This window comes from Caulobacter sp. HJHS_5 (assembly GCF_056683955.1).
The window spans coordinates 1-220,222 of the sequence record NZ_JBWZNC010000007.1; the positions used below are offsets into that span (position 1 = coordinate 1).

The 220,222-nt window shown below is 68.8% G+C and carries 221 protein-coding genes, 1 pseudogene and 1 riboswitch (1 of these 223 cut by a window edge); of the genes and pseudogenes, 115 read left to right on the top strand and 107 right to left on the bottom strand.

All coding sequences use genetic code 11. The features are described from left to right. Positions 1–142: 142 nt before the first annotated feature. The 6 genes from ACFLIT_RS14080 to ACFLIT_RS14105 all read left to right on the top strand — a co-directional run bounded on the left by ACFLIT_RS14080 (position 143) and on the right by ACFLIT_RS14105 (position 8,635). The gene (locus tag ACFLIT_RS14080) at positions 143–1,507 is read left to right on the top strand and encodes a glycosyltransferase (protein WP_479911883.1); all 1,365 of its coding nucleotides are present in this window, start codon (positions 143–145) and stop codon (positions 1,505–1,507) included. 61 nt (positions 1,508–1,568) lie between these two features. Next, positions 1,569–3,221 carry a capsular polysaccharide export protein, LipB/KpsS family gene (locus tag ACFLIT_RS14085; protein WP_479912223.1) on the top strand — a complete coding sequence of 551 codons (1,653 nt, stop codon included), beginning with the start codon at positions 1,569–1,571 and terminating at the stop codon, positions 3,219–3,221. Beyond that, positions 3,218–4,327: a hypothetical protein gene (locus tag ACFLIT_RS14090; RefSeq protein ID WP_479911884.1), complete on the top strand. Its 1,110-nt coding sequence runs from the start codon at positions 3,218–3,220 to the stop codon at positions 4,325–4,327. The genes ACFLIT_RS14085 and ACFLIT_RS14090 overlap by 4 nt, the downstream gene beginning before the upstream one ends. Next, positions 4,320–5,639 (top strand): hypothetical protein, encoded by a 1,320-nt coding sequence (locus ACFLIT_RS14095; protein WP_479911885.1) that lies wholly within the window; start codon positions 4,320–4,322, stop codon positions 5,637–5,639. Before ACFLIT_RS14090 ends, ACFLIT_RS14095 begins: the two co-directional genes overlap by 8 nt. Continuing rightward, positions 5,629–6,900, top strand: coding sequence for a hypothetical protein (locus ACFLIT_RS14100; protein ID WP_479911886.1), 1,272 nt, complete (start codon positions 5,629–5,631; stop codon positions 6,898–6,900). The genes ACFLIT_RS14095 and ACFLIT_RS14100 overlap by 11 nt, the downstream gene beginning before the upstream one ends. 7 nt (positions 6,901–6,907) lie before the next feature. After that, a complete protein-coding gene (locus ACFLIT_RS14105; RefSeq protein WP_479911887.1) occupies positions 6,908–8,635 on the top strand; it encodes a tetratricopeptide repeat protein in 1,728 nt (575 codons plus the stop codon). A 28-nt stretch (positions 8,636–8,663) separates the two neighbouring features. On the opposite strand, the gene ACFLIT_RS14110 is transcribed toward ACFLIT_RS14105, so the two are convergent. Both ACFLIT_RS14110 and ACFLIT_RS14115 read right to left on the bottom strand, forming a co-directional pair. Then, positions 8,664–9,389 carry a class I SAM-dependent methyltransferase gene (locus tag ACFLIT_RS14110; RefSeq protein WP_479911888.1) on the bottom strand — a complete coding sequence of 242 codons (726 nt, stop codon included), beginning with the start codon at positions 9,387–9,389 and terminating at the stop codon, positions 8,664–8,666. A gap of 72 nt (positions 9,390–9,461) precedes the next feature. Then, positions 9,462–11,204, bottom strand: coding sequence for a hypothetical protein (locus ACFLIT_RS14115; protein ID WP_479911889.1), 1,743 nt, complete (start codon positions 11,202–11,204; stop codon positions 9,462–9,464). A gap of 197 nt (positions 11,205–11,401) precedes the next feature. Between ACFLIT_RS14115 and ACFLIT_RS14120 the strand changes: the two genes are divergently transcribed. From ACFLIT_RS14120 to ACFLIT_RS14205, 18 genes are all read left to right on the top strand, one after another. After that, entirely contained in the window at positions 11,402–13,645 is a 2,244-nt protein-coding gene (locus ACFLIT_RS14120; RefSeq protein WP_479911890.1) for a S8 family serine peptidase, read from the top strand. A 135-nt stretch (positions 13,646–13,780) separates the two neighbouring features. Next, on the top strand, positions 13,781–14,863 hold the full coding sequence (locus tag ACFLIT_RS14125) for an N-acetylneuraminate synthase family protein (protein ID WP_479911891.1): 1,083 nt from the start codon (positions 13,781–13,783) through the stop codon (positions 14,861–14,863). A 13-nt stretch (positions 14,864–14,876) separates the two neighbouring features. Beyond that, complete coding sequence (locus ACFLIT_RS14130; RefSeq protein ID WP_479911892.1) at positions 14,877–15,689, top strand: SDR family oxidoreductase; 813 nt, start codon at positions 14,877–14,879, stop codon at positions 15,687–15,689. Positions 15,690–15,699: 10 nt separating this feature from the next. Next, on the top strand, positions 15,700–17,166 hold the full coding sequence (locus ACFLIT_RS14135) for an aldehyde dehydrogenase family protein (RefSeq protein WP_479911893.1): 1,467 nt from the start codon (positions 15,700–15,702) through the stop codon (positions 17,164–17,166). 5 nt (positions 17,167–17,171) lie between these two features. Then, positions 17,172–18,854, top strand: a complete 1,683-nt coding sequence (locus ACFLIT_RS14140) for a capsular polysaccharide export protein, LipB/KpsS family (protein WP_479911894.1) — start codon at positions 17,172–17,174, stop codon at positions 18,852–18,854. Beyond that, positions 18,851–19,567: an acyltransferase gene (locus ACFLIT_RS14145; protein WP_479911895.1), complete on the top strand. Its 717-nt coding sequence runs from the start codon at positions 18,851–18,853 to the stop codon at positions 19,565–19,567. The genes ACFLIT_RS14140 and ACFLIT_RS14145 overlap by 4 nt, the downstream gene beginning before the upstream one ends. Further along, entirely contained in the window at positions 19,540–20,325 is a 786-nt protein-coding gene (locus ACFLIT_RS14150) for a class I SAM-dependent methyltransferase (protein WP_479911896.1), read from the top strand. The genes ACFLIT_RS14145 and ACFLIT_RS14150 overlap by 28 nt, the downstream gene beginning before the upstream one ends. 1 nt (position 20,326) lies before the next feature. Next, entirely contained in the window at positions 20,327–21,223 is an 897-nt protein-coding gene (locus ACFLIT_RS14155; RefSeq protein WP_479911897.1) for an NAD-dependent epimerase/dehydratase family protein, read from the top strand. After that, a complete protein-coding gene (locus tag ACFLIT_RS14160) occupies positions 21,223–21,930 on the top strand; it encodes a hypothetical protein (RefSeq protein WP_479911898.1) in 708 nt (235 codons plus the stop codon). The genes ACFLIT_RS14155 and ACFLIT_RS14160 overlap by 1 nt, the downstream gene beginning before the upstream one ends. A 131-nt stretch (positions 21,931–22,061) precedes the next feature. Next, a complete protein-coding gene (locus ACFLIT_RS14165; protein ID WP_479911899.1) occupies positions 22,062–22,829 on the top strand; it encodes an acylneuraminate cytidylyltransferase family protein in 768 nt (255 codons plus the stop codon). A 30-nt stretch (positions 22,830–22,859) separates the two neighbouring features. Beyond that, positions 22,860–24,788 (top strand): transketolase C-terminal domain-containing protein, encoded by a 1,929-nt coding sequence (locus ACFLIT_RS14170; RefSeq protein ID WP_479911900.1) that lies wholly within the window; start codon positions 22,860–22,862, stop codon positions 24,786–24,788. A gap of 145 nt (positions 24,789–24,933) precedes the next feature. Then, the gene (locus ACFLIT_RS14175) at positions 24,934–25,749 is read left to right on the top strand and encodes an ABC transporter permease (protein ID WP_479911901.1); all 816 of its coding nucleotides are present in this window, start codon (positions 24,934–24,936) and stop codon (positions 25,747–25,749) included. A 10-nt stretch (positions 25,750–25,759) separates the two neighbouring features. Continuing rightward, positions 25,760–26,488, top strand: coding sequence for an ABC transporter ATP-binding protein (locus ACFLIT_RS14180; RefSeq protein ID WP_479911902.1), 729 nt, complete (start codon positions 25,760–25,762; stop codon positions 26,486–26,488). A 30-nt stretch (positions 26,489–26,518) separates the two neighbouring features. Continuing rightward, on the top strand, positions 26,519–27,355 hold the full coding sequence (locus ACFLIT_RS14185) for a class I SAM-dependent methyltransferase (RefSeq protein WP_479911903.1): 837 nt from the start codon (positions 26,519–26,521) through the stop codon (positions 27,353–27,355). A gap of 9 nt (positions 27,356–27,364) precedes the next feature. After that, the gene (locus tag ACFLIT_RS14190; protein WP_479911904.1) at positions 27,365–29,818 is read left to right on the top strand and encodes a glycoside hydrolase family 99-like domain-containing protein; all 2,454 of its coding nucleotides are present in this window, start codon (positions 27,365–27,367) and stop codon (positions 29,816–29,818) included. Then, on the top strand, positions 29,815–31,044 hold the full coding sequence (locus ACFLIT_RS14195; protein WP_479911905.1) for a glycosyltransferase family 61 protein: 1,230 nt from the start codon (positions 29,815–29,817) through the stop codon (positions 31,042–31,044). The genes ACFLIT_RS14190 and ACFLIT_RS14195 overlap by 4 nt, the downstream gene beginning before the upstream one ends. Next, positions 31,041–34,697, top strand: coding sequence for a rhamnosyltransferase WsaF family glycosyltransferase (locus ACFLIT_RS14200; RefSeq protein WP_479911906.1), 3,657 nt, complete (start codon positions 31,041–31,043; stop codon positions 34,695–34,697). The genes ACFLIT_RS14195 and ACFLIT_RS14200 overlap by 4 nt, the downstream gene beginning before the upstream one ends. Positions 34,698–34,812: 115 nt before the next feature. Beyond that, positions 34,813–35,961, top strand: coding sequence for a glycosyltransferase family 61 protein (locus ACFLIT_RS14205; RefSeq protein ID WP_479911907.1), 1,149 nt, complete (start codon positions 34,813–34,815; stop codon positions 35,959–35,961). Here the strand turns inward: ACFLIT_RS14205 and rfbA are convergent. The 5 genes from rfbA to tkt all read right to left on the bottom strand — a co-directional run bounded on the left by rfbA (position 35,958) and on the right by tkt (position 41,350). Beyond that, complete coding sequence (gene rfbA, locus ACFLIT_RS14210; RefSeq protein ID WP_479911908.1) at positions 35,958–36,827, bottom strand: glucose-1-phosphate thymidylyltransferase RfbA; 870 nt, start codon at positions 36,825–36,827, stop codon at positions 35,958–35,960. The two genes, ACFLIT_RS14205 and rfbA, sit on opposite strands and share 4 nt — an antisense overlap. Next, positions 36,824–37,705, bottom strand: coding sequence for a dTDP-4-dehydrorhamnose reductase (gene rfbD, locus ACFLIT_RS14215; RefSeq protein ID WP_479911909.1), 882 nt, complete (start codon positions 37,703–37,705; stop codon positions 36,824–36,826). Before rfbD ends, rfbA begins: the two co-directional genes overlap by 4 nt. Further along, positions 37,705–38,763 (bottom strand): dTDP-glucose 4,6-dehydratase, encoded by a 1,059-nt coding sequence (rfbB, locus tag ACFLIT_RS14220; RefSeq protein WP_479911910.1) that lies wholly within the window; start codon positions 38,761–38,763, stop codon positions 37,705–37,707. The genes rfbD and rfbB overlap by 1 nt, the downstream gene beginning before the upstream one ends. Positions 38,764–38,825: 62 nt before the next feature. Next, positions 38,826–39,380, bottom strand: coding sequence for a dTDP-4-dehydrorhamnose 3,5-epimerase (rfbC, locus tag ACFLIT_RS14225; protein ID WP_479911911.1), 555 nt, complete (start codon positions 39,378–39,380; stop codon positions 38,826–38,828). After that, positions 39,380–41,350, bottom strand: a complete 1,971-nt coding sequence (tkt, locus tag ACFLIT_RS14230) for a transketolase (protein WP_479911912.1) — start codon at positions 41,348–41,350, stop codon at positions 39,380–39,382. The genes rfbC and tkt overlap by 1 nt, the downstream gene beginning before the upstream one ends. A 139-nt stretch (positions 41,351–41,489) precedes the next feature. Here tkt and ACFLIT_RS14235 point away from each other — a divergent pair, with 139 nt between their 5' ends. Then, complete coding sequence (locus ACFLIT_RS14235) at positions 41,490–42,767, top strand: mannose-1-phosphate guanylyltransferase/mannose-6-phosphate isomerase (RefSeq protein WP_479911913.1); 1,278 nt, start codon at positions 41,490–41,492, stop codon at positions 42,765–42,767. Positions 42,768–42,775: 8 nt separating this feature from the next. Here the strand turns inward: ACFLIT_RS14235 and ACFLIT_RS14240 are convergent, their stop codons facing one another. After that, a complete protein-coding gene (locus tag ACFLIT_RS14240; RefSeq protein WP_479911914.1) occupies positions 42,776–43,957 on the bottom strand; it encodes an AGE family epimerase/isomerase in 1,182 nt (393 codons plus the stop codon). A 92-nt stretch (positions 43,958–44,049) separates the two neighbouring features. On the opposite strand from ACFLIT_RS14240, the gene ACFLIT_RS14245 reads away from it, so the two are divergent. Further along, positions 44,050–44,592, top strand: a complete 543-nt coding sequence (locus tag ACFLIT_RS14245; protein ID WP_479911915.1) for a D-glycero-alpha-D-manno-heptose-1,7-bisphosphate 7-phosphatase — start codon at positions 44,050–44,052, stop codon at positions 44,590–44,592. Positions 44,593–44,601: 9 nt separating this feature from the next. Further along, complete coding sequence (gene fsa / locus ACFLIT_RS14250; RefSeq protein ID WP_479911916.1) at positions 44,602–45,255, top strand: fructose-6-phosphate aldolase; 654 nt, start codon at positions 44,602–44,604, stop codon at positions 45,253–45,255. A gap of 96 nt (positions 45,256–45,351) precedes the next feature. Here the strand turns inward: fsa and ACFLIT_RS14255 are convergent, their stop codons facing one another. Both ACFLIT_RS14255 and purE read right to left on the bottom strand, forming a co-directional pair. Next, positions 45,352–46,428 (bottom strand): 5-(carboxyamino)imidazole ribonucleotide synthase, encoded by a 1,077-nt coding sequence (locus ACFLIT_RS14255; protein WP_479912224.1) that lies wholly within the window; start codon positions 46,426–46,428, stop codon positions 45,352–45,354. Continuing rightward, positions 46,425–46,916 carry a 5-(carboxyamino)imidazole ribonucleotide mutase gene (purE, locus tag ACFLIT_RS14260; protein WP_479912225.1) on the bottom strand — a complete coding sequence of 164 codons (492 nt, stop codon included), beginning with the start codon at positions 46,914–46,916 and terminating at the stop codon, positions 46,425–46,427. The genes ACFLIT_RS14255 and purE overlap by 4 nt, the downstream gene beginning before the upstream one ends. Positions 46,917–47,030: 114 nt before the next feature. On the opposite strand from purE, the gene ACFLIT_RS14265 reads away from it, so the two are divergent. After that, positions 47,031–47,747: a GGDEF domain-containing protein gene (locus ACFLIT_RS14265; RefSeq protein ID WP_479911917.1), complete on the top strand. Its 717-nt coding sequence runs from the start codon at positions 47,031–47,033 to the stop codon at positions 47,745–47,747. On the opposite strand, the gene ACFLIT_RS14270 is transcribed toward ACFLIT_RS14265, so the two are convergent. Genes ACFLIT_RS14270 through ACFLIT_RS14285 form a run of 4 tightly spaced genes read right to left on the bottom strand, consistent with a single transcriptional unit; the run spans position 47,744 to position 49,582 of the window. Then, positions 47,744–48,217: a hypothetical protein gene (locus ACFLIT_RS14270; RefSeq protein WP_479911918.1), complete on the bottom strand. Its 474-nt coding sequence runs from the start codon at positions 48,215–48,217 to the stop codon at positions 47,744–47,746. The two genes, ACFLIT_RS14265 and ACFLIT_RS14270, sit on opposite strands and share 4 nt — an antisense overlap. A 47-nt stretch (positions 48,218–48,264) precedes the next feature. Then, on the bottom strand, positions 48,265–48,495 hold the full coding sequence (locus ACFLIT_RS14275; RefSeq protein ID WP_479911919.1) for a YdcH family protein: 231 nt from the start codon (positions 48,493–48,495) through the stop codon (positions 48,265–48,267). After that, positions 48,492–48,989 (bottom strand): TIGR02444 family protein, encoded by a 498-nt coding sequence (locus ACFLIT_RS14280; RefSeq protein ID WP_479911920.1) that lies wholly within the window; start codon positions 48,987–48,989, stop codon positions 48,492–48,494. Before ACFLIT_RS14280 ends, ACFLIT_RS14275 begins: the two co-directional genes overlap by 4 nt. Beyond that, entirely contained in the window at positions 48,986–49,582 is a 597-nt protein-coding gene (locus ACFLIT_RS14285; protein WP_479911921.1) for a UbiX family flavin prenyltransferase, read from the bottom strand. The genes ACFLIT_RS14280 and ACFLIT_RS14285 overlap by 4 nt, the downstream gene beginning before the upstream one ends. Before the next feature lie 118 nt (positions 49,583–49,700). On the opposite strand from ACFLIT_RS14285, the gene ACFLIT_RS14290 reads away from it, so the two are divergent. Continuing rightward, positions 49,701–49,874, top strand: a complete 174-nt coding sequence (locus ACFLIT_RS14290) for a DUF465 domain-containing protein (RefSeq protein WP_479911922.1) — start codon at positions 49,701–49,703, stop codon at positions 49,872–49,874. Between the two features lie 48 nt (positions 49,875–49,922). Here ACFLIT_RS14290 and ACFLIT_RS14295 read toward each other — a convergent pair whose 3' ends face one another. Together ACFLIT_RS14295 and ACFLIT_RS14300 are read right to left on the bottom strand one after the other, a co-directional pair. Then, the gene (locus ACFLIT_RS14295; protein ID WP_479911923.1) at positions 49,923–50,561 is read right to left on the bottom strand and encodes a DUF1013 domain-containing protein; all 639 of its coding nucleotides are present in this window, start codon (positions 50,559–50,561) and stop codon (positions 49,923–49,925) included. A 131-nt stretch (positions 50,562–50,692) separates the two neighbouring features. Beyond that, positions 50,693–51,412 (bottom strand): DUF72 domain-containing protein, encoded by a 720-nt coding sequence (locus tag ACFLIT_RS14300; protein WP_479911924.1) that lies wholly within the window; start codon positions 51,410–51,412, stop codon positions 50,693–50,695. A 128-nt stretch (positions 51,413–51,540) separates the two neighbouring features. Between ACFLIT_RS14300 and ACFLIT_RS14305 the strand changes: the two genes are divergently transcribed. Next, positions 51,541–52,119 (top strand): beta/gamma crystallin-related protein, encoded by a 579-nt coding sequence (locus ACFLIT_RS14305; RefSeq protein ID WP_479911925.1) that lies wholly within the window; start codon positions 51,541–51,543, stop codon positions 52,117–52,119. On the opposite strand, the gene ACFLIT_RS14310 is transcribed toward ACFLIT_RS14305, so the two are convergent. After that, positions 52,116–53,105: an NAD(P)H-quinone oxidoreductase gene (locus tag ACFLIT_RS14310; protein ID WP_479911926.1), complete on the bottom strand. Its 990-nt coding sequence runs from the start codon at positions 53,103–53,105 to the stop codon at positions 52,116–52,118. The genes ACFLIT_RS14305 and ACFLIT_RS14310 overlap by 4 nt on opposite strands. 75 nt (positions 53,106–53,180) lie before the next feature. Between ACFLIT_RS14310 and ACFLIT_RS14315 the strand changes: the two genes are divergently transcribed. Then, positions 53,181–53,381 (top strand): DUF1192 domain-containing protein, encoded by a 201-nt coding sequence (locus ACFLIT_RS14315; protein ID WP_479911927.1) that lies wholly within the window; start codon positions 53,181–53,183, stop codon positions 53,379–53,381. Positions 53,382–53,506: 125 nt separating this feature from the next. Further along, positions 53,507–54,034, top strand: coding sequence for a protease adaptor protein RcdA (rcdA, locus tag ACFLIT_RS14320; protein WP_479911928.1), 528 nt, complete (start codon positions 53,507–53,509; stop codon positions 54,032–54,034). Positions 54,035–54,037: 3 nt separating this feature from the next. Here rcdA and yihA read toward each other — a convergent pair whose 3' ends face one another. The 10 genes from yihA to ACFLIT_RS14370 form a co-directional block, all read right to left on the bottom strand. Beyond that, complete coding sequence (yihA, locus tag ACFLIT_RS14325) at positions 54,038–54,688, bottom strand: ribosome biogenesis GTP-binding protein YihA/YsxC (protein ID WP_479911929.1); 651 nt, start codon at positions 54,686–54,688, stop codon at positions 54,038–54,040. Then, positions 54,688–56,490, bottom strand: a complete 1,803-nt coding sequence (yidC, locus tag ACFLIT_RS14330; RefSeq protein WP_479911930.1) for a membrane protein insertase YidC — start codon at positions 56,488–56,490, stop codon at positions 54,688–54,690. The genes yihA and yidC overlap by 1 nt, the downstream gene beginning before the upstream one ends. 12 nt (positions 56,491–56,502) lie before the next feature. Continuing rightward, positions 56,503–56,898, bottom strand: coding sequence for a ribonuclease P protein component (gene rnpA, locus ACFLIT_RS14335; RefSeq protein ID WP_479911931.1), 396 nt, complete (start codon positions 56,896–56,898; stop codon positions 56,503–56,505). A gap of 35 nt (positions 56,899–56,933) precedes the next feature. After that, a complete protein-coding gene (rpmH, locus tag ACFLIT_RS14340) occupies positions 56,934–57,068 on the bottom strand; it encodes a 50S ribosomal protein L34 (protein WP_479911932.1) in 135 nt (44 codons plus the stop codon). An 87-nt stretch (positions 57,069–57,155) separates the two neighbouring features. Then, positions 57,156–58,178: an alpha/beta hydrolase gene (locus tag ACFLIT_RS14345; protein WP_479911933.1), complete on the bottom strand. Its 1,023-nt coding sequence runs from the start codon at positions 58,176–58,178 to the stop codon at positions 57,156–57,158. Positions 58,179–58,200: 22 nt separating this feature from the next. Further along, the gene (locus ACFLIT_RS14350) at positions 58,201–58,581 is read right to left on the bottom strand and encodes a hypothetical protein (protein WP_479911934.1); all 381 of its coding nucleotides are present in this window, start codon (positions 58,579–58,581) and stop codon (positions 58,201–58,203) included. A 34-nt stretch (positions 58,582–58,615) separates the two neighbouring features. Next, complete coding sequence (locus ACFLIT_RS14355) at positions 58,616–59,422, bottom strand: DUF72 domain-containing protein (RefSeq protein ID WP_479911935.1); 807 nt, start codon at positions 59,420–59,422, stop codon at positions 58,616–58,618. A 131-nt stretch (positions 59,423–59,553) separates the two neighbouring features. Next, the gene (locus ACFLIT_RS14360) at positions 59,554–60,501 is read right to left on the bottom strand and encodes a ThuA domain-containing protein (RefSeq protein ID WP_479911936.1); all 948 of its coding nucleotides are present in this window, start codon (positions 60,499–60,501) and stop codon (positions 59,554–59,556) included. 94 nt (positions 60,502–60,595) lie between these two features. Next, positions 60,596–62,269, bottom strand: a complete 1,674-nt coding sequence (locus tag ACFLIT_RS14365) for a M28 family metallopeptidase (RefSeq protein ID WP_479911937.1) — start codon at positions 62,267–62,269, stop codon at positions 60,596–60,598. A gap of 46 nt (positions 62,270–62,315) precedes the next feature. Then, positions 62,316–63,293: a threonine ammonia-lyase gene (locus ACFLIT_RS14370; RefSeq protein WP_479911938.1), complete on the bottom strand. Its 978-nt coding sequence runs from the start codon at positions 63,291–63,293 to the stop codon at positions 62,316–62,318. A 118-nt stretch (positions 63,294–63,411) separates the two neighbouring features. Between ACFLIT_RS14370 and ACFLIT_RS14375 the strand changes: the two genes are divergently transcribed. The 3 genes from ACFLIT_RS14375 to ACFLIT_RS14385 all read left to right on the top strand — a co-directional run bounded on the left by ACFLIT_RS14375 (position 63,412) and on the right by ACFLIT_RS14385 (position 66,357). Next, a complete protein-coding gene (locus tag ACFLIT_RS14375; protein ID WP_479911939.1) occupies positions 63,412–64,020 on the top strand; it encodes an acyloxyacyl hydrolase in 609 nt (202 codons plus the stop codon). 171 nt (positions 64,021–64,191) lie between these two features. Further along, complete coding sequence (locus tag ACFLIT_RS14380) at positions 64,192–65,478, top strand: adenylosuccinate synthase (RefSeq protein ID WP_479911940.1); 1,287 nt, start codon at positions 64,192–64,194, stop codon at positions 65,476–65,478. Between the two features lie 78 nt (positions 65,479–65,556). Continuing rightward, entirely contained in the window at positions 65,557–66,357 is an 801-nt protein-coding gene (locus ACFLIT_RS14385) for a response regulator (protein WP_479911941.1), read from the top strand. A 3-nt stretch (positions 66,358–66,360) separates the two neighbouring features. On the opposite strand, the gene ACFLIT_RS14390 is transcribed toward ACFLIT_RS14385, so the two are convergent. The 8 genes from ACFLIT_RS14390 to ACFLIT_RS14425 form a co-directional block, all read right to left on the bottom strand. Continuing rightward, positions 66,361–66,939 carry a DsbA family protein gene (locus tag ACFLIT_RS14390; RefSeq protein ID WP_479912226.1) on the bottom strand — a complete coding sequence of 193 codons (579 nt, stop codon included), beginning with the start codon at positions 66,937–66,939 and terminating at the stop codon, positions 66,361–66,363. 122 nt (positions 66,940–67,061) lie between these two features. Beyond that, positions 67,062–67,307, bottom strand: coding sequence for a hypothetical protein (locus tag ACFLIT_RS14395; RefSeq protein ID WP_479911942.1), 246 nt, complete (start codon positions 67,305–67,307; stop codon positions 67,062–67,064). 62 nt (positions 67,308–67,369) lie between these two features. Further along, positions 67,370–68,500 (bottom strand): hypothetical protein, encoded by a 1,131-nt coding sequence (locus tag ACFLIT_RS14400; RefSeq protein WP_479911943.1) that lies wholly within the window; start codon positions 68,498–68,500, stop codon positions 67,370–67,372. A 76-nt stretch (positions 68,501–68,576) separates the two neighbouring features. After that, a complete protein-coding gene (locus ACFLIT_RS14405) occupies positions 68,577–68,849 on the bottom strand; it encodes an HPr family phosphocarrier protein (protein WP_479911944.1) in 273 nt (90 codons plus the stop codon). A 47-nt stretch (positions 68,850–68,896) separates the two neighbouring features. Then, positions 68,897–69,301, bottom strand: coding sequence for a PTS sugar transporter subunit IIA (locus ACFLIT_RS14410; RefSeq protein ID WP_479911945.1), 405 nt, complete (start codon positions 69,299–69,301; stop codon positions 68,897–68,899). Positions 69,302–69,314: 13 nt separating this feature from the next. After that, positions 69,315–69,809: an HPr kinase/phosphorylase gene (locus tag ACFLIT_RS14415; protein ID WP_479911946.1), complete on the bottom strand. Its 495-nt coding sequence runs from the start codon at positions 69,807–69,809 to the stop codon at positions 69,315–69,317. 8 nt (positions 69,810–69,817) lie between these two features. Then, positions 69,818–71,452, bottom strand: a complete 1,635-nt coding sequence (locus tag ACFLIT_RS14420; protein WP_479911947.1) for an ATP-binding protein — start codon at positions 71,450–71,452, stop codon at positions 69,818–69,820. Beyond that, on the bottom strand, positions 71,421–72,134 hold the full coding sequence (locus ACFLIT_RS14425; protein WP_479911948.1) for a response regulator transcription factor: 714 nt from the start codon (positions 72,132–72,134) through the stop codon (positions 71,421–71,423). Before ACFLIT_RS14425 ends, ACFLIT_RS14420 begins: the two co-directional genes overlap by 32 nt. 197 nt (positions 72,135–72,331) lie before the next feature. On the opposite strand from ACFLIT_RS14425, the gene ACFLIT_RS14430 reads away from it, so the two are divergent. From ACFLIT_RS14430 to ACFLIT_RS14440, 3 genes are read left to right on the top strand one after another with little or no spacing between them, the layout of a single operon-like run. Continuing rightward, positions 72,332–74,047 carry a hypothetical protein gene (locus ACFLIT_RS14430; protein WP_479911949.1) on the top strand — a complete coding sequence of 572 codons (1,716 nt, stop codon included), beginning with the start codon at positions 72,332–72,334 and terminating at the stop codon, positions 74,045–74,047. A gap of 24 nt (positions 74,048–74,071) precedes the next feature. After that, the gene (locus ACFLIT_RS14435; RefSeq protein WP_479911950.1) at positions 74,072–75,277 is read left to right on the top strand and encodes a TIGR03862 family flavoprotein; all 1,206 of its coding nucleotides are present in this window, start codon (positions 74,072–74,074) and stop codon (positions 75,275–75,277) included. Beyond that, positions 75,277–76,410, top strand: a complete 1,134-nt coding sequence (locus tag ACFLIT_RS14440) for a glycosyltransferase family protein (protein ID WP_479911951.1) — start codon at positions 75,277–75,279, stop codon at positions 76,408–76,410. Before ACFLIT_RS14435 ends, ACFLIT_RS14440 begins: the two co-directional genes overlap by 1 nt. Here ACFLIT_RS14440 and ACFLIT_RS14445 read toward each other — a convergent pair. Next, a complete protein-coding gene (locus ACFLIT_RS14445) occupies positions 76,407–77,039 on the bottom strand; it encodes a carbonic anhydrase (protein ID WP_479911952.1) in 633 nt (210 codons plus the stop codon). The two genes, ACFLIT_RS14440 and ACFLIT_RS14445, sit on opposite strands and share 4 nt — an antisense overlap. A 159-nt stretch (positions 77,040–77,198) precedes the next feature. Here ACFLIT_RS14445 and ACFLIT_RS14450 point away from each other — a divergent pair, with 159 nt between their 5' ends. Next, positions 77,199–78,077 (top strand): ABC transporter ATP-binding protein, encoded by an 879-nt coding sequence (locus tag ACFLIT_RS14450; protein WP_479911953.1) that lies wholly within the window; start codon positions 77,199–77,201, stop codon positions 78,075–78,077. Positions 78,078–78,085: 8 nt separating this feature from the next. Then, the gene (locus ACFLIT_RS14455; protein WP_479911954.1) at positions 78,086–81,682 is read left to right on the top strand and encodes an ABC transporter permease/M1 family aminopeptidase; all 3,597 of its coding nucleotides are present in this window, start codon (positions 78,086–78,088) and stop codon (positions 81,680–81,682) included. Here the strand turns inward: ACFLIT_RS14455 and ACFLIT_RS14460 are convergent. Continuing rightward, the gene (locus tag ACFLIT_RS14460; protein WP_479911955.1) at positions 81,679–83,610 is read right to left on the bottom strand and encodes an HWE histidine kinase domain-containing protein; all 1,932 of its coding nucleotides are present in this window, start codon (positions 83,608–83,610) and stop codon (positions 81,679–81,681) included. The genes ACFLIT_RS14455 and ACFLIT_RS14460 overlap by 4 nt on opposite strands. A gap of 162 nt (positions 83,611–83,772) precedes the next feature. Between ACFLIT_RS14460 and ACFLIT_RS14465 the strand changes: the two genes are divergently transcribed. The 4 genes from ACFLIT_RS14465 to ACFLIT_RS14480 all read left to right on the top strand — a co-directional run bounded on the left by ACFLIT_RS14465 (position 83,773) and on the right by ACFLIT_RS14480 (position 85,564). Continuing rightward, positions 83,773–84,147: a hypothetical protein gene (locus tag ACFLIT_RS14465; protein WP_479911956.1), complete on the top strand. Its 375-nt coding sequence runs from the start codon at positions 83,773–83,775 to the stop codon at positions 84,145–84,147. 29 nt (positions 84,148–84,176) lie between these two features. After that, positions 84,177–84,575, top strand: a complete 399-nt coding sequence (locus ACFLIT_RS14470; RefSeq protein ID WP_479911957.1) for a hypothetical protein — start codon at positions 84,177–84,179, stop codon at positions 84,573–84,575. A gap of 104 nt (positions 84,576–84,679) precedes the next feature. Further along, positions 84,680–85,297, top strand: coding sequence for a superoxide dismutase (locus tag ACFLIT_RS14475; RefSeq protein ID WP_479911958.1), 618 nt, complete (start codon positions 84,680–84,682; stop codon positions 85,295–85,297). Between the two features lie 96 nt (positions 85,298–85,393). Then, positions 85,394–85,564: a DUF1328 domain-containing protein gene (locus ACFLIT_RS14480; RefSeq protein WP_479911959.1), complete on the top strand. Its 171-nt coding sequence runs from the start codon at positions 85,394–85,396 to the stop codon at positions 85,562–85,564. A 94-nt stretch (positions 85,565–85,658) separates the two neighbouring features. On the opposite strand, the gene ACFLIT_RS14485 is transcribed toward ACFLIT_RS14480, so the two are convergent. From ACFLIT_RS14485 to ACFLIT_RS14495, 3 genes are read right to left on the bottom strand one after another with little or no spacing between them, the layout of a single operon-like run. Next, the gene (locus ACFLIT_RS14485) at positions 85,659–86,450 is read right to left on the bottom strand and encodes a metallophosphoesterase family protein (protein ID WP_479911960.1); all 792 of its coding nucleotides are present in this window, start codon (positions 86,448–86,450) and stop codon (positions 85,659–85,661) included. Beyond that, positions 86,447–87,418: a diacylglycerol/lipid kinase family protein gene (locus tag ACFLIT_RS14490; RefSeq protein ID WP_479911961.1), complete on the bottom strand. Its 972-nt coding sequence runs from the start codon at positions 87,416–87,418 to the stop codon at positions 86,447–86,449. Before ACFLIT_RS14490 ends, ACFLIT_RS14485 begins: the two co-directional genes overlap by 4 nt. Positions 87,419–87,428: 10 nt before the next feature. After that, a complete protein-coding gene (locus tag ACFLIT_RS14495) occupies positions 87,429–87,728 on the bottom strand; it encodes a hypothetical protein (RefSeq protein WP_479911962.1) in 300 nt (99 codons plus the stop codon). Positions 87,729–87,903: 175 nt separating this feature from the next. Here ACFLIT_RS14495 and ACFLIT_RS14500 point away from each other — a divergent pair, with 175 nt between their 5' ends. The 4 genes from ACFLIT_RS14500 (at position 87,904) to ACFLIT_RS14515 (ending at position 89,628) form a co-directional block, all read left to right on the top strand. After that, positions 87,904–88,236: a glycine zipper domain-containing protein gene (locus tag ACFLIT_RS14500; RefSeq protein ID WP_479912227.1), complete on the top strand. Its 333-nt coding sequence runs from the start codon at positions 87,904–87,906 to the stop codon at positions 88,234–88,236. 106 nt (positions 88,237–88,342) lie between these two features. Continuing rightward, entirely contained in the window at positions 88,343–88,798 is a 456-nt protein-coding gene (locus ACFLIT_RS14505) for an OmpA family protein (RefSeq protein ID WP_479911963.1), read from the top strand. A 380-nt stretch (positions 88,799–89,178) separates the two neighbouring features. Next, on the top strand, positions 89,179–89,373 hold the full coding sequence (locus ACFLIT_RS14510) for a hypothetical protein (protein ID WP_479911964.1): 195 nt from the start codon (positions 89,179–89,181) through the stop codon (positions 89,371–89,373). A 12-nt stretch (positions 89,374–89,385) separates the two neighbouring features. Next, positions 89,386–89,628, top strand: coding sequence for a hypothetical protein (locus ACFLIT_RS14515; RefSeq protein ID WP_479911965.1), 243 nt, complete (start codon positions 89,386–89,388; stop codon positions 89,626–89,628). A gap of 76 nt (positions 89,629–89,704) precedes the next feature. Here ACFLIT_RS14515 and ACFLIT_RS14520 read toward each other — a convergent pair whose 3' ends face one another. Both ACFLIT_RS14520 and phyR read right to left on the bottom strand, forming a co-directional pair. Next, a complete protein-coding gene (locus ACFLIT_RS14520) occupies positions 89,705–89,878 on the bottom strand; it encodes a DUF1328 domain-containing protein (RefSeq protein WP_479911966.1) in 174 nt (57 codons plus the stop codon). 148 nt (positions 89,879–90,026) lie between these two features. Further along, positions 90,027–90,830 carry an anti-anti sigma factor/receiver protein PhyR gene (gene phyR, locus ACFLIT_RS14525; protein ID WP_479911967.1) on the bottom strand — a complete coding sequence of 268 codons (804 nt, stop codon included), beginning with the start codon at positions 90,828–90,830 and terminating at the stop codon, positions 90,027–90,029. Positions 90,831–91,058: 228 nt separating this feature from the next. Here phyR and nepR point away from each other — a divergent pair, with 228 nt between their 5' ends. The 5 genes from nepR (at position 91,059) to ACFLIT_RS14550 (ending at position 94,051) form a co-directional block, all read left to right on the top strand. After that, positions 91,059–91,244 (top strand): anti-sigma T factor NepR, encoded by a 186-nt coding sequence (nepR, locus tag ACFLIT_RS14530; protein WP_479912228.1) that lies wholly within the window; start codon positions 91,059–91,061, stop codon positions 91,242–91,244. A 2-nt stretch (positions 91,245–91,246) separates the two neighbouring features. Further along, entirely contained in the window at positions 91,247–91,852 is a 606-nt protein-coding gene (locus ACFLIT_RS14535) for a sigma-70 family RNA polymerase sigma factor (RefSeq protein WP_479911968.1), read from the top strand. Further along, entirely contained in the window at positions 91,849–93,525 is a 1,677-nt protein-coding gene (locus tag ACFLIT_RS14540) for a sensor histidine kinase (protein ID WP_479911969.1), read from the top strand. Before ACFLIT_RS14535 ends, ACFLIT_RS14540 begins: the two co-directional genes overlap by 4 nt. Before the next feature lie 116 nt (positions 93,526–93,641). Beyond that, entirely contained in the window at positions 93,642–93,776 is a 135-nt protein-coding gene (locus tag ACFLIT_RS14545) for an entericidin A/B family lipoprotein (RefSeq protein ID WP_479911970.1), read from the top strand. A 137-nt stretch (positions 93,777–93,913) separates the two neighbouring features. After that, the gene (locus ACFLIT_RS14550) at positions 93,914–94,051 is read left to right on the top strand and encodes an entericidin A/B family lipoprotein (protein ID WP_479911971.1); all 138 of its coding nucleotides are present in this window, start codon (positions 93,914–93,916) and stop codon (positions 94,049–94,051) included. Positions 94,052–94,093: 42 nt separating this feature from the next. Here the strand turns inward: ACFLIT_RS14550 and ACFLIT_RS14555 are convergent, their stop codons facing one another. Next, on the bottom strand, positions 94,094–94,876 hold the full coding sequence (locus tag ACFLIT_RS14555; RefSeq protein WP_479911972.1) for an AraC family transcriptional regulator: 783 nt from the start codon (positions 94,874–94,876) through the stop codon (positions 94,094–94,096). Between the two features lie 100 nt (positions 94,877–94,976). Between ACFLIT_RS14555 and ACFLIT_RS14560 the strand changes: the two genes are divergently transcribed. Further along, entirely contained in the window at positions 94,977–96,191 is a 1,215-nt protein-coding gene (locus ACFLIT_RS14560) for an MFS transporter (protein ID WP_479911973.1), read from the top strand. On the opposite strand, the gene ACFLIT_RS14565 is transcribed toward ACFLIT_RS14560, so the two are convergent. The 3 genes from ACFLIT_RS14565 to chpT all read right to left on the bottom strand — a co-directional run bounded on the left by ACFLIT_RS14565 (position 96,188) and on the right by chpT (position 98,169). After that, positions 96,188–97,006, bottom strand: coding sequence for a CheR family methyltransferase (locus ACFLIT_RS14565; RefSeq protein WP_479911974.1), 819 nt, complete (start codon positions 97,004–97,006; stop codon positions 96,188–96,190). The two genes, ACFLIT_RS14560 and ACFLIT_RS14565, sit on opposite strands and share 4 nt — an antisense overlap. Further along, entirely contained in the window at positions 97,003–97,389 is a 387-nt protein-coding gene (locus tag ACFLIT_RS14570; protein WP_479911975.1) for a response regulator, read from the bottom strand. Before ACFLIT_RS14570 ends, ACFLIT_RS14565 begins: the two co-directional genes overlap by 4 nt. 90 nt (positions 97,390–97,479) lie before the next feature. Further along, positions 97,480–98,169, bottom strand: coding sequence for a histidine phosphotransferase ChpT (gene chpT / locus ACFLIT_RS14575; RefSeq protein ID WP_479911976.1), 690 nt, complete (start codon positions 98,167–98,169; stop codon positions 97,480–97,482). 66 nt (positions 98,170–98,235) lie between these two features. Between chpT and ACFLIT_RS14580 the strand changes: the two genes are divergently transcribed. Genes ACFLIT_RS14580 through ACFLIT_RS14590 form a run of 3 tightly spaced genes read left to right on the top strand, consistent with a single transcriptional unit; the run spans position 98,236 to position 99,980 of the window. Then, positions 98,236–98,424 carry a DUF3553 domain-containing protein gene (locus tag ACFLIT_RS14580; protein ID WP_479911977.1) on the top strand — a complete coding sequence of 63 codons (189 nt, stop codon included), beginning with the start codon at positions 98,236–98,238 and terminating at the stop codon, positions 98,422–98,424. After that, positions 98,421–99,191, top strand: a complete 771-nt coding sequence (gene cysQ / locus ACFLIT_RS14585; protein WP_479911978.1) for a 3'(2'),5'-bisphosphate nucleotidase CysQ — start codon at positions 98,421–98,423, stop codon at positions 99,189–99,191. Before ACFLIT_RS14580 ends, cysQ begins: the two co-directional genes overlap by 4 nt. A 12-nt stretch (positions 99,192–99,203) precedes the next feature. Continuing rightward, a complete protein-coding gene (locus tag ACFLIT_RS14590; protein ID WP_479911979.1) occupies positions 99,204–99,980 on the top strand; it encodes a hypothetical protein in 777 nt (258 codons plus the stop codon). A 109-nt stretch (positions 99,981–100,089) separates the two neighbouring features. Here the strand turns inward: ACFLIT_RS14590 and dapB are convergent, their stop codons facing one another. Further along, positions 100,090–100,863: a 4-hydroxy-tetrahydrodipicolinate reductase gene (dapB, locus tag ACFLIT_RS14595; RefSeq protein ID WP_479911980.1), complete on the bottom strand. Its 774-nt coding sequence runs from the start codon at positions 100,861–100,863 to the stop codon at positions 100,090–100,092. Between the two features lie 137 nt (positions 100,864–101,000). Here dapB and ACFLIT_RS14600 point away from each other — a divergent pair, with 137 nt between their 5' ends. The 3 genes from ACFLIT_RS14600 to ACFLIT_RS14610 all read left to right on the top strand — a co-directional run bounded on the left by ACFLIT_RS14600 (position 101,001) and on the right by ACFLIT_RS14610 (position 105,691). Continuing rightward, entirely contained in the window at positions 101,001–103,298 is a 2,298-nt protein-coding gene (locus ACFLIT_RS14600) for an NADP-dependent malic enzyme (protein ID WP_479911981.1), read from the top strand. Between the two features lie 62 nt (positions 103,299–103,360). Then, positions 103,361–104,938, top strand: a complete 1,578-nt coding sequence (locus ACFLIT_RS14605; protein WP_479911982.1) for an alkaline phosphatase D family protein — start codon at positions 103,361–103,363, stop codon at positions 104,936–104,938. 93 nt (positions 104,939–105,031) lie between these two features. Further along, positions 105,032–105,691 (top strand): peroxiredoxin, encoded by a 660-nt coding sequence (locus ACFLIT_RS14610; RefSeq protein ID WP_479911983.1) that lies wholly within the window; start codon positions 105,032–105,034, stop codon positions 105,689–105,691. 134 nt (positions 105,692–105,825) lie between these two features. Here the strand turns inward: ACFLIT_RS14610 and ACFLIT_RS14615 are convergent, their stop codons facing one another. Together ACFLIT_RS14615 and katG are read right to left on the bottom strand one after the other, a co-directional pair. Next, positions 105,826–106,233, bottom strand: a complete 408-nt coding sequence (locus ACFLIT_RS14615; RefSeq protein WP_479911984.1) for a RidA family protein — start codon at positions 106,231–106,233, stop codon at positions 105,826–105,828. 71 nt (positions 106,234–106,304) lie between these two features. Beyond that, positions 106,305–108,506, bottom strand: a complete 2,202-nt coding sequence (gene katG / locus ACFLIT_RS14620; protein WP_479911985.1) for a catalase/peroxidase HPI — start codon at positions 108,504–108,506, stop codon at positions 106,305–106,307. A gap of 242 nt (positions 108,507–108,748) precedes the next feature. Between katG and ACFLIT_RS14625 the strand changes: the two genes are divergently transcribed. The 3 genes from ACFLIT_RS14625 to ACFLIT_RS14635 all read left to right on the top strand — a co-directional run bounded on the left by ACFLIT_RS14625 (position 108,749) and on the right by ACFLIT_RS14635 (position 112,295). Continuing rightward, positions 108,749–110,800 carry a TonB-dependent receptor plug domain-containing protein gene (locus ACFLIT_RS14625; protein ID WP_479911986.1) on the top strand — a complete coding sequence of 684 codons (2,052 nt, stop codon included), beginning with the start codon at positions 108,749–108,751 and terminating at the stop codon, positions 110,798–110,800. A gap of 71 nt (positions 110,801–110,871) precedes the next feature. Then, on the top strand, positions 110,872–111,843 hold the full coding sequence (locus tag ACFLIT_RS14630) for an SPFH domain-containing protein (RefSeq protein ID WP_479911987.1): 972 nt from the start codon (positions 110,872–110,874) through the stop codon (positions 111,841–111,843). Next, the gene (locus ACFLIT_RS14635; RefSeq protein ID WP_479911988.1) at positions 111,840–112,295 is read left to right on the top strand and encodes an NfeD family protein; all 456 of its coding nucleotides are present in this window, start codon (positions 111,840–111,842) and stop codon (positions 112,293–112,295) included. The genes ACFLIT_RS14630 and ACFLIT_RS14635 overlap by 4 nt, the downstream gene beginning before the upstream one ends. Before the next feature lie 144 nt (positions 112,296–112,439). On the opposite strand, the gene ACFLIT_RS14640 is transcribed toward ACFLIT_RS14635, so the two are convergent. Next, complete coding sequence (locus ACFLIT_RS14640) at positions 112,440–113,306, bottom strand: dienelactone hydrolase family protein (protein ID WP_479911989.1); 867 nt, start codon at positions 113,304–113,306, stop codon at positions 112,440–112,442. Positions 113,307–113,476: 170 nt separating this feature from the next. Here ACFLIT_RS14640 and ACFLIT_RS14645 point away from each other — a divergent pair, with 170 nt between their 5' ends. From ACFLIT_RS14645 to dmeF, 3 genes are all read left to right on the top strand, one after another. Next, positions 113,477–113,776 (top strand): FeoA family protein, encoded by a 300-nt coding sequence (locus tag ACFLIT_RS14645; RefSeq protein WP_479911990.1) that lies wholly within the window; start codon positions 113,477–113,479, stop codon positions 113,774–113,776. Then, positions 113,773–115,641, top strand: coding sequence for a ferrous iron transporter B (gene feoB, locus ACFLIT_RS14650; protein ID WP_479911991.1), 1,869 nt, complete (start codon positions 113,773–113,775; stop codon positions 115,639–115,641). The genes ACFLIT_RS14645 and feoB overlap by 4 nt, the downstream gene beginning before the upstream one ends. Positions 115,642–115,706: 65 nt before the next feature. Beyond that, entirely contained in the window at positions 115,707–116,657 is a 951-nt protein-coding gene (dmeF, locus tag ACFLIT_RS14655) for a CDF family Co(II)/Ni(II) efflux transporter DmeF (protein ID WP_479911992.1), read from the top strand. A 4-nt stretch (positions 116,658–116,661) separates the two neighbouring features. Here the strand turns inward: dmeF and ACFLIT_RS14660 are convergent, their stop codons facing one another. The 5 genes from ACFLIT_RS14660 to ACFLIT_RS14680 form a co-directional block, all read right to left on the bottom strand. Then, positions 116,662–116,928, bottom strand: coding sequence for a SemiSWEET family sugar transporter (locus tag ACFLIT_RS14660; protein WP_479911993.1), 267 nt, complete (start codon positions 116,926–116,928; stop codon positions 116,662–116,664). After that, positions 116,929–117,405, bottom strand: coding sequence for a response regulator (locus ACFLIT_RS14665; protein ID WP_479911994.1), 477 nt, complete (start codon positions 117,403–117,405; stop codon positions 116,929–116,931). After that, positions 117,402–118,034, bottom strand: coding sequence for a sensor histidine kinase (locus ACFLIT_RS14670; protein ID WP_479911995.1), 633 nt, complete (start codon positions 118,032–118,034; stop codon positions 117,402–117,404). The genes ACFLIT_RS14665 and ACFLIT_RS14670 overlap by 4 nt, the downstream gene beginning before the upstream one ends. A gap of 65 nt (positions 118,035–118,099) precedes the next feature. Further along, a complete protein-coding gene (locus ACFLIT_RS14675) occupies positions 118,100–119,131 on the bottom strand; it encodes a sulfate ABC transporter substrate-binding protein (protein WP_479911996.1) in 1,032 nt (343 codons plus the stop codon). 121 nt (positions 119,132–119,252) lie between these two features. Next, positions 119,253–122,528 (bottom strand): autotransporter family protein, encoded by a 3,276-nt coding sequence (locus ACFLIT_RS14680; RefSeq protein ID WP_479911997.1) that lies wholly within the window; start codon positions 122,526–122,528, stop codon positions 119,253–119,255. Positions 122,529–122,711: 183 nt separating this feature from the next. Here ACFLIT_RS14680 and ACFLIT_RS14685 point away from each other — a divergent pair, with 183 nt between their 5' ends. The 4 genes from ACFLIT_RS14685 (at position 122,712) to purD (ending at position 126,793) form a co-directional block, all read left to right on the top strand. After that, complete coding sequence (locus tag ACFLIT_RS14685) at positions 122,712–123,950, top strand: sensor histidine kinase (protein WP_479911998.1); 1,239 nt, start codon at positions 122,712–122,714, stop codon at positions 123,948–123,950. 116 nt (positions 123,951–124,066) lie between these two features. Then, positions 124,067–124,759 (top strand): phosphate signaling complex protein PhoU, encoded by a 693-nt coding sequence (phoU, locus tag ACFLIT_RS14690; protein WP_479911999.1) that lies wholly within the window; start codon positions 124,067–124,069, stop codon positions 124,757–124,759. A gap of 20 nt (positions 124,760–124,779) precedes the next feature. After that, the gene (gene phoB / locus ACFLIT_RS14695; protein ID WP_479912229.1) at positions 124,780–125,457 is read left to right on the top strand and encodes a phosphate regulon transcriptional regulator PhoB; all 678 of its coding nucleotides are present in this window, start codon (positions 124,780–124,782) and stop codon (positions 125,455–125,457) included. Positions 125,458–125,527: 70 nt separating this feature from the next. Then, on the top strand, positions 125,528–126,793 hold the full coding sequence (purD, locus tag ACFLIT_RS14700; protein WP_479912000.1) for a phosphoribosylamine--glycine ligase: 1,266 nt from the start codon (positions 125,528–125,530) through the stop codon (positions 126,791–126,793). Between the two features lie 145 nt (positions 126,794–126,938). Here the strand turns inward: purD and ACFLIT_RS14705 are convergent, their stop codons facing one another. The 6 genes from ACFLIT_RS14705 to ACFLIT_RS14730 are packed head-to-tail and all read right to left on the bottom strand — an operon-like array spanning position 126,939 to position 134,289. Further along, positions 126,939–128,555, bottom strand: a complete 1,617-nt coding sequence (locus tag ACFLIT_RS14705) for a tannase/feruloyl esterase family alpha/beta hydrolase (protein WP_479912001.1) — start codon at positions 128,553–128,555, stop codon at positions 126,939–126,941. Then, positions 128,555–129,547, bottom strand: coding sequence for a tetraacyldisaccharide 4'-kinase (gene lpxK / locus ACFLIT_RS14710; protein ID WP_479912002.1), 993 nt, complete (start codon positions 129,545–129,547; stop codon positions 128,555–128,557). Before lpxK ends, ACFLIT_RS14705 begins: the two co-directional genes overlap by 1 nt. Then, positions 129,544–130,815 (bottom strand): 3-deoxy-D-manno-octulosonic acid transferase, encoded by a 1,272-nt coding sequence (locus tag ACFLIT_RS14715; protein ID WP_479912003.1) that lies wholly within the window; start codon positions 130,813–130,815, stop codon positions 129,544–129,546. Before ACFLIT_RS14715 ends, lpxK begins: the two co-directional genes overlap by 4 nt. Continuing rightward, positions 130,812–131,780: a cation diffusion facilitator family transporter gene (locus ACFLIT_RS14720; protein WP_479912004.1), complete on the bottom strand. Its 969-nt coding sequence runs from the start codon at positions 131,778–131,780 to the stop codon at positions 130,812–130,814. Before ACFLIT_RS14720 ends, ACFLIT_RS14715 begins: the two co-directional genes overlap by 4 nt. Positions 131,781–131,821: 41 nt before the next feature. Beyond that, positions 131,822–132,523 carry a lysophospholipid acyltransferase family protein gene (locus tag ACFLIT_RS14725; protein WP_479912005.1) on the bottom strand — a complete coding sequence of 234 codons (702 nt, stop codon included), beginning with the start codon at positions 132,521–132,523 and terminating at the stop codon, positions 131,822–131,824. After that, complete coding sequence (locus ACFLIT_RS14730; protein ID WP_479912006.1) at positions 132,520–134,289, bottom strand: ABC transporter ATP-binding protein; 1,770 nt, start codon at positions 134,287–134,289, stop codon at positions 132,520–132,522. Before ACFLIT_RS14730 ends, ACFLIT_RS14725 begins: the two co-directional genes overlap by 4 nt. 114 nt (positions 134,290–134,403) lie before the next feature. Between ACFLIT_RS14730 and ACFLIT_RS14735 the strand changes: the two genes are divergently transcribed. After that, positions 134,404–135,069 carry a fused DSP-PTPase phosphatase/NAD kinase-like protein gene (locus tag ACFLIT_RS14735; protein WP_479912007.1) on the top strand — a complete coding sequence of 222 codons (666 nt, stop codon included), beginning with the start codon at positions 134,404–134,406 and terminating at the stop codon, positions 135,067–135,069. Here the strand turns inward: ACFLIT_RS14735 and ACFLIT_RS14740 are convergent. The 5 genes from ACFLIT_RS14740 to ACFLIT_RS14760 all read right to left on the bottom strand — a co-directional run bounded on the left by ACFLIT_RS14740 (position 134,985) and on the right by ACFLIT_RS14760 (position 138,596). Next, complete coding sequence (locus ACFLIT_RS14740) at positions 134,985–135,662, bottom strand: hypothetical protein (protein WP_479912008.1); 678 nt, start codon at positions 135,660–135,662, stop codon at positions 134,985–134,987. The two genes, ACFLIT_RS14735 and ACFLIT_RS14740, sit on opposite strands and share 85 nt — an antisense overlap. 113 nt (positions 135,663–135,775) lie before the next feature. Next, positions 135,776–136,000 carry a DUF4170 domain-containing protein gene (locus ACFLIT_RS14745; protein WP_479912009.1) on the bottom strand — a complete coding sequence of 75 codons (225 nt, stop codon included), beginning with the start codon at positions 135,998–136,000 and terminating at the stop codon, positions 135,776–135,778. Positions 136,001–136,023: 23 nt separating this feature from the next. Beyond that, entirely contained in the window at positions 136,024–136,800 is a 777-nt protein-coding gene (locus tag ACFLIT_RS14750; protein ID WP_479912010.1) for a 3'(2'),5'-bisphosphate nucleotidase CysQ, read from the bottom strand. After that, positions 136,797–138,128 carry a TldD/PmbA family protein gene (locus tag ACFLIT_RS14755; RefSeq protein WP_479912011.1) on the bottom strand — a complete coding sequence of 444 codons (1,332 nt, stop codon included), beginning with the start codon at positions 138,126–138,128 and terminating at the stop codon, positions 136,797–136,799. The genes ACFLIT_RS14750 and ACFLIT_RS14755 overlap by 4 nt, the downstream gene beginning before the upstream one ends. 66 nt (positions 138,129–138,194) lie before the next feature. Next, positions 138,195–138,596: an MAPEG family protein gene (locus ACFLIT_RS14760; RefSeq protein ID WP_479912012.1), complete on the bottom strand. Its 402-nt coding sequence runs from the start codon at positions 138,594–138,596 to the stop codon at positions 138,195–138,197. 50 nt (positions 138,597–138,646) lie between these two features. Here ACFLIT_RS14760 and ACFLIT_RS14765 point away from each other — a divergent pair, with 50 nt between their 5' ends. Next, on the top strand, positions 138,647–139,753 hold the full coding sequence (locus ACFLIT_RS14765) for a hypothetical protein (protein WP_479912013.1): 1,107 nt from the start codon (positions 138,647–138,649) through the stop codon (positions 139,751–139,753). 24 nt (positions 139,754–139,777) lie between these two features. Here ACFLIT_RS14765 and ACFLIT_RS14770 read toward each other — a convergent pair whose 3' ends face one another. The 3 genes from ACFLIT_RS14770 to ACFLIT_RS14780 form a co-directional block, all read right to left on the bottom strand. Further along, positions 139,778–141,307 carry a UbiD family decarboxylase gene (locus ACFLIT_RS14770; RefSeq protein WP_479912014.1) on the bottom strand — a complete coding sequence of 510 codons (1,530 nt, stop codon included), beginning with the start codon at positions 141,305–141,307 and terminating at the stop codon, positions 139,778–139,780. 67 nt (positions 141,308–141,374) lie between these two features. Then, positions 141,375–142,205, bottom strand: coding sequence for an aldo/keto reductase (locus ACFLIT_RS14775; protein ID WP_479912015.1), 831 nt, complete (start codon positions 142,203–142,205; stop codon positions 141,375–141,377). A gap of 35 nt (positions 142,206–142,240) precedes the next feature. Then, positions 142,241–142,579, bottom strand: coding sequence for an MmcQ/YjbR family DNA-binding protein (locus ACFLIT_RS14780; RefSeq protein WP_479912016.1), 339 nt, complete (start codon positions 142,577–142,579; stop codon positions 142,241–142,243). A 34-nt stretch (positions 142,580–142,613) separates the two neighbouring features. On the opposite strand from ACFLIT_RS14780, the gene ACFLIT_RS14785 reads away from it, so the two are divergent. Further along, the gene (locus tag ACFLIT_RS14785) at positions 142,614–143,465 is read left to right on the top strand and encodes an NAD-dependent epimerase/dehydratase family protein (RefSeq protein WP_479912017.1); all 852 of its coding nucleotides are present in this window, start codon (positions 142,614–142,616) and stop codon (positions 143,463–143,465) included. A gap of 2 nt (positions 143,466–143,467) precedes the next feature. Here ACFLIT_RS14785 and ACFLIT_RS14790 read toward each other — a convergent pair whose 3' ends face one another. Genes ACFLIT_RS14790 through ppk2 form a run of 4 tightly spaced genes read right to left on the bottom strand, consistent with a single transcriptional unit; the run spans position 143,468 to position 146,204 of the window. Further along, positions 143,468–143,806: a VOC family protein gene (locus tag ACFLIT_RS14790; protein WP_479912018.1), complete on the bottom strand. Its 339-nt coding sequence runs from the start codon at positions 143,804–143,806 to the stop codon at positions 143,468–143,470. A 40-nt stretch (positions 143,807–143,846) separates the two neighbouring features. Next, positions 143,847–144,500, bottom strand: a complete 654-nt coding sequence (locus tag ACFLIT_RS14795; protein WP_479912230.1) for a class I SAM-dependent methyltransferase — start codon at positions 144,498–144,500, stop codon at positions 143,847–143,849. Then, positions 144,500–145,447, bottom strand: a complete 948-nt coding sequence (ubiA, locus tag ACFLIT_RS14800; protein WP_479912019.1) for a 4-hydroxybenzoate octaprenyltransferase — start codon at positions 145,445–145,447, stop codon at positions 144,500–144,502. The genes ACFLIT_RS14795 and ubiA overlap by 1 nt, the downstream gene beginning before the upstream one ends. Positions 145,448–145,451: 4 nt before the next feature. After that, on the bottom strand, positions 145,452–146,204 hold the full coding sequence (gene ppk2, locus ACFLIT_RS14805; protein ID WP_479912020.1) for a polyphosphate kinase 2: 753 nt from the start codon (positions 146,202–146,204) through the stop codon (positions 145,452–145,454). Between the two features lie 46 nt (positions 146,205–146,250). Between ppk2 and ACFLIT_RS14810 the strand changes: the two genes are divergently transcribed. Next, positions 146,251–146,973, top strand: a complete 723-nt coding sequence (locus ACFLIT_RS14810; RefSeq protein ID WP_479912021.1) for a 16S rRNA (uracil(1498)-N(3))-methyltransferase — start codon at positions 146,251–146,253, stop codon at positions 146,971–146,973. A gap of 113 nt (positions 146,974–147,086) precedes the next feature. Beyond that, on the top strand, positions 147,087–148,427 hold the full coding sequence (locus ACFLIT_RS14815) for a glutamate--cysteine ligase (protein ID WP_479912022.1): 1,341 nt from the start codon (positions 147,087–147,089) through the stop codon (positions 148,425–148,427). Here ACFLIT_RS14815 and ACFLIT_RS14820 read toward each other — a convergent pair whose 3' ends face one another. Next, complete coding sequence (locus tag ACFLIT_RS14820; protein ID WP_479912023.1) at positions 148,428–148,958, bottom strand: DUF427 domain-containing protein; 531 nt, start codon at positions 148,956–148,958, stop codon at positions 148,428–148,430. A 189-nt stretch (positions 148,959–149,147) separates the two neighbouring features. Here ACFLIT_RS14820 and ACFLIT_RS14825 point away from each other — a divergent pair, with 189 nt between their 5' ends. Further along, complete coding sequence (locus ACFLIT_RS14825; protein WP_479912024.1) at positions 149,148–151,073, top strand: peptide MFS transporter; 1,926 nt, start codon at positions 149,148–149,150, stop codon at positions 151,071–151,073. A gap of 63 nt (positions 151,074–151,136) precedes the next feature. After that, on the top strand, positions 151,137–151,502 hold the full coding sequence (locus ACFLIT_RS14830) for a DUF6491 family protein (protein WP_479912025.1): 366 nt from the start codon (positions 151,137–151,139) through the stop codon (positions 151,500–151,502). 93 nt (positions 151,503–151,595) lie between these two features. Here ACFLIT_RS14830 and ACFLIT_RS14835 read toward each other — a convergent pair whose 3' ends face one another. The 3 genes from ACFLIT_RS14835 to ACFLIT_RS14845 form a co-directional block, all read right to left on the bottom strand. Then, positions 151,596–153,590, bottom strand: a complete 1,995-nt coding sequence (locus ACFLIT_RS14835; RefSeq protein WP_479912026.1) for a TonB-dependent receptor plug domain-containing protein — start codon at positions 153,588–153,590, stop codon at positions 151,596–151,598. Between the two features lie 284 nt (positions 153,591–153,874). Beyond that, positions 153,875–155,305, bottom strand: coding sequence for a metalloprotease TldD (tldD, locus tag ACFLIT_RS14840; protein ID WP_479912027.1), 1,431 nt, complete (start codon positions 155,303–155,305; stop codon positions 153,875–153,877). A gap of 69 nt (positions 155,306–155,374) precedes the next feature. After that, positions 155,375–155,509 carry a hypothetical protein gene (locus ACFLIT_RS14845; protein ID WP_479912028.1) on the bottom strand — a complete coding sequence of 45 codons (135 nt, stop codon included), beginning with the start codon at positions 155,507–155,509 and terminating at the stop codon, positions 155,375–155,377. A gap of 305 nt (positions 155,510–155,814) precedes the next feature. Between ACFLIT_RS14845 and ACFLIT_RS14850 the strand changes: the two genes are divergently transcribed. Next, positions 155,815–158,085, top strand: coding sequence for a TonB-dependent receptor (locus ACFLIT_RS14850; protein ID WP_479912029.1), 2,271 nt, complete (start codon positions 155,815–155,817; stop codon positions 158,083–158,085). Between the two features lie 15 nt (positions 158,086–158,100). Here ACFLIT_RS14850 and ACFLIT_RS14855 read toward each other — a convergent pair whose 3' ends face one another. Then, complete coding sequence (locus ACFLIT_RS14855; RefSeq protein WP_479912030.1) at positions 158,101–158,466, bottom strand: DUF3140 domain-containing protein; 366 nt, start codon at positions 158,464–158,466, stop codon at positions 158,101–158,103. A gap of 186 nt (positions 158,467–158,652) precedes the next feature. Here ACFLIT_RS14855 and coxB point away from each other — a divergent pair, with 186 nt between their 5' ends. The 13 genes from coxB (at position 158,653) to ACFLIT_RS14920 (ending at position 171,862) form a co-directional block, all read left to right on the top strand. Next, positions 158,653–159,555 (top strand): cytochrome c oxidase subunit II, encoded by a 903-nt coding sequence (gene coxB / locus ACFLIT_RS14860; protein ID WP_479912031.1) that lies wholly within the window; start codon positions 158,653–158,655, stop codon positions 159,553–159,555. Positions 159,556–159,573: 18 nt separating this feature from the next. Then, complete coding sequence (gene ctaD, locus ACFLIT_RS14865) at positions 159,574–161,235, top strand: cytochrome c oxidase subunit I (protein WP_479912032.1); 1,662 nt, start codon at positions 159,574–159,576, stop codon at positions 161,233–161,235. 117 nt (positions 161,236–161,352) lie between these two features. After that, complete coding sequence (gene cyoE, locus ACFLIT_RS14870) at positions 161,353–162,360, top strand: heme o synthase (RefSeq protein ID WP_479912231.1); 1,008 nt, start codon at positions 161,353–161,355, stop codon at positions 162,358–162,360. Further along, positions 162,357–162,509, top strand: coding sequence for a hypothetical protein (locus ACFLIT_RS14875; RefSeq protein ID WP_479912033.1), 153 nt, complete (start codon positions 162,357–162,359; stop codon positions 162,507–162,509). Before cyoE ends, ACFLIT_RS14875 begins: the two co-directional genes overlap by 4 nt. Positions 162,510–162,516: 7 nt before the next feature. Then, positions 162,517–163,158 (top strand): cytochrome c oxidase assembly protein, encoded by a 642-nt coding sequence (locus ACFLIT_RS14880; RefSeq protein WP_479912034.1) that lies wholly within the window; start codon positions 162,517–162,519, stop codon positions 163,156–163,158. A gap of 58 nt (positions 163,159–163,216) precedes the next feature. Next, entirely contained in the window at positions 163,217–164,086 is an 870-nt protein-coding gene (locus tag ACFLIT_RS14885; protein ID WP_479912035.1) for a cytochrome c oxidase subunit 3, read from the top strand. A gap of 1 nt (position 164,087) precedes the next feature. Then, the gene (locus tag ACFLIT_RS14890; protein ID WP_479912036.1) at positions 164,088–164,453 is read left to right on the top strand and encodes a DUF983 domain-containing protein; all 366 of its coding nucleotides are present in this window, start codon (positions 164,088–164,090) and stop codon (positions 164,451–164,453) included. Further along, positions 164,440–165,195: an SURF1 family protein gene (locus ACFLIT_RS14895; RefSeq protein ID WP_479912037.1), complete on the top strand. Its 756-nt coding sequence runs from the start codon at positions 164,440–164,442 to the stop codon at positions 165,193–165,195. The genes ACFLIT_RS14890 and ACFLIT_RS14895 overlap by 14 nt, the downstream gene beginning before the upstream one ends. Before the next feature lie 10 nt (positions 165,196–165,205). Continuing rightward, a complete protein-coding gene (gene thrC, locus ACFLIT_RS14900) occupies positions 165,206–166,603 on the top strand; it encodes a threonine synthase (RefSeq protein WP_479912038.1) in 1,398 nt (465 codons plus the stop codon). Next, positions 166,600–167,865, top strand: coding sequence for a M16 family metallopeptidase (locus ACFLIT_RS14905; protein WP_479912039.1), 1,266 nt, complete (start codon positions 166,600–166,602; stop codon positions 167,863–167,865). The genes thrC and ACFLIT_RS14905 overlap by 4 nt, the downstream gene beginning before the upstream one ends. Before the next feature lie 37 nt (positions 167,866–167,902). Continuing rightward, entirely contained in the window at positions 167,903–168,481 is a 579-nt protein-coding gene (locus ACFLIT_RS14910) for a GNAT family N-acetyltransferase (protein WP_479912040.1), read from the top strand. 46 nt (positions 168,482–168,527) lie between these two features. Then, entirely contained in the window at positions 168,528–170,198 is a 1,671-nt protein-coding gene (locus ACFLIT_RS14915) for a putative bifunctional diguanylate cyclase/phosphodiesterase (protein ID WP_479912041.1), read from the top strand. A 92-nt stretch (positions 170,199–170,290) separates the two neighbouring features. Then, positions 170,291–171,862, top strand: a complete 1,572-nt coding sequence (locus ACFLIT_RS14920) for a L,D-transpeptidase family protein (RefSeq protein WP_479912042.1) — start codon at positions 170,291–170,293, stop codon at positions 171,860–171,862. Between the two features lie 3 nt (positions 171,863–171,865). Here the strand turns inward: ACFLIT_RS14920 and ACFLIT_RS14925 are convergent, their stop codons facing one another. The 3 genes from ACFLIT_RS14925 to ACFLIT_RS14935 form a co-directional block, all read right to left on the bottom strand. Beyond that, positions 171,866–173,137 carry an aminotransferase class V-fold PLP-dependent enzyme gene (locus tag ACFLIT_RS14925; protein ID WP_479912043.1) on the bottom strand — a complete coding sequence of 424 codons (1,272 nt, stop codon included), beginning with the start codon at positions 173,135–173,137 and terminating at the stop codon, positions 171,866–171,868. A gap of 9 nt (positions 173,138–173,146) precedes the next feature. Continuing rightward, positions 173,147–175,534, bottom strand: coding sequence for a TonB-dependent receptor plug domain-containing protein (locus tag ACFLIT_RS14930; protein WP_479912044.1), 2,388 nt, complete (start codon positions 175,532–175,534; stop codon positions 173,147–173,149). A gap of 133 nt (positions 175,535–175,667) precedes the next feature. Further along, on the bottom strand, positions 175,668–176,234 hold the full coding sequence (locus ACFLIT_RS14935; RefSeq protein WP_479912045.1) for a YqgE/AlgH family protein: 567 nt from the start codon (positions 176,232–176,234) through the stop codon (positions 175,668–175,670). A gap of 114 nt (positions 176,235–176,348) precedes the next feature. Here ACFLIT_RS14935 and ACFLIT_RS14940 point away from each other — a divergent pair, with 114 nt between their 5' ends. Beyond that, entirely contained in the window at positions 176,349–176,831 is a 483-nt protein-coding gene (locus ACFLIT_RS14940) for a redoxin family protein (RefSeq protein ID WP_479912046.1), read from the top strand. A 78-nt stretch (positions 176,832–176,909) separates the two neighbouring features. Here the strand turns inward: ACFLIT_RS14940 and ACFLIT_RS14945 are convergent, their stop codons facing one another. The 3 genes from ACFLIT_RS14945 to ACFLIT_RS14955 all read right to left on the bottom strand — a co-directional run bounded on the left by ACFLIT_RS14945 (position 176,910) and on the right by ACFLIT_RS14955 (position 180,728). Then, entirely contained in the window at positions 176,910–177,887 is a 978-nt protein-coding gene (locus ACFLIT_RS14945; protein WP_479912047.1) for a ThuA domain-containing protein, read from the bottom strand. Between the two features lie 20 nt (positions 177,888–177,907). Continuing rightward, the gene (locus ACFLIT_RS14950; RefSeq protein ID WP_479912048.1) at positions 177,908–178,852 is read right to left on the bottom strand and encodes a ThuA domain-containing protein; all 945 of its coding nucleotides are present in this window, start codon (positions 178,850–178,852) and stop codon (positions 177,908–177,910) included. 121 nt (positions 178,853–178,973) lie between these two features. After that, on the bottom strand, positions 178,974–180,728 hold the full coding sequence (locus ACFLIT_RS14955; RefSeq protein ID WP_479912049.1) for an acyl-CoA dehydrogenase family protein: 1,755 nt from the start codon (positions 180,726–180,728) through the stop codon (positions 178,974–178,976). 92 nt (positions 180,729–180,820) lie between these two features. Between ACFLIT_RS14955 and ACFLIT_RS14960 the strand changes: the two genes are divergently transcribed. Both ACFLIT_RS14960 and ACFLIT_RS14965 read left to right on the top strand, forming a co-directional pair. Further along, positions 180,821–181,768 carry an L-threonylcarbamoyladenylate synthase gene (locus ACFLIT_RS14960; protein ID WP_479912050.1) on the top strand — a complete coding sequence of 316 codons (948 nt, stop codon included), beginning with the start codon at positions 180,821–180,823 and terminating at the stop codon, positions 181,766–181,768. 84 nt (positions 181,769–181,852) lie between these two features. Continuing rightward, positions 181,853–182,446, top strand: a complete 594-nt coding sequence (locus ACFLIT_RS14965) for a hypothetical protein (RefSeq protein WP_479912051.1) — start codon at positions 181,853–181,855, stop codon at positions 182,444–182,446. A 19-nt stretch (positions 182,447–182,465) separates the two neighbouring features. Here ACFLIT_RS14965 and ACFLIT_RS14970 read toward each other — a convergent pair whose 3' ends face one another. Both ACFLIT_RS14970 and ACFLIT_RS14975 read right to left on the bottom strand, forming a co-directional pair. Continuing rightward, on the bottom strand, positions 182,466–183,401 hold the full coding sequence (locus ACFLIT_RS14970) for a slipin family protein (RefSeq protein WP_479912052.1): 936 nt from the start codon (positions 183,399–183,401) through the stop codon (positions 182,466–182,468). Beyond that, positions 183,398–183,805, bottom strand: coding sequence for a GntR family transcriptional regulator (locus ACFLIT_RS14975; protein WP_479912053.1), 408 nt, complete (start codon positions 183,803–183,805; stop codon positions 183,398–183,400). The genes ACFLIT_RS14970 and ACFLIT_RS14975 overlap by 4 nt, the downstream gene beginning before the upstream one ends. A 65-nt stretch (positions 183,806–183,870) precedes the next feature. Here ACFLIT_RS14975 and ACFLIT_RS14980 point away from each other — a divergent pair, with 65 nt between their 5' ends. The 7 genes from ACFLIT_RS14980 to ACFLIT_RS15010 all read left to right on the top strand — a co-directional run bounded on the left by ACFLIT_RS14980 (position 183,871) and on the right by ACFLIT_RS15010 (position 189,131). Beyond that, a complete protein-coding gene (locus ACFLIT_RS14980; RefSeq protein WP_479912054.1) occupies positions 183,871–185,280 on the top strand; it encodes an FAD-binding oxidoreductase in 1,410 nt (469 codons plus the stop codon). A 23-nt stretch (positions 185,281–185,303) separates the two neighbouring features. Further along, positions 185,304–186,074 carry a peroxide stress protein YaaA gene (yaaA, locus tag ACFLIT_RS14985; protein ID WP_479912055.1) on the top strand — a complete coding sequence of 257 codons (771 nt, stop codon included), beginning with the start codon at positions 185,304–185,306 and terminating at the stop codon, positions 186,072–186,074. 77 nt (positions 186,075–186,151) lie between these two features. Further along, a complete protein-coding gene (locus ACFLIT_RS14990; protein ID WP_479912056.1) occupies positions 186,152–186,949 on the top strand; it encodes a 3-hydroxybutyrate dehydrogenase in 798 nt (265 codons plus the stop codon). Between the two features lie 2 nt (positions 186,950–186,951). Then, positions 186,952–188,004 carry a patatin-like phospholipase family protein gene (locus ACFLIT_RS14995; protein ID WP_479912057.1) on the top strand — a complete coding sequence of 351 codons (1,053 nt, stop codon included), beginning with the start codon at positions 186,952–186,954 and terminating at the stop codon, positions 188,002–188,004. Further along, positions 188,001–188,411: an NUDIX hydrolase gene (locus tag ACFLIT_RS15000; protein WP_479912058.1), complete on the top strand. Its 411-nt coding sequence runs from the start codon at positions 188,001–188,003 to the stop codon at positions 188,409–188,411. The genes ACFLIT_RS14995 and ACFLIT_RS15000 overlap by 4 nt, the downstream gene beginning before the upstream one ends. Before the next feature lie 31 nt (positions 188,412–188,442). Continuing rightward, positions 188,443–188,850: a TIGR02301 family protein gene (locus ACFLIT_RS15005; RefSeq protein WP_479912059.1), complete on the top strand. Its 408-nt coding sequence runs from the start codon at positions 188,443–188,445 to the stop codon at positions 188,848–188,850. Continuing rightward, entirely contained in the window at positions 188,847–189,131 is a 285-nt protein-coding gene (locus ACFLIT_RS15010) for a hypothetical protein (RefSeq protein ID WP_479912060.1), read from the top strand. Before ACFLIT_RS15005 ends, ACFLIT_RS15010 begins: the two co-directional genes overlap by 4 nt. 43 nt (positions 189,132–189,174) lie before the next feature. Here ACFLIT_RS15010 and rnhA read toward each other — a convergent pair. Then, positions 189,175–189,594: pseudogene (gene rnhA, locus ACFLIT_RS15015) on the bottom strand (ribonuclease HI); the annotation flags it as partial. A gap of 8 nt (positions 189,595–189,602) precedes the next feature. Then, positions 189,603–190,547 carry a homoserine kinase gene (gene thrB, locus ACFLIT_RS15020; RefSeq protein ID WP_479912061.1) on the bottom strand — a complete coding sequence of 315 codons (945 nt, stop codon included), beginning with the start codon at positions 190,545–190,547 and terminating at the stop codon, positions 189,603–189,605. 94 nt (positions 190,548–190,641) lie between these two features. On the opposite strand from thrB, the gene ACFLIT_RS15025 reads away from it, so the two are divergent. Then, entirely contained in the window at positions 190,642–190,866 is a 225-nt protein-coding gene (locus ACFLIT_RS15025) for an AbrB/MazE/SpoVT family DNA-binding domain-containing protein (protein ID WP_479912062.1), read from the top strand. A gap of 2 nt (positions 190,867–190,868) precedes the next feature. After that, a complete protein-coding gene (locus ACFLIT_RS15030; RefSeq protein ID WP_479912063.1) occupies positions 190,869–191,252 on the top strand; it encodes a type II toxin-antitoxin system death-on-curing family toxin in 384 nt (127 codons plus the stop codon). Here ACFLIT_RS15030 and ispH read toward each other — a convergent pair. Beyond that, complete coding sequence (gene ispH, locus ACFLIT_RS15035; RefSeq protein WP_479912064.1) at positions 191,249–192,208, bottom strand: 4-hydroxy-3-methylbut-2-enyl diphosphate reductase; 960 nt, start codon at positions 192,206–192,208, stop codon at positions 191,249–191,251. The genes ACFLIT_RS15030 and ispH overlap by 4 nt on opposite strands. A 134-nt stretch (positions 192,209–192,342) precedes the next feature. Here ispH and ACFLIT_RS15040 point away from each other — a divergent pair, with 134 nt between their 5' ends. After that, entirely contained in the window at positions 192,343–193,041 is a 699-nt protein-coding gene (locus ACFLIT_RS15040) for a Tat pathway signal sequence domain protein (RefSeq protein ID WP_479912065.1), read from the top strand. Next, complete coding sequence (gene argS, locus ACFLIT_RS15045) at positions 193,038–194,861, top strand: arginine--tRNA ligase (protein WP_479912066.1); 1,824 nt, start codon at positions 193,038–193,040, stop codon at positions 194,859–194,861. Before ACFLIT_RS15040 ends, argS begins: the two co-directional genes overlap by 4 nt. Here the strand turns inward: argS and ACFLIT_RS15050 are convergent, their stop codons facing one another. Both ACFLIT_RS15050 and ACFLIT_RS15055 read right to left on the bottom strand, forming a co-directional pair. Then, on the bottom strand, positions 194,862–195,869 hold the full coding sequence (locus ACFLIT_RS15050; protein WP_479912067.1) for a hypothetical protein: 1,008 nt from the start codon (positions 195,867–195,869) through the stop codon (positions 194,862–194,864). It lies immediately after the preceding gene. Continuing rightward, the gene (locus tag ACFLIT_RS15055; protein WP_479912068.1) at positions 195,866–196,927 is read right to left on the bottom strand and encodes a hypothetical protein; all 1,062 of its coding nucleotides are present in this window, start codon (positions 196,925–196,927) and stop codon (positions 195,866–195,868) included. The genes ACFLIT_RS15050 and ACFLIT_RS15055 overlap by 4 nt, the downstream gene beginning before the upstream one ends. A 191-nt stretch (positions 196,928–197,118) precedes the next feature. After that, positions 197,119–197,206: riboswitch (glycine riboswitch) on the top strand. Between the two features lie 165 nt (positions 197,207–197,371). Between ACFLIT_RS15055 and gcvT the strand changes: the two genes are divergently transcribed. From gcvT to ACFLIT_RS15080, 5 genes are all read left to right on the top strand, one after another. After that, the gene (gcvT, locus tag ACFLIT_RS15060; RefSeq protein ID WP_479912069.1) at positions 197,372–198,487 is read left to right on the top strand and encodes a glycine cleavage system aminomethyltransferase GcvT; all 1,116 of its coding nucleotides are present in this window, start codon (positions 197,372–197,374) and stop codon (positions 198,485–198,487) included. Positions 198,488–198,501: 14 nt separating this feature from the next. After that, a complete protein-coding gene (gene gcvH / locus ACFLIT_RS15065) occupies positions 198,502–198,867 on the top strand; it encodes a glycine cleavage system protein GcvH (RefSeq protein WP_479912232.1) in 366 nt (121 codons plus the stop codon). A gap of 129 nt (positions 198,868–198,996) precedes the next feature. Further along, positions 198,997–200,352 carry an aminomethyl-transferring glycine dehydrogenase subunit GcvPA gene (gene gcvPA / locus ACFLIT_RS15070; protein WP_479912070.1) on the top strand — a complete coding sequence of 452 codons (1,356 nt, stop codon included), beginning with the start codon at positions 198,997–198,999 and terminating at the stop codon, positions 200,350–200,352. After that, positions 200,349–201,917: an aminomethyl-transferring glycine dehydrogenase subunit GcvPB gene (gene gcvPB / locus ACFLIT_RS15075; protein WP_479912071.1), complete on the top strand. Its 1,569-nt coding sequence runs from the start codon at positions 200,349–200,351 to the stop codon at positions 201,915–201,917. Before gcvPA ends, gcvPB begins: the two co-directional genes overlap by 4 nt. A 119-nt stretch (positions 201,918–202,036) precedes the next feature. Beyond that, positions 202,037–202,474, top strand: coding sequence for a PGPGW domain-containing protein (locus ACFLIT_RS15080; RefSeq protein ID WP_479912072.1), 438 nt, complete (start codon positions 202,037–202,039; stop codon positions 202,472–202,474). A gap of 199 nt (positions 202,475–202,673) precedes the next feature. On the opposite strand, the gene ACFLIT_RS15085 is transcribed toward ACFLIT_RS15080, so the two are convergent. From ACFLIT_RS15085 to ACFLIT_RS15105, 5 genes are all read right to left on the bottom strand, one after another. Further along, the gene (locus ACFLIT_RS15085; RefSeq protein ID WP_479912073.1) at positions 202,674–203,189 is read right to left on the bottom strand and encodes a F0F1 ATP synthase subunit B family protein; all 516 of its coding nucleotides are present in this window, start codon (positions 203,187–203,189) and stop codon (positions 202,674–202,676) included. Next, a complete protein-coding gene (locus ACFLIT_RS15090; protein WP_479912074.1) occupies positions 203,190–203,759 on the bottom strand; it encodes a F0F1 ATP synthase subunit B family protein in 570 nt (189 codons plus the stop codon). A gap of 72 nt (positions 203,760–203,831) precedes the next feature. Continuing rightward, positions 203,832–204,056: a F0F1 ATP synthase subunit C gene (locus tag ACFLIT_RS15095; RefSeq protein ID WP_479912075.1), complete on the bottom strand. Its 225-nt coding sequence runs from the start codon at positions 204,054–204,056 to the stop codon at positions 203,832–203,834. Positions 204,057–204,102: 46 nt separating this feature from the next. Beyond that, positions 204,103–204,894, bottom strand: coding sequence for a F0F1 ATP synthase subunit A (locus ACFLIT_RS15100; RefSeq protein WP_479912076.1), 792 nt, complete (start codon positions 204,892–204,894; stop codon positions 204,103–204,105). Between the two features lie 5 nt (positions 204,895–204,899). After that, entirely contained in the window at positions 204,900–205,256 is a 357-nt protein-coding gene (locus ACFLIT_RS15105; protein WP_479912077.1) for an AtpZ/AtpI family protein, read from the bottom strand. 329 nt (positions 205,257–205,585) lie between these two features. On the opposite strand from ACFLIT_RS15105, the gene ACFLIT_RS15110 reads away from it, so the two are divergent. Continuing rightward, on the top strand, positions 205,586–205,939 hold the full coding sequence (locus ACFLIT_RS15110) for a DUF6481 family protein (protein WP_479912078.1): 354 nt from the start codon (positions 205,586–205,588) through the stop codon (positions 205,937–205,939). A 67-nt stretch (positions 205,940–206,006) separates the two neighbouring features. Here ACFLIT_RS15110 and ACFLIT_RS15115 read toward each other — a convergent pair whose 3' ends face one another. The 4 genes from ACFLIT_RS15115 to ACFLIT_RS15130 form a co-directional block, all read right to left on the bottom strand. Continuing rightward, on the bottom strand, positions 206,007–209,447 hold the full coding sequence (locus ACFLIT_RS15115) for an AAA family ATPase (RefSeq protein WP_479912079.1): 3,441 nt from the start codon (positions 209,445–209,447) through the stop codon (positions 206,007–206,009). A gap of 16 nt (positions 209,448–209,463) precedes the next feature. After that, positions 209,464–210,090: a DsbA family protein gene (locus ACFLIT_RS15120; RefSeq protein WP_479912080.1), complete on the bottom strand. Its 627-nt coding sequence runs from the start codon at positions 210,088–210,090 to the stop codon at positions 209,464–209,466. 113 nt (positions 210,091–210,203) lie between these two features. After that, positions 210,204–210,827 (bottom strand): thioredoxin domain-containing protein, encoded by a 624-nt coding sequence (locus ACFLIT_RS15125; protein ID WP_479912081.1) that lies wholly within the window; start codon positions 210,825–210,827, stop codon positions 210,204–210,206. A gap of 84 nt (positions 210,828–210,911) precedes the next feature. Further along, positions 210,912–211,457 carry a DUF721 domain-containing protein gene (locus tag ACFLIT_RS15130; RefSeq protein WP_479912082.1) on the bottom strand — a complete coding sequence of 182 codons (546 nt, stop codon included), beginning with the start codon at positions 211,455–211,457 and terminating at the stop codon, positions 210,912–210,914. Between the two features lie 21 nt (positions 211,458–211,478). On the opposite strand from ACFLIT_RS15130, the gene mutY reads away from it, so the two are divergent. Beyond that, positions 211,479–212,549: an A/G-specific adenine glycosylase gene (gene mutY / locus ACFLIT_RS15135; RefSeq protein ID WP_479912083.1), complete on the top strand. Its 1,071-nt coding sequence runs from the start codon at positions 211,479–211,481 to the stop codon at positions 212,547–212,549. Between the two features lie 2 nt (positions 212,550–212,551). Here the strand turns inward: mutY and ACFLIT_RS15140 are convergent, their stop codons facing one another. The 6 genes from ACFLIT_RS15140 to ACFLIT_RS15165 all read right to left on the bottom strand — a co-directional run bounded on the left by ACFLIT_RS15140 (position 212,552) and on the right by ACFLIT_RS15165 (position 216,596). Further along, positions 212,552–213,412, bottom strand: coding sequence for a class I SAM-dependent methyltransferase (locus ACFLIT_RS15140; RefSeq protein WP_479912084.1), 861 nt, complete (start codon positions 213,410–213,412; stop codon positions 212,552–212,554). Between the two features lie 85 nt (positions 213,413–213,497). Beyond that, the gene (locus ACFLIT_RS15145; protein WP_479912085.1) at positions 213,498–214,580 is read right to left on the bottom strand and encodes a DNA methyltransferase; all 1,083 of its coding nucleotides are present in this window, start codon (positions 214,578–214,580) and stop codon (positions 213,498–213,500) included. Positions 214,581–214,668: 88 nt separating this feature from the next. After that, entirely contained in the window at positions 214,669–215,328 is a 660-nt protein-coding gene (locus ACFLIT_RS15150; RefSeq protein WP_479912086.1) for a ribonuclease HII, read from the bottom strand. Continuing rightward, positions 215,328–215,918, bottom strand: coding sequence for a DNA-3-methyladenine glycosylase I (locus ACFLIT_RS15155; protein ID WP_479912087.1), 591 nt, complete (start codon positions 215,916–215,918; stop codon positions 215,328–215,330). The genes ACFLIT_RS15150 and ACFLIT_RS15155 overlap by 1 nt, the downstream gene beginning before the upstream one ends. Positions 215,919–215,935: 17 nt before the next feature. Then, positions 215,936–216,145 (bottom strand): helix-turn-helix transcriptional regulator, encoded by a 210-nt coding sequence (locus ACFLIT_RS15160; RefSeq protein WP_479912088.1) that lies wholly within the window; start codon positions 216,143–216,145, stop codon positions 215,936–215,938. Then, complete coding sequence (locus ACFLIT_RS15165) at positions 216,138–216,596, bottom strand: hypothetical protein (RefSeq protein WP_479912089.1); 459 nt, start codon at positions 216,594–216,596, stop codon at positions 216,138–216,140. Before ACFLIT_RS15165 ends, ACFLIT_RS15160 begins: the two co-directional genes overlap by 8 nt. A 165-nt stretch (positions 216,597–216,761) precedes the next feature. Between ACFLIT_RS15165 and ACFLIT_RS15170 the strand changes: the two genes are divergently transcribed. After that, positions 216,762–217,958 (top strand): MFS transporter, encoded by a 1,197-nt coding sequence (locus ACFLIT_RS15170; protein ID WP_479912090.1) that lies wholly within the window; start codon positions 216,762–216,764, stop codon positions 217,956–217,958. Here ACFLIT_RS15170 and ygfZ read toward each other — a convergent pair. Continuing rightward, entirely contained in the window at positions 217,955–218,761 is an 807-nt protein-coding gene (ygfZ, locus tag ACFLIT_RS15175) for a CAF17-like 4Fe-4S cluster assembly/insertion protein YgfZ (protein ID WP_479912091.1), read from the bottom strand. The genes ACFLIT_RS15170 and ygfZ overlap by 4 nt on opposite strands. Positions 218,762–218,821: 60 nt before the next feature. Here ygfZ and ACFLIT_RS15180 point away from each other — a divergent pair, with 60 nt between their 5' ends. Together ACFLIT_RS15180 and ACFLIT_RS15185 are read left to right on the top strand one after the other, a co-directional pair. Beyond that, entirely contained in the window at positions 218,822–219,811 is a 990-nt protein-coding gene (locus tag ACFLIT_RS15180) for a glycosyltransferase family 9 protein (protein WP_479912092.1), read from the top strand. Then, positions 219,804–220,222, top strand: partial view of a dihydroorotase gene (locus ACFLIT_RS15185; RefSeq protein ID WP_479912093.1) — the 5' portion only. The gene runs 916 nt beyond the window's last position; the window shows 419 of its 1,335 coding nt (coding positions 1–419); the start codon lies at positions 219,804–219,806; the stop codon falls past the right edge of the window. Before ACFLIT_RS15180 ends, ACFLIT_RS15185 begins: the two co-directional genes overlap by 8 nt.

A 220,222-nucleotide genomic window follows, 5' to 3' on the forward strand; every position in this document is an offset into this window, starting at 1 on the left:
ACCCGACGCTCTTCCCATCTCGCGCGGGGGGGGCGCGCCCCGGGGGGGGCGTTTCCGCCGCTGCCGCGCCCCGCCCCCCCCCCCCCGGGGGGGGGGGGGGGGGCGGCGCGCCCCCCCCCCCCCCCGCCGCCCTGGAGGCCGCATGAGCGGCGAGACCCCCGCGGCCCGTCCGCTGCAGGTGGTCTGGGCCTACGACCGCGAGCACCTGCACCACCCCTTCATTCTGATGGGGCTGAAGAGCCTGATGGCCGCAGGGCACAATGTAGCGGTGGTCTCGGAGGATCACGATCCCAACGCGCCCTACGCCTGCTATCCGGCGTTCTCGTTCGGTCGCCGCCAGGCCAATTTCTACACTCTGGTGCACCACAAGCGCGGGCTTCTCGAGAAGCAGGCGATTCATCAGGACCAGCAGTATCGCAAGATGAAGCGCAAGCTGTCGGGCAAGGTGATCCTCAGCCAGCTGCCCAAGCGCATCAAGCTTCACCTGACCGGCCAATGGCACAAGGCGCAGTGGGCGCGGATCATGGCCCAGCGCGTGGTGATGAAGGCCTTCGGCCACCTGCGGCAGGACACGGTCGACACCTGGACGGCCTATCTGAACGGCTTTAAATGGCTGATGCGCCTGCCGGCCGACGTGATCGTCGCCAGCCGGCCCGAGGCGGCGGTCTGGGCCTGCCTGGCCGCCAAGCTGCGCGGCAAGCGGTTCGTCTATTTCCCCTTCGAGCTCTATGGCGAGCAGATTGTCAGGGGATCGCCCCTGACCCTGTTCCTCGAACGCCTGATCCTGAAGCGCGGCATTGACGCCATGCTGACGCAGAACGACTGCCGGGCCGAGGTCTATGTGAACGAGCGCGGCGCCCGGGCGCAGCCGCTGATCGTTCACAACTACAAGACCGCCTTTCCCGAGGAGCGCGGCGGCCGGCTGCGCAGCGAGTACGGCATCGGGTCGGACAAGAAGATCGTGCTCTACGAGGGCATGCTGATCGGCGGGCGCTGGCTGGAGGTGCTGGCCCAGGCGATCCACCACCTGCCCGAGGACGTGGTCATGGTGTTCATGGGCCGCCAGAAGATGAAGTGGCTGACCACCGCCGCGAAGGATCTCGAAGGTCCGCTGGCCACGGGCCGGTTCATCATCGCCAAGCCGGCCTCGCACGACGATCTGCCGGACTATGTGGCCGACGCCGACGCCGGCGTGATCATCTACGACGACGCCGTGCGGAATAACTACTTCTGTGAACCCGGAAAGCTGACCGACTACATCTCGGTCGGGGTGCCCGTGGTGGCTCCGAATTTTCCGACCATCGGCCCGGTCGTGCGCGAACGCGACATCGGCCTGTGCTTCGACGGCCATTCGCCGGAGGCGATCGCCGCCACCCTGCGGGCGGTGCTCGGGCGACCGAAAGCGGAGTGGAAGCCGGCGCTTGTGCGCGCTTGCGGCGAGTTGACTTGGGAAAGTCAGGCGCCCAATTTGCTAGCCGCCGTGGCCGGGGGCAACGGCAGGGTCTAGTCATTGTGAGCCTGAAGTCGCGCGGCTCCGCCCGATCCGCGCCGGGAGCCTATTGTTGAGCGTGTTCAAAACCCTGCTGAAGGACGTCCTGGACGCCGCAAAGCGGCTTGGGGGGGGGCGTCCGCCCGCCCGCCCGCTGCGAATCTGCATCGCCACCACCATGGGCGGCTATGACCACGCCAGCGTGCTGGACCGCGTACTGGCCCAGGCCCTGACCGTGCGCGGGGCCGAGGTCGAGCTCCTGCTCTGCGACAAGGCCGTGCCGTCCTGCCAGATGATCAAGATCGGGCCGAAGCGCGCCTTCCCGGAGCAGCTCGTCAACGGCGACCCGCTGCCCTATTGCGACTGGTGCGTCGAACGCGGCCAGCGGGTGATGCAGGAGGCCGGCGTTCCGATCCGCCTGATGGGCGACTACCTGACGCCCGAGGACAAGGAATGGGCGGCCCGTACCTCGGAGACGATCGACGCCGAGGCGATCCCGACCTTCACCATCGACGGCCTGCCGGTGGGCGACCACGCCAAAGCCGGGGCCCTGCGCTATTTTGCGCGCGGCGACCTGGAGGCCGAGGCTCTCGGTGTGCCTGTGCTGCGCCGCTATCTGCAAGGCGGCCTGCTGACCATCCGCTCGATCCGCCGCCTGATCGAGACCCATAAGTACGACATCGTGGTGGTGAACCACGGCATCTACATTCCGCAGGGCATGATCGCCGAGGTCAGCCGCAGGTGCGGCGCGCGGATGGTGACCTACAACCCGGCCTACCGGAAGCACAGTTTCGTGTTCTCGCACAACGAGAGCTATCACTTCACTATGCTCGACGAGCCGACCAAGCACTGGACCGGCCTGCCGATGACCGAGCGCCTGCGTGAGGACGTGCTCGGCTATCTGATGAGCCGCCGCACCGGCGCCAACGACTGGATCTGGTTCCACGACGTGCCCAAGGAGGACGTCGGTCCGGTGCTGACCGAGCTGGGCGCGGATTCCGCTAAGCCTTACGTCCTGGCTCTGACCAGCGTCGTCTGGGACGCCCAGCTGCACTACAAGTCCGTCGCCTTCCCCAACATGATGGACTGGCTGAAGCGCACCATCGCCTATTGGGAGACGCGCAAGGACGATCTGCAGCTGGTGATCCGCATCCACCCGGCGGAGGTGCGCGGGGCGGTGCCGTCGCGCCAGCTCTGCGCCGAGGAGATCGCCAAGGCCTTCCCGGTGCTGCCGAAGAACGTCTTCGTCATCACCCCGGACAACCAGGCCTCGACCTACGCGCTGGGCGACCACGCCAACGCGGCGATCATCTTCAACACCAAGACCGGCGTGGAAATGGCGGCGACCGGCGTGCCGGTGATCGTGGCGGGCGAAGCCTGGGTGCGCGGCAAGGGCTTCGCCACCGACGTCTCCAGCCCCGACGACTACTACCGCATCCTCGACGGCCTGCCGCAGGGCCACTTGGTGACACCGGAGAAGAAGGCCCTGGCCGAGAAGTACGCCTACCACTTCTTCTTCCGCCGCATGATCCCGCTGCCCTTCATCCAGTTGCAGGAGAGCGGCCACTTCAAGTCGACCATCACCGCTAAGGAGGAGCTGGTGCCGGGCCTTTGGCCGGGCCTCGACACCATCTGCGACGGCATTCTCAAGGCCACGCCGTTCATCTATCCCGCCGAAACGCTCGACGATCCCTTCCCCGGCGAGCGGTCCGCCGCCAAGGAAGTCGCATGAACGCGCCCGTAAAACCCGTTCGGCGGGTGCTGCACGTCCTCGGCGACAAGACCTGGAAGCCCGAGTACCGCTTTCTCGGCTCGACCAAGGACATCCTGGGGCGGCGCGACTATTTCGCCGACCGCGGCATCGAGTGCGTGGAGCTGTCGGTCAAGGGCCGCCACGACCACATCTGCCTCGAGAAGCTGCAGCAGATGGACCTGTCGGGGATCGACGCGGTGTTCATGGAGCACCCGCGCTATCCGAACTCCCTGGCCTGGCTGAAGGCCAACCACCCGCATATCGTGCGCATCATTCGCGGCCACAACGCCGAACTGATCCACCAGCTGCACACCGCCTACGCCTATGTGAACTCGGGCCTGGCCGGCTGGCGCTGGCGGCTCAAGCGCACGCGCATGACCCTGAAGAACGTGCGCGACCGGTTCAGCTTCGACCGCCACTGCGCCAAGCACGCCGACTATGTGATGGCCATCGCCGATTGGGAGGCCGCCCACTACTGGCCCAGGATCGCCGACCGGTCGAAGGTGCTGATGGCGCCCTACTTCCTGCCCAAGGACTATGCGGTCGAGGCCGTGCCGGCCGAGGAGAAGGCGCATCGCTGCATCTGCTCGATGTCCGCCGACTGGAGCCCCCTGGCGCACGACGCCGCCAAGGTGCTGGTCCGGCTGGTCGAGGCGGCGCCGGCGGGCGGGCTTGCGCCGTGGGACTTCCTGGTCACCGGCGACATCGGCAAGCACAGCAACGACTACAAGCTCTTGGCCAAGAGCGGCCGGGTGGTCATCGCCGGCAAGCTGGACAGCCCCTTCGAGGTGATGACCCATTCGCGAGTGCTGGCGCACCTGTCGAACCTCGGCATGGGCTTCAAGACCAAGTTGCTCGACTTCGTCACCACCGGCGGCTGGGTGCTGATGCCGCGCAAGCTGTTCATCCGGCAGCCGCCGGAGGTCCAGCCGTTCTGCATCGTCGTCGATCCGCTGACGCCGGAAGGGCTGATCGCCGCCCTCACCAAGGCCGACCAGGCCTGGCCGGACGCCAGCGGGGTGAACGAGGCCCTGCGCCTGCGCGCCTACGCTGGTCTCGACAAGGCGTTCGGGCACCTTGGCTAGGGTTCGGGCCTTGGCGCTGGTCGAGCACGTCGACCGTGAGCTCGACCTGGTCAGCCTCCTGAAGGCTCGACTTGAGGACGAGCACGGCGTCGAGCTGCGGATCGCAAACTTCTACGCCGACGCGCCGCTGCTTCTGTCGGGGCCGGGGCCCGACCTCGTGCTGACGCCGTTCTTCTACTCCACGGAAGACGTGGTAATGCGCGACTATGTCGCCGCCTGGCCGGACGCGCGGTTCGTCAACCTCGCGTGGGAGCAGCTGTTCTATCCGAGCCACGAGGCGATCAAGGCGCCGCGCGACGCCTTCACGCGGGAGCGGGTGCTGCACCTCGCCTGGAGCCGGGCCTTCGTCCACTACCTCCGCGACCGCGGGGTGGCGGAGGACGCCGTCCGCCTGGTCGGCCACGGCCTCTATCGCCTCTACGGCCCGCCTTACCGCGACTATTTCCCGAGCCGCGCGGCCCTGGCCGCCGAGCATGGCCTGGACGCCGCCAAACCCTGGGTGTTTGTGCCCGAGAACTATCGCTGGGCGTTCTTCGGCGACACCAAGCTGCGCAAGCTGGCGCGCCGCGGCCTGACCGAGGCCGACCTCTTCGCCATGCGCGACTATTGCCGCCGCTCCCTGGCCGCGTTGCTGCGCTGGAGCGACGCCCTGGGCGGCCGAGGCGGGGTCGAGGTGGTCTTCCGCCCGCGTCCCGCCACCAGCGTCGCGGAGCTGACGGGCTTCGCGCGCGAGGCCCTTGGCGATGGAGCGGCGGCCTTCAGGTTGATCAAGGCGGGCACGGCGCGCGAGTGGACCCTGGCCGCCGACATCGTGGCCTCGTCCTATTCGACGGTGCTGATCGAGGCGGCCATCGCCGGCAAGGCGATCCTCAAGGTCGACGCCGAGGCGATCCCGGAGGGGCTTCGGTACGACTGGTGCGACCTCGTCCCCAGCGCCGCCGACGAAGCCGCCTTCGTCGCCGCCTGCTCGGCGCGGGACCCGCGAAGCGGCGAGGCGCTGCGCGACTGGGCCGAGGCCCTGTTCTTCCCCGCCGGAGACCCCGTCGACGGGCTGGTTCGCCTGGTCGCCGAGGCCGCCGCCGGCCTGCGGCCCGGCGGCCGGCGCGCGACGCCCCCGCGCCTCCCCCTGCCGCTGCGCCTGCGCGCCCTTGCCAGCGGCCCCGCCGCGCGGCACGCCCTCCTCGCCGCCCGTGACCCGGCCTATTTCTACAACCTGGAGACCCACGAGAAGGACCTCTTCCCGCAGTCCGAGGCGCGCCGTCGCGAACAGGCCTGGCGCAGGCTGCTCAAAGGCGCCGGCCGTGCCCAGTAGGTCGATCTTCCTGCCCGCCTTCGAGCGCGGCCTCGCCGCGCCATTCGTGATCAGCCCCGATCCGACCGCGGAGGCCGAGGCTGCGGCCCTCCTGCCGCGCCTGCTGTCGCCGCCTGCAGACGAGGAGTTCTTCGCGACGCCGCGCGTCATCCAGCGGCTCATTCCGGACCTTACACCGGAAACCGTCCCGGCCTTGCTGCGCGGCCTGCGGCTCATCAGCCGCAAGAAGGCCGACAAGGCCGCCATAGACGCCGTCCTGGCCTTCCTGCAGGGCGGAGGCGTCGGGCAGTTCCCCGCGCTCGACCCGGCGCGTCAGGAGACCCGCCTTTCGCTCGCCCTGGCTCTCGAACGTTTCGGGCGTTTCCATGAGGTTCTCAGGATCGTCGGCCAACTCGCCACCGAGAACCAGCGGGACGGCGCCTACCGCAGCACCCTGGCGCGCCTCGTCAGCGCCGAGACGGTGCGCGCGACGGGATTCACGCTCGCTCCCCCGGGGGGCGGGCCAAAGGTCTTTGACGTCTTTCCGTTCAACAACGAATTCCACCTGCTCGACCTGAAGCTCGCCGAGGAGGCGTCCTTCGTCGACACCTTCGTCCTCGTCGAGGCGACGCGCACGTTCACGGGGGCCTCGAAGCCGCTGCGCTTCGCGGAAAGGGCGCGGGCTTACGCCCATTGGGGCGATTGGCTGCGGCATGTGGTCGTCGATAGCTTCCCCGACTGGATCGAGGGGGCCTGGAGCCGGGAGTTCCACCGGCGGGACCAGGGCCTGCGGGCTCTCACCGGGCGCGTAGCGCCGGCCGACATCGTACTGATCACCTATACGGACGAACTGATCCTGCCTTCGGCGGTCGGAAACCTTGGCGAGGTTCCGGCCAAGCTGCACGGCTGGCTTTCGCGCTACTTCCTGAACTACCGTCAATGTTCCGAGCGGCGGGGGCTGATGTCGGCCTGGCGCGGAGCCCACCTGCCCGTCTACGGGCTCAGCTACGCGCGTAGCGTGCTGCCGTTCTCAAAGCTTGCGGAGCGGCGCCGGCATGTCGCCTGGCATTTCACCAACGTCGCCGAGCCCCACGACCTCGCCGACAAGATGCGCGCCTCCTCGCACGAGGAATACGCCCACTTCGGGGCCGACTATTGTGCGCCGCTGCTAGCGCGCATCCGGTTGGGCGAGCGCGATCCGGATTGGGAACGGATTCCCGTCGAGGCCTTGCCGCCCTATGTGGCCGAGCATCGCGAACGTTTCGCCGACCTGCTGATCTAGCCGCCCGATGCGTAGCACCCATCCCTTCCTTCGCGAGTTCGACGACGCCGAGGCGATCGAGGCCACGGCCGCGCTGGCACCGCCGACGGGGGCGGCGGGGTGGAAGCACGATCTGCGCCTCTCCGAGGCCAGGAGCGCCTGGGCGCTCAGAGACATGCGTCGCCTCGCCGCCGTCTTGCCGCTGCTGGGCGGGCCGGAAGCCCTCGCCCCGACCACTGCGGCGCGCGGCGGGGTCGCCCTGTTCGCCCTGCACAGGTTCGCCGAGGCGCTTCCTTATCTCGAACGTGCCCAGCGTGACGACCCGAGGCCGGACCGGGCTCTGACGCTCGCCCGGGCGCGAGCGGCCGCCGGCCATATCGACGAGGCCCTGGCCGGCCTCGACCAGGTCCCGGAAGGCGACTTCGCCTCGCTTCTGCGCGAGGCCCTGCAGCGGATCGTCACCCTGCGCGGGGCCGGCGACGTCGCCTCCGGGGTCGAGCTCGCCGAACGCCTGTTCGGCCTTGGCCAGTCACAGGCCTGTCTGGAGATCTTGACCGCCACGCTCGCGCGCCCGGGCGCAGGCGATCGCTTGGACGAGATCTGCACCCTGGGGGCCCTGGCCATGGTTCGCGTCGAGCTTGGGGCGTCGCGCACCTTCGTCGCCGCCGCCGCCGAAGCGCTCGGCGCGCCCGAGGGGGCCTTCGTCGCGGCCTCCGCGGCCGGCGGCGGCGGACGCCCCGGCCCCGAGATCGGCTGGCCGGCCGGATTGGTGGCGGCGCGTTCCGCGCGGCTGGAGGGGTACCTGGCTCACGCCGTGGAGATTCTCGACGTCCTGGCGTCGCGCCATCTGAAGAACAGCGCCGTGCGGGATGCCCTCGCCCAGAGCGTGGGCGAGCTGGCCCTGGCGGAACGGCCGGTGGTGTTCGGCCCGCCGCGCGCCGACGGCCGGCCGCGCGTCATCGACATGTTTCCCTTCAGCAGCGAGTTCTCGATGCTGGAGATCAAGCTCAACGAGATGGCGCCCTGGGTTGATCTCTTCGTCGCCGTCGAGGCCCGGTTCACCTATACCGGCCAGCCCAAGCCGCTGCACCTGTCGCAGGCTCTCGCCGAAGGGCGCTTCGCGGCGGTTCGCGACAAGATTCGGGTCATCGTCGTCGAGGGCTGCCCCAATGATGTCGCCTCGCCCTGGACGCGGGAGTTTCATCAGCGCGATGTCGTCTTCCCGCAGGTCGCGTCGCTGGTCGCCCCTGAGGACATCGTCCTGCTCACCGACGCCGACGAGATCGTGCGGGACGACGTCCCTGGCCGGCTGCTGAACGAGGTGACCGGTCTAAGGCTTGAGACTTCCCGCTACTTCCTCAACCTGCGTCCGGTCCGCGGCGACCGACGCCGTGCGCCGCTGGCCGCCGCCGCCTGCCGCGCGCGCGTGCTCGCCCGCCACGGCTGGAGCCACGTGCGCTTCACCCTGGCCCGTCAATCGCGGCTGGCGGGCGCCTTGCCCGACGCCGGCTGGCATTTCAGTTCCATCTCGGATGCGCGCGGCCTGGCGGAGAAGATCCTCACCTACTCGCACCAGGAGCTCGCCAGGCGTGACGAGGCCTTCTTCGAGCGGCGGCTGACGAATCTCAGGTTGGGTGCCATAAGCCAGGACTGGGAGCGGGTCGAGATCGACGACAGCTTCCCGGCCTATGTCCGTTGCCATGTCGAGGAGTTGGCCGAGGTGATCCTGCCCGTGCCGGACAAGCCGGAGCCGTGACTTCGGGGCGCTTCGCCGCCGCCGGATCTCAGGCCGCCTTGCGGAAGGCCAGGAAGATGAAGGTGTAGTCGCGGTCGGTACGCTCCCAACGGACGGCCTTTTCCTGTGTCTCGTAGGAGACGGGCTCGCAGAGCTCCAGCCCCGCCGCGGCGCACATCTCGATGAAGCGGGTCAGTTCGACGGGCTCGATGATCTTCATGTCGCCGGCCTCTTCGCCGTAGGGGAAGATGCCCTTGCAGTCGATGTACTCGCTCCAATAGTCGGTGGAGACCACCAGCAGACCGCCCGGGCGCAGCACCCGGGCCATCTCCGTGGCGAAGGCCTGCAGCGGCACGTTGTGTTCGATCACCGAGACGCAGGTGACCGCCTGGAAGAAATTGTCCGGGTAGTCAGTCTGGGTGAGGTCCTGCTTGGAGACCTTGATGCCGAGGTCGGCGTAGGCCGGCTTCACGGCGCTGCCCTTCAGGTCGCAGGCGTAGAGATTGCGGTAGCCGAGGTGGTGCAGCCAGCGCGGCACGACCACGCGGACGCCGGAGCCCGCGTCGAGCACGGGACCTTCCAGGTCGCCCTGCGAAACCACGTAGGACACGCACTTGAAGGTGTCCCAGTCCTTCTGGGTGTCGTGGTGCCCGGGGACGCCCAGGGCGTGAACGAGGGCGGTCGCCGCGTCGCTCTCCTGGCGACTCTGCAGCGGGCGGCTGTCCTTGAGATGGAACAGGTAGTCGATGACGGCGCGGGCCGTGGTCGGTTCCATGGACAAGAGGCTCCTGGAAAAGGAAAGGGCGCAGCTAACACGGCGGTTGCGCTGCGCCAAGGCGCGGAAAGATCAGAGGATGAGGTCCGACAAGGCTTCGGCGTTGTCGCGGATGAAGGCGGGAAAGCTTTCATCCAGCGGCACGCGCTCCCAGCCCTCATCGTCTTTGCCGCCCCGGATGCTGCTGATCCGCCGCTCGATCACGGCGTCTTTGCGCGACGAGGCATATTTGGCTTCTTGGTGCGCGTAGCTGCGGTACTTGCGGGCGATAGCTGCTGGCTCGGCGACTGAGGTGAAGTGCCAACCGCTGTCCGGGATGAGGGGGGCTTCCTTGCGCAGGCGCGCGAGGACGAAGCGCAGGTAGCTGGCACCGAAAATCCGCAGCAGCCGGGCCCGGCAGACGGCTCCGGTGCGTCCCACCCGCATGCGGTTGTTCACCGTCGGCCGGTAGTTGAAGAAGTAGCGGTAGGTGTTCATCTCCAGCCGCGCCAGATCGCCTTGGAAGCCGTCCAGCGCCTTGCGGTCGATGATTTCGTCGACGTCGGTCAGCAGCACCAGGTCGTCATCGGACCAGTCGTCCCCCAGACCGGCGATGGCGTAGTCCCGCTGATAGAAGTCCCGGGCCCAGGCGTGGTCGACGCCCGCGGGGAAGGTGTCGACCACCACATGCGTCAGCTTGTGGGCGTAGTCGGCGAACTCGGCCTTGCGCGCCTCGAAGGCCAGCGGCTTGGGCAGGCCGGTGAAGGTCTGCCGCGCCTCGACCAGGATGAAACGATCGACCCAGCTCATTTCCTCGAGGTGAGCGCGCAGCAGCACGAACTCGTCGTTGAACGGGAAGAGGTTGACGATTCGCGGCGATCCCCGCCGCTTCGGCGTCAGCGGGACCCGGCGCAGCACCTCGGCCCCGGCGCAGTAGGCGATGGCGTGGCGCAACTCGATCGAGTCGTGGTCGCCGGTCAGGGCGTCGGCCTCGGCCAGGCCGCGGGTGGCGTCGCCGGCCGCCTCGAAGGCCATTGCGTTCCACAGGCGCAGCCGCCAGTCCGAGTGGCTGGGCAGCTCCAGCGGCGTCACCGTTTCCCCCGCCTTCAGACGCGCATTGATCCGCAGGGCGCGGGTCAGGTCCGTCTCCCCGGACCCGGCCTCCCACCGCGCGATCAGGCGGTTCGCCGCCGCTGGCGCGATTTCGAGGGCGCGTTCGATGAAGACGTAGGCCTGGTCCGCCTGGTCACGGGTCGGAGCAGGAGCGCCTTGGCTGAACAGCTCCGCGACCTCACGACCCGCGGACGTGCTGCGCAGCGCCGTGGCGTCGGCCATGGCCGCGGCCGCAATCGACCAATCGGGAGCGGTCGCAAGCAGGGCGGTCAGGCGCTGCAGACGTTTGACCTCGGCCTTGCGTTCGATCGCGGGCGCGAATTCGGGGTCCAGGTCGAGGGCGGCGTTGAACTCGATTTTCGCGGTCTGCAGGTCGCCGTCGGCGGCGAACATCCGGCCTCGGTGATAGAGCGGCCGAGCGGCGTCGCGCTGGGCCACCCCAGGCTGCGAGAGCACGTCGAGCGCTTCGGCCGCGCGGCCGTCGGCGAGCAGGGCCCGCGCCATCAAGAGGCCCCAGTCGCCGGCCAGCACTCCGCGTTCCTGGCGGACGGAGCCCGCGGCCACAACGCGAGGCGTGTCGAAGAACCGCCAGGCCGCGGCGGCTTCAGCCTCGAAGGCGGAAGGATTCTCGTCGAACAGGCGGCGCAGGCGCTTGCGTTCCGGCAGGAAGGCTTCCCAGCGCACGGCGTCGATGGCGTCGAGGTGGCCGGCGGGATCGAACATCGAGACTGGAATCCTTGCAGGCCGGTAAGCTCGCGGAGCGCTTACACAAGACCCCCGCCCTTGTCAGCGCCCGGTTTGCTGACGCGCGTCTCCCGGGGTTCCGATTTTTTAAGCGCCGGATGTTTCCTATGGCTCAGTTCGCCTATTCGGACGCTGCGAACACGGGTATGGCGCAAACAAACAATCAGGGGTTGGGCATGCGTAGCGCGTTCGCGGTCGGGCTGGCCTGCGCCGGTTCGGCACTGGTCTTGGCGGCGTGCGGCGGAGGGGGGGGCAGCAGCAGCGGCCCGGCGAATCCGACTCCGGATCCCCCCGTCCAGCAGCCCACCAATCCCAGCCTGCCGCTGAATCCGCCGCCGACTGCCGGGGCGGAGTACACTCGCAGCTTCGGCCTGGCCGCCATCAACGCCAACGCCGGCTACACCGTCGGCGCCACCGGCAAGGATGTGAAAGTGGCGGTGATCGACACGGGGTTCGATCTCGCCGCGCCGGACATGCAGGGCGCCTACAACGCCGATACGACGGACATCGTCGCCGGCCGCGGTCAGGTGCGCGGCGTCGACCGGCACGGCTCGCAGGTGGCCAGCGTTCTGGCGGCCCGTTTCAACGGCGCCGGCTCCATCGGCGTCGCCTATGAGTCGTCGGTGATCGGCATCCGCGCCGACAGCACCACCGACACCTTCTGTCCCAACAGCTGCGTCTTCAGCACCGAAGGGCTAGCCACGGCCATCGACTACGCCGTGGCCAAGGGCGCGCGGGTGGTGAACCTGTCGATCGGCGCCTACGAGAGCAGCCCGTCGGGCGACGCGGCCCTGCAGGCCGCGCTCATCCGGGCGCTGAACGCGGGCCTCGTCTTCACCATCGCCGCCGGCAACGGCTCGGACAACAACCCCGTTCCGACGGCCGCCTACGCCGCCGACGGCCGCTATCTCGGTTCGGTCCTGGCGGTGGGCGCAATCAACGCCTCCGGCGCGCTGGCCTCGTTCTCGAACCGCGCCGGCTCGGCGGCCCAGGGCTATCTCGTGGCTCCCGGCGAGGGGGTGGCGGCCGACTGCGACGCCAACGGCACCTGCACTACCGTCTCCGGCACTTCTTATGCGGCCCCGCATGTGGCCGGAGCCCTGGCCATGCTGCTGCAGTACTTCCCGAACCTGTCGGGCCGCGACGCGGTGTCGATCCTGCTACAGACGGCGGACGATAAGGGCGACGCCGGAACCGACAGCGTCTTCGGTCGCGGCTCCCTGAACCTGACCCGTGCCTTCCAGCCGATCGGGTCGCGCACCCTGTCGCTGGAAGGGGGCGCGCAGATCGACCTGCCCCCCGCCGATCCGGCTTCGATGCTGGGCGCGGCGTTCGGTGACTCGCTGTCGCGCAGCGGCAGCCTCGAGACCGTCATCCGCGACGACTATCAGCGGCTGTTCCAGGTCAACCTCGCCGACAGCTTCCGGGCCGCCCGCTGGGGCCAGAGCCTCGCGCGGCCCGACCCGATGATCAACGTGACGGAGCAGGCGCTGCCGCTGGCCACGGGGACCACCCTGGCCCTGGCCGCCGAAACGCCGATGTTCCCCGACGAGCAGCGCGAACGCTCGCCGGGCCTCGCTCTATTGCGGCCGGAAGACCCGGCTTCGGTCCGCGCTTCGCTGCAGCTGGGCCGATTCGGCTTCACCGCCTGGCGGGGCTATGGTGACACGGTCGCCCCGACGGGCCTCGCGGGCCGCAACGCCTTCACCAATGTCGCCGCACCGGACCGCATGGTCGGCGCCTCCTGGCGCACGGGCGCCTTCGCCTTTGGGGCCGAGGGCGGCTGGGCCGAGCGACGGATCGCCCAGTCCCTGACGCCCGTCCAGGCCTCTAGCTACGTCTCGGCCAGCGCCGTCTACACGGCGCCCAGCTTCGCTCTGAGCCTTTCCGCCGGGGGGCTCAGCGAGCCGCGCGGCGCCTTCGGCTCCGAACTGGCGCCCTCCTCGCCGCTGTCGCTCGCAGCCTCGACGCGATTCGTCGCCCTCGGGTTCGACCGCCCGCTGGGCGGTCTGTCGCTGCACGGCGAGGCCTCGGTGGGGCATACGGCCGCAGGCGGCCGCCTGGTCAAGACGACGGACCTCACCAGCTTGAGCTGGCGATTCGCCCTCAACGGCGCGTGCGACGTCGCCGGGCTCTGCCGGAGCTTTGCCCTGGAACTCGCCCAGCCGCTGCGGGTGGAAAGCGGCGCCTTCCTGGCGACCCTGGCCGACTCGCCGCTGAACTACGACGACCCGATCAGGTTCAGCCAGCGCCGGATTTCGGCCGCGCCTTCTAGCCGGCAGGTCGATCTGCGGCTGAACCTGCAGCGGGACCTGGCGGCTGGCCAGCTGATGCTGCAGGCGGCGGCGATGTTCAATCCGGGGCACGAGGCGCGGGAAACCGGTTTCGGGGTGATGGCCAGCTGGCGGGTTCGCCGCTGACGGAGCGGGTGTCGGAGGCACCGAGGTCGCGTCTCAGGCGAGACTAGGGTTGCCTGCCGACGGGGCCTCCCTGTAGACGTGCGTCCCGAACGAAAAGGGGCGTCTGGAGCCCCCGTTGTCAGAGGTTCTCCGCAGATGGCCCCCAAGTTTGTCGTCGGCGACAAGATCGTCACCCAAGACTCCGTCGGCTACGTGATCGCCGAGATCGGCCATAACCACCAAGGCAACATGGACACGGCCAAGGCCCTGTTCCGCGCGGCCAAGGAAGCTGGCGCCGACTCGGTGAAGCTGCAAAAGCGCGACAACCGCGCGCTGTTCACCGCCGAGATGTATGACAGCCCCTACAACTCCGAGAACGCCTACGCCCCGACCTATGGGACGCACCGTGAGGCGCTGGAGTTCAACCGCGACCAGTACGCCGAGCTGAAGCGCTACGCCGAAGAGATCGGTATCGTGTTCTTCTCGACCGCCTTCGATCTGCCCTCGGCCGACCTGCTCGAGAGCATCGACATGCCGATGTACAAGATCGCCTCGGGCGACCTGACCAACACTCCGCTGCTGAAGCACGTGGCCAGCTTCGGCAAGCCGATGATCATCTCGACCGGCGGCGGCAAGATGGAAGACGTGCGCGACGCCTACGAGGCGATCATGCCGATCAACCAGAACCTCTGCATCATGCAGTGCACCTCGGGCTATCCGCCGCCCCACGAGCAACTGGACCTGCGGGTGATCGAGACCTTCACCAAGGAGTTCCCGGACATCGTCATCGGCTTCTCGAGCCATGACTCGGGCGTGGCCATGCCGCTGGTCGGCTACATGCTCGGCGCGCGCATCTTCGAAAAGCACTTCACCCTGAACCGCGCCTGGAAGGGCACCGACCAGGCGTTCAGCCTGGAGCCGCAGGGCCTGGCCAAGACCGTCCGCGACCTGCAGCGCACCCACATTGCCCTCGGCGACGGCGTGAAGAAGCAGTACCCGTCGGAAAAGGCGCCGCTGGACAAGATGACCAAGCGCCTGGTCGCCAAGCGCGACCTGCCGGCCGGCCACGTGCTGACCGAAGCCGATATCGACTACATGATCCCGGTCGGCTCGAAGATCACCGAGAACGCCCTGCCGCCGAAGTACGTCTACAGCTTCTACGGCAAGACGCTGACCGAGGCCGTGCCGGCCCAGGAAATCATCGGCTGGGCGCAGATCGGCCAGACCGGCCCGAACTAAGGGGCGCCTCGTCATGGCGACGCCGTTCGATCTCGACGGCCGCGTGGTGGTCGTCACCGGCGGTCTCGGCCAACTCGGCGCCTCGTTCACGCGGGCGCTGCTGGCGGCCGGGGCCAAGGTGGCGGTGCTCGACGTGGCGGACGGGGCCGATCGCCGCGCCGCCCTGTTCGGCGACGCCGGCGAGGATGTTCTGCGGCTCTATCAGGCCGACATCACCAGCCGCGCTTCGCTGGAGGATGTTCTGGCGCACATCACCGCCGACCTCGGCGCGCCCTATGGCCTGGTCAACAACGCCGCCCTCGACTCGCCGCCGGGCGCCCCGGCCGGCGAGAACGGGCCGTTCGAGGACTATCCGGAAGACTCGTTCGACCGGGTGATGAACGTCAACGTCAAGGGCGTGGTGCTGGCCTGCCAGGTGTTCGGCAAGGCGATGGCCGAGGCGGGGCAGGGCTCGATCGTCAACATCGGCTCGATCTACGGCGTCGTCTCGCCCGACCAGGGCCTCTATCAATACCGACGCGACCGGGGCGAGGTGTTCTTCAAGCCGGTGGCCTATTCGGTGTCGAAGTCGGCGCTGATGAACCTGACCCGCTATCTCGCCGTCTACTGGGGGCCCAAGGGCGTGCGCACCAACACCCTGGTGTTCGCCGGGGTGTTCAACAACCAGGAACGCGCCTTCCTCGACCGCTACGAGCCCAAGGTGCCGCTCGGCCGCATGGCCGAACCGGCCGACTACGACGGACCGGTGGTGTTCCTGATGTCCGACGCCTCGCGCTACATGACCGGCTCGGACATGGTGGTGGACGGCGGCTTCACCTCGATGTGAGGAGGCTCCCTTGAGCGCCTATCCCAAGCTTGTCGCCAACCAGATCGCCGGCGCCGAACAGGCCGCCGGCGGCGGCGCGACCGTCGACATTCTCTCGCCGCACGACGGTTCGGTGATCGGCCGGCTGGCGCGCTCGACCGCCGCCGACGTCGATGCCGCTGTCGCCTCGGCCAAGGCCGCGCAAGTCCGCTGGGCGGCGACGCCGGGCGTGGCGCGCGGCCAGATTCTGCACAAGATCGCCAATCTGATCGAGGCCCGCGCCGAGGAACTGGCCGCTCTGGTCGCCCTGGAGGCCGGCAAGCGGCTGGGCGACTCGATGGGCGAAGTCGGCGCCGCCGTGCAATGCGCCCGCTTTTTCGCCGGCGAAGGCCAGCGGTTGTTCGGCCGGACCATGACCTCGGGCACGCCGCACCGCTGGGCCATGACCCTGCGCCGTCCGTGCGGCGTCGCGGTACTGATCGTCGCCGCCAACACCCCGGCTCCGAACTTCGCCTGGAAGGTGTTCCCGGCCCTGATCTGCGGCAACGGCGTGGTCCTGAAGCCAGCGGAGGACACGCCCGCCTCTGCCTGGTGGCTGGCCAGGATCTGCGAGGAGGCCGGCCTGCCGAAGGGCCTGCTGAACGTCGTCCATGGCCTCGGCGCCGAGGTCGGCCCGGCGCTGACGGGCCACGCGGACGTCGACGTCATCTCCTTCACCGGCTCGACCCGCGTCGGCCGGCAGATCGCCGAGAGCGCGGGCAAGGATCTGAAGAAGGTCTCGCTGGAGCTCGGCGGCAAGAACGCCTTCGTGGTCTGCGACGACGCCGACCTCGACAACGCGGTGACCTGGGCCAAGCTGGCCGCATTTTCCAACGCCGGCCAACGCTGCGCCGCGGGCAGCCGTATCCTGGTGTTCGACGCGGTCTACGACGCCTTTGTCGAGAAGTTCGTCGCCTCGTCGAAGGCCCTGAAGGTCGGCGTCGAGGCCGATTGCGACCTGGGGCCCGTGATCAACGCCCGGCAACTGGCCAACATGACCGCCGCGGTCGAACGCGCCGTCGCGGCGGGGGCCAGCGTTCTGCTCGGCGGCGGGCGAGCGACCGATCCGGAGCTGGCGAACGGGTTCTACATGCAGCCGACAATCCTCGAGGGCGCGGGGCCTGACACCGAGCTGTGGAGCGAGGAGCTGTTTGGACCGATCCCGCTGATCCAGCGCGTCGCCGGCTTCGAGGAGGCGCTCGCCCTCGCCAACAGCTCGCCCTACGGCCTGACCTGCGCCATCCATACGCGCAACATCGACCGGGCCCTGACCTTCGTGGCGCGCATGCACACGGGCGTGGCGGTGATCAACGCCGGCACCCATGGCAGCGAGCCGCACATGCCGTTCGGCGGGACCAAGGCGTCGGGCAACGGCACGCGCGAACCGGGCACCGAGGCGCTCGACGTCTATTCCGAGCTGCAGGACGTATACGTGAACGTCCGCCCGGATCAGGTCTGATCCGTATGGCTCTGCTGGACTGGATCGCCGGTCCGAGACTGCCGAAGCCCCTGCCGAAGGGGCCGGTCGACCGGCCCTCGCACTATCCCGACTGGAAGGCCCTGATCGAGGCCAGCCAGCTCTGGCCGCTGCGTCGGCCGGGCCATCGCGGGCGGGTGCTGGTCGCCACCAACGTGGGGGGGCACGCGCCCGCGTCGATGTTCGAAGCGACGATGGCGGCGGCGCTTTCGCTGCGGGACGCCGAGGTCGAGATCGTGCTCTGCGACGGCCTCCTCGCCGGCTGCCTGAAGGCCGAGCTGGTGGGGGGCGTGCAGCCGGACGTGCTGGTCGAGCGCAGGCTGCCGCAGACGCTCTGCCCCGGCTGCCTGAACGACGGGCGGGCGATGTTCGAGCCGCTGGGCCTGAAGGTGCGGTTCCTCTCGGAATTCGTCACCGATCGCGACCGCAGGGCCGCCGCCCGGATCGCCGCCGAGGCGCCGGCGTCCGGCATGGCCGACTTCGAGTACGATGGCCTGAAGGTGGGCGAACAGGCCCGCGCCGGCGCCCTGCGCTATTACACGCGCGGCGACCTCGACGGCGAGCCGCAGGGCGAGACGGTGCTGCGGCGCTATCTCGAAGCGGCGATCCTCAGCGCCATCGCCTATCGCCGGCTGTTCGACGCGCAGCACTATGACGTCGCCGTCTTCCACCATGGCCTCTATGTGCCGCAGGGCGTGGTCGGCGAGGTGTGCCGCGAGAAGGGCGTCCACGTGGTCAACTGGTTCGTGGCCTACCGCGAGGGCTGCTTCATCCTGAGCCACGACGACACCTACCATCACACCCTGATGGACGAGCCGACCGAGGCCTGGGAGACCATGACTTTCGGCGACATCCAGCGCGGCGAGATCGAGACCTACCTGCGCAGCCGCTGGCAGGGCTCGCGCGACTGGATCGGCTTCCACGAGAAGCCCAGCGAGGACGCGCGGGCGTGGCTGACGGGCCTCGGCGTCGATCCCGACAAGCCGCTGATCGGACTCCTGACCAATGTGGTCTGGGACGCCCAGCTGCACTATCCGGCCAACGCCTTCGACAGCCTGATCGACTGGGTGATCGCGACTATCGACGCCTTCGCCGTCCGGCCCGACCTGCAACTGGTCATCCGTATCCATCCGGCCGAAATTCGCGGTACGGCTCCCTCGCGCCAGCCGATGGCCGAGGCGATCTCCGAGCGTCGGCCGAACCTGCCGGCCAACGTCTTCATCATCGGCCCGGCCGACGACGTCTCGACCTATGCGGTGATGGAGCGCTGCGACAGCGCGCTGATCTATGGCACCAAGACCGGCGTCGAACTGACCGCCATGGGCATTCCGGTGGTGGTGGCCGGTGAGGCCTGGATCAAGGGCAAGGGGCTGACCCTCGACGCCTCCAGCCGGGCGGAATACGCCGCGATCCTGGCGAGCCTGCCGTTGAAGCGCCGGTTAGACGCCGCGACGGTGGAGCGGGCGAAGAAATACGCCTACCACTTCTTCTTCCGCCGGATGATGCCGCTGAAGGTCATGCGCCGCGACGCCTCGAACCTGTTCTTCCGCCCCGCCCTCGCCTCGATGGACGATCTGGCCAGGGGCGCAGACGCCGGGCTCGACCGCATCTGCGACGGGGTGCTCGACGCCGCGCCCTTCATCTATCCGGCCGAGGATCTGGGGCTGTGACGCGGCCCTACCTCGATCCGCGCGATCACGCCTTCGCCTCGGGTCCGGCCTTCGAGCGGCCGGAGAGCCGCAAGGCCGCCCAGGCGCTGTTCGACGATCCGCGTGACGGGGACCTCTTGTGGGAGCTGTTCGCCCGCTGGAGCGGCGTGGTCGGCGCGGGTCATCTGCGTCTCGGCCTCGGCGCGCGGCTGATCGCCGAGCCGGGTTCGAAAGTGACCATCGGCGAGCATTGCGTGATACGCGGCGTGATCCGGGTGGAGGCCGACGCGGTCTTCACCCTGGGCTCCCGCTGCTATGTGGGCGACAGCAGCCTGATCAGCGTTGGGCAGGGTGTGGCCATCGGCGACGACGTGCTGATCAGCCACGATGTGAACATCTTCGACAATGACACCCATCCGGCCGACCCAGCCGAGCGGCGCGCCCACTTCGCCGGCATGATCGGCATCGCGCCGCCGCGACCTGTCAGCATTGCCGGCGCGCCGATCCGCATCGGCGCCGGGGCGTGGATCGGCTTCGGGGCGGCCGTGATGAAGGGCGTCGAGATCGGCGCGGAGACCATCGTCGCCGCCAAGGCGGTGGTGACGAGCGACGCGCCCGCTCAGTGCGTCGTGGCCGGGAACCCGGCGCGGGTGGTAAGGGGCGACGACACGGGGTCGCCGGAAGCGAACGCGTCGGGGAGAGGGTTTTGGCGAAAGCCGCGTACAGCGAAATGACCCAGGCGGTCGCGGCCCTGGCCTATCGGCCGGCGGCGGGCGAGACGGCGTTCTATTCCGGCCCGACCATCGGCGCCGGTGCGCTCGGCGCGGCGATGACCGCCGACGACCGGCGGGTAAAGCAGGCCCAGGCGTTGCTGAAGCGCCTGACCCCGGACGACTACAGCCGGTTTCTGGCCAGCTACTACGCCGCGGGCCTGAAGGCGCACGGCCGGGCCTGGGGGTATGCCGACATCGTCACCGTGCTGCTCGGCCTGGCCGACGCCTTGAAGCCGTCGGCCTATCTTGAGATTGGCGTGCGGCGTGGCCGCAGCGTCTGCGCCGTGGCCTCACGAGCGCCGGACTGCGGCCTGGCGCTGTTCGACATGTGGATGCCGGGCTATGCCGGGATGGACAATCCTGGGCCGGCGCTGGTGAAAGCCGAGCTGGCCCGCGTCGGCCATCGCGGGCCGGTCGAGTTCATCGACGGCGACTCGCACGAGACGGTCCCCGCCTACTTCGCCGCACGGCCCGAGGCGGCGTTCGACATCATCACCGTCGACGGCGATCATACCGACGAGGGCGCCGCCCAGGATCTGGCCGACATCCTGCCGCGCCTGAAGATCGGCGGGGCGGTGGTGTTCGACGACGTGTGCCACCCGGCGCATCCTGGCCTGCGCGACGTGTGGAACGACATGGTCGCGCAGGATCGCCGCTTTTCGGCCTGGACCTACGACCAGGTCGGGTTCGGGGTCGGCTTTGCGATCCGGAAGTTTTGAGATGGTCCCGGCGCCGTTCGGTTCGGGCGTAATCTTCGTCACCGGCGCCGGAGGCTTCCTCGGCGGCCACGTGGCGGCGAGCTTCACCGAGGCCGGCTGGACGGTGGCCGGCTTCGAGCGCGGCGAAAGCGAGTTCGGCGATCTGGCCCAGGCGGCCGGCGAGCTCGGGCCGCCCGAGGTGATCTTCCACGCGGCGGGGTCCGGTTCCGTCGGCGCGTCGCTGGCCGATCCGGCGGGCGACTTCGACGCCGGGCTCGGCAGCCTGCGCCAGACCCTGGAGTTCATGCGCCAGCAGGCGCCGGCGGCGCGACTGATCTTTCCGTCGAGCGCGGCGGTCTATGGTGAAGGCCAGGCCGGGCGGATCGCCGAGACGGCGCCGGCGCGGCCGGTGTCGCCCTATGGCCTGCACAAGGCGCTGGCCGAGCAGCTGATCGCCGGCTGGGCCGAGCTCTTCGGCCTCGACGCCGTTTGCGTGCGGTTCTTCTCGATCTATGGGCCGGGTCTGCGCAAGCAGCTGCTGTGGGATATCGCGCGGCGGATCGGAGAGGGCGCCGAGGGCTTGGAGTTGTTCGGCCATGGCGACGAGGCCCGTGATTTTCTGCACGTCGATGACGCCGTCTCCCTCATCGGCCGCATCGCTGGCCGGCCGCGGGGCGAGGTTCCCGCCGTGCTCAACGGCGGTTCCGGCGTGGACCTGAGCGTGCGTGCGGCGGCGACCGCCCTGGCCGAGGCGGCTGGGTTCGAGGGGGCGGTGCGGTTCAACGGTTGCTCGCGCCCCGGCGATCCGCGGAGCTTGGTCGCCGACCCGGCCCTGGCGACGGGGCTCGGCTTCGCCCCCGCCGTCGATTTCGAAACGGGTGTGCGAGGTTTCGTGGCCTGGGCGGCGGCGAAGGTCTGATGAGCGACAGCGACCAGCCGGCGTCCGAGCGACGCGTCGTCGTGGATGATGACGACCTGCGGGTGACCTGGGTCGGCCCCGGCGAGGGCCTGTGTGTCGTGGCCTTCGCGGGTGTCGGTTACGGCATGGGCGGCTTCCAGATCGAGGAGTTCCGCAACTCCCTCGGCCGGCTGGGCATCCCGTTCGCGACCGCCTTCGTCATCGACAAGCACCGCCGCTGGTTTAACGACGGCGTCGCCGCACGCGTCGACGCGGTGCTCAATCCCGTGCTCCGGGAAACCGGCGCCAAGCGGGTGGTGACCGTCGGCAACAGCATGGGGGGCACGGGCGCGCTGATCCTCGCTGGGCGGCTGGAGAACTGTGAACGCGCCCTGGCCTTCGTGCCGCAGTCTTCGGCGCATCCCGAGATCACGCCGTTCGAGAAGCGATATGTGGAGTATCGCTCCGCCATCACCGTCTGGGATGTCGCGGACGCGGCGGCGGAGCTCAGCGACCTGGTGCGCTACGACATCGTCGTCGGCGAGAAGTTCATGGATCGCAAGCATGCGGCCCGCTTCGCCGTTCGCCCCAATGTGACGGTGCACGCCGTCGCCGGCTGCGGCCACAACGTGGCGGCCTATCTGAAGGCCGAGGGCCGGCTCGAGCAGGTGCTCCGGTCCACCCTGATGGGCGAGCCGATCTCGGTCGGATCGCTGCTGCCCCCGTGACGAACGACAAATCAACCAGGGGGTTGGCGCGACGGAATCATCGACCTATGGATACGCCGCGACGCGCCGGCATGTGCTTCGGATGCGATGATCCGGGCCTGCTCGCAGGTTGCGAGGAGACGGCGAACTAGATGCTGCGGCGAGAAGGGCTGAAGGCGGTGGCGCTGATCCCCGCGCGGGCAGGATCGGTGCGCGTGCCGCACAAGAACATCAGGCCGCTCGCCGGCCATCCCCTGATCGCCTACACCATCGCGGCCGCTCGCGCGTCGGGCGTGTTCGACGCCGTCATCGTCTCGACCGACAGCGACGATTACGCGGCCATCGCGCGGCACTACGGCGCCGAGGTTCCGTTCCTGCGCGGGGCCGAGATGGCCAGTTCCACCTCCGCCGACATCGACTGGGTGATGGACGTGCTTGGCCGGCTGAAGGCGGCCGGCCGCGACTACGCCGCCTATTCGATCCTTCGCCCGACCAGTCCGTTCCGCAAGGCCGAGACGATCCGGCGCGCGTGGAAGACCTTCGTCGAGGCCGAGGGGGCCGACAGCCTGCGCGCCGTTGAGCCGGTGGAGCAGCACCCCGGCAAGATGTGGGTGATCCGCGGCGAGCGGATGACGCCGCTGATGCCGCTGACCCCGCCCGAGGCGCCGTGGCACAGCCAGCAGAAGCCGACGCTGCCGGCGGTCTATGTGCAGAACGCCAGCCTGGAGATCGCCTGGACGGCCATGACCCAGGCGACGCGATCGATCGCCGGCCACACTCTGGTCCCGTTCCTGACCGAAGGGGACGAAGGGGTCGACATCAACGGCCCGCAGGACTGGTTCTGGGTCGAACATCTGATGCAGACCGGCGAGGCCAAGCTGCCGCCGGTCGACGTTTCTCCTTATCCGGGCGCCGCCTAGTTCGCGGCGCCATGCTCAAGAAAGTTCGACATGGGTGATCTCGTCGGCGCCGCCGTGGATGGCGAACTCTATTTCATCAAGCGCAGCGAGTTTCAGCGCGTCGCCAAGCTGAACGCCGCCAAGGCCGAGGCCACCGCCCTGTTCGCGGACATGGCGCGGCTGAACGCCCTCTACATGATCGCCACCGCCGGCTCGGGCCACATCGGCTCGTCGTTCTCGTCGATGGATCTGTTCGCGCACCTGCAACTGAACGAGATCGACACCGCCAGGGGCGACAAGTTCTTTTCGTCGAAGGGCCACGACGCCCCCGGCCTTTACGCGGTGATGATGGCCGTCGGCCTGATGGACGAGGAGTTGATCCATCGCCTGCGCCGCCTCGACGGCCTGCCCGGCCACCCGGACGTCGGCACGGAAGGCATCGTCGCCAACACCGGCTCGCTCGGCATGGGTATCGCCAAGGCCAAGGGCATGGCCCTGGCCGCCCGCCAGCGCGGCGAGCGGATCAAGGTCTGCGTGGTCACCGGCGACGGCGAGCTGCAGGAAGGCCAGAACTGGGAGTCGATGATCGGCGCCGCCAACTGGGGCATGGGCGAGGTCACGGTCGTCGTCGACCACAACAAGTTCCAGTCCGACTATTCGGTGGAGCGCACCTCTTCCCTGGGCGACCTCGAAGCCAAGTTCGCCGCCTTCGGCTGGCATGTGGAGCGGATCGACGGACACGACCTGGCGCTGATCGAGGCCACCTTCCGCAAGCTGGACGCCATCACCGACAAGCCCAAGGCGATCATCGCCGACACCATCAAGGGCAAGGGCGTGTCGTTCATGGAAGGCACGTCGATCGACAGCGATGTCGAGATGTACGTCTTCCACTCCGGCGCGCCCCAGGCCGCCGACTACACCCGCGCGGCGCAGGAGCTGCTAGACAAGATCAACCGGCGCGCCGCCTCGCTGGGCGGGACCACCGTCGAGGTTGAAACCGTCAACCGCCCGCCGGCCGCTCCGCCGCCGCCGGGCGCGATCCCGGCCCAGGGGCTGTTCGGCGCCTACGCCGACGCCCTGCTGGCCGCAGCGCAACGCGACCCGACGCTGGTCGCCCTCGACGCCGACCTGATCAAGGATCTGGGCCTGATCCCGTTCTCTCAAGCGTTCCCGGAGCGCTTCTTCGAGTGCGGCATCGCCGAGCAGGACATGGTCTCGATGGCCGGCGGCATGGCGCTGTCGGGACTGACGCCCGTGGTGCACAGCTTCACCTGCTTCCTGGCCACCCGCCCCAACGAGCAGATCTACAACAACGCCACCGAACACACGAAGATCGTCTACGTCGGCGGCCTCTCCGGCGTGCTGCCGGCCGGCCCCGGCCACTCGCACCAGAGCGTGCGCGAGATTTCGGCCATCGGTGGCGTGCCGGGCCTAGCCCTGATGGCCCCGTCCTGTCCGGCCGAGGTCGGGGTGCTGCTCGACTGGTGCCTGCAGGCCCATGACGGCCCATCGTTCCTGCGCATGGCGTCGCTGCCGGCCGAAATCGACTGGACCATTCCCCAAGGCTGGACGCCAACCCCTGGTCAAGGTTTCACGATCTTCGACGGCGGGAACGACGCGGTGCTGATCGGCTCCGGCCCGATCCTGCTGGCCCAGGCGGTGAAGGCCGCCAAGGCGCTGAAGGACGAGGGTGTCGGCCTGAAGGTGGTCAACCTGCCGTTCCTCAACAGCGTTGACGGGGCTTGGTTGAAGGCGACGCTCGCCGGCGCCAAGGCGCTGGTCACCCTGGACGACCACTATGTGGCCGGCGGTCACGGCGAGAAAATCCTGGCCGCGCTGGCCGCGCAACAGATCAGTCTGCCGAACGTTCAGCTCGGCCTCGACGCCGTGCCGCCCTCCGGCCAGCCGGCCGAGGTGATTGCCCGTCTCGGTCTGGACGCCGCCGGAATCGCCGCCGCCGTGCGGCGTATTCTGAGCTGAGCAGCGACGGGGCTTCGACAGATTTGACGATGGATATCGTGGACTTGCCCCCAGTCTCCCCGCTATGGGGGCTGCGCGCCGATACTCGGAAGCGAGTCGTCGGCTGCGGCGGGGGCGTCGTATTGCGCATTGGAGGGCGGCTTTAATGGCGGCGACGACTGCCCAACGTTCCAGCACCGGGTTTGCGGGAGCGATCAACGACCTGATCGACGGCGCTAAGCTCTGGCCGTTGTGGGTCCGGCTAGGTCTATTCGAGACCCAGAACCGCTATAAGCGGACGATCCTGGGGCCGTTCTGGATGGCCGCGACCACCATCGCCATGGGGCTGGCCCTAGCTTTCATCCGCACCGGCTCGAACGGTAGCGGCTTTGGTGCCTTGCTGCCCTACGTGATTGCCGGCGTGGTGGTCTGGGGCCTGGTCGGGGGCGGCCATAACGAAGGGGCCAACACCTTCATCGCAGCGGCCGGGGTCATGCGGTCGACGCCGCTGCCGCTGTCGTTCCACATGTTCCTGCAGCTGTGGCGGATGCTGATCCAGTTCGCCCACGCGGTGGTTGGCTTCTATCTGGTCACTCTGCCGTTCGGGGTGTTCAACATTCCGCATTGGACCCTGCCGATTGGCTTCGTGCTCGATATGTGGGCGATTTTCCCAAGCTTCTACCTGCTCGGTCTGATCTCCGCGCGGTATCGCGACGTGGGCCACGCCGCGACCTTCGCCTTCTCGATCCTGTTCTTCCTGTCGCCGATCTTCTGGCAGGAAGACAACGCCACGGGCCTGCGGGCGCTGTTCGTCCACCACAATCCCTTCGCCCACCTGGTCAACCTGCTGCGCGCCCCGCTGCTGGGCATGGCCCCGACCAACGAGGCGTTGCATTGGGTCGTCGGCTACGGCGCGACCTGCTGGGTGCTGCTGTTCATCTTCCTGCCGATGGTCCGTCGGCGCGTGATCTTCTGGCTCTGAGGTAAGACCGATGGCTTCGGTACGGCTGCAGGGCGTCACGCTCGACTACCACATCTACAATATCCGCTCTCGGTCGCTGAAGAACGCCATGTTCAACATGGCGGTCGGCGGGAAGTTCTTCAAAGGCGAGTCCGACGTCGTCGTGGTCCGCGCCCTGGAAAACATCAGCCTCGACCTGAAGGACGGGGACCGCCTGGGCCTTTACGGCCACAACGGTTCGGGCAAGTCGTCCCTGCTGCGGGTGATCGCCGGCATCTATCCGCCCAGCCGGGGCCTGCGCACCGTCGACGGTCAGGTCTCGTCGATGATCGACATCGGCTGGGGCACCGATCCGGAAGCCTCGGGCATCGAGAACATCCGCCACTTCGCCCTGGCCCGTGGCGTCCATCCGAAGGCGGTGGCCGAGCGCCTGCCGCACATCATCGAGTTCTCGGGGCTCGGCGCTTACATCAATCTGCCAGTGCGGACCTATTCGGCCGGTATGTTCGCGCGGTTGATGTTCTCGGTGGCCACTGAGTTCAACGTCGAGGTGCTGGTGCTCGATGAATGGCTGGGGGCGGGCGACGCCGACTTTGTGGACCGCGCCCAAAAGCGTATGAAGACGATGGTCAACTCGGCCAAGATCGTCTGTTTCGCCACCCACAGCGTCAAACAACTGAAGACCGTGTGCAACGTGATCCTGCACCTCGATAAAGGCAAGCCGATTTATTACGGCCCGGTCGAGGACTGGACGCCCTGACCGGCTCCTTGAAGGGAAGGGGGCACCGCCATGCTGCCTGAGATGTTTCGCCAGTTTTCCGACGAGGCGTGGCTGGCGGTCCTGCGGCAGTCCACCGAGCAGCGCCGCGTGCTCGGCCACCCCTTCCCGCCTTTTCCCTCGCCGGAGTTCCAGGAGAACTTCGTCGGCTCCTCCTACGAGGCCGCCCTGGGCGAGGCGTTCAACTTCCACCAGCTGGTCAAGGGCTACGCCGCCGCGCTGGGCCGCCCGCTGAACCGCAAGACCCAGTTCCTTGACTTCGGTTGTGGCTGGGGCCGGTATATGCGGATGTTCTGGAAGGATTTCTCCGAAGAGAACATGTTCGGCTGCGACGTGAACGAGCGGCTGATGTTCATGAACCGCTGGATGGGCCTGCCCGGGTCGTACGACGGCATCACGAACGGCAAGCCGCTGCCTTACGCCGGCGGCGCGTTCGACTCGATGATCGCCTATTCGGTGTTCACCCATCTGCCGGATCATCTGGGCAGGGCGTGGATCGCGGAGCTGGCGCGGGTCGCCAAGCCGGGCTGCGTCGCCGCCTTCACCTTCTGGCCGGAGCGCTTCCTCGACTACATCGAGCAGGAAGCCCCCAAGGGCTACTCTGACTGGCTGCAGATACTGCATGGGCACAGCGCCGAATTTCCGGCCATGCGGCAAGCCGTGCGTTCCGGCGACGGTATAGCCTATCTCGACAACGGCGGCTTCGAGCTGGCCAAGGCCGAGTACGGCGACACCATCCTGTCGCCCGCCTACGTCGAACGGGTATGGGGCGAGCATTTCGCCGTGCGCGAGATCATCGACGACCCGGGCCGGTTCGTGCAGGGCGTCGTCATCCTGCAGAAGCGCTGAGCGCCGCCGGTGCTGGCGCAGATTCCGAAGCTGGCCTGTGAAGGCGGCGCCGCTTCCGACGGCGATGGCGCCTATCGCTTCGATGCGACCGGCGACGCCCTCGTGTGGCGGCTCGACAGCTTCGAGGCCCATCGTCTGGCCGAACCCGCCCGCGTGGCGGTGGCGGTGAAGGTGATCGGCGACCGGGGCGAGACCCTTGCGCCTCAGGTGCAGTTCGATTTCGGCAGTGGCTTCGAGCCCGCGCTTCTCGCTTTGCCGCACTGGCCAGGCGACTATTTCGCCGCCGAGACCGATATTGACGGCCGCCGCATCCAGGCCCTGCGCCTGACCTTCGCCGACCCGCCGGGGCGCGTCGAGGTCGGGTCGTGGCAGATCGACACCCGACCGGCGGTCGTGCGGGTGAGCCATAGCCTGAAGTTCCGCCTCGTGCAGTTCGCCTGGCGGCTGATTCCCGAGCCGGTACGTCTGCGCTTCCGCCCCCTGGCGCGGCGCTGGGGGCTGCGCCTGCAGGCGCCGAGCGGCACTGCGACTGGCCGCCTCGCCGCGCCCGAGGCCTTCGAGCAGCTCTACGACTTCGAATTCGCCCGTGCCCGCAAGTGGCGCAGCCCCCATTTCGCCGCTCCGGCTCTGACGCCGCCGCGGCGGGGAGTCGAGGCACCGCGGTTACTGGCCTTTCACCTGCCGCAGTTCCACGCCTTCCCCGAGAACGAGGCCTGGTGGGGCAAGGGCTTCACCGAGTGGACCAACGTCGCCAAGGCCGTGCCGCAGTTCGTCGGTCACCAGCAACCGCGCCGACCGGCCGATCTCGGCTACTATGACCTGCGCGTGCCCGAGACCCTGCAGCGCCAAGCGGACCTCGCCCGCGTCGCTGGCGTCGATGGCTTCTGCTTCCACTACTATTGGTTCGGCGGGAGGCGCCTGATGGAGCGGCCGCTCGACCTTTTCGCCTTCGGCCAGGACGCGGATGGGAAGGGCAGGGTCGATTTCCCCTTCGCCCTTTGTTGGGCCAACGAGAACTGGACGCGCCGATGGGACGGCGCCGAGTCCGAGATGTTGATCGCCCAGGAACATTCGCCTGAGGACGATCTGGCGGTCCTGGAGGACCTGGCCCGCTACATGCGGTTGGACCGCTACATCAAGGTCGAGGGCAAGCCGCTGCTGGTGGTTTATCGCCCGACCATCCTGCCCGACGCCGAGGCGACCATGGCGCGCTGGCGCGAGCACGCGGTCAGGATCGGCCTGCCGGGCCTCTATATCCTCGGCGCCAACTCCTTCGGCTTCTCCGACTATGAGAGCTTCGGGCTCGACGGCATCGTCGAGTTCCCGCCCCACACCCTGAACGTCGGCGAGATCACCGAGCAGTTGGTGCGCTACAATCGCGATTTCTCCGGCCGGGTCTACGACTATGTCGAGACCGCCGCGGCGGTGATCGACGACCTGACCGTGCGGCGCGACCCGGCCATCCACCCCGGCGTCATGCCCATGTGGGACAACGAGGCCCGGCGTCCGGGCGCCGGTCACGTCTTCCACAACAACGATCCGACCGTCTATCGAACCTGGCTCACGGCGGCGCTGGAGACCTCGCAGCGGCTTGCGCCGGCCGAACGCCGCGTCGTCTTTGTCAATGCCTGGAACGAGTGGGCCGAGGGCGCCTATCTTGAGCCTGACCAGTGGTTCGGCCACGCCATGATCCAGGCGACCCGCTCGGCGGTCGAGAGCTTGGCGCCGAGGCTGACTGCGGCCGAGGTTCCTCCCGCCGCGGGCGCTCAAGGAGCGCGCGGCGAATCGGTCGCCCTGCTGCACGTCTTCTATCCCGACATGGCCGCCAGCCTGGCCACCAAGCTGGCCGCCGCTGGCTTCGCGCCGCACGACGTCATCGCCACCTTCCCCGATGGCCTTAGCGGCGCGGACCTCGCGACCCTCCGTGCCGCTTTCCCGGCCGCCCGCCTGATCCCGCACGAGAACCGCGGCCGCGATGTCCTGCCCTTCCTGACGGCGCTGGCGACGGCTAGGGCCGAAGGCTACGCGGTGTTCTGCAAACTGCACTCGAAACGCTCGCCGCACTTGGCGGATGGCGCGGCGGCGGGCCAGACCCTGATCGACGCGGTGCTGACCGGCCGGGCCCAGGCCTTTGTGACCGACCCGAAGCTCGGCCTTCTCGCCCCGGCCTCGTCGCGGATGCGGCTCGGCGAGAACGCAGCCATGGTCAACAACGCCGAGACCTTGAAGCGCGTCGCCGACCTGCTCGGCGGTCTGGCCTACGACGACAAGACCAGTTTTCCCGGCGGCAGCATGTTCTGGGGGCGCGTCGCGGCCTTCGAGGGACTGCTGGTCCCGCCGCCGCAGGCCTATGGCTTCGAACCGGAGATGGGCCGTATCGACGGCACGGTGGCGCATGCGATCGAGAGAATTTTCGCCGCCTGTGCCGAGAGCAAGGGCTATAGAACCGTATGGACCTTGTGACGCCCCTCCGCGCCAAGCTTGACCGCCCCGTCGCCAAGCACGTCATCGAAGTGGTCGACGAGAAGCAGGCGCTGGCCGAGGCGCTCAATGTGTTCTGGAAGTCGGCGACCCTTCCGAAGGGCGAGCACGGCCTCTGGTCCCTTCACCGACCGGTCAGTCAGACTCGCGAGAAGGACCTTAAGAAGCGGCTGCGCGGCCATACCGCCGGCGATCCCCTGCCGGACTGGCATGACGGCGCGGGCGGAGCCATGCTGTTCGACACTTATGTGTGCCGTGTCCGCAATGTGATGCATACGCCTGAGTTCGGCGCGGTGATCGATGGCGACGGTCGGCTGTATCGACGCACGGTCGCCGAGGCCCGCTACTTCACACCCACCCTGGGGCAGCTGCCGGGCATGCGGGTCAAGCAGGACCGGCTGATGTTCGATGCGCCGCGCGATCCGCCGCGCCTCGCCGCCGCGACCGTCTTCATACCCTGGGGCGCGAGGTTTAACTACGGCCATTTCGTGCTCGACGCCCTCACGGGCCTCGCGGTGATCGACGACATGGGCGCGTTGGAGAGCCACCCGCCCATCGCCCCCGTGCTGAACGCTTGGCAGCGCGAGCTGCTGTCGCTCTATCTCGGCGACCGGGCTGGTTTGGTCCGCGAACTCGACGCCCCCATCGTTCGCCTCGACGATGTGGTGTTCACCAACTGCATGGATCATTTCCTGCACGCGCCGAACAAGGTGCTGAAGCTGGTGCGCGATCGGATCATCGAGAGCGCCCGCCGGGCCGCGCCCGAGCAGGCGTGGCCTTGGAAAATCTATTTAGCCCGCCACGACCGCAAGCGGGTGATGGTCAACCAAGACAAGCTGATCCGCATGCTGCGCGAGCGCGGCTACGAGATCGTGTTTCCCGAGAAGCTGAGCGTGGCCGAGCAGGTGATGCTGATCTCGCAAGCCAAGGTCATCGTCGGAGCCACCGGCGCCGGCTTCGCCAATGTTTTATTCGCCGCGCCAGATGCGCGCATCTTCGAAATTCAGCCGACCAACTTCACCGGTATCTGGGTGCGCCAGATCTGCGATGTGGTGGGGCTGGAGTGGTTCGGCTATTTCTCGCCCTCGCCGCTCGAAGTTCGAGATTTTTACACCGAGGGCAAGCGGCGCGACGACGTGACCTTCGCCTACCGTCTGCCGCACCACAACTTCATCGAATTCCTCGATCGCAACACCGGCGGACTTTGAACAACAAGGGCATCATCGGCCGCATAGCGGGGAGTCGTCGCCGCCGACGCGACGCGGACCTCCTACGCCGCGAAATCGACGCCGCCCATTATCGCGCCCAACTGGCCGATCCGACGCCGACGGCGGCGGATCTGGCCCGGCACTATCTTGAGAAAGGCTGGCTCGCGGGCGTCGATCCCGCCCCCTGGTTCAACGCCAAGGCCTACGGCCGCGCCTATCCGGACGTCCAAGGCGCGCCGTTCCTGCACTACCTCGCTCACGGCAGGGCCGAAGGGCGCGAGCCGGCGCCGTTCCTCGCCGATCTGGCCGCTTGGTTTGACGCCGAGGACTATCTGGACCGGCATCCGGACGTGGCCCGCACCGGGGCGGACGCCCTGGAGCACTTCGCAGGCATCGGCTGGCGTGAGGGTCGGGATCCGGCGGACTGGTTCTCGATGAGGGCGTGGCGCGAGGCCAACCCCGCCGCACCGCCGGACGTCAACCCCTTCGCCCTGCATCTGCGTGATCGCCTGGAGCGCGGCTATCGCCGCTCGCTCGACTCGCCGGTGTTCGACCGCGCCGGCTGGACAACGCTGCGCGAGCGGGTAGAGGAGAGCGGACTGGTTGACGCCCGCTACTACCTGTCGACCTATCCGGAGCTCGCGGGCCGGGGGCTCGACCCCCTCGAGCACTATCTGGTCGCCGGCGCGGCGGAGCTGCGCAATCCCGGCCCCGGCTTCGATACCGGGTGGTGGGCCGCCCGGCGCGGCGTCGCGCTCGACGAGGCCCTCGCCGACTTCCTCGACCGGCAGCGCGGCGAGACCGGACGCCCGCCCGCGACGGCGGTGTTTACGCCCGGTGTCCCGGCGGGGGACGCGTCCTATGCGGTGTATGTTCATCTCGGCCGTCCCGAACTGGTCGAAAGCCTCGCCGGGCTTCTCGCCGCCTGGCCGACCGATCTGCACCTCTGGGTCGGGACGGGATCGGAGCCGGACGCCGCCTGGCTGCGTCACCGCCTCGCCGAGCGCCTGCCTCGAGCGCGGCTGGAGGTCCGGCCCGCGCCCTGCGTGGACGGCCTCGCCGTTCCGGTCGCCTTCGCCGATCTGGCGGGCCGGGCCGAGGTGGTGCTCTGCGCCCGGCTCGGCGGCCCTCCAGAGTCGCGCCGCGAGCAGTTGCGCCGCCAGGCCGAGCTGGATGCCCTCTTCGCCGACCCCGCCGCCGCGACCCAGGCCGCCGCATGGTTCGCCAGCCATCCCGCTCTGGCTTGGCTATGCCCGGAAACCCACCGCTTGACCCGCTTGGCCGATGCGTGGGCGGCGCCTGGGCGCTTGGAGCCCGTGGGCTGGCTCTATGCCGCCGCATTGCCGGCCCTCGCCGCGGCGGCGGGCGACCCGCCGGGCGTCTTCGAGCTGGAGGCGGCTTCCTGGGCTGTCGAGGACGGCCTGGCGACCGATCTCGCCGCGCGGCTGGCGGCCGTCCGCCTCGGTTGGGCGCCGTTCGTCTGGGCCGAACGGCCGCATGTCGCCCCGCCCCCGCCCCCGCCCCCGCCAGCCTCCCGGCGCGGCCCCTATGGACGTCGGTGGCCCCGGGAAGATCCCGCGATCGCGGCGCGCCGGCCGCAACCCCTGCAGCCCCGCTCAAAGGTCTATGACCCCGCTCGGCTGGATATCGCCTGGATCGTGCCGGATGTCCTGCGCGGCTCCGGCGGCCAGATGTCAATCCTGCGGCTGGTCGAGCAGCTGGCCGCCTTGGGTCATCGCCAAACGCTGTGGATTCAGAACCCGCGCGGTCCCGACCCACTGGTCGCCAAGCGGCGGATGCAGGCCTGGTTCCGGCCGATCCCCGAGGACGTCGCTGTCGTCGCCCTCCCTGACGACACGCGGGCGGTCAGCGCCGACGTGGTCATCGCCACGGAGGCCTGGACGGCCTTTCCGGCTGCCAATGTCGTCAACGCCAAGGCCCGTTTCTACCTGATTCAGGACTATGAGCCGCTGTTCTACGGGGCCGGCGACGCTGCCATCCTGGCCGAACAGTCCTACGGGCTCGGGCTCGACGCCCTGACCGCCGGGGACTGGCTGCTCGGCAAGGCCCGAGGCCACGGTCTATGGGCACGCAAGTGGGACCTGGCCGTCGACGCTGCGGCATATTTCCCGCCGGCCGGCGCTGAGCCGAGCGAGCGCGGGCCGCGAAAGGCCGAACGTCCTGTCCGCATCGCCGTCTACGCCCGCGGTTCGACGCCGCGCCGCGCGGTCGGCCTGGCGTTCGCGGCGCTGACCGAACTGCATCGCCGCGGCGTCGCCTTCCAAGCCGCCCTGTTTGGCGATGAGACGCCGCCGACGGGTTTGGCCTTCCCGCATGTCCATCTTGGCCTGACGACGCCCGAGCAGCTCGGCGACCTCTACCGCGTGTGCGACATCGGACTGGTGTTCTCGGCTACCAACTATTCGCTCGTGCCTCTGGAGATGATGGCCTGCGGCCTGCCGGTGGTCGAACTCGACGGCGAGAGCACGCGGGCGGTGTTCGCGGCCGGGGAGGTCGCCCTGGCCGCCCCGGATGTGCACGCGGTCGCCGACGCCCTGCAGGCCCTGGCCGCCAGCCCCGAGGCCCGCGCCGACCAGGCCGCCCGGGGCAGAGCCTTCGTCCAGGGCCTTTCCTGGGAGCGCAGCGCCCGTCAGCTGGAGGGCGCCCTGCTGGAGCGCCTGGCTGCGACCGGCGCGGCGGCGATCGACACGGCAGCGGTCTGCACGCCGGCGGTCGGTCGTCCGCGTCGCGTTTCGGTGGTGATCCCGACCTACAACGGCGGCCGTTTGTTCGACCGGGTTCTGGCCGCCGCCGCCGCGCAGGACTGCCCGTTCGACTACGACCTCTTGGTAATCGACAGCGGTTCGACTGACCGCACCGCCGAGATGGCCCGCAAGGCGGGCGGGCGCGTGCGGCTGCACACCATCGAAAAGGCCGAGTTCCAGCATGGTCGCACCCGCAACCTCGGTGTCGAGATGACCGATGGTGACATCGTCGCCTTTCTCACCCAGGACGCCTTGCCGGCCGATGGCCGATGGTTGGCGCGGCTGGTCGAAGCCTTCGACGCCTCGCCGCGCACGGCGCTCGCCTTCGGTCGTCACCGCGCATACCCGGCCCACGGTCCTTACGCCGCCCGTGATCTCGACGATCTGTTCGACCACATCCGCGATCTTGGACCGCTGTTCTCCAATCGCCTGGGCCTGCCCTCGTTCGTCTATGCCGGGGGGGAGGACTGGCGCAGGCTGATCGGCTTTCACTCCGACAACAATTCCGCCCTACTGCGCGGGGCGTGGCGGCATCTGCCCTATCCGGAAATCGCGTGGGGCGAAGACCAGGTATTGGGCTGGGAGATGGTTCGCCAGGGCTTCGACAAGGCCTATGTCGACGAGGCGGTGGTCTTTCATTCGCACCAGCGAAAGGCGAGCGAGCAATTGCAGACCGCCGCAGAGGAAGGCTTGCTCTACAAACGCGAATTCGGCCTGGATCTGATCCGGCCGCCGGAGGCGGCCGGCCTACTCGCGGCGATGAAGGCGCAGGACCGGGCTTGGGGCGAGGCGGAAGGCCTGTCGGACGGCGTCGTCGCTATGCGCCTGGACAGCCTGCGCCTCTCCATCGAAGGCCGCCTCAAGGGCGCAGCCATGGCCGGCGACTGAGACCTTGGGGCGGTTGGTGTGGCGGCGCGCGGCTGCGGGTGTAAACATCGGATTTCGAAGTCGATTCGCCTTTTGGCGGATCAGGGGAAGGGGCCGTTCTTGAAGGCGGCGCTGCATGCGTTTTTCTAGAGCCGGCGTCCGCGCCGCCGAGTTGGGGTCACCATCGTCCGATGGACTCCGCCTGCTCGGCGATCTGGGCGATCGGCTGGCGTGGCGGTCCAAGCCGTCCTTTCAGCGCGATTTCGAGTGGCCGGCCGAGACCCCCGACGTGCGGTTATCTCCTCTGGCGCTTTTGAAGGCCGCGCCGCGCGGCCATTTCCTGCGCTATCCGATCGCCGAGGGGCGCGCCTTCCTGAAAGGGGAGGGGCGCAACATCCTGTGGAGCCGCCATGCGCGGGCCATCGCCGCGCCCGGCGGAGGTTTGATCGAGGAGTTCAATCTCGGTGCAGGGTCGGGCGTGCCCTCCGGGCTGCTTGCGATGGACTATGCGATCGACGGCGAGGACTGTGCCGTCGCCGACCGCAAGGTCGCGCGGATCGGCGGGCTTACCGTGCCTTTCGCCCATTTCGGCGGCGAGACCTTCGGCCATGCCGTGCTCGATGGCCTGCTACAGGTCTGGCTCTGGCGCGACGCCTTGACGTCGGGCGAGGCCCGGCTTGGCCTTTGGACCTCGCCGGCTTGGCTGGCCCCGGTGCTCGAGCGCTGCGGCGTGCGCCGCTCCATCGATCTGCCTGGCGAGGTGGTGTTGCTGCGCAGGGCCGGACTGTCGTCGGCGTTGGCCGCCCACGGCGTCTACTTCCCAGCGGCCTACAGCAAGACGTTCTTCGATTGGTTGAAGGGCGTCTACAACGTCGAGCATCCCCCCCAGGGACCGCGGCGGCTGTTCATCCGCCGCACAGGCGGCTTCCCCCGACCGGTGTTGAACGCGGAGGCCCTGGAGGGCCTGGCCATGGCCCGGGGCTTCACCCCTGTCTCGCCGGAGACCCTGAGCTTCGAAGAGCAGGTACGGCTGTTCGCCGGGGCCGACACGGTGATGTCGCCTTGGGGCTCGGGGCTCGCCCTCGCGCCGCTGCTGCAGGGAGCCCGCCGCGTGGTGGAGCTCGTGCCGAGTTCCGTGACTGACGTGTGGTTCGTGCGCCAGGCCATGACGCACGGCCTGGACTACATCCCCATACTGCAGCCTTCCAACGAGGCCGGGGCCTTCGAAGCCGACGTGGACGCCATCGCCACCGTGCTGCGCGCTGCGTTCCCGGCCGCGTCCTAGCCCTCTTCGAGCAGGTCCTGGAGGTAACGCCCGTACTCGGTCTTGGACAGGTCCTGGGCGAGGCGCGCCAGTTGTTCGGCGTCGATCCAGCCTGCGTGGTAGGCGACCTCTTCCGGGCAGGACACCTTCATGCCTTGGCGATGTTCGATGGCGCGGATGAACTCGGAGGCTTCCAGCAGGCTCTCGTGGGTGCCGGTGTCGAGCCAGGCGTAGCCACGGCCGAAGCATTCGACCGACAGACGTCCGCGCTCGAGATAGGTGCGGTTGATGTCGGTGATCTCGATCTCGCCGCGCGGCGAAGGCTCCAGGTGCTTGGCGATGTCGACGACATCCTTGTCGTAGAAGTAGAGGCCGGTGACCGCCCAGTCGGATTTGGGCTGCCGCGGCTTCTCCTCGAGCGAGAGCACGCGCCGGCCGGCGTCGAACTCCACAACCCCATAACGCTGGGGATCGCGGACGCGGTAGGCGAAGACGTGGGCGCCGTCGGCGTGGTCGGCCGCGCCGTGCAGCATCTCGGGCAGCCCTTGGCCGAAGAAGATGTTGTCGCCCAGGATCAGGGCGCTGGTGTCGTTCCCGACGAACTGCTCGCCGACGATAAAGGCGTCGGCGAGGCCGCGCGGCGTCTCCTGCACGGCGTATTCGAAGTTCACGCCCCAGCGCGAGCCGTCGCCCAGCAGACGCTGGAAGATCGGGGTGTCGACCGGCGTCGAGATGATCAGGATGTCGCGGATGCCGGCCATCATCAGGGTGGCGACCGGATAGTAGATCATCGGCTTGTCGTAGACCGGCAGCAGCTGCTTGCAGACGCCGAGCGTGGCCGGATAGAGCCGGGTGCCGGAGCCCCCGGCCAGAACGATACCCTTCATAGTCCGCCGGACTCCTCGATTTCATCCAGGCACTGGGCCAGGCTTTCGCGCCAGGGGCGCGGCCTCCAATTGAGCAACTCCGCCGCGCGGGGACCGTCAAGCCGCGAGTTGGCGGGGCGACGTGCGGGGGTGGGATAGTCGGCAGTCGCGATCCGCTTCAGGGCGGGCCGCTTGCCGAGCCGACGTTGCATCCGCGCGAACACTTCCTCGGCGAGGTCCGCCCAGGTGGCGTCGCCGCCGCCGGCGGTGTGCAGCACGCCGAGCGGCCCGTCGGAGGCCTGCAGGGCGAGAACGGCGGCGAACGCCGCCTCCGCCACTTCCCGCGCCGAGGTGGGACGGCCGAGCTGGTCGTCGACGACCCCGACCTCCTCGCGCGCCTGGCCGACGCGGATCATGGTCTTCACGAAATTCGCGCCGAGCGGACCATAGACCCAGGAGGTCCGCAGGATCGCCCAACGGCCGCCCGCTTCGGCCACGGCCGCTTCCCCGGCAGCCTTGCTGGCGCCGTAGACGCCCAGCGGAGCCAGGGGGTCGGTCTCGACGTAGGGCGTGGGCTTCGTGCCATCGAACACATAGTCGGTCGAGATGTGGACGAAGGGGACGCCGCGCGCGGCGCAGGCGCGAGCCATGCGGCCCGGCGCGTCGCGGTTGAGGGCGAAGGCCGCCCCGGGCTCGCTTTCGGCCTTGTCGACAGCGGTATAGGCGGCCGCGTTGATCACCGCGTCCGGCGCGGTCTCGGCGATGAAGCCCTCGATATCGCCTGACGCCAGGTCGAGGGTTTCGCGTCCAGCCGCGAGCACCCGCCAGCCCGGCGCGTCCATGCGGGCCAGTTCGCCGGCGACCTGACCGGCGCGGCCGAAGACCAGCAGGGTCTTCATCAGGACGCCTTCTTCTCCAGGCCTTGGCGTTCGGCGGCGGCCGCCTTGAGCGGCTCCCACCAGTCGCGGCGCTCGACGTACCACTTCACGGTTTCGGCCAGCCCGGTCTCGAAGACATGCCGCGCCCGCCAGCCGAGTTCGCTCTCCAGCTTGGTCGCGTCGATGGCGTAGCGGTGATCATGGCCCGGACGATCGGCCACGAAGGTGATCAGATTGCGGCGCGGACCGATGCCGGCGCTCGGGGCCACGCGGTCGAGCTCGTCGCAGATCGCCTCGACCACCTGCAGGTTGGTGCGCTCGTTGCGACCGCCGACGTTGTAGGTCTGGCCGGGCCGGCCGGTGGTCAGGATGGTGACCAGGGCGTGGGCGTGGTCGTCGACGAACAGCCAGTCGCGCACGTTCGAGCCGTCGCCGTAGACCGGCAGCGGCCGGCCTTCGAGGGCGTTGATGATCACCAGCGGGATCAGCTTCTCGGGGAAGTGATAAGGCCCGTAGTTATTCGAGCAGTTCGAGATCACCGCCGGCAGGCCATAGGTGCGATTCCAGGCCATCACCAGATGGTCGGAGGCGGCCTTGGAGGCGGAATAGGGCGAGGACGGATCGTAGGGCGTGGTCTCGGTGAACAGGCCGTCGTCATCGAGGCTGCCGTACACCTCGTCGGTGGAGATGTGATGGAAGCGGAAGGCGTCCTTGGCGGCGCCTTCCAGGCTCCGCCAGTGGTGCAGAGCGGCCTGCAGCATCACATAGGTTCCGACCACATTGGTCTGGATGAAGGCGCCCGGGCCGGTGATCGAACGATCGACGTGGCTTTCGGCGGCGAGGTGCATCACCGCGTCGGGCTTCTCGCGCGCGAAAATCTCGGCCACCGCTTCGGCGTCGGCGACATCGGCCTGCACGAAAGCGTAGCGCGGCGAGGCCTCGATCGACGCCAGGGAGGTCAGGGTGCTGGAGTAGGTCAGCTTGTCGAGGTTGATCACCGAGTGGTCGGTGTTCTCGATCAGGTGACGGCAGACCGCGGAGCCAATGAACCCGGCGCCGCCGGTGACGAGGATTTTCAAAACTGGGTTCCCGGAGACTACAACCCCGCGGTTGTTTAGCCGCGTGGTTCGCCCACGCCAACCTAATCCCGGAACGGGGAGGCGAATTCGGCGAGGGTCGGCCAGGTCGCGTCGCGGTCATTGATCACGGGCGTAAGCTCGGCCGGCCAGTCGATCCCCAGCGCCGGGTCGTTCCACAGCAGGCCGCCTTCCGACGCCGGGGCGTAATAGTCGGTGACCTTGTAGAGCACGTCGCAGTCGTCGGTCAGGGTGAGGAAACCGTGGGCGAAGCCCTTTGGCACCAGCAGCTGCCGCCAGTTGGCCGCCGAGAGTTCGGCCGCGACCGCCTGGCCGTAGGTGGGCGAGCCGACGCGGATATCGACCGCCACGTCGAGGATCGCGCCGTTGGCCACGCGCAGAAGCTTGTCCTGCGCATGCGGCGGCGCCTGGAAATGCAGGCCGCGCACCGTGCCCCTTTGGGGTGAGCGCGAATGGTTGTCCTGCACGAAGGCGCTCTCGAACCCCGCCTCGGCCAGGGCCGCGGCGCTGAAGGTCTCCGAGAAGAAGCCGCGCTCGTCGCCATGCTTCTTCGGCTCGATCAGGAGCACGTCGGGGATGGCGAGCGGCGTGATCCGCATCAGGCGAGCCTGGCCTTGGCGGCGGCGACGACGGCTTCGGCGGTGATGCCGAATTCCTTGTAGAGCCGCTCGTAGGGGGCGCTGGCTCCGAAGCCGGGCATGCCGACAAAAGCGCCGTCTTCACCGATGAAGCGCTCCCAGCCGAACTTCACCGCCGCCTCGACGGCGACCCGCACCGTGCCCTTGCCGAGGGTGGCCTCGCGGTAGTCCGTCGGCTGCTGCTCGAACAGCTCCCAGCAGGGGGTGGAGACGACGCGCGTGGCGACGCCTTCGGCCTGCAGCAGGTCGCGCGCGGCGGCGGCGATGCCGACTTCGGTCCCGGACGCGAAGAGCGTCACCTTGGCCTCGCCGTCGGCGGCGAACAGCTCATAGGCGCCGCGGGCGGAGAGGTTGACGGCGGCGTCGGTTCGCACGGCTGGGGTCTTCTGGCGCGACAGGGCCATGACCGAGGGCGTGGTCCGCGCCTGCAAAGCGAGCTTCCAGCACTCGGCGGCCTCGACCGCGTCGGCCGGACGGAAGACCAGGAGGTTCGGCATGGCGCGCAGCGAGGCGACGTGCTCGACCGGCTGGTGGGTCGGGCCGTCCTCGCCGAGACCGATGCTGTCGTGGGTCATCACGTGGATCACGCGGGCGCCCATCAGCGCGCCCAGGCGGATCGCCGCGCGGCTGTAGTCGGCGAAGGCCAGGAAGGTGCCCGAATAGGGGATCACGCCGCCGTGCAGCGCCATGCCGTTCATGGCCGCGGCCATGCCGAACTCGCGAATGCCGTAGTGGACGTAGCGGCCGTCGTAGGTCGGCGTATCGAAGGGGCGCATGCCCTTGACGAAGGTGTTGTTCGAGCCGGTCAGATCCGCCGAGCCGCCGACCATTTCGGGAATGTGCGGAATCAGGCGTTCCAGCGCCGAGCCGGAATGAACGCGCGTGGCGTTGTTCACCTTGGCGGCGGCGGCCTCCGCGATATAGGCGTCGAGGGCGGCGAAGGCGCCTTCCGGCAGGTCGCCGGCCATGGCGGCGCGGAACTCGGCCGAGCGGTCCGAGGAGGCCAGCTTCTCTTCCCACGCCTTGCGGACGCGGGCGCCGCGACGGCCGGCCTTGCGCCAGGCGCGAACCACGTCTTCCGGCGCATCGAACGGGCCGTGGGTCCAGCCCATGGCGCGCCGCGCGTCGGCGATCTCATTGTCGAAGAGGGTATAGCCGTGGCTGTGGGGGTCGCCTTCCTTCGGACCGCCGCCCTTCGAGATCAGCGTCTTGCACGCGATCATCGTCGGCCTGTCCTGCTTGGTCGCCCAGCGCAGGGCGGCGGCGATCTTGCCGTGGTCATGGCCATCGACAACCTTCACCGCCCAGCCGGCCGCCTTGAAGCGAGCCACTTGGTCGCCGGCCTCGGCGATGGTCGCCTCGCCGTCGATGGTGGTGTTGTTGTCGTCGAAGAGGACGGTCAGCTTGTTCAGCTTGAAGCGGCCCGCGAGGCTGATGGCCTCGTGGCTGACGCCTTCCATCAGGCAGCCGTCGCCGGCGATCACCCAGGTACGGTGATCGACGATGTCGTCGCCGAAGCGGGCGGCCAGGTGGCGCTCGGCCATGGCCATGCCGACAGCGGTAGCCAGGCCCTGGCCCAGGGGGCCGGTGGTCGTCTCGACGCCGGGTGTGTGTCCAAACTCAGGGTGACCGGGGGTCTTGGAGCCCCACTGCCGGAAATTCTCGATCTCCTGCATGGTCACGGCCTTGACGCCGGTCAGGTGCAGCAGGGCGTAGATCAGCATCGAGCCGTGGCCGGCCGACAGCACGAAGCGGTCGCGATCGGCCCATTCCGGCCGGGCGGCGTCGAACTTGAGGAACTTGGTCCAGAGAACGGTCGCCACGTCGGCCATGCCCATCGGCATGCCTTGGTGACCGGACCGCGCCTTGTGCACGGCGTCCATGGAAAGCACGCGGACGGCGTCAGCCATCTGGACAGGCGAGGCGGCCATGGTCTCCGATTCCATAAAGTCCTAAAGACGTCGGGCTCGTTGCATGACCCCGCCAGAGGGTCAAGCAAACGGGAGCGATTGCATGGAACAGTGACGCGGCGGCGACGTTGTCGGCCACGGTTCCAGTGTTGGGGATGGCATGGCGATCTATCCGGTGATTCTCTGCGGCGGTTCGGGCACGCGCCTGTGGCCCGCCTCGCGGCCCGATCGTCCCAAGCAGTTTCTCAAGCTCACGGGCGACCGCTCCAGCTTCCAGGAGACCCTGCTGCGCCTCGATTCGGCGGCGGAGGTGAAAGGCGCGGTGGTCGTCACCGGCGCCGGCATGTTGCCGATGGTGCAGGACCAAGCGGCCGAGATCGGCAAGGCGATCACCGTTCTGGTCGAGCCGGAAGCGCGCGATTCCGGCCCGGCGGTCGCCGCCGCCGCCGCCTATGTGCAATCGATCGACCCCGGGGGCGTGGTGCTGATGCTGGCCGCCGACCACCATGTCGCCGGCCTGGACGCCTTTGGCGCGGCGGTGGCGGAAGCCGCCTCGGCCGCCCGCGACGGCTATATCGTCACCTTCGGAGTGCGCCCGTCGGCCCCGGCCATCGGCTACGGCTATATCCGGCCGGGCGAGCGCCTCCGGGGCCAGGTGCGGGCGGTGGAGGCCTTCGTCGAGAAGCCCGACTATGCCACCGCCCAACGCTATGTCGCCGAGGGCTATCTGTGGAACAGTGGTAACTTCGCTTTCCTCGCCTCAACCCTGCTGGGCGAGATGGACGCCTTCGAGCCGGCGATGTCGAACGCGGCGCGCGAGGCGGTGCAGGGGGCCGGCGTCGAGGGCGAAGTCCTCCGCCTGTCGCCCGAAGCCTTCGGCAAGGCGCCGAAGAAGTCGCTCGACTATGCGGTGATGGAGCGGACGCAGAAGGCCGCGGTGGCGCCCGCCACCTTCATCTGGTCCGACCTCGGCGCCTGGGACGCGATCTGGGAAGCTTCCGAGCGCGACGAGGCCGACAACGCCCGCAGCGGCGACGTGCTGCTGACGGACTCGCGGGGCGTGCTGATCCGCTCCGGCGGCCCGTTCGTCGGCGCCTTCGGGGTGTCCGACCTTCTGATCATCGCCGAGCCCGACGCGGTGATGGTGGCGCGTCGCAACGACGCCCAGGCGGTGAAGGCGCTGGTCGACGCCTTGAAGGCGGCCGGCCGGGAGATCGCCACCCAGCATCCGGTCAGCAGCCGGGCCGGCGTGACCCGCCAGGTGTTGGCCAAGGAAGGCGGCGCCGTCGTCGAGCTGTGGAAGTTCGAGGCCGGCGCGACGGCCGAGCTGCCGGCGGGCGAACACCAACTGCTGAGCGGCGGCCTGGAAGGCGGCGCCGCTCCCGTGGGCCTCATTCGCGCCGCCGAGCCGACGACGCTGGTTGTCATTCGCAAGTAGTGGGGGCGTCAAGCCCCCGCCGCCTTGACCGCCCGGTCGAGCACCAGCACCGCGCAGACGATGTGATAGAAGGAGCTGGCCGGGGCGGGCTCCTGCACGAAGGTTCCGTCCGGCTGGTACTTGTCGCGCCAGAGGCCGGGCGCGAGGTCGCTGCTGAAATACTTCATCAGGCCGCGGACGCCGCGGACGGCGCCGCGCCAATCGTCGTCGGCCCCGCTCTCCGTGGCCAACTGGGCGAAGGCCTTGATGCGTTCGGTCTGGGGCCACAGGCGCGCCGAGGCGTCGTGCACGCTCATGTCGTCGAGCAGCTGATTCATCGCCACGCCTCGGGCGGGATCGACGCCTGGCCCTTCGCCGATCTCGATCAGGCGGCGGGCGGCGACGGCCGCGTCCGGCCGTTCGGCGATCCCGGCCCAGCGCAACAGCAGCCAGGCCCATTCGAACTGGTGGCCGGGCTCGACGATGCGGCCCTCGACGCCAGGGGCTGGGTTCCAGTCGCCGTCGAAGAATTCGCGCAGGCCGCCGCTCTTCGGGTCGATGAACTTGGTCAGGGCCAGGCCGGCGATCTCGTCGGCCAGGGCGCGCCATTTGCCGTCGGCGTCGCCGCCGTCGCTCTCCGCCCAGGCCAGGCTGGCTTCGAACATGTGCATGTGCGGGTTGGACTGCAGCGGCAGGGTGCGCGGATCGCTTTCCTCGAAGCCGGCGACCGGGTGGCCGAGCTCGGCCTTCAGACGATCGCGCAGGGCGGCGGCGCGGGTCGCCAGTTCCGGCGGCCGGTCCAGGGCGCCGTAGGCGGTGGCCAGGGCGAACAGGCCGAAGGCCTGGTCGTAAAGGTCGACCTTGTCGTCGAGCGGCGCGCCATCGGCAGCCACCAGGGTGCGGAACAGGCCGTCGGGTCGCGTGTAGTGGTCGAGGTACCAGTCTAGGCCGCTCTGCACGGCCTTGCGCCAGGGCCCCTTCCAGCCGAGCTCGCCAGCGACGGCGTAGGCGAAGACCTGCCGGGGCTGCACGCGGGCTCGGCGTGGCGCTTCGACCGGCGAGCCGTCGACGTCGAGCTTTTCCTGAAAGCCGCCGCGCTGATGATCGTAGCCGACGGTCCACCACAGGGGGTAGGCCTTGGTCAGCAACCAGGTCTTGAGGGCGTCGCGGGCGCGGGCGGCTTCGGCCAGGGCTTCGTTGTCGGTCGTCATGCGTCCCCCGATATTCTGGTTCAGCTTGTCTCGCCGTCCGTCGGCGATCACAAGGGCGAAGCTCCAACGCGCCAAGGCCGAAACGGTTTTAGATGTCCGATCCGCTGCGTCCCGCCGTGCTGTTCGACCGCGACGGCGTTCTGAACATCGACAACGGCTACACCCATAGGGTGGAGGACCTGGCCTGGACGCCGGGCGCCCGGGCGGCGATCAAGCGGTTGAACGACGCCGGCGTGCTGGTGCTGGTGGTCACCAACCAGTCGGGCGTGGCGCGCGGTTATTATGAAGAGGCGGCGGTCGAGGCCTTCCACGCGGCCATGCAAGATCAGCTCGCCGCGATCGGAGCCCGCTTCGACGATGTCTATAGCTGCCCCTACCACTCGACCGGCGTCGTCGAGCGCTACATCCACCCCGATCATCCCGACCGCAAGCCGAATCCCGGCATGCTGCTGCGCGCCATGGCCGAGCATGGGGCCGATCCGGCCCGCACGGTGATGATCGGCGACAAGTCGTCGGACCTCGAGGCGGCTCGTCGCGCCGGTGTCGAAGGCGTGCGCTACCACCACGGAACCGATCTCGACGCCCTTATCGCCAGCCTGCTGCCGAGGCTGGTCTCACCGCCTGCTCAAGGTTAGAAGGCCCACATGCAAATCTTCCTCGACACCACCGACGTCGCCGTCCTGCGGGACTTCCAAGCCACCGGCCTCGTCGATGGCGTGACCACCAACCCATCGCTGATCGCCAAGTCGGGCCGGCCGATCCTCGAAGTGATCGCCGAAATCTGCGACATCTGTCCCGGTCCGATCTCGGCCGAGGTGGCCGCCATGGACGTCGACGGCATGCTGGCCGAGGGCCGAAAACTCGCCGCCATCGCACCCAATGTCGTGGTCAAGCTGCCGCTGACCAAGGCCGGTCTGATCGCCTGCGGCGAGTTCTCCCGCGAGGGCGTGGCCACCAACGTGACCCTCTGCTTCTCGGCCTCGCAGGCCCTGCTCGCCGCCAAGGCCGGCGCCAGCTACATCTCGCCCTTCATCGGCCGTCTGGACGACCATGGCGCCGAGGGCATGGAACTGATCCGCGAGATCCGCGCCATCTACGACAACTACGGCTTCGACACCGAGATCCTGGCCGCCTCGATCCGCACGCCGCAGCACGTGGCCCTGGCCGCCATCGCCGGCGCCGACTGCGCGACCATCCCGCCGTCGACCTTCGACGCGATGTTCAAGCACCCCCTGACCGACAAGGGTCTGGAGGCCTTCATGAAGGACTGGGCGGGTACGGGTCAGTCGATCCTGTAGCGGACTGAACCTCGACCTTCCGAAAGCCGCCGGGGCCGTGCTCCGGCGGCTTTTTCATGCGCGGCCGACCCGAGCATGAAGCCGTCCAGGTCGGGCTTACAGCGGGGTGAGCCGGTTCACATGCCCCATCTTGCGGCCCGGCGCCGCGTGGCGCTTGCCGTAGAGGTGGAGGCGCACGCCCGGCTCGGCGGCGAGGTCGGCCCAGGCGTCGGCTTCGCTGCCGAGCAGATTGGTCATCTCCGTGCGGGCCAAGGCCGTGGTCGGCCCCAGCGGCCAGCCGGCGACGGCGCGGATGTGCTGCTCGAACTGGTCGGTCAGGCAGCCATCCTGCGTCCAATGGCCGGTATTGTGAACGCGTGGGGCGATCTCGTTGACCAACAGGTCGCCGTTTGCGAGCTCGAAGAGTTCGACGGCGAGGACGCCGACGTAGTCGAGGCCTTCGAGGATGCATCCGGCGATGTCCTGTGCCGCTTCCTCGGTCTCGGGCGAGACGGCGGCGGGGGCCAGGGTGCGGCGCAGGACGCCGTTCTCGTGGTGGTTCTCGCCGAGCGGAAAGGCGGCGACGGCGCCGTCGCGGCCACGGGCGGCGACCACAGACAACTCGCGCACGAAGGCGGCGGGCGCCTCCAGGATGCACGGCGCGCCGAGCGCCTCGAAGACGGCGGCGGCCTCCGCCGCGTCACGGATCCAGCGCTGGCCCTTGCCGTCGTAGCCGTCGCGGCGTGTCTTCAGCAGGCAGGGGACGCCGACGCGGGCGACCGCTTCTTCGCATTCGGCCGCCGAGCCGACGGCCTCGAAACCGACGGTGGAGACGCCGACGCTGTTGATGAAGCTCTTCTCCTCGATCCGATCCTGGGCGACCGCCAAGGCCATGGCGCCGGGCGCGACCACCGCGCCGAGTCCGGCCAGCATATCGACCACCCGAGCCGGGACGTTTTCGAACTCGAAGGTGACCACGTCGCTGACCTTGGCCAGGGCGGCCAGGGCGTCGGGATCGTCGTAGGGGGCGACGAAGGTGGTCTTGGCCACCCGGCTGGCCGGGGAGTCCTCGTCGGGCGTGAGCACGGCGACGTCGAGGCCGAGGCGGGCGGCCGCCAGGGCCAGCATGCGGCCGAGCTGGCCGCCGCCGAGGATGCCGATGGTCGAGCCCGGCGGCAGCGGAAAGCTCATCAGTCTTCCACCGTCTCGGCGACGGCGTCGGTCTGTTTGGCGGCGTAGGCCGTCACGCGCTCGGCCAGGGCGTCGTCGCCCAGGGCTAGGATGCGGGCGGCGAGGATGCCGGCGTTCTTGGCGCCGGCCGCGCCCACGGCCAGGGTGGCCACCGGAATGCCGCCGGGCATCTGGACGATGGACAGCAGGCTGTCGAGCCCGTTCTGCAGTTTGGATTCGACCGGCACGCCGAGCACCGGCAGGTCGGTCATGGAGGCGGTCATGCCCGGAAGGTGGGCGGCCCCGCCGGCGCCGGCGATGATCACCTTCACCCCCGCGGCCCTCGCCCCTTTCGCGAAGGCGTACATGCGATCCGGCGTGCGGTGGGCCGAGACCACCTTGGCGTCGTAAGCCACGCCGAGCGCGTCCAGCGCATCGGCGGCGTGCTTCATCGTCGGCCAGTCCGAGCGGCTGCCCATGATGATGGCGACCGGCGGCGTTCCCGTAGGCATGCATATATCCCCAACTCCGGGGCAGGCCCGGAAGGGCGCGGAGTATAGGGACGGGCTTTGCGCCCGCAACCGCGGGCGGGTAGATTCTGGTTAACGGGGATTCGGAGCGTTTCCTTGAAGATCGGCGGGGCTCGCAGCGAAGCATTTTCGGCCATACGCCGGCGCGCCTTGGCGCGCGCCGGCGCCGAGGCCGCATCCCAGACCAAGGCGCCGGACAAGGCGGCCTTCCTCGGGCTCGGCGAGGCGGACCTGACGCCGCCCGTGCGGGCCGCCGTCCAGACCCTGCTGACCGAGGTCGATGACCTGCGCGGCGAGGTCGGGCGCCTGAAGGCGCAGCTTTCCGAGATGGCGGGGCTGGCCGACCGCGACGCCCTGACGCCGCTGCTCAACCGCCGCGCCTTCATGCGCGAACTGCGGCGGGTGCAGACCTTCGCCCGCCGCTACGGCTCGCCGGCCAGCCTCGTCTACTTCGACCTCGACGGCTTCAAGGCGGTGAACGACCGCTACGGCCATGCGGCCGGAGACGCGGCGCTGAAGGAAGTCGCTCGGCGTCTGGTCGACAATGTGCGCGAGTCCGATGTGGTGGCGCGGATCGGCGGCGACGAGTTCGCCGTGCTGCTGGTGCAGGCCGACCTGCCGACCGCCGAGGCCAAGGCGGCCCATCTCGCCGAGGCCATCGAGGGGCGGCCGGTATTCTTCGGCCAGTGGTCGGCGCCGCTGCACGTTTCCTGGGGCGTGCGGCAGATTCCGGACGAGGCCGATCCCGAGGTCGTGCTTTCGGAAACCGACGCGGCGATGTTCGTCCGCAAGCGCGGTCGGGCGGCCGGCTAGCGCCTGGGCTTGCGCCCTTGGCCCAATGCCGCCCCGCCGGCCCCGCCAGCGCAAACGCACACAAGGCTCGTCATCAGGAATTTCTGGCTTTCGTGCAGGAGCACGACGAGCAGGACGATGAGGCCCAGACCAACCGCGACGCTGAGGAGGCCGCAGGCCATCGCGTAGGCCTGCACGGAATAGATTCGTGCTCGCGAAAAGCCGATGTCCACCAATACGAACACCGGCAGACAGATCGCCGATGCGGAGGCGATGACCGCCGGCATTAGCGTCGGGATGGGCGAAAGGTCGCCTATGGCGCGCCCCAGCATGATCGAAAGCAGAATGGCCAACGCCACGGCCAGGGCGCAGCCGACGGCGACGCCGGCCAAGGCCAGCAGATAGGGGGTCAGGAGGCGGCGTGCGCGGCGGCGGGGCTCCGCTGTCGTCAGGAAGATCTGAGGCGGAGAGGCGCGTTGGCCGAACGACATGCCTCGTCGTTACGACGGCGCGGTAAGCAAGCTGTGTTCGGGAACGGTTAAGCGATGATATCGGGCGTCAGCAGGGCCGCGAGGCGCACGATCTCGTCACGCAGCGCCAGCTTCTTCTTCTTCAGCCGGGCGATCTGCAACTGGTCCGAGGTCGGGGTGGCGGCCAGGGCCTCGATGGCCGCGTCGAGGTCGGTATGCTCCTGGCGCAGTTCGGCCAGGCGCGCGGATTGCACCAGTTCGACGGCCAGGCCGTCTGTCGGCGGATCGTGATCGTTCATGAGCTTGCACCCGGGGCGTCCGCCCGAGGGGCGCCCGCGCCGGCAGCATAGACCGGATTCGTAATCGCGGCGTTGAGGGCGGCGACCGATTGGGGCGGCGGCGGGGCGCGCCACAAGGTCGCGGCGTCGGACAGGGTGACGCGGCCCAGGCCCGGCGGCAGGGCCGCGAGGCTTTCCAGCAGCAGGCGCTCGGCGGACAGCTCCAGTTGCTTCAGCTTGTCGCGCAGGGCGGCGCGGCGATCGCTGTCGATACAGGCCCAGTCGGGCTTCAGGTCGCGGCGCGCGGCGCGCAGCGGTGCGGCGACCTTGGCCTCCCAGGCTTCGGCCAGGGCGACGCCGGCGGAAAGGTCGAGCGGGCGGCCCTCCGCCTCCCCCCAGGCGGCCCACAGCAGGTAGCAGACGTTCACGCCGTGCCGGTCCTGCAGGGCGAGGCACGCGGCCTCGACGCCGGGGCGCGGATAGGCGGCCAGGACCCAGGGCCAGAGGTCGGTCAAATGCTGGTTCCGAGGGCTTCGAGATCCTCGCCCCAGCGACGCACAGGACGCCAGGAGAGGCCGAAGAGGTCGAGGGCGCGGCCGACCGACTGGTCGACCATCTCCTCTAGGCTGGAGGGTTGGGCGTAGAAGGCGGGCAGCGGCGGAGCGATCACGGCGCCCATCTCGGCGAGGCGGACCATGGTGCGCAGGTGCCCGAGATGCAGCGGCGTTTCCCGAACCATCAGCACCAGCGGGCGGCGCTCCTTCAGGGCGACATCGGCGGCCCGGGTCAGCAGGGAGGAGGTCACGCCGGTGGCGATCTCGCTCATCGTCCGCACCGAGCATGGAGCGACGATCATGCCGAGCGTGCGGAAGGAGCCGGAGGCCGGCGGGGCGCCGATCTCGCCGACCCGGTGGACGACATCGGCCTTGGCGTTGACGTCGGCGGGCGCGAGGCTGGTTTCCTGCGAAAGGGTCAGCAGGGCGGCCTTGGACAGGATCAGATGGCTCTCGACGCCGAGGTCACGGCAGGCGTCCAGCGCGCGCAGGCCATAGACGATCCCGGAGGCGCCCGAGATTCCGATCACCAGTCTGGGCTTGGCCTCGGCCATGCTCGCCTTTCGCACAAACGGCGCCGGAAATCGGGCGGCCGACTGCAATCATATGTGATCTGACAGCCGCAGCCAGCGGGTGTTCACTTCGCTCGCAGTCGCAAAGGAGACGACCCTCATGGCTATCGAATCCCGTATCCGCGAACTCGGCGCCCGCCACCAGACGCTTGACCGCGCGATCCAGGACGAAGTCGCCCGCCCGGCGGCGGACGATACGAAGCTCAAGGAGCTGAAACTTCGAAAGCTGCGGCTGAAGGAGGAGATCGAGGGCCTCCGAGCACGAATGCACTGAAGGCTCAGGGCCTCCCCCTTCGGGACAAAGGGGGAGGCCTTTTCATTTCTACTCTTCGTCGTCGACGTAACCGGCGGTCGCCTCGGCGACGCCAGCGTCGGAGGCCGGGCGCAGGGTGTCGCCATCCGGCAGGATGCCCTTCTTGGCGTCCGACTTGGCCTTCTTCTCGGCCGCCACCTTCACCAGGGCGTCGAGCTCCAATTGGCTGACGAGGCCCAGCGTCACCGGATCGACCGGCTTGATGTTGGTCTTGTTCCAGTGGGTGCCGTTGCGAACCATTTCGATGGTCGACTTGGTGGTGCCCAGCAGCTTGGAGATCTGGGCGTCGGTCACTTCCGGGTGGTTGCGCACGAACCAGGCGATGGCGTCGGGGCGATCCTGACGGCGCGAGACCGGGGTGTAGCGGGGAGCCTTCTTGGTCGGCTTCAGCAGCTCGGCGTGACGGCTCTTCTGGGCGACCATACGATAGGCCGGGTCGTTGTTGGCCTTGTCCAGTTCCTCGCGGGTCAGCTGGCCGTTGGCGATCGGGTCGGCGCCGCGGATGTCGCGCGCCACTTCGCCGTCGGCGATGCCGCGGATTTCCAGCGGGTGCAGGCCGCAGAAGTCGGCGATCTGCTCGAAGGTGAGCGAGGTGTTGTCCACGAGCCAGACGGCGGTCGCCTTGGGCATCAGGATTTGGTCGGCCATTCTCGTTCTCCGGGGAGGTTCAGGCTTCCGACGCCTGGCTCCAGAAACAGCGGCGCCCGGCCTTTCGGCCGGGCGGGTCATCGTTATCGATATAGGGCGGTTCCCGCCGAAAGGGAACGATTTTGACGCTTCTACGCCGTCAGGGCCGCCAGAAGAGCCTGCGCATCGCGTGGCGCCGCCCCTCCGATATCGTTGTCGAAATAGGCGAAGGCCGATCGCTTGGACGCAGAGATGCGGCCGGCGAGCTGTTCGATTTCCGTGGAGGCGTATCGGCCGCGATAGTCGCCGTCCGGGCCATGGCCGCGCCAGTATACGAAGCTGGCCGGCGTCTCCCACGGCGCGGGCGCGTCGTGATGGTCGCTGATCGCCATGGCCACGTCGTGATCCGCTAGCAGGGCGAGTACCGGCGGCGCGTACCAACTCGGGTGGCGGAACTCGACGACGCAGCGGCGATTCTTCGGCAGCCAGGACAGGAAGCGCCCGAGCCGCTCGTCGTCCCGGTGCAGCATCGGCGGCAATTGGAACAGCGCCGGCCCTTCGACGTCGCCGAGAGGGGCCATGCGGCCGAACACCAGGGCGACGGAATCCTCGCAGTCCTTCAGCTTCTTGTTGTGCGTGATGTAGCGGCTGGCCTTCCATGCGAATAGGAAGCCGGCCGGGGCGGCGTCGCGCCAGCCCGCCACGGCCGCCTCGCTGGGCAGGCGATAGAAACTGCCGTTGATCTCCACTGTGTCGAAGCGCTCGGCGTAGCAGGCGAACCAGCGCTTGGCGGGCAGATGTTGCGGATAGAAGTCGCACCGCCAGTGCTTGTAGACCCAGCCGGAGCAGCCGATGCGAGGGGCCGTGACCATGCGGCCGAAACGCCCCCGTCCGGTCCGGGTTCAGCGACAACCTTCGTTCAGCCGTCCTTCACATTGCAAGGACGAACCTTCGGCATAAGGTTCACCCGCCCTGAAGGCGGGGCAGCTGGGAGGAAGACATGTTTCTGACGATCGGCGCCGCAGCCGCGGCCATGCTGCTTCAAGGCCCCTACTATGGCGGGGGCGTGCAACAACAACCCGGCGGCGACTATCAACGCAGTTGCCGCGACCTGCAGATCAACGGTGGACAGATGACCGCCACCTGCAACGACCGCTCCGGCCGGCCTCGCCGGACCACCATCCCCCTGATCCCTTGCGCGGGCTATCCGATCGGCAACGACAACGGCGTGCTGGTCTGCGGCCGCGTGCGCGGCGACGACCGTCCCGGCGGCGGTCCCGGTGGTCCGGGCGGCCCAGGCGGTCCCGGCGGCCCGGGTTGGGGCGGCGGTCGCTCCTCGATCACCGTCTACGAGGCCGCCGACTATCGGGGCCGTTCGCAGACCTTCAACGGCGAGGTCGCCAACCTGGCGCCGACGCGTTTCAACGATGTCATCAGTTCGTTCCAGGTGCGCGGCCGCTGGCAGCTGTGCTCCGACGCCAATTTCCGGGGCCGTTGCGTGGTCTACGATCGCGACCAGCGGGACCTGGGCCTCGAAAGGTTCAACGACCAGATCTCGTCGATGCGCCCCGCCTACTAGGTGGTCAGCACGACCTTCCCCACCACCGTTCCGGCCTCCAGGGCCGCATGGGCGGCGGCGGCTTCGGCCAGGGGGAAGGCGCGGTCGATGCGGGGCTTGAACAGGCCCTGCTCGATCCAAGGCCAGACGACGCGCCTCACCTCGGCGGTGAGGCGCGCCTTTTCGTCGGCGCTGCGCGGACGCAGGACCGAGCCTGTGATCGTCGCGTGTTTGCGCATCAGGGCCATGACCGGGACGCTGACGGCGTCGCCGCCTTGCGCCGCGATGTAGACGATGCGGCCGCCCGTCTTCAGGGCGGCGAGATTAGCGTCGAAATAGGGCGCGCCCACCATGTCCAGCACCACGTCAACGCCGCCGAAGGCGACGGCCGCGGCGGCGAAGTCGTCGGCCGAGGCGTCGATGGCGAGATCGGCCCCAAGACGACGGGCGGCTTCGGCCTTTTCGACTCCGCGCGCGGTGGCGATCACCCGGGCGCCGGCGGCCTTGGCCATCTGGATCGCCGTCGTCCCGATGCCGGACGTCGCGCCGTGCACCAACAAGGTCTGGCCGGCGGCCAGGCGTCCGCCTTCGAAGACGTTGGCGTAGACGGTGAACACCGTCTCCGGCAGGGCGGCGGCCTCGGCGAAGCTAAGGTCGGCCGGGATGGGCAGGCAGTGGCGAGCATCGACCGCCGCGTACTCGGCGTAGCCGCCGCCGCCCAGCAGTGCGCAGACCCGGTCGCCCACCGCCCATTCGCCGGCGGCGCGGATCACCTCGCCGGCGACCTCCAGCCCGAGCGTCTCCGGAGCGCCGGGCGGCGGTGGATAGACGCCCCTGCGCTGCAGGATGTCCGGCCGGTTCACCCCGGCGGCCTGGACGTGGATCAGAACCTGGCCCTCGGCGGGTGTCGGAACCCGCGTCTGCACGGGCTGCAAGGCTTCGGCCCGACCCTTGCCGCCTTCGATGGCGATGGCGGTCATCGATTCAGGTGTGGAAGGGGTGTGCATGCAATGCCTCGCAGACTTGCGCTGGCTCTGAGCTAGGCGTCAGATGGCCGAAAGGGAAGGGACACGGAGAGCCCCATGTCGGATGAACCGAGCGAGCCGCGGTCGTTCCGGGGCAAGGCCTTGCTCGACGCCTCGCGCGAGGATCTGGAACTCTACGGCGTTGGAGAGTTGGAAGAGCGCATCGCCCTGCTGGAGGGTGAAATCGCTCGGTGCCAGGCGCAGATCGAGCGCAAGCGAGCTGGGAGGGCGGCGGCGGATGCGTTGTTCGGTCGTTAAGCCTACCTTTGTATTAAATTGTCACATCGGTTGACCCGAGGACGTCGCCGGTTGGCACGTGGGTTGCAGCCGAGCGTGGATGCGGGGGTGTTTTTCCCGCGCCCGCGTCAAGCTTGGGGTGTTCGATGAGTGAATTCGCAGCGTCGGCGGCGCCGACTGGCGCCTGGCGTGCCGCGATCGTGCAGGATTTCGCACGCTCGGAGCTGTTCGACCGCACCTTCCAAGAAGGCATGGAGCTGGTGGAGGAGTGCGCCGGCTATCTGGACGGGCCGGGCCGCCAGGATTCCAAGCTGCTGTCGCGCAACGCCGCCCTGGCCTATGCGGCCGAAAGCATGCGCCTGACCACGCGCCTGATGCAGGTGGCCTCCTGGTTGCTGGTGCAGCGCGCGGTGCGCGAGGGGGACATGCAGCCCGCCGCGGCCTGCGATGACCGCTATCGCATCGGCGTCGAGGCCGTCTCGGCCGAGGGGGGCGACCTGACCGAGCTGCCGGGCGGCCTGCTCGAGCTGCTCGATCGCTCGGAACGCCTCTATGAGCGCGTCCGCCACCTCGACAAGCGCATGTACCTGCAGGTGGACGCCGACCCGGAAGCGCCGCACCCGGTGCTGTCCCAGTTCGACCGCCTGAACGCGGCGTTCGGGGCGCGGGCCTAAGCCCTAGATCGCGTCGATGCCGCAGGCGGCGGCGATCTCGGCCCGCAGTTCGGCCAGGCCATCGCCCTTTTCCGACGAGGTGAGCGCCACGCGCGGATAGGCGGCGGGGCGCTTGCGGATGGCTTCGGCGGTCTTGGCCTGCATGGCCTCGGCTTCCGACGGCTTCAGCTTGTCGGCCTTGGTCAGCACGATCTGATAGGAGACGGCGGCGACGTCGAAGGCGTCGAGCGCCTCCTTGTCGACATCCTTCAGGCCATGGCGGGCGTCGATCAGCAGATAGGCCCGCTTCAGGTTGGGCCGGCCGCGCAGGTAGTCGCGGCCGAGGTTCTGGAAGCGCTTGACCTCGCCCTTGCCGGCGCGGGCGAAGCCGTAGCCAGGCAGGTCGACCAGCCGCAGCTTCTCGTCGAGCAGGAAGAAGTTCACCTCGCGGGTGCGGCCCGGCTCGTTGGAGGCGCGAGCCAGATACTTCTGGCCCACGAGGCCGTTGATCAGGCTGGACTTGCCGACGTTGGAGCGGCCGGCGAAGGCCACCTCCGGAAGGTCGCCCGGCGGGAGGCCGTCGATGCTGACCGCGCCCATGATGAACGTCGCCGGCCGGGCGAACAGCACCCGGGCGGTCTCCAGCTCTTCGTCTGAGAAGAGCGGGTCGCTCATCAGGCGGCGGCCTTCTTGCCGGTGAAGCGGGCGATGATGTTGTCGATCGGGTTGTCGACTTTCAGCCGGTGCATGATCACGTACTGCTGCAGGATCGAGAGCACGTTGTTCCAGGTCCAGTAGATGATCAGGCCGACCGCGAAGGGGGCCATGATGAAAGTGAACATGATCGGCATCAGCTGGAAGATGCGCTGCTGCGTGGGATCCGGCGCCGGCGGGTTCATGGCCGTGGTCAGCCACATGCTGAAGCCATAGAGGATCACCCAGGGGCCGAGGTGCAGCGGGCCGTTGAGGAAGCCGCCGAGCAGCGGGATCGAGGCCGGATCGTAAGGGATGGCGCCGAACAGGTTCCAGATCGAGATCGGGTCGCGCGACGACAGGTCCTGAATCCAGCCGAAGAACGGCGCGTGACGCATTTCGATGGTGACGGTCAGCACCTTGTACAGCGAATAGAAGACCGGAATCTGGATCAGCAGCGGCAGGCAGCCCATGAACGGGTTGACCTTCTCGCGCTGATACAGGGCCATGATCTCCTGCTGCTGCTTGGCGGGGTCGTCCTTGTGCTGCTTGCGCAGCTCTTCCATCGGGCCGGAGAGCTTCTTCATCTTCGACATCGACTCGTAGCTCTTGTTCGCGAGCGGGAAGAAGATGACCTTGACCGTCACGGTCAGCAGCAGGATGGCGACGCCAAAGTTGCCGACGTGTTGGAAGAAGAAGTCCAGGAGCAGGAAGATCGGACGAGTGATGAAGAAGAACATGCCCCAGTCGACGGCGTCGTCGAAGCGGTCGACGCCCTGGGTCTTGGCGTAGTCCTTCAGCAGCGGCACGGTCTTGGCGCCGGCGAACAGGCGGGTGGTCTGGCTCACCGTGGCGCCCGGCGCGACGGCCTGGGCCGGGCCGACGAAGTTGGTGTCGTAGACGTCGACGCCGCCGGCCTCGGTGACGCGGAACTGGCCTTTGACCTTCTCGCCGTTGGCGGGGATCAGGGCGGCCAGCCAATACTTGTCGGTGATCCCGATCCAGCCGCCGGTGGAGTCGAAGGTTTTCGGCGTCGCCGCATCCTTCTTCCACTCCTTGTATTTTTCCTGCTGCAGCTTGCCGTCGAAGACGCCGATGGCGCCCTCGTGAACGATCTGGGTCTTGCCCAGGTCGGCCGGGAGGCCCTGGCGCTGGACCGAGGCGTAGGGGGCCAGCGTCACCGGCTGACCACCGGCGTTACGGACCTGGTCGGTGACCGTGAACATGAACTTGTCGTCCACGGCGATGTTGCGCGTGAACACCAGGCCCTGGCCGTTGTCGTAGGTGAGGGTGACCGGGCGGCCCGGGGCCAGGGTCGCGCCCTGGGCCAGGGTCCACACCGTCTGCGGGCCGGGCAGGCCGGGCACGTTGGCGCCGGCCCAGCCGAAATCGGCGAACCAGGCGTGCTCGGCGCCTTCTGGACGCAGCAACTCGACCGGCGGCGACTTGGGGTCGACGGTGATCCGGTAGCGGTTCATGAACAGGTCGTCGATGCGCGCGCCGCGCAGGGAGATCGAGCCGGTCAGGGCGGGCGTGGCCACCGGCACGCGCGGACTGGCGGCGCGGGCCGCCTCGCGGGTGGGCTTCAGCGGAGCCACCGTCGCGCCGGCTACGCCGGGAGCCTGGCCGGGCTGGACCGTGCTGGCGGCCGCCGCCTGCTGGGCGCGCAGTTCGGCCTGCTTGCGCTTGGCCTGGGGCTCAAGCACGAACATCTGGTAGCCGATCAGGATGACCACCGCGCAGATGATGAACACGATCGTGTTGCGGTTGGATTCGTTGTTCATGACAGGGGTCGTCTAACCGGCAGGAGGAACGGCTTCGGAAACGAAGCCAGGGGCCGCGAGATCGGCGGCGAGGCTTATCAGCGTGCTTTTCATATCGTCAAGCAGACGCGCCCAGGGACGAGTGGTCACACCGCCGCGGGCGATGAACACATAGTCGCAGCCGGGGCGGGCATGAAGGGGCGCCATCTGGCGGGCGGCCTCGCGCAGGCGGCGCTTGGCGCGGTTGCGCACCACGGCGCCGCCGATCTTCTTCGTCGCGGTGAAGCCGATGTTGATGGTGGGGTCGCCATCGCGGCGGGCGCGGCCCTGGGCCAGCACGGCCCCACGGGCGCAGGCGTGCGCCTTGGCGGCCGCGAGGAACTGCGGCCTGACGCGCATGCGTTCGATTTTAGGCGTATCCGGCGCCATCGCTGATGATCGGCGCCGGCGGAAAGCGCCGGCCTTTAGGCCGAGAGGCGCTTGCGGCCCTTGGCGCGGCGACGGGCGATGACCTTGGCGCCGTTCTTGGTGGCCATACGGGCGCGCCAACCGTGGCGGCGTGCACGCACGAGACGCGAGGGTTGGAAGGTGCGCTTCACGATCAGGCTCCGAATTCAAAGGACTCGCTCCCCCGAAGCAGGGGCGCGAAATCGAGGCGCGGTGGATAGGGGAGAAGGCTCGGCCTGTCAACGCCTAGTCGGCTCGGCGGCCAGCTCAGCGATCTCACGCACGGCGGCCTCGGCGGCGGGGACGACCCCGGCGAACATCGCGAAGCCATGGGCGAGGTTGTCGTAACAGCGGAAGGTGACGGGAACGCCGGCCTCGATCAGGCGGCGAGCGTAGGTCAACGGCTGATCGCCGGTCGGGTCGAAGCCGGCCTGGACGATTAGGGCGGGGGCCAGGCCCGAGAGGTCCCCGGCGCGCAGGGGCGAGCCGCGCGGGTCGGCGGGATCAGCCTCGGGGCCGAGATACTGGGCGACGAAGGCGGCGACATCGGCCTTCGACAGCGGCCAGGCGTCGGCGTAGGTCGCCAGGGCGGCGCCCTCGCCGCCCATGTCGAGCAGAGGATAGATCAGCAGCTGCCGCGCGGGCTGCGGCTCGCCGGCCGTCTTGAGGGCGAGGCAGGCCGCCGCCGCGAAGCCGCCGCCGAGGGAGTCGCCGCCCACGGCGATGTCGGAGGCCGCGTAGCGATGCAGGTTGTCGCGCGCCCAGCGGACGGCGGCGAGGAAGTCCTCGAAGCCGGCGGGGAAGCGATGCTCCGGCGCCAGACGGTAGTCGACGGAGAGCACCGGCCCGCGCGCGGCGAGCGCCAGGCGGGCGCAGAGGGCGTCGGAGGTCTCCAGGCTACCGGCGACGCCGCCCATGTGGGCGAAGACCAGCAGCGACGCGGCGGGATCGGGCGAGGGCGGCCGATAGAGACGCAAAGGCAGGAGGCCGCCGGGACCTTCGATCTCGAGGGATTCAAGCGTCACCGAGGGTGGGACCGAGGCGGTCGCGACACCTTGCAGCGCGCGTGTGTGGAGGCGCATTTCCTCAAGCGGCATGCCGCTGGTCGGCCGGCTGCGTGAAGCGGCGGCGAGGTACTGCAGGCGCGGGTCGAGGGTGCGGCCGCCGCGCCAGACGGGACGACCGCCGCTGATCGCCCGCAGGATGGGCGTCGGCAGCGACAGCAGGGCCTTCAGGCCGGTCTTGCGCAGGTCGAGGGGCAAAGCGGAGCCAGGATAGCGGGTTCTAGCCGGTGGGACGATTGCAGCCGGCGACGCATTGGCCGAAGCCGCCGGAGCAGTCTTCGTTGGCGTCGCCGGCGGCGAGACAGAAGTAGTAGTTCTGGGCGCAGGCGGTGCGGCAGAGCGGCGGCTCGCGCGTCGGCAGCATCGACATCAGCGGCGTCGGCGCGGCCGGCGGCGGTGGCAGGGGCTGAACGGTGGCGACCCGCGTCGAACGCTCAGCGGTGGTTTCCGTGGGGGGCGGGGCGTCGAGCGCCCGAACGCCGGGCGTCGAAGCGCCAGGCGTTTGCGCGCCGCGCAAGGCGGGGGCGGTCGCGCTGGTCTGGGCGCCGGCGGATCCGGCGATCAGGGCGACGATCAGCGACAGGGCGAGCCAAGGGCGCATGAGCGCAGCCTCGCGCCGGGGCGTTAAGACCGCGTTAACCCTGTTTTTCCACCGCCTGCATGAAGGCCTGGGCGGCGTGCGGCGCGCGAACCTTGCCCTCGTGGATGAAGTAGACGAAGGCGTCGCGCGCCGCCTTTTCGGGCTTGTGGCCGGGGTCGGCCTTCTGCGGGCCATCCGGCTCGCCGCCGGCGGCGAAGGTCTTGAACTGACGTGCGAAGGCGTCGATCTGCGCGGGCGGATAGGCCGTCGGCACATCGTCCGAGCCGGTCTGCAGGCGGGCGTAGACGAAGTCGGCGGTGACGTCGGCGATCTCGGGATACTTCTCGTGCACCGCCCAGCAGACAGCCACGCCATGCTTGCGCAGCAGGGCGGCGAAGGCGGGATCGACGAAGCTGTCGTGACGCACCTCGACCACGTGGCGCATGGCGTGGCCGCCGATGCGCTTGGGCAGAAGGTCCAGGAAGCCGCCGAAGTCGGCCTCGTCGAACTTCTTGGTGTTGGCGAACTGCCAGAGGATCGGCCCGAGCTTCGGCCCCAGCTCCATCAGCCCCTGATCGAGGAACTTGGCGACCGACTCCCCGGCCTCGGCCAGCACGCGGCGATTGGTGGCGAACCGCGAGGCCTTCACCGAGAAGACGAAATCGTCGGGCGTCTCGTCGCGCCACTTCTTCCAGGTGTCCGGTTTGAAGGCGGAGTAGTAGGTGCCGTTGATCTCGATGGTCGGGATCTGCCGGCTCATGTAGGCCAGTTCGTCCTTCTGCTTGACCGTGTCGGGGTAGAACACGCCCCGCCAAGGCTCGAAGGTCCAGCCGCCGCAACCGGCGCGGATGGTTCCGGTCATCTGAGATCTCCGCTCCTGCCGCCTGGCGCGGCCTTCATTGGAACAGCGCTAGCCGAGGATCACGACACTTTCGGTCGCGCCTCGGCGCTGACCGCCGGGCTGAACGCCTGGCGGTCATGACGCTCCGACCCTTAGCCGGCCACCTTGCAGTTGAAGGGCTCGGCGCCCGCAGCCAGCTTGATGCCGGCCAGGATGTGATCCTGCATCTGCTTGTCCGCCCAGGCCGCCTTCGGGTGGCCGAGGCCGGTGTAGACCGCGCGGCCGCCGTCGTAATCGTGGCACCAGACGATCGGATGGTCGCCCATCTTGCCGCCGGCCGGGTTGTAGGTGGTCTCGTCGACGCTGGCGATCACGTGGACCTTCGGGCGCGGGTTGTCGATAAAGCCGTACCACTCGTCGGCGCGGGTGACCTCCGGACCCCAGCCGGCCACCATCGGCGAGCTCTGGTCCTCGATCTTCATCTTGGCCGACTCCCACGAGGTGGTCTTGATGCCCGGCATGGCGGCGGTGCTGTCGGCGTCGGCCGGCGCGTCGGCCAGCTTGCCGGCCACCACCGCCACGTTCGGCGGCAGGTTGGCGAGCGGGCCGCTCATCGGACTGTCGGTATAGATTTTCGCCAGGGTGTGGCCCTTGAAGGCGCCGCCCACCAGGTCGCGATACCAGGGCCAGTCCTTGTTCAGGGAGCCCATGTCGGCCGCGGCGTGGATGCCCATGTAGCCGCCGCCGCCCTTGATGTAGCCTTCCAGCGCCGAACGCTGGGCCGCCTCGGGCAGCACGTCGCCGGTGGTGCTGAGGAAGACGATCGCCTTGTACTTGGCGAGGTTCTCAGGGGTGAAGGCGGCGGGATCGACGGTGTCGTCGACCGTGAAGTTGTTGGCCGCGCCCAGGGCCTTGATGGCCGCGACGCCGTCCACGATCGAGGGGTGCACGAAGCCCTTGGTGGCGTGGAAGACCAGCACCGAGCCGATCGGGGCCGCGGCCTCGGCGGCGGGCTTGGCGGCGTCCTCGGACTTGCCGCACGATGCGACGCCGGCGGCCATCGCAATGGCGGCGAAAGCGCCCAGAGTGGTCAATTTCATGATCGTCTCCTCCTTGAAAGGCCCCTCTGTGAGGGCTCGCTCTAATGAGGCGATGGGAGCGCCATCGCCTCACCGGTGACTGAATTTCGCAGGATTACCGGCGGTCGGCCGCCGACGCGTCGCGGGCGGCCTTGAACTCGCTGCCGTCCTTCCAGCCCGGCCATTCGCGCGAATTGGCGAGCTGCCGACCGAGGTCGTAGCTCATGTCCATGATCTGGATCTCACCGCTGAAATCGAGGTCAGGTCGCCATTCGTCGGACGGCTGGTGGTAGTTGTTGGCGTCGAAGGCGTCTTTCCACCTCTTGCCGGCCTCGACGCCGCCGTTGACGAGGTCCTCGCCGGATTCCAGCGAGATGGCGGGCACGCCGCGCTTGGCGAGCGGGAAGTGGTCCGAGCGGTAGAACAGGCCGGCCTCCGGCCGCGCGTCCGGCGCGAAGCCGAGGTTGTGGCGCTTGCCGGCCTCGATCAGATCGTCCTGCAGGGTCGAGCCCGAGTCGCCCGAGATGCTGAAGTTCTTCATCGGCCCGGCGGCGGCGAACATGTCGAGGTTAAAGGCGGCCACCGTCTTGGACAGCGGATAGAGCGGGTTCGAGGCGTAGTATTCGGTGCCCAGCAGGCCGCGTTCCTCGGCGGTCACCGCCAGGAACAGCAGGGAGCGCTCGGTGCGGGGGGCCGCGGCGAAGGCCCGGCCCATCTCGATGATGGCGGCGATGCCCGAGGCGTTGTCGAGGGCGCCGTTGTAGATCGTGTCGCCCTTGGCGTCGGCGGGGCCGATCCCAAGGTGGTCCCAGTGCCCTGAATAGACCACGAACTCATCGGGGTGCTTCGTGCCCGGCAGCACGCCAGCGATGTTCTTCGAGACGATCTTGGTCGCATCGACGTCATAGGCCGCCGAGAAGCTGACGCCGTTCAGGGCGATGGGCTTGAAAGCCTTGGTGCGGGCCTGAGCCTTGGCGGCCTCGAAGTCGAGCCCCGCCTTCTTGAACAGGTCGACGGTCAGGTCGCGGTGAATCCAGCCCTCGACCGGCGCGTGGCTGGCCTTGGGGTTCTGGCGGATGATGTCGAAGATGTCCTCGGTGTTGGAGCCCTTCACGGTGGCCCAGCCGTAGGCGGCCGGGGCGGTCTCGTGGATGACCAGGAAGCCGACGGCGCCCTGGCGGGCGGCCTCTTCGAACTTGTAGGTCCAGCGGCCGTAGTAGGTCATCGCCTTGCCGCCGAAGTCGCCTTCCCCGCCCTCGAAGTCGGGGTCGTTGACCAGCACCAGGGCGATCTTGCCCTTGAGGTCCGCGCCCTTGAAATCGTCCCAGCCGCGCTCGGGCGCCTTCACGCCGTAGCCGACGAAGACGACGGGCGCATTGGCCACCGAAACGTGGGTCTCGCCGGTGGCGCTGGCGCGCAGGGCGATCTGCTCGCCCTGGATCAGGTTGGTGGTCCGGCCGCTGGCGGTGAAGCTCGACTTCACGGGGCCCTTGAACACGAAGCGGGCCAGGGGGACATCCTGCGTCCAGGCGCGCTGGCCATCGGGTTGCAGGTCGCCACCGGGCTGCAGGCCGGCCGCCTTCATCTGCCCGACGATGTAGTCGACGGTCTTGGTCTCGCCCTCGCTGGCGGGGGCGCGGCCCTGGAAGTCGTCGGAGCCGAGGACCTTCACATGCTCGGAGATGCGCGCGGCGTCGAACTTCGGCGCCTCGGCCTTTTGCGAGTTCGGGGCGCAGCCGGCGAGGGATGCGGCGATCAGGGCGCCGGCGAGCAGGGCGGGTTTCAGCAAGACGGTTATCCAGACGAACTATTTCCCGTCCGGACCGTAGACCCGCTTAAGCGGCGCCCGCAAGGATGCGCGAGAACACCGCCGGATCGACGTTGCCGCCCGATAGCACCACCGCGACGGGGCCGTCTCCCACCGGGATCTTGCCGGCCAGCAGCGCCGCCAGGCCCGCCGCGCCGCCCGGTTCGACGACCAGCTTCAAGGTGTTGAAAGCCGTGCGCACGGCCTCCTCGACCTCGGCGTCGGTGACCACCGCCACGCCAGCGAGACGCTCGCGGATCACGGGCAGAGTGAACTTGCCCAGGGTCGGCGGCTGCAAGGCGTCGCAGATCGAGCGGGCTCCGGGCGCGTTGCCTTGAGGCTCGCCGGTCTGGAGGGTGCGGGCGATGTCGTCGAAGCCCTCCGGCTCCACGCCCCACACCTTGGTCGCCGGGGCCACGCCCTGCACGGCGATGGCGACGCCGCTGACCAGGCCGCCGCCGCCCAGCGGCGTGACCACGGTCGCCGGGATCGCCCCCAGCGCCGCGGCTTGGCGCATCAGTTCCAGCCCCAGCGTGCCCTGGCCGGCCATGACGTCGGGATCGTCGTAAGGCGGCACGGTGACCGCGCCGCGCTCGGCCGAGATGCGACGGGCGATGGCCTCGCGATCCTCGGTGTAGCGGTCGTAGGTGATCACCTCGGCGCCGTAGCCGCGCGTGGCGGCGATCTTGGCGGCCGGGGCGTCGGCGGGCATGACGATCACCGCCGGGGCGCCCAGCATGCGGGCGGCCAGGGCCACCCCTTGGGCGTGATTGCCGGAGGAGAAGGCGACCACGCCGCGAGCCTTTTCCGCGTCGCTCAGTTGCGAGATGCGATTGTAAGCGCCGCGAAACTTGAAGGCGCCAACGCGCTGCAGGGTTTCGGGCTTGATCAGCAGGCGGGCGCCGATGCGCTCGCTCAGCGCCGGGGCCTCGAGCAGGGGGGTCTCGACGGCATGGCCGGCCAGGCGCGCGGCGGCGGCTTCGACATCTGCGAGAGTGACGGTCATGTCCCCAACCTAGAGCTTGGGCGGCTCTTCACCAACCGCGCGGATCACGCCATAGAAAACATTAGGGACTGTTCCGGAATAATCCGATCACACGATTACCTGCTGGGGGCCTTCGGGCATGAAGAAAGCTTTGTTCGCCGCGGTGGCCTTGGCCGCCGTGAGCTTCTCGGGCGCGGCCATGGCCGGCGAAGTGTTCATCGGCGCGATGAAGCACGACGTGACTTTCATCGGTAAAGCCGTGGGCCTGGGCGCCGCCGGCCGCGAGGACGGCGTCGATCTGCACCTGGGCGTGCGCAGCGAGCGCATCGACGCGCTCAGCGCTATCGGCCGGCCGTCGGTCCACGCCTTCGTTTCGATCAACAGCGAAGACACCAGCAACTTCGTCGCCACCGGCTTCAACTGGCCGCTCGATATCGGCGCTCAGGGCGGCTTTTACATCCGGCCCGGCATCGGCCTGGCCTACACCGACGGTGAGACGGGGCTGCCGCCGGTCAACGAGCCGGGCATCAGCCAGGCCGAGATTGACCGTCGCCTGGTGCTCTACAACACCCGCATCGATTTCGGCTCCAAGGTGCTGTTCGAGCCGGAGTTCGCGCTGGGCTACAAGCTGACCGAAACGACCTCGCTCGAGCTGTCCTACACCCACCTGTCGAACGGGCAGATTTTCCACAAGGGCAAGAACCAGGGCCTCGACGACGTCGGCCTGCGGGTGAACGTCAAGTTCTAAGGTTTCTCGAAAACCGGGTTCACGAAACGGCCGCTCTCCGCTAAGGGGGCGGCCGTCTTTTTGCGGCGCCCAGCGGGGCGTGTGCATCCTGCGGCGCCTCGAGGCGCGTTCTGGGGTCGAGTCCTGTCGAAGGGCCCCAGGATCGAACCGGCAGGTGAGGAGGGCTACCCGATGGCCAACGTCACCGTGGTCGGCGCCCAGTGGGGCGACGAGGGCAAGGGCAAGATCGTCGATTGGCTGAGCAACCGCGCCGACGTTGTCGTGCGGTTCCAGGGCGGCCACAACGCCGGCCATACGCTGGTGGTCGGCAACACCGTCTACAAGCTGAGCCTGCTGCCGTCCGGCGTGGTGCAGGGCAAGCGCTCGATCATCGGCAACGGCGTCGTCGTCGATCCCTGGGCGCTGCTGGCCGAGATCGGCCGCATCGAGGCTCAGGGCCTGACTATTGATCCGCAACTGCTGGGCCTCGCCGACAACGCCAGCCTGATCCTGCCGCTGCACCGCGACCTCGACCAGGCGCGCGAGGCCGCCGCCCTGAAGAAGATCGGCACCACCGGCCGCGGCATCGGCCCGGCCTATGAGGACAAGGTCGGTCGCCGGGCGATCCGCGTGGCGGACCTGCTGGACTGGGGCGCCGTCGAGGCGAAGATCGAGCGCCTGCTGGCCCACCATGAGCCGCTGCGTCGCGGCCTAGGCTTGCCGGAGTTCGACGGCGCCGGGCTACTGGCCGAGCTGAAGGAGGTCGCCCCGAAAATCCTGCCCTACGCCGTGCCGGCATGGCGTGAGCTCGACAACGTTTCGAAGGCGGGCAAGCGCATCCTGTTCGAAGGCGCGCAAGGCGCTCTGCTGGACATCGACCACGGCACCTATCCCTACGTGACCTCGTCCAACACCGTCGCCGGCCAGGCCGCCGCCGGCTCGGGCATGGGGCCGCACGGGGCCGGCTATGTGCTGGGCATCGTCAAGGCCTACACCACCCGCGTGGGCGAAGGCCCGTTCCCGACCGAGTTGAACGACGCCGACGGCAAGCGCCTGGGCGAGCGGGGCCATGAGTTCGGCACCGTCACCGGCCGTCCGCGCCGCTGCGGCTGGTTCGACGCGGTGCTGGTGCGCCAGTCGCGGGCGATCAACGGCATCGCCGGCATCGCCCTGACCAAGCTCGACGTGCTCGACGGCTTCAAGACGCTGAAAATCTGCGTCGGCTACCAGGTCGGCGACAGGGTGCTCGACCACTTCCCCGCCGGCCTGCGCGACCAGCAGGCGGCGACGCCGATCTATGAGGAGATGGAAGGTTGGAGCGAAAGCACCGCGGGCGCCCGCAGCTTCCGCGACCTGCCGGCGGCGGCGGTGAAGTATGTGCGACGTATCGAGGAGCTGATCGAGGCGCCGGCGGCCCTGGTGTCGACCAGCCCCGAGCGCGACGACACCATCCTGATGCGCGATCCCTTCCAGGATTGATCGAGCGACGGTCGCTGAGAACGCGATCTTTACCATCCCTGAGCTAGGCATGCCCTCTGACTTCCGGAGGAACGCCTGGTGTTCGCCAACGCACCGCAGCTGCGCGCCAAGATCATTCAGCGCATGCAACGGGTTCTGATCGTGGACAGCCAGACGGCTTCGGCTCGTCTGATGAGCGAGACCCTGCGGGCCGCCGGCCCGATGGAAGTGGTCATGGTTTCGGATATCCAGCGGGGCTTGGCCGCCGCGCGGACGATGGAGCCGCAGGTGATCTTCGTCGAGCACCCGAGCACGGGCGTCGATGGCTATACCTTCACCCGCCAGCTGCGCCGCGGCGACAGCGACGCCCGCAAGGCGCCGGTGATCATGGTCACCGGCGAGGCCACCGCCGCCGCCATCCTGACGGCGCGTGACGCCGGTGTGCACGAGTTCCTGCGCAAGCCCTTCACCATCAAGGACGTCGAGCGCCGCATCGAGGCGGTGCTCCTGCGTCCGCGCGATTGGATCGAAGGCGTCAACTACGTCGGCCCGGACCGTCGCCGCTTCAACTCCGCCGACTACGGCGGTCCGCGCAAGCGCCGGGGCGACGCCCGCCAGAGCGAAGCCGCCAACCAGTTGCAGCAGGCGCTTCAGATCGTGCGCGCAGCGGCCCTAGGCTTCGAGAGCGATCCCAAGCAGGCGCGCCGCGCCATCGACGCCCAGCTTCTGGCCCTGAAGCCCCTGGTCGGCGTTTATCCGGCCATGGCCGCTCCGCTGGTGGCCCTGGAGTGCTGGGAGCTGGAGTGTCCCGAGGACAACGATTTCGCGCGCGATGAGCTGAAGCGTCGCGCCGAGGCGATGATGCCGTTCATGCCGCCGGAGCAGACCCGGGCGGCCTGAAGGCTACTGGGCAGTCTGGATCGCCTTGTCGAACTGGTCCGCCGTCGGCAAGCCTTCGAAGACCTTCTTGCCGTTGATGAAGAAGGTCGGCGTGTTGCCCACGCCATCCTTGGCGGCCTGCTCGCTGCGCGCGTTGAGGGTGATCAAGCTTTGATCATTGGAGACGCAGGAGGTGAATTGCGCTTCGCTCATACCGCTGGCCCTGGCGATCTCCAACAACCCGCCTCGCACATCGCCTGATTGGTAGATCGAGGACTGAGCGCGGAAGATCTGCTCGATGATCGGGAAGTACTTATCCTTGCCCGCGCAGCGGGCCATCAGGAACCCCGCCGCCGCCAGCGACACCTCGTTGCCGCCCCCGACCAACACCTCGCGGAAGACATAGCGCGCCTTGCCGGTGTCGACATACTTGGCCTTGAAGCCCGGGAAGACCTCATTGCTGAACTGGGCGCAGAAGGGGCAGCCGACCGAGGCGTATTCGACGACCGTGATCTTGGCCTTGGGATCGCCCAGGCTCATCTCGCTGTCGGTCGCGGCGGGGGTGATCTTCTGGCAAGCGGCGACGCTCAGGGCGGCGAGCATCGCCAAGGCCGCAATCGATCGGCGCAACACGTTCATGGCCCCCCGAGGCGTTGTCGGGACGACGTTCAGCGCGCCCCGTGTCGCGAGAAACAGAGCACAGGGCCGGCGCTTGTCAATCGGCGTCAGGAATGGGCCAAAGCCGGAAGACGCTCGGGAATCGCGCTGTGAGCTACGGTGGCGGGGGCCGGGCGGCGGCTGCGCGGGGGAGCGGGCGCGTGGCCGTGAGTCCCGGGAAGGCACAGGCTGACGAACGCCGCCCCAACGGCCAGCAGCGGCAGGCCCGCTATCGCCGCGATCCGTATGTCCTTGCGCTGATTGGCATCGATAATGGCCGCGGCGTTCGCCGACAGGGTCTCATATTCGCGCATGTGTCCGCTTCCGGCTCCGCCCGGCCTCAGGATGCAAGTTCCGCGCCTACCCGCAGGCGCTTTTAAGCCGCGTCGGCCGAGACCGTGCCGCCGGCGAGGCCGTTCTCGAACTCAAGGAAGATGTCCATCAACTCTTCGACATTGGCCGCCGGGCTGCGGGGGCCGAAGCGATAGTTCCAGAAGCTGACGATGTGCTGCAGGGCGCCCAGCTCCTCGCCCAGCCGGTTGAACATCCGGGGGGCGTTCAGCAGGAAGTCGCGGAAATCGGTCGGCCGGCCCTTCTTCAGGTTGGTATAGGCCTCGTCGTAGATCATCAGCGTGCGACGAACGCTTTCACAGGTCTTCATGATGTCGGATTTCAGCACGCCGCGACTGCGGATGAAGAACTCCTTGGCGGCGCTATCCATCCGGCCGATCGGCTTGACCACCTGCACTTGCTCACTGACCTTGTAGACGTCCGCCATGAGGCTTTCGAGCGACCACTTATAGTAGAGGAAGCCTTTCCAGCAGAACACGCCCTCATGGTATTGGTGCGGGGCCAGGCGCAGGGTCTCGCGCAGGGCGTCAAGCTGCGAGCCCGAGGTCTCCGACAGGATCTTCGAAGCCAGGATACGCACTGAATTCGGGTTGATCCCCACCATGTCGGCGCCGAGGCTCATGGTCACCAGCGGCGTGATCTCGGTCCGCACGAAGGTTTCCATCCGCTGCAGATCGCTGGGGCTGATCGCGAAGTAGCAGGGCGCCGGGTTGACCTGGTTTCGCCGCAGTTGTTCGCGCAGCAGGAAGGGATCCAGCGACGGCAACTTGTCGAGCAGGCGAAGCGTGGCGATATCCTGGTGATCCGGCGGCAGGGAGAAGACCTGCGTCAACACCTGTTCGAAGCCGATCTGATCGACGAAGACGTACTGGCCGCCGTACTTCAGCTCGGTGTGAGCGATGGGGAGGATGATCTTGGTGGCTAGCCGCCGGGAGCTGACGCCGAACACCTCGGTCTCGTTGCGGCGCAGCCGATGCTTGACGATGATCGCCTTGTTCAGCGAGGCGTTGGCGAACAGGGGCTTTTCCGCCCATTCCGGATCATAGAACTTCGAATTCGGATCGCCCGACTGACGCCAGATCTGCATCAGGTTCAGAATGCGAGCCGTCGACGCCGACTGAGTCAGGTTTTCAAGGCTGCGAACGGAGCGGGTCATGAAGGTCCCCCAAGACCTTCCGACCTAGCCGCGAAGCATTACCATTTACCTTATGGCTTGGACGATCGCCGCGGCCTCAGCGGTCTTCGTCGAAACGCGCCGCCACCAGGGCCGCCAGGGCTTCGACAGCGCCTTCGGCTTCCGGTCCCTTGGCCGAGATCTCAACCTGGCAGCCTGGGCCCGCCGCCAGCATCATCAGGCCCATGATCGAGCGGGCGTCCACCCGCGAGCCGTCCTTGCTGACGGTCACCTCGGCGTCGAAGCCCGAGGCCAGCTTAACGAACTTGGCGGAGGCCCGGGCATGCAGGCCGCGTTCGTTGCAGATGTCGACGGTGCGCGTCGCGCTCATCGTTTCTCCCTGGACGCGCCAAACATGGCCCGGCGGAACGCCCGCGTCTACTTCTCGCCGGCGAGGACGTAGGACGCGACGGAAATGTACTTGCGGCCGGCCTCCTGGGCGTGGGCCACGCAGGCCTGCAGACCCTCGCGGCCGCGCACGCTGGCCAGCTTGATCAGCATGGGCAGGTTGAGGCCCGCGATCACCTCGGCGTGGGTCTGCTCCATGACCGAAATCGCCAGGTTGGACGGGGTGCCGCCGAACATGTCGGTGAGCAGGATGACGCCGTCGCCGACGTTCACCTCTTCGCAGGCGTCGAGGATGTCGCGCCGGCGGCGCTCCATGTCGTCTTCCGGCCCGATGCAGATGGCCTTCACGCCGCGTTGCGGCCCGACCACGTGCTCCATCGCGAACACGAACTCCTCGGCCAGGCGACCGTGCGTCACGATCACAAGTCCGATCATCGCTGATCTTCCACTAGGTCGCCCCCATCCGTGGCGGGGGAGCGCCACGAAAGGCCGCTTGATACGCTCGTTGGGGCCCGGCTCCAAGATGATCTAGCGCGCGACGCATTTTCGCAGGCCCCGTGGGCTCCAATGGCCACATCGAAAGGCAGGGCAGCGCAACCCCGGCGCGAACGACGAACTCCGCCCGCGGCACGCGCTCCACGGCGTCGTGATCGGCGCAGCGGATCACCAGCTCCACCTGGCAGAATGGCAGGGCCGGCTCGGCGACGACGCCCAGGCCGCGCGCCTCGATGAGGCTCGCCAGGGTTCCAGGGGCGCGGCCGAAACAGCGTCCGCCCGAGGCCCAGACGATGACCCGGTCGTCGGCGACAAGGCGGAAACCCTGCTCCAGCGCGCGGAGGGCCAGATCGCTCTTTCCGGCGCCCGAGGGGCCTTCGATCAGGACGCCGCGCCAGCGGCCGTCCCCGCGCACCGCCAGCAGTCCGGCATGGAGGGGTTGGTCCATGACGCGAGTCAGGCCCGCGCCGGCGGCAGGACGACGACGAACCGGGCGCCGAGCACCGCGCCGTCGGCCGCCTGGCGGTTTTCGGCGCGGATCACGCCGTTGTGCGCTTCGATGATCTGGCGGGCGATGGAGAGGCCGAGGCCCGAGTTGCCGCCGAAGGCGCTGCCCTTCGGCCGCGAGGTGTAGAAGCGCTCGAACACCGTCTCGAGATTTTCCGGCGGGATGCCGGGCCCGTCGTCCTCGACAGAGACCACCACCCGCCCGCGCTCGCGCTTGAGGCTGATGCGGACCTCTCCGCCGGGGGCGCTGAACGAGCGCGCGTTGTCGATCAGGTTGCGGAACACCTGGCTGAGCGGCGTCTCACGGCCGATCACCAGCGGCGGTTCAAGGGCGTCGAAGTCGTGGAAGCGCACATGCACGTTCTTCGAGGTCGCGTCGGTTCCGACCTGGGCCTCGTAGAGCGACGCCACGTCGCTGAGCAGACGGTGCAGATTGAGCGGGTGCGGCGCGTCGCGCGACAACTCGGCGTCGAGGCGCGAGGCGTTGGAAATGTCGGTGACCAGGCGGTCCATGCGGCCGACGTCCTGCGTGAGGATATCGAGCAGCCGGCGGCGGGCCTTTTCGTCCTTGACCAGGTCCAGCGTCTCCACCGCCGATCGGATGGAGGTCAACGGGTTCTTGATCTCGTGCGCCACATCGGCGGCGAAGCGCTCGATCGCGTCGATCCGTTCGGACTGGGTGAGGGTCATGTCCTGAAGGGCGCGGGTCAGGTCGCCGATCTCGTCGTCGCGGCGGGCGACGTCCGGCAGGACGATGGCGCGCTCGCCGTGCAGGCGCACGCGGTCGGCGGCCCGGGCCAGTTGCGTCACCGGCCGGGCGATAAGCTGATGCAGCAGGAGGGAGGACAGCGAGGTCACCCCGATGGCGATCAGGATGAACGGCAGCAGCGCGGCCCGCTCCTTGGCGACGATTTCGTCGACATCGCCGGCCTCCAGGGTCAGCACCCCCAGCACCGCTTGAACATGCTGGATCGGCATGGAGACCGAAACCACCCGATCGCCGTTCTCGGCGATGCGCACGCCCGAGACGGCCTCGCCGCGCATGGCCTTGTCGATCTCGGTTCGCAGGGCCGTCCGCGCCTTTTCCACCGCCCGCGGCTTGGCGTCGGCGTCCTGCAGGGTGAGGGCGAAGCGCTCGCCCTGCCGGCGCGCGGGGGGCAGCACCTTCCACTCCACGCGGTCGGCGACGATGTAGCTGTCCGCCAGCAGATTGCCCTCGGCGTCGAACAGGCGCGCCCGCTGCGAGCGGGGAATGAAGAGGAGCTGCAGGAAGTCGCTGGCCTCGGCGGCCTTCAAGGCCGGCAGGGGCTCGCCCACGGTCGCGGTCTGGTCCAGCACCTTGACGATGAACTCGCCCTGGGTGGTCAAACTGTCGATCCGCGCTTCGATCAGGCCCTGCCGGAGCTGGTTCAGCACCAGGGCGCCGACGATCAGGATCGCCAGGCCGAGCAGGTTCAGGAAGAAAATGGCGCGACCCAGCTTGGAGCCCGGCGCCAGCCGGAATCCTCGCAGCGACAGACCCTTCACGCCGCGACGCGGCCGGGCGTTCGGATCAGGATTCGCGATAGCGGTAGCCGACGCCATAGAGGGTTTCGATCGCGTCGAACTCGGGGTCGACCTGCCGGAACTTCTTGCGCATGCGCTTGACGTGGCTGTCGATGGTGCGGTCGTCGACGTAGACCTGATCGTCGTAGGCGGCGTCCATCAGGTTGTCGCGGCTTTTCACGAAGCCGGGCCGCTGGGCCAGCGACTGCAGCAGTAGGAACTCGGTGACGGTGAGACGCACCGGCTTGTTGTCCCAGAGGCAGTCGTGCCGCGCCGGGTCGAGGGTCAGGCGGCCGCGCTTGATGGCCTTGGCGGCCGGGTCCGCGCCGGCCAGGGGCGCGCCCGGCTCCTCGCCGACGACGCCCGCGCGCCGCAGCACCGCCTTCACCCGCTCGATCAGCAGGCGCTGGCTGAACGGCTTGTGCATGTAGTCGTCGGCCCCGAGGTTGAAGCCGAGGATTTCATCGATCTCCTCGTCCTTCGAGGTCAGGATGATGACCGGCACTTCCGAGGTCTGGCGCAGGCGTCGCAGCACCTCCATGCCGTCCATGCGCGGCATCTTCACGTCGAGAATGGCGAGGTCGGGCGGATTGGCCTCCAGCGCCGCGAGGCCGGAGGCGCCGTCGTAGTAGGCCTTGACTTGGTGGCCGTGGCTTTCGAGGGCCAGGGACACGGAAGTGACGATGTTCTCGTCGTCGTCGACCAGGGTGATGTCAGCCATGGGCTTTGTTGCTTAAGCTCCGAGGGATCGACCAAAAGTAGGCGCGGTCGAAGCAAGCTTCAACGCGCAGTTCGCCTCCTTGGACCCCTCATATGGCGAGGAAATGGCGGCGCGGGGCGCGCAGGTCTTCAATGCCGCCTTAAGGGCTTGTCCGCTAGGGGTGGCGACAAGACCCTAAGCCCCCTTTGAAGAGCCGAATGAGCGACCCGGTCCACTACGAAGTCTTCATCCGCCGCGGCAAGGGCGCGCCTTGGGTTCTCGACATGGCGACAGAGGACCGCAGTCGGGCCGTGAGCGTCGCCGAGGAGCTGTTGGAGGAGCAGGGCGTCGCCGCCGTCCGCGTGACCAAGGAGACGATGGATGTCGCCTCCGGCGAGTTCAAAAGCATCACCATCCTGAACAAGGGCGACAAGAGCGAAGGCAAGACGCGCCGCGCGCCTGAAAATCTCGAGCCGCTCTGCGTCTCGCCGCAGGACCTCTACACCGCCCACGCCCGCGACCGGATCGCGCGCCTGCTCGACACCTGGCTCGCCCGCCACAAGGTGACGCCTTTCGAACTGCTGCACCGCGCCGACCTCCTGGAACTGCTCGACGCTTCGGGCACCGACCTGCAGCACGCGATCCAGAAGGTCGCCGTGCCGGAGGCCCAGGCCCGCGGCGTCTCGACCCATGACATCATGCGCACCTTCCAGAGCCTCAGCGAGCGCGGCATCGCGCGGGTGATGAAGGACGAGAAGCGCGGCGCCTTCCCGGACATAGAGAAGGAAGGGTTCGCCGCCGCCGCCGTCCGCGTGGTCGGCGACGCGGAGCGCGCCTATCTGCTCGGCGGCGCCGTCGCCAAGCATATCGCCGAGGCCCGTGACTGGGGCGACAAGGTCAACCGCCTGCTCGACCTGGCCGACCAGGCGCCAGAGGGCCCGCCTTCGGCGCGGGGCGCGGCCCTGTTCGCGATCGAGGGGCCGCTGGCGGAAATCCTCGGCTCTCGCGCCGGCATGGGCGAGGTGCTGGGCGCGGCGATGGATCTCGGCCATTCGCTCGCGGCGATGACCCGTCTGGCGGGCGCCGAACAGGTCGAGGCCCTGCTGACCTTCGATCCCGGCTTGGCCCGCTGCATTCCCGAGCTGCCGGGGCCGGCCGCGCGCCTGGCCAACTGGCTGGACGGGCCGCACTTCGAGCAGGCGCGCGCCGCCATCGCCAAGCGGGTGCTGCGTGAGCTGCATGGACCGCGCCGACTGAACCCGACCGACGCCGACAATGAGATTGAGCTGCTGCGCGCCCTGGCCATGGCCCTGACCGCGGCGGCCGGCCGGATGCTGACCCCGCAGGAAATCCAGGACGCCTTCACGGCGCGCTCGGGAATGCTTGTGGCCGGCGATTTCGTGCTGGCCCTGCTGGGCGAGGGCAAGGCCGCCGCCGACGAAGCCGCCACCCTGATCCGCCTCTGCGAAAACGTGACTGGAGCGGCCAACAAACGGGCCGCCTCGCGCTATCTGGCCGCCCACGTCCAGGCGCTGCGTTTCGAGAAGGAGCTGCGCTTCGGTCCCGAGACGCCGGCGCAGAAGCTGGCCATCCTCGCCCGCCTGCAGCGTGACGTCGGCCGCGCGCGCCTGGTGGACGAAGACGCCAAGCCGATTCAGGCCCGTCTCGGCGAGGTCGGCGGCATGATCGAGAGCGAGAGCAAGCTGGTGTCGCTGCTGGTCAAGGCTCCCGCCCCGGCCGTGCACCGGCTGAGCCTGCTGCTCAAGCTGGCCACCGGCGAATCGGCGCCGTTCGGCCCCGCCGCCGAGCGCGCCCGTGTGGAGGCCATGCGCCTTCTTCGCGCGCCGGAGCTGCGGGAAGAAGTCGCCCGTTCGCCGGAGAAGGCCGTCGAGGTGCGGGAACTGCTGGCCAGCGCCGCCCTGATGGCCGCCTGACCGCCGCGACGCTATAGCGGCCGCGTGCTTCGCTCCGAACCCTTCGACGTCGCCGTGGTCGGCGGCGGCCCGGCCGGCCTGATCGCCGCCGAGACGCTCAGCGCCCGCGGCGCGCGGGTGACGGTCTATGAACGGATGCCGAGCCTCGGCCGCAAGCTGCTGATGGCGGGGCGCGGCGGGCTGAACCTCACCCATTCCGAGCCGCTCGACCGGTTCATGGCGCGCTACGGCGCGGCCGTGCGCATCCCGCCGCTGATCGCGGCCTTTCCACCGAGCGCCCTGGTCGAATGGGCCGAAGGGCTGGGCCATCCCACCTTCGTCGGCACCAGCGGCCGGGTGTTCCCCAGGGCGATGAAAGCCTCGCCGCTGCTGCGGGCGTGGCTGCGGCGTCTCGAGGCGCGGGGCGTCGTTTTCCGCACCCGATCCAGGTGGCGGGGCTGGGACGCATCGGGCGCCCTCAGGTTCGACGGCCTGTCGCCGGTGCGACCCGATGCGACGATCCTGGCGCTGGGCGGCGCCAGCTGGCCGAAACTGGGATCGGATGGGGGCTGGGCGCCGATCCTGGCCGAACGCGGGGTCGAATTGACGCCGTTCAGGCCCGCCAATGTCGGTTTCCAGGTCGCATGGTCGCCGTTGTTCGCCGAACGCTTCGCCGGCGCGCCGCTGAAGCCCCTGGCGCTCAGCTTCGAAAGCAGGACGATACGGGGCGAGGCCGTGGTCAGCGCCTACGGCCTGGAGGGCGGCGCGATCTACGCCCTGGGCGCGGCCCTGCGCGACGCCATCGCGCGCGACGGCCGGGCCGTGCTGAGGCTCGACTTAGCGCCGGACCTGAGCCTCGACAAGCTCGCCGTCCGCCTCGCCCGCTCGCGCGGCGGCCAGTCGACCTCGACCTTCCTGCGCAAGGCTGGCGGCCTGTCGCCGGTCGCCATCGGCCTGCTGCGGGAGGCGTTCGGCGGCGTCCTGCCGGAGGATCTGGTCGGCGCCATCAAGGCCGCGCCGGTCACGCTGACGGCGCCGCGGGGGCTGGAGCGGGCGATCTCCACCGCCGGAGGCGTGGCCTGGTCGGCGGTGGACGAGCAGATGATGCTGAAGGCGGTCCCAAACGTCTTCGTGGCCGGCGAGATGCTGGATTGGGAGGCGCCGACCGGCGGCTACCTGCTGCAGGCCTGCTTCGCTTCGGGCGTGGCGGCGGCGGAGGGCTGCGCGGCCCGGCTGGCGGGAGAGCGGTGATGCGAATTCTCGTCCTGCGCGCGGCGTCTCAGAACAATGTGCTGTCGCGCATGGCCGAGCAGCTGTTCGCCGGCCTCGACCGGCCGGACGTCGAGCGCGATCTCCTCACCCTCGGGGCGCTCGACCGCGCCGCGTGCCTGGCGGCGCTGGAGGCGCGGCTGACCGCGTTCCGCCCCGATCACGTGGTTTCATTCGCCGGCTTCACGGCCGACTTCGCCGCCGAACTCTACGACCGCTTCGGCTGCGGCCTGGTGGGCTGGGATGTCGACCATCCCGCCTATCAGTACGACCGCTTCGTCGCCGGTCCGGCCAAACTGCTGCAGGTCTGCGCCTCGGCTTCGCATGTCGCCTTCCGTCAACGGATCGGCTTCCGCGGCGCCTCGGCCGTGACCCTGCCCGGCGTCGCCGCCGTGGCGACCGATCCGCTTCCCCTCGCGGCGCGGTCCATCGGCGTCTCGCTGGCGATGAGCTGGATCGGCGAGCCGGAGGTCTGGTGGGCGCGGTTCAAGGGCAAGCCGGTGCACGACCTCATCGAGGGCATGGTCGAGCGGGCGCTTGCCGATGACGAGGCCGATCTGCTGCGGGCCTTCGACGCCGTGACCCGCGACCGGGGTTTGAACCTGCCCATCGACCGCAACGTCGCCAGCATCTTCGCCAATGTGGGGCTGTTCGTGCGTCGCTATGACCGGTTGCGGCTGGCCCAGGCGCTGGCCGCCTCGGGCTTGCCCTGCGTGCTGCATGGCGAGGGGTGGGAAGGGCGGCTCGGGACGAGCGGCGGCCTGATCTTCGCCCCCGGCATCGACTTCGCCGACTGCCTCGCCGCCTACGGCCGGGCTCGGGTGGTGCTCAACCTGAACGCCGCCAACGGCGGCAGCGAGCGGGCGGTCACCGCCATGGCGGCCGGGGCGGCGGTGGTCTCCGACTTCAGCCCCCTTCTGGCCGCCAAATTCGGCGGAGGTCGGGGGATCGCCTTCTTCCGCCGGGCCGATCCGTCGTCGATCGTGGAGACCCTGGCGTCGCTCGAAGATCCGGCGACCGCCCAGGCCGTGGCCGACGCCGGCCGGAGCCGCGTGGCGGAGGCGCACACGTGGCGGTCCAAGGCCGAAGCCTTGGTCGGCGCGCTCCGCGCCTAAGCGCCCCGCGCCGTCAGCGCGGCATAGCCTTCCGGCCCGTGGATGGTGACGCCGAGGTCGGTGATCTTGCCGTCGTGCAGGGAGTAGACCCAGCCGTGGACGCTGAGCTGCTGACCGCGCGCCCAGGCGTCCTGCACGAAGATGTCGCCGGCGACATTGCGCACCTGCCGCTCGACGTTCAGCTCGCAGAGGCGGTCGGTGCGCGGCCGTCCGGCGGGCAGGGCCTCCAGTTCGGCGCGGTGAATCTCATAGACCTCGCGGATCGGGTGCAGCCAGTGGTCGACCAGACCGCGCCGCACGCCGTCGACGGAGGCGGAGACGCCGCCGCAACCGTAGTGGCCCACGACCATGACGTGCTTCACCTTCAGCACGTCCACCGCGAACTGCAGCACGGAGAGGTAGTTGGCGTCCTGCGGCGGGGCGAGGTTGGCGACGTTGCGGTGAACGAACAACTCGCCCGGGTCGAGGCCGACGATCTCGTTGGCTGGCACGCGGCTGTCCGAGCAGCCGATCCACAGGTATTCCGGCGACTGCTGCCGCTCGAGGCGGGTGAAGAAATCCGGATCGACGGAGGTCTTGGCCTTCGACCAGGCGGCGTTTTTGGCCTTGAGGTCCTCAAGGGTGGGCATTTGCGAAGCATCCCCTGTAGCTTGCGTGGGGTTCACTAGCCCAATCCACGGGCGGACGAAATCGCGGATGACCGTTGTTTCACTTGCCGCGCTTGCGCGGCGCCTGCCATTGAAGATGGCCGTATTGGGGCGGTCGCGGCGAGGACCTGTCCGGAACCCATGCTGATCATCGAGAACCTGACCCACGTCTACGCCAACGGCGTGCGCGCCCTGGACGAGGTGAGCCTCAAGATTCCGCCGGGGATGTACGGCCTGCTGGGGCCGAACGGGGCGGGCAAGTCGACGCTGATGCGGACGATCGCCACGCTCCAGGCCCCGACCGGCGGCCACATCCGCTTCGACGACATCGACGTGCTGAAGACGCCGGATCTGCTGCGCCGGACGCTCGGCTACCTGCCGCAGGACTTCGGTGTCTATCCGCGGGTCTCCGCCTACGACATGCTCGACCACATGGCCGTGCTGAAGGGCGTGACCGACGCCAAGGACCGCAAGGCGGTGGTCGAGGGCCTGCTGGCTCAGGTCAATCTCTGGAGTGTGCGCAAAAAGGCCCTGGCCGGCTTCTCGGGCGGCATGCGCCAGCGCTTCGGCATCGCCCAGGCCCTGATCGGCGATCCGCGCCTGATCATCGTCGACGAGCCGACCGCCGGGCTCGATCCCGAGGAGCGCAACCGCTTCCTCAACCTGCTGGCCGAGATCGGCGAGAACGTGGTGGTGATCCTTTCGACCCACATCGTCGAGGATGTCTCCGACCTATGCCCGGCCATGGCGATCATCTGCGAGGGCCGCATCGTGCGCGAGGGGGCGCCGCTCGATCTCGTCCAGGGCCTCAAGGGGCGCATCTGGATGAAGACCATCGATAAGGCCGAGCTGGAGGCCGTGAAGACCGAGCGCCAGGTGATCTCCACCCGCCTGTTCGCCGGGCGCACGGTGATCCATGTGCTGGCCGACAGCGATCCGGGCGAGGGTTTCGCGCCCGTCGCCGGCGGGCTGGAGGACGTCTACTTCTCCACCCTCGCCACCTGCCGACGGGCGGCCTGAGTCCGGCGATGTTCGGCAAGGTCGCCGCCTTCGAACTGCGCTACCAGCTCCGCTCCCCGGTGTTCTGGGTGGTGGCCGGCGTCTTCTTCCTGCTGACCTTCGGCTCGGTGGCGTCCGATCAGGTCTCGATCGGCGGCGGCGGAGGGGCGATTCATAAGAACGCCGCCTTCAACATCCTGCAGACGCACCTGATCTTCGGCGTGCTGTACATGTTCGTGACCACGGCCTTCGTGGCCAATGTGGTGGTGCGCGACGACGACACCGGCTTCGCCCCCCTGATCCGCGCCACGCGCATCGGCAAGATCGACTACCTCTACGGCCGCTTCCTCGGCGCCTTCGCCGCCGCCGCCATCTCGTTCCTGGCGGTGCCGCTGGCGATGATGGTCGGCGCGATGGCGCCCTGGCTCGATCCCGAGCGCGTCGGAGCCTTCGCGCCGGCGCACTACCTCTACGCCTATGTGGTGATCGCCCTGCCGGCGCTGCTGGTCACGGCCAGCCTGTTCTTCCTGCTGGCCACGGTCACCCGTTCGATGATGCTGACCTATGTCGGCGTGATCGCCTTCATGGTGCTGTGGATCGTCGCCAGCATCGTCTCGGCCAAGCCCGAGCTGGAGAAGATCGCCGCCTACCTCGAACCGTTCGGCAGCGGCGCGCTCGACCTGGCCATGCGCTACTGGACCGCGACGGAGCGCAACAACGCCCTGCCGCCGTTGACGGGCGCTCTCCTGTGGAACCGCCTCCTGGCGCTGGGCCTCTCGGCCGCCTTCCTCGCCGCCGCCGGGTTCACGTTCCGCTTCAGCGCCGCCGCCCAATCGGGCAAGGCGCGGCGCAAGGCCAAGGCGATGGCCGCCGCGCCGATCGAGGTCGGGCCGCCGGCCACCGCCAACCCGCACGCCGCCGCGCCGCGCTTCGATCGCCGGGCGGCCGTCGCCCAGTTCGTCGCCCGCACCCGCCTCGACATGGCGCAGGTGTTCCTGAGCCCGGCCTATATCGTGCTGCTCGGCCTGGGGTTCGCCAACGCCATGGCCAGCCTGTGGTCGCAGGTCGACATGGGGCTCTACGGGGGCGCGCTGCACCCGGTCACCCGGTCGCTGATCCCGATCCTGGAAGGCAGCTTCAGCCTGATCCCGATCGTCATCGCCATCTACTACAGCGGCGAGCTCGTTTGGCGCGAACGCGAGCGGCGCACGCACGAGATCGTCGACGCCGCGCCCGTGCCCGACTGGGCTTTCGTCGCGCCGAAGGTGATGGCCATCGCCCTGGTGCTGTTGTCGACCCTGGCGATCAGCGTGCTGGCCGCCGTCGCCATTCAGATCGGTCATGGCCATTTCCAGCTGGAGCTCGGCAAATACCTCGGCTGGTACATCCTGCCGCTCGGATATGACTGGGTGCTGCTGGCCGTGCTGTCGGTGTTCGCCCAGACGATCTCGCCCCACAAGTTCATCGGCTGGGGCCTGATGGTCCTTTACCTGGTGGCGACGCTCACGCTCGGGAACCTGGGTTTCGAGCACCACCTGTACCTGTTCGGCACGGGGCCGCAGGTCCCGCTGTCCGACCTCAACGGACAGGGCCGGTTCTGGATCGGCGCCTGGTGGTTCCGCCTCTACTGGGGCGCGTTCGCGGTGATGCTCGCCGTTCTGTCGCACCTGCTTTGGCGGCGCGGCGCCGAGACCCGGCTGCGACCGCGCCTGCGGCGCGCGCCCTATCGACTGCTCGGCGCGCCGGGTCTGATCCTCGGCGGCGCGGCGGCGGTGTTCGTCGCCTCGGGCGTGTTCATCTTCATCAACACCAACGTCTGGAACGACTACCGCTCCAAGATCGATGACGAAAAGTGGTTGGCCGCCTACGAGCGCGCGCTGCTGCCGTTCGAGAAGACGCCGCAGCCCAAGATCGTGTCGGTGAAACTGGACGTCGACATCCGGCCGAAAGCGCCGTCGCTGGAGACCCACGGCCTCTATCTGATCGAAAACCGCACCGGCGAGCCGCTGCGCGAGGTGCATCTGCGCTTCGACCGCGATCTCGACGTCGAGGCGCTGCAGGTGCAGGGCGCCTGGCCCAAGCAGAGCTTCGAGCGCTTCAACTATCGCATCTTCGCCTTCGACGCCCCGATGCGCCCGGGCGAGCGGCGCACCATCGCCTTCACCACCGTGCGCGCCCAGAAGGGCTTCAGGAATAGCGGCGCCGACACCCGCGTCGTCGGCAACGGGACCTTCGTCAACGACACCGAGATCGCCCCCGGCCTGGGCATGAGCCGCGACGGCCTGCTGAAGGATCGCGCCAAGCGCCGCAAGTACGGCCTGCCGCCGGATCTGCGGCCGGCCAAGCTGGGCGACCCGGCCGCCGTCCAATGGAACTACCTGCGCCACGACAGCGATTTCGTGACCGCCGACATCACCGTTTCCACCGACGCCGACCAGACGCCGATCGCCCCGGGCAACCGGGTGTCGGACCGCACCGAGGGCGGGCGGCGCACGGCGCGCTTCGTCACCGAGGCGCCGATCATCTACTTCTTCTCGATCCAGTCGGCCCGCTACGCCGAGCGGAAGGAACGCTACAAGGCCGTCGACCTGACGGTGTTCCATCATCCCGCGCACGGCTGGAACGTGGAGCGCATGGTCGCCGCCATGAAGGCGTCGCTCGACTATTTCCAGACCGAGTTCAGCCCCTTCCAGTTCCGCTCGCTGCGGTTCCTGGAATTCCCGGGCTACGCCAACTTCGCCCAGTCGTTCGCCGGCACGATCCCCTGGTCGGAAAACCTCGGCTTCGTCGCCGATTTCCGCGATCCGGAGAAGATCGACTATGTGACCTACGTCGGCGCCCACGAGGTCGCGCACCAGTGGTGGGCGCACCAGATGGTCGGCGCCGACGAGCAGGGGGCGACCGCGCTCAGCGAGACCCTGGCGCAGTATTCCGCCCTGATGGTCATGCGGCGGCTGCATGGCGAGCCGATGATCCGCAAGTTCCTCAAGTACGAACTCGACAACTATCTGCGCGCTCGGGGCGGGGACGTGGTCGAGGAACTGCCGCTCGTCCGGGTCGAGAACCAGCCCTACATCCATTACCAGAAGGGCTCGCTGGTCATGTACCGGCTGGCCGACCAGATCGGCGAGGCGGCGGTGAACCGCGCCCTGCGCCGGATGCTGGCCCAGTACGCTTTCAAAGGCGCGCCCTATCCCACGGCGGCCGATCTGGTGGCGGCCCTGCGCGCCGAGGCGCCGGCCGACAAGCAGGCCCTGATCACCGACCTGTTCGAGAAGATCACCCTTTATGACGTGAAGGCGCGTCAGCCGAAGGTGACGAAGCGCGCCGACGGCCGCTACGACGTCAGCTTCCAGATCGAGGCGAAGAAGGTCTACGCCGGCGGCAAGGGCGAGGAGACCGCGGCCGCGCTGGACGAAGTGATCGAGATCGGCGCCTTCACGGCCGAGCCGGGCAAGAAGGGCTTCGACGCCTCGAAGGTGCTCGCGGTCGAGCCGCGCACCCTGCGCACCGGGGGGCAGACCGTGACCCTGGTCACCGCCGCCCCGCCGGTGTTCGTCGGGGTCGATCCGTACAACACCCTCATCGACCGCAACGGCGACGACAATCTGGTGAAGGTGAACTAGGCCGCCCGGCCCGTGACCTCGGCCAGGGCCTGGGCGATCTGGCGGACGTTGTAGGGCTTGCGGACGATCGGCACGTCGAAGCCCATCGGGGCGGCCTTATCGGCATAGCCGGTGGCGAAGACGAACGGCGTGCCCCGCGCCGCCAGGGCGGCGGCCACCGGGGTCACCGCCTCGCCGTTGAGATTGGCGTCGAGCACGGCGGCGTCGAAGGTCTTGCTCAGCATGCCCATGGCGTCGTCGACCTCGGCGGCGCAGCCGACTACCTCGGCGCCGGCGTCGATCAGCCCTTGTTCGAGCTCCAGCGACAGCAGCAGCGAGTCTTCCACGATCAGAACGCGCAGGCCCGCGACGCCACGTCCGGCGACCTCGGGACCGGGCGCGGGCGCGGGCTCCGAAGCCGTTTCGACCGGCGCGGGGGCGGGGATTTCGGCGAGGGCGGCGGGCGCGGCCTGGAACTCGGCGTGCAAGCCGCTGCGGCGGTAGTCGAGGCGCGCCGGGCCGCCGAGGTCGCGCGGGGTGACGTCCTCCAGAAGGGTGAGGCCAAAGCCGCGGCGGGCGGGGCGCACGGCGCCGGGACCGCCGGTCTCCAGCCATTCGAGGGCGAAGCCGCCGGCCGGGGTCCGCCGCCAGATCACCTCCACCCGGCCCTGGTCCATCGACAAGGCGCCGAACTTCAGGGCGTTGGCCGCCAGTTCGTTGAGGGCCAGCGACAGGGCGTTGGCCGCGCGCGGGGTGAGCAGCAGATCCGGGCCCTCCCAGCGGGTCTGGCCGGCGGCCAGGCCGCCCATGGCGGCGGCCACCACATCGCCCATGGCCGCGCCGGCCCAGCGGGTGGCCGCCAGCAGTTCGTGGGCCGAGGCCATGGCGCGCAGACGCCCGCCGAACAGTTTCAGGAAGGCGTCGAGCGAGGTCGTCCGGCGGGCGGTCTGGTTGACCAGAGACTGCACCGAGGCCAGCAGATTGCGCACCCGGTGGTCCATCTGGGCCAGCAGGGTCTCGCGGGCGTCCTCGGCCTGCTTACGGTCGGTGACATCCTGCTGAACACCCACGAGGCGCGGCGGCTCGCCGCGCTCGCCCTGCATGAAGGCGCCACAGGCGGAGAGCCAGCGTTCGCGTCCGTCGTCGGGCCGAATCCAGCGATAGACCACGTCGAGGGCGCCGCGATCGCGGATGGCGGATTCGAACGCCTGGCGAAGCGCGGCGCGATCGTCCTCATGAACGTGGGGGTCGAAGGCGCCGGCGTTGACCCCCTCCACCCGACCGGCCGGCAATCCGAGCAGGCCGGCCAGCCGTTCGCTGACCAGCATCACGTCGGAGCCGATCTCCCACTCGAACTCCGCCAGGCCGCCGGCGCCGAGCGCCAGTTCGAGACGCTGGTGGTCGCGCAGGCGCTCGGCCTCCGCGGCTGCATTGTCGATCACCTGGCGGGCGGCGTCGGCTTCCCGTTCCAGCTCCTCCATGGCGATTTCGGCGAGGTCCTGCAGGGCGCTCAACTCGGTCGCGCCGACGCCGGGATGCGGCTTGCCGTCGGCGAGAGCGAGCAGGCCGACGACATCGCCTTCGCGCGTGCGCAGGGGCGCGCAGGCATAGAAGCGCACCCAGTCGGCGGCCTCGCGCCAGGGCGCGAAGACGGGGTCGGTCTGAATGTCGGCGCTGACCCGGGCCTCGCCCATCCGGACCATGCCGTCCGCCAGCGCGCCAGCGCGGGGATAGGTCGCGTCGGGCACCCCGACCTGACCGCGAATGTGGATGGCTTCGCCCTGCACCAGCAGAACGGCGGCGTGCGTCGCCCCCAAGGCGAGGGCGGCGGTGCGGGCGATACGGTCGAAACGCGGGTCCGGGCCGTAGCCGCGAGCCCGCAGGCGCCGGACGGCCTGCAGCCGGCGGAGCTCGCGACGTCGTTCCTCGGGGGCGGCGATATCGACCATCGGTCTCGACAATAGCTCTTGAAACACCTTGAGGCGAACGCCAGCTTATAGTGAAGCTTAAAAGCTGAAGCTGGACTGGAACAATGCGCTGGACCTCGCGTTGACCCCGTGCCGCCTTAGCGCTTGTCCGCAAGCGCCGTTCACCCTTGGAGGACTCTCCCGATGACTTCCGTTCCCCCTTCCGCCGTCGACGAAGCCAAGCGGTCGAAGTCCGCCGCCAAGAGCGCCGTCAATCACGCCGCGCGCAGCTTCGACGACGCCGCCGCCGGCGCCCGCGCCGAGCTCGAAGACGGTTACGATCACGCCAAGTCGAGCTTCCTCGACGCCGTGAAGCGTATCGAGACCGCCCTGGCCGACGGGTTTGAAACCCTGCGCGCCCAGAGCCGCACCTACACCGACACGGCCAGCCAGGCCTATGACGACGCGTCGAAATACGTCGTCGACCGGGTCAAGGAAAAGCCGGTGACGGCCACGCTCGCCGGCCTCGGCGTGGGCGTGCTGATCGGCTATCTGCTGTCCAGCAGCACCAAGCGCTGATCCTCAGCGGGGGCTGACAGAAGTTGATCGTGGAAAAGACCCTTGCGGCGCTGGCGGCCGCGGCCGCCATCGCGGCGGCGGCGGCGGTCAGCGTCGTCGCCGCGTCATTCGCCTTGTACGCCGTGTTGGCTCCGCGCTTCGGTGCAGCCGGCGCGGCGGCCATTCTGGCGGCCGTGGCCGCGTTTCTCGCGCTGATCGGCGGGCTGCTCGCCGCGCGCAAGGCCGAGGGCAAGCGTCACGACCACGGCCAGGAGGCGCACGATGTCGGCCTGATGGGCAAGGTGGTGGAGCTGGCCAAGGAAAAGCCCATGCTGGCTGCCGGCGTCGCCGTGGCGGCGGGGCTTTTCGCCCTTCGCAATCCGGCGGTGCTGACCGCCGTGATCAGCGCCTTCGTGGCCGGTGGAAACACCGCGCCCCCCAAACGCTGAGCACTGCGGCCGAGTGGATACTTGAGAACCGCTCTCAAGTTACATTCGTCTCCTAGACTGGTCTATGAGGGAGCTCGCAAGACGTCCCTCAAGGAGTACTTCCCATGTTTATCCTCCCTGACCTGCCCTATTCCAAGGAAGCGCTTGAGCCGACGATGTCGGCGGAGACCCTGACCTTCCACCACGACAAACACCACAACGCCTATGTGACGGTGATGAACCAGCTACTCGAAGGGCAATCGCCCGAGAGCCTGGAAGCGGTGATCAAGTCGGCCGGTCCGGGCAAGCTGTTCAACCAGGCTGCCCAGTCGTGGAACCACGACTTCTTCTGGAACTCGATGAGCCCTGGAAAGACGGCCCCGACCGGCGAGCTGGCCGCGGCCATTGAGGCGGCCTTCGGCAGCCTCGCCGAGCTGAAGACCAAGTTCGTCGCCGAAGGCGTCGGTCACTTCGCCTCGGGCTGGGCCTGGCTGGTCGTCGAAGGCGGCGCGCTGAAGGTGATCTCGACCCATGACGCCGGTACGACGGTGAATCAGGACGGCGTCACCCCGCTGCTGGTCTGCGACGTGTGGGAACACGCCTACTACATCGACAAGCGCAACGATCGGAAAGGCTTCCTCGAAGCCTGGTTCGACAACCTCGCCAACTGGGACTTCGCCGCCAAGCAACTGGCCGCGTCGAAGGGGCAGGGCGAAGCCTACAGCTATCCCAAGCCGCGGTAACAACCGCTGGCGAGGCCAGGTTAAGGCGGAACTCACCCTGCTGCAGACCGTTGATCGAGCAAGCCCTTTGGGGGGCTGAACTCGGGAGAACGTCAAATGCTCAGGTGGGCTATCACCTTCCTCGTCGTGGCGCTCGTCGCCGCCCTGCTCGGCTTCACATCGATCGCCGGCGGCGCGATGGAGATCGCCAAGCTGCTGTTCTACGTCTTCGTGGTGCTGTTCCTGGTGAGCCTGGTCATGCACCTCGTTCGGGGGCGAACGCCTTAGCGTCGCGAAGCCGAACTGAAGACCAAGTCCCCGCCCCTTCCATGAGGGGCGGGGATTTTGCTTTCGGGGTCAGGCCGGGGACGCGGACGATGACCTACGCGTTGACGCGCGAAATCGCCCAGGTTCGCATTGGTTCGAAGTGTGAGCCGGTGAACTGCAGGGCGACGACGCGGATTTCGGTCTCGTCGGCCTCGATGAGGTTGAAGCTCGGCGGGCAGCCGCGCTCCCGGATCGAAAGGGTCCCGGCGCCCACCGACTGGGTGCGGCCGTTCCCATAGGGAAAGGCGTGCACGAAGGGCACGTGGATATGGCCGCTCAGCACGAGGTCGGCGCCCGCCTCCGCGAAGGCGCGAGCGGCGGCCGCGCCGCCCCAGACCCTGGCGGTCATCGGCCCGCCGGTGATCTCCTCCAGCGGATGGTGACAGGAGACGATCTTTAGATCGCCCGGCGGCGCGGCGCGGATCGCGGCGGCGGTCTCGCGGGTCTGGTGGGCGGAGACCTGGCCCTTGGACCAGTTCAGGCGCGGCTGGGCGCCCCGGGCGCTGTTCAATGACACCACCGTCAGCCCCGGCTTGGCGTATCGACCGGCGCGCGGTTCGCCGAAGGCGGCGCGATAGCGGTTCCAGGGCGTGAAGACCCGGGCGATCGGCTGCAGATAGGGGGCGTCGTGGTTGCCCGGCAGCACCAGCTTGTCCTGCGGCAGGCTGTCCAGCCAGCGCTTGGCGGCGTCGAACTCGGCGCACTCTCCGAACTGGGTCAAATCCCCCGAGGCGACGATCAGATCCAGCGGCTCGGCGGCGATCCATTCGGCGGCCGCGACGACAGCGCCGACGTGCTCGCCGCCGAAATGGATATCGGAGACGTGGGCGATGCGGATCAAGCTCATGCGGACGTGGGGCCGGTTTTATGGGGCTTCGGTTTCAGGAGAGCGGCGAAGGGGGTGTGCGGCTCCTCCCTCTGTTCCTCCGGCGCGGGCGCGAGAACCCGGAAGGCGCTGGGCCGGTAGCGGATGGAGGCTTCACGGCCCAGGCGGACGGGCTCGCCGTCGAGAATGGCCGGAATGCGGCCCGCGGCCCAGACATGCGCCCGTTTGCAGCGATCGACGCTGACGGACGGATCTCGCCGCCAACGGCCGGCCAGGGCGTTGACCCCCAGGCGGAAGGCCTCGCGGGCGTCGGCGGGATCGATGGCGGCGGCTTCGAGATAGCCTTCGTCGTCGGCCATGGCGGTGGAGACCAGCGGACAGAGCAGGGTCAGGGCCTCGGCCTTCTCGCGCGGCTTTCCGTCGAGGGAGAAACGCAGGCGACCGGTGAAGGCGCGGCTGAGCGCCCGGCGGCCGCGCAGCCAGGCTTTGCGGATGTCGCCCTGGCGCACGGCCTCGCGGGCATCGGCCCACAGGGCGGGCTGGCCGAGGATTGCGGCGACGAAAAACAGCCGGCCGTCGACCTCGCCGCCGGCGATCCGTTTCTCCATTCCGTTGGTGAGGATGGCGCGCAGGGCGTCAGGCCAGCGCCGCTCGCCGTAGATGGCGTGGGGCAGCATGTTCATGGTGCCGCCGGGCAGGGGGGCGATCAGCGGCCCGCGGGGACCCGCATGTTCGGCCGCCGCGCGAGCCGTGCCGTCACCCGCCAGCACGATCAGCAGGTCGGGGCGGGCGGCCAGGGCCTTCTTCAGGCAAGCATCCACGCCGCCGTCCTCTTGCGGCGTCAGCACGCGGGCGTTGAGGAGGCCGAACTGGGCGAGGATGGCGCGCACCTCGTCGGGCGCCTCGGGGCCGACCGACCCCGAGGCGATGTTGGCCACCACTTCGACCTTGCGTATGCGTGGGCGGCTCGTCCCCCCGAAAAGCCTCATGCCAGCCAGCTCACTCTTGGGTCACGCGGCCTTGGATTTTGTCGCCCCGGGCCAGCTGAGCGGCCCCTTGAGCGGCCTGCCGCAGGGCGGGAGCGGCTTCCTGTCCGGCGGTGACGAGTTGGGTGTCGATCATCTGGCCGCCGCCTTCGAAGGAGCCGCGCAGGGCGGCCGACACCAGGGTCCAACCGCCGACCACGGCGGTCAAGGCGATGGCGAGGGCCAGGGCCGGTGAACGCCGCCGCCGGGCGCGTTCATCGCGTCGTCCGCGGGCGTAGGCCTCGCGCAGGGCGCTATCTTGATCGACGGACACGAGCTCGGCCGTCGCCGTCGAAGCTTTGCCGGTTGGGGGATTCCATAGGCGCATGCCATGCTCCTCTCGTTCGGGAGTCGAACGGCGGGCTGGAAGCACGGTTCCGCTTCCGGAACCGCCGCCATGGGCATGCGTTCGATTTGCGGGCGTCCAATACAATGGAGAGCGAACAATGCTGACCAAGACCCTCGTGGCCATCGCTGGCGCCGGCGCCCTCTGCGCGGCGTGCACCAGCACGGGCAATATCGAACGCAACGCCGCCGGCGGCGCCGCCCTCGGCGCGCTCGCCGGCGCGGTGATCGGCAACAATGTGGGCGGCGGCGACGCCGGCGCCGGGGCGGCTGTCGGCGCGGCCCTCGGCGGTGTCGCCGGCGCGGCGCGCGGCGCCAACCAGGACCGCCAGATGGGCGTGAACCGTCGCCAATATTACGATGAGCGGGCTTCGCGTTATTATTATTATGACGGCGGCAGCGGCCGTTATTACTGGGAAGACGGCTCGCCGCGCTGATCGCCGAGCCTGAAATCCCGACGAAAGGGGCGGTCGCTTTGGCCGCCCCTTTTCGCGCGACTAGATTCTTGGGCCTCTTTCGCGAGGCCTTTTGGGGGGCGTGCCTATGAACAAGATTTTCGTCGCGGGCCTGGTGCTGGGGCTCGCCGCCCTGAACGGCGCCTGCGCGCCCACCATGACCCGCAATCGCGCGGCCATCGAGACGCTGCCCAACGCCTGCCAGGATCAGGCGGTGGCGATCTATTTCGAAAACGACTCCTCGGTCGTGACGCCCGAAGCCGAAGCGGTGCTGAAGGGCGCCGCTGACGGGGCGCGCGGCTGCTCCGTCGACAGCGTGCGCGTGATCGGCCTGGCCGACGCCGTCGGCGCCCCGGGGGCCAATCAGACGTTGTCCGAAGCTCGGGCCCGCACCACGACCATCGCCCTCGCCAAGGTCGGCTTCGCCGCGCCGAAGTTCGAGGTCGCCGCCGCGGGCGACGTAGGGGCGCTGACACCCGACGGCCAAGCGCGACCGTTGCGCCGCCGCGCCGATATCGTCGTGGAGCTGTCGCCCGCCAAATAGGCGTCATGCATTCGCGCAAACAAACCGGCCCTTCCGATTCCGGGAGGGCTTCTGCGTTCCGAGGTTGGAGGGCGAATACGGCGAAGGCGGGCCGAGGGGATGCGGCCCGCCCTCCAGTAAGGGGTTGCGGAGACGGCAGGTTGACTGTGGTCAACCTCAAGTCGGGGGGGCGTCGCCGCCTCCGCAGACATAAGAATGCGGGCCGGCTCGACCGGTTCCGATGTTTTGGAAGATTCTTTTCGCGTCTTCCGAGAGCGGTCAAACGCCCCTCTCCACGCCCCGCGCAACGGCTCTGCTTAGGCGGAACGGCGAGGGCCGCATCGCGTTGATTTTCCATGCGCTCGGGCCTGCCGCGGCGTTTCGGATGGAAGATCGGTCCCATGGCCAGCAAGTCTTCTGGAGTGTTCGTCTTCTATGCGCCGGAAGGCCGCGAACGCCGGGCTCGGCGGGGGCGTCTGACGCTCGTGGTGGTGATCGCCGCGGTCGCCTCGTCCAGCGTGCTGTTGCAGACGCTGTCGGCGCCGCGCTCCGATCCGCCGCCGGCCCCCGACGCCTTCGCCTATTTCCCTTACTGACAGGAAACCGCCATGGCTCCCCGACTGAACGTCACCCGCGCCCGACAGGGCAGATCCGGCAAGCCCATCCTTTGGGTGCTGGGCATCTCGACCGCCCTGGCCATCGCCGTGCTGTTCGGCTCCTGGGCTTTCAAGTCCGACGACCTGGCCACCACCAGCACCGGTGCGACGCCGGAGGCCGCCCAGGGCTTCAACGCGCCCGAGCCGACCCCGCGGCAAAACGAGAGTACGCCGCCGCCCGCGCGCGACGGCTGATCGCGCGCAATGGCCTCGCAACGAGAAACGGCCGCCCGTCGGGCGGCCGTTTCGCTTTGGGCCTTCGAGATCTCGATCAGACGACCGACTGTCCACGAATCGCCCGGATGATGAAGCTGACCACCAGCAAGACCAGGAAAATCAGGAACAGCACCTTGGCGATGGTGGCGGCCACGCCCGCCAGGCCCACGAACCCCAGGTAGCCGGCGATCAGCGCCAGCACCGCGAAAACGATCGCCCAACCGAGCATCGGCCCTTCTCCGTATCCATGCGGCGCCCCATGCGCGCCGTCGCAGAGTTAAACGGAGCCGCGTGGGCGACGTTCCGCAGCCGGGAGGCGCAAAAGAAAAGGGCCGGACTTGCGTCCGGCCCTTTTCGCTCAGGCGTTTCGAGTGAGATCAGGCCGCCTTCTTGGTGCGGCGCGGATGGAAGAACAGGGCCTGGCCGATGGCGGCTTTCACCGTCTCCGGCTGGAACGGCTTGGTGATCAGGAAGGTCGGCTCCGGACGCTCGCCGGTCAGCAGGCGCTCCGGGAAGGCGGTGATGAAGATCACCGGCACGTCAAGGCGGGCCAGGATGTCCTTCACCGCGTCGATGCCCGATGAGCCGTCGGCCAGCTGGATGTCGGCCAGCACCAGACCCGGCGTGCGGCGGGCGACGGCGTCGACCGCTTCGGTGCGGGTGGCGGCCACTTCCAGCACCTTGTGACCCAGTTCGGTGACCAGCGCTTCGATGTCGGCGGCGATCACCGGTTCGTCCTCGATGATCAGGACTTCGGTGGCCAGTTCGGCGTCGATCTCGGCCTGGGCCTCGGAGATCAGGCGTTCGACCTCTTCGAAGTCGGTGTCGAGAATCTGCGCGGCTTCGGTCGGCGTGAAGCCTTCGAGAGCGGTGAGCAGGAAGGCCTGACGCGACCGCGGCGCGATGCGCAGGAGGCGTTGGCCCGCGTCCTCGGCCTGGGCGCTGGTTTCCTCGCGCGGAAGGGTCTCGAGCTGGGCGCCCGAGCTCAGCCAGATGGCGTGGAACACATGATACAGGGCGACGCGCGGCGACAGGGACGCTTCGAGGGTCTGGTCCCCGGCGGCCAAGGCCTCGAGCGCGATACGCACATAATGGTCGCCAGTGGCCTGGTCGCCAGTGAGCGCGCGCGCGTAGCGGCGAACGTAAGGCAGATGCGGCGCGAGCCGGGCGAGAAGACTCATGACCCCTCCCGTATTGAACGGTCTCTAAACAGTAGGCGCGGTTCGGGCGCTTGACGCCCACCCCCGCGATGGGAGGCAAACGCCCCCTGTTCACTATGGTTCCGCTTCTTGCGCGGTCGAGGCGGAATAAACTAGCTTAACCGATGGAACCCATTGCTGGGTAAGCCCGTTTTGTCGCTCGAAGCACCACGCAAACCGGGGGTTGGCGCTCTTGAGGCGCCGTTTGGCATGATTGAACAACGCGACATGGACCAAAGACGAAAAGGCGCCCCGGCGCTGGACGAGGCTCGCCTCCGCCAACAGGCGATCGGCGTGAAGCTGCGGCAGATGTTCGACCAGGTGGTCAACGAGCCGGTGCCTGACGAGTTTCTCGAAATCCTGCGCAAGGCCGAGCCGCCCGCGGGAGAACGCTGATCATGGCGGACAATGCGAAGGCCGCTCACGCGGACGACCCCGCCCGCGACAACCAGTTCAAGGGTGAACTGGTCAAGCTTATCCCACACCTGCGCGCCTTTGCGCGGACCCTGACCGGCGATCCGACCGCCGCCGACGATCTGGCGCAGGACGCGATGATGAAGGCCTGGGATGCGCGGCAGAGCTTCCAGCTCGGCACCAACATGAAGGCCTGGACCTTCATGATCCTGCGCAATCAGTTTTATTCCGACAAGCGTCGGTCGTGGCGTCAGAGCCAGCTCGATCAGGAAGCCGCAGAGCGCACCCTGGTGGCGGTGGACGATCCCGAAGCCCCAGTGGCGCTGGACGAACTGCGCTTGAGCCTGGCCATGCTGCCGGCCGAGCAGCGTGAAGCCCTGATCCTGGTTGGAGCCGGCGGCTTCGCCTACGAGGAAGCCGCGATCATCTGCGATTGCGCGGTCGGCACGGTGAAGAGCCGGGTCAGCCGGGCGCGGCGCGCCCTGCAGGCGATCCTCGAAGCCGGCGCCTATGACCGCGACGGCGGCGAGGCCGGCGAGGCGATGTTCGCCATTCTCGCCGAAGCGGAGCGGCTGAGCACAGTCCGGTGAAGCGTCCTTTCTGGCTGGCGTGGTCCGCCGACACGACAATCCGTGTCCGGCTGGCCACCGTGCTGGTCGTCGCCTTGCTGCCGGTGCTGGCCATCGGCGCGGCGCAGTCGATCTGGGCGTTCCGGAACGACGCCAACGCGCGGCGTGAGACCCTGCGTCAGGCCGCCCTCAGCGCCGCCACCACCACGCACGCGCGGGTGGAGGCGGCGGGCGTGCTGTTGCAGACCCTGGGGCCCCGCGCCACGGGTCTGGAGTGCGCCTCTCGCCTGGCGGAGATCGCCCGGCGCCTGCCCGGCTACGAGAATCTGATCCGCTTCGACCGTAACGGCCGCACGGTCTGCGCCTCGGCCAACGTGCCGCGCGACGCGGTGCGCGCCACACGGCCTTGGTTCGCCGCCCTGGCCGCGGGAGATCACCTGACCGCCAGCGGCTCGCCGGGCGTGGTTTACAGCAGCCAGCCTTCCATGATCGCAGCGGTGCGCGCCGAGGATGCGGCCGGCAACTTCGACGGCGCCTTCGCGGCCGTGATGTCGCTCGCCAGCCTGAAGCCCGACACCAGCTATCCCGGCCTGCCCGACGGCGCCGAGGCCGGCCTCGCCGACGACGCCGGCAGCTACGTCGCCCTGACCGATCCAACCATGTTCCCGACGGCGCCCGCCGACATGGCAGCCCAGGCGCTGAAGCCGGGCGGGGCGGTGTGGACCGCCCGCGACGGCCAGGGGCGCCTGCGCACGCTTTCAGCTGTGCCGCTGGTCGGCGACGACCTGTTCGTGGTGCTGTCGACCCCGGCCCAGGGACTGTTTTCCTGGGCGCGGCTGAATCCGATCTCGCGTCTGCTGCCGCCGCTGCTGGCCTTCGTGCTGGCGCTGGGGGCGGTGATCTACGCCGCGGACCGCACGGTGGTCCGCTGGATCGCCTATCTGCAGCGGGTCGCCTCGATTTATGCGCGCGGCCGGTTCACCGTGCGGCCTCTGCAGGCCGAGCACGCGCCGCCGGAAATCCGCGACCTGGCCGGGACGCTCGACGAGATGGCCGCGGCCATCGTCGCCAAGGACAGCTCCCTGCACGAGAGTCTGGAGCAGAAGGACGGGCTGATGCGGGAGATTCACCACCGGGTGAAGAACAACCTGCAGGTCATCTCATCGCTGCTGTCGATGCAGCAGAGAGCGCTGGAAGACCCGGCCGCCCGGCTGGCGATCTCCGACACCCGGCAGCGGATCACCGCCCTGGCCCTGATCTACCGCGCCCTTTACCAGGGGGTGGACCTGAAGCGCGTGGATCTGCGGCCGTTCCTGGAGGAGCTGGTCGCCCAGGTGATGGCCGGCGACAGCAGTCATGCCATGCGCACCGAGGTGCACGCCGATCCGCTGGTCATCGATCCGGACCGCCTGGCGCCGCTGGCCCTGTTCGCGGTCGAGGCGATCAACAACGCCCAGAAGCACGCCCCCACCGATCACGGCGGCACGCTGCGCGTCGATTTCCACGTGCGGGGCGACCAGGCCGAGCTTTCCATCGGCGACGATGGCGCCCCGGCGGGAACCCCGGCCGCCGCGGGCATGAGCCGAACCCTGATGACCGCCTTCGCCCGCCAGTTGCACGGCGCGGCCAGCTTCGAGACCCCCGAGGGCGGCGGGGTGATCGCTCGCCTGAACTTCCCCACCCCGAACCCTTGACGGCCTTGGCCTGGGCGAGGCTCAGCCTAGCTCGGCCATGTCGCGGTCGGCCCGGAACTCGACTGGCCGCGGGACGTTTCCGAAGCGCCTATTCAAATCCCCTTCGGAGACACCCGATGCGTAAGCTCGTCATCCTCGCCGCCATGGCCACCAGTCTGCTCGTGGCCGCCTGCAACACCGTCGAAGGCGCCGGCCGCGACGTCTCGGCCGCCGGCGACGCCGTCAGCGACACCGCTCGCGACGCCAAGTAGTTCAAGGCGTCTTTCGACACTTGAAGGCCCCGCCGCTCGCCGGCGGGGCCTTCTGCATTTCAGGCTTGGCCTTGACCTCGCCACAAGCTTGGCTTTTCCGTCAGCACAACCTCGTTGTCGCGAAAGGCTCCGACTCCATGCGTAAGTTCGTCGTTCTCGCCGCCCTGGCGGCCGGTCTCCTGGTTACCGCCTGCAACACCGTCGAGGGCGTCGGCCGCGACGTTTCGGCCGCCGGCCGCGCTGTCGCGGACACGGCGCGCGACGCCAAGCGCTAGAGCGTTTGTAGTGTTTGGGGCGCGCGGGCGTAACCGCGCGCTCTAAGCCGCCTGGCTGGCCGCGTAACGCGTGGGCGACACGCCGATCAGTCGCCGGAACATCGTCGAGAAGGCCGCCGGGCTGTCGTATCCGAGGTCTAGGGCCACGGCCGTCACCGACTTGCCCTCGGCCAGCCAGGGCAGGGCGGCCAGGACGCAGGCCTGCTGCCGCCAGGCGCCGAAGCTGAGGCCCGTCTCGCGTCGGAAGCGGCGGGTGAAGGCGCGGCGGTCCATGCCCAGGCGCGCGGCCCAGGCGTCGATGGTGTCGTGCGGCGCCGGCCGCGCGATGAAGGCCTGGCAGAGGGCGGCCATCCGGCGGTCGCCCGGCATCGGCGTGGCCAGCGGCACGCGCTCGGCCCGCTCCAACTCAGCGATCAGCAGGGCGACCACCTTTCCGTCGCGACCCGCTTCGTCATAGTCGAGCGGCATATCGCTGGCGGCGATCAGCAGACCGCGCAGCAGGGGCGTGACGGCCAGCACCATGTTGTCGTCGCCGATGCGGCGCGAGGTCTCCGCGTCCAGAAGCACGCTGCGCGTCGAGACCTTGCCGACCATGCGCACCGCGTGGGGCACGCCGACCGGCGTCCACACCGCCCGCTCCGGCGGGGCGACCCAGGAGCCGGCCGGGGTGGAAATCACCACCGCGCCCTTGGCGGCGTAGAGCAACTGGCCCCGGCCATGAACATGCGTCGCCAGTTCGAACGACGGCGGATAATCCTTGCCCACCGAGACCAGAGGCCGGGGGATGTCGTCATAGTCGTCGGGCCGTGTCCACTCGTGCGCCACTGTCCCACTCGCGAAAGACTTCGTCCCGATGCGGAATGCGGGACGATCCCATGTCGCCTAATGCGGCGACCTCCGCAAGCGTCGCCCTATGGAACCACCGATGTCGCAAGCCGAAGTCCTGCCCGCCAAGCCCGCCGTCCAGGCGGAAACCACGGTGTTCGCCGTGATCTTCGCAGTGAGTTTCTGCCACCTGCTCAATGACATGATGCAGGCGTTGCTGCCGGCCATCTATCCCAACCTGAAGGCGGCGTTCGGGCTCTCCTTCAGCCAGATCGGCATGATCACCCTGGTCTATCAACTGACCGCCTCGATCCTGCAGCCCCTGGTTGGCCTCTATGCCGACAAGCGGCCGACGCCGATGGCCCTGCCGGGGGGCACGCTGTTCTCGCTGGCGGGCCTGGTGGTGTTGTCGGTGGCCCACAACTACGGCCTGCTGCTGGTCGGAGCGGCCCTGCTTGGCATGGGCTCCTCCGTCTTCCATCCCGAATCCTCGCGCGTCGCGCGGATGGCGGCGGGCGCCCGCAGCGGCATGGCTCAGTCGCTGTTTCAGGTCGGAGGCAACGCCGGTTCGGCGCTCGGCCCCCTAGCGGCGGCCATCGTGGTCATGCGCTGGGGCCAGTCGAGCCTGGCCTTCTTCGGTCTCCTGGCGCTGCTGGCGGGGGCGGTGCTGTGGCAGGTGGCCGTCTGGTACCGCGACCATGGCCTGGCCCGCCTGGCCGAGAGCCGCAAACGCCGCATCGAGGCCGCGCTGCCGCGGGGCGAGGCGCGGCGCGGCCTGCTGATCCTGCTGGCGCTGGTGTTCTCGAAGTATGTCTACCTGGCCAGCATCACCAGCTACTTCGCCTTCTACCTGATCCAGCGCTTCGGCCTGTCGGTGGAGAAGGCCCAGCTGCACCTGTTCGCCTTCCTCGGCGCGGTGGCGGTGGGCACCTTCGCGGGCGGACCGATCGGCGACCGCATCGGCCGCAAGGCGGTGATCTGGGTCTCCATCCTCGGCGTTCTGCCGTTCAGCCTGCTGCTGCCCCACGCCAGCCTGGCCTGGACCGGGGTGCTCAGCGTGATCATCGGCCTGCTGCTGGCTTCGGCCTTCCCGGCCATCGTGGTCTTCGCTCAGGAACTGGCGCCGGCGAAGATCGGGATGATCTCGGGCCTGTTCTTCGGCTTCTCGTTCGGCATGGGCGGACTCGGCGCCGCCGTGCTGGGCGAGGTGGCCGACCGCTGGGGCGTCGACACCGTCTATGCCGTCTGCGCCTTCCTGCCGGCCATCGGCCTGCTGGCGGCGTTCCTGCCGAAGCTGAAGGGCAGAGCGGGCTAAGCCGCCTTCTGGAAAGCCGGGTCGCGGGCGAAGACGCCGCGGCGGCCCGGCATGGGGCGCAGGGCCTCGGGCGCGTCGTCCGCCGTCTCATCGGCGCCGAGCATCAGAACGCCGTCGGCGGCCAGGGCGCCGGCCAGGCTCTGCAGCACCCGCTTGCGGGCGGCGGGGTCGAGGCCGCTGACCAGGTTGCGGGCCAGGATCACGTCGAAGCGGCCCAGCGCCGTCAGGTCGGCGATCAGGTTGATGCGCTTCCAACGGACGCGCTGGCGGATGCGGGGCGAAAGGCTCCACATCTCGTCGGTCTTGTTGAAGTGCTGCAGCAGGAGGCGGATCGGCAGGCCGCGCTGCACCTCGAACTGGGTGTAAAGACCGCTCTGGGCCTTTTCGAGCGCGCGTTCCGAGAGGTCGGAGCCAAAGATCTCCACCGGGGCGCCCATCGCGAGGCCGTCGGTGATCATCGCCAGGGAGTAGGCTTCCTGGCCGGTCGAACAGGCGGCGCTCCACACTCGCAGCGGCGTCGCGCCGCGTTCGCGGGCGAGACCCGGCAGGATTTCGTCGCGCAGCAGGGCGAAGGCCTCGCGGTCGCGGAAGAACGAGGTTTCGCCCAGGGCCATCGCTTCGACGATGGACCAGATCATCCGCTCCTCGCGGCGGGTGCGCAGGGCGTCCAGCATGTCCTGCACGGCGGCGTAGCCCTCGCGGCGGGCCAGCGGGCCGAGGCGGCTTTCGATCAGATAGGTCTTCTCGCGATCGACCTTCAGGCCGGCGCGGGTGCGGCACAGGGCGACGACGAGGTCGATGTCCTCCGGTCTCACAGCAAACCGGCCTCGGCGAACTTCGCCTCGATGATGTCGCCATCGAACGGCTTCATGATGTACTCGGCCGCCCCGGCGTCCAGCGCCTCGCGGATGTTGTTGGGGTCGCTTTCCACGGTGCAGAACACTACCACGGGATCCTCGCCGCCCGGTTCCCTGCGCAACTGACGCAAGAAATCGACGCCGTTCATCAGCGGCATGTTCCAGTCGAGCAGCACCGCGTCGGGCATGGCCGCGCGGCACCAGGCGAGCGCCTCCATTCCGTCGGACGCCTCGGCGATTTCGAAGCCGATGTCCTCCAGAATGCGGCGGGCCACCTTGCGGATCACCCGGCTGTCATCGACCACGAGGCAGGTGCGCAACGCTCCGCGAACTCCTTTCAACCTAGCCTCGGTTGTCGGCCGGGGTTGGTTAAGGAGCAGTATGGGCCAGGGCGATTATCCCCAGCTAAGCATGCGATTCCGGGGGATCGATCAGGCCGGCGCCCGGGCCGTGAACACGATCTGCTCTTCGCCGGGCTCGAAGCCTATCGAACCGCCGTTGGCCTCGAGCATCGATTTCAGATAGGCGGCCTGAATCCATTGGCCGGCCAGGCCGTCGCCGACAGGCTCGCCGCGCAGGCCGGCGACGACTTCGGCGCGCATGCGGGCCCGCTGGCCCGCCGCGACGACGGTGATGGCGACCTCGCCGTTTTCCTCGACGGCGCTGAGGGTGGCGACCCCGCCGGCCGGCAGCACGCCGCCGGCGATCTGGGCGAGGTTGAGTACCGTGCGCGCCGCCACCTTGCTCAGCGAGGCCGGTTCGACCTTCCACTCCAGCTGGGCGCGGATGTGGGCGAAGACGCCTTGGGCCAGGTTTTCCAGTTCGCGGGAATCGAAGCGTTCGGCCGAGGACGAGGCGCCGAAGGCCACGCGGCAGAACTGCAGGTGATCGACCAGCTTGCGGGCGCTGGAGGCGATCAGGCCCATGGCGTCGTCGCGCATGTCCTGCGCGGCGGGGTCTTCCAGCAGGTCGAGTCCGGAGACGATGGCGCTGGCCGGGCTGATGAAGTCGTGACAGAGGCGCGCGGCCACCATGGCGGCGAGGTCGAGCGCGGGCGGAGCCTCGTACTCGGCCGCTTCGATTTCGGGGGCGTGGGTCATGGCGAGGGCGGCTTCAGTCATGGCGCGAATCTTTGGCCTGATTTGGTGCTTTGGCAAACGAAGCCACACCCCTAAGAGCAACTGGTTATGGACCCCTTTCTCGAACCCGGCGCCCTGGTGCGCCATCCAAGTCAGGCCGATTGGGGACTGGGCCAGGTGCAATCGGTGGACGGCTTTCGCGTGACGGTGAACTTCGAAGAGGCGGGCAAGCGCGTGATCGACGCCCGTCAGGTGGCCCTGATCTTCGTGGCCGACGACCCGCGGGACGTCCGATGAGCGACGAGGCCGACATCGGCGCGGCGCTGGCCGCCATCTGCGAGGAGGCGTCCTCGGTCATCTTGCCGTTGTGGCGCACGGGGGCGGAGGTTTTCGCCAAGGCCGACATGAGCCCGGTCACCGAAGCCGACCGGCGCGGCGAGATTCTGATCGCCGGGCGCCTGCGCGAGCAGTTTCCGGGCATGCATGTCGTCGGCGAGGAGGATGTGGCCGAGGCGGGTGGGCCTGAGTTGCTCGGCGACCGCTTTTTCCTGGTCGATCCCGTGGACGGCACCAAGGCCTTCGTGCGGGGCGATCCGAACTTCACGGTCAACATCGGCTTGGTGGTCGACGGCCGCGCCGTCGCCGGCGCCATCTGCGCCCCGGCGACCGGCGAGGTCTGGCATACGCACCAAGGGGGCGCCGCGCGTCGTCGTTTCGGCCAGACCGCGGTCGAGGCGATCTCCGTGCGGCCCTGGCCGAGCGAGCCGTTGGCCCTGGTCAGCCACACCATGAAGCCCGAGGCGCTGGAGCGGTTGAAGGCCGACTTCGGCGTGGTGCACGCCACCCCGATGGACAGTTCGATCAAGCTCGTCCGCATCGCCGAGGGGGCCGCGGACCTCTACAAGCGCACCGGCCCCACCATGGAGTGGGACACCTGCGCCGGCCAGGCGATCCTGGAGGCGGCGGGCGGCCGCTTCACCACCCTGGAGGGCGGCCTCTTTCCTTACGGCAAGGTCGAGGAGAAGCTGCTGAACCCTGGGTTCATCGCGCGGGGCGCGGCTTAACGGGAGGCGGATTTGGCGCAGGCCGCATCGTCAGGGTTTCCGACGGCGGTCGTCGCCTGGATCGACCTGCTCGGCTACGGCGCCGCCATCGCGCGCGCCGGCTTCGATCCCGCCCACGCGGAGGCCAAGCTCGCCATCGGCCGCCTGCGCCGGTTCCACCGCCTGGTCGCCGAGCACAGCAAGCGCGCCTTCCCCACGCTGGTGATGAATGACGGGGCCGTCGCCTATCGCGACCTGTCGCCCAGCGACGCCTCGGTCACCGCCGACTTCCTGCGCGACGCCTGGCGCCTGTTCGCCGCCGTCAACGCGGCCGAGGCGCGGGACGCCTTCCCCGGCGCGAGGATGGTGATCGCGGCGGGCTTCAGAATGAAGGGCCGTCGGGCGGGGCTCGATGCGGACGAGATGCGGCTCCGGGCCTTGTTCGACAGCGTCAAGGGCGGGCGGCTGTCGGTGGATCAGGCGGTGCAGCGGGCCGGAAGGCTGCGGTCGGCCTTCGACATCGCGCCGCCGCTGCAGGCCAACTTCGCCTTCACCAAGGCCTATGTCGCCGAGCAGACGGGATCGGCGGGCGGGCTCGGCGGCGCGCGCTGTTTCGTGGATACGATCGTGCTCGGGCGCGTTCGCGACGGGCTCGATCTCGGCGAGACCATCGCCTGGCGTCACGCCAAGCTGGGCCTCGCGGCCGAGTTCGCGCCGCTCAACGCCGCACCGTTCGTCGGGCTCGGCGAGACGCCGCCCGGCCTGCGCGATGGGCGGGCGGTGGCCCGCGCCTTGGCGACGAAGACCTAGAGCGCGCCAGGGTTAAGTGTGCGCGGTTAACCCGCCCGGCGCGCTCTAAACATTAGAAAGTAGAGCCTTTTTCAACGGGCCAGATGAGTCCATCTGGCCCTAAAAGGCTCTAGGCCTTCAGCCCCAGCACATCCTGCATGTCGTAGAGGCCCGGCGGCTTTCCGGCGAGCCAAGCGGCGGCGGCCAGGGCGCCGCGGGCGAACAGGCCGCGATCGATGGCGGAGTGTGAGATGGTCAGCACCTCGGACTCGCCGGCGAAGCTGACGCTGTGCTCGCCGACGATCCCGCCGCCACGCAGCACCGAGAAACCGATCGAGCCCGGCGCGCGAGCGCCGGTGACGCCGTCCCGCACCCGCTCGGCCACGTCCGCCAGGGCGACGCCGCGGCCGGCGGCGGCCGCTTCGCCCAGCATCAGGGCGGTGCCGGAGGGCGCGTCGATCTTGCGGCGGTGATGGGCTTCGAAGACCTCGATGTCCCAGTCGGCGGCGGGCAGGGCGCGGGCGGCCTGGGCGACGAGGCCCATCAGCATGTTTACGCCCAGCGAGAAGTTGCCCGAGCGCAGGATGGGAATCTGCGTCGCCGCGTTTTCCAGCCGCGCGAGGTCTTCGTCGCTGAAGCCGGTGGATCCGATCACCAGCGCCGGGCCGCCGCACGAAGCGCAGGCCTCCGCCAGTTCGGCCGAGGCGGCGCCGGTGGTGAAGTCGATGATCACCTCGGCCGCCATCAGCGCGGCCTCGCGCGCGACAAGACCTTCGGCCTCGACGCCCGCGCGATCGAAACGCGCGGCGATTCGAACGACGTCCGAACCCTCGGCGGCGGCGTTCACGGCCTGGCCCATGCGGCCCAAGGCGCCGGCGATGGCGATGTTTACGATTTCAGTCACGGGCAGCTCCTTGCCGCCTGCTTGCGGCAGGCGCGCGAAGTGGTCAATGGCGCCATTTCTCAGCCCGTGAGTGTTGTGACGCGGCGCCCCCACGGTTAGACCGAGATCATGTCGACGTACATTTCCGAGGGTCTGCGATGAGCGACGCCGAGAAGAGCTCGTTCACCGACGATGAGGCGCTGGCCTTCCACCGTTTTCCGACGCCCGGCAAGATCGGCGTCGCGGCCACCAAGCCGATGTCGACCCAGCGGGACCTCAGCCTCGCCTATTCGCCCGGCGTGGCCGTGCCCTGCCGGCGGATCGCCGAGGATCCCGAGGCGGCCTACGACTACACGTCCAAGGGCAACCTGGTGGCGGTGATCTCCAACGGCACGGCCATCCTCGGCCTGGGCAACTTGGGCGCCTTGGCGTCCAAGCCGGTGATGGAGGGCAAGGGCGTCCTCTTCAAGCGCTTCGCCGACGTCGACGGCATCGACATCGAGGTCTCGACCCAGGACCCCGACGAGATGATCACGGTGGTCAAGAACATCGGGGTCACCTTCGGCGGCATCAATCTCGAGGACATCAAGAGCCCGGAGTGCTTCCGCATCGAGGCCGAGCTGCAGGAGCTGCTCGACATCCCGGTGTTCCACGACGACCAGCACGGCACCGCGATCATCTGCGCCGCCGGCCTGATCAACGCCTGCCATATCACCGGCCGTAAGCTGGAAGACATCAAGGTGGTGCTGAACGGCCCGGGCGCCGCCGGCATCGCCACGCTGGACCTGATCAAGGCCATGGGCGTGCGCGGATCCAACGTCATCGCCGTCGATCTCAAGGGCGTGGTCTATCGCGGCCGCGCCGAGGACATGAACCAGTGGAAGAGCGCCCACGCGGTCGAGACCGACAAGCGCACCTTGGCCGAGGCGGTGGCCGGCGCCGACGTGCTGATCGGCCTTTCCGCCAAGGGCGCCTTCACGCCCGAGCTGATCGCCACCATGGCGCCCAGCCCGATCATCTTCGCCATGGCCAACCCCGATCCCGAGATCACCCCGGAAGAGGTGAAGGCCGTTCGCCCCGACGCCATCGTGGCCACCGGCCGGTCGGACTACGCCAACCAGGTCAACAACGTTCTCGGCTTCCCCTACATCTTCCGCGGGGCGCTGGACGTGCGGGCCCGGCGCGTGAACCACGAGATGAAGATCGCCTGCGCCAACGCCCTGGCGATGCTGGCTCGCGAGGACGTGCCGGACGAGGTGGCCGCCGCCTATCACGGCCGCCAGCTGAAGTTCGGCGCCAACTACATCATCCCGACGCCGTTCGATCCGCGCCTGATCTCCTACGTGCCGCCGTTCGTGGCCCAGGCGGCGATGGACACCGGCGTCGCCCGCAAGCCGATCGACGACATGGAGGCCTATCGCGCCCGGCTGGCGCGGCGTCTCGATCCCACCGCCTCGTTCCTGCAGCGCATCTCCGGCGCCATCCTGGCCGGCCCGCAGAAGCGCATCGTGTTCGCCGAGGGCGAGGAGCCCAGCGTCATCCGCGCCGCCCACGCCTTCGAGGCCCAAGGTCTCGGCAAGGCCGTGCTCTGCGGCCGTGAAAACCTGGTGCGGGACAACATGAAGCTGGTCGGCCTCAACCCCGACGAAGTGCAGCTCGAAATCGTCAACGCGCGGGTCTCACACCGCAACGCCGAATACGTCGACTACCTTTACAGCCGTCTGCAGCGGCAGGGTTACCTGCGCCGCGACGTGCAGCGCCTGGTCAATCAGGATCGCAACTCCTTCGCCGCCGCGATGGTGGCCCTCGGCCACGCCGACGGCATGGTCACCGGCGTGACGCGTAACTTCGACGCCGCCCTCGAGGAAGTGCGCCGGGTGATCGACCCCGCGCCCGGCGGGCGGATCATGGGCATGTCGGTGGTGCTGGCCAAGGGGCGCACCCTGTTCGTCGCCGACACCAACGTCACCGAACTGCCCGAGGCCGCCGAACTGGTCGAAATCGCCCAGGAGGCGGCCCGCGCCGTCTCCAGCCTTGGCTTCAAGCCGCGCCTGGCTTTCCTGTCGTACTCCAGCTTCGGCAACCCGACGCTCGGCGCGCGGGCCGAGAAGGTGCGCAAGGCGGTGACTATGCTCGACCAGATGGGCGTCGACTTCGAGTACGAAGGCGAGATGGCGGTCGACGTGGCGCTCGAGGGCGACAAGCGCGGCCTCTATCCGTTCATGCGCCTGACCGACGACGCCAATGTGCTGATCATGCCGGCGGTCCATTCGGCCTCGATCGCCACCCGGCTGATCCAGTCGCTGGGCGGGGCCACGGTGATCGGACCGGTGCTGCTGGGCCTTTCGAAGTCGGTGCAGATCGCGCCGCTGTCGGCCTCGGTCTCCAAGATTCTCAACATGGCCAAGATGGCCGCCTACGACGGTCTCGTCGGCGGCGCTACGCGCGTCGAGTAGGCCGTCACCGAACCGTCGAAGCGCGCGCTTAAGAACCGGCCCGAGATCACCAGGGGGCGGACATGACTCGCATGCAAATCGATCGTCGGCGGCTGCTGTTGCAGGCGGCGGCCCTGGCGGGCGCGGCGCTGACGCCGGCCGCGCTGGCGCCCCGGGCCTTCGGTCAGACTCAAGCGGACGATCCCTTCACCCTCGGCGTCGCCTCGGGCGAGCCGGCGCCGGACGGCGTGGTGATCTGGACGCGTCTCGCGCCGCGCCCGTTCGAGCCCGACGGCGGCATGCGGCCGGAGGCGGTTCCGGTCCGCTGGGAAGTGGCCGAGGACGCCGGCTTCCAGCGCGTCGTGCGGCGCGGCCAGGCCCTGGCCGGACCGGCGGCGGGTCATTCGGTGCACGTCGAGGTCGATGGGCTGCGGCCGGCCCGCGAGTACTGGTATCGCTTCACGACGGCGGCGGGCGCGAGCCCGGTCGGCCGCACCCTGACCACGCCGCCGGCCGGCGCCGACGTCGAGCGCCTGAAGATCGCCTTCGGCTCCTGCCAGCACTTCGAAGCCGGCTACTACGGCGCCTACCAGCACATGGTCGAGGATCACCCCGACCTCGTGCTGTTCCTGGGCGACTACATCTACGAAAACGGGCCGAACCCGCAGCCCACGACCCGCAAGCACAAGAACGCCGAGATTTTCACCGTTCCGGACTATCGGATCCGCTACGGCACCTACAAATCGGATCCGCTGCTGCAGCGCGCCCACGCGGCCGCGCCGTGGATGATGATGTGGGACGACCACGAGGTCGACAACGACTACGCGGCCGATCAATCGGAGTCGTTCAACGCCGACTTTCCCGACGGCGCCGCAGGCTTCCTGCGCCGCCGCGCCGCCGCCTATCAGGCCTATTACGAGCACATGCCGCTGCGCCGCGCCGCCATGCCGGTCGGGCCGGACATGCTGCTCTATCGCACCCTCGATTGGGGGCGGCTGGCCCAGTTCCAGTTTGTCGACGACCGTCAGTATCGCAGCCCCAGGCCCTGCCCGCCGCTGAACGGCGGCAATGGCAAGACGGCGCCCGACTGCGACGCCCGTCATGACCCGAAGCGCTCCATGCTGGGCATGAAGCAGGAAGACTGGCTGCTGGGCGCCCTGTCCGCCTCGAAGGCGAAGTGGAACGTGCTGGCCCAGCAGACCCTGTTCGCGCCCATGGACATGCGCGCCGCCCCCGACGGCCCGTCGCTGTGGAACGCCGACAATTGGGACGACGCCCCGGCGACCCGCGAGCGCATCGCGGGCCGCTGGACGCAGGCCAAGGTCTCGAACCCGCTGGTGCTCGGCGGCGACATCCACTGCTTCGCGGCGGCTGAGGTGCCGGTGACGCCGGGCGGGGCTTCCGCGGCTCCGTCCTTCGTCGGCGGCTCGATCACCTCCTCCGGCGCGGCGGCGGCTGCGAGCCAGCGTCTGATGGCCGCCAATCCGCATATAAAGCTGCACAACGGCACGGTGCACGGCTACGGGCGGGTGGAGTTCGAACGCGGTGCGACCCGTGTCACCTTCCGCGCCCTCGACGACATTCAGCGCGAGGACAGCCCCGCCTCGACCCTGGCCGCCTTCGCCATCGAGGACGGGCGCCACGAGGTGGTGAAGGCCTGAGGCCGGAGAAATCTGGGAAAGCCCGTCAATTATCCTGAATTGGGCTTAGGCGGGCGGCGGGCGTAGCGTCCGCCTTTCATCGAGGAACAAGCCATGACGCTGAAGCTGAACGACGTCGCCCCGGATTTCACCGCCGAGACCACGGAAGGGCCGATCCACTTCCATGATTGGCTGGACGGCAAGTGGGCCGTGCTGTTCTCCCATCCGAAGGATTTCACGCCCGTGTGCACGACCGAGCTCGGCACGGTCGCCCGGCTGAAGCCGGAGTTCGACAAGCGCGGCGTCAAGGTGATCGGCCTGTCGGTCGACCCGGTCGACAACCACGCCAAGTGGGCGGACGACATCGCCGAGACGCAGGGGACGAAGGTCAACTTCCCGATGATCGGCGACACCGACCTGAACGTCGCCAAGCTCTACGGCATGCTGCCGGCCGACACCGAGGGCGGTTCGGACGGCCGCACGGCGGCGACCAACGCCACGGTCCGCACGGTGTTCATCATCGGGCCCGACAAGACCATCAGGCTGATCCTGATCTATCCGATGACCACCGGCCGCAACTTCGACGAGATCCTACGGGTGATCGACTCCATGCAACTGACCGCCGCCCACAAGGTGGCCACCCCCGCCGACTGGAAGCACGGCCAGGACGTGATCATCGTGCCGTCGGTCTCCGATGAGGCCGCCAAGGACCTGTTCCCGGCCGGCTGGACGACGCACAAGCCCTATCTGCGCACCACCAAGCAGCCGCAATAGTCAGAATCCCTCTCCCTTGATGGGAGAGGGGCAGGGGTGAGGGTGAACGCTGAGGTTCAACTTCGACGCCTGCGCAATCTGACACGCCGCACCACCCCCATCCCTGCCCTTCCCCCATCAAGGGGGAAGGGAATCTAAGGTTGGACCGCCATCGCCTCGACCTCCACCAGGAGGTCGGGGCGCGCGAGGCCCGCGACATAGACCAGCGTCGAAGGCGGAGCGGCCGCGCCGAACACCGCGCGGCGGATGGCGCCGGCGCGTTCCGGCGTCAGCGGCCGGGTCAGGTAGGTGTTCAGCTTGATCAGATGCTGCGGGCCCGCGCCGCCGGCCTGCAGGATCGCCGCGATATTGCGCAGCGCCTGCTCATATTGCGCCTCTACACCCTCTGCGACCGTGCCGTCCGGACGATTGCCGATCTGGCCGGCGATGACCATCACCTTGGCGCCCGGCGGGGTGACGGCGAGGTGGCTATAGGCGCCGATCGGAGCGGCCACCGCGGGCGGGTTGCTGAACGTCGGCAGGCCGTCGGCGGCGTCGATCATCGGGCGTCTCCACAACAGAAGCCCCTCTCCCTTGAGGGGAAGAGGGGCGGGGTTACTCTAGTCCGATCCGGTCAGCCGTGCAGGTCAAAGCGGTCGAGTTCCATGACCTTGGCCCAGGCGGCCACGAAGTCGGCGATGAACTTCTTCTCGGCGTCGGCGCTGGCGTAGACCTCGGCGAGGGCGCGCAGGATCGAGTTCGAGCCGAAGACGAGGTCGGCGCGCGAGGCGGTCCATTTCAACTCGCCCGTCGTGCGGTCACGGCCTTCGAAGGCGGTCTTGGCCTCGTCGGTCGCGGTCCACAGGGTGCGCATGCTCAGCAGATTGACGAAGATGTCGTTGCTGAGCACGCCCGGCCGGTCGGTGAACACCCCGCGGTCGGAACCGTCGGCGTTGATGTTGATCGCCTTCAGGCCGCCGAACAGGGCGGTCAGCTGCGGCGCCGTCAGGGTCAGCAACTGGGCCTTGTCGATCAGGGCCACCTCGGCCGGGGCGGTGAGGCCCGCCTTCTCGTAGTTGCGGAAACCGTCGGCGGCGGGCTCCAGCACCTTGAAGGCGGCGACCTCGGTCTGCTCCTGCGAGGCGTCGGCCCGGCCCGGGGTGAAGGGCACGGTCACTTCATGGCCCGCCGCCCTGGCCGCCTGTTCGACGCCGACGGCGCCGGCCAGCACGATCAGGTCGGCCAGCGACACCTGCTTGCCGTCCGAGCTGTCGCCGTTGAACCGGGCCCGCACCTCCTCGAGCACGCCGATCACCTTGGCCAGCTGCTCGGGGCGGTTGACCGCCCAGTCCTTCTGCGGCGCCAGGCGGACGCGGGCGCCGTTGGCGCCGCCGCGCTTGTCCCCGCCCCGGAAGGTCGAGGCCGAGGCCCAGGCCGTTCCGACCAGCTCCGACACGGTCAGGCCGCTGGCGGCGATGGTCGCCTTCAGGGCGCCGATGTCCGACTCGTTGATCACCGGCGCGGAGGCGGCCGGGATCACGTCCTGCCAGATCAACGCCTCCTTCGGGACTTCCGGGCCCAGGTAACGCGAACGCGGGCCCAGGTCGCGGTGGGTCAGCTTGAACCACGCGCGGGCGAAGGCCTCGGCGAAGGCTTGCGGATCGTCCAGGAATCGACGGGAGATCGCTTCATAGGCCGGGTCGACCCGCAACGACAGGTCGGTGGTGAGCATGGTCGGCTTGCGCTTCACCGAGGGATCGTGGGCGTCGGGGATGACGGCCTCGGCGTCCTTCGCCTCCCACTGGATCGCGCCGGCGGGGCTGCGGGTCTGCACCCACTCGTGCTCGAACAGCAGTTCGAAGAAGTCGTTGCTCCACTGGGCCGGCGTGCGAGTCCAGGTCACGTCCAGGCCGCTGCCAATGGCGTCGCCCGCGAAGCCGGTCTTGTAGCTGTTGGCCCAGCCCAGACCCTGCGCCTCAATGGAAGCCGCCTCGGGTTCGGGACCCTTGTGGGACTCGGGTCCGGCGCCGTGGGTCTTGCCGAAGGTATGGCCGCCGGCGATCAGGGCGACGGTCTCCTCGTCGTTCATCGCCATGCGCGCGAACGTCTCACGGATGAAGGCGGCGGCCGACAGCGGATCGCCGTTGGCGCCCGGGCCTTCCGGGTTGACGTAGATCAGGCCCATCTCGGTGGCGCCCAGGGAGGCGTCGAAGTCTTCCAGCGGGCGGTGCTTCAGCCACTCGGTCTCCAGGCCCCATTCCACGTCCTGATCCGGCTCCCAGGTGTCCTCGCGGCCGCCGGCGAACCCGAAGGTGCGGAAGCCCATGGTCTCCAGGGCGACGTTGCCGGTGAGGATCATCAGATCGGCCCAGGAAATGGCTTGGCCGTACTTCTGCTTGATCGGCCACAGGAGGCGGCGCGACTTGTCGATGTTGACGTTGTCCGGCCAGCTGTTCAGCGGGGCGAACCGCTGTTGGCCCCGACCGCCGCCGCCGCGACCGTCGGCCAGGCGGTAGGTGCCGGCGGCGTGCCAGGCCATGCGGACGAACTGCGGGCCATAGTGGCCGAAGTCGGCGGGCCACCAGTCCTGGCTGTCGGTCATCAGCTTGCGCAGGTCGCGCTTCAGGCCCTGGTAGTCCAGACCCTTGAAGGCCTCGCGGTAGTCGAAGGCCGGGTTCAGCGGGTTCGACCGCGCCGAGTGGTGATTGAGGAGATCGACCCGCAGCTTCTCGGGCCACCACTCGTGGCGCGCGCGCGGCGTCGGCTTATCGCCGTGGGGAAAGGGGCATTTGGCTTCGGTGCTCACAGCGTCGTCTCCTTGGCTGGCTGCGCCCATGGAGGATGCGGGCGTCTTGTGACGAAGCCTTGCCGTTCGACGGATCAAAGCGCCAATCGATAGTTCCTGAATCTTCGATAGGTCGCCTCTATGATGGGCGCCGGCATGAACGCTCGTCGTCGCGCCTTTGCTTGTCCAGGAAGACAAAGCCGCATGTGACCAAGAGTTAATCCACCTGTCCGGCTTGTAACTTGAGATGAATGGGGCCGGCGGTCAGACCTTTCTCACCAGGGGGAATGGTGATGACCAAGACGATGCTGCTGGCGGCCGCGGCCGCATTTGCGCTCTCCACGCAGGCCGCGGCTCAGACACCGCCGCCTGCAGCCGATGGGGCGGCCCAGAATACCGGGCAGCGCGCGCTTCTGGTCTTTCAACCCGAGTTCTTCGCCACGCTGCGCCCGAACACGGCGCTGGACATGGTCAACCGGTTGCCCGGCTTCGTGTTGGACAACGGATCGGGCGCGCGCGGTTTCGAGGGGGCGGTCGGCAACGTGCTGATCAACGGCAGCCGCCCGGCCTCCAAGAACGACACCAGCGAGAATGTTCTGGGCCGTATCCCGGCCAATCAGGTCGATCATTTCGAGCTGATCCGGGGCGGGGCGCCGGGCATCGACATGCAGGGCTACGCGGTGGTGGTGAACGTGATCCTGAAAAAAGGGGTCAGCCGCCAGCAGATTCTCAACTGGAACGCCACCTTGTTCGACGGCGGGCAGGATGTTTACGGCGGCAGCTACCAGTTTACCTCCAACAACGGCGACCGCAGCTGGAGCGTGACGCTGAACGACAGCGTCTCGACCAGCGACTCCAACGGGGCCGGGACCAATGTGCGTCACGACGGCGCCGGGGTCCTGATCCGCGACGACGCCTATCTCGACGACGGCTATGGCGGCGGGCGTTCGATCCGCGGCAACTATGTGGGTCCCGTGGCCGGCGGCAAGCTGGAGGCGACCGCCCGTTATGGAGTCAACGACTGGCATGATTGGCAGGAATTCACCTCCCGCCTGCCGGCGCAGCCCGCCTTTCGCCGCAGCGCCTATGACGAGGATACGACGTCGGGCGAGCTTGGCCTGACCTACACCCGGCCCCTGGCGCCGGGTTGGACCCTGGAGAGCCGGGCGATCCACTCCTTCGAGTCCTTCGAGCGGACGGCGACCGGCGACGAGACCCTGAGCGGGACGGTCTCGCCGCAGCAGCGATTCACGGCGGACGGCGATTCCTCGGAATCGATCGTGCGGGCGTTGCTGCGCCGCGACTCCACGGCCCTGACGCTCGAAGCGGGGGGCGAGGCCGCCTACAACATGCTGGACGTGACCCAGGCGTTCACGGTCGGCGGCGTCGACGTGCCCCTGCCGTCCGCCTCGGTGAAGGTCGAGGAACTGCGCGGCGAGGCGTTCGGCAAGGCGACCTGGCGGATCGATCCGAAGCTGACCCTGGAGGCGGGGCTGCGGCTGGAGACCTCGACGATCAAGCAGTCTGGCGACGCCTCGAACGAGAAGAGCTTCTTCTACGCCAAGCCCCGCGTGCAGGCGACCTGGACCCCCCGGGCCGGCAACCAGTTCCGCCTGCGCTTCGAGCGCGAGCTCGGCCAGCTGGACTTCGAGGATTTCGCGGCCTCGTCGGACCTCGACAACAGCACCGTCTACGGCGGCAACGTCGATCTCGTGCCCGAGCAGCGGTGGATCTCGGAACTGACCTACGAGCGTCGCTTCTGGGGCGAGGGCGTGGTCTCGGTGGGCTACCGCCACGACAAGATCGTCGGGGTGATCGACCGCCTGCCGCTGCCCGGCGGCATCTCGGCGACCGGCAACGTCGGCGACGGCACGCTGGACCAACTGGTGGTGAACATCATGGTCCCGACCACGCGGCTGGGCGTCAAGGGCGGGCGCTTCACCTTCAAGAACGAGTGGAACGACACCCACGTCACCGACCCGACCACGGGCCGCGAGCGACCGATCACCCGCGTACGCCCGACCCAGGCCAATTTCGGCTTCCAGCAGGACATCGACAGCTGGAAGACCCAGTGGGGCATAAACTGGCTGCCGCTGCTGGGGCAGGGCACCTACGACGTCGACCAGACCAACGTCTGGCGCGGCTCGAACTATTACGAGGCCTTCGTCGAATATAAGCCGACCCCGACCCTGGCGATCCGCGCCCAGTTGAACGTCTGGAACGACTTCACCATCCGCCGCACCGTATTCGCCGCCCGCACGCCCGAGCGGCCGGTGACCTATGTCGAGGATCGGGCCATCGACCCCAGGACTTTCGTCACCCTGCGGGTGCGCAAGACCTTCTGACCGAAGCTGAACCTTCGCTGGCGTCGCCTCGCGGCCCGCGCGATAGTCGTTCGCGACAAGGGAGGGTTGCGATGGAAATGCTGGTTCCCACGGTCCTGGTGATCTTTGCGTTGGTCGTGCTGTTCGGCGCGATCAAGATCGTGCCCCAGGGGCGGGAGTTCACCGTCGAGCGGTTCGGCCGCTACACGCGCACCCTGAAGCCCGGCATCTCGTTCCTGACCCCGTTCGTCGAAGGCGTCGGCCGGCGGATCAACATGATGGAACAGGTGCTCGACGTCCCGCAGCAGGAGGTCATCACCAAGGACAACGTGATGGTGAAGGTGGACGCCATCGTCTTCATCCAGGTGATGGACGCCGCGGCAGCCGCCTACCGCGTCACCAACCTGGAGATGGCCATCGCCCAGCTGGCCATGACCAACCTGCGCACCGTGGTCGGTTCGATGGAGCTGGACGAAGTGCTCAGCCAGCGCGACCAGATCAACTCGCGCCTGCTGGCGGTGATCGACGACGCTACCACGCCGTGGGGCGTGAAGGTGGCCCGCATCGAGATCAAGGACCTGCAGCCGCCGCCGGACATCACCAACGCCATGGCCCGCCAGATGAAGGCCGAGCGCGAGCGCCGCGCGGTGATCACCGAGGCGGATGGCGAGCGGCAGGCGGCGATCACCCGCGCCGAGGGCGCCAAGCAGTCGGCCATCCTTGAGGCCGAGGGGCGCAGGGAAGCGGCCTTCCGCGACGCCGAGGCGCGCGAGCGGGAAGCCGAGGCCGAGGCCAAGGCCACCGCCTTCGTCTCCGAGGCCATCGCCCGCGGCGACGTCAACGCCATCAACTACTTCGTCGCCCAGAAGTACGTCGAAGCTTTCGGCGAACTGGCCCGCTCGCCCCAGCAGAAGACGGTGATCGTGCCGGCCGACTTCGCGGGCTTGACGGGGACCGTGGCCGGCATAGGCGAGCTGATCAAATCCCTGTCGTCGGACGCGCCGCGCACGGTCTCGCCGCCGGCGCGCCCGCGCGGCTCGGCCGTGCCGCCAACTCAGTCATGAACGCCGTGATCGAGTTCGCGGCCACTCATCCGGCCCTGGCATGGCTGGCGATCGCCGCCATTCTGCTGGCCATAGAGGTGGCGACGGGAACCGGCTGGCTGCTGTGGGCGGCCGGATCGGCCGGCGTGGTCAGCGCCGCGAGCCTGGTCGCGCCGCTCGGCCTGCCCTGGCAGTTCGTGATCTTCGCCGTGCTGACGACGGTGAGCAGCCTGCTCGGCCGCCGCCTGCTACCGCGCCGGGGTCAGGTCGGCGGCGACATCAACGACAACGCGGGCCGCGTGATCGGCCGCCAGGCCCGCGTCGTCGCCGCCTTCGAACGTGGGCGCGGTCGCGTGGCGATCGACGGCAAGGAGTGGGCGGCCAGCCTGGTCTCCGGCGAGGCTCCTTCCGTCGGCGACCTGGTGGAAGTGACCGGCGCGGCCGGCGCCGAACTCAGCGTGCGCGGCGCTTAGAACCCTTTCCCCCTCGAAGGGGGAAAGGGCAGGGATTGGGGGTGATGCGGCGGTTCGGTCGCTTGCGACCCTTCTGGCAAGTCTGCACCCCCATCCCCGACCCTTCCCCCTTCAACAGGGGGAAGGGAGCCATAAAGTTTCTAGCTAGGCCAGGGCCTTGCCGTAGAGCTTGCCGAGTTCAGTCCAGGCCTTCTCGGCCGAGACCGCGTTGTAGGCCCCGCCGCCGGGCACGCACCAGCCGTGGTTGGCCGGATAGACCTCGACCGTGCCGGTCTTCCTGGCGTCTTCGAGGGTCTTCTTGAGGACGTTCTTGGCTTCAGGATCGGTCTTATCGTCGTTCTCGGCGACGCAGATCAGGTAGGCGGCGTTGGTCTTGGCGATCAACAGGTGCGGGCTCGAGGCCTCCTTGGTGACCAGGCCGCCGCCGTGGAAACTGCCCACCGCGCCGATGCGGTTGGGCACGGCCGCCGCGGTGCGGAAGCTCAGTGGGCCGCCCATGCAATAGCCCTGAACGCCGGCCTTCTTGGTCTTGTCGACCTGCGGCTGGGCGTCGAGGAAGGCGAGGAAGGCCCTGGCGTCGTTGTCGACGCCCGCGTCATTGATCGCCGAGCGGAAGCCGAACAGCTTGGCGCGGCCTTCCGGGTTCGAGAAATCGTAGTTGGCGGCCACGATGTCGGCGGCCTTGGCCGAGCGATAGAAGGGGTTGGGCACGAGCACCACGTAGCCCTGGCTGGCGAGGCGACGGCCCATTTCGCGGAACACCGGGCGCAGGCCCATGATGTCGGCCCAGACCAACACGGCGGCGTGCTTGGCGTTTCCTTCCGGGTAGAAGAGGGCGGCGTCGGCCATGCCGTCCGGGGTTTTGATCGTGACGTCCTTCTCGACCACCTTGGCCTGGCCGTAGGCGACGGTTCCGGCCATGGCCGCGGCGGTGGCGGTGATGGCGGCGAAGCTGCGACGCGTGATCTTTGGCGTCGTCTTCATTCGCTCAAGCGTGTCGTGGTCGCACATGGGGGGGCTCCCGGCTCGTGTTCGTTGTGGCGCGGAGCATGCGTTGCATGGCCAAGGATGAAAAGCCCACGAAGGCCAGGATTTCGGGGCGACAGTCCGCGCCATCGACAGCCGCCCGCGCGGGTGATAACCGCTCGCAACAGGGCGTCGCGGAAGCGTAGCGGAGACGCATGTCGATCATCGAAGACGAAGCGGGCGCCGTGCGTCTCAGCGGCCTGCGCATCGGCGACCGGGGCGTGATTGTCGGCGTGCGCGCCGAGCCGTCGTCGACCGTGGGGGCTATCGACTGCGCCGAGCTGGAGCGCCGCCTGCTCGAGTTCGGTTTTGTGGAGGGCGCGCGCATCGAGGTGCTGCACGAGGGCGCCTTCGGCCGGGACCCCGTGGCCGTGAAGCTGGACGAGATGCGCGTCGGCCTGCGTCGCCGCGAGGCGCACGGCGTGCTGATCCGGCTCGAAGGAAACGTCGGTTGAGCGCCGCCCCGGCCCGGGTGGCCCTCGTCGGCAACCCCAACTGCGGCAAGACCGCCCTGTTCAACGCCCTGACCGGCGCGCGCCAGAAGGTCGCCAACTACGCCGGCGTCACCGTCGAGCGGAAGGAGGGGCGGCTGATCACGCCCGGCGGCCAAGAGGTGACGGTCGTCGACCTACCCGGCACCTATTCCCTGCGCGCCCGCAGCCCCGACGAGGTGGTGACCCGCGACGTGGTGCTCGGCCGTCAGGTCGGCGAGCAGGCGCCGGACGTTCTGGTGTGCGTCGCTGACGCCACCAACCTGCGGCTGGTGCTGCGCCTGGCGCTCGAACTGAAGCTGACCGGCACGCCGATGGTGCTGGCCCTGAACATGTTCGACATCGCTACCCGCCAGGGCCTACGCATCGACATCGACCGGCTGTCGGCCGAACTCGGCGTGCCGGTGGTCACCACCGTCGCCACTCGCAAGCGCGGGCTCGACGCCCTGCTTGGCCAGGTCGACGGCGTGGCTCTACAGGCCCGCGCTCAGGACGTCTGGCATGAACCGACGGCGATCGAACTGCGCGCCGCGCATCGGGAGGCCGAGCGCATCCTCAAGGCCACCGTTCGCCCGCCCGAGCGGCCCGACACCTTCACCGGCAGGATGGACGGGGTGCTGCTGCACCCGGCGGCCGGCCTGGTCATCCTGCTGTTGATCCTGTTCCTGATGTTCCAGGCGGTGTTTTCCTGGGCGACGCCGTTGATGGACGGCATCGAGGCGGCCTTCGGCGCCATCGGCGCCTGGGTCGGTCAGGTGCTGCCCGACGGCGGGGCCGGCGGCATGCTGCGCAGCTTCATCGTCGACGCCCTGATCGGCGGCGTCGGCGGGGTGATCGTCTTCCTGCCGCAGATCGTCATCCTGTTCTTCTTCATCATCCTGCTCGAGGACCTGGGCTACATGGCCCGCGCGGCCTTCCTGATGGACAAGATCATGGGCGGGGCGGGGCTGCATGGTCGCGCCTTCATCCCGCTGCTCTCCAGCTTCGCCTGCGCCATCCCCGGGATCATGGCGACGCGCGTGATCGACGCCAAACGCGATCGGCTGGCGACCATCCTGGTCGCGCCGTTGATGACCTGCTCGGCGCGCATCCCGGTCTACACCCTGATCATCGCCGCCTTCATCCCGCAGCGGCAGGTGTGGGGCTGGGTTAACCTGCAGGGCCTGGTGATGTTCGGCCTCTACGCCGCCGGCATCTTCAGCGCCCTGGTCGTGTCGTTCGTGATCCGCAAGGTGTTCTGGCGCGGGGCGGTCGAGCCCTTCATCATGGAACTGCCCACCTTCAAGGTTCCCGACGCCAGGAATGTGGCGCTGAACGTCTACCAGCGCGGCGAAATCTTCATGAAGCGCGCCGGCGGCATCATCCTGACGCTGAGCGTGGTGGTCTGGCTGCTGTCGACCTTCCCCGGCAAGCCCGCGGGCGCGGGCGGCCCGGCCATCGACTATTCCTTCGCCGGCATCATCGGGCACGCCCTGGCGCCGGTGTTCGCCCCGATCGGTTTCAACTGGCAGATGGTGGTGGCGCTGATCCCCGGCATGGCCGCCCGCGAAGTCGCCGTCGCCGCCCTGGGCACCGTCTATTCGGTGTCGGCCGAGGGCGAGGCCGTGCAACTGGGCCAGGCGCTGGCCCAGCAGTGGTCGCTGGCCACGGCCCTGGCTTTCCTCGCCTGGTACATCTTCGCGCCGCAGTGCACCGCCACCCTGGGCGTCGTGAAACGAGAGACCAACAGCTGGAAATGGCCGACGATCATGTTCGCCTATATGATCACCCTGGCCTACCTCGCCGCCTTCGCCACGTATCATGTAACAGTCGCCTTGGGCGGCGGCTGATCCTGCGCCTATAAGGACGAACGTCCGCGCCGACCTTGGCCCGGCCGCCGCATGCATCGGGTTTCATGGACGTCGACGCCTTCCGCCACGACCACGCTTTTCTGGGCGCGCGTCACGACCGCAACGAGCGCCGCACCTGGGCGGTGATCGCCCTGTGTGTCGTCACCATGGTCGTCGAGATCGGCGGCGGCGTGGCCTTCAAGTCCATGGCCCTGCTCGCCGACGGGCTTCACATGGCGACCCACGCCGGGGCCATGGTCATCGCCGCCCTGGCCTATGCCTACGCCCGCCGGCGCATGGCCGATCCTCGATTCTCATTCGGCACCGGCAAGGTGGGCGACCTTTCCGCCTTCGCCAGCGCCATCATCCTGCTGTTCAGTTCGCTGCTGATCGGCTGGGAGAGCGTCGAGCGCCTGCTGGCGCCGCAGCCGATCCGCTACAACGACGCCATCGTCATCGCCTGCCTCGGCCTGGCGGTGAACCTCGCCAGCGCCTGGCTGCTGCATGACGCGCACGACCATGGCGCGCACGATCACGCGCCCGGCGGCGACGATCATGACGACCACTATCATCACCACCACGACCTGAACCTGCGGGCCGCCTACGTCCACGTCGCCTCGGACGCCGCGGTTTCGCTGCTGGCCATCGTCGGCCTTCTGGCCGGCCGGCACCTGGGCTGGAGTTGGATGGATCCGGTGATGGGCATCATCGGCGCCCTGGTCATCGCGCGCTGGTCGGTGGGACTGGTGGGCAGGGCGGGGGCGGTGCTGCTCGACATGCGGCCGGGCGAGGCCCTGCCCAAGGCGATCCGCGCGCGCCTGGAAGCCGAGGGCGAGCAGGTCTGCGATCTGCACGTCTGGCGCATCGGTCCGGGCCACAACGCCTGTATCGCCACCCTGTTGACCCGCGATCCGCGGCCGCCGGGCGTCTACAAGGCGCGCCTGAAGGGGCTGACGACGCTGAGTCACGTGACCATCGAGATCGAGCCGTGGGCGGGCGATCAGCCTCAAGCCTGAGCTATCATGGGCGCCCATAGCGCCACTTGAGGATCAGCACCGCCGCCGACATCCCCAGGCAGACGGTGTTGGACGCCACGACCGGCCACGAGCCCAACAGCACGCCGTACACCACCCACAGACAGAATCCGGTGACCGTGACCGCATAGGTGCGCAGGGAAACGCCGGAAGCGTCACGGGTCTTCACCAGCTTGACGATCTGGGGCGCGAAGCTAGTCATCGAGCAGAGGGCGGCGGCGACGCCGACCGCATCGACGACGGGCGACGCCATTCAGCCGGCCAGGCGCGTGTCTTCGAGGCCCCAACGCTCGGCGAAGGCCGGGGATAGCTGCAGTCCCACCGGCGGCAGGCCCGAAGCCCGGCCGGTGCGCAGGCAGCCGGTAAGATAGACCAGGGCGGCCCGCACCGCCTTGTCCGAGTAGGGCTTGCCGATCACGCCACAGGCGCCGGCGTAGTCTTCCGGCAGGCGTTTGACGTTGGCGGTCATGAACAGGGCGACGGCCTTGCATTCCTCGACGATGGCGCGCGCCACCTCGACGCCGGTTGGCCCGTCGGAAAGGTGCACGTCGACCAGGGCGAGGTCCGGGTGAAGGGCGGTGGCGAGGCTGAGAGCCTCCTGCGAGTCCATGGCGTGGCCCACATCGTGGCAACCGGCCTCGCGGACGATGAACGACAGTTCGAGGGCGAGAAGGGCCTCGTCCTCGACGATCAGAACATCGAGACCCCCATCGGGGTCGGGGGCGCTCATGACGCCGACTCGGGGAGGGTGAGAACGGCGCTAACGCCGGGATTCGCAGGCGACATCTCGAACTCGGCTTTCAACTGACGGCACAGCAGGCGCACGATGCCGAGGCCGAAGCCCTCGATACAGTTCGCCGGGAGGCCAACGCCCTCGTCGGCGATTTCGATCCGCAGCCGAGCGTTTTCTCTTTCAAGTGTGACCTGAATGCTTCCCGCGCCGCCGTCGGCGAAGGCGTGCTTTTCGGCGTTGGTCAGGAGCTCGTTGACCACAAGGGCCAGCGGCGCGGCCGAGGCGGTGGGCACCGCGGCATCTTCGGCTTCGATGCGCAGAACGATCTGACCGCCGCCGCGATCCTCGACGAGGTCCCGCAGGAAGGCGGCGACGTCGAAGCTCAAAGGGTCATCCTGGAAGAGGCGGCGATGAACCACGGCCACGGCGTTCACCCGACCGAGCATGGTGTTCAGGGCCTCGCGCACCGCCGGGTCGTTCTCGCGCCGGCTCTGCAGGATCAGAAGCGAGGCAATGAGCTGCAGATTGTTTTTGACGCGGTGATCCACCTCGTGGAGGAGGGCCACGTTGCGAGCGTTGGCCTCGCTCAGCAGATGTTCGGACAACTCACCGACCGCGTCTTGCATGGGCTCACCGCGCCGTACAGGGCGCATCAAGCCGAAAACATCCGCCGAAGGACGGAGGTTCCAGCCTACCGCGGCTTATAGATGCGATCGAACACGCCGCCGTCGGCGAAATGCTTGGCGTGAGCCGCCTTCCAGCCGCCGAAGTCCGCGATGTTGGCCATCTCGATCTGGGGGAATTGTCCGGCGTGCTTTTGCGCCACGGCGGGATCGCGCGGTCGGTAGAACTTGCTGGCGATCACCGCCTGCGCTTCGGGCGTGTAGAGGTACTTCAGATAGGCCTCGGCCACGGCGCGCGTGCCGTGACGGTCGACGTTCTTGTCGACCACCGCCACCGGCGGCTCGGCCAGGATCGAATAGCTGGGCGCGACGATTTCGAACTTGTCGGCGCCGTACTCGGCCAGGGCGAGGTGCGCCTCGTTCTCCCAGGTCAGCAGCACGTCGCCGAGCTCGCGCTGCACGAAGTTGACCGTCGAGCCGCGCGCGCCGGTGTCGAGCACCGGAACGCGCTGGAACAGCTGCTTCAGATAGGCCTCGGCCGCCGCGTCTCCGCCGTTGCGTCGCGCCCAGGCCCAGGCGGCCAGGTAGTTCCAGCGCGCGCCGCCCCCGGTCTTCGGATTGGGGGTCATCACCTGCACGTCCGCCTTCACCAGGTCCGGCCAATCCTTCACGCCCTTCGGATTGCCCTTGCGGACCAGGAACACGATCGTCGAGGTGTAGGGGGTCGAGTTGTCCGGCAGGCGCGACTGCCAGTCGGTCGGAAGTAGGTGGGCGCGCTCCGCCAGGGCGTCGATGTCATAGGCCAGGGCCAGGGTGACGACGTCGGCCTGCAGGCCGTCGATCACCGCCCGCGACTGGGCGCCCGAGCCGCTGTGGCTCTGCTGGATGTCGATGGTCTGCTGGTGTTCGGCCTGCCAAACCTTGGCGAAGTTGGCGTTGATCGCCTTGTAGAGTTCGCGGGTCGGGTCGTAGCTGACATTGAGCAGTCGAACGGTGCTCCCGCCGCCCTTCGGGCCGCAGGCGGCCAGCAGGTTGGGCGCAGCGAGCGCGGCGCCGGCGGCCAACAGGCCTCGCCGCGAAAGGTCGAAATTCGACGTCATCTTCGTCCTCCCGGACCCCTGCGGGTCTCCGTCCGCCGAGATACACGAAAAGCCGACCCGTTCAGTCGAGTTTAGGTGGCGGCCGGCCCAGAAAACCTGAACCCGCCGCCGGACGTCAGGTTCAGAACATCACCCGTCCGTTGAGACGGAGGTTGTAGCGCTTCTGCTTCTTACGGGCCTCGGCCCCGGCCTCGACGGCGAGGTAGGACATCGCCGTGCCGCTGCGCAGGGCGATGTTCAGCGTCATGGCGCCGTCGTCCTGGTTCTGCGGATCGATGACGAAAGGCGTGCCGCCGCTGAACTGAGCAATGGTGCTGTCGAGCTGACCCGACAGCGTCTGGCGGTAACCGACGCGGATTTCCGGGCGGATCCAAACGTCGCGACCGAAGTTGGCGCCGAAGGTGAGGGCTGCTTCGCCGGAGAGGTTGGAGGCGCTGCGCGACTTGATCAGCAGATCCATCGCCGTGCCGCCGCCGCTTTCCCGGCGATCGCCTTCCTTCAGATAAAGGTAGTCCATCCGCATTTCCGGGCGCGCGTAGAAGCGGCCCAGCATCGCCTGATAGGACACGCCCGCGAAGGCGTTGCCGGTCGTTCCGGTCCAGTCAGCGTTGTTCGTGCGGATAAGGTCGGCTTCGCCGTTTCTGTCGGCGTCGCCCGCGATGATCCGACGCGTGCCGTCGAACCAGGCGTAGCCGCCGCCCGCGCCCGCGTTCAGCGACAGACCGCCGATCGCCCGGCGCCAATAGACGCCGCCCTGCACCACGGAGGCTGTGGTGCGCTCGCCGACCACGGCCGCGCTGTCGTGCTCCTCGACGTTGACATAGGCGAGGGTCAGGCCGAGGGCGCCCCCGTTGGTGCTCATGCTCTCGTAGCCGCCCATGAAGCCGAACACCTGGCTGTCCGAGCCGAGCGTTTCGCCGTCGTCGCGGCGGATCAGGGTGTTGATCTCCTGGACCCAGAAGCTGTCGGGGCCGTAGCGCTCGTGCGGATCCGGGCGATTGGAGGTCGCCTGCGCCATCAGTTGGTTGGCGGTCTCGATCGCAGAGAACATGCCTTCGCCGGTGTCGGGCAACATCTGATTGTAGATGCCGACCAGACCGGCGCGCGTGGTCTGGCCGAGAATGGCGGCCTCGATCCCGTCATCGCCGCCCACGGCCTTCAGCACGGCGCCATAGGCGCTGGCCTGCGAGGCGTTGAAGCCGAGTTCCGCGGCGGTGCGGGCGCGAACGTCGAGATAGACCTTGCCCGCCCCCTGATCCGCCGTGGCCTGGGCGATATAGAGGTAGGGCGTCAGACCCACGAGATCCGGATTGATGGATCCGGCGGTCAGGGAACCGGCCTCGATCACCGTGAACCGGGTCGGGCTGTCCATCACGCTCTTCAGCGTCAGGCCGATCTTGGCGCCCGAATCGATGTTGGCGGCGCCGGAGACGATCAGCTTGGTGTTGGTCCCGGCCGCCGGGTCGGCGCTGATCAGAAGCGTACCGCCGTTGGCGATATTGAGGCTGCTCAGCTGCAGGGGGTCCGGGTTGGTGACCGAAAGCGTGCCCTGGCCGAGGTTCACGGCCAGGCTGCCGCCGGGATCGCTGATCTGACCGCTGACGATCGCCCCGCCGCTGATCGACAGCGTGTCCTGGCCCCCGCCGAAGTTGATGGCGCCGATGACCGTGCCGTTCTGCACGTCCAGCACATCGTTGTGGGCGCTCAGCAGGATATCGCCGCTGATCGACGGCTCGTCCGAGTCATCGACGCCGTCGCCATCGACGTCGCCGTCGGAAACGCCGTCGGCGCCGTCATCACCGTCGGTCACGCCGGTCTGGCGGATGGTGACTCCGCCCGTCGCGGCGCGCAGGTCCAAGGCGATGGCCTTGCCGGTGACCACCTCGTTGGAGGGATCGGTGTCGGCGTCGTCCTTATCGTCGAGGTCGTCGGTCTGGCTGATGAAGGCGCCGATCCGGCCGCTGTTTTCGATGCTGCGCAGCGTCCCCGAACGATCCTCGATGGCGATGGCGGTGCTCTTCTCGCCGGAAACCCCGCCGCTGACCTGGGCGCCCTTCCCCAGCACCAGGCTGTTGAGCGTCGCGCCCTGCTCCACCAGGATGCCGCGGCCGTTGAACGTGCCTTCCGAAATGGTGGCGCCGGAGATCGAGCCTTCGTTGACCAGCTTGTCGACCTGGGCGCCCGCCATCAGGTGCAGGCCGACGGCGTCGGCCTCATAGCTCGTCGCGCCCATGCTGCCGGCGTTGCGGATGCCGTTGGCGATGACGACCGATTGGCCGGTGGAGCCGCCGATCAGGACGCCCGTCGCGGCGACGCCGTCATAGACGCCGTTGGCCGAGATGCCGCCGAGGTTGACGATGCCGTAGTTCAGCGCGCCCGAACCCACCGCGCCCAGGGTCACGGACTGCGTGTCCGATCCGATGGCCAGGGCCGGGGCGCCGCCGTACATCACCAGACCGCCGGTGCTTTCGAGAATGTCCGCCGTGCCGTCGCCATCCTCGTCGGAATCGGTGGTGGTGTCGGACTTGCCGTCGTCGGGGATCAGGTCTGGCGGCGGGGCGTCGAAGAACAGACCCTTGCCGATATTGCTGGTGATGCGCACGGCGGGGCCGCTTTGCAGCAGGTCGTCGGCGTCCAGCTTGGCGCGATCTTCGGCGAAGAACGGGCGGTCGATGTAGCGATAGCCGTAGGTGGTGATCGTGCTCTGAATGCGCAGCTGACCGCCGATGTCGGCGCCGACATCGATGCCGATGGCGCCGTCGCCGGTGACGCTGACCGTGCGCGTGGAGGTCACGTCGCCGCTGACCGCGGCCTTGATGTCGATCCCGCGCGCCCGATCGCCGACGATGGTCATCACGCCTTGGTTGAGGATGCTGCCGACGACGCTCGTCTCGACGCTGATCCCCTTGGAGTCGGCGCCGCGGACGCCGATGTTGCCGGTGAAGGAGTTGATGATATCGCCGGTGAAGGCGCCCGGTCCGACGATCCGAATCCCATAACGGCCCGAGCCGACGGCGAGCGGACTGTCGAGATCGCCGTCGTTGTCCTTGTCCTCGGCCGTGACCGTGTCGAAGCCGAAGAGGGCGGCGTCGTTCGTCACCTTGCCGGTGTATCCGCCCAGCACCAGGATCCCGATCGTATCGTTGATGTCGGTGGTGAGGACGTTGCCGTTATTGGTGACGTTGTTGTTGCTGTTCAGTGTGATGGCGGCGCCGGCGGAGGTCAGGCGAATCGCGCCGGTATCGGTGACGCGGATGTCGTCGGCGCCGGTCGCGGTCGCCGTGGCGGTCGTCACGCCGGTGGTCCGGACGTCGGTGATCGTGACTTCGGCCAGACTCGCCGAGCCCCAAAGCAAAAGCGGGGTGGCGGCGACGGTGGCCAGTAGCTTGCGCTGCATGTTTACCCAGACACCCCGAATAACTCGACGCCGACTACGTCGAGCGCCCTTGCGGCGAAATTGCGTCGCTTAGGCCTGCGCGTCGAAAAAGGCGCGCGCCTCCACGTGTATCGTCGTCTATCCCAAGCGCGTCGCGGGCGCCATATCTGCGTCGCCCGAGACGAGGGGGCTTTCCGCCGAGCGATGTCGCAGTCCAGCTTTCTGTCCCGGCTGACCGCCGTCTTCTCGGCGCCGTCGAGCGCGTCGTCGCCCCAGCCCGCCGCCGCGCCGTCGTCGGCCGCGCCCGATCCCCTGCATGAGGCCGCGCTAGAACGCCTGCCCGACCCGGTGGCGGTGATCGCCGCCGCTCGCGCCGGCGGACCGGAGGTGCTGTTCGCCAACGCCGCCGCCCGCGCCCTGTTCGGCGCGCCGAACCGGCGCATCGGCCTGATCAACCTGGTGCGCGACCCAGGGGTGCTGGAAGCGGTGGACGAGGCCCTGTTCGGCCGCATCGAGGCGCGGTCGGTCTATGAAGCCGGGGGTTCCCAGGACCGGGTCTGGCGCGCCCTGGCCCGCCCGCTGGGCGACCCGGCGACCGGTCCGCGTCTGGCCCTGCTGACGTTTTCGGATGAGACCGACGCCGTGCGTGGAGAGCGCCGCCGCGCCGATTTCCTGGCCAACGCCAGCCACGAGCTGCGCACCCCGCTGGCCTCGCTGATCGGCTTCATCGAAACCCTGCGCGGCCACGCCAAAGACGACCCAAAGGCCCGTGATCGCTTCCTCGGCGTGATGCAGGCCGAGGCGGGCCGCATGTCGCGGCTGATCGACGATCTGATGAGCCTGTCGCGGATCGAACTCAATGAGCACATCACCCCGCTCGGCCAGGTGGACCTTACCCTGGCGGTCACCGACGTGGTCGACGCCCTGACCCCCCTGGTCCGCCAGGCGGGCGTCGTCCTCGCGCCCTCGCTGCCGGCCGTGGGCGCGGCGTTGATCGTCGGTGATCGCGACCAGATCGTGCAGGTGATCCGCAATCTGGTGGACAACGCGATCAAATATTCCCCGCGGGACACGGCGGTGCGGATTGTCGTCTCCGCCGACATCTCGGCCGCGGACGCGATGACCGTGCGCGATCCGGCGGCGTCGCGGTTCTCCTTGCTGGATCCCGACCACGTGGAAGGCCGCCGCTACGTCCTGCTGCAGGTCTCCGATTCGGGGCCAGGCCTGGCGCGCGAGCATCTCCCGCGCCTAAGCGAGCGCTTCTACCGTGTCGAAGGTCAGAAAAGCGGCGAGAAGCTGGGCACAGGGCTGGGTCTCGCGATCGTCAAACATATCGTCAATCGTCACCGTGGCGGGCTGGGTGTGGAGAGCGTTCCGGGGGCAGGCGCCACGTTCAGCGTCTGGCTTCCCCGCGCGGATGGCGGCCAAGGCGGGGCGCTGTAGAAAAAACGTCGCGAAACTGTCTCGAAACTGCAGCGGTGCTCGCGCAGAAGGCTCGCACGCCGGTATGGTCGGGGTCGATCGCTCCACGTTGGAGCGATGGGTCCGGAGAGCCTGTCATGAATGAGCATATCGTCCGATCCTACGGCGACGAGCTGAAGCAGCTGACGTCCGACGTCGCGCGCCTCGGCGGTCTGGCCGAAGCTCAGGTTTCCGATTCGCTGGACGCCCTGTCCCGTCGCGACGTCGCCCTGGCCAAGACCGTGGTCGCCCGCGACCAGAAGCTCGACGACCTCCAGAAGGAAATCGAGCGCGCAACCTTCCGCCTGATCGCCCTGCGCCAGCCGATGGCCGTGGACCTGCGCCACGCCGTGGCCGCCCTGAAGCTGTCGATGACGCTCGAGCGCTGCGGCGACCTGGCCAAGAACATCGCCAAGCGCAGCCTGGTGCTGGCCGACGCCGAGCCCCTGACCCCCTTTTCGCGCTCCATGGACCGCATGGGCCGCTTGGTCGCCGCCCGCCTGAAGGACGTGCTGGACGCCTATTCCGCCTCCGACCTCGACCGCGCCATCGCCGTGTGGAGCCGCGATGAGGAGGTCGACGAACACTACAACAGCCTGTTCCGCGAACTGCTCACCTACATGATGGGCGACCCGCGCACGATCACGGCCAGCGCCCACCTGCTGTTCATCGCCAAGAACCTCGAACGGATCGGCGACTACGCCACCAACATCGCCGAGGTCATTCACTTCGAACTGACCGGCGAAGAAATCGCCAGCAAGCGACCCAAACTGGAGACCCTCCCGACGTGATCGCATCGGCCCAGGCCAGCGTGCTGGTGGTGGAAGACGAGGACGCTCTCGCCACCCTGCTGCAGTACAACCTCGACAAGGAGGGCTACAGCGTCCGCGTCGCCATGGATGGCGAGGAGGCGCTCATGCTCGCCGACGAAGCGGCGCCGGACCTCGTCCTGCTCGATTGGATGCTGCCCAAGGTTTCGGGGGTGGAGGTCTGCCGACGGCTGCGGGCGCGGCCCGCCACCCGCAACACCCCTATCATCATGCTGACCGCCCGCGGCGAAGAGGGCGACCGCATCCGCGGCCTCGACACCGGGGCCGACGACTATGTGGTCAAGCCGTTCTCGATGGTGGAGCTGACCGCTCGGGTCCGCGCCGTGCTGCGCCGCATCCGCCCGGGCCTGGCCGACGATCAGCTGAACCACGGCGACATCGTGGTCGATCGCGTGGCCCACCGCGTGAAGCGCCTGGGCAAGGACATCCACCTCGGCCCCACCGAATTCAAGCTGCTCGACCACCTGATGCAGCATCCGGGCCGGGTGTTCAGCCGCGAGCAACTGCTCAACGCCGTCTGGGGCTCGGATGTCTACGTCGAGGCCCGCACGGTCGACGCCCACATCGGTCGCCTGCGCAAGGCGCTGATGAGCCACGGCGGTGAGGATCCGATCCGCACCGTGCGTTCGGCCGGCTATTCGCTGGACATGGAAGGCTAGAAGCGCTGCGTGGGGGGCGAGGGCGGTTCCTGTGCTTGACCGCTTCGCCTGAGCACGCCAGACCGCGCGCATGAACATCCTGCTGATCGGCTCCGGCGGCCGCGAGCACGCCCTGGCCTGGAAAATCGCCCAGTCGCCGCTGGTGAAGCGGCTCGTCGCCGCGCCCGGCAATCCCGGCATCGCCCAGGCGGCCGAGCTGCGCGCCGTGAAGGCCGATGACGCCGCCGGCCTCGCGGCCCTGGCGCAGGAGATCGCCGCCGATCTGGTGGTCGTCGGCCCGGAGGTCGCGCTCGAGGCGGGTCTCGCCGACCGGCTCGCCGAACTGGGCATCCCCTGCTTTGGCCCGACCAAGGCCGCCGCTCAGCTGGAGACCTCGAAGGCCTTCACCAAGGCGTTCTGCGATCGTCACAACCTGGCCACCGCCGCCTTCGGCGTGTTCGAACAGGCCAGCGGCGCGGCCGCCTTCCTCGACGGCCTGACCGCGCCCTATGTGATCAAGGCCGACGGCCTTGCGGCCGGCAAGGGCGTGGTCATCGCCCAGACGCGCGAGGAGGCCGACGCCGCCGTGATCGACATGCTGGGCGGCCGTTTCGGCTCGGCCGGCGCCCGCGTGGTCATCGAGGAGTTCATGCACGGCGAGGAGGCCTCGCTGTTCGCCCTCTGCGACGGCGAGACGGCCATCCCGTTCGGCGCGGCCCAGGATCACAAGCGGGCCTACGACGGCGACACGGGTCCGAATACAGGCGGCATGGGCGTCTATTCGCCGCCGCCGGTGCTGACCGACGCCCTGGCGCAGCAGGCGTTCGACAAGCTGGTGCTGCCGGCAGTGCGCGGCATGGCGGCCGAGGGCATGCCCTATCGCGGCGTGCTCTACGCCGGGCTGATGCTGACCGATCAGGGGCCGAAGCTGGTGGAGTTCAACGCCCGCTTCGGCGATCCGGAATGCCAGGCCCTTATGCTGCGCCTCGACAGCGACATCGTCCCTTACCTGCTCGCCGCCGCGACGGGCGACCTCGCCGGCCGGCCGGCGCCGGACTGGAGCGAGGAATCGTCGATCTGCGTGGTGCTGGCGGCCGAGGGCTATCCCGAGGCTCCGAAGACCGGCGGCGTCATCGAGGACGCCGAGGACGACTTCGGCGTCGAGGCGACCATCTTCCACGCCGGGACGGCCCGCCGCGAGGATGGGGCGCTGGTGGCGTCCGGCGGTCGGGTGCTGGGGGTCTGCGCGAAGGGGATCAATCTCTCCGAGGCGCGCGACATCGCCTACGCCGCCCTCGGCGCGATCAACCTGCCGGGCGGCTTCTACCGCAGCGACATCGGTTGGCGGGCGCTCTAGGGAGCTCCAAAAGACTTCGTCATCCTGAGCGGCTCGCGTCAGCGGGCCAGTCGAAGGACGCATCGTGGCGCCGCCCTGCGTGCTTCGACTAGCGCCTGCGGCGCAGCTCAGCATGACGAAGGTTGGGAGGTTTGCGCGTTAGCGCCTATTCCCGCACGCAGCTGAAGCTGGCCGCGTCGTCCAGCGAACCCGCGCCCCTGTACTTCGGCCAGGCTGGGTAGAGGCACATCGGCCGCGCGCGGTGCGCGTCCTTGTTGCCGTCCGTTGCGATCAATTCGCCCGGCGCGCGGCCGCTTTCGACCCAGCGGTCGATCTCGCCCAGGCCGTCGTACTTGGCGTTGAACACGCCGAAGCCATGGCTCAGCCCCGGGATCATGTAGAAGCGCAGAAACCCGTCGAGGCCGGCCTGACCGTGCCTGGCGACCTGGCGGTTGTAGTAGTCGACGCTGTTGTGCGGCGTGATGAAGTCGTCCGTCGTGCCGTGGGTCAGCAGAATCTTGCCGCCCTTCTGGCGAAAGGGGGTCAGGTCGACGTCGGTGACGTCGACGATGGATCCGGCCCGTTGCACCTGGGCCTGGAAAGCTTCCGGCCGGAAGGTCAGGGCGTCGAAGTCCGGCTGCTGGGTGACGAAGTATTTGATGAAGGCCGCGCCGACATTGAACAGCAGGGCGTCGTCGCCGGTGGGCGGATTGGTCGGAACGGCGCGTTTGCCGAAGGTCGAACCGCCCTGGAACAGCGAACCTTCGAGGACGGCCCAGCCGGGAAATTCCGTGGCGCCCTGCACGGCGTAGGGCAATTTCAGGGGCGCGGCAATCTTCTCGACGGCGGCGATCTGGGCGTCCGAGAGGCAGGCGTCGCCGGCGTCGCGGCCTTCGGGGCAGCGCAGCGTCGCGCGCACCCGGGCGATGCCGAACGCGCCGGTGCAGCCCTTCACGTTCGAGATGATCCCGTCCTTGGCGCCGTCGAGGTCGTCGCAGGCGGCCAGCACCGCGTCGGTCAGCAGCTTGGTCTTGGCGGGGTTCAGCCAGCCGGCCCCGCCGTTCTCGTAGAGCGCCTTGCCGACATTCCACGAGCCTAGCTGCAGCATGGTGATGTTGTAGGCCGGATAATTGGCGACCACGCCGTCGTAATCGGCCGGATAGCGGGCGGCCGCGTCCAGGGCCTCGTGGCCGCCTTGCGAGGCGCCGACGAAGTAGAACCGCTTGGGCGCGGCGCCGTAGCGCGCCTTGATCACCGCCATGGCCGCGTCGTGAGTCTTCTTCACAGACTGCTGGCCGTAGTTGCGCAGGGCCTCCTCGTTGAGGGCGAAGGTCCCGTCGAAACCCGGGCCGCCCTTGTGGCCGCCGTCGCTGCCGAGGGTGACGTAGCCGCGCGCCAGGGGCGTCGGCAGGCTGTCCGGTTGCAGGGCCGCGGGACCGAGGCCGGTGACCAGCGAGCCGTCGTAGCCGCCGCCGCCGAGCTGGGCGGCCTTGTTGTTCCACGCCGTCGGCAGGTTGACCTGGAACTCCGTACGCGGCGCGTCCGGTGAGACCGGCAAAATCCAGCCCTTCACCGCGCAATACTCGCCGACCGCGCCGGCGGCGGGCGTGAGGACGGCCGAGGCCACCGTCGCCCCGGTGGTTGGCAGGCCGATGGCGGAGGCGGGGATGGCCAGTCCGGAAAGCCGGGCGCAGGCCTCGGCCGGCGAGGTCGTTGTCTGGGCCGCCGCGGGCAGGGTTGAAAGCACGGCCAGGAGCGCCGCCGTCGCCAGAACGCTTTTCATCACACCCCTCCCGTTCGCAGCACCGCGTCGAGCGCGGCTTGGTCTTCGAAACGCGCGACCACCGGCCAGGCGATGACACGCCCACGCCATTCGGCCGGCAGTCTCACCCAATCCTTTTCCGTCGTCACCAGACCTGCGCCATAGAGCGCCGCCCGGTCGGCCAGGAAGCGCAGGGTCGCCTCGTCATAGGTCCCGTGGTCGGGGAAGGGGGCGAAGTCGGCCAGTTCGCAGCCGGCCGCCTTGAGGGCGCGCTCCACCTTCCACGGCTTGCCGATGCCGGCGAAGCCGACCTGCGGGCCGGGCGGCGGCGGGCCGGCCGGCTCCAGCCGCGCGATCAACACGGGCTTGCCGGCGAACAGGGCGAGGAGTTCCGGATCGGCCTCGGGCAGGTCGGCGGGCAGCAGAACGATCACCGCGTCGGCGCGGGCCAGCCCCGCCTTCAGCGGCTCGCGCATCGGCCCGGCCGGAAAGACAGCGCCGTCGCCGAACGGCCATTCCTGGCCGCGCGTCTCGCCATCGACGACGACCAGCGACAGGGCTTTCTTCACGCTGGGGTTCTGGTGGCCGTCGTCCATCACCACCACTTGGGCGCCGGCTTGGGCGGCGGCGCGGGCGCCCGCCGCACGATCGCGGGCGATCCACATCGGAAAGTCATGGGCCAGCATCAAGGCTTCGTCGCCGACCTCGGCCGCCGTGTGCACGGCCGGATCGATCCGCACCGGCCCCTCCAGCGAGCCTCCATAACCGCGCGACAGGCCGTGCGCTTCGGCCAGCCGCAGCGCGAGGGCGCGCACGATCGGCGTCTTGCCGACGCCGCCGACGGTGAGGTTGCCGACACAGATCACCGGGACGTCCGGATCGGCGGGGATGGCGCGAGCGATCCTGCGCGCCGTGGCCCAGGCCCAGAGCCATGAGAGTGGGCGCAGCAGGGCGCGGGTGACGGGGGCGGGCGCGTGGCGGAGATACCACCAGCGCGGCGTGCGCAGCTTCATGCGGTGGGCGCCGGCAGCAGGGCCGCCAACTGGGCGATCGCCCCCTCCAGGGCCTCGCCCTGACCGGCGGCGAAGGCGCGGGCGCGCTCGGCCCGTTCGGCGGCGATCGAGGGCTCGGCGATGGCGGCCAGGAAGGCGCCGGCCAGGGCGCGGGCGTCGGCCACGGTGACCAGGGCGTCGGCCGCCTCGAGCGCGGCGTAGACGCCGCGCCAGCTTTCCACGTGGGGACCGGAAACGAACGGACGGGCCAGGCGCGCCGGCTCCATCGGGTTGTGGCCGCCGATGTCGGGGACCAGGGAGCCGGCGACCAGCGACAGGTCGGCGAGGGCGAACCACAGGCCGAGTTCGCCCAGGGTGTCGGCGATATGGACGTCGGAGGCGCCGAACGCGGCTTCGGTGCGGCGGTCGGCGGTGAAGCCGCTGGCGCGGGCCAGGGTCAGCACCTCCAGCGCCCGGGTCGGATGGCGCGGCGCGATCACCAGCAAGGCGTCCGGCTGCAGGGTGCGGATGTGGGCGAAGGCCTCCAGCACGATTTCGTCCTCGCCCGCGTGGGTGCTGGCGGCGAGCAGCACCGGGCGGCCGGCGGCGGCCTGGCGCAGGGCGGCGAACTGCGCGGGATCGACCGGTGGCGGCCCGCCCGCCAGCTTCAGGTTCAACTGACCGACGGGGCGCGCCCCCAGGCTTTCGAATCGTTCGCTGGACTCGGCGTCCTGCGGCAGGACGAGGTCGAAGGCCGTCAGCACCCAGCGCGCGGCCCCGCCGAGGCGGCGCCAGCGGTCGGCGCTGGCCTGGGTCATGCGGGCCGAGACCAGGGCCATGTGGGCGCCACGCGCCTTGGCGCCGAACAGCAGATTCGGCCACAGCTCGCTCTCGGCGAACACCACCAAATCCGGCCTCCAATGGTCGAGGAAGCGGCGCGCGACGCCGGGGGCGTCCACCGGCGAGAACTGATGGATCACGCCGGAGGGCAGGCGGCCTGCCAGCACCTCGGCGGCGGTCAGGGTGCCGGCGGTGACCAGGATTTCGGCGTCCGGCCGGGCGGCGGTCAGGCCGTCGATCAGCGGCAGCAGGGACAGGCTCTCGCCGAGGCTCGCGCCGTGCAGCCAGACCAGCGGACCGTTCGGACGAGGCTGCGAGGGGCGGCCGAGGCGCTCGCCCAGGCGGGCGAGGTCTTCCTTGCCCTTTCGCGCGCGGCCCTTCAGCAGCCAGGGCAGGGCCGGCTCGGCGAGCCTGGTGGCCAAGCGGTAGAGGCCGAGGGAGACGCTCACACCACGTGCGCCGGGGCAAGGCGGCAGTCGGCGCCCGTGCCGCGCTCGACCTGCAGGGTGGAGTGGCCGATGCCGAACTCGTCGTTCAGACCGGCGCAGACGTCGTGCAGGAAGGCGTCGGCGTCATCGTCGGGCGCCGGCCGGATCACATGGGCGGTCAGGGCCGTCTCGGTGGTGCTCATGGCCCAGATGTGCAGGTCGTGCACCTCGGTGACGCCCGGTCGGCGTTGCAGCCAGGCGCGCACCGCCTCGGTGTCCATGCCGCGCGGGGCGGCGTCGAGGGCGAGGTCGAGGCTGTCGCGCAGCAGGCCCCAGGTGCCGAGCACGATCACCGCCACGATCACCAGGCTGACCACGGGATCGAGCCACAGCCAGCCGGTGAACTGCATGGCCAGGGCGGCGACGACCACGCCGGCGGAGACGGCGGCGTCGGCGGCCATGTGCAGATAGGCCCCGCGAACGTTCAGGTCTTCCTTCTGCCCACGCATGAACAGCAGGGCGGTGGCGGTATTGATCGCCACGCCGATGGCGGCGACCAGCATCACCGGGCCGGCGGCCACCGGCTCGGGCTCGCCGAAGCGGCGCACGGCCTCCCAGGCGATGGCCCCGACGGCCACCAGCAGCAGGGCGGCGTTGGCCAGCGAGGCCAGGATGGTGCCCTTGCGCAGGCCGTAGGTGCGCCGGGCGGTCGGCGCGCGCCGCGCCATCACCGCCGCGCCCCAGGCCAGGAACAGGCCCAGCACGTCGGAAAGGTTGTGGCCCGCGTCCGCCAGGAGGGCGAGCGAGTGGGTCAGGACCCCGGCGACGGCCTCGGCGACGACGAAGGCAAGGTTCAGCCCCGCGCCGATCGCGAAGGCGCGGTCGAAGTTGGCGGGGGCGTGGCTGTGGCCATGACCGTGCGCATGGCCATGCGAATGACCGTGCGGGTGGTCATGCCCATGCGAATGGGGATGGTCGTGCGCCATGTCCCTTCATCCCATCCCGAACAGGGACGATCAATCGCCGATCAGTCGCTCAGCAAGGCTTCGGCCCGGGCGGTGACGGCCGACAGTCTCGCCGCCCAATCGGCCACCAGAGCTTCGGGGTCGTCGTCGCGACTGGCCCGGAGCGGGCCGTCCCAGACCATGGCGGCGCGGGCGAAGGGCAGGGGGATCACCGTCTGGTCCCAAGTGTTCAGCCGCACGCAGGGCTTGCTGGCGATGCCGCACATCAGGGCGGGAACGCCGGTCATCCGCGCAACGCCGGCGGTGCCGAGCTGCATCACCTCCGCGGGGCCGCGCGGGCCGTCCGGCGTGATGGCCACGGCGCCGCCGTTCTTCACCCAGACGATCATCTCGCGGAAGGCGACCTCGCCGTTCTTGTTCTTGGCTGGATCCGAAGCCTTCTTCGACGAGCCCCGGATGGCGGGGAAGCCGAGCTTCTCCATGGCCTGGGCGATGAACTCGCCATCGGCCGACAGCGAAATCAGCGCCCGCATCGGCTGCTTCCTGACGCCGTCCTTCGGCCAGGCGTTCGGCGAGAGCGGGATGCGCGCGTGCCAGAAGCAGAGGATCGCGCCGCCCTCGGTCGCCCACACCTCCTCCGCCGCCGCCTGGCCCTCGCGCGTCCAGCGCAGGGTTGCGAAGACGAAGCGCATGTAGAGCGAAAACAGCGTCGCGAGCGCCGACTGCACGGCGCTGGACCGGCCGATCTTCTTCTTGTCGATCATGCGGGCGCCTTCGGTTCGTCGACCCGATCCAGGTCCTGCGACTGGGCGAGGCGCGCATAGAGGCCGCCGGCGGCAACCAGGGCGCGGTGATCGCCGGCTTCCACCACCCGGCCGCGGTCGATCACATAGATGCGGTCGGCGGCCCGCACGGTCGACAGGCGGTGGGCGATCAGCACGGTGGTGCGGCCGGCCATCAGGCGTTCCAGCGCCGCCTGCACCTGGGCCTCGCTCTCGGTGTCGAGCGCGCTGGTCGCCTCGTCGAGCAGCAGGATCGGCGCGTCCTTCAGGAAGGCGCGGGCGATGGCGATGCGCTGGCGCTGGCCGCCGGATAGGCGCGCGCCGGCCTCGCCCACCGGCGTGTCGTAGCCCTTCGGCAACGCGGTGACGAAGTCGTGGGCCGCCGCCTGACGCGCCGCCTCGGCGATCTCGTCGGCGGTGGCGCCCGGGCGGCCGTAGGCGATGTTGGCGGCGATGGTGTCGTCGAACAGGAACGGCTCCTGGGTGACCAGGGCGATCCGTTCGCGAAGGGAGGCGAGGGTGACCTCGCGCACATCGTGCCCGTCCAGCGTCACGCGGCCGCAGGTGACGTCGTAGAAGCGCGGGATCAGGTTCAGCGCCGTCGACTTGCCGCCGCCGGAAGGGCCGACCAGGGCGACGGTCTCGCCGCGCCGGGCTTCCAGGGTGACGCCGTCCAGCGCCGGGGCGCCCGTCTCATAGGCGAAGCGAACGTCCTCGAAGCGGATGGTCGACGGGCCGTCCGGCAGGGCGGGGGCGCCGGGCGCCTCGCGCACCTCCGGCTCGATGTCGAGCGCCTCGAACAGGCGGCGGGCGGCCGCCGAGCCCTCGCTCATCACGGTCTGCAGATTGGCCAGCTGGCGCAGCGACTGCGAGGCGGCGGCCAGGGAGACGATGAAACTGGTGAAGGCGCCGCCGCTCATGCCGCCGGTCTGGGCGCGCCAGCCGACGTAGGCGATCACCACGGCGGTGACGACCATCATCAGGGCCTCGGTGGCGGGAGAGGCGTAGGCCCGGGCGTCGGCGCCCTTGATGATGTGCCGCTGGCGGCGGTCGATCACCTCGGCGACGCGGGCCTCCTCCTCGGCTTCGCGATTGGCGATCTTGACGATCTTTACCCCGTCCAGCCCCTCCATCATCGCCGAGGCGAGGGTCGAGGTTTCCTCCATGGCCCCGTGCGCGGCCTTGCGGGCGCGGCGGGCGAAGCGGCGGGTGATGAGGCTGAGGGCGGGCGCGGCGACCAGGACGACGGCGGTCAGCAGCCAGTCCTGGTAGAACATCACCACCAGCATGGCGACGACGGTGAGGCCGTGCTGGGCGTAGTTGATCACCCCGTTGGTCGCCGCCTCGCGGATCAGGCCGGCGTCGTAGAGCACCTGGGAGACGAAGCCCCCGGTGTGGGCGCTGCGCAGGCGCGCCAGGTCGGCGCGCAGCAGGCGGCCGTAGAGCTGGGTCTGGATATCGCCGACCAGGCCATGGCCGACACGGTTGGTCAGGCCCGCCTGCACGGCCTGGCAGACGAGGCGGACGGCGGCGACACCGACGATGGCGGCCGGCACCAGCCACATGTGCGGCCGGGGGCCGCGCGCGAAGATGCCATCGGTGGCGGGGCCCAGCAGCCAGGTCAGGGCGCCGGTCAGGCCCGCCGTGATCACGGCCGCCAGCACGGCGACGGCCATGGCCGGCCAGCGGCGGCTCAGGTAGTCACGCCAAAGTCGGGCGGCCAGCGCGCGGCCGGTCAGGGTCGTCATGGCGCCTGCGTCGAACGGCGGCGGGGCGGTGTCAAGCTGAACTCGGCCACGGCGACGCTTTGCAGCGCGGGCGACAGCGCCTAGGTAGAGGCCTCGTCAGGAGACTTGCACGCTTTGGCCGGCTTCGACCTATCCACCCTCGCAGGCCGGCTGCGCACCACCCTGCACTATCTGTGGAACGATCACGCCTATCTGCGGGTGGGCTTCCAGAACGCCCACTGGATCGGCCCCGACCTGGTGCGCACCAACCAGCCTTGGCCGTTCCAGTTGAAGTGGTGGAAGAAGCGGGGCGTCCGCACGGTCATCAACCTGCGCGGCGGGTTCGACGGCAGCTTTCACGCCCTGGAGAAGGACGCCTGCGAGCGGCTCGGCCTGACCATGGTCGACTTCGTGATCACCTCGCGGGAGGTTCCGAGCCGCGCCCGGGTGCTCGGCGCGCGGGAGCTCTTCAAGTCGATCGAATACCCGGCCCTGATGCACTGCAAGTCCGGCGCGGACCGGGCCGGGATCATGAGCGTCTTCTACCGGCATTTTCATCTCGGCGAGCCGATCCGCGACGCGATGAGCGAGCTCGGCCTGCGCACCCTGCACATGAAGGCCGGCAAGACCGGAGTGCTGGACTACGTCTTCGAGCGCTACCTTCAGGAGGCCGAGCCCAAGGGCCTCAGCTTCATCGATTGGGTGATGAGCGACGCCTACGATCCGGACGCCATCAAGCGCGACTTCAAAGCGTCCTGGTGGGGCACGGCGGTCACCGAAAAGCTGCTGCGGCGCGAGTAGCCTCTACCAGGCCGCGGCCATCGCGAAGAGCCGTCGAAAGCGCTGCTCAGACGGGTCTCACCCACGTGGTTTCTGCGCAGCGTGACGCGCGCTAGCTCCAGGCGCTGAAGCAGTTCGTCCTCGCCGTAGCGAGTCTCCAGATCGCGCCGCCAAAGCGCCGCGGCGTCGGCATAGGCGGTCAGCATCGCGCGACGTTCGGTGGAGTCCTTGCGCATCGTCCGGCGCGAAACGCCGTCGCAGCCCAGGGGGCGGGGCGTCTCGGCGACCCGGACGTGGCGGGCGCGACGGGCGAGGTAGGCGAAGCGGGCCTCTTCGGAGACCGAGAACACGTCGTCGCGGTTCAGCGGCTCGAGCAGGTCGACGACGGCGTCCCGGCGGGTCTCGGCGAAGGCGCGGGTCGAGCAAGGATCGCTGTCGCGCGTGTAGGCGCCGGTCTTCTCGAGCAGGTCGGTCAGGCGGTCGCGGTCGCCGGCGCGGAAGGCGGCGACGCCGTCGCGCACGCGCTGCACATCGCCGCTGGCTTCGGCGCGATGGCATCCGGCCGCGGCCAGGCAGGTGGCCGCCAACAGAGTGGAGAAGATCGCGCGTCGCATGTCCGGGTCCTTAACCTCTGGTTAAGGATGCCGCCGGTTCTCGCGCGTTGAACCGGTTTCACGCTCGGGTTGATCGGTCCACGCCTGGGAGGCGCGACTTGTCCCGATATGGCTCAGTCCTCGTGCGGATCGAGCAGCTTGTGGGCGTGGATGATGAAGAAGCGCATCAGGGCGTTGTCGACCGTCTGCTGCGCACGGGCCTTCCAGGCCTTGTGCGCCTCGGCGTAACTCGGATAGGCGCCGACGAACTCGACCTTGGCCAGATCGCGGAAGCGGTGCCCGTCGATGGCGTCGAGTTCGCCGCCCAGGACGATGTGGAGCAGTTGGTTGTCGGACATCTCGGCCCCTCCGTTCGGGTGATCTAGCCTGAGTTACGAGTCAGCCGTGCGACGATCAACGCGTGAAGCGCCGGTCCGGCGCAAACCAGGCTCGGGCGCCGCGTATCGGGCCGATTGTAGTCAAAGGATGAGCCGCCCGCGTCGGTGGACTGGGCGCCGGCTTCGCGGGCGATGAGGTCGGCGGCGGCGAGATCCCATTCGTTCTTGGAGGTCGGGGCGATGGCGGCGTCGAAGGCGCCGCTGGCCACCAGGCACATGCGATAGGCCACGGAGTTGCGGCTGGCGACGCGCATCGCCGGCCAGGCGGGCGCGGCCAGAACACGGGCGTCGCCCAGCACCGCCGCGTCCTCCAGCGCCTCGCACGAGGAGGCGTGCAGGCGGGCGCCGTCGAGGTGCGCGCCCTGGCCGAGGGCGGCCGAGTAGAGCTCGTTCAGGGCGGGGGCGTAGACCACCCCGGCCGCAGGTTGACCATCCTCGACCACGGCGATCGACACCGCCCACCACGGCTTGCCCTTGAAGAAGGCGACCGTGCCGTCGATCGGATCGACCACGAAGACACGGTGTTTGGCGAGACGGGCCGGATCGTCCGCCGTTTCCTCCGACAGCCAGCCGTAGTCCGGGCGGGCCTCCATCAGTCGGCGCCGCAGCAGGGCGTCGACGGCGAGGTCGGCGTCGGTCACCGGCGATCCGCCGGGCTTGGCCTTGACCGTGACGCCCGCCGCGAGGCGGTTCGCCGCCAGGGCGCCGGCCTCGCGGGCGGCGTCGATCAGCAGGGCAAGATCGTCGCCGCCGCCCGTCACTTGCCGGCGATGGCGAGGCCGTCGATCAGAATCGACGGCGAGTTGGCGGAGCCTCGAATCTCGAGGTCCGAGCCCGGAACCAGGCGCTGGTACATTTCCATCAGATTGCCGGCGACGGTGATCTCGGTGACGGGCCAGGCGATCTCGCCGTTTTCGAACCAGAAGCCCGAACACCCCACCGACCAGTCGCCGGTGTTGGGGTTCAGCGAGGGGCCGAACATCGAGGTGACCAGCACCCCGGCCTTGGCGTCGGCGATCAGACCGGCGAGATCGCGCGAGCCGGGCGAGAGGGTGACGTTGCTGGTCGAGACGCCCGGCGGTCCGGCCAGGCCGCGCGAGGCGTGGCCCGTGGTCTCCATGCCGAGCTGGCGCGCGGCGGCGCTGTTGAGCAGCCAGGTGGTCAGGACGCCGTCGTCGATCAGCTTCATGGCCTTGTTGGCCACGCCCTCGTCGTCGAAGGGCAAGGAGCCGAGGCCGCGCGGGCGGTGCGGATCGTCGACGATGTCGATGCCCTTGGCCAGAATCCGCTGGCCGAGCCGGCCCTTCAGGAACGAGACGCCGCGCGCCACAGCCGGGCCGCTGGCCGCGCTCAGCAACGGGCCGAACAGCGCCGTGGCGAGCCGGTTCTCGAAGATCACCGGCGCGGTGGTCGAGGCGATCTTGCGGGCGCCGAGGCGCTGCACGGCGCGCCTGCCGGCTTCGAGGCCGATGGCCTCCGGCGAGGGCAGGTCGGCGGCGTGGCGGGTCGAGCGGCCCTCGCCGCCGCGCTCCATGCTCGCGCCCTCTCCGGCGATGGTCGAGGCGGAAAGGCCGAAGCTGGTGGCCTGGTGCGGGCCCGCGAAGCCGTCGCTGGTGACCAGTCGCCAGGTGGATGCCGACCAGGAGGCCGAGCCCCCGTCGGAGTTGCTGACGCCCGGCACGGCGCGGGCGGCGTCCTCGGCCTCGCGGGCGCGGGCCTCCAGGGCTTCGGCGTTGGGCTCGGTGGCGTCGAACAGGTCGAGCTCGGGGAACGGGCCGCGAGCCAGTCGTTCCTTCGGCGCGAAGCCGGCGTAGGGATCTTCCGGCGCCAGGCGCGCCATGGCGACGGCGCGCTCGATCAGCTTGGCGCGCGCGTCCTTCGAAACGTCGGAACCCGAGACGCTGGCCTGACGCTTGCCGACGAAGACACGCAGGCCGATCTCGCGGCTCTCCTCGCGCTCGACCTCCTCCAGCGCGCCCAGGCGTACGGTGACGGAAAGCGACTGGCCTTCGGCGAAGACGGCTTCGGCGGCGTCCGCCCCGGCCGCGCGGGCGGCGGAGACGACGTCATGCAACAGGTTCTCATCCATGGGTTGGCTATATGGCCGCCTCGCCGGGCGCCTGCAATCGGACGTTGGCCTGCCGCGACCTTTGGCTCATGCGATCGCGTAGAACAGCAGCGCCGCGGCGGCGAAGACGTAGGCGATCCAGGTCAGCAGCACCCCGATCGCGCGGGGGATCGAGGCCGCGCCGCTGTTCGACAGGCCGACGGCGTGGATCACCCGCCCGGCCAGCAGAAGAAACCCGATCACATGGATGGCCAGGGGCGGGGCTTCCAGCACGGCCAGCACCACGATGGCGATCAGCCCGGCCGGCACATATTCCGTGGCGTTGGCGAAGGCGCGGCTGACGCGGGCCAGCTCCGGCACGCCGCCATCGCCGAGCGCCACCTTGTGTTTCTGGCGCTGGCGCACGACCAGCATCGACAGCACCAGCAGCAGGATCAGGTGCAGGCCGACCCAGAGCGCGGCGGCGTGACCGGAGACAAGGGCATTCATCGGCAGGCGATCCCGATCAGCGAAGCGCGGACTAGGCCTGCAACACCAAGTTGCTGCAAGCCTCCCAAAACGCGACGGCAGAGGGAGTTGCAACGATAGATGGAATTTGCCTCAAGGCGAAGCTAGAACTGTCTTGTAAAAGCTGGGGCGGCGCGGCGATGGCTGATCAGAAAAAGGGCTGGAAGCAGCATCTGCTTCTTTCGGGCGTGCCATTAGAATACGAAGTTGCACAAATACTGGCTTCGCATGGTATGAGTGTGGAGGCGGACTATAGCTTTCTTCGAGTGGCTGGTGGTCAGAGTAAAGAGTGCTCTGTAGACGTCGCATCGACTTGGTATGGAACAGACAGGGACGGCGGGATCAATTTCAGTTTAGATGCTCTCGTGGAATGTAAGTACAGATCTCCACATAAAAAAATATTGTTCTTAGGGGATCCTAATATAGAATTCCCGCCTATGACCCTTGGGGGTACCCTGCCCTTCGTGGACTGTATGATGCCGTACTATATGGATTCATCGAAAATAACGGAATTCGAAAGAAAATTCGATTTCGTTTACAAGGGTATTGAAATATTTGAGGGCGGCGCCAACGAGCACGATGTTAGGCATGGGATTGAGCAGCTGAGATATGCTACTCCTTATCGTTTAGCTCAAAATATGGATTTCATACTTCCAAGTCACAATGAAGATATACATCCATTCTTTATAGCAAAAGTACTTGTCACCAATGCGCCGATATTAATTCTTAATGAGGGGTTGGGTATCTCTGAGATCGAGGCGGCTGAAGATATATCTGAAATCTGCCAAGAGCGAGATCGAGTGATTTTGTTTTCTGAGCCGGGGCCCGACTACATGCATCACTTCTCTAGAGTGATGGCAATTGATGGCGAGGAGAGAGAAAGGGCGGCTAGATCTCTGAGTTTATATCTCTCTGCAGTAGGAAAAAAGATGCGGTCGAGTGGCGACCCTTTACGCCTCGTTGAGGCTTATGCGAAGGCGAGCCGGTATGAATGCAATAGGGTCTCGACCCAATTCTTTGTAACGACCCTGAAGGGACTTCCTGCGCTGCTCGGAGATATGAAGTCTGCTTGCAGGCAGGCATATCGGTCTAGAACGAAAGACGTATCTTGGCGTCGGCGCAGGAAGCGTTCATCGTAGTCTGAGCATATTCGGATTATCAGACTATTTCCAAATAGGTTTGCCGTCGCCGGGCAGCCCGAGGTCGCCCCACATGGCGCTGACCTTGTCGACCACCGCCTGGTCCATGCGGATTTCCTCGCCCCATTCGCGCTTGGTCTCGGGCGGCCATTTGTCGGTGGCGTCGAGGCCGATCTTGGAGCCGAGGCCGCTGTCGGGGCTGGCGAAGTCGAGATAGTCGATCGGCGTGTGCTCGATCACCGTGATGTCCCGCGCCGGGTCCATCTTGGTCGAGACCGCCCACATCACGTCCTTCCAGTCGCGGGCGTCGATGTCGTCGTCCACGACGATCACCCACTTGGTGTACATGAACTGTCGCAGGAAGCTCCAGACGCCGAGCATCACCCGCTTGGCGTGGCCGGGGTAGGCCTTCTTCATCGACACCACGGCGATGCGATAGCTGCAGCCCTCGGGCGGCAGCCAGAAGTCGGTGATCTCCGGGAACTGCTGGCGCAGCAGCGGGATGAACACCTCGTTCAGCGCTTCGCCGAGCACGCTGGGCTCGTCCGGCGGCCGGCCGGTGAAGGTGGTCAGATAGATCGGGTCCTTCCGCATGGTGATCGCGGTGGCCTGGAACACCGGGAACTTCTCGACCGAGTTGTAGTAGCCGGTGTGGTCGCCATAGGGGCCTTCGTCCTCGAATTCGTCGAGCAGCACATGGCCTTCGATGACGATCTCGGCCTGGGCCGGGACCATCAGCGGGATGGTCTTGCAGGGGACGAGGTCGAGCTTGGCGCCGCGCAGCAGCCCGGCGAACTGGTATTCCGACAGGGTGTCCGGCACCGGAGTCACCGCCGCCAGGATCGTGCCTGGGTCGGCGCCGAGCACGATGGCGGCCGGCAGCGGCTCGCGTGCGCCTGCCTTCTTGTGGCGAGCGTAGTGCTGGGCGCCGCCGCGATGGGCCAGCCAGCGCATGATCGCCCGGTCCTTGCCCAGCACCTGCATGCGGTAGATGCCGAGGTTGAAGTCGTCCTCGCGGCTCTCCGACGGGCCCTTGGTGACCACCAGCGGCCAGGTGATCAGCGGCGCCGGCTCGCCCGGCCAGCAGGTCTGGATCGGCAGGGCGTTCAGGTCGATCTGGTCGCCCTTCAGCACCACCTGCTGCACGGCCCCCGACTTCACGGTGTTGGGCCGCATGCCCATCACCGTCTTGGCGATGGGCAGCATGTCGAAGGCGTCCTTCAGGCCGCGCGGCGGCTGCGGTTGGCGCAGGAAGGCCAGCAGTTCGCCGACCTCGCGCAGCTCTTTGGCGGTGGTGCGCGGCTGACCGCCCAGGGTCACGCCCATGGCCACCCGTTTGACCGTGCCGAACAGGTTGGTCAGGGCCGGGATCGGCGAGGGCGTTCCGTCCGCGCGGATCGGATTCTCGAACAGCACCGCCGGGCCGCCGGTCGCCAGGAGGCGGGTGGCGATCTCGGTCATCTCCAGCACGGTGGAGACCGGCTGCTTCACGCGCACCAGTTCGCCCTGCTGCTCCAGCACGGCCATGAACTCGCGCAGCGATCGGTAAGCCATCAGGCGCTCCTCGGAACTGCGCGATAGCTAAAGCGTACGGGCGATCAGGGAAAGCCTCAGTCCCGTCTCAATCCTCGTCCCATTCCGGCGAGAGGCCCGCGTAGTCCGCCTGGCGACCATCGGGGCGAGCGAGGGCGGCGATGCGGGACATCTCGGCCTCGCTCAGCGCGAAGTCGAAGATCGCGAGGTTCTGGGCGGCGCGGTCGGCGCTCAGGGTCTTCGGAATGGCCACCACACCGGGCTGCTGCACCAGCCAGCGCAGGGCGACCTGGGTGACGCTCTTGCCGTGGGCCTCGCCGATGGCCTTCAGCACCGGGTCGTTGAGGATCGCGCCCTGGGCCAGGGGCGAATAGGCGGTCAGGGCCATGCCGTTGCGGGCAAGCGCCGCCTTCACGGCAGTCTGTTTCAGATAGGGGTGGTACTCGACCTGGTCGGTGGCCAGCGGCGCGTCGGAGAGCGAGACGGCCTGCTCGACCAAGGCCGAGGTGAAGTTGGAGACGCCGATGGCGCGGGCCAGGCCTGCGGCCTTCACCGCGTTCAGGGCCTTGATCGTCTCGCGCAGGGGCACGGCGGGGTTCGGCCAGTGCAGCAGCAGCAGGTCGACGTGATCGACGCCCAGCCGCTTGACGCTGGCCTCGGCGGCGCGCTGCAGGTCGCCGTCCCTGAAGTCGTCGGTCCAGATCTTGGTGGTCAGGAAGTAGTCTTCGCGCGCCACGCCGCCGTGGCGCAGCCCTTCGCCGACGCCATCCTCGTTTCGATAGATGCGGGCGGTGTCGATGTGGCGATAGCCCAGCTTCAGGGCCGCCTCGACCATGCGGGCGGCGTCTGGATTGGCGATCTGCCAGGTGCCGAAGCCGATGGCCGGAATCTCGACGCCGGCGGCGGGAACGCTGTGCATGGGATCGTCCTGAGGCTTGGGATGGAAACGGTGAGTTAGGAGGCGTCCAGCGCCTTGACCAGCTTGCGCGGGGCGATTTGCCGCCAGCGTCGCATCAGGAAGCCGCGCAGCTGATCCGGCGTCAGGCCCGGCAGGCGGGCGAGTACATAGTCGTAGTTCCGGTAGTGCTCGGTGAAATGGAAGGTGGCCGGATCGGCCTCCATCAGCATCTCGCGCTCGTCGTGCGGCACGCAGGACAGGACGGCGCTGTCGTCCTCCTTGCGCCAGCGGGTGAGGAATTTACCGGCCACCTTGATCGACGGATGGCCGTAGCTGGTTCCCTCCTCGGCGCCGGGCAGGGACAGGGCGACGGCGCGGAATTCTTCTTCAGTCATTGGCGGCCTCCGATGTCGGCGGCACTATAGCGGCATGAAGATCGACAGTCCGGTGTTGGTGACCGGGGCGACCAGCCTCGTCGGCGGCTTCCTGCTGGGGCGGCTGGCGGCGGACGGCTGCGACGCGGCGGCCCTGAGCCGGCGGCCGCCGCCGAACGATCCGCGCTGGATCGAGGCCGACCTGTCATGGCCCGATCTCGAGGCGGCCCTGCCGTTCGCTCACACCGTGTTCGCCCTGTCGCCGATCTGGTGTCTGCCCCAGGCCCTGGCCGCCCTGAAGGCGCGCGGCATGACCCGCCTCGTCGCCTTCTCCTCGACCAGTCGCTTCACCAAGGAGCACTCGCCGGACGCCGGTGAGCGGGAGACGGCGCGCGATCTCGCGGAAGGGGAGGCTCTGACCATCGGCTTCTGCGAGGCCAACGGCGTCGACTGGACGATCCTGCGGCCGACGATGATCTATGCCGAGGGGCGCGACGGAAACGTCAGCCGCCTGGCCGGCCTGATCCGTAAGCTCGGCGTCCTACCGCTCTCCGGTCTCGGGGGCGGGCTGCGCCAGCCGGTGCACGCCGACGACCTGGCCGCCGCCGCGATCGCCGCCGCCCGCGAGCCGGCCGCCCGCAACCGCGCCTACGATCTTTCCGGAGCCGAAACCCTGACCTACCGCGTCATGGCCGAACGGATCTTCGAAGGCCTCGGCAAGCCGCCGCGCATCGTCAACCTGCCGCCGGCGCTCTGGGCCCTGGGATTGAAGCTCGCCGCGCCGCTGCTGCCCGGCGCCACCGCCGCCATGGGCGCGCGCATGGACAGCGACCTGACCTTCGACAGCTCGGCGGCGGTGCGGGACTTCGGCTGGAGCCCGCGGCCGTTCCGGCCCAAATTCTCCTGAGCCTAGGTTTCCGACCACACCGCCAGTTCGTTCCCGCTCGGGTCCGTGAACTGGAAGCGCCGGCCGCCCGGGAAGCTGAAGATCGGCTTGACGATGACGCCGCCCGCCGCCTCGACCTTCGCCAGCATGGCTTCGAGGTCGTGGGCGTAGAGGATCACCAGCGGTTTGGGCGGGCCATGGTCGGAGGTGAAGCCGCCGTCGGCGCCTTGGCCTTCGAAGGCGGCGTAGGCGGGGCCGTAGTCGGTGAAGCTCCAGCCGAAGGCCGAGGCGTAGAAGGTCTTCAGCGCCGGCAGGTCGCCCGCGGGCCACTCGATGTAGTCGATCTTGCCGTCTTCGCGCATCGGAAACTCCCTAGGTTGTTCCCTATATGTTCGCAAACGATCAGGGCAGAGTCCAGACGGCCGACCGCTTGACCTCGTTGTCCTCCAGCTCGCGCGTGGTCGGCACCTGATACTCGGCCAGTTTCACGAGGCCGGACTTCGGAAAGTAGCTGCGGCCGGGGTCTCCGATCACCACCCGGGCGCCGGCGGCCCCGCCGGCCTTGAGCCAGGCCATCACCCGTTCGGCGAGCGGCTTCTCGTAGCAGATGTCGCCGGCCAGCAGGACGTCGACCGGCGGCGGCGCGGCGTCGAGGAGGTTGTCGATCCGGAAGTCGATCGCGACGCCGTTGGCCTCGGCGTTGAGGCCGACCGCCGTCTGGCTGAACACGTCGATGTCGGCGGCGACGACGTTTTCCGCCCCGGCCTTCATGGCGGCGATGGCGACGAGACCCGAGCCTGTGGCGAAGTCGAGCACGCGCTTGCCGGCGACGGCTTCGGGGTGATCGAGCAGGTATCGCGCCAGGGCCTGACCGCCCGCCCAGGCGAAGGCCCAGAACGGCGGCGGCACACCGATCTCGGCCAGCGCCTCCTCGGTCATCCGCCAGATGGGGGTCACCTCGTCGGCGAGGCGCAGTTCGATCTCCGGCGTATGGGGCGGGCGCTGCAGGCGGGTGTGGGAGAGGATGAAGTCGCGGCGGGCCTCGGGGGTAAGGATCACCCGCCGAACCCTGTCACGACCTGGGTCGCCGGTCGCCACAGGCCGGCGATCAGGGCGGCGAACAGGATCAGGGCCGCCCAGGTGTTGGACTTGAAGAGGCCCAGCGCCAGGCGCGAATTGTCGAGTCGCAGGCGCGAAGCCTGCCAGGACAGGTGCACCGCGTAGGCGGCCGCGAGCGGCAGGAACAACGGTCCGAGCCCGCCGACCCAAGCGGCGGCGAGGGCCAGGAGGAAGGCGGCGACGTAGAAGGCGAACACTCCGCGCTGGGCCGCGCCGCCGAGGCGGCGCGCGGACGACTTCACCCCGGCGAGGGCGTCGTCCTCCAGGTCCTGCACCGCGTAGATGGTGTCGTAGCCCAGCGTCCAGAAAAGGCCGCCGATGTAGAGCAGGGCGGCAGACCAGCTCAGGGTGTGGGTCGCGGCGGCGTAGCCGAGCAGGGCGCCCCAGTTGAAGGTCAGGCCGAGCCAAGCCTGCGGCCACCAGGTGATCCGCTTCATGAACGGATAGGCCGCCACGAGGCCGAGCGAGAGCACGCCCAGGCCGACGGCCAGCCAGCCCATGCTGATCAGGATCGCCAGGGACGTCAGGCTGCAACCGACGATGAAGCCCCAGGCCTGTTTGACGCTGATCTGGCCGGCCGGGATCGGTCGCATCGCCGTGCGCGTCACCTGGGCGTCGAAGTCGCGGTCGACGATATCGTTGAAGGCGCAGCCGGCGGCCCGCATCAGGGCGGCGCCGACCAGGAAGGCGAGCAGCAGCCAGGGATTCGGCCACTGGCCTCTCTCGGCCGCCGCGAGCGCGATGCTCTGCCAGCCGGGCAGCATCAGCAGCCAAATGCCGGTCGGCCGGTCGAAGCGGCCGAGCTTCAGCCAGGGGCGCAGGGGCGCCGGCGCATGGCGGTCGACCCAGTTGGCCGGCATGGCGTCGGGAAGAACCGCGGTCATGGGCCTAGCGGGCCAGGCGGCCGTCGGACAGGCAGGAGGGCTCGTAGGGAAACAGCACCGTCGGATCGGGCGCGTCGACACCTTTGCGTTCCGGCTTGGCGGCGAGAGTGTGCAGCAGGTGGCGGATGATCGCCAGGCGCGCGGGCTTCTTGTGGTCGGCGCGCACGCAGGTCCAGGGCGCGGCCGGGTGGTCGGTGCGGCTCAGCATCAGGTCCCGAGCCTGGGTGTATTCGTCCCACTTCTTCTCGGCCACGGCGTCGAGGGGGCTGACCTTGAGCGCCTTCAACGGGTCGCCGCGACGGTCCTTGAGCCGCTTGGCCTGCTCGTCGCGCGAGATGTCCAGCCACAGCTTGACGATGGGAACGCCGTTGGCCGCGATCATCGATTCGACCTTCGGCACGTCGTCGAGAAACTGCGCCTGCTCCTGCTCGGTGGAGAAGCCCATCACCCGCTCGACGCCCGCCCGGTTGTACCAGGAGCGGTTGAAGATCACGAGCTCGCCCGCCGCCGGCAGATGGTCGATATAGCGCTGAAAGAACCACTGGCTGCGCTCCCGCTCGGTCGGCTTCGGCAGGGCCACAACGCGGGTCGAGCGCACAGAAAGATGCTCGGTGATGCGCTTGATGGCCCCGTCCTTGCCGGCGGTGTCTCGCCCTTCGAAAATCACCAGCGCGCGCTGGCCGGTCTCGATGGCCTTGGTCTGGAACCTGACCAGGGCGATCTGAAGGGCTTCGAGCTGTTCGGCATAGTCTTTCATAAGCGCACCCTAGCCCCGCTTAGCCGTCGCACCTAGTGTCCGCCGCATGATCCGCCTGCACGTTCCCGCAGACCTGACCGCCGGCGCCGGCGTCGTGCCGCGCCACGATCAGGCCCACTACCTGACCTCGGTGATGCGGTTGAAGACCGGCGACCCGGTGCTTTTGTTCAACGGCCGCGATGGCGAGTGGCGGGCGACCGTCGGCGAGGTGAGCCGCCGGGGCTGCCTGCTGGCGGTCGAGGCGCAGGTGCGGCCGCAGACGACCAGGCCGGACCTCGAACTGCTGGTCGCCTTGGTCAAGAAGGTGCGGCTGGAAACCATCTGCGAAAAGGCGGCGGAGCTGGGCGCATCGCGCGTGCGCCTGGTCGTCACCCGCCGCACCAACGACGACCGCGCGCGCCTCGATCGCCTGCGCGCCATCGCCGAGGAGGCCGCCGAGCAGACCGGCCGCCTCGACGTGCCGCCGGTCGAGGAGGCGGTGAAGCTGGACAAGCTGCTGGACGCCTGGTCCGACGACCGAAGGCTGATGTTCTGCGACGAAGCCGGTGACGCCCTGCCGGTTATCGAGGCCCTGAAAGATCAGCCTGGAGGACCCTGGGCGGTGCTGATCGGGCCGGAGGGCGGCTTCGCGCCGGAGGAGCGGGAGCGCATCCGGTCGCTTCCCGGCGCCGTGCCCGTCTCGCTCGGGCCTCGCATCCTGCGCGCGGACACCGCGGCGATCTCGGCGCTCACCCTGTGGCAGGCGGCGCGGGGCGACTGGCGTCCTTAACGGACAAGCTGAACCGCACTTGCACTGGCGACAGTTGGCGCCCACCTGCGGCCGGTCTAGAAGGCGACGACCCGTCGGGGAGCGTCCGAGGGATCGTAGAAGCAGGGGACAGCATGGCGCAGACGGATGACCGGCCGCTGACCCTTGACGACCTGGCGGGCTATTTCGCCAAGGGCTGCAAGCCGAGATCCGAATTCCGCGTCGGCGCCGAGCACGAGAAGTTCGGCTTCCGCCTCGATGACCGCCTGCCGCCGCCCTACGAGGGCGACAGCGGCGTCCACGCCCTGATGCTCGGGTTGCAGCAGCGCTTCGGTTGGGAACCGGTGATGGAGGGGCCGACCCTGATCGGCCTGCATCGCGGCGGCGCCAACGTCAGCCTGGAGCCGGGCGGGCAGTTCGAGCTTTCCGGCGCGCCGCTTGCCGACATGCAGGCCATCGACGCCGAGACGCGCGGCCACCTGGACGAAGTGGCCGCCGTCGCCGCCGACCTGGGCCTCGGTTACCTCGCCCTCGGCTTCCATCCGACCGCCACCCGCGAGCAGACGCCGGTGATGCCCAAGGGCCGCTACGCGATCATGCGGCGCTACATGCCCCTGGTCGGCGGCCAAGGCCTCGACATGATGTTCCGCACCTGCACGGTGCAGGCGAACCTCGATTTCGCCTCCGAGGCCGACATGGTGGCGAAGTTCCGCACCAGCCTGGCCCTGCAGCCCATCGCCACCGCCCTGTTCGCCAATTCGCCGTTCCGCGAGGGCAAGCCGACAGGCCTGCTGTCGACCCGCGCCAACGTCTGGACGGACACCGATCCCGACCGTACCGGCATGCTCGACTTCGTGTTCGAGGACGGCTTCGGCTTCGAGTCCTACGCCCGCTACGCCCTGAACGTGCCGATGTATTTCGTGAAGCGGGGCGACATTTACATCGACGTCGCCGGCCAATCGTTCGGCGACTTCATCGACGGCAAACTGGACGCCCGACCGGGCGAGCGGGCGTCGATGAAGGACTGGGCCGACCACGTCACCACCATCTTCCCCGAGGTCCGGCTGAAGTCCTACCTGGAGATGCGCGGCGCGGACTCCGGCCCGGCCGACATGCTGGTCGCCCTGCCGGCTCTGTGGACCGGCGTGCTTTATGACGACGAGGCCTTGGCCGCCGCCTGGGACCTCTGCAAGGGCTGGAGCGCGGAAGACCATGTGACCTCGCGGGGCGAGGCGGCGCGGCATGGATTGAAGGGCAGGGTGGCGGGCCGCTCGATGCGCGATGTCGCGGTCGATCTGGTCGCCATCGCCCGCGAAGGGTTGCAGCGCCGCGGTCTGGGCGAGGAAGCCTTCCTCGCGCCGCTCGAAGCCATCGCCGACAGCGGCGTCACCCAGGCCGAGCGCTGGCTGGAGAAGTTCCACGGGCCGTGGGGCGGCTCCGTGCAGCCGATCTTCGAAGAGGCGGCATACTTCTGATCAGATCGCTCCGACGCCCGAGTAGGGCTTGTCGGGGTCGGGCGAAGCCGGCTCGCTCACCGTCGGTTCCCAGGTCGCTTCCTGGCTGAAGCCGGCGCCGGAATCGGTATGACGCACCACCTCGTCGACGTTCGCGCCGCTGAAGCTGGCGCGCTCATCGCCGGCGATCTCGGTCTCATGAATTTCGACATGGTCGGCGTGGAAAACGATCCGGCCGGCCAGCTGCTGGTACGGCGCTTCCGGGCGGAGGTAGCTGCGGGCGACGTCCTCGACGATCTGGCGGTCGCGCATGATCGTGAAGCAGCGCGCTTCGCCGACCGTCGTGCGGGTCCGGCATTCGCCTTCCTGCAGCACCGCCATCTCCACATCCTTGCGGGGGAAGAAGTAGACCGGCGTTTCATCGCCCTGTCGCAGAACCAGCACGTCGCCGCTGTCGGCCAGCAGATGGCCGGCGAACAGCGCCTGCACGCGGCGGGGGCAGCGGTTGATGGTCGCCGAGGGGGCGAAGGTGTTGAACGGGGCGTCATTCATGGCGCGACTCCTATTTCTTTACCCCGTCAAACGCGTCAGACCGTGGGGGGCTCCTGCACGGCTGCGTGAGGCGCGAAGGGCGCGCGCTAGCCTCGCTTGTGCGCGACGGCGCGGCGTGTTTGTCTGCCCGGCTACAGTGAACGGGGTGGAAACGACCCCGCGCGAGCCATACCCGGGGCGGCTTTTTCCATGAACATCGTGATTCTGATCGGCGTGCTGATCACCGTGGCCACCGGGATTCCGGTGTTCCTGCAGCTGCGGCGGCACCCTCGGGGTCTGGTCGTCCTGTTTTTCGCCGAGATGTGGGAGCGCTTCTCCTATTACGGGATGCGCGGCCTGCTGATCTTCTACCTGACCCAGCATTTCCTGTTCGACGACAAGTTCGCCAATGGCCAGTACGGCTCCTACACGACGCTGGTGTATCTGCTGCCGCTGATCGGCGGCATCCTGGCCGACCGTTATCTCGGCACGCGCAAGGCGGTGGCCTTCGGGGCCCTGCTGCTGGTGGCCGGCCACCTGACCATGGCCGTGGAAGGCCCCTCCGCCAGGCAGGTGCTCGACTACCAGGGCGCCCGCTACGAATTCCAGGTCGACCAGAAGGCCGGCGGGGCCGGCAAGCTGATGATCGGCGGCCAGGGCTACGCCTACGGCCCGGCGGCCGACGGCGGCCTGGCCATCAAGGACCTGCCGGCCGACGCGCCGATCCCCGCCGCCCTGGCCAAGGGCAGCTACGAGCTCAAGGTCGAGGGCCGCGACCAGGGCTACGTCAACATCTTCTACCTGGCGCTGTCGCTGATCATCATGGGCGTCGGCTTCCTGAAGGCCAACATCTCGTCCCTCGTCGGCCAGCTCTACCCGCAGGGCGACCCGCGCCGGGATCCGGGCTTCACCCTCTACTACTACGGCATCAACCTCGGCTCGTTCTGGGCCGCGATCCTCTGCGGCTACCTCGGCCAGACGGTCGGCTGGTGGGCGGGCTTCGGCCTCGCCGGCCTCGGCATGGCGGCCGGCTTCATCGGTTTCGTGCTCGGGCGGCCGCTTCTTGAGGGCAAGGGCGAACCGCCGAACCCGCAGCATCTCAAGCAGCGCGTGGTCGGACCGTTGAACCGCGAAGGCGTGATCTATCTCGGCGCCCTGGTCGGTCTCGGCGTGGTGTTCTTCGTGGTTCAGAAGAACAGCCTGGTCGGCTGGGCGCTGCTCGTGGGGGCCGTCGCCATCCTGACCTACGTCGGCCGCTACATGGTCACCCAGGCTGCCAAGCAGGAGCGCGAGCGCCTGATGCTGGCCCTGACCCTGGTGCTGGGCTCGACGATCTTCTTCACCCTGTTCGAACAGGCCGGCAGTTCGCTCAGCCTGTTCGCCGACCGCAACACCCAGCTCGACCTGATCTCGGCGGCCAAGGTGATTCCGGGCGTGCTGGGCCGCGATCTGTTCTTCGGCACCCAGGCCATGCTGGCCGCGTCGGGACGCGATCCGGCCTCGGTGTGGTTCGTCGACATGGGCTTCACCGCCGCCCAGACGCAGTCGTTCAACGCCGCCTTCATCCTGATGGGCGCGCCGCTGTTCGCCACGCTTTGGACCTCGCTCGGCCGCCGTGGCAAGGACGGCGGGCCGCTGATCAAGTTCGGCCTCGGCCTGCTGCAGGTCGGCCTCGGCTTCCTGGTGATCGTGCTGTTCCAGGGGCTCGTGGACGACGCCTATCGCATGCCGCTGATCATCCTCGGCCTGCTCTATCTGCTGCACACCACCGGCGAACTCTGCCTCTCGCCGGTCGGGCTGTCGGCCACCACCAAGCTCGCGCCGCCGATTCTGATCGCCACCATGATGGCCGTCTGGTTCCTGGCGCAGTCGGGCGGCCAATACCTGGGGGGCTTCATCGCGGCCACGGCCGGGACGGAGACCGTGGGCGGCCAGGTGCTCGACCCGGCCGCGGCCTTCGCCGCCTCGCTGAAGACCTTCAACATCATCGGCTGGGCCGGCGTCGGCTTCGGCGTGCTGTTCCTCGCCCTGTCGCCAGTGATCGGCAAGTGGGCCCACGGCGCCAATGACACGATTGAGCCGCCGACCACCGCGACGGACGGCGAGCGTCAGACCGTGCCGGTAGATCGGGCCTGAAGGCCCGGTTCAGCCGCGGTTCAGCCGGCGAGGTGTACTCTCCGCGATGAAGGAGAGACCTCGATGAAGTCTTTGATGTTGAGCGCCCTGGCCGCTGTCAGCCTGGTCGGCGCCGCCCAGGCGGCGCCCGCGCGTACGCCCGCCGAACCGCAAGCCTCGATCCCGTTCGTGAACCACGGCGCGATCCGCAACTGGCAGGCCCCGGACTCCCAGACGCTGTATGTGCAGGACAATCACAATCGCTGGTACCGGGCGGAGCTGTTCGGCCCGTGCATGAACCTGCCCTACGCCGTCGGCATCCGCTTCGAGACCCGTGGCACGGATCGGCTGGACCGCTTCTCGACCGTGCGCGTCGGCCGCGACCGTTGTCAGATTTCCAGCCTGACCGCGAGCGAGGCGCCGGCCAAGGTCAAGCACGGCAAGTCGTAGGGGTTAGACCGCTACCTTAGGCGGCGTTCGCCGTCCGCCCACACCGGCTGGCGGCGGCGCCGCCATGTCGTCGATCAGCGCAACCGGGCGCGATCAGAACGCCTGGCGTACTCGCACATAGACCCAGCTGTCGAACGGCACGTCGCGGGCTTCGTAGCGATTGAAGGGGGAGCCGCCGCGCGGGCCGGAAAAGATTTCCCGACTGCGGACGACGCTGCGGGCGCTGATGTTCTGCCAGTCGACGCGGATCGTCAGGTTCTGGGTTCGCCGCCACTCCACGAAGGTTTCGAACTGCTCCTCCATGTCGAAGCGGAACACCTCGGCGACGCGGAACACCTTCACGTCGATGGGGGAGAAGTATTTGAAGCCGTAGCTCCACTTGCCGCCCGGAATGTCGTGGATGTAGGCGATGCTGGCCTCGGTCCCAGCCTGGTCGGACAGGCGGCGTTTCTCGCCCGTCGTGGGATCGGTGACCTCGGATTTCACCCAGTCGCCCTTGCCCTCGATGCGTGCGCCGGTGATGCCGAGGCGCTGCAGGGGCAGGGTCAGGTTGATGCTGAGGGCGTGAGCCAGACCCGAGCCGATGTTGCCGGGCGCATCGAAGCCTTCGACGGGGATCACGTCGACCACGTCGTCGTAGCGGGTCTCCTTCAGGGAGACCGTCAAGGCGCCCTTTTCCCAGAAGCGGCGCTCGTAGGAGCCTTCGACCACCCAGGAGCGGTTCGGCTCCAGGTCGGCGTTGCCGGCCTGAACGCGGTTGAGGTCGACCGAGGCCGAGCTGATGAAATCGCCGAAGTCGAGCTGGCCGACCTCGCGCTGCAGGCGGAGGCGAAACTGATGGTTGGCGACCGGATTCCACGTCAGCAGCAGGCGCGGCTTGGGGTAGAAGAACTCCTTTTCCAGATCGGTGTCGCCCGACTGGCTGATGCGCGAGATCTCGAAGCGTGAGCCGGCCTCGACGGTCATCTTATCGGTCGGCCGCCAGGTGGCCGTGCCGAACACCTCTCCGCGCAGCTCCTCCACCTTCACCGAAGCGGCCGGCAGGGCGATGGGCACGCCGCCCTGGCTGAAGCGGGTGTCGCTGTCGAGGAAGTTATAGGCGGATTCTCCGCCACCTTCGAACGACCAGCGGTCGCCGCGCTTGGTGCGCAGCACGCCGCGCACGATGCTTTCGCCCGACGTGGACTCTTCGCCGAAATCGCCGGCCGCCACCTTCGACCGTGTGCCGTAGTCGGTAACCTCGACGCGCTGCAGGGCGACAACCTCCATCTCGCTCGACGCGCCGAGCTTGCGGTCGAAGCGACTGCCCAGTTCGTAGGCGGTCGAGCGATAGCGTTCCGACACATACTCGCTGACGCCGGGGCCGGAGAGGATGTCGGTCGTGACGCTGCGATCGAAGTCGTCCTTGCTGACCACGGCGTTGAGCCGAATCTTGCCGCCGAAGACGGGGCGCTGGATCGCGCCGCGCAGCTGGCCGCCGGTGACGTGATCGTGCATGTCCAGGTCGGCCCGCTGGGCGGGGCCGGAGGCAAAGATCACGGTCTTGCGGCCGTCGGCGGTGTTGTCGGTGCGGTCGCTGATGATCTGGCCGTAGAGCTCGCTTTCCGAAACGCCTTGCCGTCGAGAAATCTGGAATGACGGCAGGTAGCCGACGTAGCCGTCCGGATAGAGGTAGGCGTCGTAGTTGAGCACCTTCTCGATGCTGGCGGTGGTCTTCAGCACCACATTGGCCAGCACCGCGCGGCCCTGCATGTCGATGCCCGGAGCGCCGCCGCGGATGAGCTCGACCCGTTCCACCGAGTCCGACGATACGCGACGCAACACCTGTTCCAGGGTTTCGGTCTTGGTCACGGGCCGGTCGCCGTTGATCAGCACATTGCCGGCCGCGGCGTTGAAGCCGCGCTGCTGATTGCCCTCGCCGCCCGGATCGAAGTTGAAGCCCGGCAGCAGGCGGATCATGTCGAGGGCGGTGACGGGCCGTGCATTGGCGAAGAACGGCGTATCGTAGACGAGGACACCCTGCTGGCCGGCGGCCGTTGTTTCTTGCGCCTGGGCGCCTCCGACGCTGATAAGGAGGGCCCCAGCCACTCCCGCGAAATACCGCCCGCGCATCCAAAACCCCCTGGCACAGCGCAGGCAAGCTGCGGGCGCACGCCTGTAACCGCCAGTTACAAGGGCGTAATGCCTGTTAAATTTCCGCAATTATTACAAGGCGGTAAGGTGGGAAGGGCGACGCGCCCAGGGAAAGCCGCTCTTCCCACCTCGTTCGTCGCAAGGGGCGACACCGGAAAACTACATGCGTAATAATAAACTACAAGGTTAATTTTACGCGAGCGAGGAGGCGTGGGGAATTCAGCCCTGCGGCGCCTTCGTTAGAGGTTGGTTCCGCCCACCGTGAGCCCGCCGATCTTCATCGACGGTTGGCCGACGCCCACCGGTACGCCCTGGCCGGCCTTGCCGCAGACCCCGATGCCGGGGTCGAAGCAGAAGTCGTCGCCGATCATCTGCACGCGGGTCATCACCGAGGGGCCGTCGCCGATCAGGGTCGCGCCCTTCACCGGCGTGGTGACCTTGCCGTCCTCGATCAGATAGGCCTCGGTGCACTGGAAGACGAACTTGCCGTTGGTGATGTCCACCTGGCCGCCGCCGAAATTGGCGCAGTAAAGGCCGCGCTTGGTCGAACGGATCATCTCCTCGCGCGGCGTGTCGCCCCCGAGCATGCCGGTGTTGGTCATACGCGGCATCGGCATGTGGGCGTAGGACTGGCGGCGGCCGTTGCCGGTGGCCTGCAGGCCCATCAATCGGGCGCTCATGCGGTCATGCATGTAGCCCACGAGAATGCCGTCCTCGATCAGGATGGTGCGCGACGTCGGGGTGCCCTCGTCGTCCACGGTCAGCGAGCCCCGGCGGCCGGCGATCGAGCCGTCGTCGAAAATGGTCACGCCCGGGGCGGCCACGCGGTCACCGATGCGGCCGGAGAAGGCCGACAGTCCCTTGCGGTTGAAATCGCCTTCCAGCCCGTGGCCCACGGCTTCGTGCAGCAGCACGCCGTTCCAGCCCGGGCCGATCACCACGTCCATCTCGCCGGCCGGGCAGGGGACGGCCTCGAGGTTGACCAGGGCCTGGCGCAGGGCCTCGTCGACCTGATCCTGCCAGCTTTCCGGCCTCACCCAGGTGTGGAAGCCGGCGCGGCCGCCGGCGCCCGACGAGCCCGTTTCGCGGCGGCCGTCCTTCTCGACGGTCACCTGCACATTGACCCGCACCAGCGGACGCACGTCGCGAATCAACCGGCCGTCGGCGCGCAGAATCTCCACCACGCGGCGCTCGCCGTGCAGGCTGCCCATCACCTGCACGATCCGCGGATCGCGGGCGCGGGCGAAGGCGTCGATCTCCTGCAGCAGGGCGACCTTGTCGGCGAAGGCGGGATCGGAGAGCGGATCGTCCTCGCCGTAGAGCTTGGCGTTGGTCGGACGCGGACCCTCGGCGGCGACGCCCGAGTAGCCGCGGCGGGCCAGCTTGGCGGCGTCGGCGGCGCGGGTGATGGCGGCTTCCGATATCTCGCTGGCATGGGCGTAGCCGGCGGTCTCGCCGGCCACCACGCGAAGGCCGAAGCCTTCGCCGGAATCATAGGAGGCGGTCTTCAGGCGGCCGTCGTCGAAGACGAAGCTCTCGCTCTCGGAGCGTTCAAGGAACAGTTCGCCGTCGTCGGCGCCGGCCAGGGCGTCGCCGAGCAGGGCGCGCGCACGTTCAGGATCGACGCCGGCGGCGTCCAGCAGGGAGGGGGCGGTGATCGGAGCGTTCATGCTCAGACAGATAGGCGCGCGACCCTGGTCCGTCGAGCGCGCCGGAGGGTCTCGACGTCTGACGGTCGATCAGGAAGCGTATTCGCCGCGCTTGAACTCGTCGAGCACGCCGGCGCTGGCGCGCCACGCGCCGCGGAAACCCAGCGACCCGAGGAAGGCGATCGCCACGGCGGGCGCGAGCAGGATGGTGTCGAGCAGACGCATGAAAGCCTCTCCAGCCAAGGGGGAGCGAGTCCCCATGGCAACGCTTAGATAGTGAGAAGGTTCAATGACGCCACGATGACGGCGTCGAATCTTGGTCGGGTTTTCTGGGTTAATTGCAGCGGCGCCACAGTCGAACCTCGCCTCGATACCCCTGCGATGGACACGCGAACGGTTCAAATTGTCGCAGGTTCCCAGGTTTTTTCAAAAAATGCGAAATATTAAGCCTAAGCCCCGATCCTCCCCGCCGCGCGTCGCCTGAACCTCAAACAGAGGAGGTGCGGCGCATAAGGGTTGAGGGGTTTTTCATGCGTAACTCGATGTTCGCCTCGGCGGCGCTCGCCGTTCTTGCTTTCGCCGGCCACGCCTGGGCGCAGGACGCCGGCGGCGCGACCGAGCTCAGCGAGGTGGTGGTTACCGGCGAAAAGGCCGAACGCCCCCTCAAGGACACCCAGACCAGCGTGGCGGTGACCACCGATCGCCGCATCGAGCGCGAGGCGATCCAGAGCCTCAGCGAAGTCTTCAACCGCACGGCCAATGTCGCCGAGACCTTCGGCTCGCAGGGCATGACCATCCGCGGCGTCTCCAACGGCGGGGTGTCCGGCGCCGGCGATGCGCCGCTGTCGACCGTCTATATCGATGGCGCTCCCATGCCGAGCGGAGTGCTGTTCAACAGCCCGACAAGCGCCTGGGACGTGCGGCAAATCGAAATCTTCCGTGGCCCCCAGTCGACCCTGCAGGGGCTGAACGCCCTGGCCGGGGCCGTGGTGCTGCGCACCCAGGAGCCGACCTACGATTGGGATTGGCGCGCCCGCGTGATGCTCGCCGACCCGCAGGACGCCTCCTATGCCGTCGCCGGCGGCGGCCCGATCGTCGCCGATCAACTGGCCTTCCGCATCTCGGCGGAAAAGCGCGAATCCGAAGGTTTCATCCGCAACACCACGCGCAACACGGCCGAGGATCCGCTCGACGTCCTGACCGTGCGGACCAAGCTGCTGATGGAGCCGGCCGGCGCTCCGGGCCTCAAGGTCCAGCTTGGCTACACCTACTTCAAGATGCAGGGGGCCTATCAGTACGTCTACGCCCGCACGGATGTGGCCGACCCCTATGACCAGCGGGTCTCGACCGACAACCGGCGGAACGGCAGTGACAACGAGACCGACATTCTCAGCGCCGAAGCCAGCTACGCCCTCTCCGATCGTCTGACGCTGAACGGCGTCTCCACCTTCAGCAAGGTGGACAACTTCCTCGAGTTCGACGGCGACAACACTCCTCAGGACCGCGCTTGGGGCGCCGGCGGCTCGAAGTACACCACCTTCACCCACGAGCTGCGCCTCAACTACAAGGGCGAGCGCGCCAATGGGCTGCTCGGCGTCTTCTATTACGACCGCGAGCAGCTGGCCGACACCGGCAGCCGCACCGAGATCGCGACGCCGACGTCCACCATCGCGCAGTTGCTCGTTCAAGGCGGTCTGCCTCCGGCCAACGCCAATGCGCTGGCCGCCAGCTATGTGCGCGCCCTGCCGGTGGTGCCGGTCGACTACAAGGTCAATGCGCCGCTCAACGTGAAGACCTACGCCCTGTTCGGCGACGGCGCCTGGAAGGCCACAGACCGTCTGTCGATCCTCGGCGGCTTCCGCTGGGATCACGAGGAGAACGATATCGAGGTCCACCAGACGGCGGCCTTCGCCGGGACCTATCCCAACCCCGCCGCCTTCGGCGCCCCGGGCAGCCTGCTCTATTTGACCATCGCCCGCATCAACCAGGCGGTGGCCGGCTACGTGGCCCAGGCCGGCTCCAACGCGCCGCCGGCCTCGCGCGACTTCGACGCCTTCCTGCCGAAGGTCGGGGTGCGCTACGATTTCACGGACGCGCTGAACGCGGCGTTCGTCGTCCAGCGCGGCTATCGCTCGGGGGGATCCAGCTTCAACGCCGCCCGCTCGCAGGTCGTCGCCTACGATCCGGAATACACTTGGAACTACGAAGCCTCGCTGCGCTCGGCCTGGCTCGGCGGCGCCCTGACGGTGAACGCCAACGCCTACTACGTCGACTGGCGCGATCAGCAGGTGACCGTGAACTACGGGCTCGGCATGTACGACTACAACACGGTCAACGCCGGCAAGGCCCATCTCTACGGCGCGGAGCTCGAAGCCAGCCAACGGGTCTCGAACGCATTCAACTGGTACGGGTCGCTCGGCTATTCGAAGACCGAGTTCGACGACTTCCGTCTCGCCGGATCGCTCAGCGACCTTTCGGGTTCCGAGTTCGCCTATGCCCCCCGCTGGACGGCCGTGCTCGGCGGCGACTGGCGCTTCGGCGGCGGCTTCGTCGGCAACCTCAACGCCAGCTATCGCAGCAAGGTGTTCAGCATCGTCGGAGAGAACCAAGCGGCCAGCCAGGTCGGCGCCCGCACCATCGTCAACGGCCGCTTCGGCTATGACACCGGCCGATGGGGGCTCTACCTCTACGGCAAGAATCTGCTGGACGAGGAATACGCCCAGCAGCAGCGGTCGACGGCGCCGCTGGCCATCCTCGGCGCGCCGCGGGTGATCGGCGCGCAGCTCGAGGCGCGCTTCTAGGCGCGCGGTCGAGCGTCAAAGAAACGGCAGGTCGTCGCGCATCGGGTCGTGGCCCCAGTTCATCAGGGCGTGGCGCCAGCGGGACGACCAGGGGGCGCGCATCGGCCGACCGGGGCGGTGGCGGCGCACGAAGCCGATGACCTTGCGCATGTGGGCGTAGTCCGCGTCGTCCAGCGCGTCGTCCGATCTGGCCAGAATGGCGATGATTCGGCGGGCCGATTGGCGGCCGACCGATTCCGCCTCGCCAGGGCGCGTGAAGCCCACGCGGCGGCTGTCGTCGGTTTCCAGGAAGGCCGCGATTTCCGCGGCGGACATGTTCACCACCGCCGTGAACGCGCGCCGAATTTGCGCTCTATCGGGGCTCGACTGCTTCGCGGCCATCATCTTCCGCCGGTTGAGTGAGACTTTGTAGCGTTTGGAGGCGCCTCTAGCGCCTTGGCAAGCCTTGGCGTTCCGCGTATGGACCCCTCAAGGCGGCGAGGGTGGGGTACCCGCTCGCGCGCTCAGACGTCAGGCGAGGCGGTCCAATTGTCCGGATCGTCCCCTGCTGAACGGACCGTGAGGGATATGAAGGCGCAGTTTTCGGGGATGCGGCGGCGGGCGACGGCTCTGGCCGCGGCTTGCGCGGGTATGGCTTTTAGTGGCGCGGTTTACGCCCAGGAGCTGATGGGGCAGCCCACGCCGGGCGGTATCGGTCTGCAGCCGGCGGCGGCGCCCCTGAAGCATGACGCGCACTTCTTCCACGACGTGATCCTGATGCCGATCATCACGTTCATCACCCTGCTGGTGCTGGGCCTGCTGATCTACATCATCGTGCGCTTCAACAAGCGCGCGAATCCGGTTCCGGCCAAGTTCACGCACAACACCACCGTCGAGATCGTCTGGACCGTTCTGCCGGTCCTGATTCTGATGTTCATCGCGGTGTTCTCGTTCAAGCTCCTGTTCGCCTACCACGACACCCCGAAGGCCTACATGACGGTCAAGGCGACCGGCTATCAGTGGTACTGGGGCTACGAATATCCCGACCAGAAGATTTCCGAGGAAATCTCGGGCCTGCTGCCGGAAGAAGAAGCCAAGGCCAAGGGCGTGCCCTTCCGCCTGGCGGCGACCACTCCGCTGGTGGTGCCGGTCAATCAGGTCGTCCGCGTGCAGGTCACCGGCGCCGACGTGATCCACTCCTTCGCCCTGCCGGCCTTCGGTCTGAAGGTCGACGCCGTTCCGGGCCGCCTGAACGAGCAATGGTTCAAGGCCGAGAAAATCGGCACCTTCTACGGCCAATGCTCGGAACTGTGCGGTGTCGACCACGCCTTCATGCCGATCGAGATCAAGGTCGTCAGCCAGGCCGATTTCGACGCCTGGGTCGCCTCCAAGACCGCGCCGCCGGCGCCGGCCGAGGCCGCCCCCGCCGCCGCTGCTCCGGCTGAAACTCCCGCTCCGGCTGCGGCCCCCGCCGCCGCGCCCGCCGCCTAAGTTCAAGGTAAGAGACCGATGGCCACCGCCGCCGCTCACGATCACGATCATCACGATCACGACCACAAGCCCAGTTTCTTTGTCCGTTGGTTCTTCTCGACCAACCACAAGGACATCGGCACGCTCTACATCCTGTTCGCCATCATGGCCGGGATCGTGGGCGGCGCCCTGTCGGGCCTGATCCGCGCCGAGCTCGCCGAGCCGGGCATCCAGATCTTCAAGGAAGGATCCTGGCTGGCCCAGACCGGTTTGGTCGAAGCCTCCAAGCACGGCTATAACGCCGTGGTCACCGCCCACGCCCTGATCATGATCTTCTTCATGGTCATGCCGGCGATGATCGGCGGCTTCGGCAACTGGTTCGTTCCGATCATGATCGGCGCGCCGGACATGGCCTTCCCGCGGATGAACAACATCTCGTTCTGGCTGCTGGTCGCCGCCTGGGTGCTCATGCTGACGTCGATGTTCGTCGACGGCGGTCCGGGCCGGGGCTTCGGCGGCGGTTGGACGGCCTATCCGCCGCTCTCGACCACCGGCCACGCCGGGCCGGCCATGGACTTCGCGATCTTCGCCCTGCACGTCGCGGGGGCGAGCTCGATCCTCGGCGCGATCAACTTCATCACCACCATCTTCAACATGCGCGCGCCGGGCATGACCCTGCACCGCATGCCGCTGTTCGTCTGGTCGGTGCTGATCACCGCCTTCCTGCTGCTGCTGTCGCTGCCGGTTCTGGCGGGCGCCATCACCATGCTGCTGACGGACCGCAACTTCCACACCCACTTCTTCGACCCGGCCGGCGGCGGCGACCCGATCATGTACCAGCACCTGTTCTGGTTCTTCGGTCACCCCGAGGTGTACATCCTGATCCTGCCCGGTTTCGGCATGATCTCGCACATCGTGGCCACCTTCTCGAAGAAGCCGGTGTTCGGTTACCTCGCCATGGCCTACGCCATGGTCGCCATCGGCTTCGTCGGCTTCGTCGTGTGGGCGCACCACATGTACACCGTCGGCATGAACATCAATCTGCGCGCCTACTTCGTGGCCGCGACGATGGTCATCGCGGTTCCGACCGGGGTTAAGATCTTCAGCTGGATCGCCACGATGTGGGGCGGCTCGCTGGACTTCAAGACGCCGATGCTGTGGGCGATCGGCTTCATCTTCTTGTTCACCGTCGGCGGCGTGACCGGCGTGGTGCTCTCGAACGCCGGCATCGACTACTCGCTGCACGACACCTACTACGTGGTGGCCCACTTCCACTACGTGCTGTCGCTCGGCGCCGTGTTCGCCATCTTCGCGGGCTTCTACTACTGGTTCGAGAAGATGTGGGGCGTGCGCTACAACGAGTTCCTCGGCACGCTGCACTTCTGGATCACCTTCATCGGCGTGAACCTGATCTTCTTCCCGCAGCACTTCCTCGGTCTGCAGGGCATGCCGCGCCGCTACGTCGACTATCCGGAAGCCTTCACCCAGTGGAACAAGCTGTCCACCGACGGCTACATGATCACCGCCTTCGGGGTGGTCGTGTTCCTGGTCATGCTCGCCGAGGCGGCCGTCCGCCGTCGTCCGGCCCGGGCCAATCCGTGGGGCGAGGGCGCCACGACGCTGGAATGGACGCTGCCTTCGCCGCCGCCGTTCCACCAGTTCAACGAGCTGCCGGTCATCAAGGCCGACAGCCACCACTGAGTACCTTCGCCCCCGTTCGGTCAGCCTTGTTGCAAGGAGGTCCGGCCGGGGGCGTCGCATTTTGCTGAAAGGCGCGGCCTCGTTCGCTAGAACGCGTGGATGCCGCGACCCAAGACCATGACCGACGCCGCCATCGCCCCAGTGGGATCGTCCGCTTCATCGCCCGCCGCCGCTCGGCCGGCGCGCTGGCAGGACTATGTCCAGCTGCTGAAGCCGCGCGTCATGTCGCTGGTGGTGTTCACCGCCCTCACCGGGCTGGTCGCCGCCCGCACCCCGATCAATCCGGTGATCGCCGCCATCTCGGTGCTGTGCGTCGCCGTCGGGGCCGGCGCCTCCGGCGCGCTGAACATGTGGTTCGACGCCGATATCGACGCGGTGATGAAGCGCACCCGCACCCGCCCGGTCGCTTCAGGCAAGATACAGGGCGCCGAGGCCCTGACGCTGGGCGTGGTGCTCAGCCTGTTCGCCGTGATGCTGATGGGCATGGCCGCCAACTGGCTGGCCGCGGGCCTGCTGGCCTTCACCATCCTGTTCTACGCCGTGGTCTACACGATGTGGCTCAAGCGCTCGACGCCGCTCAACATCGTCATCGGCGGCCTCGCCGGCGCTTTGCCGCCGGTGATCGGCTGGGCGGCGGTCACCGGCGCGACGCCGTTCAACGCCTGGCTGATGTGCGCCATCATCTTCATGTGGACGCCGCCCCATTCCTGGGCGCTGGCGCTCTACACCAGCGAGGATTACGCCCGCGTCGGCGTGCCGATGCTGCCCGTCGCCAAGGGGGCCAGGAACACCCGCCTGCAAATCCTGCTCTACAGCCTGGTCTTCGTGCCGATCGCCATCGCCCCCGCCTTCACCGGCCTCGGCGGCGCGCTCTATCTGGCGGTCTCCAGCCTCGGCGGCCTGGGCTTCCTGCTGATGGCCTGGCGCGTGTTCCGCAGCCGCGCCGGCGACGCCCCGGACGACCGCCGCGACGACGGGCTCTATGACGTCAAGGCCGGCGCCAAGGACGCGCGCAACCTGTTCGCCTATTCGATCCTCTACCTGTTCAGCCTGTTCGCGGTGCTGTTGGTCGAGGCGGCCGCCGGCTGGCCGGCGCTGAACATGCTGGCCGGAGTTGTCCGATGAGCGATCCCAAGCGCGAAAGCGAAGAGTTCGCCAAGGCGCGGCGCGGCCGCAACATCGCGCTTGGCGTGGCTCTGGGCGTTTTCGTGATCCTGGTGTTTGTCGTCAGCTTCTACCAGATGAGCCGCGGCACGCCCGCCGGCCACTTCTGAGGGCGCCATGTCCGACTCTCTCGCCCCTTCGCCCCGCAACGGCCGACTGGCTCTGATCCTCGTCGGCGTGTTCGTCCTGATGGTCGGCGCCGCCTTCGCCGCCGTGCCGCTCTACAAGATGTTCTGCCAGGCGACCGGCTTCGACGGCGCCGTGCGCAAGGCCGAGGTCGCGCCGACCACGGTGCTGAACAAGACGGTCGACGTACGCTTCGACACCAACGTCCGCGGCCTGCCCTGGGCGTTCACCGCCGACCAGCTGAGCCAGACGATCAAGATCGGCGACACGGGTCTCGCGTTCTTCAAGGTGACCAACAAGGGAACCAAGCCGTGGACCGGCCGCGCCTCCTACGGCGTGGTGCCCGAATCGGCCGGAGCCTATTTCCAGAAGCTCGAATGCTTCTGCTTCACGGATCAGACGATCCAGCCGGGCGAGACCAAGGAATTCCCGGTCGTCTATTTCGTGGACCCGCGCTACGCGGAAGACTTCGAAACCAAGGGCAAGGCCGAGATCACCCTGTCCTACACCTTCTTCCCCACCGACGAGGACGCAGCGACCACGGCGGCGGCGGAAAAGGCCCAAGAAACTGAGCAAGCGAAGCGCGTCGCAGCGGTTCCGCCTCTTGGCGGAAGCGCGGCGGCGAGGCTATAGCACGAGCGTATTCATCCACGGGCCCGGCCCGTGGCGAGCGAGGGGACGAAAGAGGCTCATGGCCCAAGGCGTGAAGCACGACTACCACCTGGTGAACCCGAGCCCGTGGCCCCTGTTGGCCTCGGTGTCGGCCACCGTGATGTTCATGGGCCTGGTGGTCTGGATGAAGGGCGCCCTGGGCATCGAGAAGGGCCAGTGGTGGCTCTTCGCGACCGGTCTGGTCGGCCTGCTGGCCGTCGCCACCCTCTGGTGGGCCGACGTGATCAAGGAAGCCAACCAGGGCGATCACACCCCGGTGGTCTCCATCGGCCTTCGCTACGGCATGATCATGTTCATCGCCTCGGAGGTGATGTTCTTCGTGGCGTGGTTCTGGATCTTCTTCGAGATGGCCCTGTTCCATGAGCATCGCACGCTCTCGGCCATCGCCGAGGTGCGCGACGCCTGGGCCGCCTGGCCGCCCAAGGGCGTCGAGCTGGTTCCCGCCTGGCACCTGCCGCTGGTCAACACCCTGACCCTGCTGCTCTCCGGCACCACCGTCACCTGGGCGCACCACGCCCTGCAGCAAGGCGACCGCAAGGGCGCCAAGTTCGCCCTGATCCTGACCGTCGCCCTCGGCGTCCTGTTCACCTCGATCCAGGCCTACGAGTACAGCCACATCCTGCACGAGAACGCCTTCTTCTCGGAAGAAGCCACCAACTCGGGCCTCTACGGCTCGGCCTTCTTCATGGCCACGGGCTTCCACGGCTTCCACGTGCTGCTGGGCACCATCTTCCTGCTGGTCTGCCTGCTGCGCCTGATGGGCGGCGGCTTCACCCCGAAGCAGCACTTCGGCTTCGAAGCGGCGGCCTGGTACTGGCACTTCGTGGACGTGGTGTGGCTCTTCCTGTTCGCCTTCATCTACGTGATCTTCGGCACGTCCGGTCACTAAGGTGTCGTCATCGCCGGCGAAGCCCTATCTCGCGGGCCTCGCCGGCCGCTGCCCCAACTGCGGGCAAGGCCGGCTCTTCGCCGGCTTTTTGCGTATCGGGCCGGCCTGCGACGGCTGCGCCTTTCCTTTGGCCAAGGCCGATTCCGGCGACGGTCCGGCCGTGTTCATCATCATCGTCGGCTTCCTGATGGCTTTCGGCTCCCTGTTCGTCGACGTCGCCTATCACCCGCCCGTCTGGGTGCACCTGGCGGTCCTCCTGCCGCTGACCGTGCTGCTCTGCGTCGCCCTGTTGCGGCCGATGAAGGGGCTGCTGGTCGCCGCCCAGTTCCACAATCACGCCTCGGAGGCTGGTCGTGGCGACGTCTGAGGCCAATCCGCGCGGCTTCCCGGTCGGCCTGACTATCGCGGTCGCCATCTGCCTGGGCATCCTGCTGGTCCTTGGCGGCTGGCAAATGAAGCGCCTGGCCTGGAAGGAAGACCTGCTCGCCCGCATCGCCGCGCTGCAGTCCGCGCCCGCCCAGCCGCTGGAGGCCGTGCTGGCCAAGGCCGCGGCCGGCGGGGACGTCGACTTCACCCGCGTGAGCGTCGATTGCCCCGGCCTGGCCAAGGCGCCCTTCGCCGAGCTCTACGCCCTGCGCGACGGCGAGGCCGGCTCGCGCATCGTCTCGGCCTGCGCCCTGCCAGCCGGTGGGGCTTACGACAGCGTGCTGATCGACCGCGGCTTCGTGGCCGACACCATCAGCGCCCGCCCGCCGGTGGACGCCGCCGACCGCACCCCGCTCCGCATCGTCGGCGTGCTGCGCAAGCCAGACCCGCGCAGCTGGGCCGCTCCGGCGGACGATCCGGCCCACCGCCGCTTCTACACGCGCGACGCGGCCGCCATGGCCGGCCCCCTGGGCGCCGCCAGGCCCGCGCCGCTGTTCCTGCTGGCCGAGACCGCCAGCAATCCGGAGTGGGCGGCCTTGGTCCCCGCGCCGGTCCCCGCCGACATTCCGAACCGGCATCTCGAGTACGCCCTGACCTGGTTCGGCCTTGCCGCGACCCTGGCCTGCGTCTATGCCGCCATGCTCTGGCGCAGGCTGCGACCCGCGCCCGCACCAAAGGCCTGACGATTTTCCGATGAACTACGTCTCCACCCGCGGCCGCGCGCCGGCGATCGGCTTTCTCGACGCGGTTCTCGCCGGACTGGCGCCCGACGGCGGCCTCTATGTGCCCGAGACCTGGCCGACCTTCACCCGTGAGGAAATCGCCGCCTTCGCCGGCCGCCCCTACGCCGAGGTCGCCGCGGCCGTGATCGGCAAGTTCGCCGACGGTGAGATCGAGCCGGACGTGATCGACCAGCTGTGCAGCGAGGCCTACGCCAGCTTCACCCATGCCGCCGTCACGCCGGTCAAGCAACTGACCGACGGTCTGTTCCTGCTCGAGTTGTTCCACGGCCCGACCCTGGCCTTCAAGGACGTGGCCATGCAGCTGCTCGGGCGGCTCTACGACCACGTGCTCGCCCAGCGCAACCAGTCGATGACCATCGTCTGCGCCACCTCGGGCGACACCGGCGGCGCCGCCGTCGAGGCGTTCCGCGGCCGCTCCAACGCCCGCATCGTCGCCCTCTTCCCCGAAGGTCGGATCAGCGAGGTCCAGCGCCGGTTCATGACCGCCGCCACCGAGTCCAACGTCCGCTGCGTGGCCGTGCAGGGCACATTCGACGACTGCCAGGCGATCCTGAAGGACAGCTTCGCCGACGACGACTTCCGCACCGCCGTGCGGTTGTCCGGCGTCAATTCGATCAACTTCGCCCGCATCGCGGCGCAGTGCGTCTACTACTTCACGGCCGCCGCGGCCCTGGGCGCGCCGCACCGCGAGATCGCCTTCGCCGTGCCGACCGGCAATTTCGGCGACGCGTTCGCCGGCTATGTCGCCAGGACCATGGGCCTGCCGATCTCGCGCATCGTGGTCGGCACCAACGATAACGACATCATGGCCCGCGCCTTCGAGGAAGGCCGCTACGCCCGAGGCCAGGTGGCGCACACCACCTCGCCGGCCATGGACATCCAGATCGCCTCCAACTTCGAGCGTCTCTACTTCGAGTGTGTTCGCCGCGATGGTCTGGAGACGGCGCGCGCCTTCCAGGCCTTCGCCGAAACCGGCGTGCTCGATCTGCCGCCCGCCGCCTTCGCCGCCATGCGCGACCTGTTCCGCGGCGTCTCGGTCAACGAGAACGAGGTGGCCCGCACCATGGTCTCGGTGATGAACGAGACGGGCGAGATGATCGACCCGCACACCGCGGTCGGCGTCGCCGCCGCCCGCCGCGCCGGCCCGCCGACCCCGGCCACGCCGCTGGTGGTTCTGTCGACCGCCCACCCGGCCAAATTCCCCGAGACGGTCACGCCCACGCTCGGCGAAGCCCCGCGCATGCCCCGCGGCGTCGCCGACCATTCGGATCGCTCGGAGCGCTTCGATCGCCTGCCGGCCGATGCCGAAACGGTGAAGGCTTACGTCCGGGCCTTCGCCGCGAATTGACCGCCCGGCTGCATACCCTCGCCAACGGCGTCCGGGTGCTCTGCGATCCGATGCCGGGCCTGGAGACCCTGGCCCTGTCCGTCGTCGCCGGCCGGGGCGCCCGCAGCGAAGACCCCGCCCGCAACGGCTGGTCGCACCTCCTCGAACACATGGTGTTCAAGGGCGCGGGCCGACGCTCGGCGCGCGACATCGTCGAGGCGGTGGAGGCCGAGGGCGGCAGCGTCAACGCCGCGACCGGCTATGAGCGGACCAGCTTCCAGATCCGCGCCCTGGCGGGCGGGGTGCCGCTGGGGCTTTCGGTCTGCGCCGACCTGGTGCTGCGCCCGACGCTCGACGCCGGAGACCTGACCAAGGAAAAGGCCGTCATCGCCCAGGAGATCGCCGAGGCCGCCGATACGCCCGACGACCTGGTGTTCGATCTCGCCCAGGGCGCGGCCTTCGCCGGCCAGCCGCTGGGCCGACCAATCCTCGGCTCGGTCGAGACCCTGGAGCCGGCCGACGTCGCCGCCCTCGCCGAGTGGCGCGCCGATCTCTACGCCCCGGACCGGCTGGTGGTCAGCGCCGCCGGCGCCGTCGACGAGGACGAACTGTTGCGCCTGGCCGAGGCCGAGTTCGGCCATCTCGCCGCCGTCGCCGACCGCCCCCCGCCGGACGCCGCCGTCTTCACCGCCGGTCACGCCGGCGAGTCGCGCCGTCTGGAGCAGGCCCACGTCGTGCTGCTGCTGGCCGCTCCCGGCGCACGCGATCCCGACTACTTCGCCCTGCGCATCTTCGCCGAGGCCCTGGGCGGGGGGATGTCCTCCCGCCTGTTCCAGGAAGCGCGAGAGGCGAGGGGCCTCGCCTACGCCATCGACGCCTATGCCGAAACCTACGCCGATGTCGGCCTGCTCGGCATCTACGCCGGCTGCGCGGCGGGTGACGCCGCCGAGCTGGCCCGCGTCGCGGCGGGCGAGCTGAAGGCCCTTGCGGCCGACATTCATGAGGCGGAGCTGGCCCGCGCCAAGGCGCAGCTGAAGGCCGCCCTGTTCATGGCCCGCGAGCAGCCCCTGCACCGCGCCGAGGCCGCCGCCGGTCAGGCGCTGTTGTTCGGCCGTCCGTTCGGCCCAGGTGAACTGGCCGCGGCCATCGACGCGGTGACTTCGGCCGACATCGCCCGCCTCGGTGAGCGTTTGCTGGAACCGCGGGCCAGCGCGGGCGCTGTGCTGGGCGCGAAATCGGCGCTGAAGGCCGCGGGCGTGTTCGATCGCGCATTGTTCGGCTAGTCTGTCCGCTGAACGCCTCGGCCGTCGGGAGCCCTGCTTGGCCCTGCTTGATTGGACATCCGCCACGGAGCCCCCGGTTCTCCAGGGCGATGGCGTGCGTCTGCGCCTGCCGCGCTGGGGCGACTACCGGTCCTGGCGCGCCCTGCGCGAACAGTCGCGCGATTTCCTGCAGCCGTGGGAGCCGAGCTGGGCGCCCGACGACCTGACCAAGCTCGCCTTCCGCCGGAGGCTTGCGGCCTATCGTCGCGAACTCGATCTCGGCGAGGCCTACGCCTTCTTCATCTTCCGCCAGGACGACGCCTTGGTGGGGTCTCTCCGCCTGTCGAACGTGCGGCGCGGCGTCAGCCAGACCGCCACGCTCGGCTATTGGATCGGCGAGCCGTACAAGCGCCGGGGCTATATGTCGGCGGCGGTGAAGACGGTGCTGCGGTTCGCCTTCGGACCGCTCGGCCTGCACCGCGTGGAGGCCGCCTGCATCCCCGATAATCACGCCTCGGCGAATCTTTTGCTGAAGGCGGGGTTTGACGAGGAGGGATATGCCCAGGGTTATCTGAAAATTAACGGCGAATGGAGAGACCATCGCCTGTTCGGGATACGCTCACACGGCGGGATGTGATCGGCTGAACAAGAGGGCGCCGCTGCACGGCGCGGAACCGGACGGCATGTCGCTGCCGCAGTCGAATAACCGCTTCTGGGACGCGGCCATGGTGCTTGAGGCGCTGGGGGCCGCCGAGACCCTGCTGTGGACCTGGGAGCCGGGCGAGGATCGCCTGCGCCTGTCGGGCGCCGCCAAGACCATGGGACTGGGTCCGCTCGCCCCGGAGTGCTCGTCCACCGCCTTGCGCGCCTTGGCCCTGCCGCACGAGCGCGCCCTGGCGGAGGATTTGCTGCGCGTGCGCGAGCCAGGCTCCCCGATCGACGTGCGCCTGACCATGCGCGGCGGCCAGGCCTGCCTGTGGCGCGGAGTCTGGCTGGAGGATGGCGTTCGCGCCGCCGGGGTCGCCGCCCTCGAATCGCGCTTCATCCCGGCCGACAGGGACGCCCTGACCGGTCTCTTGGCCCGCCGCAGCTTCCTGGCCGCCGCCCGCGAACGCCTGCAGCGCGCCGGCCGCCACGTGCTGGTCACCGCCGACCTCGACCGCCTGAGCCGCCTCAACGACGCCCTGGGCCATGAGCGCGCCGATCTGGTGCTGGCCGCGCTCGGCTCGCGCCTCGCCGCCGCCTTTCCGGAAGACGCCGTGGCCGGCCGCGTGGGCGAGGACGAGTTCGCGGTGCTGATCGATCCTGTCCGCTGTCCGGCCGCCTCGGAGACGCTTCGGACGGCGCTGGAGAAGCCGCTGCGCATCGCGGGCTTCGACATCCACCCGACGCTGTCCATCGGGGCCGTCACCGCCGATGGAGGCGAGGATGCGCCGGAGGCCGCCGAGCTGCTGCGTCGCGCCGAGCTGGCGGTCGAGGCGGCCCGTTCAGGCGGCCCCGGCGGCGTCGCCGCCTATGGACGCACCCTGGAGAGCGACGGCCTTTCGCGGCTGGCCCTGGAAAGCGATCTGCGCGGGGCGATCAATCGCGGCGAGATCGGCCCCTTCTACCAGCCGGTGGTGCGCCTGGCCGACGGCGCGCTCTATGGCTTCGAGGCCCTGGCGCGCTGGCGCCACCCCCGCCGCGGCGTCATCCCCCCGGACGACTTCCTGCCGCTGGTCGAGGAAATGGGCCTGATGGCCGATCTCGGCCGCTACATGCTGCGCGCCTCCAGCGCCCAGATCGCGGCCTGGCGTCAGCGCCACCCCGCAGCCGGCGACCTCAGCGTGGCGGTGAACCTCTCGGCGGGCGAGATCGAGGGGCCGGACCTGATCGCAGACGTCACCCAGGTGATGGCCGAGCACGACCTGCCTCCAGGCGCTTTGCGGCTGGAGGTCACCGAGAGCGACATCATGCGCGATCCGGATCGCGCCGGCGCCGTGCTCGCCGCCCTGCGCAGGGCCGGAGCGGGCCTGTCGGTCGACGACTTCGGCACCGGCCACTCGGCCCTGTCCTACCTGTCGCGCCTGCCGTTCGACACGCTGAAGATCGACCGCTACTTCGTGAAGACCCTGACCACGCACGAGGCCTCGGCCAAGATCGTCCGCTCGGTCGTGGGACTCGGCCGCGAACTGAACATGAAGGTGGTCGCCGAGGGGGTGGAGAACGCCGGCCTCGCCGAACGCCTGCTCAATCTCGGCTGCGACTATGGCCAGGGTTACGGCTACGCCCCCGCGCTCTCACCTTCGGAAGCCGAGGTCTATCTCAACGAAGCCTACGCCGACGGCGCCGCCCCGCTGCGCAAGCACGCCTAAGGCCTGTAGAGGCCAGATGAGGTCATGGCGTCGGTAGACCCCTTTCCTGGTCGCAAATGGAACCTAAGCCTTGGCGCGAGCCTTCCTTCGGCATGTGCCTGACCCCGCTTGAGCTCCCGCAGCCGCCGTCCTCCCGTCGCCCCCGCCCATCGCAACGCCTGACCGCGCTCTCAGCCGTGCTGGGCGTGCTGATCCTCGTCGGCGGATGCGACCGCGTGGGCTCGTCGTTCGGGGAGGGGCCGCCCGCGGTCTCGGCCGGGGCGCTGAAATCCGCCGCCGAGGACCCGGCGGTGCGCAAGTTCTACGAGGCGCGCCAGTGGCGGGCGGCTTGGTCGAAGCGCGACGCCGCCGCGCTGCTCGATGCGCTCAAGGACGCGCCCCGCCATGGCCTGGACGGCTCGCGTTTCACCGGCCTGATCCGCGAGGCGAGCAACCCGGCCGAGCGGGACGCCGAACTGACCCTGGCGGCGCTCAACTACGCCGAGGCCCTGGCCCGAGGGGCGGTCGATCCGCGCAAGCTGTTCAAGGTCTACGCCATCGAACGACCGTCGACCGACATCGTCGGCGGTCTGGCCGAAGCCCTGCGGACCCACGACGTGGAGCGCTGGGTCGAGGGACTGGCGCCGCAGGACGATGAGTATCGCGCGCTATCCGACGCCTACATCGCTTACCACGACCTGGCCGCCGATCCGATCACCGGCGGGCCGCCCTTGCAGCCCGGCGACGGCGGGGCGCGGGTGGACGCGGTCGCGGCCTGGCTGCACGGCGGGGGTTACCTGCCGGCGGAGGCGACGGTGAGGAACGCGGCTTTCGACGATCGGTTGGCGGGGGCGCTGCGGAACCTCCAGAGAGCCGCCAAGCTGCCGGTGACCGGTCAGCCGGACGAGGCGACCCTCAAGGTGATGAACGACGCCACGGCGTTGCGAGCAAAGCGGCTGGCGGTCAACCTCGAGCGGCGGCGCTGGCTGCCGAGGGAGGTTCCCGACACCCGGATCGACGTCAACATCGCCTCGGCCGAGATGGTCTATCTGCACGACGGCGCGTCGGTCTGGGCCAGCCGGGTGGTGGTCGGCGATCCGGACTCCGAGCGCCAGACCCCGCAACTGCTCGGCGCCTTCGACCAGCTGGTGGTGAACCCGCCGTGGGTGGTGCCGGCCGGCATCGCCGAGAAGGAGATCCTGCCGAAGGGCGAGGCCTACATGGCGTCGGAGCGGATGACCGTTCAGGACGGCAAGGTGATCCAGCTGCCGGGCCCCGACTCTTCACTCGGCCTGGTGAAGTTCGACATGCAGAACCCGCATGCGATCTACCTGCACGACACGCCGGCCAAGGCGCTGTTCGCCTCGGCGGAGCGGCATCGCAGCCACGGCTGCGCCCGCGTGGAGCGGGCCGTCGAGTTCGCGCGGTTCCTGGCCAAGGAGCGCGGGCGCGTCGAGGCTTTCGACAAGGCCCTGGCGACCGGCGAGACCGGCACGGTGGCGCTCGGCGAAAAGATTCCCGTTCGGCTGCTCTACACCACCGCCTATCGGGATCCGAGCGGCAAGCTGGCCTTCACGGACGATCCCTATGGCTGGGACGACAAGGTCTCCACCGCGCTCGGGCTTGGGCCTCTGACCGCGCCGCACGCGGCCAGCCAGCCGGTGGCGGCCCTGCTCGGCCCGTAGGGCTCAAGCCAGGCTGCGCAGAGCCTTGGCCAGGGCGTCCATGTCCTCCGCCGTATTGATGAACGACGGGGTCACGCGCACGCAGGCGCCGCGCGCCGGCCCGGCCCGTTCGATGGTGAAGATCCTGTACTGGTCGAACAGGCGTCGGCGCAGGGCCTCGTTGTCGGCCATGCTGGTCTTGCCGGTCAGGCGGAACGAGGTGATGCCGGCGTGCAGCTCCGGATCGTCCGGCGTCAACACCTCGATGCCGGGTACGCCGCGCACCTGCTTCACCCAGCGGTCGCGCAGCCAGCGCAGGCGGGCGGCCTTGGCGGCCCCGCCGATGCTCTCGTGCACGTCGATGGCGTCCGATACGGCCAGCACGGCGGCGTAGTTGGTGGTGCCGGTGTGGATGCGCAGGTCGATGCGGTCGGCCTCGGCCGGCTTCAGATAGGCCAGTTCCAGCGGCGAGGGATCGATGGCGGCCAGCCGCGCCTTGCGGATGTAGACCACCCCGACGCCCAGCGGCGCGCCGATCCATTTGTGCAGGTTGAGGCCCGCGAAATCGACGCCGAGGTCGCGCAGGGCGAACTCGGTCTGGCCGAGGGCGTGGCCGCAGTCGAGCAGCACGTCGGCGTTGCGCGAGCGGGCCAGGGCGGTGATTTCCCGCACCGGCGGGATCAGGCCCGTGCGATGCGACAGGTGGGTCAGCAGCACCAGGCGGATGGTTGGGTCGGCGCGCAAGGCCCGGTCATAGGCGTCGATCAGCGACTGTCTGGTCGCCGGCTCCGGCAGGTCGATGCGGATGACCCTGACGCCCCGGCTGCGGGCCAGGCCTTCGACGCCGGCCTGCATGCTGTCGTAGTCGAGGTCGGCGTAGAGCACGGCGTCGCCGGGCCGCAGCCGGTTGTAGCCCTCGATCAGCACCTGCATGGATTCGGTGCCGCCGCGGGTGAAGGCGATCTCGTCGGCGTCGACGCCGAGCAGCTTGGCGGCCTTGGCGCGTACCGCCGCGAGGTCGCGGTTCACCGCGCCGCGCGTGTAAAGCGTCGTCTCGCGGTTCACCCGCGCGGTATGGGCCTCGAAGGCGGCGCGGGTGGCGCGGGCCATGGCTCCGAAGTGACCGTTCTCCAACTGCACCACGCCCGGAGGCGGCGCGTCGTAGAGCGCCGCCACCTTGGCCCAATGCGCAGCGTCGTCCGGTGCGGGGACGGCGGCGAGGGCCGCCCCGGCGGGCGCGGCGGCGGCGACCGCCAGAAGGCCGCGCCGGGAGATTCCGCCTTCGATCCGCTGCATCGCAGGTCCTCAGAAGCGCAGGTTCAGCCGCGCGTAATACTGGCCGCCATTGGTGTCGTAGGGCGCGTTCCGGGAATAGACCAGGCCGCGGCTGGCCTGGAAGACCGCCTCGTCCGGATAGGTGTCGAACACGTTCTCGGCGCCCACGCGCAGGCTGACGTTCGGGTTGATCGTCCAGGTCGCCGCCACGTCCACCAGGGTGATGGCGCCGAAGGCTTGGAAGATCTCGCCGGTGGCGTTGCCGGTGCTGTCGGTCCACTCGCCGTAGTAGCGGGCGCGGCTCATCAACTCGATGGGGCCAATGGTGTAGGTCGCCGAGGCGGTGACGTTGTGCTTCGGACGCGACTCCTCGAACAGGAGCTTCTGAGTGGCGCTGCCGCTCAGGTTCCCGCTGCGCACCTCGGTCTTGTTGTAGTTGTAGGCCCCCATCAGGGCGATGCGGCCCGGGCCGAGGTCGTGGTTGTAGTTGACCACCGCGTCGATGCCCGAGGTCTGGGTGTCGAAGTCGTTGGTGAACCAGTTGATCGAGGTGAAGGACTCCGCGCCGGGCACGCCCTGGGCGATCAGCTGGGCGCGTATGGCGGGAGTCACCGTCACGGTCGGCGAGGTCGAGAAGCGCTTGTCGACATTGATGCGGTAGGCGTCGAGGGAGCCCGACAGGCCCATGTCCGTGCGCCACACGAGGCCGGCGGTCAGGGTGTCCGATTCTTCCGGTTGCAGCGGCTTGGCGCCGAGGAAGGCGGCCACGGGGCTGATCGGCGACAGGCGGCCGGAGGTGAACAGTTGCAGGGTCACCGTGTCGAGACCCTGCGAGGTGCTGGTCGAATTCAGCTGCCCCGGCGTGGGAGCCCGGAAGCCCGTCGAATAGGAGGCGCGGACCGCGACGCCGTCGGAGAACTGGTAGCGGGCCGCCACCTTGCCGTTCACGGTGTCGCCGAACTCGGAGAAGTCCTCGTAGCGGATGGCCGCGCCGGCGCTGAACTGTTCGGTGAACTGAGCTTCGACGTCGAGATAGCCGGCGTAGCTCGTCTGATCCCATTCGCCGGCCTGGGTGGGCCCGAAGCCCGGGAAGCCGTTGGAGTTCGGCGCGAGGCCCGCCGAGGCGCCCGGGCCAACGGCGTAGGAGGCCGGGTCGCCCTGATTGATCGTGTAGGTCTCCTTGCGGCTCTCAGCCCCGAAGGCGACGTTCAGCGGCTCGGCCAGACCCACCGGCACGCGCCAGACCGCGTCGAGGTTGCCGTTGACCTCGGTCTGCTTGAGTTGGCCGAGGTAGAAGTTGCGGGGGCTGTCCGGCCCCATGGAGGCGTTGATCGAGTTGTTCAGGATGAAGCGGCTGGCGTTCTGGCCGTAGGAGACGCTGGCGTCCCAGGTGAAGATGTCGCTGTCCTTCAGGCGCAGGCCGCCGACCGTCTGGAAGTCGCGGGCCTTGATGCCCTCGATCGGGGTGAAGCCGCCCGGATAGATCGTGCGCAGATCGAAGCCCGGGAACACCGCGGTGGCGCGATAGATGGCCGGGTTCTGATCCGGGTTGCGCCAGTTGATGTCGTTCATGCCCTCGGTGGAGGTGAAGGTCCCGAAGCCGTAGAGCTCGGCGCGACCGACCGGCAGGGCGGCGTTGGCCGCCAGCTGATAGGTGGTCAGATCGGGATTGCCCCAACGCTGCACGGGGTTGTCGATGGCGATGCCGGGGTGGGCGTTGGCGAAATCGATGGCGTCCTGGCGTTGGCGGCTGCGGGAGGTCAGGCCCTGGTCGGCCATCTCGAAGGTCACCGAGGCGTGACCGCCCTCGGGGAAGGCGAAACCGGCGCGGCCGCCGACGCGGCTCGTCTGTCCATCGCCCTCGTAGAACTGTCCGGTCTGGGCGAAGGCGGTGAAGCCGGGCTTTTCGTCGAGCAGGATGTTGATCACCCCGGCGATGGCGTCCGAACCGTATTGGGCCGAGGCGCCGTCGCGCAGCACTTCCATGCGACCGACGGCGGAGGTGACGATCTGGGCCAGGTCGGGGCCCTGGGCGCCGCGCGCGCCGAGGAAGGCCGAGCGGTGGAAGCGCTTGCCGTTGACCAGCACCAGGGTCTGGTCGGGCGACAGATTGCGCAGCGTCGCCGGGCGGATGAACTGCAGGCCGTCCGAGGTCGGCAGCTTCTGGACGATGAACGACGGGATCTGTTGAGCCAGGTTTTCGCCGAGCTGGGCGGTGGCCGAGGCCTGCAGCGTCTGGGCGTTCAGCACGTCGACGGGAGCCAGGGTGGTGAAGGGTGTGCGATTGGCGTCGCGCGTGCCGGTGACGATCACCTCCTCGACCGCGCCGGTGTCCTGGGCGCGCACCGCCGTGGCGGCGACAGCGATGGCGAACGTCGCCGAGGCGCAGAGCGCGGCCTTGAAGTGGGTCTTGGTCATGGCGGTTCCCCCGATCTGGTCGGGCTCGCCTGTGGAGCAGGTGCGTGAAAGATTTTCGAACGCGCGGCGAAATTTTTTGCACGTGCGAAGGGGTCGCGCGCGAACCCTTCGCATCGATAAACCCAGGGTGTTGTTACGCCCTTCCGGCCGCGGCGGTCAGGTGGCTGGGGTCGATGCCCAGCTTGGCGAGGGCGCGCTCCCATTTGTGGGCATGATCGTCGCCGAACAGAATCTCGTCGTCGGGTTCGGCCACCAGCCAGACGTTTTCGCGCAGCTCCCGCTCGATCTGGCCGGCGCCCCAGCCGGCGTAGCCGAGCGCGAGCAAGGACCGGCGCGGGCGCAGGCTGTCGTTGGCCATGGCCGTCAGCACGTCGCGGGTGGTGGTCAGCGACAGGCCGCCGCCGATGGCCAGGGTCGATCCGGCGCTGTCGAAATCGTCGGTGTGCAGCACGAAGCCGCGCTCGCGCTCCACCGGTCCGCCCAGCAGCACCAGGCCGGCCGGGGCGCGGATGGCGTTCTCGACATCCAGCCGGGAGAGCAGGTCGGCCAGGCTCAGACCCTCGACGGGCTGGTTCACCGCCAGGCCCATGGCCATGTCGTCGTCGTGGGCGCACATATAGACCACGGCGCGTTCGAAAGGTTCTTCGATCCCCGGCATGGCGATCAGCAACTGGCCGGTCAGCGAGACGTTGGTGTCCATATCAAGAGGATCGGCGCCCGAAGCGGCAGTTTCAAGACAGTACGGTTGGCCGAACCTCAGTTCCCGACTATCTGCGACAGACCGGCGCAGGGCCGGCTTGCCAGGAGCACTCCCATGACCGTTCAAGTCGGCGACAAGCTGCCTTCCGCCACCTTCATGACCCCGGGCGCCGATGGCCCGCAGCCGATCACCAGCGACGAGATCTTCAAGGGCAAGCGCGTCGTGCTGTTCGCCGTGCCCGGCGCCTTCACTCCCACCTGCTCGGCGCGCCACCTGCCGGGCTTCAAGGATCACGCCGGCGACATCAAGGCCAAGGGCGTGGATACGATCGCCTGCGTCTCGGTCAACGACGTCTTCGTGATGAAGGCCTGGGCCAAGGACCAGGGCATCAGCGACGAAGTGCTGATGCTGGCCGACGGCAACGGCGATTTCTCCAAGGCCGTCGGCCTGGACTTCGACGGCTCAAAGTTCGGCATGGGGCCGCGTTCGCAGCGCTACTCGATGGTCGTCAACGACGGCGTCGTGGAAGCGCTGAACGTCGAGGAGGCCGGCCAGTTCGAGGTTTCCTCGGCCGACTACATGCTGGCACACCTCTAAGACGCGCCTGATCGACATGAAAAAAGGGCGGGAGGCTCGCGCTTCCCGCCCTTCGTCGTTTCAGGGGCTTCGCGGCCGCTACTGGCCGGCGATGGCGCGGTCGGCCTCGGTCTGCGGACCGCGCGCCGGTTGCGCCGGCGGCTTGTAGTCGACCAGCTCGTCGACATTGGGGCGCTTGCCGGCCCAGGCGATGCCGCGCAGCACCAGGTCGCGGTACTGCGGGTTGGAGATGTTGGAGTAGGTGTGGCCCTGCATCCAGACGAAGGCGCGGGCCGTCGTCGTGCCGCCCGGCTGGGTGTGCTCATAGCTCCAGATCTGCGGCACCGTCTGCCCGGCCGAGCCCACGCGGGTGGTGTTCTCATTGGTCGGGAAGGTGGTGGTGGCCAGGGCGTGCACACCCGCCTTGGCCCAGGTCATCTTGAAGAAGGCTTCATCCTGCAGGACCGAGCCGTCGACGAAGCCCTTCATGATCGGGCTGGCCTTGTCCTTGACGTCGTACTTGATGGCGAACTGCGAGAAATTGGTCTCGCCGTGCCGCTTCGCGCCGCCCAGGATCTCGGCGTACCAGACCGGATCCGGACCGCACATGGAGTCGTGCAGCAGCACGATGCCGCCGCCGCGCTTCACGTAGTTCTCGAGCGTGGTCCGCTCGGTCGGCGACATGTAGCCGGTGTCGCCCTTGTACATGACGATGACGTCGGTGTTCTTCAGCTCGTCCGGCGTCGGGAAGTGCACCGAGCCGTCGACCACCGCGCCTTTTTCCGTCAGCAGCTTGGACCAGTCGGCGAAGAACTGCGGATAGTCGTGGAAGCCTGGGCCGTGCGTCTTCAGGCCGGCGCGGATGTAGACGTGCGTCCCTTGCAGGTTCTGACCCGGGATGCGCGGCGCCGCCTCGTTGGGATTTGGCGGCAGGAACGCCGGACGCGCCGGGCGAGCAGCCTGGCCACCCTGGGCGGGCGCGGCGGCGGGAGCCTGGCGGGCGGCCACCAGTTGCGGCGCGACAAAGGCTGCGCCGCCGAGAAGGGCGGCGCAGAGAAGAGCAGATCTGAGGTTCATGACGGCTCCTCGGGCCCCGATCAGCCGGCGGCCGGGCGCGGAGCCCGTTGCGGCTGGGCCGGCGGCTTATAGTCCACCAGTTCGTCGACGTTCGGACGCTTGCCGGCCCAGGCGATGCCGCGCAGCACCATGTCGCGGTACTCCGGCGTCGTCAGGTTCTTGTAGGTGTGGCCTTGCATCCAGACGAACGAGCGGGCCGGTTGGCCGCCCGGCAGGGTGTGCTCATAGGTCCACATCTGGGGCACCACCTTGCCGACGGCGCTGCCGCCCACGCCGTTGCGGGCCGAGGGGGTGTCCGGGATCACGGTGGTGGCCAGGACGTGGATCTCAGGGCTCTTGGCCCAGGTCATGGCGTAGAAGGCTTCGTCGAAGACCGCGTCGCCGTCCTTGACGCCCTTCATCAGCGGGCTGGCCTTGTCGACCACCGTGTAGGCGAAGTTGGCGCCCAGCGTGAAATTCACCTGACCGTGCTTCTTAGCGCCGCCGAGGATGGTGGCGTAGTATTCCGGGTCCGGGCCGCACATGGCGTCGTGCAGGGCCACGATGCCGCCGCCGCGCTTCACATAGGCCTCGAGATTGGCCTTCTCGGTCGGGGTCATGTAGCCGGTGTCGCCCTTGTACATGACGATGACGTCGACATCCTTCAGCTCCTCGGCCGTCGGGAAGTGGTACGAGCCGTCGACCACCGCGCCGTGCTCGGTGAGGATCTTCGAGTAGTCGGCCAGGAACTGCGGATAGTCGTGCTCGCCTTCGCCGTGGGTCTTGAGGCCGGCGCGCAGATAGACGTGCATGCCGTTGACGTTCTGACCCTGGATGCGCGGGAAGGCGTTCGGGTCGCGCGGCGTTTCCGGGATGCCCGCGGCGGCCGGCGGACGGGCCGGCTGCTGAGCCATCAGGTGCGGCGCGATCGCCATGGCGCCGACGGCGACAGCCGCGGCCGAGAGAAGGGCGAGCTTGGACTTCATGGTTTCCCCCTAAGGAACCGGTTGAGAGCGTTTGGCCGGCCGGGCGTTTTCTTGGTTTTGAGTCCGGGGGCGGTCAGGGCTGCATATTGCATACAGTTAGGCCGCCGTCGAGCGGCCGTGCTCAGGCGCCGAGTACATCGGCGCCCGTTTCAGCCAGTTCCGCGGCCCCCTGCTTCACAGCCTCCGCCAAACCGGGGGCGCCGGTCAGAATCTGCTCGGAAAACAGGCGGGCGAGGGCCGTCTTCGAGGCGCGCCAGGCAGCGTCGTCCGGACCCGCGTCGGCGTTGGCGAACAGCGCTCCCCGCGCCAGCATCCAACCGCCGACGACATCGCCCGCCAGACGCAGGAACGGCGTCGCCCCGGCCAGGGCGTCGGGCGCGCCGCGATGCGCGATCAGCCAGGTGGTCGCCGCCTCCAGGGCGTCGGCGCCGGCCAGCAGGCGGGCCTTCACGCCGGCCAGATCGCCATCCAGCGCCTGGACCTCGCCGCGCAGTTCGGCGATCAGGTCGGCCATGGCCGCGCCGCCGTCGGCCAGCTTGCGGCCCGCCAGATCGATGGCCTGGATGCCGTTGGTGCCCTCGTAGATCGGCATGATGCGGGCGTCCCGATAGTACTGGGCCGCGCCGGTCTCCTCGATGAAGCCCATGCCGCCGTGCACCTGCAGACAGGCCGAGGCCACGTCGACGCCGATGTCGGTCGACCAGGCCTTGGCGATGGGGGTGAGCAGGGCTTCGCGGGCGCGGGCTGCCTCGCGCTCGCCCGGATCGGCCGAGGCGCGGCCGAGATCGGCGCAGACGGCCGTGGCGAAGCAGAGACCGCGCGCGGCCTCGATCTTCGCCTTGCTCAGCATCAGGGTGCGGCGCACGTCCGGGTGGTCGAAGATCGGCGCGTAGTTTTCGCCGGTCCAGGCCGAGCGGCCCTGACGCCGCTCCTGCGAGAACGCCAGGGCCCGCTGATAGGCGCGTTCTGCGATGCCGACGCCCTGCACGCCGACCATCAGACGGGCGGCGTTCATCATCGTGAACATGGCCGCCAGGCCGTTGTGCGGCTGGCCGACCAATTCGGCCTTGGCGCCCTCATACAGCATCACGCAGGTGGGCGAGCCGTGCAGGCCCATCTTGTGCTCAATGCCGCCGACCCGCAGGGCGTTGCGCTCGCCCAGCGCGCCGTCCTCGCCGACCAGAACCTTGGGGGCCAGAAATAGCGAGATGCCCTTCACCCCCTCCGGCGCGTCGGGCAGGCGGGCGAGCACCAGGTGCAGGATGTTGTCGGTGGCGTCCTGGTCGCCCCAGGTGATGAAGATCTTCTGGCCATAGAGCTTGTAGCCGCCCTCGCCGTCAGGTTCGGCGCGGGTGCGCAGGGCGGCCAGGTCGGAGCCGGCCTGCGGCTCCGTCAGGTTCATGGTGCCCGGCCATTCGCCGCTGACCAGCTTGGGCAGGTAGAGCGCCTTCTGGCGCTCGGAGCCGTGGACGTCGATCGCCTCGATGGCGCCCAGGGTCAGGGTGGGCCAGATGCCGAAGGCCAGGTTGGCGGCCTGGATCATGTCGAAGATCGCTGCCTCCAGGGTCTTGGGCAGGCCCTGGCCGCCGTGTTCGACCGGGGCGGCCAGGCCGTTCCAGCCGTCGGCGCTGAAGCGGCGATAGGCGTCTACAAAGCCGGCGGGGGCGGTGACCTTGCCGTTCTCATAGCGGGCGCCCTCGCGGTCGGCCGACTGGTTGAGCGGGCCGACGACGTCGGCGGCGAACTCGCCGGCGGCGGTGAGGATGGCCTGGACGGTGTCGGCGTCGGCGTCGGGGAACGCGTCGGAAAGACGGTCGAACCGGCCTGCGCCCCGCAGGCTGAACAGGATGTCGCGGATCGGGGCCTTGTAGCTCATGCGGACGCTTCCTCTCGTTGCGGCGAGCCTAGCGCCGCCCGGCGACGGCGGCAAAACTTGACCCTGGGTCAGCCGCCCGCCATCTGCCGGGGATGGCCAACGAAGACGATATCCAGGCGGCCGCCAAAGCGCTGCGCGAGGGGCGGCTGGCGATCCTGCCGACCGAGACCGTCTACGGGCTCGGCGCCGACGCCTCCAATCCCGTCGCCGTGGCCGCGATCTTCGAGGCCAAGGGCCGTCCACGCTTCAATCCGTTGATCGCCCATGTCGCCGACCTGACCGCCGCCCGCGCCATAGCTCACCTCGACGACCGCGCCCTCTCGTTGGCCGTCGCCTTCTGGCCAGGCCCCCTGACCCTGGTCGCGCCCTATATCGGCGGCGAGGCCGTCTGCGACCTCGCCCGCGCCGGACTCGACACCATCGCCGTCCGCGTGCCGTCGCATCCGACGGCGCGCGCCGTGCTGGCCGCCGCGGGCCGGCCGGTGGTCGCGCCCTCGGCCAATCGTTCGGGCCGCCCGAGCCCCACCAACCACGCCGACGCCCTGGAGGAGACCGGCGACGCCGCCGCCGTCGTCCTTGACGGCGGCCCCTGCGCCATGGGCCTGGAATCGACGGTGGTAGCCGTGCTGCCGGACGCGCCGCTACGTCTCCTACGGCTGGGCTCGATCCCCCGGGAAGACATCGAACGGGTCGCCGGGGTCATGCTGGCCGAGGCCGAGACCGACGCCAAGCGCACGCCGGGTCGCCTGGCCGCCCACTATGCCCCCGACGCTCCGGTGCGGCTCAACGCCGAGGGGCCGCGCGCCGGGGAGGTGTTCCTCGACTTCGGGCCTAATCCGCTGGCGCTCGGCGAAGGGCCCGACATCATGAATCTCAGCCGCGTCGGCGACCTGAAGGAGGCCGCCGCCAACCTCTTCGCCATGCTCCGCGCCGCCGACCGCCGCCATCCGGCGGGCATTGCGGTCGCCCCGATCCCCAACCACGGCCTCGGCGAGGCGATCAATGACAGGCTGAAACGCGCGGCGGGGTTCGTCGGCTAGATTCCGGGCGCTCGACCGGTAGTTGTTGCCAACACGCTCAGGCTGAGGTCTCGTTCGCAAAACAACGTCCGGGGAGGGCCGCCTGTGTCGACCATCGCGAAGGCTTTCGCCACAGCAGTCTGCGTGACTGTCTGCTTTCAACCCGTCTTGGCGCAGCCGGTGGCCGGCGCTCCCGCCGCCCGCAAATCAAGCCTCGGGATGAAGGCCGAGGAGGCGGCTGAGGTGCTGCTGCGCGAAGTCTGCATGGCCGGGAAGTTCGACGGCCAATCCATCCCCGAAGCGGCGAAACGACAGGCGGCTCTGGAGCAGTCGGCCAAGCTCTACAATGGCGGACCGAATGACAAGGTCTACCGCATGGGGCCGATCGGCAACCCTACCTTCGCCGTCGACTGGGCTGACGGGACCTGCTCGGCGCGCGTCCGCCGGGGAGATGCGTCGGCGCTGCGGGCCATGGCCGAGCGAGTGATCTTGGCGCGCCCCGAGGGCTTCACGCGTGGTCGCCACGGCGCCGAGGACGAGGGGCGGGTGGTGCGTACTGTCTACTGCGCCTTTCGCGGACCCAATCGACTCGTCGCCAGCATCACCACCCCCGGTGAGAAAGCCACGCGTGCGACCTACGCGTTCTCCTCGACGGTCTACATGGCCCCAGGCCCCAGTCCCCTCTGCGCCTCGACGTAGATTATCGCCGGTCCGCTTGTCAGACCGCGCCGGGCGGCCCGGCCGCCTGGGCGTTCAGCGCCGCCTGGGTCAGGCCCAGCACGCCGCCGGGGTTCATGGCGTCGACCATGGAGGTCGGCAGCAGGATGGTGGCGCCGCCCTCCTTGGTGGTCTCGTAGATGATGTTCATGGCGCGCAGCTGCAGAGCCGTCGGCGAACGGGCGTAGATTTCGGCGGCCTCGACGAACTTCTCCGCCACCTCCTGCTCGGCCTGGCCGAGGGCCACGCGGGCCAGACGCTCGCGTTCCGCCTGGGCCTGGCGGCTCATGGCGTCCTGCAGGCCGGCCGGCACGCCGATGTCGCGGATTTCGACCGACATCACCGAGATGCCCCAGTCGCCGGTCTTGCGGCCGATCACGTCGCGCAGGATGCCGTCGCTCTTCTTGCGCTCGGCCAGCAGGGTGGAGAGCGTCGATGAGCCGACCATCTCCCGCAGGGATGTCTCGGCCACCTGGGCGATGGCGCGCTTGTAATCCTGGATTTCCAGGGCGGCGCGCTGGGTGTCGTGCACCTGCCAGAAGATCACGGCGTCGATGTTCACCGGCACCGTGTCCTTCGACAGCGCCTGCTGGGCGTTGAACTCCGTGGTCTGAATGCGCTGGTCGATCCAGTAGCTGACCTCGTCGACCACCGGGATCACCATGAACAGGCCGGGGCCGGCCACACGATGGAAGCGGCCCAGTCGCAGCACGATCGCCCGCTCCCACTGCTGGGCCATCTTCAGGGCGAAGGGGGTCAGCACGCCGGCGAGGATCAGCGCGCCGCCCAACCAGAGCAGGGGGGCCTGTTCGCTGGCGATCGACGCCCCGCCGGCGACGATGAGCAGGGCGGTGAGGCCCAAGGCCGGAGCGTTGACGCGGGCGCCTGCGGGCACGTCGCCCGCGAGACGGATTTTCGGTACGGACACGGGAGTCATTTCACGTCCTCCTTCTTGGCGGCGAGCGCCGCGATGCGTTGGATCAAGAGTTCCGGTTCGACGCCCATGGCCGCGGCCTGGGCGAGGGTCTGGCGGGCGAGATCGTCGGCCGCGCGGGTCTGGGCGCGGACATCGAGCGGTTTGGGCGGCTCGGCGACGAAGCTGCCGCGTCCGCGCTCCAGGCGAAGGGCGCCGGTGCGCTCCAGCTCATCGTAGGCGCGGCGCACGGTGTTGAGGTCGATGCGCAGTTCGACGGCCACCTGCCGCATGGTCGGCATCTGGTCGCCGGGCTTCAGCAGCCCCGCCCCGATCGCCCGCAGGAACTGCTCGCGCAGCTGCACATAGATGGGGACGCCGGTCCCCTCTATCCGCAAGGCGCTGATCAGGCGTTCCAGTGTATGCATACACTCATACAATATCGCCACGTGGTCGGAGTCAACAGGGCGGGGCGCGGGTGTATAAGACGGCCATGACCGCGCCCGTGCCCGCCGACACCCTCGCTCGCCTCAAGGCCGTTCTCGGCGAAGGCGGCTGGAGCCAGGATCCGGAGCGCCTCGCGCCCAAGCTGGTCGAGCAGCGTGGCCGCTGGAGGGGCGAAACCCCGCTGCTGGCCCTGCCGAAATCGACGGCCGAGGTCTCGGCGGTGGTGGCCATCTGCGCGGCGGACGGGGTGGCGATCACCCCGCAGGGCGGCAACACCGGCCTGGTCGGGGGGCAGGTGCCCCAGGGCGAGATCCTGCTTTCCACCGACCGCATGCGGGCGATCCGCGATATCGACGTGGACGACGACGCCATCGTCGTCGAGGCGGGCGTCCCGCTCGCCGTCGTGCAGCAGGCGGCGGCCGACGCCGGCCGGCGCTTTCCGTTGAGCCTCGCCTCTGAGGGCACGGCGACCATCGGCGGCCTGATCTCGACCAACGCGGGCGGGACGCAGGTGCTTCGCTACGGAAACATGCGGTCGCTGGTCCTCGGTCTTGAGGCGGTTCTGCCCAACGGCGAGATCTGGAACGGGCTGAAACGCCTGCGGAAAGACAACACCGGCTACGACCTGAAGCAGTTGCTGATCGGAGGCGAGGGCACGCTCGGCGTCGTCACCGCCGCCAGCCTTGAGCTCTTCCCGATCCTCGCCTCGCGGGCGGTGGCCATCGTCGGTCTCGCGACGCCCGCCGACGCCGTGACCCTGCTCGGCCGCGCCAAGGCCGAGAGCGGCGGCCAGGTGGAGGCCTTCGAGCTGATGGGGCGCCAGGGCGTCGAATTCACGATCAGGAATATCGATGGGACGCGCGATCCGCTGGACAAGCCCTACCCCTGGATCGTGCTGATCGAGATCGCCAGCGGGGAGCCGGGCGGCGCCGAGGCGGCCCTGGAGCGCACCCTGACCGCCGCCTTCGAAGACGGGCTGATCGCCGACGCGGCGGTGGCCCAGACCCAGGCCCAGGCCCAGGCCATGTGGACGCTGCGCGAGAACATGAACTTCGGCCAGAAGCCGGAAGGTTCCAGCTGGAAGCACGACATCTCGGTGCCGGTGTCGCTGACCCCGCGGTTCATCGCGGAGGCCGACGCCACGCTGCTGGCCCGCTGGCCGTCCCTTCGCATCGTCGCCTTCGGCCACGTCGGCGACGGCAACATCCACTACAACATCACCCGTCCCGCCGACGGGACCGACGCCGAGCACGACGCCAACCGCGATGCGGCCGGAGAGATCGTGCACGACATCGCCGTCTCGCTGGGCGGCTCGATCAGCGCCGAGCATGGCCTGGGCGTGATGAAGACCGGGGAAGCCCTGCGCTATAAATCCGATGTGGAGGTGGCCGCCAACCGGGCGATCCGCGCCGCCCTCGACCCCAAGCGGATCATGAATCCGCGCGTCCTATTCTGAAGACTCGGATTAGAGCGCGCGCCATGCTGATGGTTGTTTCGCCCGCGAAGGCGCTGAACTTCGCACCACCCACGAAGACCGCGCCGCTGACGACGCCGCAACTGCGCGAGGAGACGGCGCTGCTGTCCAAGACCACGGCGCGCCTCAAACGCGGCGACCTCAAGAAGCTGATGGGCATTTCCGATGCCCTGGCGGATCTGAACTATCAGCGCTTTCAGGCCTTCGATCCTGAGAGCGAAGACGGGTTGCAGGCCGCCTTCGCCTTCGACGGCGACGTCTACAAGGGTCTCGGGGCCCGGGAGCTCGACAAGCCTGCCCTGACCTGGATGCAGGATCGCCTGCGCATCCTGTCCGGCCTCTATGGTCTGCTCCGCCCCCTGGACGCCATCCAGCCCTATCGCCTTGAGATGGGCTCGGCGGTGAAGACCCGTCGCGGCGGCAATCTCTACGCCTTCTGGGGGCCGCGCATCGCCGAGGCCCTGTCGGCCGACCTCGATGGTCATGCCGACGACACCCTGGTGAACCTCGCCAGCCAGGAATACTTCGGCGCGGTGTCGCTGAAGGCGCTGAAGCGCCCCGTCGTCACCTGCCATTTCAAGGAACAGAAACAAGGCGTCGAGGCCAAGATCGTCTCCTTCTTCGCCAAGCGCGCGCGGGGCCGGATGGCCCGCTACGCCATCGACAACCGCATCGAGCGGGCGGAAGACCTGAAGGGCTTCGACGCCGACGGCTACGCCTTCCGGCCGGAGCTTTCCGGTGAGAAAGACTGGGTGTTCGTGCGCGAAGCGGTCTGAGCGGCCGCGCCGTCGCGCGGCGCCATCGAACTGTCTATGTTGCGATGCACAATGCGGACGAACGAAGGAGCGATCACATGCCTGTCGACTACGGCCTGAAGGGCCAATCCGCCATCGTCACCGGCTCCACCAGCGGCATCGGCCACGCCATGGCCGACGCCCTCGCCGCCGAGGGCGTCAATGTGCTGCTCAATGGCCTCGGCGATCCCGTCGCCATCGAGAAGACCCGCGCCGAGATGGCCGAGAAGCATGGGGTGGAAGTGCGCTACCACGGCGCCGACATGACCAAGCCGGATCAGATCGGCGAGATGATCGCCACGGCGAAGTCGGAGTTCGGCCGTCTCGACCTGTTGCTCAACAACGCCGGGGTGCAGCATGTGGCCCCCGTCGATGAGTTCCCTCCCGAGAAGTGGGATCAGATCATCGCCATCAACCTGACCAGCGCCTTCCACGCCAGCCGCGCCGCCCTGCCGATCATGAAGGCTCAGGGGCGCGGTCGGATCGTCAACCTGGCCAGCGCCCACGGCCTCGTCGCCTCGCCGTTTAAGAGCGCCTACGTCGCCGCCAAGCACGGGCTTGTCGGTTTCACCAAGACGCTCGCCCTCGAGGTCGCCCAGACGCACATCACCTGCAACGCCATCTGCCCGGGCTATGTGCTGACCCCGCTGGTCGAGGGCCAGATCGCCGACCAGGCCAAGGCCCGCGGCATCAGCCCCGAGAGCGTCATCAAAGACGTGATCCTCGAGGCCCAGCCGAACAAGCGCTTCGTCCAGTTCAGCGAACTGGCCGGTCTGCTGCTCTATCTCGCGTCGGACATGGGCGCGTCGGTGAACGGGGCGGCCCTCGCCATCGACGGCGGCTGGACGGCTCAGTAGCGGTGGTCATCGCCCTCCGTCGCAAGCCCGCTGGCCCGCGCCCGCTCAGCCTCGCCTTGCAGGGCGGCGGTGCGCACGGCGCCTTCGAATGGGGCGTGATCGAGCGCCTGCTCGAGGACGAACGGCTGGAGATCAAGGCCGTGACCGCCGCCTCGGCGGGGGCGATGAACGCCGCCGCCCTGGCCTGGGGCATGATCGAGGGCGGCCGCGAGGGCGCCAAGGCGCGGCTGGAGAGCTATTGGCGGGCGGTGAACCAGAGCGGCGGCCGCAACATCTTCGGCGACAGCGGCATCTGGACCAGCGCCTTCAGTCCCGACTGGCTGAAGGCCACCCCCGGCTGGCGCATGGCGGAGACCTTCGCCATGAGCCTCAGCCCCTATGAGTTCAATCCGTTCAACCTCGATCCGCTGAAGGACGTGCTTGAACAACAGATCGACTTCCAGGCCATCCGCGAGCGCTCGCCGATTAAGCTCTATGTCTCGGCCACCGCCGTGCGCCGCAGCCACTCGAAGGTCTTTCGCGGCGAAGAGCTGACGGTAAAGCATCTGATGGCGTCGGCCTGCCTGCCCTTCCTCTTCCAGGCGGTGGAGATCGACGGGGAGCCCTACTGGGACGGCGGCTATCTGGCCAATCCCCCGATCTGGCCGCTGATCTACGATCAGACGCCGGACGATGTGCTGATCGTCACCCTCAACCCCTTCCTGCGCCACGAGACGCCGCGCACCCCGGGCGAGATCACCGACCGGCTGAACGAGATCACCTTCAATTCGTCCCTGGCCGCCGAACTGCGGGCCATCGGCTTCGTGCACAAGCTGCTCGACGAGGGGCTCCTCAAGGAATCGGCCCGGGGCCGCTATCGGCGGATGCTGATCCACGCCATTGCCGCCGACGGCCGGCTGGACGATCTGTCGATGTCCTCGAAGTTTAACACCGAGTGGAGCTTCCTGCAGGATCTGCGCACGCGGGGCCGCGAGGCGGCGGACCACTGGCTGAGCGTCTCCTGCGACGACGTGGGCGTGAAATCGAGCGTCGATCTCAAGGCCATGCTGACGTGAGCGGCTCGCCCGTTCCGGCCGTCGGGGTCATCTGCTTTCGCGGCGACGAGGTGCTGCTGATCCGCCGGGGTCAGCCGCCGCGCCTCGGCGAGTGGAGCCTGCCTGGCGGTCGCATCGAGTTCGGCGAGGCAGTGGAAGCCGCCGCCCTGCGCGAACTGGCCGAGGAGACCGGCGTCGTCGCCGAGCTGGCGGGTCTGGTCGCCGTCGTCGACGGCCTGTTCGGCGAGCGCCACTATGTGCTGATCGACTACGCCGCCCGCTGGGTCTCCGGCGAGCCCGTGGCCGGCGACGACGCGGCCGACGCGCGGTTCATGCCGCTGTCTGAAGCCCTGGCGGCGGTGGCCTGGGAAGAGACGCGGCGCGTCATCGCCGAGGCCCATCGGATGTTGGTCGCCGAGACCGGCTGACAAATCACGGGTTTTGCGCTCAAGCTGCGGCATGCGCCTCGCCGCCCTCCTGATCGCCCTCATGGCCGCCGCTCCGGCGCTGGCGCAGGAGCGCACGCCGACCGAGCGGCAGAGCCTGCTCGACCTCGCCTATGTTCTCGGGGAGAGCCACGCGCTGCGCCAGGCCTGCGAGGGCCCGAACGATCAGTACTGGCGGCAGCGGATGGTTCGCCTGACCGACACCGAGGCCGCCGACGAAGCCTTCGACACCCAGCTGCGGGGTCGCTTCAATACCGGCTACGCCGCCGGCCAGGCCCAGCACACGGGTTGCGACGCCGCAACGCGCCGAGCCGCCGCCGGCGCGGCGTCGCGCGGCCAGGCGCTGGCCCGCCGTCTCGCATCGGTGATGCGCAACCCGGCTCAGGATCGAACGATGATCACGGAGTTCACCCCCGAATGATCGTGCTGAAGCCGCTGATGGACTTCGCCTGGTCGCAGGGGCCGGTGTTCTGGCTGCTAGTCGCCGCCGTGCTGCTGGCCGCCGAGGCGATCTCCGGCAAGGGGTGGTGGCTGTGGGGCGCGGCGGGGGCCGCGGTCGCCGCTGGATTGACCCTTTGGCTGGGGCTTGAGCCCCGGATCGAAGCCCTGGCCTTCGTCGCTGCTACTGTCCTGGGCGTCGCCTATTCGCTGCAGATGCGCTTCGTGGCCGCCCGGAAGAAGAAGACCCAGCGGCCGGCTTGAATGGCGGGGGGCGAGGCGTGACCGGCTCGCCCAGCGTCTCCAGCATGCCCCGCCTGGCGAGCTCATCGGCCCGCTCGTTCAGCTCGTGGCCGGCGTGACCCTTCACCCAGCGCCAGTCGACCTCGTGACGCTGCCGCGCCGCGTCCAGCCGCCGCCAGAGGTCCTCGTTCTTCACCGCCCCCTTGGTGGTGGTCTTCCAGCCGCGCGCCTTCCAGACCCGCAGCCATTCGCTGATGCCGGTCTGCACGTACTTGCTGTCGGTGTGCAGCTCGACCTTGCAGGGCTTGTTGAGCGCCTCCAACGCCTGGATGGCGGCCATCATCTCCATGCGGTTGTTGGTCGTGGCCAGCTCGCCGCCGCACAGTTCCTTCTCGCGCGCGCCGCTGATCAGGATCGCGCCCCAGCCGCCGGGGCCGGGATTTCCGCGGCAGGCGCCATCGGTGAAGATGGTCACCCTGGGCAGGGTGTCGGTCAAAGGACCAGGCCTTCGCGGTGCACGGCCAGCTTGCGTTCGTACTCCAGCGGATTCTTCGGCTTCACCAAGGCGCCCGCCGGCGTCGCGCGCCAGTCGTTCAGCCGGGTCAGGAAGAAGCGCATGGCCGCGCCGTGGGCGAGGATCGGCAGGGCCGCCCGCTCGGCCTGCGACAACGGCCGCACGGCCTGATAGCCGGCCAGCATCGCCGCGGCCGCCGTGGCGTTGAAGCTGCCGTCGGGCTCGAAGCACCAGGCGTTGAGCATGATCGCCAGATCGTAGGCGTAGGCCCCGTCGCAGGCGAAGTAGAAGTCGATCGCGGCGGCGAAGCGTTCCCCCTGGAAAAAGACGTTGTCGGGGAAAAGATCGGCGTGGATCGCGCCGCCCGGCAGGTCGCGCGGCCAGCTTCGTTCAAAATAGGCGAGGTCGCGGTCGATCACCGCCGCCAGGCCCGGCTTCAGATTCTCAGCCTCGTCGTGCAGGCGCGCGAACATCGGCGTCCAGGCCGGCTGGCCCAGATCGTTGGCCCGGCGGCCCGGATAGCCGGCGGCGGCCTCGTGCAGGCGCGCCAGGCCGCCGCCCGCCTCGCGGCAGTGCGCCACGGTCGGACGGCGCACGGAAAGGCCGGGCATGAACTCGGCGATGGCCGCCGGCTTGCCGCGCAGAGTGTTGAGCGTGCGGCCGTCCCGGTCCGGCACCGGCCGCGCCGAGGGGAAGTCGTGGTCGGCCAACCAGGACATCAGGCCGAGGAAATAGGGCAGCTCCTCGGGCCGGACCCGCCGCTCGTAGACGGTCAGGATGAAGCGGCCAGTCTCGGTCTCCAGCAGGAAGTTCGAGTTCTCGACGCCCTCGGCGATGCCCTTGAAGGCCGTCGCCGCGCCCAGGTCGTAGCCTGCGAGAAAGCCCGCGAGTTCTTCGTCGGTGATGTCGGTGTAGACGGCCATGGGCGGGGCATGGGCGAGGCGGCGCTGGCGGTCAAGTTCAGCGGTATTTTTACCGGTGGATCGAGGCGTGCTATCTTCCCGCTCGGAGTAGGTCATGATCGCGCTGAAGATCGAAAAGCTCGGGGACGTCGTCTCCATCACGCTTCCGGCGGAAGCGCTGGATTTGTTGAAAGCCGCGCCAGGCGACACCTTGTTCTTGTCCGAGACCGAAGCCGGGGGTGTGCTGTCCGCGGCGCCCGCCACGCTTGAAGCACGCCGCGAGCGTGGGCGCGCCTTCTTGAACCGCTATCGCGAGACGTTCGAAGCCTTGGCGAAATAGCCGTGGCCGAACCGATCTGGCTGGATGAGGAGCTGATGCTCCTCCTGCACGACGATGTGCTTGTCGCTACCGGTGGTGCGAGCGGCGTTCGCGATCTTGGTCTGCTCCAGTCAGCTCTGGCCCGGCCGCAGAACCTGTTCGCCTATGAAGGCGTATCCGACGTGGTCGTACTGGCCGCCGCATATGCCGTCGCCATCGCCTCGAACCACCCGTTCATCGACGGCAACAAGCGGGCGGCCTTCATGGCGCTAGGCCTGTTTCTCGAGGACAATGGACTTGGTCTGATCGCTGAGCCGGCCGATGCGACGGAGATCATGCTCGGTGTCGCGCGCGGAGACGTCGACATCGAAGCCCTGACCGCCTGGCTGCGGACGCGCGTCGCCTAGCTTGCCAGCGCTCTGGGCAGTTTGAACGTCACCGTCTCGCGCATGGGCGAGACCTCTTCGACAGTCAGGACATAGAGCTCCGCCAGCGTCGCGATCACGCCTTCCACCAGCGTCTCGGGCGCCGAGGCTCCGGCGGTGACGCCGAGGGTCGAGACCCCCTCGAACCAAGCCGGGTCGATGTCGCCGGCGTCGTCGATGCGCTGGGCGGTCTTCGCGCCGGCGCGAAGGCCGACCTCCACCAGGCGCAGCGAATTGGACGAGTTCTTCGAACCGATCACCAGCAAGAGGTCGCAGGCGGCCGCCAACTGCTTCACCGCCTCCTGGCGGTTGGTGGTGGCGTAGCAGATGTCTTCCTTGTGCGGCGTGGCGATGCCGGGGAAGCGCTCGCGCAGCGCCGCGACCATGGCGGCGGTGTCGTCCACCGAAAGCGTGGTCTGGGTGGCGAAGGCCAGGTTGTCGGGGTTCTTCACGGGGAAGGTCCGCACGTCCTCCACCGTCTCGACCAGGGTCACCGCGCCCTCCGGCAACTGGCCCATGGCGCCCACCACCTCGGGGTGGCCGGCGTGGCCGATCAGCACGATCTCGCGGCCCTCGTCGAAGTGACGCTGCATCTCGACGTGCACCTTCGAGACCAGCGGGCAGGTGGCGTCGAGGTAGATCATGTTGCGGGCCTTGGCCGCGGCCGGCACCGATTTCGGCACGCCATGGGCCGAGAACACCACGGGCCGGTCGTCCGGCGCCTCGTCCAGTTCCTCGACGAAGACGGCGCCCATCGACTTCAGGCGCTCGACCACATGCCGGTTGTGCACGATCTCGTGACGCACATAGACCGGCGCCCCGTACTTCTCGATCGTCCGCTCGACGATCTGGATCGCCCGATCCACCCCCGCGCAGAAGCCGCGCGGGCTGGCCAGCATCACCTTAAGGGGCGGTTTCACGCGGACGGCTTCACTCATGGCCGGCAAGGTAGGGCTTTTGGCCGCCCGCCGCCACCGCTGCGCCTCGTTGCGGCGTCACGCATATGCCTTTATCAACCTGCAGGCATGGCGGACGCGCCTTTGCGCCCGCTCCCAGTCACCGGACCCTTCCGATGCGTCGTACTCTCATCGTCGCCCTCAGCGCGCTGCTCGCCGCCCAGGCGTTCGTCTCGGCCGCCAGCGCCCAGGTCCGCAGCGGCAGCGGTCGCGGCGGCCAGCAGCAGGATGACGACGCCGCCGCCGCCGCGGCCAAGAAGAAGCGCGAGAGCGAGTGGAACCAGCCGCAGGCGCCGCTGCGCCAACTGCGCAACGCAGGTCCGTGCCCCTATGTGAAGGTGCTCTACGACGCCAGCCGCTACGTGGAGTTCAAGGACGCCCGCGAGGCCGCCAACGCGGTGGCCTACACCGGCGAATTCCAGAGCCTGTCGTCGGGGTGCGAGTACAAGGACGAAGAGCCGATCAAGGTCCGCATCGAGATGTTGATGGGTTTCGGCAAGGGTCCGCAGGCGACCGCCAACCAGCATAACTATCGCTATTGGGTGGCCGTGACCCAGCGCAACCAGCAGGTGCTGGCCAAGGAGTATTTCGACGTGCCGGTCACCTTCAAACCGGGCGAGGACCGCACCATGGTCACCGAGACCATCGAGGAGTTGGTCATTCCCCGCGCCAAGGTCACCGTCAGCGGCTCGAACTTCGAGGTTCTGGTCGGCTTCGACGTGACGCCCCAGATGGCGGCCTTCAACCGCGACGGTAAGCGCTTCCGGGTCAACACGACGGCGGTCGCCGCCTCGGACGCGCCCACCGCCCCATGAGTGATCTGAAACGGACCCTCGGCGAGGCGGTCGCGGCCGCCTTCGAGGGCGCGGGTCTTTCGCCGGACTTCGGTCGCGTCACCGCCGCCGACCGGCCCGATCTGGCCGACTTCCAGTGCAACGGCGCCCTCGCGGCCGCCAAGAGCGCGGGCCGCAACCCGCGCGAGCTGGCCGCCGCCGTGGTGGAGCCCCTGAAGGCTGACGCTCGCTTCGCCTCGGTCGAGATCGCCGGCCCCGGCTTCATCAATCTGCGCGTCGCCGACCAAGCCCTGGCCGAGCGGGCGGGGGAGGTGGCGGGCGACGCCCGCGCCGGCGCAGCCCTGGTCTCGATCCCGCGCCGGGTGCTCGTCGACTATGCCGGCCCGAACGTCGCCAAGCCGATGCACGTCGGCCACCTGCGGGCGGCGATCATCGGCGAGTCGGTGAAACGCATCTTCCGCTTCCGCGGCGACGAGGTGCTGGGCGACGCCCACTTCGGCGACTGGGGCTTCCAGATGGGGCTCCTGATCATCGCCACCCAGGATGAGGATTCGCGCGTCGCCCAGGTCGTCGCCGACCTGGAAGCCGGCGGTGACGAGGCCGTGGCCTTCGAAGCCCTGGTCCCGTTGATCGACCTCGGCGACCTCGACCGGCTCTATCCGCAGGCCTCGGCCCGCTCGAAGGAAGACGCCGCCTATCGTGACCGCGCCCGCGCCGCGACGGCCGAGCTGCAGAACGGCCGCGCCTCCTACCGCCTGCTATGGCGCCATTTCGTCCGCGTCAGCCGCGTGGCCCTGGAGCGCGAGTTCCACGCCCTCGGCGTCGACTTCGACCTGTGGAAGGGCGAGAGCGACGCCAACGACCTGATCGGGCCGATGGTGCGCGAGCTCGAGGCCAAGGGCCTGCTGGTCCCCGACCAGGGCGCGATGATCGTGCGCGTCGCCCGCCCGGACGAGACCAAGAAGAAGAAGCTGCCGGACGGCACGGTGATCGAGGTCGAGAGCCCCGATCCGCTGCTCGTCGTCTCGTCGGAAGGCTCGGCCATGTATGGCACCACCGACTTGGCGACCATTGTCGACCGCCGCCAGAGCTTCGATCCGCACCTGATCCTCTATTGCGTGGACGCCCGCCAGGCCGATCACTTCGAGCAGGTGTTCCGCGCCGCCTACCTGGCCGGCTACGCCCAGCCGGGCGGGCTGGAGCACGTGCCGAACGGCACCATGAACGGCTCGGACGGCAAGCCCTTCAAGACCCGCGCCGGCGGGGTGCTGAAACTGCACGACCTGATCGAGATGGCCCGCGACAAGGCCCGCGAACGCCTGCGCGAAGCCGGCCTCGGCGCCGAGCTCTCGGCCGAGGAATTCGAGTCCATCGCCCACAAGGTGGCCGTCGCCGCCCTGAAGTTCGCCGACCTGCAGAACTTCCGCGGCACCTCCTACGTCTTCGATCTCGACCGCTTCACCAGCTTCGAGGGCAAGACCGGGCCGTACCTGCTCTACCAGGCGGTGCGCATTAAATCCCTGCTGCGGCGGGCGGAGAGCGAGGGCGTGCAGCCCAGCGCGATCGCCATCGCCGAGCCGGCCGAGCGCGAACTGGCCCTCACCCTCGACGCCTTCGAGACGGCAGCCAGCGAGGCCTACGACAAGCGCGCGCCCAACTTCATCGCCGAGCACGCCTTCAAGCTCGCCCAGACCTTCTCCCGCTTCTACGCCGCGTGCCCAATTCTCGCCCCCGGCCACGAAGCCACCCGCGGCTCCCGCCTGGCCCTGGTCGCGGCGACGCTGAAGCAGCTGGAACTGGCGCTGGAGTTGCTCGGGATCGAGACGCCGGAGCGGATGTAGCTACATGGTTCGGGGGAGCGGCAGCTTCGGCCAGGTCTTGCGCGCCATGCCGCCGATCTTCAGCCGAGGGTCGGCGCCTCCGCCTCGCAGAAACTTCTGAATGGAGACGACGTCTTCGCACGCCTGGGCGACGACTTCGGCGATCTGATCTTCGCGCGGCTTAAGCGGTGAAGGGCGTCTGCGGGGTTCAAACCAGCGCGCCAAGAATGGTCTGGGTGGCGGCGCGTCGGCCGAGATGAGCCATCTGCGGGTGAGGCTGTCTTCCCACACGTCAAATCTGAACCTTATGAAGATGTCGTCGGCATCGTCGAAGAGGATCGCGAGACGCTCGACCCGCCCGGACACCTTGCGTTTGAAATAGAGCCATGCCGGCTCCTTGGGGGTGCGCTCAAGATCCTCCCGAAGCAGCCACCCCATCGACAAGACAAGGGGCAGCAATTCCGAGTTCATCGCGGGGCGCAGGGCGCTCGACCGCAGGGGAGCGCCTCTTCGCCCCGTCGATCGATACCTGAGCGTCTTCCAGTCTCCGACCCCCGCATCGTAGGGCTCAAAGCCGCTTAGGGCTTGCGCCAGTCGCAAAGGCGCGTCGAAAAGATGGTCGACCTGTTCAGTCTCCCCGCCTTGGTCCGCCAGCAGCTCATCGTAAATCTCGGAGAAAATTCGAGGAGGTGTGCCTGTGATCCGGACGTCGTACCCGTCGACCTCAGGATCGTGAACAACCGACCATTCTTGGGCGCCGTTGCGGTAGCCGTGGGCGGAACTGACCATGACGGTCTCGTACATCCCACTCGCGAGCGCAAAGCCATCGGGTGCGGCCAACGGCGCGAGATACTCAAAGACCTCCTGCCCTTCCAAGCTGACGATGACCAGCCAGCCGTTCGGCAGTTGCGTGAGGTGATAGGCCTCAGAGTCGCTTTCTGGATACTCGTCGATCTCAAGATTCAATCGCTCCAGCACGGCGGCTTCATCCGCACCCTCGATGGCCATCCAGGAGAGGTTCATGCTCATTGACGACCTCCGTCCTTTCGGCTCGAGGCCTGCGCGCCTATCGCTGAAACCGGGCGGGAGAAGATCGCGACGACGTCCTCCGGCAGGAAGTGGTTGAGTTGGAACTTTGCCGGTCCAAGGCTAGCCCGCGCCAGCCGCTGATTAAGGCTCAAGTCCGCCGAGGGACCGAACTTATCCTCAAAGCGCAGTTCACCGCGCCAGCCGTCAGGCTTCCAATACCTCTTCTTGGGATCATTCACGATGAAATCGCGCTTGCCAGGTTTCACGCCCATGTCGCGCGGCTGCCAGTCCGCGAGGGCTCTGAGGCGACCCAGCGACTCCCCAAGTCTGCCCTTGCCCTTGATGGAAAGCTTGCCGACCTGATTGAGCGTGGCCTTTTCCCCCAGCCGGGCCCCGGCTCGGCCGAGCACGGCATTGCCGCCCGCATCCTGAACCGAGATCGGGCGGCCATTGAACACGTCCTGCGCCGCCGAGGTCACCGCGCCATCAACGGCGCCTGCCCTGCCCGCGCCCACGAACGGTACGGCTGCCGCTGCCGCCATTCCGCCCAGCGCCGCGCCTGCATAGTCGCCGGGGGAGGAGCTTTGGTAGAGCGCCATATCGCCAAATGCCTGGGCGCCTACGCCGGTCGCGGCGCCGGCCCCGAGAATCGAAGCGCCTTCTCGCAAGGTCACTGGCGCGGCCCCCACTAAGCGAGCCGCTGAGCCAGCCGTGCTTCCAGGAATGGCGGCGAATCCGAGCACGGTCCCACCGACCTGACCCGCCGTCTGCGCGACGCGCCGATGTTCGGCGTCATAGCGATTCCGATCGGCTTCCTGCCGCGCCTCGGCGGCGTATCGTTGCGGCAGTTGGCTTAGCGGCCCGCCCTTCGCCACGGCGTCGGCGCCCGCGGCGAGCTTGTCGGCGATGCCGAAGGTCAGGACATTCGCGGCGCCGCGCACTGCGGCGTCCGCCTGCATTGCGCCCTCTGCAAGCGCTCCCAAGACACGGGGCGGAATTGGAGACTTGCGACGCCGCTCCGTCCGCAAGCGCTGAACATGGTCATACAGGTCGTCCATCGGATTGATCTCTCGCCAACGTCCCTTCCGCGTCCAAGCTTAACTTGGGCGTCGGCCGAGGGTAAGAACAAAAAGTGAACTTTCCACACTTTCGTTTTTGACTTGGATCATTTGGCGATCATGGGCCGATGTTTGGTGGGGCCGCCACCCACGCCGCATTGACTCCCCGCGCCCCAGCGGGCAACCGTCGCCTCGCTCTCGCGGGAGAGGTCGGATTCGTCCGACGCCGAAGGCGCAACCGCCCCGGAAACGCTCAGGCAAAAGGACCGCGCGGGTAACGACACGCTGGAAAGGGCGCGTGGCTTAGGCCGTGCGGACGCCGAAGGAGCAAGGGGTCGCCAGACCCTGAAATCTCTCAGGCACAAGGGACAGCGGGGGCGAAGCACGACCACGAGCTCGGCGACGGGCGCGTGGACCCGACTCGCAACCGTGGAGCCGCCAGACGTGTCTGACGCAGATCTCAAACAGACCCCGCTCTACGAAGCCCACCTCGCCGCCGGCGCGCGCATGGTTCCGTTCGCCGGCTATTCGATGCCGGTGCAGTACAAGGACGGAGTGCTGAAGGAGCACCTCTGGACGCGGGAGCACGCCGGGCTGTTCGACGTCTCCCACATGGGCCAGGCCCGCCTGCGCGGCGCCGATCCGTTCGCCGCCTTCGAGACCCTGACCCCCGGCGACTTCACCGGTCTGAAGCCGGGCAAGCAGCGCTACTCCATGCTGCTCAATGAGGCCGGCGGGGTGGTCGACGACCTGATGGGCTCGCGCCCGGACGACGACGGCCTGTTCCTGGTGGTCAACGGCGCCTGCAAGGACGGCGACTTCGCCCTGATCGCCGAAAAGCTCGACGGCGTCGCCGAGCTCGAACGACTCAACGACCGCGCGCTGCTGGCCCTGCAAGGCCCCGAGGCCGCCGCCGTGCTGGCCAAGCACGCCCCGGCCGCCGCCGACCTCGCCTTCATGGAGACGGCGGCCATGACCGCCTTCGGCGTCGACGCCCTGGTCTCCCGCTCGGGCTACACCGGCGAGGACGGCTACGAGATCTCGATTCCCGCCTCGGACGCCGTCGCCGTCTGGGACGCCCTGCTCGCCGACGAGCGGGTGAGGCCGATCGGCCTCGGCGCCCGCGACAGCCTCCGCCTCGAGGCCGGCCTGCCGCTTTACGGCCACGACCTCGATGAGACCACCTCGCCGGTCGAGGGCGACCTCGCCTTCGCCCTGTCCAAGCGCCGCCGCGAGGCGGGCGATTTCCCCGGCGCCCTGCGCATCCTCGCCGAGTTGGCGGGCGAGGGGCTGCAGCGCAAGCGCGTGGCCCTGAAGGTCGCCGGCGCCCCGGCCCGCGAGGGCGCGGAGATCGCCGACGAGGCGGGCGCCGTGGTCGGCGTCGTCACCTCCGGCGGCTTCGGTCCCTCGTTCGGCGGCCCCGTGGCTCTTGGTTTCGTGCCGCAGGCGCTGTCGGCCGTCGGCACGCGTTTGCAGGTGATCGTCCGCGGCCGGCCCCAGGCCGCCGAGGTCGTCGCCGCCCCCTTCGTCCCCCATCGCTACTTCCGCAAGAAGGCCTGAATCCGATGAGCGAACTGCGTTTCACCAAGGACCACGAGTGGGTCGCCCTCGACGGCGACGTCGCGACCATCGGCATCACGGCCTACGCCGCCGACCAACTCGGCGACGTGGTGTTCGTCGAGGTGCCGGAAGTCGGCAAGACCGTGAAGGCCGGCGACGGCCTGGCCGTGGTCGAGAGTGTCAAGGCCGCCTCCGACGTCTATGCCCCGGTCGGCGGCGAGGTGGTCGAGGCCAACACCGCGCTCGGCGACGCGCCCGAGACGGTCAACGCCGTGCCCGAGGCCGGCGGTTGGTTCGCCAGGCTGAAGGTCGCCGACCCGGCCGAGGTCGCCGCCCTGATGGACCGCGCCGCCTACGAAGACTTCCTGCAGACGCTCTGATTTTGGCTTTCCCTCCCCCTCGATGGGGGAGGGGCAGGGGTGGGGGTGACTGCCGAGTCAGACCCGCCGACGCCGCATCACCCCCATCCCCGACCCTTCCCCCATCAAGGGGGAAGGGGGAGAAACTCGATGAGATACCTCCCGCTTACCCCGCACGATCGCGCCGAAATGCTCGGCGTCATCGGTGTCGACCATGTGGATCAGCTGTTCGTCGACGTGCCCCAGGCGGCGCGGCGCGAGGGGCCGGTGGACCTGCCGCGCCATGCGGGGGAGATGGAGGTCGAGCGCGAGCTGAGCCAGCTGGCGGCCAAGAACCATTCGGCCGGGTCGGCGCCGTTCTTCTGCGGGGCCGGGGCCTATCGCCATCACGTTCCGGCGACGGTGGATCACCTGATCCAGCGCTCCGAATTCCTGACCAGCTACACGCCCTACCAGCCCGAGATCGCCCAGGGCACGCTGCAGATGCTGTTCGAGTTCCAGACCCAGGTGGCGGCGCTCACCGGCATGGATGTGGCCAACGCCTCGCTCTACGACGGCTCCACGGCCACCGGCGAGGCGGTCATGATGGCGGCCCGCGTCACCCGCCGGTCGAAGGCGGTGTTCAGCGGCGGGGTGCACCCGCACTACATTGAAACTTCCGAGACCCTGGCCCACGCGGCGGGCGTGGCCACCGCGCGCATGCCGACGGCCATCGACGCCGAAGCGGCGGTGATCGAGGCCATCGACGCCGACACCGCCTGCGTGGTGGTGCAGACGCCGAACGTCTTCGGCACGGTCACCGACGTTTCCAAGATCGCGGAAGCCGCCCACGCGGCCGGGGCGCTGCTGGTGGTGGTCACCACCGAGGCGGTGTCCTACGGCCTGCTGAAGTCGCCGGGCGAGATGGGGGCGGACATCGCCGTCGCCGAGGGCCAGTCGATCGGCGTCGGCCTGAACTTCGGCGGCCCTTACGTCGGGCTGTTCGCCACCCGCGACAAGTTCGTGCGCCAGATGCCGGGCCGCCTGTGCGGTGAGACGGTGGACGCCGAGGGCCGCCGCGGCTTCGTGCTGACGCTGTCGACCCGCGAGCAGCACATCCGTCGCGACAAGGCGACGTCGAACATCTGCACCAACTCGGGCCTCTGCGCCCTGGCCTTCTCGATCCACATGACCCTGCTGGGCGAGGTGGGCCTGCGCCGCCTGGCGGCGATCAATCACGCCAAGGCCCGCAAGCTGGTCACCGCCCTCTCGGGCATCGACGGCGTCGAGGTGCTGACCCCGCGCTACTTCAACGAGATCGCCGTGCGCCTGCCGCACAACGCGGCCCACATCGTCGAGCTGGCGGCCCAGGCCGGGCTGCTGGCGGGCGTGCCGTTCTCGCGTCTTGGGACCGGCATGGACGACGTGCTGCTGCTCGCCGTCACCGAGACCAACACCGACACCGAAATCGAAATCCTGGCGCGCTCGCTGAAGCGTGTCCTCGGCGCTCCGGAGCTGAACCAATGAGCATGAACGCCGTCGGCCGACCCACCCGCCCCGAAGCGGTGGACAGCGAGCATCAACCGGGCGGGCGCGGTCTTCTGCAGGACGAAGCCCTGCTGTTCGAACTGGACGGCTGGGACAAGACCGGAGTCGACCTGGCCGATGTCGGCGACGACCTGGCCGGCTTCGACGCCCTGGGCGGCCTGGTGCGCAGCGCCCCCATCGGCCTGCCGGGCCTCTCCGAGCCGGAGACCGTCCGCCACTACGTTCGCCTCAGCCAGAAGAACCACGCCATCGACTTGGCGATCTATCCGCTCGGCTCGTGCACCATGAAGCACAATCCGCGCCTCAACGAGAAGATGGCGCGCCTGCCCGGCTTCGCCGACATCCATCCGCTGCAGCCGCAGTCGACGGTGCAGGGCGCCCTGGCCCTGATGGACCGCCTGGCGCATTGGCTGAAGACCCTGACCGGCATGCCCGCCGTCGCCCTAACGCCGAAGGCCGGCGCCCACGGCGAGCTCTGCGGCCTGCTGGCCATTCGCGCGGCCCACGAGGCCAAGGGGCAGGGGCATCGCAAGACGGTGCTGGCCCCGACCAGCGCCCACGGCACCAACCCGGCCACGGCGGCCTTCTGCGGCTACACCGTCGTGGAAATCGCCCAGACCGCCGATGGCCGCGTCGATCTCGCCGACCTGGAGGCCAAGCTCGGCGACCACGTGGCGGCGATCATGGTCACCAACCCCAACACCTGCGGCCTGTTCGAGCGCGACATCCTCGAGATCAGCCGCCTGACCCACGCCGCGGGCGCCTACTTCTACTGCGACGGCGCCAACTTCAACGCCATCGTCGGCCGGGTGCGCCCGGGTGATCTCGGCGTCGACGCCATGCATATCAACCTGCACAAGACCTTCTCGACGCCCCATGGCGGCGGCGGTCCGGGCGCGGGGCCGGTGGTGCTGTCGGCGGCCCTGGCGCCCCATGCCCCGACGCCCTGGATCGTGCACGACGACGACGGCTATCGCCTGCAGGAGACGCCGGACGCCGAAGCCGAAGCCGCCTTCGGCCGCATGTGCGCCTTCCACGGCCAGATGGGCATGTATGTGCGCGCCTACGCCTACATGCTCAGCCACGGCGCCGACGGGCTGAAGCAGGCCTCCGAGGACGCGGTGCTCAACGCCAACTATCTGAAGGCGCGGCTCAGCGACCTGATGAGCCCGGCCTTCCCGGATGGTCCCTGCATGCACGAGGCCCTGTTCGACGACAGCTGGCTGGAAGGCACGGGCGTCACCACGCTCGATTTCGCCAAGGCGATGATCGACGAGGGTTTCCACCCGATGACCATGTACTTCCCGCTCGTGGTCCACGGCGCGATGCTGATCGAGCCGACCGAGACGGAGCCGAAGCAGGAACTCGACCGATTCGTCGAGGCGATGCGCCGCCTGGCGACAGCCGCCAAGGCTGGCGAGGCCGAACGCTTCCGCGCCGCGCCGGTGATGGCCCCGCTGCGCCGTCTCGATGAGACGCTTGCGGCGCGAAAACCACGCCTGCGATGGGCGCCTGTTGCGGCGGAGGCACAGGCGGCCGAATAGCATCGGCGGCGAGGGCTAGCGTCAAATAACGGTGGAGTGGCGCCTTTACGCCCCTGAGGCGCGTTCTCATATCAACAGGCGCGCGGCGTAGCTTCGTTCGTTGAAGCGACGCTGAGCGCATGTCCCCGTCTGTCGCCCCGATGTCCTATACCTTCGCCATGCCGCGCGTCCGCCTGACCGAAAGAGATGTCTTCGTTCGCGAAGCGCTTCTTCGCGTGCTGCGCTTTGCGCTGGTGATTGTCGGCCTGCTGATCGTGATCGCGGGGGTTCTGATCGCGCCGCTGCCCGGGCCCATGGGCCTGCCGATCGTGGTGCTCGGCCTGATGATCGTGCTGCGTAACAGCTTCCGGGCCCGCAAGCAGTTCATCCGCTTCCAGCGCGCCCATCCCAAGGTGGTGTTCCCGCTGCGCCGCCTGCTGCGTCGCGAGCCGGAGGTCTTCCCGGTGGCCTGGCAGCAGGCCTTGCGGATGGAAAAGCTGGTGGTGCCGAAGAGCTGGCGCCGCGCGGTGCGCTGGCGCAAGGCGCTGAAGCGCCGGGCGGCCGCCAAGGCGGCGTAAGGCTTCCGCCCCACCCGAGTTCGTCATGCTGAGCAGCGCCGGCCGGCGCGTGTCGAAGCACGCAAGGCGGTGCAGCGGTGCGTCCTTCGACAGGGCCGCCTTACGGCCCGCTCAGGATGACAACTGTCCGGAGCTGGAATGACCAAACAAAAAGGCCGCCCTGAAGGGCGGCCTTATCGGTCTCGATCTTGCGCGAAGCCTACTGCAGCTTCGCGCCGATCTGGCCGATCGCGTCGTCGATGGCCGGGTCGCCCTTGCCGCCGGTAAGGCGGGCGGCGAGCACCTGCTCGGTCGCGCGGGCGGCCAGGTCGATGGCGGCGCTCTTGACCTGGGCCACGGCTTCCAGCTGAGCGGTCTCGATGCGGCGCTCGGCCAGGCGGGTGCGCTGGGCCACCGTCTCTTCGAGGTCGGCCTTGGCCTGGGCTTCCAGGCGCTTGGCCTGGTCGTTGGCCGCGGCGATCACCGCCTTGGCCTGAGCCTCGGCGTCAGCCCGTTGGCGGCTGATGTCGGCCAGCAGGGCTTCGGCCTCCGCGCGGATGCGGGCGGCGTCGTCCAGGTTGGCCTTGATCGCGCCGGCCTTGGCGTCGAGGCCGGCCGCGGCCGCCTTGAAGCCGCCCATCATGCCGGCGACGAGAAGGAACACGATAAAGCCGACGCCGACCCACAGCTCGGGGTTGGCCAGGTTCCAGAACTCGGCTTCGAAAAAGGCGGGCATCTATTGTCCCTGACTGGTCACGGCGGCGGCGATCGCGTCGCGCGACGCTTTCACGCCGGTGACTTTCTCGATCATGGCTTCCGCGGCGTCGGTGGCGACGGTGGTCAGCTGCTGCATGGCCGTGTTGCGGGCAGAGCGGATCTGCGCCTCGGCGGCGGCCTGCTTTTCAGCCAGTTCGGCGTCCAGCGCCGCCCGGCGGGTCGCGGCCTCGGCCGAGCTCTTGGCGGCGGCGTCGGCGGCGGTCTTCTGGGCGGCGGAACGGGCTTCGGCCAGGGCGCGCTTGGCGCCTTCAGCCTGGCTTTCCGCCTGGGCCTGCACCTCGCGGGCGCTGGTCAGGGCGTCCCGAATGGTGGTTTCCCGCTCGTCGAAAACGCGGCGAACGCGCGGAGCGAACACCTTCGACATCAGGATGTAGAGGATGACGAACAGGATGAGCAGGTAGCCGATCTGCCCAGCCCAGTGTTGAAACTGGAACTGCGGCAGGCCCGCGCTGTGCTCGGCGCCCGTCGTCTCGACGTGTTCGCCGCCTTCGACCGTGTGGGTCGCGGCGGGATCGGTCTGAGCGGTCATTCGGGTTTCAACTCCGGATCAAAGAACGTCGCGCGGGCAGGCGAGAGCGCCAGCCCGCGTCACCGTCTTGGATCAGCCGAACTTCAGCAGGATGCCGAGCACGAAGGCCAGGATGCCCAGGGCTTCGGCGAGCGCCGCGCCCACGAACAGGTTGCCGATCTGGCTGGCGGCAGCCGACGGGTTGCGCAGGGCGCCCGACAGGAAGTTGCCGAAGATGTTGCCGACGCCGATGCCGGCGCCGATCATGCCGAGCGTCGCGAGGCCGGCGCCGATTTGCTTAGCAGCTTCGAGTTCCATGGATTCTCTCTATTTCTGGATGGGTAGGTAGGTCTGAAACGGGAGGTCAGTGGCCGTGGCCGAGATTGACCACGTCGTTGAGGTAGATGCAGGCCAGCACCGCGAAGACGAACGCCTGCAGGAAGGCCACCAGGCATTCCAGGGCCGTCAGCGCCACGACCATGCCGAGCGAGAGGGCCGCGCCGGGAATGCCGAACAGGCCGAGGCCGCCGCCGGCGGCGAGCCCGCCCAGGGCCACGATGAAGCCGGCGAACACCTTCATCGCCACGTGGCCGCCCAGCATGTTGCCGAACAGACGAAGGGCGAGGGTGACCGGCCGCAGCAGGAACGACACGAACTCGATGACCACGATGACCGGCAGCAGCACGATCGGCACGCCGGAAGGCACGAACAGTTTGAAGAAGCCAAGCCCGTGCTTGATGAAGCCCACGGCCAGCACGAGCAGGATCGTCATCAGGCCGAAGGCGGCGGTGATCGCCAGTTGGGCGGTGACGGTGAACGTCAGCAACAGGCCCAACATATTCATCGCCAGGATGAACATGAAAACGGTGAACACGAACGGGAAGTACTTCTTGCCGTCGTGACCGATGATCGATTCCGCGAGGTTATCGATCATGCCGAAAAGGGTTTCGCCCACGGCCTGCATCCGGCCCGGAACCACCTGCATGCGCGCGGTGACCAGCGACAGGAAGCCGACCACCAGCACGAAGGCGAGGGTCATGGCCAGGTGGGAGTTGGTGAAGGCCAGCTCGCTGCGGCCGAACACGGGAAGGTTCACGGTCCCGAAGTCGACGAGCTTTTCGATCTGGAACTGGTGGATCGGGTCGTTAGCGGCCATCGGCGCTAGGATTCCTCGTCGTCATCGAACGGAACCGAGGGAAGCGGTCCCGAATCTTGTTTCGCCAGCGCCATCAGGCGGTTGGCCGTACGTCTCGCCATCCAGATCGACAGCGCGAAACCAATCAGGACCCCCCCGATCAGCCCCCACGGCGTGGTGTCGAACACTCGGTCGACGATGAACCCCGCCGCCAGTCCCACCAGAACGCCGCCGAGGAGCTCGGCGATGATGCGGTAGGCCTGACTGACGGCCTGTTCACCGGCGTGCGACGTCGTCGGGCGTTGGACCCGAGCCCCTAAAGCCTTCGCCTGCTCGTCGAGACGCCGGAGCGCCTCTTCGCGCGAGTCATCAGCAGGAGCCATGAACGTGCAACATGAGTTCCGGAGAGGCATAAACCCCGCCGGCCGGATCGCGGCGGAACCTATAGACGAGGGGGCGGGGCGTCAAGGCTGGTGGAGGGATGCTTAAGTTGCTGATTTTCCTGAAACTTCGTGGGGCTTCTGAGCGGCCCGGCGGGCAGCGGGCGACTCTGTTCGACTGTTGCGACCGCGCGTCTCACCTTGCGGAATGGGCTTCGCGCACCCACATGGGCGGCCGCGCACGGTTGCTTCTGTCTCGATTCTGGGCTTAGGACGCCGGCGCCGCCCTAGGGCGTTCTCAACACAATCCGTCCACACTACTCGAAAGCCGAATGCCGCTGTTCCAGACACCTGACTTCAACGACCGTCGCACCGCCGCCATCGAGGCCAAGAAGGCCCTTCTCGCGAAGATGGTGAGCAAGCCCACCGTCCAGGCCGAGAACTTCGTCAGCCGCGAGCAGGAAAAGGCCGCCAAGGCCGAAGCCTTCCGCGCCCAACGCGCCGCCGAAAAGGAAGCTGCCCGCCTCGCCAAGGAGGAGGCCGAGCGTGCTCGCGCCGAGGCCCTGCTCAATGATGAGGAAGCTCAGCTCGAGCTGAAGCGCCAGGAACGCAAGGATCGCAAGGCCGCCATCAAGGCCGAAGCCCGCGCCAAGCGTGAAGCCAAGGCCGCGATGCGCCGCGGCTGAGCCGGTCCGCCGACTGAGATTTTTTGAAAGCCCCCGGTCCTCGCGGCCCGGGGGTTTTTCTTTGCGCCTACTGGGCCGCCAATTGCTCGGCGGTCTGCAGGTCGACGCTGACCAGTTGCGAGACGCCGCGCTCGGCCATGGTCACGCCGAACAGACGGTCCATCCGACTCATGGTCACCGGATTGTGGGTGATGGCGATGAAGCGCGTCTGGGTGCGGCGGCGCATCTCGTCCAGCATGTTGCAGTAGCGCTCGACGTTGGCGTCATCGAGCGGGGCGTCGACTTCGTCGAGCACGCAGATCGGCGCCGGATTGGCCAGGAACACCCCGAAGATCAGGGCCGAGGCGGTCAGCGCCTGCTCGCCGCCGCTCATCAGGCTCATGGTCGACAGCCGCTTGCCCGGCGGGCAGGCGTAGATCTCCAGGCCGGCCTCCAGCGGATCGTCGCTCTCGATCAGGCGCAGCTCGGCCTGGCCGCCGCCAAACAGAGCGGCGAACAGGGTGCGGAAGTGCTCGTTGATCACCTCGAAGGCGGCCAGAAGGCGCTCACGGCCTTCGGCGTTCAGGCTCTCGATGCCCTCGCGCAGCTTGACCATGGCGGCGTTGAGATCGGCCCGCTCGGTGCGCATCGCCTCCAGGCGGGCGCCATGCTCCTTGGCCTCGTCCTCGGCGCGCAGGTTCACCAGGCCGATGGCGTCGCGTTCGCGCTCAAGAGCGTAGAGGTGCGCTTCCATGCCGGCGGCGTCCGGCGGAATGGCGATGGCTTCCTCGGCCAACTGCTTACCCAGGGCTTCCGGTTCGACGCGAGCGGTCTCGCGAACGCGCTCGGTCACTTCGGTTAGTCGTTCGCCGGCCGCCTCCAGGCGGGCGGTGACGCCCGCGCGGCGCTCGCGGGCCTCGGCGGCGGCGGCGTCCGCGGCGCGAGCGGCCCGGTCGGTCTCGGCGCGCAGCGCCTCGCCTGAGGCCAGGGCGTCGGATGACTTGGCCCGACGGGCCTCGGCGGCGCTGAACTGGTCGAGCAGGTCGCGCATCTTGCCGTCCAGCGCGTTCGGCGCGTCGCGGGCCGCGAGCAGGGCCGTGTCCGCCTTGGCGCGATCGGCGGTCAGGACTTCCATGCGCTGGCCCGAGCCTTCGGCGCGGCGACGCCAGTCGTCGCGGTCGCGGGTGAGGCTCTCCAGACGGTTGGCGCGGCCGGCCCGTTCGCGTCGCTCGACATCGAGGGCCGTCCGGGCGCTGGCGGCGGCCTCGCGGGCCTTGCCCGCGGCGATGCGGGCCTCGGCCAGGATCGACGTCTGATCCTGCGGGGCGCCCTGACCATCGGCGGCCGCCTGCGCGACGTTCAGCGTTTCTTCCGCCTCCAGCCTTTCGGCGTCGAAGCGGGCGATGGTTTCGTCGAGGGACTGGGCTCGAGCGTCGCGGCGACTGGCCTCGCGGTCCAGGCGTTCGACCACCTCGCGGGCAGAACCTAGAATTCGCTCGGCGTCGACAGGGCCGCGGCGGGCGTCACGAAGGGCGGTCTCGGCGGCGTTCAGGCGTCCGGCGGCGTCGCGGTGCGCCTTGCCGGCGGCCTCGGCTTGCGGCGCGCGACGGTCGATTTCGGCCTCGATCTCGGCCAGGCGAGCGCGCTGCTCCAGCCGCACGGCGGCGGGCTTGGGGGCTTCGGCTCGGGCCACGAAGCCGTCCCAGCGCCACAGGTCGCCCTCGCGGGAGACCAGGCGGGCGCCGGGCGCGAGGGCCTTTTGCAAACGATCGCCGTCCTCACGCTTCACCAGGGCGGTGAAGGCCAGGCGCGCGGCCAGTTCCGGCGGGGCCTTGACCTTCGGACCCAGCGGCTCGACCCCGTCGGGCCAGGCCGGAGGCTTGGCGTCTCCGCCCTTCCAGTGCGCGGCGGCGCGGGCGTCGAGGGCGGCGTCGAGGTCATCGCCCAGGGCGGCGGCGAGGGCCGCCTCGAAGCCCTTCTGCGGATTGACCGCGTCCAGCGCGGGCGGATAGGCGCTGCGCGCGCGCGGCGCGGCGATCTGGGCGAGGCCGCGGGCCTCGGTCTTCATGCGGCCGAGTTCATCCTCGGCCTTACGCGCGGCGGTGCGGGCCTCGGCCTCGGCGGCGGCCGCCGCCGCCCGGTCGGCTTCGGCGGCTTCGAGCGCGGCGCGCGCGGCGCGCAGCGCTTCGAGGGCGGCGTCGAACTTGCCGCGCGCCTCGGCCAGCTGAGGATTGACGTCCGGCCCCAGGGCCGCGCGTTCCGCCTTGGCCTGGTCCAACGCCCGCACGGTGCGCGACAGGCGCGCGCGCGCCTCCTCGACCCGCTGCTCGGCCGCGCGCCGCACGGCCTGGTCGGCGGCGACGGCGGCGGCGATGGATTCCACCTCCGCGTCCAGGCGGGCGCGTTCGGTCTCGGCCTCCGCGAGCGCGGCGGCCAGGGCCGGCTCACGCTCAGGGGCGTCGGCGATCTGGGCGTCCAGGGCGGCGATCTCGCCGGTCAGACGGTCCAGCGCCTGGGTGGCGTCCTCGCGGCCTTGCGTCTCGCGCGCGGCGTCGGCGTCGATGCGGGCCAGATCGGCGGTCAGGCGGGCGACCTCGGCCTCGGCGGCCTCCGCCTCGCGCTCCAGCCGGTCCTTGTCGATGGCCAGCTTGTTGAGCACCGCCGCAGCGACGGTCTCTTCCTCGCGCAGCGGCTTGATCGCCTCCTCGGCGGCCAGGGCCGCGGTCTGGGCGGCGGCGGCTTCGCGGGCGGTGTCTTCGACCCGGCGGCTGATGGTCTCGGCCTCTTCGCGGGCGGCGACCAGGGCGGTGCGGGCCTCGTTCCAGCGGGCGTAGAGGGCGGCGCCCTGCACGGCGCGGATCTCGGCCGAAAGGCGCTTGTACTTCTCGGCCGCCCTGGCCTCGCGGCGCAGGCGGCCGAGCGCCTGCTCCAGCTCGCGGGCCACGTCGTCCAGCCGGTTGAGGTTGGTCTCGGCGGCGCGCAGGCGCAGCTCGGCCTCGTGGCGGCGGGTATGCAGGCCTGAGACCCCGCCGGCTTCCTCGAGGATGCGGCGGCGATTCTGCGGCTTGGCGGCGATCAGCTCGCTGATCTGGCCCTGGCGGACCAGGGCCGGGGAGTTGGCCCCGGTCGAGGCGTCGGCGAACAGCAGTTGCACGTCGCGGGCGCGCACCTCGCGGCCGTTGACCTTGTAGGTCGAGCCCATGCCCCGGTCGATGCGCCGGATCACCTCCAGCACCGGATCGGGGAAGGCCGCCGGCGCCGCGCCATCGGTGTTGTCGATGGTCAGCGCCACCTCGGCGTGGTTGCGGCTCGGGCGATTGCCGGAGCCGGCGAAGATCACCTCGTCCATGCCGTCGGCCCGCATGGCCTTGGCGGAGTTGGCGCCCATCACCCAGCGCAGGGCTTCCAGCAGATTGGACTTGCCGCAGCCGTTCGGCCCGACCACGCCCGTGAGTCCAGGTTCGATCCGAAACTCGGTCGGCTCGACGAAGGACTTGAACCCGGTAAGGCGCAGCCTCTGGAAGTGCACGGCGGGAGGCGGCTCCTTACTTCGAGGCGGCCGCGATGGCGGCGTCCAGCTTGTCCAACGGTTGCTCGCCGACCAGTTTGACGCCGTTGACGATGAAGGTCGGCGTGGAGTCGATCTTGTCGGCCTCGCCGTTCTTCTGCACGCGGGCGCTCAGGGCCTTGATGGCCTCCTCGTCGGCGACGCAGGCGTTGAACTGAGCCTCGGTCATGCCGGTCGACTGGGCCACGCGCAGCAGAGGGCCGCGGATATCGCCGGTGGTGAACAGCTCGTCCTGGGCGTGGAACACCGCGTCGATCACGCTGAAGTACTTGGCCTTGTCGTCCTTGGCGGCGCAGCGGGCCAGCAGGACGCCGCCGGCGGCGTACTGCGCGGGTTCGGTGATGAACTCGCGGAACACGTAGTGCACCTTGTTGGTGTCGACGTACTTGGCCTTGAAGGCGGGCCACACCTCGGCGTTCCAGCGCGCGCAGTGCGAGCACGAGGGCGAGGCGTATTCGATCACCGTCACCTTCGCGTTCGGATCGCCCAGGGTCATGTCCTCGGCCGAAGCGCCGGCGCCGCCCGTCTTGTTGCAGGCGACAAGGGCGGTGGCCATCAGGGCCACGGCGGCGGTCAGGGCGAGACGACGGGTGGTCGAGCGCATGGGGCCTCCCAGTGAGCGAACAGTGATCTAACCCCGATTCCCTTGGAGTCGGATGGGGCCGATTGAAGGCGGCAGAAGACGCTTCGCCGCAGGGGAGTCAATGGGGGCGGAGTCTACTTCCCCGCCGCGGCGATGGCGGCGTCGAGGGCCGCAAGATCCTGCTCCCCCTCGATCGGCTTGCCGTTGACGACGAAGGTGGGCGTGGAGTCGATCTTGTCGCGCTCGGCGTAGTTCTGAACCCGGTTGGTCACGGCGTCGAAATTGGCCTGGCTGGTCAGGCAGGCGTCGAACTGCGCCTCGGTCAGGCCGCCGGCCTGTCCGGCCTTCAGCAACGCGGCGCGCGCGTCGCCGCCGGCGTAGATTTCGGCCTGGACGTCGAAGGCCTTGTCGATCACCGCGAAGTACTTGGCCTTCTCGCCGTTGCTGTTGGCCACCGCGCAGCGGGCAAGGGCCGGGCCGGCCACCGCCAGCGCCGGCGGGGCGGTGATGAACTCGCGATAGACGAAGGTCACCTTGCCGGTGTCGACGTACTTCTTCTTGAAGGCGGGCCACACCTCGCTGTGCCAGGCGGCGCAGTGCGGGCAGGCGGTGGAGGCGTATTCGATCACCGTCACCTTGGCCTTGGCGGCGCCGAGGGTCATGTCGTCGGGCGCGACGGTGAAGCTCTGAGCCGAGGCGGCGCCGGTCAGCAGGGTCGCGCCGAGGGCGGCGGACAGAACGAGGCGGGAAACCCGCATAGAGGCGTCTCCAAGGTGAAGCTCAGTCCCTGGGGCCCAGGGATGCGGCTGTTTCATGGCTGAAAGCGTCGGCGGGCCAGGCTGTCAATCGCCGTCTCGTCGCAGGATTTCGCGGCCGAGCCGGGTGAGGGCGGCCTTCAGCGCCCCGTCGGGGGCCTCGGCGAGGCCGTCGGCCAGAGCCTTTTCCTTGGCGGCGTCGAGCGGGCCCTTGCGGCGCGGTCGCGGCGGCGCGGCGGCGACGGCCTTCACTGGGCCCTGGATAATGCGCAGCCGGGTGACCACGCCCTGGCCGAGCAGGAGGTCGAGCCGCTGCATGATCATCGGCGCCTGATGCTGGATCAGGGCGGCCACGGGGCCGTCGACGCGCAATTCCAGCGCCCCGCCCGCGCCGCCACGCCCCTTGACCAGCTTCACCGGCTCGGTGCGCTTGGCCAGGGTCTCGCCGACGATCTCCTTCCACCGCGTCTGCAGGGCGCCGGCGCCCTGACCGAACCGCTCGTCGAACTTCTTGATGATGGGGGCTATGGAACGCCCGATCGGCGGCGGCGGGCGGATCGCCGGCCGCGTGCGCCGGGCCCTCAGGATGGCGAGGGCTTCTTCAGCGCTGGGCAGGGGGCGGCGGCGACGCATCGGATCTATATATCAGCCCCCATGACCGACGTCCCGGCGCTGCGCCGCGCCCTTCTCGATTGGTATGACGCCGAGGCCCGCGTCCTGCCCTGGCGCATCGGCCCGGCCGAGCGGCGGGCCGGCTCGCGGCCCGATCCCTATCGCGTCTGGCTGTCGGAGGTGATGCTGCAGCAGACCACCACGCCGCATGCGACGCCCTATTTTCTCGGCTTCACCCAGCGCTGGCCGACGGTCTCGGACCTGGCGGCGACGCCCGACGCCGAGCTGATGGCCGCCTGGGCGGGCCTCGGCTACTACGCCCGCGCCCGAAACCTCCTGGCCTGCGCCCGCGCCGTGGCGGAGCGGCACGGCGGCGTGTTTCCGGACACCGAGGCGGGCCTGCGCGCGCTGCCGGGCGTCGGCGCCTATACGGCCGCGGCGGTGGCGGCCATCGCCTTCGACCGGGCGGCCAATGTGGTCGACGGCAATGTCGAGCGGGTGATGGCGCGGCTGTTCGCCGTCGAGACGCCGCTGCCCGCCGCCAAGCTGGAGCTCGCCCGCCTGGCTGGTGATCTGGTCGGCGACGATCGGCCCGGCGACTGGGCGCAGGCCCTGATGGACCTCGGGGCCACCGTCTGCCGGCCGAAGTCGCCGCTGTGCGGCCGCTGCCCACTGACCGCCTTCTGCGCCGGCTTCGCGACCGGCGCGCCGGAGACCTATCCGCGCAAGACCGCCAAGGCCGCGCGGCCCCGGCGGCACGGTGTCGCCTATGTGCTCACCCAAGGTAACCAGATCGCCCTGGTGCGACGCCCGCCCAAGGGGCTGCTCGGCGGGATGCTCGGTCTGCCGACCACAGACTGGCGGTCCGAGCCGTGGAGCGAGGCGGAGGCGAAGGTCGTTGCGCCGCTGGCTGCGAGGTGGCGCTACGTTGGCGAGATCGAGCACGTCTTCACCCACTTCGCCCTCGGCCTGAAGGTCATGCGGGCCGAGGGCGACTGGCCAGGTTTCCCCGAATGCCAGGGTGAATGGACGGCTGTCGCGGGGCTGGAGGGCCTGCCGAGCGTCTTCCTCAAGGCCGCCCGCCTGGGCCTGGCGACCGACCTCTTCAGCTGACCTTAAGCCGGCTTGCGGAACCGCAGGGTCATGCGGTCGCTCTCGCCGATCGCCTCATACCTCGTGCGGTCGAACTGCGGATTGGCCGGCTGGCCCATTGGGGCGGTGTTGCGGGTCGGCGGCAGGGTCCAGACGCCGAAGGGGTGGTCCTTGGTGTCCTTCGGGTTGGCGTTGATCTCCGAGCGGGCGTCCAGCACGAAGCCGGCCTTGGTCGCCGCCTCGATGACGTAGGCCTCCGAGACGTAGCCGTCGCTGGCGCCCGGCTTCATCTGGCCGGGGTTGGCGCGGTGGTCCTTCACGCCGAGGTAGCCGCCCGGCTTCACCACCCGGTAGAGATCAGCGAACACCGCGTCGACCCGGCCAGGCTGACCCATCCAGTTGTGGATATTGCGGGCGGTGAAGGCGACGTCGACGGAGTTGTCGGGGCCGAGGCCCTTCACCTGGGTTCCGAACGGCACGACCTCGACCTTGCCGTAGGTGGCCGTGTCCGCGTAGCGCTTGACGAAGTTGGCGTGGGCCGTGCGCGACTGATCGCTGGAGCCTGGGCCTTCGATGATCGGGCCGGTGGCGATGTAGCGGCCGCCGGTCTTGGCGGCGTACGGCGCCAGGATCTCGGTCCACCACCCGCCGCCGGGGCTGATCTCCAGCACCGTGGCGCCGGGTTTCACGCCCCAGAACTGCAGGGTTTCGACCGGATGTCGGGCTCCGTCGCGCGCCTTGTTGGCGTCCGACCGTAGCGAAGCGGCGGTGGCTGTGCGAAGGGCGGGATCGGCCGCCGGCGTCGAAGCCGGGTTCTGGGCGACCGCGGGGACCGCGAGGATGGCCGCGAGGGCCACGGCGGCGATGCCGGGCAGATGACGCATGGTTTCGCTCCCTGGATTTGGTCGCGATGATCCTCGCCGTCCGTCTTGCCGTCGAGTGACGTTTTGTAACCGGCTAGACGGTGGCTTAGGCCGCCGCTATCTCCGACCGCAGTTTGTCGCGCAGCACGTCGATCTGGGCGAAGCCCTTGTCGGTCTTGAAGCGCCAATACGTCCAGCCGTTGCAGCTGGGGGCGTTGTCGATCATGGCGCCGACCTTGTGGATCGAGCCGACGAGGTCACCCACCGCCAGGCTGCCGTCGGCGCGCACGCGGGCGGCGCGCTGGCCCTTGGGGCACCAGAGGGTATCGCCCGGCTGCAGCAGGCCGGCCTCGACTACGCGGCCGAACGGCACGCGCGGTTCGGCCTTCTTGGAGCCCATGACGTCGAGTTCGGAAGGCGCGATCGGGACGACCTTGGCGATCCGCTCCTTGGCCACGGCCAGGTATTCCGGCTCGCGCTCGATGCCGATGAACCGGCGGCCCAGGCGCTTGGCGGCCGCGCCGGTGGTGCCGGTGCCGAAGAACGGGTCGAGGATCACGTCGCCCGGCTTGGTCGAGGACAGGATCACGCGATAGAGCAGGGCTTCCGGCTTTTGGGTCGGATGGGCTTTGGCGCCATCGGCCCCTTTGAGGCGCTCTTCGCCGGTGCACAGGGGCAGGGTCCAGTCGGACCGCATCTGCACCTCGTCGTTGGCCATCTTCATGGCGTCGTAGTTGAAGGTGTAGCGCTTGGCGCCGACGCCCTTCGACGCCCAGATCAGGGTTTCGTGCGCATTGGTGAACCGCGTGCCCTTGAAGTTCGGCATCGGGTTGGACTTGCGCCACACCACGTCGTTCAGGATCCAGAACCCCAGGTCCTGCAGCATCGCGCCGACGCGGAAGATGTTGTGATAGCTGCCGATCACCCACAGGGCGCCGTCGTCCTTCAGCACGCGACGGCACTCCTTCAGCCAGGCGCGGCTGAATTCGTCATAGGCCTTGAAGCTCTCGAACTGGTCCCAGTGGTCGTCGACGGCGTCGACCTTGGAATTGTCGGGACGATGCAGATCGCCGCCCAGCTGCAGGTTGTAGGGCGGGTCGGCGAACACGAGGTCGATCGACTTGTCGGGCAGCTTGGCCAATTCGGCCAGGCAGTCGCCAGCGATGATGGTTTCCGGCCCGAAAGTCATGGGTACGCTCCGAAGGACTCGAAGCTGAATCATGAGTCCGCGTGGTGAACGACCGGTTCACCAACGTGGTTAGCAAAACCTTACTTGCTCAGAGTTCCAGATCGCCCTGCACGGCGTCGTTCCACGCCTGCATGGGGTCGAGACCCATCAGCGCCAGCTTCACCGGCCCCCAGCCGAGGCGATGCTCGGGGCAGGGGCCAAGGCGCAGCAGCGCCTCGCCGTGGACGGCGGCGCGGTAGCCCTTGTGTCCGGAAAAGCCGTAGCCGGGATAGAGGTCGTCCATCTCGGTCATCAGCCGGTCGCGGGCCGTCTTGGCCAGGATCGAGGCGGCGGCGATCGACTTCGACTTGCCGTCGCCCCCGACAACGGTCTTCACCTCGCAGGGCAGGTTGAAGCGATAGTTGCCGTCGACCAACGCGAAGTCCGGCTTCACAGCCATGGCCTCGATGGCGCGACACATGGCCAGGCCGGAGGCGTGCAGGATATTCAGTTCGGCGATCTCGGCGACATTGGCGAAGCCGACGCCCCAGGCGATGGCCTTTTCCTTGATCTCGATTTCCAAGGCGGCGCGCGCCTTGGCGCTGAGCTTCTTGGAGTCGTCCAGACCTTTCGGGAGCTTCCTCGCATCGAGGATCACCGCGCCCGCGCTGACCGGCCCGGCCCAGGGCCCACGTCCCGCCTCGTCGACGCCGCAGACGAGCACGTCGCCGCACGCCTTCTCGAGGATCATGGTGGGACCTTTGGCCATCAGGCGCTCATAGCCTTGCATTCCGCGTGACGGAAGCACGTCACGACGTGGTCGTTCACCAGCCCCGTCGCCTGCATGAAGGCGTAGACGATTACCGGCCCCACGAACTTGAAGCCCTTCTTTTTCAAGGCTTTGGACAGGGCGTCCCCCTCAGGCGTCGCGGCCGGAACATCGCCCCGGCCCGTCCATTCGTTCTGGATGGTGCGGCCATCGACCGCGCTCCAGCAGAACTCGGCGAAATCCTCGCCCGCATCGCGCATCTGGCAGTAGAGCCGCGCGCCGGAGATGGCGGCGTCGATCTTGGCGTTGGAGCGGATGATGCCGGGATCGGCCATCAGGCGGGCGCGATCTTCGGCGCCATAGGCCGCGATTTTGTCGGGGTCGAAGTTGTCGAAGGCGCGGTAGAAGCCGTCGCGGCGCTTGAGGATGGTGATCCACGACAGCCCCGCCTGGAAGCCGTCGAGCACCAGCTTCGCCCACAGCCTCTGCGGATCGCGCTCGGGCACGCCCCATTCGGTGTCGTGGTAGTGCTCGTACACGGGATCGCCGTTCATCCCGTACCAGGCGCAGCGCACGCATTGAGTCGTCATTGGCCGAGGATAGCGGGCTAATCCGGCAGTCGGAACAGCGCCTCCACCGGCTTTCCCAGCGCCCGGGCGAGCTTCAGGGCCAGCACGGTGGAGGGGATGAACACCCCGTTCTCCACCGTGTTGATCGTCTTGCGGGTGACGCCCACGCGCTCGGCGAGCTCGGCCTGGGTCAGGCCCGCCTCGGTGCGCAGTTCCCGAAGGCTGGAGATCAGCGCCGGCTCAGCCACGGAGCGCGCGGCGTTCGAGGGCGACGAAGGTAAGGCAGGGGACGACGACACCCAGAGTCAGCAGGAAATGCAGCAGGATGGGCGGCGTCACGGTCGTGAACATCGAGACGATATACAGCGCCGCGCACGCCAGCATCACCGTCCAGAAGCCGGCGGCGTAAGCTTGGCCGCGATGGGCGCGGGTCGACTCATCCGACAGCAGCTCGCGAACTGCTTTCGACCGGGCGAGACCGCCGCCGGTGGCCAGCAGGACCAGCAGGGCGAGGGCCCAGAAGACGTAGGCGCCGATCTGGACCTTATCGACGTTGCGCAGCGGGGCGCCGCCGCCGATGCGGTGAATCCAGAATGGGACCTCCTGCGACAGGTACAGGCAGGGGAACAGCGTCATCAGCACAAGGCGGCGCTTCTGCAGGCGCTCGGCGATCTCAGCGGGGGTCTTGGTCTCGGCCATGGCGGCGGTTCCTGGGTGCGTTGTCACCTATGGGTTACATGTCACCTATGCGTTACATGCTGTCAAGCCGTCGCCGAAACTTCGTCGCCGCGCCGTTGACGGGAGCAACCCGCGGGCCTAGCTGAGCGATGCTGCATCGCAGCAAGTCTCCGAAAGGTCGGCCGCATGGCCCTCGATTCTGCGCCCCCGCGGTCGCCTCATCTCGCTCTGGTTCTGGCGGCCCTGGCGCTCGGCGGCTTCACCATCGGCACGACCGAGTTCGCCTCGATGAGCCTGCTGCCCTATTTCGCCGCCGACCTGCGGGTCGACGAGCCGACGGCGGGTCACGCGATCAGCGCCTATGCGCTGGGGGTGGTGGTGGGCGCTCCGGTGCTGGCCGTGCTGGCCGCCAGGCTGCCGCGCCGGATCATCCTCGTGGTGCTGATGGTTCTGTTCGCCCTCGGCAACGGGCTCTCGGGCCTAGCCCCGAACTTCCATTCCCTGGTGCTGTTCCGCTTCATCGCCGGCTTCCCGCACGGGGCCTATTTCGGCGTCGCCGCCCTGGTGGCCGCCTCGCTCGTCCCCCAGAACCGCCGCGCCCAGGCAATGGCGATGGTCATGATGGGCCTGACCGTGGCGACGATCATCGGCGTGCCCTTCGCCACGGCCATCGGCCAGTGGGCGGGCTGGCGCTGGGGCTTCGCCATCGTCGCCATCCTGGCGCTGTCGACGGCGACCGCGGTCTACATCCTGGCGCCGCGCACACCGGCGGACGCCGACGCCCACCCGCTGCGCGAACTGAACGCGCTGCGCAATCGCAAGGTCTGGCTGACCCTGGCCATCGGGGCGATCGGCTTCGGCGGCCTGTTCGGCGTCTACACCTACCTCGCCTCTACCTTGCTCGAGGTGACCCACGCCGCGCCCGCCACCCTGCCGATGGCGCTGGCCGTCTTCGGCCTGGGCATGACCATCGGCACCCTGATCTGCGCGCGTCTGGCCGACTGGGCGCCGATGCCGGGCGCCGCCATCGTGCTGATCTGGAGCGCCGTCTGGCTGGCCGTCTATCCGTTCACGGTGCACAGCCTTTGGACCCTGCTGCCGACGATCTTCATGATCGGCTGCGGCGGCGGCCTCGGGGCCATGCTGCAGACCCGGCTGATGGATGTGGCCGGCGAGGCCCAGACCCTGGCGGCGGCGCTGAACCATTCGGCCTTCAACACGGCCAACGCCCTCGGCCCGTTCCTGGCGGGCCTGGCGATCTCGGCCGGCTACGGCTGGGCCTCGTCCGGCTGGGTCGGCTGCGGCCTGGCGCTCGCCGGCCTGGTGGTGTGGGGTCTGGCGGTGATCGACGACCGCGTCTCGCCGCTCGCGGTCGCCCGCTAGCTCGTCGGCGGCGCCTGCGGAATCCACTCCGGCCTTTCGGGGCGCGCCGGACGACCGTCGACGCTCAGCGCCGCGCCCTCGATGCGGTCCAGCCGAAGCAGCGCCATCGCCCGGCCTTCGACGCCCGAGAGCGCTTCGCCCGCGCGCATGTCCTTCTCGGTCAGCACCTCCGCGCCCGAGGCCGGCGGCGGGCCTTCGAAGGCGATGGGCAGCATGCGCGAGCGCACCTGGCCGCGACGCTTCATGCGGCTGGTGGTCTCCTGGCCGACGAAGCAGCCCTTCTTGAAGTCGATGCCGTTCAGGAGGTCGAAGTTCGCCTCGATGGGATAGGTCGTCTCGCCCGCCCAGTCGGCCGGACCGGGCACGCCGAGCGCCAGGCGGTGGGCGTCGTAGGCCGCCTCGTCGTCGGGGGCTTCGAGGTCGAGGCCGTAGGCCCGCAGGCCGAGCGCCGGAAGACGCGGGTCGGTGATCCAGCCGTCGCCCGCGACGCCGTCCCAGCGGGCGAAGACCCGGGCGTCGCTCTCGGTCAGACTCACCTTGGCGCGCAAGCGGTACATCATCAGCCGGCGCAGCAGGTCGAGGCGCTGAGACGCCTGCACGTCCAGCCAGCAGCCGTCGTCCCGCCCGAGGATGAAGAGATCGAACATCAGCCGCCCCTGCGGCGTCAGCAGGGCGCCGAAGCGCAACTCGCCCGGAGCCAGGGTCTCGACGTCCTGGGTCAGCAGTCCCTGCAGCAGGGATCGCCAATCCTCGCCGCTGACGGCGATGACGGCGCGGCTGGGCAGGGCGGTAAGCTGAGTCATTTCGGACACATGGCTCCCCTTGCGCTCGCACGCCAGGGCTTACCGGGCCATAATCGCTCGATGACTGCCCGGCCCTTCCCGATTCTGTTCATCACGGCGACGCGCATCGGCGACGCGGTGTTGTCTTCGGGGCTGATCCGCAAGCTGTCGGAAGAGATTCCCGGCGCCCGCTTCACCATCGTCGCCGGGCCCCTGGCCGCGCCGCTGTTCGCCCACGTTCCTCACCTCGACGCCGTGATCGTCATGGCCAAGGAGAAGGGCGGCGGCCATTGGTTCAAGCTGTGGAGCCGGGTGCGCCAGCGCTCCTGGGGCCTGGTGGTCGACCTGCGCGGCTCGGCGATCTCCAGCTTCCTGCGCCGCCAGCGCCGGGCGGTGAAGCGCAAGGCGACCGCGCAGGGCGCCCACAAGGTGGTCGAGGCGGCGGCGGTGCTGAAGCTGGACGAGACGCCGGCGCCCTTCCTGTTCACCAGCCCCGAGATCGAGGCCGAGGCCGACCGCCTGCTCGCTCCGGGCCTCGGCGGCGCCGGCCCGATCCTGGCCATGGGGCCGGCGGCCAACTGGGTCGGCAAGGTCTGGCCGATCGAACGCTTCGCTCAAGCCGCCAAGCGGTTGCTCGGCGACGGCGGCGCCATGGCGGGCGGACGGCTGCTGATTCTCGGCGGGCCGGATGACGTGCGGGCGGTCGACGAATTGCGCCGCGCCATTCCCAAGGATCGGGTGATCGATCTCACCGGCCAGGTCGATCTTCTGACCGCCTATGCCTGCCTGAAGCGCGCGCGGCTGTTCATCGGCAACGACAGCGGCCTGATGCATCTGGCCGCCGCCGCCGAGACGCCGACGCTCGGCCTGTTCGGCCCGTCCAACGAGCGGCTCTATGGCCCCTGGGGCGAAAAAGCCCGCGCCGTGCGCGGCCCGCGCGGCTTCGAACAGTTTCTAGAGGTGGACCCGGACCTGTCTCAGGCGATACGGCATATGAGCGACCTGCCGGTCGAGACGGTGACGGCCGAGGCCGTCGATCTGCTGCACGCCACGGAGCCCCACAATGGCTGAGACTTTCGACCTGATCGTGCGCGGCGGCGAGGTGGTGAACCACGCGGGGCGCGGAATCGCCGACATCGGCGTACGCGGCGGCAAGGTGGCGGCCATCGGCGATCTCTCGCAGGCTTCGGCGGGCGAGGTGTTCGACGCGACGGGGCTCACCGTGCTGCCGGGCGTGATCGACAGCCAGGTCCACTTCCGCGAGCCGGGCCTGGAATGGAAGGAAGACCTGCAGACCGGCGGCCGCTCCGCCGTGCTCGGCGGCGTCGTCGCCGTGTTCGAGATGCCGAACACCGAGCCGACCACCACCGACCCGGACGCCCTCGCCGACAAGCTGGCCCGCGCCAAGGGCCGCATGGACTGCGACCACGCCTTCTATGTCGGCGGCACCCACGAGAATGTGGCGATGCTGGGCGAACTGGA

Excerpts from the sequence above, each read along its gene's own strand:
- ACFLIT_RS14080 (WP_479911883.1), top strand. The coding sequence starts at position 143 with ATGAGCGGCGAGACCCCCGCGGCCCGTCCGCTGCAGGTGGTCTGGGCC.
- ACFLIT_RS14090 (WP_479911884.1), top strand. The coding sequence starts at position 3,218 with ATGAACGCGCCCGTAAAACCCGTTCGGCGGGTGCTGCACGTCCTCGGC.
- ACFLIT_RS14105 (WP_479911887.1), top strand. The coding sequence starts at position 6,908 with ATGCGTAGCACCCATCCCTTCCTTCGCGAGTTCGACGACGCCGAGGCG.
- ACFLIT_RS14110 (WP_479911888.1), bottom strand. The coding sequence starts at position 9,389 with ATGGAACCGACCACGGCCCGCGCCGTCATCGACTACCTGTTCCATCTC.
- ACFLIT_RS14115 (WP_479911889.1), bottom strand. The coding sequence starts at position 11,204 with ATGTTCGATCCCGCCGGCCACCTCGACGCCATCGACGCCGTGCGCTGG.
- ACFLIT_RS14120 (WP_479911890.1), top strand. The coding sequence starts at position 11,402 with ATGCGTAGCGCGTTCGCGGTCGGGCTGGCCTGCGCCGGTTCGGCACTG.
- ACFLIT_RS14125 (WP_479911891.1), top strand. The coding sequence starts at position 13,781 with ATGGCCCCCAAGTTTGTCGTCGGCGACAAGATCGTCACCCAAGACTCC.
- ACFLIT_RS14130 (WP_479911892.1), top strand. The coding sequence starts at position 14,877 with ATGGCGACGCCGTTCGATCTCGACGGCCGCGTGGTGGTCGTCACCGGC.
- ACFLIT_RS14140 (WP_479911894.1), top strand. The coding sequence starts at position 17,172 with ATGGCTCTGCTGGACTGGATCGCCGGTCCGAGACTGCCGAAGCCCCTG.
- ACFLIT_RS14155 (WP_479911897.1), top strand. The coding sequence starts at position 20,327 with ATGGTCCCGGCGCCGTTCGGTTCGGGCGTAATCTTCGTCACCGGCGCC.
- ACFLIT_RS14160 (WP_479911898.1), top strand. The coding sequence starts at position 21,223 with ATGAGCGACAGCGACCAGCCGGCGTCCGAGCGACGCGTCGTCGTGGAT.
- ACFLIT_RS14165 (WP_479911899.1), top strand. The coding sequence starts at position 22,062 with ATGCTGCGGCGAGAAGGGCTGAAGGCGGTGGCGCTGATCCCCGCGCGG.
- ACFLIT_RS14170 (WP_479911900.1), top strand. The coding sequence starts at position 22,860 with ATGGGTGATCTCGTCGGCGCCGCCGTGGATGGCGAACTCTATTTCATC.
- ACFLIT_RS14175 (WP_479911901.1), top strand. The coding sequence starts at position 24,934 with ATGGCGGCGACGACTGCCCAACGTTCCAGCACCGGGTTTGCGGGAGCG.
- ACFLIT_RS14180 (WP_479911902.1), top strand. The coding sequence starts at position 25,760 with ATGGCTTCGGTACGGCTGCAGGGCGTCACGCTCGACTACCACATCTAC.
- ACFLIT_RS14185 (WP_479911903.1), top strand. The coding sequence starts at position 26,519 with ATGCTGCCTGAGATGTTTCGCCAGTTTTCCGACGAGGCGTGGCTGGCG.
- ACFLIT_RS14205 (WP_479911907.1), top strand. The coding sequence starts at position 34,813 with ATGCGTTTTTCTAGAGCCGGCGTCCGCGCCGCCGAGTTGGGGTCACCA.
- rfbA (WP_479911908.1), bottom strand. The coding sequence starts at position 36,827 with ATGAAGGGTATCGTTCTGGCCGGGGGCTCCGGCACCCGGCTCTATCCG.
- rfbD (WP_479911909.1), bottom strand. The coding sequence starts at position 37,705 with ATGAAGACCCTGCTGGTCTTCGGCCGCGCCGGTCAGGTCGCCGGCGAA.
- rfbC (WP_479911911.1), bottom strand. The coding sequence starts at position 39,380 with ATGCGGATCACGCCGCTCGCCATCCCCGACGTGCTCCTGATCGAGCCG.
- tkt (WP_479911912.1), bottom strand. The coding sequence starts at position 41,350 with ATGGCCGCCTCGCCTGTCCAGATGGCTGACGCCGTCCGCGTGCTTTCC.
- ACFLIT_RS14235 (WP_479911913.1), top strand. The coding sequence starts at position 41,490 with ATGGCGATCTATCCGGTGATTCTCTGCGGCGGTTCGGGCACGCGCCTG.
- ACFLIT_RS14240 (WP_479911914.1), bottom strand. The coding sequence starts at position 43,957 with ATGACGACCGACAACGAAGCCCTGGCCGAAGCCGCCCGCGCCCGCGAC.
- ACFLIT_RS14245 (WP_479911915.1), top strand. The coding sequence starts at position 44,050 with ATGTCCGATCCGCTGCGTCCCGCCGTGCTGTTCGACCGCGACGGCGTT.
- fsa (WP_479911916.1), top strand. The coding sequence starts at position 44,602 with ATGCAAATCTTCCTCGACACCACCGACGTCGCCGTCCTGCGGGACTTC.
- purE (WP_479912225.1), bottom strand. The coding sequence starts at position 46,916 with ATGCCTACGGGAACGCCGCCGGTCGCCATCATCATGGGCAGCCGCTCG.
- ACFLIT_RS14270 (WP_479911918.1), bottom strand. The coding sequence starts at position 48,217 with ATGTCGTTCGGCCAACGCGCCTCTCCGCCTCAGATCTTCCTGACGACA.
- ACFLIT_RS14275 (WP_479911919.1), bottom strand. The coding sequence starts at position 48,495 with ATGAACGATCACGATCCGCCGACAGACGGCCTGGCCGTCGAACTGGTG.
- ACFLIT_RS14285 (WP_479911921.1), bottom strand. The coding sequence starts at position 49,582 with ATGGCCGAGGCCAAGCCCAGACTGGTGATCGGAATCTCGGGCGCCTCC.
- ACFLIT_RS14290 (WP_479911922.1), top strand. The coding sequence starts at position 49,701 with ATGGCTATCGAATCCCGTATCCGCGAACTCGGCGCCCGCCACCAGACG.
- ACFLIT_RS14295 (WP_479911923.1), bottom strand. The coding sequence starts at position 50,561 with ATGGCCGACCAAATCCTGATGCCCAAGGCGACCGCCGTCTGGCTCGTG.
- ACFLIT_RS14300 (WP_479911924.1), bottom strand. The coding sequence starts at position 51,412 with ATGGTCACGGCCCCTCGCATCGGCTGCTCCGGCTGGGTCTACAAGCAC.
- ACFLIT_RS14305 (WP_479911925.1), top strand. The coding sequence starts at position 51,541 with ATGTTTCTGACGATCGGCGCCGCAGCCGCGGCCATGCTGCTTCAAGGC.
- ACFLIT_RS14310 (WP_479911926.1), bottom strand. The coding sequence starts at position 53,105 with ATGCACACCCCTTCCACACCTGAATCGATGACCGCCATCGCCATCGAA.
- ACFLIT_RS14315 (WP_479911927.1), top strand. The coding sequence starts at position 53,181 with ATGTCGGATGAACCGAGCGAGCCGCGGTCGTTCCGGGGCAAGGCCTTG.
- rcdA (WP_479911928.1), top strand. The coding sequence starts at position 53,507 with ATGAGTGAATTCGCAGCGTCGGCGGCGCCGACTGGCGCCTGGCGTGCC.
- yihA (WP_479911929.1), bottom strand. The coding sequence starts at position 54,688 with ATGAGCGACCCGCTCTTCTCAGACGAAGAGCTGGAGACCGCCCGGGTG.
- yidC (WP_479911930.1), bottom strand. The coding sequence starts at position 56,490 with ATGAACAACGAATCCAACCGCAACACGATCGTGTTCATCATCTGCGCG.
- rnpA (WP_479911931.1), bottom strand. The coding sequence starts at position 56,898 with ATGGCGCCGGATACGCCTAAAATCGAACGCATGCGCGTCAGGCCGCAG.
- ACFLIT_RS14350 (WP_479911934.1), bottom strand. The coding sequence starts at position 58,581 with ATGCGCCCTTGGCTCGCCCTGTCGCTGATCGTCGCCCTGATCGCCGGA.
- ACFLIT_RS14355 (WP_479911935.1), bottom strand. The coding sequence starts at position 59,422 with ATGACCGGAACCATCCGCGCCGGTTGCGGCGGCTGGACCTTCGAGCCT.
- ACFLIT_RS14360 (WP_479911936.1), bottom strand. The coding sequence starts at position 60,501 with ATGAAATTGACCACTCTGGGCGCTTTCGCCGCCATTGCGATGGCCGCC.
- ACFLIT_RS14370 (WP_479911938.1), bottom strand. The coding sequence starts at position 63,293 with ATGACCGTCACTCTCGCAGATGTCGAAGCCGCCGCCGCGCGCCTGGCC.
- ACFLIT_RS14375 (WP_479911939.1), top strand. The coding sequence starts at position 63,412 with ATGAAGAAAGCTTTGTTCGCCGCGGTGGCCTTGGCCGCCGTGAGCTTC.
- ACFLIT_RS14380 (WP_479911940.1), top strand. The coding sequence starts at position 64,192 with ATGGCCAACGTCACCGTGGTCGGCGCCCAGTGGGGCGACGAGGGCAAG.
- ACFLIT_RS14390 (WP_479912226.1), bottom strand. The coding sequence starts at position 66,939 with ATGCTCGCCGCCCTGAGCGTCGCCGCTTGCCAGAAGATCACCCCCGCC.
- ACFLIT_RS14395 (WP_479911942.1), bottom strand. The coding sequence starts at position 67,307 with ATGCGCGAATATGAGACCCTGTCGGCGAACGCCGCGGCCATTATCGAT.
- ACFLIT_RS14400 (WP_479911943.1), bottom strand. The coding sequence starts at position 68,500 with ATGACCCGCTCCGTTCGCAGCCTTGAAAACCTGACTCAGTCGGCGTCG.
- ACFLIT_RS14405 (WP_479911944.1), bottom strand. The coding sequence starts at position 68,849 with ATGAGCGCGACGCGCACCGTCGACATCTGCAACGAACGCGGCCTGCAT.
- ACFLIT_RS14410 (WP_479911945.1), bottom strand. The coding sequence starts at position 69,301 with ATGATCGGACTTGTGATCGTGACGCACGGTCGCCTGGCCGAGGAGTTC.
- ACFLIT_RS14415 (WP_479911946.1), bottom strand. The coding sequence starts at position 69,809 with ATGGACCAACCCCTCCATGCCGGACTGCTGGCGGTGCGCGGGGACGGC.
- ACFLIT_RS14420 (WP_479911947.1), bottom strand. The coding sequence starts at position 71,452 with ATGGCGTCGGCTACCGCTATCGCGAATCCTGATCCGAACGCCCGGCCG.
- ACFLIT_RS14425 (WP_479911948.1), bottom strand. The coding sequence starts at position 72,134 with ATGGCTGACATCACCCTGGTCGACGACGACGAGAACATCGTCACTTCC.
- ACFLIT_RS14430 (WP_479911949.1), top strand. The coding sequence starts at position 72,332 with ATGAGCGACCCGGTCCACTACGAAGTCTTCATCCGCCGCGGCAAGGGC.
- ACFLIT_RS14440 (WP_479911951.1), top strand. The coding sequence starts at position 75,277 with ATGCGAATTCTCGTCCTGCGCGCGGCGTCTCAGAACAATGTGCTGTCG.
- ACFLIT_RS14445 (WP_479911952.1), bottom strand. The coding sequence starts at position 77,039 with ATGCCCACCCTTGAGGACCTCAAGGCCAAAAACGCCGCCTGGTCGAAG.
- ACFLIT_RS14450 (WP_479911953.1), top strand. The coding sequence starts at position 77,199 with ATGCTGATCATCGAGAACCTGACCCACGTCTACGCCAACGGCGTGCGC.
- ACFLIT_RS14455 (WP_479911954.1), top strand. The coding sequence starts at position 78,086 with ATGTTCGGCAAGGTCGCCGCCTTCGAACTGCGCTACCAGCTCCGCTCC.
- ACFLIT_RS14460 (WP_479911955.1), bottom strand. The coding sequence starts at position 83,610 with ATGGTCGATATCGCCGCCCCCGAGGAACGACGTCGCGAGCTCCGCCGG.
- ACFLIT_RS14465 (WP_479911956.1), top strand. The coding sequence starts at position 83,773 with ATGACTTCCGTTCCCCCTTCCGCCGTCGACGAAGCCAAGCGGTCGAAG.
- ACFLIT_RS14475 (WP_479911958.1), top strand. The coding sequence starts at position 84,680 with ATGTTTATCCTCCCTGACCTGCCCTATTCCAAGGAAGCGCTTGAGCCG.
- ACFLIT_RS14480 (WP_479911959.1), top strand. The coding sequence starts at position 85,394 with ATGCTCAGGTGGGCTATCACCTTCCTCGTCGTGGCGCTCGTCGCCGCC.
- ACFLIT_RS14485 (WP_479911960.1), bottom strand. The coding sequence starts at position 86,450 with ATGAGCTTGATCCGCATCGCCCACGTCTCCGATATCCATTTCGGCGGC.
- ACFLIT_RS14490 (WP_479911961.1), bottom strand. The coding sequence starts at position 87,418 with ATGAGGCTTTTCGGGGGGACGAGCCGCCCACGCATACGCAAGGTCGAA.
- ACFLIT_RS14505 (WP_479911963.1), top strand. The coding sequence starts at position 88,343 with ATGAACAAGATTTTCGTCGCGGGCCTGGTGCTGGGGCTCGCCGCCCTG.
- ACFLIT_RS14510 (WP_479911964.1), top strand. The coding sequence starts at position 89,179 with ATGGCCAGCAAGTCTTCTGGAGTGTTCGTCTTCTATGCGCCGGAAGGC.
- ACFLIT_RS14515 (WP_479911965.1), top strand. The coding sequence starts at position 89,386 with ATGGCTCCCCGACTGAACGTCACCCGCGCCCGACAGGGCAGATCCGGC.
- ACFLIT_RS14520 (WP_479911966.1), bottom strand. The coding sequence starts at position 89,878 with ATGCTCGGTTGGGCGATCGTTTTCGCGGTGCTGGCGCTGATCGCCGGC.
- phyR (WP_479911967.1), bottom strand. The coding sequence starts at position 90,830 with ATGAGTCTTCTCGCCCGGCTCGCGCCGCATCTGCCTTACGTTCGCCGC.
- nepR (WP_479912228.1), top strand. The coding sequence starts at position 91,059 with ATGATTGAACAACGCGACATGGACCAAAGACGAAAAGGCGCCCCGGCG.
- ACFLIT_RS14535 (WP_479911968.1), top strand. The coding sequence starts at position 91,247 with ATGGCGGACAATGCGAAGGCCGCTCACGCGGACGACCCCGCCCGCGAC.
- ACFLIT_RS14545 (WP_479911970.1), top strand. The coding sequence starts at position 93,642 with ATGCGTAAGCTCGTCATCCTCGCCGCCATGGCCACCAGTCTGCTCGTG.
- ACFLIT_RS14550 (WP_479911971.1), top strand. The coding sequence starts at position 93,914 with ATGCGTAAGTTCGTCGTTCTCGCCGCCCTGGCGGCCGGTCTCCTGGTT.
- ACFLIT_RS14560 (WP_479911973.1), top strand. The coding sequence starts at position 94,977 with ATGTCGCAAGCCGAAGTCCTGCCCGCCAAGCCCGCCGTCCAGGCGGAA.
- chpT (WP_479911976.1), bottom strand. The coding sequence starts at position 98,169 with ATGACTGAAGCCGCCCTCGCCATGACCCACGCCCCCGAAATCGAAGCG.
- ACFLIT_RS14580 (WP_479911977.1), top strand. The coding sequence starts at position 98,236 with ATGGACCCCTTTCTCGAACCCGGCGCCCTGGTGCGCCATCCAAGTCAG.
- cysQ (WP_479911978.1), top strand. The coding sequence starts at position 98,421 with ATGAGCGACGAGGCCGACATCGGCGCGGCGCTGGCCGCCATCTGCGAG.
- ACFLIT_RS14600 (WP_479911981.1), top strand. The coding sequence starts at position 101,001 with ATGAGCGACGCCGAGAAGAGCTCGTTCACCGACGATGAGGCGCTGGCC.
- ACFLIT_RS14605 (WP_479911982.1), top strand. The coding sequence starts at position 103,361 with ATGACTCGCATGCAAATCGATCGTCGGCGGCTGCTGTTGCAGGCGGCG.
- ACFLIT_RS14610 (WP_479911983.1), top strand. The coding sequence starts at position 105,032 with ATGACGCTGAAGCTGAACGACGTCGCCCCGGATTTCACCGCCGAGACC.
- ACFLIT_RS14615 (WP_479911984.1), bottom strand. The coding sequence starts at position 106,233 with ATGATCGACGCCGCCGACGGCCTGCCGACGTTCAGCAACCCGCCCGCG.
- katG (WP_479911985.1), bottom strand. The coding sequence starts at position 108,506 with ATGGGCGCAGCCAGCCAAGGAGACGACGCTGTGAGCACCGAAGCCAAA.
- ACFLIT_RS14625 (WP_479911986.1), top strand. The coding sequence starts at position 108,749 with ATGACCAAGACGATGCTGCTGGCGGCCGCGGCCGCATTTGCGCTCTCC.
- ACFLIT_RS14630 (WP_479911987.1), top strand. The coding sequence starts at position 110,872 with ATGGAAATGCTGGTTCCCACGGTCCTGGTGATCTTTGCGTTGGTCGTG.
- ACFLIT_RS14635 (WP_479911988.1), top strand. The coding sequence starts at position 111,840 with ATGAACGCCGTGATCGAGTTCGCGGCCACTCATCCGGCCCTGGCATGG.
- ACFLIT_RS14640 (WP_479911989.1), bottom strand. The coding sequence starts at position 113,306 with ATGTGCGACCACGACACGCTTGAGCGAATGAAGACGACGCCAAAGATC.
- ACFLIT_RS14645 (WP_479911990.1), top strand. The coding sequence starts at position 113,477 with ATGTCGATCATCGAAGACGAAGCGGGCGCCGTGCGTCTCAGCGGCCTG.
- dmeF (WP_479911992.1), top strand. The coding sequence starts at position 115,707 with ATGGACGTCGACGCCTTCCGCCACGACCACGCTTTTCTGGGCGCGCGT.
- ACFLIT_RS14660 (WP_479911993.1), bottom strand. The coding sequence starts at position 116,928 with ATGGCGTCGCCCGTCGTCGATGCGGTCGGCGTCGCCGCCGCCCTCTGC.
- ACFLIT_RS14665 (WP_479911994.1), bottom strand. The coding sequence starts at position 117,405 with ATGAGCGCCCCCGACCCCGATGGGGGTCTCGATGTTCTGATCGTCGAG.
- ACFLIT_RS14670 (WP_479911995.1), bottom strand. The coding sequence starts at position 118,034 with ATGCAAGACGCGGTCGGTGAGTTGTCCGAACATCTGCTGAGCGAGGCC.
- ACFLIT_RS14675 (WP_479911996.1), bottom strand. The coding sequence starts at position 119,131 with ATGACGTCGAATTTCGACCTTTCGCGGCGAGGCCTGTTGGCCGCCGGC.
- ACFLIT_RS14680 (WP_479911997.1), bottom strand. The coding sequence starts at position 122,528 with ATGCAGCGCAAGCTACTGGCCACCGTCGCCGCCACCCCGCTTTTGCTT.
- ACFLIT_RS14685 (WP_479911998.1), top strand. The coding sequence starts at position 122,712 with ATGTCGCAGTCCAGCTTTCTGTCCCGGCTGACCGCCGTCTTCTCGGCG.
- phoU (WP_479911999.1), top strand. The coding sequence starts at position 124,067 with ATGAATGAGCATATCGTCCGATCCTACGGCGACGAGCTGAAGCAGCTG.
- purD (WP_479912000.1), top strand. The coding sequence starts at position 125,528 with ATGAACATCCTGCTGATCGGCTCCGGCGGCCGCGAGCACGCCCTGGCC.
- ACFLIT_RS14705 (WP_479912001.1), bottom strand. The coding sequence starts at position 128,555 with ATGAAAAGCGTTCTGGCGACGGCGGCGCTCCTGGCCGTGCTTTCAACC.
- lpxK (WP_479912002.1), bottom strand. The coding sequence starts at position 129,547 with ATGAAGCTGCGCACGCCGCGCTGGTGGTATCTCCGCCACGCGCCCGCC.
- ACFLIT_RS14720 (WP_479912004.1), bottom strand. The coding sequence starts at position 131,780 with ATGGCGCACGACCATCCCCATTCGCATGGGCATGACCACCCGCACGGT.
- ACFLIT_RS14725 (WP_479912005.1), bottom strand. The coding sequence starts at position 132,523 with ATGATCGACAAGAAGAAGATCGGCCGGTCCAGCGCCGTGCAGTCGGCG.
- ACFLIT_RS14730 (WP_479912006.1), bottom strand. The coding sequence starts at position 134,289 with ATGACGACCCTGACCGGCCGCGCGCTGGCCGCCCGACTTTGGCGTGAC.
- ACFLIT_RS14740 (WP_479912008.1), bottom strand. The coding sequence starts at position 135,662 with ATGCGACGCGCGATCTTCTCCACTCTGTTGGCGGCCACCTGCCTGGCC.
- ACFLIT_RS14745 (WP_479912009.1), bottom strand. The coding sequence starts at position 136,000 with ATGTCCGACAACCAACTGCTCCACATCGTCCTGGGCGGCGAACTCGAC.
- ACFLIT_RS14755 (WP_479912011.1), bottom strand. The coding sequence starts at position 138,128 with ATGGATGAGAACCTGTTGCATGACGTCGTCTCCGCCGCCCGCGCGGCC.
- ACFLIT_RS14760 (WP_479912012.1), bottom strand. The coding sequence starts at position 138,596 with ATGAATGCCCTTGTCTCCGGTCACGCCGCCGCGCTCTGGGTCGGCCTG.
- ACFLIT_RS14770 (WP_479912014.1), bottom strand. The coding sequence starts at position 141,307 with ATGGCTTACCGATCGCTGCGCGAGTTCATGGCCGTGCTGGAGCAGCAG.
- ACFLIT_RS14775 (WP_479912015.1), bottom strand. The coding sequence starts at position 142,205 with ATGCACAGCGTTCCCGCCGCCGGCGTCGAGATTCCGGCCATCGGCTTC.
- ACFLIT_RS14780 (WP_479912016.1), bottom strand. The coding sequence starts at position 142,579 with ATGACTGAAGAAGAATTCCGCGCCGTCGCCCTGTCCCTGCCCGGCGCC.
- ACFLIT_RS14785 (WP_479912017.1), top strand. The coding sequence starts at position 142,614 with ATGAAGATCGACAGTCCGGTGTTGGTGACCGGGGCGACCAGCCTCGTC.
- ACFLIT_RS14790 (WP_479912018.1), bottom strand. The coding sequence starts at position 143,806 with ATGCGCGAAGACGGCAAGATCGACTACATCGAGTGGCCCGCGGGCGAC.
- ubiA (WP_479912019.1), bottom strand. The coding sequence starts at position 145,447 with ATGACCGCGGTTCTTCCCGACGCCATGCCGGCCAACTGGGTCGACCGC.
- ppk2 (WP_479912020.1), bottom strand. The coding sequence starts at position 146,204 with ATGAAAGACTATGCCGAACAGCTCGAAGCCCTTCAGATCGCCCTGGTC.
- ACFLIT_RS14810 (WP_479912021.1), top strand. The coding sequence starts at position 146,251 with ATGATCCGCCTGCACGTTCCCGCAGACCTGACCGCCGGCGCCGGCGTC.
- ACFLIT_RS14815 (WP_479912022.1), top strand. The coding sequence starts at position 147,087 with ATGGCGCAGACGGATGACCGGCCGCTGACCCTTGACGACCTGGCGGGC.
- ACFLIT_RS14820 (WP_479912023.1), bottom strand. The coding sequence starts at position 148,958 with ATGAATGACGCCCCGTTCAACACCTTCGCCCCCTCGGCGACCATCAAC.
- ACFLIT_RS14825 (WP_479912024.1), top strand. The coding sequence starts at position 149,148 with ATGAACATCGTGATTCTGATCGGCGTGCTGATCACCGTGGCCACCGGG.
- ACFLIT_RS14830 (WP_479912025.1), top strand. The coding sequence starts at position 151,137 with ATGAAGTCTTTGATGTTGAGCGCCCTGGCCGCTGTCAGCCTGGTCGGC.
- tldD (WP_479912027.1), bottom strand. The coding sequence starts at position 155,305 with ATGAACGCTCCGATCACCGCCCCCTCCCTGCTGGACGCCGCCGGCGTC.
- ACFLIT_RS14845 (WP_479912028.1), bottom strand. The coding sequence starts at position 155,509 with ATGCGTCTGCTCGACACCATCCTGCTCGCGCCCGCCGTGGCGATCGCC.
- ACFLIT_RS14850 (WP_479912029.1), top strand. The coding sequence starts at position 155,815 with ATGCGTAACTCGATGTTCGCCTCGGCGGCGCTCGCCGTTCTTGCTTTC.
- ACFLIT_RS14855 (WP_479912030.1), bottom strand. The coding sequence starts at position 158,466 with ATGGCCGCGAAGCAGTCGAGCCCCGATAGAGCGCAAATTCGGCGCGCG.
- coxB (WP_479912031.1), top strand. The coding sequence starts at position 158,653 with ATGAAGGCGCAGTTTTCGGGGATGCGGCGGCGGGCGACGGCTCTGGCC.
- ctaD (WP_479912032.1), top strand. The coding sequence starts at position 159,574 with ATGGCCACCGCCGCCGCTCACGATCACGATCATCACGATCACGACCAC.
- cyoE (WP_479912231.1), top strand. The coding sequence starts at position 161,353 with ATGACCGACGCCGCCATCGCCCCAGTGGGATCGTCCGCTTCATCGCCC.
- ACFLIT_RS14875 (WP_479912033.1), top strand. The coding sequence starts at position 162,357 with ATGAGCGATCCCAAGCGCGAAAGCGAAGAGTTCGCCAAGGCGCGGCGC.
- ACFLIT_RS14880 (WP_479912034.1), top strand. The coding sequence starts at position 162,517 with ATGTCCGACTCTCTCGCCCCTTCGCCCCGCAACGGCCGACTGGCTCTG.
- ACFLIT_RS14885 (WP_479912035.1), top strand. The coding sequence starts at position 163,217 with ATGGCCCAAGGCGTGAAGCACGACTACCACCTGGTGAACCCGAGCCCG.
- thrC (WP_479912038.1), top strand. The coding sequence starts at position 165,206 with ATGAACTACGTCTCCACCCGCGGCCGCGCGCCGGCGATCGGCTTTCTC.
- ACFLIT_RS14915 (WP_479912041.1), top strand. The coding sequence starts at position 168,528 with ATGTCGCTGCCGCAGTCGAATAACCGCTTCTGGGACGCGGCCATGGTG.
- ACFLIT_RS14920 (WP_479912042.1), top strand. The coding sequence starts at position 170,291 with ATGTGCCTGACCCCGCTTGAGCTCCCGCAGCCGCCGTCCTCCCGTCGC.
- ACFLIT_RS14925 (WP_479912043.1), bottom strand. The coding sequence starts at position 173,137 with ATGCAGCGGATCGAAGGCGGAATCTCCCGGCGCGGCCTTCTGGCGGTC.
- ACFLIT_RS14930 (WP_479912044.1), bottom strand. The coding sequence starts at position 175,534 with ATGACCAAGACCCACTTCAAGGCCGCGCTCTGCGCCTCGGCGACGTTC.
- ACFLIT_RS14935 (WP_479912045.1), bottom strand. The coding sequence starts at position 176,234 with ATGGACACCAACGTCTCGCTGACCGGCCAGTTGCTGATCGCCATGCCG.
- ACFLIT_RS14940 (WP_479912046.1), top strand. The coding sequence starts at position 176,349 with ATGACCGTTCAAGTCGGCGACAAGCTGCCTTCCGCCACCTTCATGACC.
- ACFLIT_RS14945 (WP_479912047.1), bottom strand. The coding sequence starts at position 177,887 with ATGAACCTCAGATCTGCTCTTCTCTGCGCCGCCCTTCTCGGCGGCGCA.
- ACFLIT_RS14950 (WP_479912048.1), bottom strand. The coding sequence starts at position 178,852 with ATGAAGTCCAAGCTCGCCCTTCTCTCGGCCGCGGCTGTCGCCGTCGGC.
- ACFLIT_RS14955 (WP_479912049.1), bottom strand. The coding sequence starts at position 180,728 with ATGAGCTACAAGGCCCCGATCCGCGACATCCTGTTCAGCCTGCGGGGC.
- ACFLIT_RS14960 (WP_479912050.1), top strand. The coding sequence starts at position 180,821 with ATGGCCAACGAAGACGATATCCAGGCGGCCGCCAAAGCGCTGCGCGAG.
- ACFLIT_RS14970 (WP_479912052.1), bottom strand. The coding sequence starts at position 183,401 with ATGACTCCCGTGTCCGTACCGAAAATCCGTCTCGCGGGCGACGTGCCC.
- ACFLIT_RS14975 (WP_479912053.1), bottom strand. The coding sequence starts at position 183,805 with ATGCATACACTGGAACGCCTGATCAGCGCCTTGCGGATAGAGGGGACC.
- ACFLIT_RS14980 (WP_479912054.1), top strand. The coding sequence starts at position 183,871 with ATGACCGCGCCCGTGCCCGCCGACACCCTCGCTCGCCTCAAGGCCGTT.
- yaaA (WP_479912055.1), top strand. The coding sequence starts at position 185,304 with ATGCTGATGGTTGTTTCGCCCGCGAAGGCGCTGAACTTCGCACCACCC.
- ACFLIT_RS14990 (WP_479912056.1), top strand. The coding sequence starts at position 186,152 with ATGCCTGTCGACTACGGCCTGAAGGGCCAATCCGCCATCGTCACCGGC.
- ACFLIT_RS15005 (WP_479912059.1), top strand. The coding sequence starts at position 188,443 with ATGCGCCTCGCCGCCCTCCTGATCGCCCTCATGGCCGCCGCTCCGGCG.
- ACFLIT_RS15010 (WP_479912060.1), top strand. The coding sequence starts at position 188,847 with ATGATCGTGCTGAAGCCGCTGATGGACTTCGCCTGGTCGCAGGGGCCG.
- thrB (WP_479912061.1), bottom strand. The coding sequence starts at position 190,547 with ATGGCCGTCTACACCGACATCACCGACGAAGAACTCGCGGGCTTTCTC.
- ACFLIT_RS15025 (WP_479912062.1), top strand. The coding sequence starts at position 190,642 with ATGATCGCGCTGAAGATCGAAAAGCTCGGGGACGTCGTCTCCATCACG.
- ispH (WP_479912064.1), bottom strand. The coding sequence starts at position 192,208 with ATGAGTGAAGCCGTCCGCGTGAAACCGCCCCTTAAGGTGATGCTGGCC.
- ACFLIT_RS15040 (WP_479912065.1), top strand. The coding sequence starts at position 192,343 with ATGCGTCGTACTCTCATCGTCGCCCTCAGCGCGCTGCTCGCCGCCCAG.
- argS (WP_479912066.1), top strand. The coding sequence starts at position 193,038 with ATGAGTGATCTGAAACGGACCCTCGGCGAGGCGGTCGCGGCCGCCTTC.
- ACFLIT_RS15050 (WP_479912067.1), bottom strand. The coding sequence starts at position 195,869 with ATGAGCATGAACCTCTCCTGGATGGCCATCGAGGGTGCGGATGAAGCC.
- ACFLIT_RS15055 (WP_479912068.1), bottom strand. The coding sequence starts at position 196,927 with ATGGACGACCTGTATGACCATGTTCAGCGCTTGCGGACGGAGCGGCGT.
- gcvPA (WP_479912070.1), top strand. The coding sequence starts at position 198,997 with ATGAGATACCTCCCGCTTACCCCGCACGATCGCGCCGAAATGCTCGGC.
- gcvPB (WP_479912071.1), top strand. The coding sequence starts at position 200,349 with ATGAGCATGAACGCCGTCGGCCGACCCACCCGCCCCGAAGCGGTGGAC.
- ACFLIT_RS15080 (WP_479912072.1), top strand. The coding sequence starts at position 202,037 with ATGTCCCCGTCTGTCGCCCCGATGTCCTATACCTTCGCCATGCCGCGC.
- ACFLIT_RS15085 (WP_479912073.1), bottom strand. The coding sequence starts at position 203,189 with ATGCCCGCCTTTTTCGAAGCCGAGTTCTGGAACCTGGCCAACCCCGAG.
- ACFLIT_RS15090 (WP_479912074.1), bottom strand. The coding sequence starts at position 203,759 with ATGACCGCTCAGACCGATCCCGCCGCGACCCACACGGTCGAAGGCGGC.
- ACFLIT_RS15095 (WP_479912075.1), bottom strand. The coding sequence starts at position 204,056 with ATGGAACTCGAAGCTGCTAAGCAAATCGGCGCCGGCCTCGCGACGCTC.
- ACFLIT_RS15100 (WP_479912076.1), bottom strand. The coding sequence starts at position 204,894 with ATGGCCGCTAACGACCCGATCCACCAGTTCCAGATCGAAAAGCTCGTC.
- ACFLIT_RS15105 (WP_479912077.1), bottom strand. The coding sequence starts at position 205,256 with ATGGCTCCTGCTGATGACTCGCGCGAAGAGGCGCTCCGGCGTCTCGAC.
- ACFLIT_RS15110 (WP_479912078.1), top strand. The coding sequence starts at position 205,586 with ATGCCGCTGTTCCAGACACCTGACTTCAACGACCGTCGCACCGCCGCC.
- ACFLIT_RS15120 (WP_479912080.1), bottom strand. The coding sequence starts at position 210,090 with ATGCGCTCGACCACCCGTCGTCTCGCCCTGACCGCCGCCGTGGCCCTG.
- ACFLIT_RS15125 (WP_479912081.1), bottom strand. The coding sequence starts at position 210,827 with ATGCGGGTTTCCCGCCTCGTTCTGTCCGCCGCCCTCGGCGCGACCCTG.
- ACFLIT_RS15130 (WP_479912082.1), bottom strand. The coding sequence starts at position 211,457 with ATGCGTCGCCGCCGCCCCCTGCCCAGCGCTGAAGAAGCCCTCGCCATC.
- mutY (WP_479912083.1), top strand. The coding sequence starts at position 211,479 with ATGACCGACGTCCCGGCGCTGCGCCGCGCCCTTCTCGATTGGTATGAC.
- ACFLIT_RS15140 (WP_479912084.1), bottom strand. The coding sequence starts at position 213,412 with ATGCGTCATCTGCCCGGCATCGCCGCCGTGGCCCTCGCGGCCATCCTC.
- ACFLIT_RS15145 (WP_479912085.1), bottom strand. The coding sequence starts at position 214,580 with ATGACTTTCGGGCCGGAAACCATCATCGCTGGCGACTGCCTGGCCGAA.
- ACFLIT_RS15150 (WP_479912086.1), bottom strand. The coding sequence starts at position 215,328 with ATGGCCAAAGGTCCCACCATGATCCTCGAGAAGGCGTGCGGCGACGTG.
- ACFLIT_RS15155 (WP_479912087.1), bottom strand. The coding sequence starts at position 215,918 with ATGACGACTCAATGCGTGCGCTGCGCCTGGTACGGGATGAACGGCGAT.
- ACFLIT_RS15165 (WP_479912089.1), bottom strand. The coding sequence starts at position 216,596 with ATGGCCGAGACCAAGACCCCCGCTGAGATCGCCGAGCGCCTGCAGAAG.
- ACFLIT_RS15170 (WP_479912090.1), top strand. The coding sequence starts at position 216,762 with ATGGCCCTCGATTCTGCGCCCCCGCGGTCGCCTCATCTCGCTCTGGTT.
- ygfZ (WP_479912091.1), bottom strand. The coding sequence starts at position 218,761 with ATGACTCAGCTTACCGCCCTGCCCAGCCGCGCCGTCATCGCCGTCAGC.
- ACFLIT_RS15180 (WP_479912092.1), top strand. The coding sequence starts at position 218,822 with ATGACTGCCCGGCCCTTCCCGATTCTGTTCATCACGGCGACGCGCATC.